Below are 230,686 nucleotides of genomic sequence, written 5' to 3' on the forward strand. Positions count from 1 at the left end.
TTGCACTTGGCTGGGGCGAGATACAGAAGCCCGCGCTGACCGGCTTTAATTTCCGTGGTGGCGTGGGCCTTACGCCGGAATATATCGCTATGTTGATTGGTCTTTCGTTCTACACGTCAGGTTTTATCGCAGAAATTGTACGCGGAAGTCTTGCTGCTTTGCCAAAGGGGCAAACAGAAGCGGCAAACTCGCTCGGCCTCAATCCATTGCTCACACTTTATCTGGTTCTTGCACCACAAGCGCTTCGGCTCATGCTGCCACCGCTGGCCAATCAGTATCTCAACGCAATCAAGAACACGACACTCGCCGTTCTCATTGGTTATCCTGATCTCGTTTCGGTGGGTAACACCGCGCTCAACCAGACAGGCCGGGCTATTGAAACCGTCTCTATCTATCTGCTGATCTATTTGTCGCTCAGCCTGATAACCTCTGCTGTTATCCGCTGGTTGGAGAAACGCGCGCAACTGGTGAAATCATGAGCGAACCTTCTGCAACACTTCAACGTCCGTCCGATGGCTTCGTATCGGGTTGGCTCCGACCTTATTTTCATCCGTGGCCGCACGCCCTGCTGACAGTCGTCATCACTGGCGGACTTCTCTACCTGTTCTGGCACTTCTATCAATGGGCTGTTGTGAATGCAGTATTTGGTCCGGCATCACCCGATGTTTGCAGGGCGGCGGCTGGAGCCTGTTGGGCGTTTCTCTATGAGCGCTATCACATTATCCTTTTCGGCAGCTACCCAATTGATCAGTACTGGCGTCCTACACTCGCTGTCGTGTTGGTGCTTTCCATCCTCATTATCAGTGGCTTTCGTCGTTTCTGGAAACCGGCACTCGCACTGGCTTGGGTAGCAGTCATGGTCATCAGCCTCATATTGATGAGGGGTGGCATTTTCGGTCTACCGGCAGTGTCAACAAGTCGGTGGGGTGGCCTGCCGCTTACTGTTGGCCTGTCTGCTTTTGGTATTGTGCTGGCACTTCCGCTATCCGTTCTGATTGTGCTTGGTCGCCAGTCGAAAGCCGCTATCGTCCGGCGTTTCTGTTCGCTCTATGTTGAGATCGTGCGCGGTCTGCCACTCATTGCTGTGCTTTTCATTGCTTCAACGATGCTGCCGTTTCTGCTGCCCGGTGGTAATATGGTCGACAATATCCTGCGTGCTCAGGTGGCTCTGATCCTGTTTCAGGCTGCATATCTTGCTGAAGCAATCCGTGGGGGCCTTGAAGCTGTGCCACGCGGTCAGTCAGAAGCAGGAAAGAGCCTCGGACTTTCCGGTGGTCTTATTTCACGTCTGATCGTGCTGCCGCAGGCATTTCGCATCGCTCTTCCAGCGATCATCAACACCTTTATCGAGTCCATCAAAGACACGACCCTGATAAGTATTATTGGCCTTATTGACGTGCTCGGTGGTGCACGTGGAGCAATTGCTGACGGTGCGTGGCTCGGCTTTTATCGTGAAGCATATCTTGTCGTTGGTGGTGCATTCTTCGTGTTTTGCTTCATTCTCTCCATTCATTCCCGGCGTCTTGAGCGCGAATTTGCTCTTGAGAGGCGCTAGAAATGGACATTAGGCAAAACGTGCAGGCAGACGGCGTTGCCATACAGACATATAGGACGCTCGTTCAGGATACGCTGAACGAACAGATCTACCAGCAGATCAAGGAAAAACTCATCATCGGGGAGTTTCGCCCCGGTGATAGACTTGTTCTTCGCAATCTTGCTGCGGCTCTCGGGACGAGCGTGGTTCCGGTCCGCGACGCTCTTCAAAAGCTTGAAAGCCTTGGCGCACTACGTCTTGAGCGCACGTTTATCGTGCCACGTCTGACCATACTTGAACTTACGGAGATCCGCGACATTCGAGTGGCATTGGAAGGGCTTTCGGCGGCGCGTGCTGCGCGAGCTTCAACGCCCGAAAGCCTTGCCGGTTTGCGTGTGCATTTTGAAGCCATGATTGCAGCGGCAGGCGCCAATGATACAAGTCTCTTCCTGCGTGCGAATGCCAGCTTCCATCTGCATATCGCAGATATGAGCAACTCTCCTATTCTGCGCGACATGATTGAACCGCTTTGGTTGAGAATGGGCCCTTCGGTACGCCTCGCAAAGGCCGAACCGGGCAAACTGATTGACGCAATTCCTGATCACAAAATAGCTTTTGACGCCATAGCGTCTCACAATGCTTCAGCCGCGCGAAACGCTGTCGTCTCTGATGTTGTCAACTGTTTCGGCATTCTGGCTGATTCATTTCAGGAAGCAGAGGAATGATGGCGCGAATTACGACGATTGATGCAGAGACCCTCACGAGAAAGCATTTTGGTATCGATGGTCAAGCCATAGAGCTTGGCGGTGAACGCACACAGAATTTCCGCATCCGTTTAGCCGATGGTGCAGCGTTCACGCTGAAGATTTCTGATCCGCAGGAAAGCATCGAGAGTGTGCTTTTGGAAAATGCAGTTCTTCTTCATATTGAAAAAACAGCACCTGAAATCTCAGCGCCCCGCGTCACATCCGCGATCAATGGTCAGCCTATTGTTCCCGTGGCGCTAAATGATAGCAGATATTTGCGGTTATTGACCTATCTTGAAGGAACACCACTTTCGTCTGTAGCTTTATCATCAAGAGCATTGCGTCAGACAATTGGACAGGCAGTAGCCAACCTTGATAATGCGCTGGCGAGCTTTGATCATAGCTATGCACACGAGCGCGATCTTATATGGGATGTGAAAAATATAAGCCGTCTGCGCGAACATTTGCTTCTGATAGAGGAAGATCGTCGTCCCCTTGCGCAAGCAATGCTGGATCGTTTTGAAACTCTTGCCAAGCCGCAAATAGCCTACTTGCCCACACAGGCTGTTCATAGTGACATGAACGGTCAAAATATCCTTATTAATGGCGAACAGTTGGCGGGCTTTCTGGATTTCGGCGACTTGGTTCACGCTCCTCGTCTTGTTGATCTTGCAGGAGCCGCACTGTTACAAATTCGCGGCGAAGAGGATGATTTTGAGAATGCCGCCGATATTGTCGGGGCCTACCATAATGCTTCGCCTTTGTCGGAGCTGGAATTCACGCTCTTGCCAGAGTTTATGATCGCACGTTGCGTCATTAACGTCATTGTTACAGAGTTTTTGGCCGATAGTGACCCAGTCAACCGGCCTTACATCATGAAAAACAATCCCGCCTCCTGGATGCGATTAAAGCGGTTGTCAGCATTATCGCAAAACCTATTCAGCTCCATTCACCAGAAATTAAGGCGCATGCCATGAGTGTACCTGTGATGATCAATGCGTTCGATGCGAAGAACGCCGGAAGCCTTGATGAGCGCACGAGAAACCTTGTTGAGCGCCGTCAGCGTGTTCTCGGTCAACCGTACCGCATGTTTTACGAAGAGCCAGTCCATTTTGAACGCGCGTCCGGTGTTCGGCTCTATGATGATGCGGGAAATGCCTATCTTGATGCCTATAACAATGTGCCTTGCGTGGGGCACTGTCATCCTCGTGTTGTATCAGCAATTGCTGAACAGGCTGCGCGCCTCAACGTACACACGCGTTATCTCGATGAAGGTATTATCAGTTATGCTGAGAAGCTGCTCAGCCACTTCCCGGCCCAAACCAACCGTTTGATGCTGACCTGCACAGGCAGCGAAGCTAATGATCTGGCCCTGCGTATTGCCCGTAACCATACGGGCGGTACAGGCTTTATTGTCACCGCTAATGCTTATCACGGTATCAGCCATGCGATAGCGGCCATGTCGCCTTCGCTTGGCCCAAATGTGCCACTGGCAATTGAGGTTCGCACGGTTGCTGCGCCTGATGCGCGTGTCGCCGGTTTTCCTGAGCAGGTGTGTGCTTCTTTTGAGAACGAAGTTCGAATTGCTATTGCCGATATGCAACGCCATGGCATTCGACCCGCTGGACTTCTCGTCGATACCATTTTTTCGAGCGATGGTGTTTTTGCAGAACCGACGGGTTTCCTTAAAGGTGCCGTCGATGCAATCCGTGAAGCGGGTGGCCTCTTCATTGCAGATGAAGTGCAGGCTGGTTTCGGTCGTCTGGGTTCGCATATGTGGGGCTTCCAGCGCCACGGCATCGTCCCTGATCTTGTCACTATGGGCAAGCCAATGGGCAACGGTTATCCTATTGCAGGCGTCGTCGCACGTGAGGCAGTTCTTGAACGCTTTGCTCGCGAAGCTCGTTATTTCAATACATTCGGCGGCAACCCAGTTGCCTGCGCCGCTGCCTCGGCAGTCCTTGACATACTGCGCGATGAAGACCTTCTGGCAAATGCCTCGAAAGTCGGCAAACATATGAAGGCCGGTTTCGAGGGCTTATCGAAGCGCCACGCGGCGATCGGTGATGTGCGTGGTGTGGGATTATTTCTGGGCGTTGATATTCTGGACGAGAATGGCGCGCCCTCACCAGGTGCTGCTGGTAATCTCGTCAATGAGCTGCGTCGGCGGCACGTGCTGATCAGTGCATCTGGACCGCTCGGTCATGTTTTGAAGATCAGACCACCGCTGCCCTTTTCGATCTCTGATGCAGATGAGCTTTTACAGATATGTGACGAAGTGTTGAGTAACTTCTGAGCTCAAATAGTCATGTGGTAAATATTGATCAACTGTGCAGCCTAATGGGCAAAGCCGCAATAATAAAAGGATGCTCGAATGATAGGCGAAAATGTCAAACGTTTCGACGATCTTCAAGAAGATAGTCCGCAAATGGCGATCTCGGAGACCGAAGTGGCTATCGAGATCAAGAATATGCACAAGTGGTATGGCGAATTCCACGTGCTGCGTGACATCAACCTGAAGGTCATGCGGGGCGAACGCATCGTTGTGGCCGGACCATCGGGTTCGGGAAAATCAACCATGATCCGTTGCGTCAACCGTCTGGAAGAGCACCAGAAAGGGCAGATCATTGTGGACGGCATCGAGCTTACCAATGATCTCAAAAAGATCGACGAAGTTCGCCGTGAAGTCGGCATGGTGTTTCAGCACTTCAACTTGTTCCCGCATCTGACCATTCTGGAAAACTGTACGCTGGCCCCGATCTGGGTGCGTAAAATGCCGAAGAAGCAGGCTGAAGAAGTGGCTATGCATTATCTGAAGCGCGTGAAAATTCCGGAACAGGCCAATAAATATCCGGGTCAGCTTTCAGGTGGTCAGCAGCAGCGTGTGGCGATTGCCCGTGCGCTCTGCATGAGCCCGAAGGTTATGCTGTTTGACGAGCCGACTTCGGCTCTTGATCCGGAAATGGTCAAGGAAGTGCTGGATACGATGGTGAGCCTTGCTGATGAAGGCATGACAATGATCTGCGTGACACACGAGATGGGCTTTGCCCGGCAGGTCGCAAACCGTGTGATCTTCATGGATCAGGGCCAGATCGTCGAAGAAAATGCGCCAGCCGAGTTCTTCGACAACCCCCAGCATGAACGCACGAAGCTTTTCCTCAGTCAGATTCTACATTAGGCGGCTAATAACACAATGCACTCCTGAAAAAGGGCGCTGTAATTTATACAGCGCCCATCTTTTTGTTGATTAGTTCAGGTTTTCAGAGCTGCGCCACTGGGCAGTATCGTCAAGTGTTCTGCGGAGACGTTTCACCGTCTCGTGCACCTGTTCTTCGTTGATGATGAGTGGTGGGCACAGTGCAACGACATCGCCGATAGCGCGAACAATGAGTCCATTCTCGTGTCCGGCAGCGAAAGCGCGGGCACCAATTTTGCCTGGCGTAGCAAAAGGATGGCGGCTTTCTTTATCCGCCACAAGCTCGATACCAGCGATAAGGCCAGCGCCTCGAATTTCTCCAACAAGCGGATGATCGGCAAGTTCTGCCAGTTTAGACTGTAAAATTGCACCCATACGGGCTGCATTTCCAATCAGATCACGTTCTTCAATGATCTTGAGATTTTCAACACCCACGGCTGTCGCCACCGGATGACCGGAGGCAGTGAAGCCATGGCCGAAAGTGCCGATCTTGGCCGTATTGTCAGCAATCGCATCATATACGGCCTCTGTAAATACAACTGCTGCAAGGGGCATATATGACGAGGTCAACTGCTTTGACACGACCATGATGTCTGGTGTGAAGCCATAATATTCACAGCCAAAGGTCGTGCCAAGACGACCAAAGCCACAAATTACTTCATCAGCAATCAGCAGAATATCATATTTGCGGCAAAGCGCTTCAATGCCTTTCCAATAACCTTCTGGTGGCGGCATCACGCCTCCCGCAGCCATCAATGGTTCACCGATGAAGCCCGCAATGGTTTCCGGACCTTCCTCAAGGATCACTGCTTCGGCTTCAGCAATCAGCCTTGCTGTGAACTCAGCTTCACTCTCGCCTGGCAAACCATAACGATAAAAATGCGGGCAAGTCAGATGCCTAACCGGAATGGCTGGGAGGTCGAAATCGCGATGATTGTTTGGCAGGCCCGTCAGACTGCCAGAGGCAATCGTGATGCCATGATAGCCACGCGTGCGGGCGAGAAATTTCTTTTTTAGTGGTCGGCCAAGCGCATTGTTCATGTACCAGACCATCTTGATCATGGTGTCGTTGGCTTCGGAACCAGAACTTGTAAAAAACACCCGTGTTAGCGAAGCAGGCGTCATCTCAACGATCTTCTCAGCAAGACGGATGGATGGCTCATGCGATTTGTGGCTGAATGTATGATAGTAAGGCAATTTAGCCATCTGCTCGGCGGCAACTTTGACGAGACGCGGTTCGTCAAAGCCAACCGCGACCGACCACAACCCGGCCAGTCCTTCAATATATTCTTTGCCAGCATCATCGTAAATGTAGATGCCTTTGCCACGATCAATGATCATCGGGCCTTGTAGCTCGTGCGCGCGTGCATCTGTGTAGGGATGCAAAGTCGTCGTGATATCCGCATGGGCGAGCGAGTTGGAAAGCCTATCATTCATTTGTATCTTCCTCCATTTGACGTTTGCGCAGTCGTCCGTCTGGGCACGAGAGATGCAAGAGACCGCATCATTAAGATCTGCTCCGACCATTCATCTGACATGATCTTTTCAAGGCAAACTTGGCGGCATCAGATTATGGCCACACTTCATATTTGTCTAGTGTTATAACAGTTTTATGGCAATGTTTTTAATGCTAAAGATTATGTTCGATGTTATGACGACGGCACATTAAGAGGAGACCTTATGCAAAACCGTGATACCGACCCAGCAGGAGCGAGCGCGCCTGAACTGTCACCAGTTTCCCGTGACATGCTTCATGAGCAGATTTATGAGATGCTTAAGCGTAATCTTATGATGGGGCGATTTACACCGGGTCAGAAGCTACCTCTCCGAGGTCTCGCTAAAAGCCTGGGAACCAGTTTGATGCCAGTACGCGATGCATTGCAGAGGTTGGAGAGTGTTGGCAGTGTGGTTTCAACAGCCAATAGAACGATGATGGTGCCGATATTCACCACTAAGGAACTGCATGATATTCGCGTGCTAAGAACTATTTTAGAGACTGCTGCGCTGGAACGCGCGATCGAAAACCGTACGCAAGAGCAGCTTGATAAGCTGAAAATCTACGTTGCAGATATTTGCCGCTCCGCTGAAATTAACGATCTGGACCTCTTTCTGGAAGCGAACTATCATTTCCATATGTTGATCGCAGAAATGAGCAACCTTGCCTTCATCAGCCAACTATTGGAACCACTTTGGATGCATATTGGTCCTTCCGTGCGGCAATCTGTTCCAAACGACACACTTTTTCGAAGCTCTGCTCAGCACCATCTCGACGTTTACGACGCAATCGTTGCGAAGGATATTAAAAAAGCAACAGTCGCCCTGCAGCTTGATATTTCGGAAGGATATACTTTCTAAATCAGCTTTACGGCAAATGAAGATCGATTTTTATGAAACCAAATACCGATTACAAAATCACGCGATCAATAAAACATTAGACTGCGCGTAATTAGATAACAATAGATTTACCTATCTCGGGGCCGCAAACAACAACCCATTAGAAGAATTACGCATAACATCCATTTGTATTCCATATATGTCCCGAAGGCGTTCAGGCTGCATAATATCGTTGCAGGTCGAGCGGGCGATTAATTTACCACTGTGCAGAGCTAGAACCTCGTCACAAAAGCGCGAAGCCATATTAACATCATGTAAAACAACGAACACGCTTAGGTTTTTTTCGTGCGATAGTTTTCGTACAAGCGATAAAACTTCAATTTGATGAGCAATGTCCAGCGCAGATGTTGGCTCATCCAACAACAAGCACTCTGCATCCTGCGCAACCAACATAGCAAGCCACACACGCTGCCGCTCTCCACCTGAAAGCGTATCAACCAAGCGGTCAGCAAACAGGCCTAATCCTGTCAGTTCAATGGCCTCATCGACTTTCTGCCGATCAATCGAGCCAAACCGCCCAAGAGCACCATGCCAAGGGTAGCGTCCCAATGCCACGAGTTCTTTGACAAGCATACCCGTAGCTGGCGCAGTCTGCTGAGGAAGATATGCAAGCTTACGCGCAAATTCTCGATCGCCCCATTTATCAAGCTTTTTACCCGCGAAGCTTATCGTTCCTGCCGATGCAACGTGTTGCCGAGCAAGAATTTTAAGCAGTGTTGACTTCCCTGAACCGTTGTGTCCGATAAGTGCAGTCATATTGCCTGCTTGTATCGATACGCTCAGCGGCTGCAAAAGTGTGCGTCCTTCAACCGAAAAAGTCACATTCTCAAGTTCAAACAATGCAGACATGCTAATCCTGTCCCGGTTGCAGCTCGCCCAGATGCCGTGGTTTAAATAAACTGGCCGTCAGCGCGATAATAGTTAAATTTACCATTGGCGATGAGTATACATCTACGGGTCAGGGGAGCTTCCCCTGGATAGTCCATCATTGCCATATTTTGAATCTGTGAAATCTCTATTCACCTTGAAACTTACAGAATTAAGTTCGCATCGGGCCAGCCATGCGTGAAAGAATGCCGTCTTTAAGCACCAGTTGATGAAACAGTGCGGCCAGTATGTGGGCGACAATCAACACGCACAGAACCCATGAAAGCAGGCTGTGCAGCGCATTTGCGGGTGCCATCATCCATTCCACTTTCTCGCCGGTTGCGGGTACAATATTAATGCCCCATTGCTCGCGTCCCTTACCGCTGCCATAGGCGCGAAACAGTGCCAGAGCCGGAATGGCGAACAGCAGCACATAGAAAGCATTATGTGCAATGCACGCCAGTTTGCCCATCAGTCCTGCTTGATGCGGCGGGCGCTGATTGCGATTGATGAATGCCCAGATGCCACGCACGACAACCAGTACAATCGTCAGAAACCCGACCGTTCCATGTGCTGGACCGAAAATTCTGATGGCATCAAGCACCGTTGAAGGGCCAACCATTTTCCACGAAAGGATCATAACAAACTGCCAGAGCAGAATATAGGCCATTGCCCAATGTAGAATTCGGCTCACAAGCCCGTATCGCTCCGGAGAATCCATCCAGAGCGACGTGTTCGTATTCATCAGATTATCCCTTTCGTCCAAAGAACGCACAAAGGACGCTCCGAATATTTAAATCTGTGCATCATGCTTCTCGAAAATCGTCATGATTTCCGGGCCGACGCGAGCGCCCAGGCAAGATAGGGCGCACCAACCAAAGCTGCGAAAAGGCCCAGCGGCAACTCATAAGGGAAGGTCGCATTGCGCGAACCAAGATCGGCAATCACCATCAAAAGCGCGCCTAGCACGGCTGATGCCACGACATGCGACTGAGCCTGATCAAAGCCCATTCGCCGCGTCATATGCGGTGCCATCAGCCCCACAAAGCTCAACGGGCCGACGAGAAGCGATGCGGCGGCACTGGCAATCGCGGCAAGCAGGATCGTCAATATTCGTGCAGACCGCACCGGCAAACCAAGTGAGACTGGAATCGTCTGCCCCAGCGGCAGGATGGTTAACCAGCGGGACGCGAGCAATGCCAGCCCAATCACTGTGAATGTCAGCACGACAAGGAAAAGCGAACTTTCCGGCGTTGCCGTTGCCGATGACCCGCTGAGCCAGGCAAGAATCTGCCACGATCGCTGATCGCCGATCGAGAGGAAGATACTCAATATGGCAGATGCGAGCGAACCGACCGAAATACCGGCCAGAAGCAAACGTGCAGATGACAGCCTTCTGCGGCTCGCAAAGCTCAACACAACCAGCATAGCAATCAGCGCACCAATGGACGCGCAAAGTAGCAATTGCGCATTATTGGGTGCGGCGAAAATTGTCAGTGCTAAAGCAAAGCCTATGCCTGCTCCGCCACTGACGCCGATTACTTCCGGGCTTGCCAGCGGGTTGCCGGTTAGTCGCTGGAGGACAGCGCCCGCCATTGCAAGCAGACTGCCTGCGGCAGCGGCTGCCAGAAGGCGCGGCCAGCGCAAAGGCAAGATATCGCGAAGATTTTCGCCTGTCAGAAGCAACCAGCCTTCCGGCGTGCGCGCAAGCGCAAGAGCGAAAAAAGCTGCGACCAGCAGAGCGATGAGCAGCAAGCAAAGTTTGGCATTGGAAGCACGTCTGAAAACCTGTGCAGGTGAGGATTGCTGCGATCCTGTCGAACGCACACGCGGAATGAGCCAGAGCAACAAAGGCCCACCGATCAGTGCAGTAACTGCGCCTGTCGGGAAAGTCTCACCCAGATTTGCGCCGAAAACTTGCACCGCCCCGTCGCAGATCCAGAGAAGAACGGCACCAGCAAAAGGTGACGCCAGCAGGATTAAACTCGGCTTTCTGACCCCGAAGCCACGGACGATTGCGGGGGCAGCCAGACCGACAAAACTGATAAGCCCGACACTGGCCGCAACGCCAGCACTCAGCACCACCGCAACAGCCACGACCGCCACACGCAGCCATGCCAGCGGAACACCCAGCGAGCGCGCACTGCTATCACCAAGGCTTGCAAGCGTCAGCGGACGGCTCAGCATGATTGCGGCAATGAGGCAGACAAGGAATTGCAAAGCAAGGGCGACCGTCGATGACCAGTCCTGCTGGCTCAGCGAACCGCCATTCCATGTCACGAGCGACATGAGATACTGGCCCTGCGATAGCGTCATCGCGGCGGAAATCGCACTGCACGTCACACCGATCAGAAGACCGGACACAACCATCGTCACTGGCTCAAGCCGACTACGCCAGCCGAGCAGAAACACGATTGCGGTCGCAACACCAGCGCCCGAAAGCGCCACCGCCCAGCGAAACTGGTCAAGCACTGTCGGGAAGAACAGCGTTGCCGTAACGATTGCCAGCTGCGCGCCCGATGATACGCCAAGCGTCGATGGATCGGCAATCGGGTTGTTGAGCAAACGCTGCAGCAAAGCACCCGCCAGCCCCAATGCTGCACCGGCAAAAATCGCAACGGAAGCACGCGGAAACAGCGCATAGGCCAGAATGACCTGCTCGGTACTCATGCTTTGCGGATTAAACGGCAGCGAAGGCCATTGTGCAAAAGGCAAAAATGCATTGGCGTTCCAGAGAAACAGTCCAAGAGCAATCATAACGCCTATTACAGCACTTGAAATCAGTCCGCCACGGGTCACAGAAATGCCTCGCCACTTGCCTGCAACGCCCGGCTCAAAAGCCGTGCAAATCGCAATCCGGCGGTCAGTCCGCCATAAGGATTGATGTTACCCACCATATAGACACGGCCGTCGCGGACAGGTTTGAGCGATTGCCAGATCACGCTGTTGCGCAGGCTGTTGCGCGATTCAACTGGAATATCCGAGATGATGATGATGCGCGCATCAGGATTTGCTGCCAGATTTTCCAACGGAACGGGAGCCGCAAATGTAAAGCGCGAGCGATCCGTCCAGGCGTTTGGCAGACCAAGCCGTTCCAGCACATCACCAAACATACTATCATTGCCGAAAGCGCGGAAATGGCGCGCATCGCCAATATTGATGAGATAGGTCGGGCGCGATGCAAAAGGCTTTAATGTCTCTTTGGTCTCGGCAATAAATTTCGCCTGAGCCTCAATAACACTTGATGCTTTGGCGCTGAGTTCAAGCTTGTCGCCCAGCGCCGTTACAGCTTGCAGCGACTTCTCATAAGGCCCCTCGCCGCGCACATAAAACGGCAATGACATGATCGGCGCTATCGATTTCATCGCCTCTTCATGCCGGGTATAAAAAGGGGAACTCAGGATCAGATCAGGCTTGAGCAGATAAAGCAGCTCGAAATTCGGCGAACCACGCAGACCGAGATCGACAACCGAAGCAGGCAATTGCGGCTCAACCGCATCTTCACGAAACCGGATCAGCTCTGTTGCCGCAATCGGCGTGACACCCAATGCCACCAGACATTCGAGCATGGCCCAATCGATTGCCGCAATACGCGGAAATGGATTGGCGCGCGCCACATTCGGCAAAGCCAAAGCCGCCAGAAGGCCAAGGGCTTTCCGGCGGCTGATTTGAGATGCAGAGACTATCGATCCGCGTTGCGGGCCTGTTACCATGTAAATGTCAGCTTGCTCATATAGGTTCTGCCATCACCATAGTTACATCCGAACGAACTGCAACTTGCGACATACTTCTTGTCCGCAATATTCTTAATATTGAGCGACGCTTTGATGTGATCCTTTTGATAGTGGATGACAGCGTCCGTAAGCGTGATTGCATCAAGATCAAAAGTGTTTGCGGTGTCGCCATAACGCTGGCCGACATAACGCACGCCGCCGCCAGCACCAAATCCTTCAAGTATGGAACCTTCCTGAAAGGTATAATTGAGCCAGAGACTTGCTGCGTGTTCCGGCACGTTGGCAGGACGATTACCGTTATCCTTAACGCCTGAAATTTCTGCATTCATGTAAGTATAGGCTGCGCGCAGATCGAGACCCTGTGCGAGACTTGTGACGCCTTCAAGCTCTAATCCCTTAACCCGAACTTCACCGATCTGTTCTGTTGTCGTGCCTCCCTCCGGCAAAGCAACAGAGTTCGGAACATTCTGCTGGCGCAGATCATAAACCGCTGCCGCAAAGTAACCATCCCAGCCATTTGGCTGATATTTTACGCCTGCTTCCCACTGCTTGCCGGTCGTTGGCTGCAATACACCTGCGGTTGCCGAAACTGCTACAGGTTCAAACGAAGTCGAATAGCTGACATAAGGCGCGATACCATTGTCAAATACATAACCAAGGCCCGCACGGCCTGTTAGTTTCTCATCATCCTGATCAAGCGGGCGAGGTATATTGGTATTGCGATTGGTTGAAGTGCCGCGGGTCGACGCCCAATCCTGACGCAGAGCAAAAGTCGCGCGCCAGTTTTCATAGGCCAGCTCGTCCTGCGCATAGATACCGACCTGCGTCATGCGGGAATCGACAAGCGTGTTAACGGTCGGTTTCGCAGTCAGGTACTTGATCGGCCCACCATAGACAGGGTTGTAGGCATCAAGTGTAGTCGCACTCCAGAACTGCGTTCCGGCACTGTTGTCGAAATAGCGATAGTCGACACCGACAAGAAACTTGTGCTCGACCGGACCTGTATCGAACTCGGCGACCAGATTATTATCAATATTGAACGTGTTCAGGCGTTCGTTCTGGACTGTGGCCGTGCGGTTGATCGTGCGGCCGTCCTTTGCGAGACCGGTCGATGCCATGCCAAGCGCCGTATAATCCCAGCGTTGATTAGTGTAACGCGCGTTCTGCCGGAAAGTCCATGTTTCGTTGATGCGATGTTCAAGCTCATAACCGAGATTGACGACATTGCGGCTTGAATCGTCATAGCTTGGATCGCCGACATAGAAGTCGCGTGGCAGGCTGTAATCGGTCGCGTTCAATGTGAGCTGTGCAGGCAAGCCCGAAGGTGAGCTTGGATTGTCGTGCTGGAAGCTGGTCAGAATGGTGAGCTTGGTATCTTCATCTGGTTTCCATGTGAAAGCGGGCGCGATGAAATAGCGATCATTATCGAGATAGTCCGTCTGCGTGCCAGCTTTGCGCACCATACCCGTCAGGCGATAGGCAAACTGATCACTTTCCGCGACAGGGCCGCCAAAATCGAAATAGGTTCCATAGGTATCATAGCTACCAGCCTGAACGCCAATCTCGCCGAATTTCTCAAACGTCGGTCGCTTGCTGATCATATTGATCAGGCCACCGGGATTGCCCTGACCGAACATCACTGAGGCAGGTCCGCGCACCACTTCGATACGCTCAAGCATATAAGGATCAACCGCAGAGGCACCAGCGGTTCGCATCAAGCGAAGGCCGTTGAGAAACTGGACCTGACGGCCATCAAAACCACGGATCAGCGGTGAATCAAAGCGCGGGTCAGAACCATAGGGTTCGGAAACCACGCCTGGCGTATAGCCAAGCGCCTGTCCAAGGCTCTGCGCTCCCTGCGCCGCCATTTCATTCGCTGTCACGACAGAGATTGACTGTGGAGTTTCAACGAGTGGCGTTCCAGTCTTGGTCGCGCTGATGCTGGTTTTAGCGACGTAGCCCTTAATCGGTGCTGTGGGATCTTCCGAACCGCCATTCACGACAATCGGTGCGAGCACAGTGGTGCTCGCTGCTTCCTGCGCATTGACTGCAACGATTGTGGCCAACGTCGCGCCGGAAAGAATAACAACCGATAATGTGCGGCGATTTCGGGCCAGGATTTTCACTTTGATCCCCTCAAGGTTTAAACTGGACCCCATTAATCATCTTTTCTTAATCTATCCAATAATTCAAGGGCGTATTTTTCATAAGTTTCCTTTATAATAATCAAAATCGCCATAGTCTTGGATTATCCAAAGAGCCAATTATGCCAGAACATCGCAGCAAACTTCTCTCATCCAAATCCTTTGAACTTCGCCATTTGCGTTATTTCTGTGCGCTTGTAGAGGAGAAAAACTTCGAACGGGCGGCTGCAAAACTTGGCATCGCCCAACCGGGCTTGAGCCAACAGATCATGGCGCTGGAAACAATTCTCGGTGCGCCACTTCTTGATCGCTCGCGCCGCGCTGTTCAGCTCACACAATCGGGCGAAGTGCTTTACCGTGAGGCTGTTAAAATCCTGATGCAGGTCGATGCGACCATGATTGCGGTTAACCGTGCCGGGCGTTGTGAAATTGGTCAGATCTCCATTGGCTATGTCGCGTCAGCCGCCTATTCAGGCATTGTTTTCGAGACCATTCGCAAATTTAAAGAGGAGTATCCTGACGTCTCCGTCAATCTGGTGGAGATGGAACTGCGGATGCAGTTAACACGCATTTCCGAAGGGCTTCTCGATATGGGCTTCGTGCGCTGGCCCGCGCCACTTCTGCCGGGCCTCACAAGCCTCGTGGTGAGAAAAGAGCCCCTTATTGCAGTTCTCAGCGAAACGCATCCGCTGGCGCATCAGGCTACTATTCAGCTTCAATCGCTCAAGGATGAAATCTTCATTACCCCGCGTCAGCCTGCCGATATTGGGTTTCATGGCACAACGATTGAAGCGTGCCACAGCGCTGGATTTGACCCCAACATTAGTGCACAAGCACTTGATTTTACCGAAATTGCCAGTCGCGTGTCGATAAGTATGGGCGTCGCTCTGGCCCCCAAATCCTTAAATGCAGTAGGTTTGCCCGGCATTCGATATATCGATGTAACAGGAGTTCCAACCACATCAGACGTGGCCCTCGCATTTCGCAAAAACGAGGCGTCTCAATCAGTTAAAAGATTTATAGCAATGTGTAGACAGATAGAATTATGAGCAGAAAGCAAATGGAACCATTATCTTGCTTCGTAGAATGCTATTTCTGACTGGCTTCATATCTCTCGTGCCCAAATCAAAAGCAGTAATGTCAATAGACTCTACACTTCATCGGTATGACAGCGCTCAAGAATCTTAAGTGCAGTGCGCATATGTGGCTTATCAATCATTTGGCCATCGATGCGAATAACGCCCGCGTCGGGATTTTCTTGAAACGCACTTACGACTTTATTTGCCCAAATCACTTCCTCAACTTTGGACGAAAAAGCATCATTCACAACAGCAATGTGATTTGGATGAATAATCGCCTTGCCGGCGAAACCATCGCGACGGGCTTGAACAGCTTCGGTCTCTATACGCTGGATATCTTCAATATCAGTACAGACTGCATCTATTGCATCGACCCCAGCCGCAGCAGCACCTGCCAGACATAGATTTCGAGCCATCAAAAATGGCGCCGAATAGCTTGTCCCACTTCGGTTTTCGATTGCCCCCAATGACGCCGCAAGGTCTTCTGCTCCCCACATCATCCCGCAAAGACGATCACTTGAACCCGTGAATGATGCCATCTGAAATAGCACCTGAGCGGTTTCCGTAACGATTGCAATTATTTTGGTTATTCCCAAACTCAGATTGTATGAGACTTCAAAAGCATCCAACCAATTCGATAGCAAGGTAACATCGCGCCCGCAGCCTGCCTTTGGTAATATGATACCGTCCGGTCGAAATGGCATAGCAGCAGCGAGATCATAAATACTCTGATTTGTATCGAGAGCGTTGATCCGTACAAAAAATTTCTGTTTGCCACGCGGGGCTTGCAACATAGTTGCGAGACTCAATCTGGCACTTTCCTTAGCAGTATGGGCAACAGAATCCTCAAGATCCAGAATAAGAGTATCGGCCGCACTATGTCGTGCTTTTTCAAATTTCCGCAAACTATCGGCTGGAACAAAAAGATAAGAACGCATCAGGCAACCTGTCGTCTTTGCATCATTGCCATACGTCGGCAGATCGCGACAATATCACCGTGTTGATTGACGCAAGTATGCTCGAACTCGACCAGTCCGGCATCCGCACGAGATTTACTTTCACGGAGAGAAACAATCTTTGTTCGACTGCGCAATGTATCCCCATGGAATACAGGCTTCGGAAATCGCACATCCGACATACCAAGATTACCTATGGTAGTACCCAATGTGGTATCTTGAACACTCATACCTACCATTATTGCCAATGTATAAAGACTATTGAACAGAGGCTTACCCCACTCTGTTTGCGCTGCGAAATGCGCATCAATATGTAATGGCTGGGGGTTTAAAGTCATCAGACTAAAACTGATATTGTCCGCTTCAGTGACGGTCCGGCTTAATTCATGCCTGAATTCTCGACCGATCACGAAGTCCTCATAATATAAACCCGCCATTCAGCGCTCCTCTCTCGGCAGCCTAATCTTTATTACATTCAGTTGGTTTGCAGTTCTGAGCCCGGTAGCGCTGCAAGCAACCGCCGTGTGTAATCATGTCGTGGTGATTGAAAGACCTGCTTCGCAGTTCCCGTTTCGACGACCTGCCCTTTGCTCATAACAGCAATGTAGTTGCAGATATTCGAAGCAACCCTCAGGTCGTGCGTTATGAAAAACATCGAAAAGCCCAACTCTCGCTGCAAAGACTGCAAGAGTTCCAGCACCTGCGCCTGAACCGTAACATCAAGTGCTGATACGGCTTCATCGGCCACAATAACGTCCGGCTCCAATGCAAGGGCGCGAGCAATGCAAATACGTTGTCGTTGGCCACCGGAAAACTCATGGGGAAAGCGTTCCATGGCTGAAGGCAACAATCCGACATGCTCTAAAAGATCGCGAGCACGATGAACTGCGTCACCCTTCGACTTACCGTGGCGAACAGGACCTTCGGTTAAGGACTGTCCGATCGTTCGGCGCGGATTAAGCGAGCTATAGGGATCTTGGAAGATCATCTGGATACGATGACGTACTCTTGTCAGGGTCGCCGTATCGATTGCCAGCATATCCCTCCCTTTGAAGAATATACTGCCACTATCGGGTTGTTCAAAACCCAGGACAGCTTTCGCAAAAGTGCTCTTCCCCGAGCCTGATTCACCAACGATGCCGAGTGTTTCCCCTCGAGAAACAGATAAACTTACACCATCCAGTGCAGTCACTTCCTGCTTTTTGCGAAGCCAGCCCTTTTGGCGATAAGTCAATCGCAAGTCACTAGCCTGTAGTACGACCGATGAGTTAGCATCACTAGGAGGCAAATACTGAAAACGAGGCACAGCGGCGATTAACTCACGCGTATAGGGATGTTGTGGATTGCCTATGATTTGATCCGGCAAACCACTTTCGACAGTTTTCCCCTGCTTCATAACTGTGACATGATCGGCGACATCTGCAACCACACCAAAATCATGAGTAATCATGAGAATTCCACTGTCATGCTTTTGCAGCAACTCGCGGAATAATAACAAAATCTGCGCCTGCGTTGTAACGTCAAGCGCTGTAGTGGGTTCATCCGCAATAATTAATGCAGGCTCCATAGCGAGCGCCATGGCGATGGTCACCCGCTGACGTTGCCCACCGGAAATCTGATGCGGATAGCGTTTATACATTTCTTCCGGATCAGGCAGATGGACGTCCGCCATTAGCTCTATCACTCTCTTGCGAATATCTACCGAACTCATGGAAGGTCGGTGAAGCTGCAAGACTTCGGCAATCTGATCTCCGAGGCGCATCACCGGGTTAAGTGCAGTCAACGGCTCCTGAAAAATCATAGCCATTCGATTGCCACGTAAGCTGTTCATTCGGCTGACACTCGCATTGGTGATGTCTTCACCATCAAGCCGCACGCTTCCTTGAACCACACGCAACGCATCAGGCAAAAGCCCCATAACGACAGACGCTGTAACCGATTTTCCCGATCCCGATTCCCCTACAACGCAAGTAATTTCCCTGCGCTTCACCGTTAAAGACACATTATCCACGGCATAGGCACGATCGAGTCCACCAGGAAGTGCAACGCTTAGGTTCTCAACCTCTAGTATGGCACTATTGCTACCCGCTTTGAGCGTCATGACTGAATCCTTGTCGTACGTGCCAATCTTGGGTCAAGGCGATCCCGCAGGCTGTCACCAAGTAAATTGACAGACATAACGGTGATAGCCAGCATGAGACCCGGAGCAATAATCGTCCACGGCGCGCGTAAAAAAACCGTTCGACCATCGGCAACAATATTACCCCATGTTGGTGTACCTTGCGGAAAACCAACGCCCAAAAACCCAAGTATAGCTTCGGACAAAATGGCAGACGCAAAGATATAGGTGGTCTGCACGATCAAGGGTGCTACACAACTTGGTAGTATATGGCGTATAAGAACGAGAGGTGTGCGTATCGACATACCAACAGCGGCCTTGACATACGGCTCCTCTCTGACGCTCAGTACGACGCTTCGCACCAAACGAACAACACGCGGAATTTCACTAAATGCTAGTGCGCCGACAATAGTTAGAAGACTTGGACCTAGCAATGATACAACAGCGACTGCAAACAGAATGTTCGGAATAGCCATTATTGCGTCCATCAAACGCATAATCAGTCCGTCGATCCGTCGGAAATATCCAGTAACAAGCCCAATAACGGTCCCTAGAAGACCACCAGAAAAAGCTGTCAGCAACCCCACCAATAATGATAGCTTTGCACCATAGAGAGACAATGCAAATACATCTCTCCCCATCGCATCTGTTCCAAACCACGCGATTTCTGAAGGTGGTTTCAATCGCATACGCGGACGCACCATTGTTAAATCCGCCGGGATGAACCAATGGGCTGCAAGAGAGGCTAAAATTATAATTGCAAGTATCAAGCAACAGGCTATCGGCAGCATATTATTAGCTACGAAATTACGCCATTGTAACTTGGGCGAATGTAAAGAGATCGTCTCAGAAGCCACTGACCTACCCTCAATACTGAATTCTTGGATCAACAACGATGTAAGCTATGTCAATTAGTAAATTTACTACAACATAGATCAATGCAAAGAAAAGCATGAGTCCCTGAACAACGGGATAGTCGCGTGCGAGTATTGCATCAATTGTAAGGCGTCCAATACCCGGAATATTGAAAACACTTTCCGTCACAACAACACCCGAAATTAACATGGCAATACCTAAGCCAATCACAGTGATGATCGGGATTGCAGCATTCGGCAGCGCATGCCGCCAAAGCATTCGAAATGCTGGATTGCCTTTTGCTTTTGCGGTGCGGACAAAGTCCTGATTGAGAACATCCAGCAGGCTTGATCGCGTAACGCGAGCAATAAGTGCTATAAAAACAAGAGCGAGCGTTAGCGAAGGCAGGATCAAGTGCCTTATAGCCCCACCTAAATCAACCAGGGGGCTAACATAGCCCTGCACGGGCAAAAGCCCGGATTTGACGGAAAAAAACAGCATTAAAAGATACGCAACAACGAATGCTGGTATTGAAAAGCCAAGCACAGAAAGAGTCATTACAGCGCGGTCCACCCATGTGTTATGCCGCCACGCAGCAAGTGCTCCCAACGGCACTGCAACAACTACAGTGAGAACGATGGCAGACAACGCCAGTATAAGAGTGGGTGCCAACCTATCTGCAATCAATGTTGTAACTGGCATACGAGACAGGATTGATTGCCCGAAATCACCTTGCAAAATGCCAGCAATCCACGTCAGAAACTGAATAGCTAAAGGTTGATCCAGCCCCATTTGCGAGCGCAAAGCTGCAACCGCTTCAGGTGTCGCCGTATCTCCGGCCATGATTGTGGCCGGATCACCAGGACTTAAACGAAGCAATAAGAAGACGATCAATGCTACGAACAACATAACTGGTATAGCAGAGACCGTACGAAGAATAAGTAGCCTTAGCATTAGCTTTTGCCCACTCCCCAGAGAATGGCGACAGGAGAGCTCACGTAATTTGCAAATTCAGGCCGGATTGCCGTGTACTGGTCATATGTTCCAAGCGGGATATAGAACACCTGCTCATAGGCGCGTTTCTGCATTTCAGCAGCAATCTCTTTTTGTTTTTCCGGATCGGATTCCTGCTGATAGCGCGTTTTAAGCGTTTCCGTCTCGGGATCCACGATAAACCCAGTGTAGCCATCCTTACCCCGGGCATCGAAATTCATATTGCCTAATGGAGATATCAGATCAATACCATCAAAGACGGCGTGAGCGAGGTTCCAACCGCCGTCACTGACAGGCCCTGAATTGGCACGCCGGGTTAGAAAAGCGCTCCATTCCATGGTTTGGATCTCACTTTGAATACCAATCGAGCTCAACAACTGTTGGGTCATCGGCGCAAGAGCTGAAAACGAGGCAAGATCGCCGGGTGTGATAATGACAACCTTCTCGCCGTTATAACTCGACTCCTCAACGAGCTTCTTCGCACGTTCGATGTCCGGTATACCACTATCAATGAACCCCGCATCGGTTTCCAGTGGGGTATTACACCCAAAAAGAGCTGGACATATTCTATAGGCGTCAGGGTCACCCACCACAACATCCAGATAGTCTTGCTGTGTTGCTACTGCTTGCACGGCCTGTCGTAATTTGATGTCATTAAAGGGAGGTTGCGCCCAATTAAAACGAATAGTTGAGATCGTTGGACTGCCCTTTGGCTGAAGCAAAATATCGCTTCCCGTAAAATTGATACGATGATCCGGATTAATGGATTCCATAATATCAAGTTCACCACTCTGAAGAGCACTCATTGCCGTGTCTGGGCTTGGAAACCAGATCGCTTCGATCCGGTCAACATTGGGCACCTTTCCACCTGCAAGACCATCAGCGGGTTCGGTACGCGGAACATATTTCTCGTTTTTAACATAAGTCCAGCCGACACCGGGACGAAACTCTTCCTGCACAAAACGAAATGGCCCAGAGCCCACTACTTCTTCCAGCACAGTCGTTGGGGGAAGATCAGCAATGCGCTTGGGCATAATGAAAAGAGGTATTGACGACGGGCGAGCAAAGGCTTCAAGCATGATACCAAATGGTTCTTTGAGAACTATGCGAAAGCTTTTATCGTCCGTCGCTGTGATCTCTTTTGTTGCCGCCTGCAAGCGGACACCAATTACATCTTTTTGCCACCAGCGTTTAATAGAAGCGATTACATCTGCTGATGTTACCTTCGCGCCATCATGAAACTCCAGTCCATCTCTCAATGTAAAGTCCCAAGTCAAACCGTCATCTGATATCGTCCAATGATCAACCATTTGGGGCTGAGGCGTATATTTGGAATCCATGCTGAACAGATTATCGTAGACTAGGAATGCATGGTTACGCGTGACATATGCGCTCGTAGTAACAGGATCAAGAACCCGCAGGGCCGCGTGTGGCGCAAAACGTAGGACACTCTGGGATGCTGCCAAAACCGGACGAGTGGCCGCGAATAGAATAGCGCCTCCAGCAAAAAAAAGTGCCTCACGACGATTCAATTTCATATCACCTTCTCCTCTGAAGATCGTTTTTTATTTTTATCTATCGTTTCTTTATCAGTAGACTTTGCCCCGCCGGGGATCGGGCCAGAAAGAGGTATTGGCTCTGGCGGGTCCACCACCTGCTGCCATTGGCACCCCATCAGCGCGCCAGCAAGACGCCCCAATCATGGTTCCATTGGATAGGAATTGGATTGCCCCCATTCCACCAGCGACGTGAGCGACCGGCAGGACGCGATGCCCTCTCGCAGATAATCCCTCGCGCACTTCATTCGAAAAGCCGTTTTCAACTTCGACTTCCTGACCCCATGTGAAAACACGGGGCGCTTCTACGGCCTCCTGCAACGACATGCCATGATCGATCAGATTTATGACAGCCTGCATTGCGGAAGCAGGAATACGATGAGCACCGGGCAAGCCCAACGCGAATTCAAGCTTTCCATCTTTTTTGCCGATTAAAGCTGTTATCCCGCTGGTAATGCGTTTACCCGGAGCAAGGGAAAGTGCTTTCCCCGGATGAGGGTCGAACAAATACATATAATTATTAGGAATAATCCCGGTGCCGGGGATGACCACGCGCGCACCAAACAGACTGTTAATGGTCTGTGTTGATGTTACTACATTTCCCTCTCCATCAGCAATTGTAACATGCGTTGTATTTGCTGACTCAATAGTGAGAATTTTCGCTTTTTGCGCACGCGCATGGTCTGGATCGAAGTCATCTGCCCGCTCCCGAGCATATTCCTTGGACGTCAGTCGTTCCAAAGGCACATCCACGAACGCTGGATCTGCGGTCACTGCTAGACGATCAGCTGCAGCAATCTTCATTGCCTCGATCAGTCGATGCAAGGTTTCAGACGTCCCAAATCCACCTTCGGAAACATCGTTAGATTCCAGAAGATTAAGAACCTGAACAGTCTGCACACCACCCGAACACGGCGGCGGCGGACCGAAAATATCAAAACCACGGTAAGTTCCATGAACAGCTTCACGACGAACGACCGCGTACTGTGCTATATCCCTCTCAGTGACCCAGGTTCCAGAGGCCGACAAAAATTGACGCATATGTTCGGCGAGTTCACCCTGAAACAATGCATCTGGCCCGTCGGTTGCGATGGCCCGAAGCGTACGTGCGTAATCCTTCTGAATGAGGCGTTCGCCTGCTTTCAGCGGGACACCATTAGGAAGGAAAATCGCAGCGATTGCGCTATCAAGTGCAAGATCTGGCGCAATTTCTTCTATGCAGGTTGCAAGATAAGGTGAGAGGATAAAGCCCTCTTCAGCGTAACGAATGGCTGGGCCTATAAGCTGTGTAAGTGGCAACCTACCGAAATTGGAAGCCATCTCACACCATGCCTTAAGGTTGCCAGGCACAGCAATTGCTTTCGGGCCAACGCGGTTCTGGCGACCTTTTGTCTCCATATAATCCGGCCAGCTGTCAGAGATGGGTACATAACTATCAGCTCGGGTTTGAGCCGGAGCAGTAGCGAGGCCGTCGAAAACATCTATCGCGCCATCCGCGTGATGAACCACAGCGGCCCCACCACCAAATATGCCAACCATCATTGGTTCAACCACGGTCAACGTAAATAGCGAGGATACAGTAGCATCAAAAGCGTTACCGCCCGCGGCGAGCATTTCCATTGCCGCAGCCGAGGCCAAAGGATGGTTGGTAACCGCCACCCCTATGGTACCGGAGACTGAACCCTTTTCACATTTAAAAATTGATCCCGCCCGCTTTGTCCAGTCTGCCAACGTAATGCCTTCCAACTTCGCGAAAATGAGCGATAACGCCTTGTGATAAGCCGATTTTCAACCAATTTCGCCGTGATCCCGTTTATGGTTGTGACGTAATCATAGCTTCGTCATAGCAGCATTAAATGCCAGCCGACCCTTCATCACAATACGTTGCCAGAGCGAATTTCATAACTAATACTTATCAGTTGAGAGGGTTAATCTCATCAATCATTCGCACGCGACTGAAAGTAGCGACGCGCAACGGAAACAAAAGTTCGCACGATTGGAGAATGATCGCTACGTCGGAATGCAACAGCAAGTTCGGCACGTGTGCCAACATCTTTTATTGGTCTATAAACAACAGACGGCAGCTGAACACACTGAATTGACTGCGGCACCACTGCAACACCAAGTCCCACCGAAACCATACTGGCAATAGTTGTGAAATCTCGCCCTTTGAGCCCAAACTCTGGCTCAAATCCAGCAGCCTGACAAGCCAAAGTTGTGTAGTAATTGAAGCTGACTTGTGATGGGTGGTCCGGAATAATGAACTTTTCGGTTTTCAGATCATTGAGAGCGACTTCAGTCCGCTCTGCAAGCAAATGATCGGCTGGCAAAGCAATCATTAAGTCTTCATGCAAGATAGGAATGGATGCAATACTTGTCGGCAAAGGAGCAGGCGGACGAATAAACCCCACATCCATGCGCCCGTCTCCGATCGCATCAACTTGACGCAACATCTCCAATTCAGAGATTTCCAGCTCGACAGAAGGATGTGTTTTGCGGAACTCTCCAATCACACGTGTTAGCATGCCAGTGTAGGCCGCCGAGCCAACATACCCAACAACTAGCCGTCCAACCTCACCGCGAGCAGCACGCTTTGCTGTCTGGGTCGCAACCTCAAACTGGGCAAGAATTTTTCTGGTATCATCAAAAAATAATTCACCCGCGAGCGTAAATCGTAATTTTCGGCGTGACCTGTCAAAAAGTCGAACTTCAAGCAGCTCCTCAAGAATCTTGATTTGCTGGCTTAATCCCGGCTGCGCGACGTTTAATCGATCGGCGGCACGAGCAAAGCTCATCTCTTCCGCAATAGCTAAGAAGTAGCGCAAATGCCGTAATTCTATATTACCTGCGCCTCTGCGTCGTACATTATCCACGTGCTGCTCGCTGTCATTATTACAAACAGTTTGCAGTTTAAGCGAGCGCTGGTTCATTGCAATACTACATCATAACTCAAGCAACGGTCATATGACCTGATACTCCGATTACACCGTCGGCTGAAAGGGCTTCAATTTCGGTATCAGAGTAGCCAATTTCACTTAAAACCGAATGTGTATGTTGGCCCAAAATGGGTGCCGGAGACGAATGTTGTGGTTGTGTGCGGCTCCAAGTCGAGGGCACACGCATTGTTTTAACCGCACCTTCCACTGGATGCTCCTGATGTTCGAAGAAGCCAATTGCTTTGAGATGCGGATCATCCATGATAGTCGAAAGAGAATGAAGCGGCGTGTTCGGAATATCCGCTGTATTCAACAATTCATGCCATTGGGCCGTTGAGCGCAGTGGAAAAATCCGACGCAACAAATGATTGATCTCGTCGACATGCTTCTGCCGACCAGAGAAGCTCTCAAAGCGTGGGTCGATAAAAGCTTCCTCGTTTTGCACCAAAACCTTGAACCGTTGCCAATGCTGATCAGTATATAGTACGACACCTATATACCCGTCGGAGGTTGGGAATGGCTTTCTGCTGCTCGATAGTAAGCGCTGATATCCACCTTGATCCAGAGGTGGATCAAAAGAAAGCCCGCCCATATGATCACCAAGCACAAAGCTCACCATAGTCTCGAACATTGGTACGTCTATGCGCTGACCTTCACCCGTTTGATCACGATGCCTCAAGCCTGCAAGAATGGCGGTCGCCGCATGAAGACCAACAATTCGGTCTGCTATGTTAATTGGAACATATGATGGCGCATCACCTGATGCCTGCGCCAACAGCATAGGTATGCCGCTGGCAGCCTGAATAAGATCATCATAGGCTGGTCGATCTGCATAGGGCCCGTCTTGGCCAAACCCAAAAGCACCGACGTAGAGCAATCCCGGATTCTGCGCGGCGATATCTTCGTAACCAAGGCCGAGCCGTTGCATAGCCTTTGGACGAATATTGTAGAACAGCACATCACATGTTTTGGCAATCTTTAGCAGCGTATCACGTCCAAGTTTTGTTTTTAGGTCAATGGCGACACTACGCTTGCCAATGTTAGAGTGCATAAATATGCCACCCATGCTGCCGCCACGGGAAGCACCGGCACTGCGCAAAATATCGCCACCAATAGGTTCAATTTTGACAACATCAGCTCCCATATCGCTAAGAATGGTAGTAGCATAAGGCCCCATTAACACAGACGTCATGTCAAGGATACGAATTCCATCAAGAGGACGCATCTGTTTATCTCCAATTACTGGCTTATTTGGGAGGTAAGCACCGGTGGATCATAAGCTTGAATTGGCGGCAGAACGCCATCAAACCGCTCCACCTCAACAACGGTCACTTGCCCACAGCACCCCTGGGCCAACTTTGATGTACCGACATCTCGTGTTACGAGATTAGGGTTTCCGTGCCTGCATTCCCACGTGGTGGCCAAAGGATCAATCGGATCAAACCATGCACCAGTTGATAGATTAACCACACCTGGCATGACACCATCTGCAACCACAACACCAGCCAGACATGCACCCCTTTCATTGAATATCCGAATAATGTCGCCATCACGAATGTTACGTGCTTTTGCATCACTCGGGTTCATTCGGGCGGGCTCCCGCCCCCGAATTTTGGACGACTGGCTATAAGCACCGAAATCGAGTTGACTATGCAGTCGAGTGGCCGGCTGATTAGCAATTAAAGTTAACGGATATCGCTGATCGGGCACTTCATCAGGAGAAAGCCAAACGGGGTGACCTGGACAATCATCATAGTTGAAACTAGCAATTTTCTCAGAATAGAGTTCAATTTTACCGCTCACAGTTGGCAATGGTTTTGTGACGGGATTGTTTCTAAAAGCTCTGAGAAGTCCTCCGTCATCCGGAGCAGAAGGCAGAGCGATTTCGCCGCGCTCCCAAAATGTAGCAAAGTCTGGGGCGTCATAACCATATTCTTCTAATGCTCGACGGGTGGGCTCATAAAGATATTCCATCCATTGCTTGGCATTTCGCCCTTCAGTAAATAGATCAGCGCTTCCCATGAGCTGAGAAAGAGCTGAAAAAATATCGTAATCATCCCGTGCATGACCCGCGGCAGGAGCAAGCTTGCGCATTGCAATCAAGCGGGGATCAGTTGCAGCTGCTGCAATATCTTCTCGCTCCAGCGTCATTGTTGCGGGCAAAACGATGTCTGCAGAGCGCGCCATTGGCGTCCAGGCATTTTCCTGTACGATAATGGTTTCGGGCACGGCGAAAGCATGCCTTAATCTATTGAGATCCTGATGATGGTGAAAAGGATTTCCACCTGCCCAGTATATAACGCGAATTTCCGGATAAGTCATTTCGCGGCCGTTATACTGATACTTACCTCCAGGGTTGAAAAGCATGTCACAGATACGTGCGACGGGGATAAAATTTTCCACACCGTTCTTGCCCTGTGAAAGAGTTGGAATGGGCACGGCGTTTACACGCCGGCCCGTATGCCCCATTGCACCCAGCGCATAGTTATATCCCCCACCAGGCAAGCCTATTTGTCCCGTCATGGCGGCAAGGGCCAGACCGGCCCAGACCGGCTGCTCTCCAAAACGCGCGCGCTGCAAAGCGTGAGCAACAGTCACTAATGACCGCTTTTGCGACATCTCTCTCGCTAACTCAGAAATAGTCTCTAACGCAACACCCGATATATTTGCAGCCCATTGCGCCGTCTTTGGTTGTTGGTCGTCGCAACCTTCGAGATATCTCGCAAAAACATCAAAACCATTGCAGTGACTTTGCAAAAAATCTTGATCATGCAATCCATTTACCAGCATAGTATGACAGAGGCCCAACATAACGGCGACATCTGTCCCGGGCTTTATTGGATGCCAAGTAGCCCCAGCTTCAGGTGGAAAATCATCCCGCAACGGGCTGAAAAGGTGGAAGCGGCATCCACGTGCTGCGGCCTTTTCCATGGATCCACGTTCTATATGTGTTGTGATACCACCACTTGCAATATTGGAGTTTTTAAGAGCCATCCCTCCGAAAGCGAGTACGATATCCGTATGCTCCTCTACTTGTTCCCACGTTACGTTTCGCCGCGATAATTCCTCAAACGGCCCCATAACATGCGGAAGAATAACGGATGATGCGCCCGCACTATAACTATTGACCGAACGTACATAGCCGCCAATAGCCACATTCAAAAAGCGGTGAACCTGGCTTTGGACATGGTGAAATCGACCTGCACTAGACCAACCATAGGAACCACCGAAAACTTTGTCCGCACCGTACTGATCACGAACGTCAGCGAGTGTTTGGGCAACAAGCGGAAGAACCTCATCCCAATCCATCTCAACAAATGTATCACTGAGATTTCGAATTCCCGAGCGCGCGCCGCTTTCCAACCAACTTTTTCTGACTGCTGGTTTAAGAACACGGGCTTTGTGCCGCAAAACATTCGTAAGATTTCCCAGAATCGGTGAAGGCTCTGGGTCAGCGGGATGAGGAAGAATATTGAGGTGCTTACCATCCCATTTTGCTGTGAATGAGCCCCAATGCGCCGAGTGCGTCTTATGATCGGACATGTAGCGGCTTCCTCATCATGCTGAAAACTTAATCTGGCGTACGTCGAAACACTGCTATTCTGGCGCCGACAAAGACAGCCTTCCAGTATGCATTGAGCATGAATTCGATAATCATCGCTTATTGGTCGCAAGCCTCAACTTGAAAGCTAAATCCTTCACCGCTTTGCTGGGAGCTTAAATCTCACCCTAATTACTCAATAAAGAACATACTGAAATAATTGTTTATCATCGTAGCAAACAACAAACTTTTATGTCTACTAAACTTCGCCTTCCTGACGCACTGTAATCGAATTTTCATCTGCCTGCTCAGCATCAATAGACCCTTGAATCAATTCTTCAGTGACGCGAAGTTCGGCACCAACCGGTGAGAATGGCGTGGCCGGAGCAAAGGGTGCAGCTGGTATAGATTCCGGACGAACACCTCGACGCCAAATGAAAAACAACGCCATTAAAGCATTGAGCACGCACATAGACCAGAAAAGGCCTGCCGCGCCAAATTCAGACATGACAGGAGAAATAATGAGTGGGCTAACCATAGACCCAAGTGAATTGATCAACAACAACCCTTGAATCATACGAACAAGCGAATCCGCAGAAGTACTATCAGCAGAAAAGCTGACCGCGACTGGATAGATGGCAAATATCCCACCTCCGAGAAGAAAGAACACATAAATTAATAAAGGTGACGACGACGGCATGGCAATAATAAGAGCGGAAAGGATAAAGCACGCTATGCTGAGCGTAATCAACACAATCCGGCGGTCTTGCCGATCAGACCAACGGCCCACCGGATACTGCAACAACATCGCACCAAGAATAACGCTGGCCATCATTTTTCCAACGTCACTAACATTGAGGCCAATGCGCTGCAGATAAAGTGGCAACAGTGAATAAACTGCAGCAATCGCAATACCGGAGCCAAAGCAACCGATCACGCCACTCGGCGTCATCCGCAAAAGCTGAATCGGCTTGATAGGTTCAGCACGATCTACAACTGGCGTAACTTTCGGAAGAACAACTATAGGAAGAACAGATAAGGACGCCAACATCCCTGCCACCATAAAAGGCGCAACATCTCCCATAGCATTAATGCTACCAAGAAATGCTTGTCCTATCATACCCGATCCGTACAATGCGATCATATAGAGTGCCAGAATGCGTCCGCGGATCTTTTCATCAGAGGCTAAAAGCAACCAACTCTCGATGACAAGAAAGACTCCAATCGCGGCCCAGCCATACAAGAAACGCAAAACAAACCAAAACCAAATATCAAAATACATGCCCTGCAACAAAACGCTGACAGCAATTAGCGAAGCAAAGCTGCTATAGGCACGGATGTGGCCAATGCGTACGATAAGGCGATCATGGAACAAAGCACCAATCGTAAGACCAATAAAATAAGCGGATGAAACAACGCCAATCATAATAGGAGAGGCACCGGCCGCATCCAGCCGCAAGGTCGTCAGTGACGAAATAAAGCCATTTCCAATACTGACAACAAATAAACCAAGTAATGGCGCCAACAACATGGCCAGCAATTGCGGAGACATTGCAACCTCAATAAAGCGAAAAACAAGCCCTTTGATTACAGAAACAATGCATTCTCTGGCTCTGTTACCCAAAACACTTGATTCTCGTGCCAGCTTATAAACCAGAAATTACGCCATGCAAGGCCGTGAGTTAAATATAAATACAAGCATGTTTACAATCTATGGGGCTTTAAATGTGCCCGATAGCAACCATCCCTAATGACCAGCATGAATTTGGCAAGGATGGCACTAATGTCTACGTTCAGTAAGCTTATTGCCTTGCCCGATCGTAATACCCAGCGCAAATAATAGCACAGTCAAGGGCACACTCGCGCAACGCCATCCAACTGCGTGATGCCGAGCGGCTTTTTCTTATAATGATGCGTTACGCATAGAGCACATCAAGCGTGCAGGTACCACTTAGTATCACCACTACTGGAATATTGATCTTATCTAACTACGAGAACCCCGGACGCCTAAGGCCGTCCGAGGCTTCTGTTCGCTGTTCTCAATCAGGTGCTACCACTTCACTTTGAAGCCGACATTGCCTTTGATTGCGTAGCTGTCACCAAAGTTGTTGAGGCTGGTGTTGACGAGGCCCTCGCCATAGATCGAATATTTATCGTCGTTCCAGTTGTACGAACCGCCAAGACCCAGTCCACCCCACACCCGATCATTGCGGCTCGTGAAGCTGCTTTCCGCAACATTCACACGCGTGCCCTGCAGAAACTCGTAATAGAGATTAGCAATCCCGTACACCCGTGTCCGATCCAGCATGCCATTGGCATTCTGCCATGAGTTCTCATGATCAACCGTCAGACCAAGACGACCCTGCAAGCTTTCTCCACGATCAAGGCTGACATCTGCATCAAATGCATCCGTGAATGCATCAAAATCAACATTGGAATACGTCAACTGTGCCTGTGGTGTCAGTGACCATGCTTCATTGATGGCAAAACGCTGCCCGCCTTCAAGTGATAAAGCATAGCCAAAGCCATGATTGTTATCGGTGAGGCCTGTATTGGCAGTCGTCGAATGAAGATCACTGCGATACCACGTCACCTGACCCTGACCATCAAGGTAAAAGCCATTCTCGCCATACCAGGTGAGCGTTCCGCCAAGACCATAGCCGTCTGTGCTGATATCACCATCGCCGTGGGCTGAATTGGTTTTCGTCTTGCCATGGGCATAATGCACCGTGAAGCCGCCAATCAGCTTGCCGTTTTCGGTCTCCGTCAGCATGCCATCAATACCAGCCTGCATTTTGAAGACATTCTGGTTGTAATTGGTATCAGATGTCGAAAAGCGCGGTTCCATATGGTTATGCGAACCTTCAATGCGGCCCCAGACGCCATTGCCATTGCCATTGATTGCAGCACCCGCTTCATCAGGGGCTGCATAAGGCGAGCCAACCGCATCAGCACCCTGTGCAACCACACGATTGCCATTGCCCGACCAGACACGGTTACCGGTACGCTGCTGCAAGGTTGCAACACCATTCAAGCCAAGCAGAGCCTGCGGATAGGCTTCATAAACCGGAACTCCAGCCTGATAGAGCGGTTCTTCAGATTCACCCGGGATGAACTGCGAACGGAGATACCAATCCCCATCGTCAGGATCAGATACAGATCCATGAACTAGCGCATATGCATATTCACCACCAACAACCACTTGTTGACCAGATGTCGTTTCGTAATCCCCGATCAGGCTGAAAATACCTTCCGATGCACCACTAACCTCGATGATCTTAATGCCCTCAACCGTAAGATCACCATCGCCATCAAGATTATTCACGATGACGCTGGTCAATCCCTTTGTGTCACCAACAACAATAAGTCTATCTGTGGCAGAGTTATCATCCTCCAATATTGCATTGAAATGGATATAACCGCCGTCGCCATTATAGTCGCTTTGTACAGTGAGTGTTTTGAAGCTAACGTCCGCGTTCGAAAATATTATATTGCCGTTGTTTTCCAAAGAATTGACAGCAGAACTACCTGTGACGAACCACCTACTTGTATCATCCAGCGAGAGTGAATTTAATATAAGCGTACCATTATCCCGCGCGGCGCCTGACCAAACAGAGTTTTGGGCGAGCGCAAAATTAGCGAAACCGCTGCCGATGTCGACATCACCCGATAACTCAGACGACGTAACATCAACCTCTGCAATCCCCATGGCATACTCACCATAAAGACCACTTGAAAAGAGTAATGCATTTGAACCTGACCCTGCAACAAGCTTTGAATCAGAGATAGTGACTATGGTTTTGGCACTACCTAAGATTCTGAGAACGGCGGCATCCTCAACGTTGATTTCGGTCCTCGTGAGATTCACCACATTATTGTCAGCTCGACCTGCACGGTTCTCATCTTGAAAGCCTATGCTGTCGCCAGTGGATTCATAATCACGCTCCACAGGTTCATCATCAACGACGGCCAATGGCTGGTTCAAAACATCAAGGCTATTACCGAGTGAGTTAAGTGTTATAATATCCGAAATATTATAACCCGCTGTATAGATGCCAGCCGCATTGGTGCCAGTTGTTTCAATCAGCGCGTCGGATATATTGATTTCAGTGCCCAACATAGCCGCTACGCCATGGCCACCAAGTCCAGTTGTCCTGATTGTGCTGTTTCCCGTCAGGTCGATACGACCTGTTGCCTGACTGTAAACACCAACACCGCTTTCACCAGACGTAGCGATAGAAACTCCAGCCGCTCGAATGTCGGAACTTGACGTCGCAACCAGACCATATGCTTGACGGCCACTTGTAGTAATTTTCGCCCCCTGAACGGCAACGTGTGAAGGTACAAAACTTGAAGAACCACCATTACTTGACCCTATGCCGTGTGACCCGGCACCGTAAGTCATAATACTTCCGCCTTCAATGAAAGACCGTGTATTAATGTTATCAATTCCGGTCGCATTATTACCATGTGTAATGATAGTAACATCTTTTACACGAAGGCGTTCAATATCTGAGTTCGTGTAATCCATGACAGCATTGATGCCAATGCTATTTGCCGTCCACGTTTCTATGTGCCCGTTGTTCAGTGTCAAAAAGTTTTTGTTCTCGGCATATACGCCGAAAAGATGAGTTTTGCTCGACGGTGCACTTACACCCTCATCCCAACCGGTTGAAATATTAAAACTCTCTGCAAAAGCAGTGGAGTCACTGACAACAACACCGCGTCCGCTGACAGTCTTAATTATGCTATCAGATAAATTCAGTGTCGCATTGAGGCTGCCGAAAGTGCCTCGCGAAATAACGCCGACAGAACTGGCACCAACTGTTCTAATAGTAAGATTGCGTAGAGAAATATTGCTATTATTCTGACCGTAAACTGCGGAACCGTCTTTATCTGTAGCTGCGACAAGAGCAGGGCGACCTTCTTGTCCTGTGATACTAACTGTTGCACCAACACCCGCCTGAACAGTGTACTTTCCACTCTCTAAATTCAGATCAGAAGAATCAATCGTAAGGGTAGAGCTTTTGATGTTTATTGCTGGATTACTATCCGATGAAATATTGATTATCTGCCCAGAAATTTCTTGTGACCCGCTATTCAATATAATTGGCTGGGTAATTTCTTGAGCGACAGCTCCTCCCGATCCAACAAAGATGATAAGAGAGGAAATCAGCAACGTTTTTTTGTGATTTCTCACAAGGTTGCATGCACCTTTTATATTAACGACCATCAAATGACCCCCACGTCAGACATATGATGATCAAGAAATACGTTTATTTGATATAATGCAAATAAAATATAACGTTAAAAAATATCAAATTACTAAATTCGTTGGCCACTTTACTGTATTCTTTATAAATAGACAATATTACAATACTACCATTAATTGCTTTAAAAACAGAGAAGATCACAATAACAGATATCTCTGTTAAACATCCTCCAGCTATGCATACATAGCTCATACAACATATCAATAATAGCTTTCAAACGGCGGCATAGTATTGAAAGCTATAACTGAATAACATATCCAATTGCAACCAAACAGCGAATTATCGCTGCGCAATATCAAGATTTGCTCAAGGCATACAGTTGAATTTGGTAAATTCTATCAGCTCGCTTTTATTTATGCTGAAACCTGAAGCCTTAATGGTCAGCGTTCCAATCATCGTGTCATTGCACAACATGATAGATGTTGGCTTCTTTCCAGGTAACGTCATATCGCAGATAGCGCCAAAGCTTTCATTCCGCTCCTGATTCCGTATGCCGACCATTAACTCGCACGTTAACTTGGCAGAGATACCCAAATAAGCGAGATCTTTCTCGAAACTACTGGCTTGCACGGAAATTTGTTGTGTATTGCTAATATCGCGCACTTGCAAAGGGTCAGCAGCCACTGGCGCCATTGAGAATGCAATGGCAGATACACAGATACTAACCGACCGTAAATACATAATATTACTCCTCACTATTATCTCGAATAATTAAGTGCCTTTTACTAAACATTCCGGTTTTTTTGTCAATTTTAAATAACTCATGTCGTTCAGCAAACGATCAAAGCAAGATTTATAATCGGGTAAGCGCCTATCGAACATAAACATTGGAAAAGCGGCCACTACAAAAGGTGCAGTGGCCGCCTTATCGACAATATTGGATCGCGTCACATAATGACTAATGCGTCCATGTGAAATTCAAGCAAGTTTATTTCGCTGCAAGTAGTTCCGCAACGTTCAGCAATATGAATTCGTTATTCGCAGCTTCGCCGATCTGACGCCCGCCCGAGAATGGCAGATTATTGTCATTAGCGATCAGGATATGTGTATCGTCGACGCGCATCACGTCTTCAATGGTGAAGAACGGGAAGGTAAACTTGCCCTTAAGGTCGCGTGCTGCTGCGGTCTTCAGGATTGCCTTGTTGTCAGGATCCTGAATGTCCATCAGATTGATATGACCGATGCGATGGATGTAGCCGTCGGCGTCGATTTTCGATGTATCGACGAGAACGATGTTCTTGACCTTGGCTGGCAGCGGGTAGCAGGCCGAAAGATCGTCGGTCTTGCATTCAAGGCTTGGATCGCCTTCGCCATTGTCACGCTCGATGACCAATGCACGGGTGTCGTCGATAAAGTTGAAATCGCCGATAGCGGCTGCGCCTTCAGCTAAACGGAAACGGTAGCTATTGCCGGTCCATTCGCCCTTGTCGGTGTCGAAAGTGATAACACGCAGGAAATCGCCTTCCGGCTTGCCTGCGTCGTCATAAAGCGGCTTTTCAAGCATGGCCCAGAGCTGGTTGGTTCTTGGCTGAAGCCCCATGCCTTCATAACCACCCGAACGCTGAACACGGAAATCCTTGCCAGCGACCGCAGGCACGACGACGCCCGGTGTATCCGGACCCATCAACTGCTTGCCGTCAAGCATGGTTGGATAGACAGCTTTCACGCGACCATCGAGACCAGCGCGAATAATGTATGGGCCGAACTCATCGCCAATCCAGATTTCGTCATTGAGATACTGAATGCTTTCCGGGTCAAAATCCGCACCCGTCAGGTAACGGCCATCAGTGCCTTCATAGGCGATGCGAAACGGCACTTTCTTGTCGGGATCACTCAGAAATACTGATTCCACGCGTTCAACTTTGCCGGTTTCAAAATCAGGCTTCATGCGGTGGAAGAACAGCAATGCATCCGGGCTATTGGCCTTGGTGCCAAAGCCGTTGTCAGTCAGTGTAAAAATGCTGCCATCGGCTGCGCGGTTCATCGCGAAACCTGACATGCCCTGTACTGGCTGGCCGATGAAGGGAAGCGAGATGCCGGTGGTGTGGCTGCCATAGGCCTTGCCGACATCGCCCATGACGCTCATCGGCTTGTCATTGCGTGTCTTGCCGGTGAATTTGCCGGAAACCCAGGCGTCGCGGGGTGCATCGGCAGGCGGTGTTATCAGCGTTAGAGCCGGCAGATAGGCGTGACCTGCCAGTTTAGCGGTGAATGTCTCTTCAGCTATGGCGGAAGACGTCATAGCAATCGTGGCAATGGAAGCGAGAAGATAACCAAGGCGCATAAGGGACCCCCTAAATTGCGAAAACAAACGCAATGGTCCTTAAAGGGGCCCTGTGACGGGTGATTATCATCACGATTAAGGTTTGATGACAGCTGCTATGGGAGTTTGATCAAGATGAACTGGGTAAACTGGTCGGTATTGAAATTATTGTCGGACGCGATCACCAGCGTTTTCGCACCATCGATTTCCGGACCCCATGTGATGGATTCGATATTGTCGATATCAAGGCCAAACGTACCTTCATCAAGACGCAGCAAGAGTTCTTTCTTCAAGGGTGTGGCTGCAATCCCCTCAAGCGATAATTTGCCGTTCACATCAGTCGCACCATCGAAGGATGCGCGATAAATGCTGATGCGGTTGCCGACACCATGAGCATAACTCCGCTCGACAGTCAGAAGGTTCGACCCATCCGTCATGAACTCGCTTAATCCATTGTCGTTCCAGAAAGGCGGCAGCGTTGCCTTCGCAAAAATGGCATCGGTTTCATAGACATGCTCGGCGGTCGCTTCGCCCGATGCGATATTGAAGGAAATGATGCGCGACTTGCTGCCTTTATCAATTGTGGCAATCTCACCATCCTGGGCCAGCGCATTTTCAGTGCCTGCAAGCAGCGTCTTGCCGTCAGCAGTGATGGCAAGGCTTTCAAAAGCTAGGTTATTTCGGGTGCCACGTGACTTGCTTTCATCTGGCAAATAGGCTTCCGGCAGTTTGAACTCACGAACAAAGCTTCCATCGAGCTTCATTTCACGAACAGAAGGCTTGCCTTTGCGGTCGCCTTCGCTGGACCAGTAAAGCGTCTGGCTTTCAGGGTTGAAGCGAATGCTTTCCGCATCGACATCCTTGATTGCAAAAGGCTTTCCCTCGGTATCAAGCAGGGTATTCGTTTCCAGAATATCCAGTCCGTGAATGCCGGATGCGTCGATATCAAGTTTAAGCTTGTAGAAACGGGCAGGTGCCTTCTCTGAACGGTCATCGGAAATCGCATAATAGACATTTTGGGCCGGATCATAATCAAGGCCGGAAATGCCGCCAAACTCAACGCCATTGAGTTTCAGGCCGGTAGGCAGAACAAGCTCGCCGACCAAAGCGGGCACTTTTTCTTGCGCAAAGACAGGCAAGGTTGTGCTGAGCAGAATTATGGTCAATGGAATGATCGAGAGCGTTTTGCTTATCATATGTCACCTGTCTGATTGATCCGCATAGGCTAACTCGGCTTTTTTACAGACACATGAAATAAGGGGAATATTTGCAAGATTCCGTAGCTGGCAAATCATCTTTCACCAAAAAATCTGCTGACTGTTATACCACTGTCATCTAGTTTTCTTATCAGCCTCCCCACACGCATTACACAGTGGGGATTTTCTGATATGCGCAAATTGCTTCTTGCTCTCACATCGGCAACCATGTTGACGACTGCGGCTGGTGCCGCAACCGTATATCCGATTGACCGGGCGACAATCCTTGTCAATTCGCCATTCGACTTTAAGGTCGAGTTCGATAAGGTCGTTAAGCCAGAGGACGTGAAAGTTACCGTCAACGGCCAGGACTATGAAGCTGTATTTGGCAGCAAGGCTGAATTTACCGCTGAAGAAAAAGGCGCTGAAGACAAGGTTCTGGGTTCGGCCCTCATCCTGCGCGACCTGAAAATCGGCAAGGCTGGCGATTATAAGGTTGAAGTTTCCGCTGGCAATGAAACAAAGTCCGTCAACTGGGATGTGTATTCGACCGGCAATGAAGCCAAAGCGAAAAACATCATCTTCCTGATTGCAGATGGTCTTTCGGTTGCTCACCGTACCGGCGCGCGCATCATGTCGAAGGGCATGAGCGAAGGTAAGGCCAATGGCCGCCTCAATATGGATGACGTTCCACCTGTTGCTTTCATTGGTACGTCTTCAACCCATTCGATTGCAACCGACAGCGCCAACACCATGTCAGCTTACATGACGGGCCATAAGTCACGCGTGAATGCACTTGGCGTTTATGCCGATCGTACACCTGACAGCCAGGACGACCCGAAGGTCGAAACCATTGCAGAAGCAATGCGTCGCGAAACCAAGAAGTCCATCGGCATTGTTTCGACCTCAGAACTTCAGGATGCGACACCGGCAGCGCTGGTCGCCCATACGCGCAAGCGTGCTGACAAGGCTGATATCGTCGGCATGATGTATAATGTTAAACCAGACGTCGTTCTTGGCGGTGGTTCAGCTTACTTCCTCGCTAAAGACGTACCGGGTTCGAAGCGCAAGGACGACAAGGATTATATCCAGTTGTTCAAGGATGCTGGTTACGCACTGGTCACAAGCAAGGATGAGCTGGCTGCATCAGGTGAATCCAATCAGGACAAGCTGCTCGGCCTCTTCCATACCGGTAATATGGATGTGACGCTTGATCGTGAATTTCTGAAAAAGGGCACGGTTGACAAGTTCCCGAACCAGCCGGGTCTGGTCGAAATGACTAAAACAGCTTTGGATAAGCTTTCGAAAAATCCGGAAGGCTTCTTCCTGATGGTTGAAGGCGCATCGGTTGACAAGATGAGCCATCCGCTTGATTGGGATCGCGCGCTGGTTGAAACCATCGAATTCGACAAGGCCGTTGGTGTTGCACGCGAATTTGCTGAGAAGAACCCGGACACATTGATCATCGTAACTGGCGATCATACCCATGGCGTTGCTATCATCGGTACGGTTGATGATGACAAGCCGGGCACTGAAATGCGCGAGAAGGTCGGCACCTACGACAATGCGGGCTTCCCGAACTACGTAGATAGCAATGGTGATGGCTATCCAGACCGCATCGACGTATCGCGTCGTTTGTTCCTCGCCGCCAATAACGGCCCTGATCATTACGAAACCTTCCGCCCGAAGATGGATGGTGCTTTCGTGCCTGCCGTTAAGAACGAGAAGGGTGAATACGTAGCCAACGAAGCATACAAGGACGTTCCCGGTGCCGTTTTCGTGCAGGGCAATATCCCTAAGGAAGACGATACCGGCGTGCATGCTGTCGATGACGTTGTTCTACAGGCAACAGGCCCGGGTTCTGAAGGTCTTCGCGGCTACATGGAACAGAGCGACGTTTACCGCGTACTGGCTGACACTTTCGCGCTCGGCAAAGCAAAGTCTGAGTAATCTTCGTTTGAATAAGGGCAGGCGGGCTTCCCGCTTGCCCATCTTGTCTTCAGGAGTACACGATGCGCACAGGATCGCATTTCAATCGCAGGCAACTCATGCTTGGTGCATTGGCAACTGCGCCTTTGATGTGCATTGCAAACAGAGCACAAGCCGCAGAGCAGCTTGGCTTTGATAATCTGTATAAAAGTTTTGGCGTTCTGGGTCTGGAGTTTTCCGATCAGGTCAAAAGTGCTTCGGGCAGGCAAGTGGCGATCAGCGGGTTCATGGCACCACCGCTCAAGGCTGAAGCCAATTTCTTCGTCCTGACCGAAATTCCCATGTCGATCTGTCCATTCTGCTCGTCGGATTCCGACTGGCCCGATAATATCATGGTTGTTTATCTGGCATCCAAACAGACATTTGTGCAGTTCAACGCGCCAATTCTGACGCGCGGCACGCTTGAATATGGTTCATGGACAGACCCTGAAACGGGCTTCGTCAGTCAGCTTCGTCTGCGTGATGCCTCTTTCAAAACGGTCTGATGATGATGCTTGCCAAGCCATCGGGCCTATCGCTCGATATTGCCAATCTGGAAGTACGTTTTCCGGGGTTGGCTCTCCCTGTGCTTTCCATTGAAAAGTTTGATCTGATTGCTGGTGACCATCTGGCAATTACCGGTGCCTCTGGCTCGGGGAAAAGCACGCTGGTCAACGCCATAACGGGTCTCGAACCTGTTAAAGCCGGCAAAGTCGTGTGGGGCGAAACGGAAATCAGCAGCCTGTCGTCTTTCAGGCGCGATGCGTTTCGTGCGCGCAACATCGGTCTGGTGATGCAGGATTTTCACCTATTTCCCGGCCTTTCCGCACTGGCCAATGTGCTATTACCGGTTAAGCTCAGTGGCAGGGTGAGTGCAGATCATCGCGCACGCGCTCTTCAATTGCTTCAGACAGTTGGAATAACCCGTCCCGATCAACATATCGAAACGCTGTCGCGTGGTGAGATGCAGCGCGTGGCTATCGCGCGTGCGCTTCTTTCTAAGCCCGGCGTGATTGTGGCCGATGAACCGACTGCGAGTCTTGATCAGAAAACCGGTGCCGATGTTGCCGAGCTTCTGGTGCGGCTTGCGACCGAAGAAAAGGCGACATTGGTGGTCGTCACGCATGATCCGCAGCTGATGCAATATTTGCAGCGCCGTATTCGCCTTGAAGGCGGAAAGATTGCAAGCGACAGCGCGGAGATGGAATTGTCATGATCGCATTCATTCTTGCCGATCTGCGCCGCTTCTGGAGTGGTGCCGTCGCCATCATCGTTCTGCTGGCTTTGTCGGTTGCATTAAGTTCGGTCGTAACCTTGCAGGAACGCGCTGTGCGGCTTGGCACGGCGCGGGCTTCTGACAAGTTTGACCTTGTGATCGGTGCTGCAGGAAGTGACACGCAGCTCACACTTTCGTCGGTCTTTTTGCAGCCGTCGCCTCTGCCGCTTATGTCGGGCGCAATGCTGGGCAAACTTGCTAATGATAAGCGCGTGGCCTTCGCAGCACCCATAGGCTTTGGTGACAGCGCGATGGGCTTTCCCATTGTCGGCACGACAACCGAGCTTATTTTCGCCCTGTCACCACAGCTCGCCGAAGGCACGATGTTCGCACGTCTGGGCCAGGCAATTATCGGTTCGGCAGTCGACCTACCTGTCGGGGCTAAAGTCAATCCAATGCATGGTACGGTTGAAACCGGCGGACATGCACATACCGAGGTTAGCTATCAGGTAGCTGGCAAAATGGCTCCGACCGGCACCGCATGGGATCGGTCCATTCTGGTTCCCATTCGCACTGTCTGGCAACTGCATGGCATAGAAGCTCATGAAGAGCACGAGCATGACGACCATGCTGAAAAGCCGGGTAACGGATTTGGTGTTCTGGTCAACGAAAAGCCGCATGACCATGATCACGAGATCGACGTCAATGCACCGCTTGATGAGGCTTTCGATGCCGATAGTCCCGGTGTTCCGGCTATTCTAGTCAAGCCAAAGACCATTGCGGATGCCTATCGGCTGCGCCAGGAATATCGTTCTGATCGCACATTAGCGATCTTCCCGGCAGAGGTTCTCACAAGGCTCTATTCCACATTGGGAGATGCCCGCAGCCTGCTGCTTGGTATCGCCATCGGTACGCAGGTGATTGTAGTTTTCGCCTTGTTGTTGGTTGCGGTCATGCATATAGGCGCGAGAAAACGTCAGATCGGTGCGCTGCGGGCGCTTGGTGCGCCGGTTCGCTCTATTATGGCGATTGTCTGGGGCGAGTTGTTTTTCCTGCTGCTGCTCGGAATTTTTCTTGGGCTGGCAATTGGCTATGCGGCAGCGCGGGCCATCACATCATGGCTCACCGCAACAACAGCAGTCAGGATGCCAGTGGAGTTTGCGATGAGCGATGTCTGGCTTGCTATTGGCTTTATCGCGGTTGCGGCGGTGGTTTCACTGGTTCCGGCGTTAATGACTCTGCGCATGAGTGCGGCAGAAGCCTTGAGATCTTAAAACGTTGATCGATCTGGAAATATAAGATGGCGTTTGGCCGGGCGGGCATATTTCGACTTGGTCGCAACCCGCTCGATATTAAAATAATAATTATAATTCACGCGATTATACAAATTTCAGTTTTTGGACCCACTAACAGTCATTAAAACCCTATTCCATATGTTTATTGTGACAAATTACCTTCATAAAAATTATAATTATAATTAGAAATTTCATATAATTTGATGGAGAATTATATGAATCTGAAGTCACTCACACTTACCACGATCCTTTCTCAGTTTGGCATTTGGGGGGCCTATGCCGCTGAAATTCAGCCGGGGCCTGACGCGGAGCCTGCCGAATATGTCAAGATTTGCGATGCTTATGGTGCCGGCTATTTCTATATTCCGAGGACCGAGACCTGCGTCCGTATCCATGGCTACATTCGTAATGCGACAACTGGTGGCGACAATGTTTACGCGACGCGCGCCAGCGCAGTTAAAGCCGACACATGGCGCAGTCAGACACGTTTCCAATTTCGCTTTACAACGGCAAGTCATACAGATCTCGGCGATCTGAAAACCCATACCGAGATCCGCTATCAGTGGTTCAATGCGAATGACACAACAACATTTCGCTTCGCGTATATTCAACTAGGTGGATTGCGAGTTGGTCTTGATGAATCTGCGTTCCTTACCTTCACAGGCTATCTTGGGAATGTCCTAAGTGACGATATCATTCTCGCTGGTGGATATCGAACCAATCTCATCAGTTATACCTTTGAGCCAAACAAGCAGTTCTCCGCAATTTTCTCGCTTGAACAGGGCGGAAACTCCGAAGCCAACACAGATGTTACCATTGATAACTACGTTCCGCACATTGTAGGCGGCGTAAAATGGAAAGGTGACTCGGGTAGTATTGCAGGCGTTGCAGCCTACGACTCCCGCAACGAAACCTGGGCTGGTAAAATTCGCGGCGATCTCAAAATTACAGATCAGTTCTCAATCTGGTTGCAGGGTGCCTACAAATCGAACCACGACCGTTATGCGATAGCCAATGGTGAAGCTTATAGAAAAATTGATGCCTTTTACGGAACATGGGGCGGAGATTGGGCTTTTTGGGGCGGTTTAGAATATAAGGCTTCAAGGAAGCAGACTTTGAACTTGCAGGTCTCATATGATGGAACTGACAATCTGGCCATTGTAGGAACAGTCCCATATCAATTGACACAGGGGCTGCGAGTAACTCCAGAAATCGCCTATGTTAAATGGAACGACTCCAATAGCAGCCTTGATGGTAAACACGCTCTACATGGCCGCGTTTCATTGCAGCGCACTTTCTGATTGTTTAAAGCAGCCCGAAATCAATTCGGGCTGCTTAATTATTGCGTCTATGTTGAAAGCTTATCCTGCAATCAACAAAGCAATAGCACCACTCAGCGGTGGTAATAGTAGGGAAGAAAAAGTGCGGATGCATAAAAAGCGAATACCCATAAGAGGTAGTTCATAAGAAATAATCCGATGCACCGCGAACACAGACCACCCCGTCAGAAATGCTACCATCTGCGCCTCACCTGCCCCTGTATTCCAGATCGTCAGCGCGATAGGAAAAGAGATCATCGGACCACCCGGCACAAAAGCACCCAAGACACTGGCAAATAGAATGCCGGTAAAGCCACTTTCGCGTCCTACGAAAGAGCCGATTAGATCAGCAGGCAAAAGACGACTGAGAAATGCAGCTATGATAAAGCCTGCCGGAACACTAACAGTTATTGACTTTGATTGATCTCTTATTTGCTGGAACAGAACACTGATACGGTCGGGATGTTTACACCATATAAAGGCGACCAGACCAACGGCTAAAGCGAGCATGAAAATTTCACTGTTATCCATGCAAGTCACCATTGCCCCTTCAAAATTCTGCTAGCCGCAAAGCGCGCAAGAAACCCCGCAAGCAATGGTAGTGGCAGACTGGCGACCAATCGCAGCATACCGAAGTCAAAGCCAAGCAGCGGAATTTCCCAGATCAGCAGACGACTCAGGCTGAGAGCAGCCCATGCTGTTAAGAACGCAATCAGCGCGCCAATATCAGCTCCTGCCTTGGCCAATGCCAATACCAGAGGGAAGGAAGCAAAAGGACCACCGGGCATAATTGCACCCAAAGCACTGGCAATGACTAAGCCTCTCGCCCTGGATTCAGAGCCAAGCCAGCCACGCACCTTATCACGCGGAACAAGAACACTGATTGCTGAAGCCACCACGATACCGCAAAAAAGTTGCAGAACCACGCCCCCAAGTTGGTTCCCAGCTTCGTGCACCCCATCAGCGACGGCTTGCTCACCACGTATGATGTAACAGGCGATAGCGGCAAGCACGGCGCCGATAACAAATATCGCTGCTTGTCGCCGCCAGTCTGGTTTGCGCGGCACTGTAACGCTGGCACCGTCCAGACTTTTCAAACCAATCGGCTTGTTCATAATTCTATATTCCGATCAGACAATATGTTTGCACATCCGGTTAAGCAAAAACCGACCCTGCGAAGGCACGGTCGGCAAAGTCTAGTGTCAGCTGTTAATGACGTCAGGCCAATTTCTCTGTGAGTCTTGAAGGGTCCGCAGACCAGGCGGAGAACGACCCCACAAACAACCGAGCATCAACGCCATTTTCTCGCAGGACCAATGTTTCAAGTGCAGCGGCCACGCCACCACCACAATAAACACCAACTGTATCACCGGGCCTTACCCCCTTCTCCTCAAGGAGAGTTGTGATTTCTGCGGCTGATAACAGCTTCCCGTCGAGAGCCAACAACGCCTTTGATGGCAGGCTAATAGCACCTGGAATATGCCCGTTCCTATCCGAACCATCGCCTGCATATGCAGATGCAGGGCGCGCATCCAGTACAGTTTCTTGACCTGAGATGAGCTCCGCGACTTCATCGGCAGTTGCAGTGGGCAAATGCCCTGTCGTGTTGATGATAAAATCACCACCACCGATCTTGGGTAGATCGGCATTCACATCGCCGCCAGCCTGTTGCCATGCGGTTAGGCCACCATCAAGAAAGCTTACGTTCGCAACACCTGCCCAGCGGAGTACAAACCATGCGCGCGCAGCTGCCGCTGGCGTATCATTGCTATAGACAATCACTTTACTATAGGAACTGATACCCCACCCTGTGATATCTGATTGAAGCTGCTCGACGCTGGGCAGTGGTCGCGCGCCGGCGATCCCGCCCCCCTTCCCCTGCAGCTGTGTTGGAAGGTCAACAAAATGAGCGCCCGCAATATGAGCCTCTTCATAGCCGCGCTTAAGATCAGCTTTTCCCGGTGCAAAACGAACATCGAGAAAAACAACAGCTTCGCCCTTTCTAACAAGAGCGATTGCTTCTTCTGCTGCGATAATCGATGAGGTCTTATTGTCTGTCATGTCCCGCCCTCAATTTTTATTCCGACCGTCAAGGCCCAGATGGCCAGTCAGCGTTGTTGTCTCGTATTCAGTTCGATAGATGCCGCGCCTCTGCAACTCTGGCACAACCAGATCAACAAACGCTGCCAGAGGCTGTGGCGAATAAGGTGGAAACACCTTAACGCCGTCAAATTCCCGATCTTCGAACCGCTCTTCAATCCAGTCCGCAACTTCGCGCGCACTACCCACGACGGGCGCCTGATTTCCGGGAAAATTGACGATGTAATGATAAAGATCGTTGAACGTTACAGCTTCAACGTCGCCAAAGCTTTCAAGCGCCATTTCGAGCGCCCAAAGCTTGTTGGCTGCCTGACCCGGCTGCCCGTTGAGCTGTACTGGCTGTGCTGCCGCTTCTTTTCGTAGCTTTTCTATATCGACAATGTTGAGCACTTTTTCATGCTTGTCTGCTGAAACGAGTTCTATCCCAAGAAACCCGGAAACGACTTTGGGAGCATATTCTTCCAGCGTAAAATTCTGCACCATGCGATAGGTGTCACGTGCAGATCGCGTTGTTTCATCAACGAAAAATGTGAAGCCCGGCAGAATGAACTGGTCATCTTCACTGCGCCCATATTTCGGCAAACGGCTCTTTATGTCTTTATAATAGGCCTTGTTCCAGTCGCGCCCACGATAGGGGCTGAAACGAATATCGGCATATTTCGCACCAAGCTCAAATGACTGCTCACTGGTGCCTGCATGAATGATCGGAATACGGCCCTGTATTGGAGGCGGAACATTCAGTGGCCCACGCACTGAGAAAAAATGGCCTGAGTGATCAATCCGGCGACCTTTTTTGGGATCAAGGAAAGCACCATTATCGCGATCATCAACAAGCCAGTCTTCATCCCAACTGGTTATGAGCTTATTGAAAACATCAAGAAACTCGTCGGCCTGCTGGTATTTTTCTTCCGCTTTTGGATGCGCTGCCCGGGAAAAATTTAACGCAGCATCGGTGCCAGCAGCACCTGTAACCACATTCAGTCCGGCACGCCCGCGACTTAAATGATCGAGCGAAACAATAGCTCGCGCTGTATTGTAAGGGTCAGAATAGGTAATATTGATAGTTACCACGATACCGATACGGCTGGTGATAGCGGCTGCATAACCACCAAGGGCATAACCCTCGATTTTGAACACTTCATTGCCATTAGAGCGCGCCGCATCCGGGTCGCTTTTTACAGCATTGCCAATGAAATAATAGTCAAACAATCCCCGTTCTGCGGTGCGTATTGTATCGGCCATGAAGTCGGGATCAACGGTGCCAGTGTTGCTTGCTTCAGGAAGACGCCATGCAGTCCTATGATGACCTGTAGGCCAGATAGAATAGCCGAGCCGCAACCGGCGTTTGCTTTGTGTCATAATATTCCTCTCAGACCAACAACGGCCTGCTCTTCCCACGAAGTCATGTGGAAAGAGACTTGTTATCATGCTTGATTATTGGGCTGATGGCAGCAGATAGTCGGCTATAGAAACATTCTCTAGCACTTGCTCAGGCGCGGCTTTCACACCCGATGCAATCCACTCTTGAGTTGCATTCACATCAACCGGGCCTTCAACGTAACGAGCTGTCGTCAGAAACGCCAGATTTTTGAGCTTTTCCGGGTCGCCATTCGCTACTTTTGCGAAATCAAGCTTGTCAAAACGTGCAGCAAGCTCAACGCGTTTATCGAGATCAAGTTTGTCATACCAGCTTGCAAATTCCCGATACGCATCACTAAACTTCTGTGCCGTATCTGCATTGCTGTCAGCCCATTCAGCGGAGGTCCACCACCCAGCCTGAACCGCATTAGGGTTCTGGTATTTCGCCGTGCTCGGATCACCAATAGTACGGAAATTATAGCCGTCACCAGTGCCATCATTGTTGTAAGCAACGATGAATCCAAGTGATTGAATGGCGTCCACAGCGCCATTCTGCAGTGCTTCGGGCAATGCAGAACTTTGCTTGATGATGGTAAAGTTCACATCTGCAGGCTGCACACCATTGCTTTCCAGATATTTGTTAGCGAACACCCGGAAGAAAGGCACCCCTCCAATACCAAGTTTGCGCGCTTTCAAGTCTTCCGGCGTCTTGATGTCACTGTCTTGTTTGACGAGATAATTGACTGCCTGGCTGGTGTGATTGGCGCCTGCGACTAGCTTGAGACCAAAGCCATTGTGAATGGCATTTACGCCAGCAAAAGTATCAGCATAAGCAATATCGGCGCTGCCACCTTTAACCGCCGCAATGGATTCAGTTCCGGTTGCAAGCTGTACCAGCTCCGTTCGGATGCCGTGGCGCGCGAAAAACCCCTCCTGTTCCGCAATTGCGATGTTGTAAGTACCGGGTGTCAACGCGACCCGTACCAAAGTTGGCTCTTGAGCAAATGCTGACGGAGATAAAGCCGTCGCGATTGCGAGTGACAAAAGCAGACGTCGGGATATTGCAACCATTTGAGATACTTTCACAAAACGATATCTGATTTTACCGGTCAAGCGGCTTGCGAGCTGCTTGCGGCGTCCAGTTTTTTAAATTCGGGCGCTATATCTGACCCCAGGATTTCAATCGCACGCAGCTGATCGGCATGCGGAACTGCCCGCCAGTCGAGCTGGAAAATATGGCGATCATGGCCAATACGGGCATGCTGGTGCTTCAGCTTGGCAAGAACATGCTTTGCATCGCCGACAATGATATTGGAGTTCAGGTCTTCAACTGCTTCTTCATACTGCTCGCGCGTTGGTACTGGTTTACCGCGATTGAGGCGCATATTGGCAACATAAGTCTGATAATGAATGAAAAAGCTGTCGATGGCTTTTTGATTGTCATCGCCAATATAGCCATGCGCGCTCAGTGCCACACGACTGCGATTGGCCGGATGTCCCAGTTCTGATGCAGCCTTTCGATAGAGGGTGACAAGCTCTGTAAGCCGCTCAAAATCGGGACCTCTAGAGCCCGTCTGCACTGAAAAGCCGAGCTTTGCGGCGCGCAGAAACGACTCTTCCGAAAGTCCAGTCGTCTGCCACAGATCAAGATGACCACTCAATGGGCGCGGCCAGACCAGCAAGTTATCCAATGCGGGACGGCTTACACCTTTGAAAGTGACATTCTCATGGGCGTCAATATTGGCGATGAGGTTGAGTTTTTCATCAAAATAAGCACTGCGATCCGCATAGTCGACGCCAAACAGATCGAACGATTCCAGAAATACACCGCCACCAAGACCGAGTTCTGCACGGCCATGCGATAAGAGGTCCAGCGTTGCAAATTGCTGGTAAAGGCGGACTGGATCATCCGTTGAAAGAACAATCGTTGCAGTACCAAGACGGATGGTTTTGGTACGCGCCGCAGCAGCCGCAAGTACCGTTGAACAAGCAGCGACCGAAAAATCCGGGCGATGGTGTTCGCCTACCCCAAAAAAATCGAGGCCAAGACGGTCTGCAAGCTCAATACGCTCAAGCAGATCTTTGAGATTATCATAAGCAGTCTGTCGTTCACCCGTGACCGGGTTGGGATAGGTATCGCCAAAGCTGAAAACGCCGATTTCTGGCATGGAATTCTCCTGAAGATTGATCAGTTCGGCGTATGCCCCGCTCTCGTGAAGCGCTTTTCGAGCACCAGAAAGAGCGAATTGATCAAATAGCCGACTGCTGCCACGAGAACGGTCGCGGCGAGAAGTTTTCGAATATTAAAGGATTGCTGGGCTTCGAGAATATAAAAGCCGATTCCGTCATTGCCTGCGACCATGCCAACAACCACAGACATCATCAAGGATGTGCCTAGCGCCTGCCGCATACCAACAAGAATGTAAGGAAGCGCTGCTGGCAGAGCGACCTCGATTTGGGTCTGTAGCCAGCTTAACTTGAACGTCTGCGCCGTTTCTCGCAGCGTTTTAGATAGGCTCTGCGCCCCTGCATAGGATGTCATCAGCAACGGAAAAATCGCTGAAAGCAGGAACACGAGAATTTTCATTGTGTCGCCGATGCCAAAAAACAGGATCAGGACTGGAATGATGGCAGTTGTCGGCTTGGCTCGGGCAATTTCCACCACAGGCTCAAGAAGCGCCCAGAAAAAGCGTACCCGACCCATCAGAAAGCCAAGTGCAATGCCAAAAGGTGCGGCAATCGCGAAGCCGATTACGAGAAGTCGCAGCGTATCCAGCAAAGCCCAGAGCAACGCACCGCCAGCAAGTTCTTGGCCAAGCGTCTGTCCAATTTGGATTGGTGAAGACACCGTTGGATTATACTGTATCCACGCTGATACCTGCCACAGAGCTAACAATACGCATAAGACCGTCCAACCAAGTGCTCGACTGGAAACGAAGCGCGAAAGAAAACTGTCTTTAGACACTCTCTCATCATTAACGATCACACCTGTCTCACTGATTAGTTCTGCCTCCGAACGAGGGGCTTGATAATGTTGAACCATAGAGATGATTTGCGCACTTGTGGCCTTGGTGCTCATGAAGCCTCTCCCAACAGGCGATAGAGAACCTCTCGGCGCAGCTTCAGGAAGCCAGCATCTTCGCGGCTCGCGACCTGGTCGCGCGGACGCGCAATCGGAACGGTAATATCCTGATCAATTCCTGCGCCATGCTCTTTCATGACTATGACACGGTCTGCGAGATACAGAGCCTCATCAATGTCGTGGGTCACAAAGACAATCGTTAGATTATGCTGCTTCCAGATACGCAGAAGTAGGTCCTGCATATTAGCTCTGCTCAACGCATCGATGGCACTGAATGGTTCATCAAGCAAAAGAATTTCCGGTCGCGATGCGATTGCACGCGCAATTGCAAGCCGCTGTTGCATGCCACCCGACAACTCGAATGGATAAAAGGACGATTTTCCAGCAAGACCAACCTCAGCTAAATGGCCTTCGATCAACTCCTGACGCTTTGAACCAGAAACCGAAGCCAAGTCTTTGCGATTGCTTGCATGTCTAAGGCCAAATCCGATATTTTGGCCAACACTTAACCATGGGAAAAGAGATTCGATATAGTTTTGAAAGACATAGCGCACGCCACGCTCTGCACCATCCGTTCCCTTAACAGACAGATTTCCCGCAGTCGGCTTTTCGAGACCCGCAATCAAACGCAGTAGAGTCGATTTTCCGCAACCGGAACGCCCGACAATTGCGACAAAAGACCCTGCTTCGATCTGTAGACCAACCGGAGCCAAAGCACGGACGTTTCCTCTACCTTTTGATGCAAAGGTCTTCGCCAAGCCTTTAATGTCAATCGCTATGATCTGTTTGGGACGTTTTTGAAATGCAAGTTCAACCATGGATATGGTCCACAGAACCAGTCTCAGAGTTGAACAGCAATTCGAACGTGCTGGCGAAGCCCACCGCCGTAACAATGTGCGGTCGGTAGCTCGCTAATTCATCTGGGGATCGGTCGCTTAAGACAGGCACTGCATTTCTCTATACTATGGCGGAGCCAAACTCCCGCTGCCAGCCACTTGGCAGCTATCCATATTTTTATGTAATTATAATTATAATTATAAAAGAAATTGTTTTATAAAAAATGCGCTAATTTTAGATTATCTGTCCGGTGACAAAGACACATCGCTTTTGACAGCATAGCAAAAATAACCCGGTCCCAATTTGGCCCGGGAAATCGACCTTTTAAATAGCATAGTAACGAGGTTACGTGGGCGCAAGTCCCGTTTCCATAGGCAAGGTCGTATCTAAAACCCACTCAGCCAAAGAACCATCATATTCGGCAGTGTTAGAATAATCCAGCACAGCCAGAGCAAGTGCACCGAGCGTTGATGCAACACCGCCACCGCAATAGGTTATCACCTGACGCCCATCCAGCGAAATAACTTCAGAAAAAAGCTGCCTGAGATTTTCAGTCGGCTGCAAGCCATTGGTTGCAGGATCAAGGAGCTTCTTGAATGGCAAATTCGAGCTGCCCGGAATATGGCCTAATCGTTCCCGAACGTTAATCCTTCCAGCAAAATCATCTTCGGGCAAGAAGCAAACGATATCCGCCTTAGAACTGGAATCCGTCGCTCGAACAACATCTTGCTTTGAAACAACAAAGTTTCCATCAGAAGACGCGCTATATTGAGCCAAGGGGTATGGGTAGGGGCGCCCTTCTTCTAGTTTACGACCTTCACGAAGGTATTTTTTCAAGCCACCATCCAAAACACTGACCTTTGAATGGCCGAAACTACGGAATAGCCACCATAAACGTGAGGCCCACTGGCCGACCAATCGATCATAGATAATTACGTGGCTGTCAGATGTTATTCCTAATCTTCCAGCAGCCGCATTGAAGTGCGTCTTGCTAGGCCGGGTGAACGGCAAGGCCGAACTCGGATCTGAAAACTCTGAAAACATATCTGCAAAGCGCGCTTTCGGAATGCGCCCTTCCCCTTCGAACGCATCCAAACCGCTGCGGAACTCAGGGCGTTCAGATGTCTCCGACAGTTCAAGGAATACACTCGATTCGAGAACAACCACCGAATTATCCTCTGCGTGCATTTCAAGCCAATCCGTAGAAACAAGTGGGCTGAATTGGGTCATAAAGAGTAGACACTTTCGGATTATAGGGGTGCGACGCGACGTGCAGCACTTTACCTGATTGGAATTTGATATTAATAATTCTAACTATATTTTCCTGTCGATCAAGGTAAGGAAATTGTCTCATGCTTAAACTGGCGCAATGTCATGCGCCAATAGACAGCTGCAGGTGAATTTTCTACCTTGAAAGTCGGATTTAGCTCTGAATTGCAAACATCAAGGAACGCAGGTTGTTCTCAGCCAAACGATATCCGGAAGATATTCGGACCAAAGCAATCGAAGCCGTTAATGAGCGTCGTCTTGTAAACCCGCGTGACCGCACAATCTATAGAGAAATTGCCGAACAGTTTAATATCGGCGAGCAATCTTTAAGGCTTTGGGTGAAGAAGCAGGATACCAATCCAGAAGACAGCGAAACGATTAATGAGCTTGATAGTGGTGCTGATGAATCCAAAGCTGACGATCACACACCAATGACGCAGGCCGAACTGGAAGTGGAACTGAGAAAACTGCGGTCAAATATCGAGAAATTGAAGGCTGAAAATCAGCTTCTAAAGAAAGCGTTCGTTGTATTTTCCGCTGATTGGTCAAAGTGATATATCCCTATTTAGATTTTACATCGCTCTGTTGAGAAACAAAAACAATTATACTCAACATACCAGGATACTTCATTAGTAGCCGTGCTCTATGTCGTAGTCCCGATTGATTGGCATAGGCCGTCGATATGAATAACGGCATTATATTTATTTTTATAATCAAATGGCACGATGTGCTGAGACCAAACCTCTTTCAACACCCCCAAGACATTGTTGGCAAGATCAAGAAACTCTTTTTCCCACCCAGCATCACTGCCGTTCCGCTTTTCGTGCAGCCTCGGCCAGACGCGGGACAAACTTCGGGAAACCATAGGGGATGGAGAGAACACTTAAAGCCGATGTGGACCAAACCGAGACAGGATCATCGAGCGCCACATAAGAGCCCCGCTTCACGGCGTTGAGTGCAGCGAACAAAGGTTGCGTTTCAGCAGCATCCCTTGCACCCTCCCCGTACCACATGATCAGAATATCAGCATCAATACTTCCGACGTTTTCAAGACTAACAGAAGTCGACGTCTCATCAGGGTCTGAAGTGGCGAGTGCCTCTACGCCTGAAGATATCTTCAGCCCCATTTTTGTCAGTGCCTGTACACGTGGATCAGAAGGCAGATAAACAATGATACCGGAACTGCCCGGCATATATGAGCCAAACGTAAACGTCTTACCCTGAAGTTCCGGATGATTTTTGCCAAACCTTTCCAGCAGAACGTCTGTTTCGGCGATTAAAGCTTGGGCTTCCTTAGGCTTCCCCAATGCCTCGCCAATGATTTCTGTTTGCTCCCGCCAATCTGCTTGCCACGGCCCAGAACGATAGACGACTGTTGGGGCAATTGTCGAAAGCCGTTTGTAAGCCACTGCGTCTATGCCAGAATATATACCCACAATAAGATCAGGCTTTAAGGCTGCTATCGCCTCATAGTTAAGATCGCCACTAAGCAAAAGAGGTCTTTCGCCAGTCAGCTTAGCTTCATCCCATGGAAACATTCCGCTGGGAAATGAACCATAGCGGGTCATTGCAATGGGAACCGTTCCCAGAGCGAGTACGACGTCTTCACCACTCCATCCGAGCGTTATGACACGTTTTGGCGATGGTGAAATATCGGAAGTTCCAAGCGCATGCGACACCCTCACAGTGGCCGTTGCATTTTCGCTATGCGCAAATTTAACAGGAGATACCAGCAATAGAGCGATGGAAATAAAACGGACAATCAGAGTGTAGCACTTCAGCATTATTGAGCCTTTAATCCAAAATAAGACGCTGCTGGGAGCGCTTTCGCGCTCCCAGCAAACTCTAGAATTTATAGGTTCCAGTTATGGTGAAGCTTCGCGGTGCTCCGATCAGATTGGCATTATCCGTATAGCCAACGCTTTTGTAATAATACTTATCAAACACATTATACACGTTAAGCCTGAAATCGCTATTTTCCGTCGGGCTGTAAGCAACCACCAAATCTAGAAGACCATAGGCATCCTGCTTTGCGTTCACATAGCCATTTACGTTACCTTCGATTGAACTTTGAAAGCGACCAGACGCCCCCACACGCCAACGGTTGAAATCTTCGGGGAGCGTGTAAACCGTTGAAAGCGTGAGCAGATGCTGCGGTTTGTCTCTCCCATATCGGTCACCCGCTTTACCACCCGTTGAATCTTCAAGATATTTTGCGTTGATGTAGGTGTAACCAGCAAAGATGCGCCAGTCCTCTGTGATCAGACCAGAAACTTCAGCCTCAAATCCGCGACTACGAACCTTCCCAGCCGCAGAGTAACACTCAATGCCTCCGTCACAGGGCGGCAGCTGATCCGGCAAGTTTTTCTGGTCGATCTGAAATGCAGCTAAGCTCGCATTAAGTCTACCACCAAGAAATTCACCTTTGATACCTGCCTCATAATTCGTGCCGGTCACGGGATTAAGCAACGAACCATTTGTTCCCGTATAATTCTGCGGTTTAAAGATAGAGGTTACGCTGCCATAGACCGTGAATATATCGTTCAGATCATAGGTTGCAGCAACATAAGGTGTGAACCTATGTTCAGCCTCAAACGCTGTGGATTCTGTATAAGTGCCGCTACGGAAAAAAGTATTCGTTTCGTACCAGCTCAGTCGCCCCCCAACAAACACGTTAAGAGGATCAGTCACATTAAATTTGGCTGTTCCATAAAGACCATAGTTAACTTCTTTAGACTGTCGCTCCCACATATAATTGAAATCGGGCATAGGAACGTCAACTGATTGCTGCCAATTGAACGGATCAAATTGATATGGAAACTCGGATGGCCAGCCACCAGGGCCATCATCGTTGATATTACGCCTGTAGTTACCACCCAACGACAGTTCATGAGTGCGGCCAAGCAAGTCAAATGAACCTTGAGCATTTACATCAAAAGCAGTCTGCTTGTGATGATAATCGTATTTGCCAATATTGTATTGCAATTCGTCACTGGCGGGATCTAGGCGATACAGTGAAGCGCCAAGCATATCCATCTTAGCGTCAAGATAGCTTCCTTTGAGTTTAATCACCCAATCATTGTCGAGCTCATGCTTAATTTCACCGAAGACATTGGTGTTCGCCTTGTTCCAGTAGGTCCATGATGGGCTTGAACGAACAGAGCGATCAAAGTCGTAAAAACTGCCATCAGGACGGGTTGGTAAGCCATTCCAATCCGCACCCGGGCTTTTCTCACGGTTATAATAACCGCCCAATGTCAGCATCGTATCTTCAGTCAGATCAGCTTCAAGGATCCCGTAGTATAGCTGACGCTGTCGTTCGTAATCCTGCGTGAATGTATCCGAATCCTGCAGCGATGTGACCATACGCCCGCGGAGTGTGCCTTCAGCATTTAAGGAACCACCGGCATCAAGCGTCCCCATGTAGTTATTCCAGCTACCCGCTGTTCCCGTCACGATGATCTGTCGCTCTGCTGTCGGGCGCTTCCGAACCAGATTAATAGATGCCGATGGGTTTCCCGCTCCCTCAAGCAGACCTGTGGCCCCTCGTACAACCTCAACCCGATCATACATTGCAAGTGTTGAAGAGCCGACAACGTCTGAATCCTGGCTAATGGTAAGGCCATCGACCATGATATTGTCGACCTGAAATCCGCGCGCAAAATAATTGCTTCGCTCGCCACCCGTTGCGCCAACGGTGATGCCTGTCGTATTCGCTAAGGCATCTTCAACCGTGACCATACCCGCGTCCCGTATCCGCGCATTTGTCACCACACTGACTGACTGCGGCGTTTCTCGAATTGAGAGGTTTAGCCCCGTCGCCGTCGACATTTCGCCCGTTGTGTAAGAGCCGGAGCCTTCCGTAACTGATCCCTGTCCGACGACTGTAATGGTGTTCAGAACAGTCGTACCATCAGGCGCACTAACTACGCCCGATGATGTAGACGCTGGGTCAACGATTGTAACTGTATTCGCATTTGTAAATCGCCAGTTTAAGCCAGTTCCGGCCAAAGCTGTAGCGATTGCCTGAGACGTGGACATTGATCCACGGACTGTTTTGGCAACCTTGGACGCTAAGGCTGTCTCATTGAAAACCACGGCTACCCCGGAAATACGGCCAATATCATTCAGTGTCTGGCGAACAGATTTCGACTGAATATTGAAGTCATGAACTTTTTCAGCAGCCGCCTGAGCATATGCGTTCGTGAGAAACACTGAAGCATCAGTTGCCACTGACAGAACTGTTGTCGCAAGCAGCAACGCAAATCTGCGTGTCCCGGCGCTGATATTCATGATTATGCCTTTCCCGTATCCATTCTGGTGCGGGCGCATTGATTTCGCGCCCCTCTCAATGGACTTAACGGTCGGGATGACAAGCCACCCTCATAAAAAGATGAATTATTTTATCCTATTTATGAAATCGATCATCATGGCCCAATGACGACAAGGCGTTCGCTCAATTTGCGCATGTTGAAACCGACTGAGGTTTGCAACGACGACAAAGCTGCATCCGTATCTTTGAGCGAAAAACTACCGCTGATGCGTCGCGCACCCAAGGCTGACCCCATGACGATTATACGGCCATGACGATAACGCTCAATCTTTTGCAATACATCCTTCAGTGTCGCATCGTTGAATACAAATCGTCCCTCATGCCAAGAAAGCGCATCAGCTATGTCAACATCATGCGGTGTGGATAGCCCTTTATCGCTATATCCGACAGCTTCACCGGGCTTAAGAACGACCTGATCCGACGAATTGATCACTTCTACGCGCAAGCTGCCATGTTCAAGTGTCACTTCGACACCAGCTTCATTGAGAGCGACGTCAAAGGCAGTGCCAAGAACGCGCGAGCGTCCATTTTCTGCCTCGACGATGAACGGCACACTGGAAGGTGTGACCTCAAAATAGGCCGTTCCGCGCAACAATTTCACCTGACGGGCGTGATCGTCAAGGCGAACGTCGATAGCAGTATCAGCATCAAGTAAGACCAACGAGCCGTCATCCAGCCGAACCTGGCGCGTTTCACCGCGTGCAGATACGTAATCTGCATTGAAGTCTTGCCAGAGATTGGGCTTTTCCAACCATATCCAGCCACTTCCAAGTGCAAACAGCAGGACTAGCATCCCTGCAACGCCTTTGTTGCCCGACTTTCTGCGTTTGCGTATATCTTTAATACGACTGAGAGGGCCGGCCAGCGACGATGCTTCTTCGCGGGCAATTTCCGCGCCGGGCGCAATACTGGATGACCAAAAAGCACTGATTGCGCGAAAAGCGGCTTCATTCTCTGGATTAAGCTTCTGCCACGCCAAGAAATTCTGTTTATCGGAACGCGACGGCTTACCATTCATACGCGTAAACCAAGCTATAGCCTCTTTTTCAGCTTGAGCTTGATCAGATATGTCAGCGTTATGCTCTTCCATGATCACCAAGTATCTCACGCGTATGAGGCAGCGCTCCGCATAGGGCCTCTCCGATATAACGATTATCCAGCACTCTACCCCTCAGCCTTTTATTCGGCAGCTTGTCGACAGGCAAGAATGGCCTTTGCCATATCTCGTTCTACCGTGCTGTACGAAATATTGAGCGCTTCAGCGATTTCGTCATAGGAACAGCCATGAATTCGATTGAGAAGGAATATATGTCTGACACGCTCGGGAAGTGAACGGATTGCCTTATCTATCTGGCGAACATCGTTGATCGCAATGACAATCTGCTCAGGCGTTGCGACAGGTGCAGCATATTGCTCTTCCGTCAACATTTCTGGCAGTTTTTTGTGTCGGTTTTCAACCCGTATCAAGTCGATTGCCGCATTGCGTACACACCGGCTAAGATATGCAGGCGTCAGAATGATATGCTCTCTGGTCTTACCCCAAAGACGAGCAAACACATCCTGAACAACATCGGATGCGTTCGGTGCGCCTATTTTTCGAATGACCATACGCTCAAGACGCTGACGCTCAGCCCTGTAAAGAGTATCTATCTCGTCAGACTTGGCGTCCATTAGAAGTTACAATCCGTAAACAAGCGACATTATCAATAAACCTTATCATTGCTCATATAAAACATGACCACAATAGGCAAGAATAGAAGCCAGTTTGGTTTTCTACAAATTGCGAGACGTATTCAAATTAGCGCCAATCTGTAAAATTTGCAGAAAAAGCCACTATTTGGCCACTTCACCAATTACCTCACCCAACTATCACATTCGCTCCCTTTTTAACGGGTGTTGCTAAAAAGCATCTACATTGTTCGAAACCGAGACAGCACGGTGGAAACACCACAAGCCACAGTTGAACGGAAAACAAAATGATATATTGAGCCAATCACTCAACTTTAGCCAGCAAGTCCCTTAGGCAAGCCAGCAAACGCGCAACGCTTATTTGGGGAATATCAAATGCTGCGGCCTTCAGTCTTCAAAATATCTGTCAATCGTAAATTGCTGGTAGCTCTTTCTGCCTCTGCCACTCTACTGGCTTATACCGATGCCCATGCTCAAATAGCACCTGAAACGCAAAAGCAGCAGCAGACCCAGAAAAAAGACGACGAAAGCCCAGAAACTATCCGGCTACAGACAATCACTCTCTCGGCAGAGCGTGCAGCCAAAAACCTGCTTGATGTACCAATGTCGATCAGCGTGATTGATCGCGACACGCTTGATCGACACCAAGTCCGCGATATTCAAGATCTGGTGCGTTATGAACCGGGTGTGAGCGTCGATCGTCAAACTTCGCTTACCAATCCTTTTGGTCAGCTTAATAGCTTCAACATTCGTGGCGTTGGCGGAAATCGGGTGCAAATTCTCGTTGATGGCGCACGCGTTCAGGAACGCATTACTGATGGCAGTCGCGATTTCGTAGACCCCTTCAACATGAAATCGGTTGAAATAACACGCGGCCCAAATTCAGTGCTCTGGGGTGCCGATGCCTTGGGTGGCGTTGTGTTCTTCAGAACGATGGATCCGGACGACTTGCTGGATGGCACCAAACCGTGGGCTGTCGAAACAAAGTTTAGTTATGACAGTTTTGACAAATCATTTCGCAAACAAATTACCGGTGCCGCAGAAGCAGGCGATTTCAAGGTTTTGGGTAGCTTCGGACACATCAATGCATCTGAACCAGATATGCGCAAGGCACGTGCTGATGGCGGCATATGGGGCTGCCCACGCGAGTCTATATGGCCATGCAACAAAGCATTCCCTATGGACACGGACTCTTATAACGGACTCATGAAGCTTCAGTGGAACCCATCGGCTGATCATGAATTCAAACTGACCGGGGAGTGGTTTGAACGCAACACGGATGTCGATCAGAAATATGATTCCGGCGCCGCCAATCCGGCCTATCTGAACATACCCAGCTTTTATTATGAAAATGAGAGTTGGGATCGATCTTTGAAAATGCAGCGGGCGCGCTTTGCGCTGGACCACCGCTGGACAGTCGGCGCTTCTTGGCTGGATGAAGTGAAGTGGAATATTTCCTATTCGCCGCAAAAGCGAGATACCACGAGCAACCAAATTCGTAACTACTCGCGTTATGCAACGCCGCGGCGTGAGGATCGCATTCAAATTCGCAATTACAGCGAAGACTTCTTGCAGGCCGATGTACAGTTGACATCGTCATTTGATATTGGCCAGACAAGCCATAAACTCATTTATGGTTTTGCAGGTGACATCACCAAGAGCAACTATGATGGCAAAAACATTACAACAAATCTGAATACCGGCATCACCACAGTTGCTTTGCGACAAGGGTTTAATTTCCCTAAGGTGGACACGGTTCGCGCAGATTTTTATGTACAAGATGAAATCAAGCTGCTGGACGATCGCTTGACCCTTACGCCGGGTTTGCGCCTTGCTACTTATTCCATCGATCCGACCAGCGATGACGATTACGTTCCGCTAGACGGCTTTGAGCCTGAGAAAATGGACAAGACCCGCCTGATCAAGCGCCTTGGCGGCATCTATAAACTGGACGACACTTATTCGCTTTTCGCTTCATACGGCGAAGGCTTCAAGATGCCAACTGCCCAGCAACTCTTTATTTCTTCATCGTCAATCGGTGCAACGGGCATGGTGGAAGTTATTCCAAATCCAAACCTCAAGCCTGAGTTTGTCCGCAGCTATGAAGCCGGTTTGCGTGGTGAGTATGATCGCGGATATTTCAGTGCCTCTGCATTCTATTCCGATTACAAGGACTTTATCCGCAGCTTACAGCGGGTTCCGGGTACAGCGGATAAATATACATCTGATAACGTTGAGAGCGTAAAGGTCTGGGGAATTGAGTTCGCTGGTGAGTATGAGGTCTATAATAACCTCTTTGCCAACGCTGCACTGTCTTACATGCGCGGCGACCAGCGTGTCGATGCAGGCTCGGAAAAGACCCCGTTTGATGGCGCTGTTCCACTAACGACAGTTCTGGGGCTACGATACATCATCCCGGATTGGAATCTTGAAACAGAATTTGTCGGCACTTTTGCATCTGGAGTGAAGCGCCGCGCGGATGAGAATGCTTTCAAGCCTTCAAACTACTCGGTATTTGATGCTTATGCCAAGTGGAAGCCGACCAAACATATCGACGTGAACTTCGGGGTCGAGAACATTTTCGACAAGCGCTATTTCCCGAATACACTCACCGGTTACGCCAATACTCCGGACTCTTCTTCGGTAGCGAACGTGAACCCACTGGAAATGCAGATCGCACCAGGCCGCTCCTTTAAAATCGGCGCAACAATGCGTTTCTAAACGTCTTCGATGATCAACATGCCGGAGGAGATTAAAAATCCCCTCCGGCTTTATCATGTCTGTGTGGGTTGTTAATGCTTACGGTACTTAAACAATTTTGGCAGTTACTCAAATATTGCAATTCGGGATCAGGCACCGTTCTGAATTTATCGCTGCTCGCTGTTATCTTCGCTCTACACCTTGTGGGCATCTACATGGGTCTGTGGCTTATCAGGTGGACAGCAGATTTTTATAATGCGCTGGAGCAGCGCAATATTTCGGTCACCATTAGCCAGATCGGCATTTTTGGTTTAATCGTGCTGATCAATACCTGTCTCACGCTCACAGGGCAGTATTTGCAAGGCGCCCTCAATATCCGCTGGCGCCAAAGACTCACCGAGACGGCCATAACCTTCTGGATGTCGAATAAGGCCTATTGGCATCTTTCCATAGGTCACAGCGACCCTGTGCCGGACAATCCTGATCAGCGTATTGCTGAAGACTGCGACCTCTTTGTCAAACACACATTAGAAGAGGGAATAGGGCTTATCACAAATATTATAGCTCTATTTTCCTACATTGTAGTGCTTTGGGGCCTCTCAACTTATGCGCTGAATTTTAGCCTCGCGGGAATAGAGTTTACGATACCGCGCTATATGCTGTGGGCTGCGTTTGTTTACGTGTTTATCTCTTCGTTCGTGACGCACCTGTTCGGACGGCGGCTGAAAGCCACATTTGTTGAGCAACAGAAGAAGGAAGCAGATTTCCGCTTTGCGATGGCGCATATTCGTCAGCATGCGGGTGATATTGCCATATTGAACGGCGAAAATCAGGAAAAAAGAATACTTTCAGACAAGTTTGCCAAAGTTCGTGAGAATTGGTTCCGACTGGTTTTTCGTCAGGTGCAACTCGGCATATTTACCTTTCCCTATCGTCACAGCATATTCAGAATTCCTACCTTTCTAGGGCTACCAGCATATTTTGCAGGTACTGTGACATTTGGCGGACTGATGCAACTCGGTCAGGCATTTACGCATGTGTCCACTAATCTCTCGTGGTTTATTTTCAACTACAAGACATTGGCGGAACTCGTATCGGCGGTTTCGCGCTTATCCGGATTTATAAATGCCACGCGGCGCATTCAGCCACCGACGCACACATCCATTTCTCAGCCGTCAGATGCACCGCTGCATTTGCGTGACATTGTATTGAATACGCCCGATGGACGAAACCTTATTGAGATTTCAAATCTCGAAATCAAGCTCGGTGAAACAGTTTGGCTGCGCGGTCGATCGGGCCTCGGCAAAACAACATTACTAAGACTTATCGCCGGTGCATGGAACTTTGCGAGCGGAACACTCCACCGACCAGATACCACCATGCTTGTGCTTTCACAAAAGCCATATATGCCGAATGTAAAGTTAAGCGAGGCGGTATCCTACCCGCTCGCAGCAGATCAATTTGATCATGACGAAATCCCGCGAGCACTGACAAATGTTGGACTGCCTGATATTTTGCGTCAACAGTTACGAGAAAAACAGGTTGCACTCGGAACTCTTTCCGGTGGAGAAATGCAACGATTTGCACTTGCCCGCGCGCTGCTCGTGAAGCCTGACTGGTTGTTTCTTGATGAAGCAACAAGTGCGCTGGATAAGGCGTCCGAAACAATGCTGCTTAATCTCTTGCGACGGGACCTGCCCGATACAACAATCGTCATTCTGACTCATCGTCAGCCAGGTAGCATTAAAATCGACCGTATAATCGATCTTGAAACGTCGGGCGTAGCTGACATACGCCCTAATAACACCATTCCACAAACTGCATGAGGAAACTATGAGCGACCAACCAATCCGAATAAAGCTTTTGGCTGATGCGGCAGACATTCTGAGTACACTACCCTTAATGGGCAAACTCATGATTAACTCCAAAAGCGGTGGTGCAACGCATGAACGTATCGGCGTGGTAGAGCACGTTGAGGTTCGGGAGGGTTGGATTCATTTTTCTGGTGCCGAACATCATTCGAGTATTGACCTCTCAGCAATCACTTCACTTATTGCGGACCGTAGTAGTGTGATGCAGGAAAAGGTTTATCCTCGTATTGATCTCATAGCATCAGACGAAACGATTATTGGCAGTGTGATTGGCTTCGACGGCGCTGCGCCATTTGACAAAGCTCTGGAGAGCTTCACTTTTACTGTGCTTGAACCAGCTAACAAAGATCGTGGCGCTGGTGAAGCGCTGGAGATTAGCGATGATGAGCCCGGTTTGAAGCCATTTGTAGCTGCGCAGCGCAATAAGGCCGAAGTACGGATATCGCTTGATCTTCCCGCTTTCAAACAAGAGTGGAGTGGCGAGATGCCGGACGTGCGCCCATCACGCGGCTTCATCAATGTCATGAAGCCAGATTTTCATCTGCATCTCAAAGCTGGTCATGTTGCATCATGGCGGGAGCTCGAGAACGCTGACGAGCATCAATTTTATGCGCTCAATGCAGCCGGCGAGGAAACAGGCCTGATCATTTCCGGAAAAAAGGAGGCGTTCCTATGAATTCAGCTCATGAAACGCTGCGAGCGGGACAATGGTTCGATCCAAATTCAGGCGAGATCAGAACGCATCAATCGCTTATGCAGGAGATGTCACAGAAGCGTGTTGTTCTATTGGGCGAACTGCATGACCGATATGATATTCACCGCTGGCAGGTAAATATTTCTGCTTCGCTCCTCGCTTACCGAGATAATCTTGCCATTGGCTTTGAAATGTTCCCAAGACGACTTCAGCCGGTTCTTGATGAATGGGTTGCTGGACAGTTGAATGCAGATCAATTTCTGGAGCGCGCTGAATGGGGCAAAGTATGGGGCTTTGCAGCAGACCTTTACTGGCCAATTTTTAACTTCTGTCGCGAATTCCATATCAAGATGCTGGCATTAAATTGTCGCCGTGACCTCGTAACACGTGTTGGAAAAGAGGGCTGGGAAGAGATTGCCGAAGAGGACCGCGACGGACTAACACCCGCACGCGCTGCAAGCCTGGCCCATCGGGAGCATCTTTTGCGCCTTACCAACGGCGGACCGCCAGCAATGCAGGGGAAGTCGGCCGATGCTCCCGAGTTTGATAGGTTTGTACGTGCCCAACAAACATGGGATCGTGCATTCGCCTGCAACATCGCGAACTATCTTGATGAAAAGCCCGATGCGCTTGTCCTAGGCATCATCGGTCGTGGTCATATGGAATACGGGTTTGGCACACCAGATCAACTGGATGACCTTGGCATTACTGATGTGGCGGTACTTTTGACTCAGGACTTAGGCAACACACCTGAAATACCACCCCGCTCCAATATTGCTAACGCCATCTTTGCATTAAACCCGTACTGATCGAGCGCGGAATGCGGCGGGCTAATCCGGTATATATGTCGCAAAACCTGAACTATCAGGCGACGCGTTAAAAGAAAGAACATACATGAAAGCCTGCCGCGTGATGAAATGCGGCAGTTCTTGGCTTTTAAGTACAAAAGCCCACTCGCAAAGATTGATGCAAGACGCCATATGCCGGAGGCTCTGGCTCGGGCTGGCAAACTGAGACAACCATATTCTGACCATTAGGATGGACAGGAACAACCGATTAGGTAGCGGCCTCATCACCATCATAGTGTGGAATTTGCCATCCCGTTTTCTATTAATCGTTCAATGAAGCGCCAAACCTGCCACTTGCAAAGATTACAATGAAAAGAATTGAGCCATCATTATAGATGGATTTTTGGAAAAAATACCCACCAAGCGCTCAAGCCGAGATATTCACCTATAAATACAAAATCAGAACCCAATTTTTGACCATCAAAAACTTGAAATAATTAATTTTAAATATATCGTAATATTAAGTTATGAAATGGAGGCAATCTTTGCGTATTACATATCATTAGCGAATTTGCATATGCTAAATAAAATTCATTATATATTTTATCATTAAAGTAAAAAATGAAGTAAATCATTTATCAGCACATTCGTCTGAATATAGTTGCATTAATTTTTCTAATTTACACGATATTCTAATCGGCATTCGCGGATTTATCGGAGATTTATAACTTGGGGGTCAGCAAATGAAACGCTATAATGAGAATAATTCGGATGAAGTTGGCGACAACAGTCCATCAAACGATAGGCATAATTGGCGGCAAATCATTAGCCCGCTATATGATGCCAATCGCGTAGGTGGTGGCATGGAAATTGATGGGCACGTCGAGACAAACTTCCTAGGAAGGTCTCTTATCGGTCGATCAAATTACCAACAACACACATGCTTGAGAACGAATAAATTAATAAATTTTGGCGGCATAAATCAAATACTTCTACAGATAATAACAAAAGGAGACTGTTCAGGGGATTGCAACGGAAATACGATAAATCTGAATAAAGGCGACATTATTATATTCGACTACAGTGCGCCATTTAATATTATGGTAAGCGATGGAAGTACGATATCTATAGCTTTTGACCGAGAATTAATATCACGAATAATTGACCCTAGAGCACTCAATGGCGCTGTCATAAAGGGCGAAACCTCACTTGGTATTCTATTAACGAGTACGGTAGTCTCTGCCTTAAAAATAACAGAAGAGAATGCATTCGACGACCCCCACGAATTCGAAGCCGACATACTTGAATATATAGCTAAACTTCTCAGTAGAAAATTTGACAACGTAGTCAATTTACATAACATCGAGAGACAGACAATCATTGATTTTATCGACAAGAATATTGCAAACCATAACTTAACACCAGATTTTCTTTATAATAATTTTAATATGTCACGCTCTCATATTTATAGAATATTTGAGAAAGATGGTGGAGTCGGCCAGGTTATCTGGGAGAGACGCCTAAAATTGGCTTGGAATGAGATGGCTAAATCAAATAGTGGACAGAAAATATCTCTTAAAAATATCGCTTGGCGATTTGGATGTAGCGACCCAGCTATTTTTAGTAAAAGATTTAGATCATTTTTTGATTTTTCTCCCAAAGACTTTAAAAAAAATAATTTTGATAACTCCCATGACTTTAATACTCTGTCGAAAATCAGAAAACACTTCTCAAGCTTGGAATCCGACTAATTTTAATGATTTCATGTTCCGGAAGCATGATCCACTGGGAACTCTGGACTATCGCTTCTATTTCGAACCAAAAGGCGAAAGACCCTATCAAATCCATATGGAGAATCAATAATCTCATCAAATATGACTACACAACTCTTGTTATAGCGGCAGCATTCAGACTATATCAGCGATCACTGAAATGTTTGGTTTCCAACCTAGGCGCCCATAATCGTGATCACGTTCAAATCATTCCTAATTACTTCTACTTTAGCCGCTTCTTTGGCCTTCCAAATAGCGCCAGCATTCGCAGCACCGACACAATATCCGCTCACCATTGAAAACTGTGGCGTGAAGATTACGATCCCGAAAGCTCCGGAGCGTGCCGTTGGCCTTGGACAGAACAGCGCGGAAATCATGCTGCTTCTGGGGCTTGAAGAGAAAATGGCTGGTACTGCATTCTGGCCGAGTAAGGTGCTCCCGCAACTTGAAACTGCGAATGCGAAAGTCAAACTTCTGACTGTCGAATTTCCGACGTTTGAATCTATTCTCGCTGAAAATCCTGATTTTGTTGCTGCCGCCTTGCCAAGCTTGATCGGGCCGAGCAGTAAAGTCGCTAAGCGTGAGGACTTCGATAAGGTTGGCGTTCCAACTTATCTTTCGCCGAGCACTTGCCTGAGTACTGAACAGGTTAAGGATGAATATGGCAGCCGCGACAAACTCTGGAATATGGATCTTCTCTACCAAGAGATTGATGAGCTTTCGCAGATTTTCGACGTGGCGGATCGCGGTCAGGCAGTGATAGCTGATTTCAAAGCACGCGAAGCAGCACTACGGGCAACTGTGCCAGCCGATGAAAAGAAGCTTTCTTATGTCTTCTGGTTCTCTAGCCAATCACCTTCTGCAGATGCGTATTTGGGCGGCGGCAATGGCGCGTCTACATTTATCGCAGATGTTCTTGGTGGTGAAAATGCAATTAAGGCAGAAGCAGAATGGCCAACCCTGGGTTGGGAAAGCATTATCGCAGCTAATCCAGACGTGATCGTGGTCGCCAATCTTGATCGTAATCGCTGGGAACTCGACAAGCCAGAAGCGAAAATTCAGTTTTTGAATACAGATCCAGCAGTTAGCCAAATGCCTGCAGTCAAGAACAAGGCAATTGTCGTGATGGACGGACAGGCAATGAACCCTACCATTCGTACAATTTATGGTGCCGAGCAAGTTGCGGCTCAATTGAAAGAACTTGGTATTCTCAAGTGATTATTGAAAGCCATTCTTTGAGGCAATGGGGTGCATATAGCACGGTAATTTTGCTCTCCATTGCAACGATTGGATTGGTCATCGGGATCAGTGTGGGTATTGGTGATTTACCAATACCCCTCTCGACAACCTTTGCAGCCATCACCAATCGCTTAGGATGGACACATATTGATCTTAACCGTATTCATGAGACGGTGATCTGGGATTACCGTCTCAGTCGCGCGCTTGTGGCAGCATTTTGTGGCGCGGGTCTCGCACTCTCGGGTGCAATCATGCAGTCGCTGCTACGAAACCCTCTGGCAGAACCCTACGTGTTAGGCATCTCAGCAGGTGCTTCGACAGGTGCAGTGGCTATCGTCATTCTCGGTATTGGTGCAGGCGCAGTCTCGCTGTCAGCAGGTGCGTTCGTTGGCGCGTTTGCAGCCTTTTTCTTTGTTGCACTTCTTTCAAATGGAACGCGTGCGGGTGCCGATCGCACGATCCTCGCGGGTGTAGCTGCTTCACAACTTTTCAATGCCACAACATCTTACATCGTCACGACATCGGGCAATGCACAGCAAGCGCGCGATGTAATGTTTTGGCTGCTTGGTAGTTTTGGCGGTGTGCGATGGCCAGAATTTATACTGGTCTCTGTTGTCATTGGCTTTGGCCTGATCGCATGCTTGTTTTATTCGCGTGTTCTTGATGCTTTTGCTTTTGGCGATGAAGCGGCATCTTCGTTGGGTGTTAATGTGGGCCGCACACGCCTTGTACTGTTTGCGCTGACCGCAATGATGACGGCTACAATCGTTAGCATGGTTGGGTCTATCGGTTTTGTCGGTCTGGTAGTGCCGCATGCAGCCCGGTTCATCGTTGGCCCATTACACATAAGGTTGTTACCAGCCTGCGCGGTAATTGGCGCTATTTTTATGGTTCTGGCTGACATAACCTCGCGTGCGCTTATTCCTCAGCAGACGCTGCCAATCGGGGTCGTAACCGCTCTTGTTGGCGTTCCGGTCTTTTCCATTATCCTCTATCGGTTTCAGCGTACATCATGACGATTAAGGTAGAAAATCTATGCTGGAAAATTGGTAAGAGAACCATTTTGGATGATGTGTCTTTTGAAGCCACGCCTGGAAAAATGCTCGGGCTTCTTGGACCAAACGGTTCTGGTAAGACATCGCTACTGAGGTTAGTTGCCGGATTGCGAAAGCCGGATTCCGGTCAGGTTCTTCTTGATGGCAAAAATCTTCGATCGATTGCCCGCCGAACAATCGCTCAACGTGTTGCATTCATTGAACAGCATGCAACGACCAACGCCAATCTTAAAGTCATTGATGTCATCAGGCTTGGTCGTTTTCCCCACAGATCAATGTTTTCAGGCTGGCGCACTGCTGATGAAGCAGCGGTGGAGGAGGCAATCGAGCGCACAGGTATGAGAGCCAAGCGTAATGAAAGCTGGCAAAGCCTTTCAGGTGGTGAAAAGCAACGCGCACATATTGCAAGAGCACTATGTCAGGCACCAAAGGAATTGATCCTTGATGAGCCAACCAACCATCTGGATATTCAGCATCAGATGAGCTTGCTAAGGCTGGTTTCTGGCCTGCCAATCACAAGCGTCATAGCACTGCATGATCTCAATCATGCAGCTATGTTCTGTGACGAGCTGATTGTTATGCAGGCCGGGAAGATAGTTGCATCAGGCAGCCCGCAAGAGGTTATAACGCAGGACATTCTTAAGAATGTTTTTTGCGTTGATGCTCGAGTAGAAATACAAGCCGATACCGGACGCCCGCATATTTATTACACGCGGTGAAGCGTAGGCTGCAGATGCGCGAGAAGCTACACTGGCAGAATGACCATGATGGCGACAAACACTAATTCGCTATGCCTGTCGCCTATTTGCTCAATCTGAGCAAACGCGGTCAACATGATAATATGAAATTACGGGCCAGCGCAGATCTCGGCCTGACTTGTGGCTTCCTGCCCGACCTCAAAGCTATAAGCGCGTAATCCATGTTCATCGAGCTTTATGACGCGATAGCAAGGCAACCCGCCCGTCCACCAAGGATTTGGGCTATCCAGCTCCGTTATGAATCGATGTGAACAAGCCTGTCCCGAACTATAAGCAATGCCGTGTGCAGTGGTCCCCGATAACGGAACATGAATATGACCAAAGATAATGTGGCGAATGCCCGCCTTATGAGCATGAAGGCGCTGCATAATTGCACCATCGTCATGCATCCCGATATTATCGAAATGAGCAATACCCGCATCGAACGGTGGATGATGAATGAACACGGTCGCAGGAAATTCGCCTGCGCCACTCAGAGCTGTATCAAGCCACGTGAGGCGATCTTCATCGTAAATACCGCCAATGATCCCAGCCTGATGACTGTCAAGGAACAGCAGTCGGCCAAAACGGGTGTCGATGTACGACTGAATATAGCCGTTCTCATCGCGGGGATGGTCCGGAAAAGCAGCTATGAATTCTGGTCGGCGGTCGTGGTTGCCGAGCATCATGCGAACTTGGAATGGAACGGGAGCCAGAATATCGCGTAGCAATTCATATGCTTCCGGATCGCCATAATTGCAAAGATCGCCAGTAATCGTCAGCAGATCAGCGTCGCTATGTTTTTCGATAATATCGGCTATTGCGACACGCAGCTGCGTTTCGGGATCCACGCCATTGACCACGATGCCTGACGGCATCAAATGCGTGTCGGTAAGTTGGATGATTTTCATAATGCATCTTTCAGCCAATCAAGAAGGCTGCGAATAACCAGAATAGCGATTTCGCAGCCTTTTCGATAAAGCGGAGGTCTTATTTCATTAGCGCGTTTGTCTGTTCAACGAGCTGCTTAAGGCCGTCTTCTGGTGACACTTCACCACGCATCACTGCGCCAATGACGTCGCGCTGGGTGCGCCAGATACGAACGGAATCGCCGCCCGGATAGCCAGCCCATGGCAACGAACGATCAGCCTGTAGCGAAGCAGTTTTAACATTTGGATGCTCGGCATAATATGGCGCAAGATAGTCTTCACCTGTTGCGAGCTTGTTGGTTGGCAGATAGCCGGTAATGCGCACAATCACATTCTGTGCTTCAGGACCTGTGATCCACTTGAGATATTTCCAAGCAGCATCCTGCTTTTCCTTATCTTGTGTCAGGATAACAGCCGAATTGCCGCCGGTTGGAACACCACCTTTTTCGGCATTATCGAGCGGAAACGTGGACGTTACAAGTTTGAAGCGATCGCCAACGAGGCCTTCGATAGTCTGAACATGCGCAGGCGTTGAGAAGATGAAGCCGGTAAGGCCTGCACCAAACTGCTGGCGTGACTGATCCCAATCAAGCAGGTTTTGGCCGCCTTCAGTGACGAATTGACGGGTGAGTTTCAGCGCATTCAGACCGATCTCATTATCGAAAGCGACCTTCTTGGTTTCTTCATCAACCAGTTTGCCGCCCTGCTGGAATACCAACGACTGCCAGAGCCAATCATCCGGCCAGCCATTGATGTCATAGCCCATGCCGGCGATCTTCGGGTCAAGCGCATGAATTTTATTTGCCAGTTCAATGAGACCTGCAAATGTCTTCGGCATGTTTTCAGGATCACCACCAGCCTTTGTCACGAGATCGGCATTGATATAAATGATCGGGGACGATGCATTGACAGGAAGGCCATACTGCTTGCCGTCAACCTGACCAAGAGCTGCCATTTTCGGGCTGTAATTCTTGTCAAGGAAAGCCTGACCACCTTCTGCTTCAATGAACGGCGCAAGATCGGTAATCTGGTTGCGCGGTGCAAGTGTATGTACCAGCTCACCCGTGAGGTTGTAGCCGGAGAAATACACATCCGGCAGATTGCCCGTTACAGCTGCGCGCAAGACCTGCTGCTGACCTTCATTGTAGCCAACAGCGGGCGCAAGAAAGTTAATCTTGATATCCGGATTGTTCTTCATAAATTCATCGGCCAGCGGCTGATGGAACTTCGTGAAGCCCGGCAGATTGTAAAGCACGTTGAGCGTTACATCGGCAGCAGCGGCTACATTCGGCGTAATGAGCGAAACGGCTGCGAGGCCCATAAACATGCCGTTTAAGACAGTGCGTCGGCTGATAGTCATCATAGTCTCCAGAGGATTGTTGGGAGGAGGATGGAGGAGAGAGGCCGACCGGGATTATTTCACCCCGGTCATGGTGATACCCGCGATGAAATGTTTGCGTGCAAGGAGGAAGCAAACAACCATTGGTGCGGTGATTATGGTGGCGCCCGCCATAAGCGCACCGTAGTTGGCGCCAGATTCAATATCGGCGAAGAACAGCATCCCAAGTGGAGGCGGTGCGAGATTTGTGTCGGAAACAACCACCATCGGCCAATAAAGATCGTTCCAGTGGGCAACCAATGAGAACACCGAAAAAGCCGCAAGCGATGGGAGCGATCCGCGAAGGACGATGCCCCAACAGATTTCCATTTCAGAAAAGCCGTCCATGCGAGCCGCTTCGATGATCTCATCGGGATAACTGCGGAATGACTGGTGAAACAGAAAGATCGCGAACACCGAGAGGAAGAAAGGCGCCATCATTGCAAAATAGGTGTTCAGCAATTGCGCCTTGGCGAGGCCAACAAAAAGCGGGAGCGCCAAAGCCTGAATAGGAACGCAAAGAGCAGCGATTACCAAAGCGAGCATGATCTTGCGACCGGGGAAACGCAGTTTTGCAAGCGCGTAGGCAGCGGGAACGGCAGTCAAGACCTGCACGAACAGAATGCCGAAACAGACAATCACGCCATTGAGCATAAAGCGCAGCATTGGCACTTGTCCGGCTGCCCGGGTGTAATTCTCAACCGCGTCGAATTTTTCCGGAATGGGCCAGAGGGACACGTTGAAAACTTCGGCTGGAGAGCGGATTGATGTCAGTACCATCCAGTAGAATGGCAGCAGCATCACACATGCACCGAGAGCCAGAACAAGATGCGGGATATATTTGCGAAGTGCGGCCATTAGTAGTGCACTTTCTTGTCGAGATGGAGCGTCTGGCCAATTGAAAGCACCAGAACAATCGCAAGGAAAATCAGAGTCAGGGCCGCGGCATAACCGGTGTTGGAATATTCAAAGCCTTCAAGATACAGATCGAAAAGCAATGTCTCCGAACCAAAACGGCCTTTGGTTAACACCGCGACCGTTTCAAAGACCTTGAACGCCGAAATAGATGTGGTTACCACCACGAACATGGTAGTTGGCCCAAGCATCGGCCATGTCACGGTGAAAAAGCGATCAATCGGGTTCTTCGCGCCATCAAGGCGAGCGGCTTCATGAAGATCTTTCGAGATCGCTGTTAGACCAGCGAGAAACAACACCATATTGAAACCCAGCACCTGCCAGATGCCAATCAGCGCCATGGTGGGGATCAACAGGGCAGGGTTGGATAGAAATGCAATCGGCTCAAAGCCAAACCACTTGATAACGGCATTGATTGGCCCGATGGATGGATGGAGTAAGAACTGCCAAACCGTTGCCATGGCGACCAGCGTTGCAGTCACAGGCAGAAAATAGGCGACTTCCCAAAAACCACGGCTGCGCTTACGGCTATAAACAAGCAACGCGACACCGAGTGCCAGAAACACGCCAAACGGAATAACGATGAGTGCATAGATCACCGTGTTACGCAGAGCTCGCATAAAAACGGGATCACTGAACGCGTTGATAAAGTTATCTACCCCGATAAAGCGGGTGGAGAGCGCCCCAAGTTGGTAGTCAGTTACCGAAAATCCGGCCAGAACGATCATCGGAATGATATAGGTTGCAAGTAGCAGAAGCACTGCCGGTGCTGCAAACATCAGACCACGTATGATAAGGCGTCTTGTAGCTTTCGACTGCCGTGGCCGTGATGCCACCACACTGTCGGTTGTAAAATCTGCAGCCGTCATGCCAGCACCCGCTCACGCGTGCGCTCAATACGCAGACCGTTTTCGCCGAACAAATGAATACGATCAGGTGCGAACCCGATATGCAACAAACCGTCCGCATCAGCACCGAGAGTGTCTCCAGCGCGCTGGCGTAAAGTCAGTTCAATATTGTTATCTTTCGCAAGACGACACGTAACAAAACGATCTGCACCATGCGTTTCACTCCGCACGACATGTGCCGCCATGCCATTTTTGGCAACATGTAAATCTTCCGCACGCAAACCCAGCATGGCTGGCCCTGCTTGACCTGATGCGACCGCAATGCCTAGCGCTTCGCCTATGAAAGTCACATTGCCTTGCGCGTCGATCTCCACAGGCAGCAGATTAATCGATGGCGAGCCGATAAAACGGGCGACGGTTAGTGTGGCCGGACGGCTATAAAGTTCATCCGGTGTACCAAGCTGCTCAATCCTGCCTTCCGACATCAATGCGATGCGGTCGGACATGGTCATCGCTTCAATTTGATCGTGAGTTACGTAAACAAAGGTGGCACCCAAGCGGCGATGCAGACGTGCAAGCTCTTCGCGCATATGGGCGCGGAGCTTTGCATCCAAATTGGAAAGCGGCTCATCCATCAAAAATGCTGCCGGCGAACGCACCAAAGCACGGGCGAGTGCTACACGCTGCCGCTGTCCGCCTGAAAGCTGCGCCGGTTTGCGGTCAAGCAGATGGCCAATCTGCAATGTATCAGCGGCCCGAACAACTTCGGCGTCAATTTCTGCAAGGGTCTTGACTGATGAAAATAAGCGGCCGAACAAAGGGAGGCGAGCCGAAAGGCTCAGCTTTCGCATTCTGAGCGGCGTTGCGATATTCTGGCGCACATTCATATGCGGATAAAGGGCATAGGACTGAAAGACCATTGCAAGATTGCGGTCGCTTGGGTCGATGTCGGTAACATCCTGATCGCCGATGGACACGGTGCCGTTATCGGAAGCTTCAAGACCAGCGATGATACGTAAAAGGGTCGACTTACCGCACCCGGACATACCGACGAGAGAAATGAACTCGCCCGGACGAATGGAAAGGTCGATGCCTTTGAGGACATCATTTCCGCCAAAGGATTTTCCGATGTTCGTGAGTTCAATTGATTGAGGCATTACTGCGCACTCCTTTACTGAGGCGCGGATGCCTATGCGTCCTCAACTTAACAGTCGGACGTCAGATTTACGAAAGTTCAGTGACAATCGGTTATGTTTGCATCGTGCTCTTTTCAAAAATTGTTCACATATTTTTGAATAAACAGCTTCTTATAGAACGATCGTCTGGTTTATATGGTTGATTGTATACCAATTGAGATACAATGCGTGAACCAAACACTGGCTATGCGCAGCCAATTGAAATGCCTATATCTTGGCCATCGAAACGACGAGCACATCGCCGCTTCACACAAACCAAGGAGATTGAAAATGAAAAAGTTTGTTCTTGTTACTGTTGCTGTTGTTCTGAGCGCTGGCGCTGCTTTCGCTGAAAACCCAAATGTTGGCACCCCTGCTGATCTCTATGCAAATGACCGTACACCAGTTGCTGCTCAGCAGATTGACCGCACTGCAACTGCTTCGATCGGCAAGGTTTCGGTCATGGATGGCTCCGCTCATCGCTTTGGTGACGCATCGCCTTCAAGCTTCCAGAACTAAGATCCGCCAACCCGGTTATATTCAAAAAGGCGAAGCCTCTCGGCTCCGCCTTTTGTCTTTTGTGCCATATAAGGATGTGCGTCTGTCTGCTGATAAACGCTTCTATAGCAAAGGCGGTATTGTCGGCTTGATTGCAACAGGCTCCATCAGCAGCATTTCACGTGTCTGAATTCCGGCACCAATGATCAGCTGCGTTTTGTTCATAAAGGCCGTCAGAATATTACTAATTCCGTTACAAAGACCGGCAGATGTATGCACATTAACGATTGCGGGCGGCTTGCGCATAGTCATCAACCGCACCAACCGCGGAAAATTCTGTCAATATTACGCGGCGCTAGCTATAATTTGAAAGCATAATTGATATTATAAAGTTTTTCCATTGGGCAATGGCAGCGCTGTTTAATGTAATCGACAGAATATCAGAGTAAACCACCTACGTACGACTAGATAAAAAGCCAACTACATAAAAATTTAGCAGTGATTTTCAAGGAGCGTCTTACAGACACCAAAAGTGCATCCCGAGAAAAGTAAGACAGCTTGCGGGCAACGACGTGCATTTACTAGACTTTTAATCCCGCCGCTGAATTCTAAAAATCAGCTACCTTGCCCCATACGCTTCGGTTCAACCGTTCAGGCTTATAGGGATTGGGGTCAACGATTGGAGAGCGAGCCAAAATGACATCAGCAATCATGTGCCCTGCCCCAGGCCCAATTCCAAAGCCGTGCCCGCTGAAACCTGCAGCCAAAATAAACCCCGGGACCGTTTCAATCTCTCCAATAGCCGGGACACCGTCCGGCGTACTATCAATGTAACCAGCCCAACTATGCGCAATTGGTACACTTGTTAGTTCGGGTAGCAGATCGCGCGCTCTTTGATACGTTAATCTGATTTGCCCGCTATCTGGTTTTGGATCAAGAATGCGATTTCTCTCCATAGGAGTGACTTGATCCAACGACCACTTGCTCAATGTTTCATGACCCGCACCCCAACCTTGAAGCCCACCTGGCGCCAGACTGCGCCAGCGACGCATAAACATTGGTACAAACTCACGGCAAAAGCGCAATTGCTGTGGCGTCGTATCGACGCGCGCGCGCCCGCTGATCGCAAGCGTATAACCACCATCCATACGGCGCGTTAGAGAGACTTGTGACGTATGCAGTGCATCCGGCAAACCAGCGGCACCGGGCGCGACGGACAATATAGACGCACGCACGGCCGCCTGAGGAAACCTGATACCCAATTGGTGACAGAAGGATGAAGCCCAGGCACCGCCCGCCATTACAACTGTTTTGGTACGAATAGTGCCTGCTTCAGTCACCACGCCACTAACCCGGCCACCACTTAACTCCAGCCCGCGGGCTGCACAGTTTTGATGAACGGTACCACCGGCGGCCATAATGCCGCGTGCAACTACAGGAACAGCCCGCGAAGGATCTGCAACACCATCGCTCGGCGAAAACACACCACCTTTCCACGCACGCCCCGTGGCTTTCCCCCGCTCAGTTGCTTCAGCTGCGCTCAACATGTTTGTTGTAACGCCAACAGATTGCGCAAAATCACGCCAACGTGCCCAGCCCGCGATTTCAGCTTCATCTTGCGAGAGATAAAGGAGACCGCACCGACGAAAGCCAGTATCCTCGCCTGTTTCTTCAGCGAGCTTATCCCAGAGTTCTGAACTTTTGGTCGCCATCGGGAGTTCTCGCGCATCGCGATTTTGTTGGCGACACCATCCCCAGTTTCGGCTCGACTGTTCCGCTGCAATCCGTCCCTTTTCTATCAGCGCAACCTTTACGCCGCTTCGGGCGAGGTAATAGGCTGTAAAAACACCGACAACTCCACCACCAATAACAACAACATCAGCCTCGGACGGCAAAATTGAATTTGTCTCTATGCGCATTAAGGGTGCGGACATGTGCAGAACTCCAGTCTTTGACATATCCTAATCCGAGACATGTCTGGTCGCGCATCGGAGTTTGCATTTACACAGAATTTCATATTGTTTGAAGCTGGCTCAACAGGTGATTATTGCGCCGTGGCATAAACAGCCACTTCTGCACTGGCAGACAAAAGCTCGTTTTCAAATTGAGTATTCAAGCGCAGCAATTTTCCACGCATGAGGTTTTATTCAGGTAAACCCATTGGATATGGCTCAATTGCATCAGCATGAACCCAACCCTGGGGACAGGACTTATAGCCCTGTTTTGCCACATAACGGCAATCCTTCATCATCGTTTGAAAAGGCTCCGCGGGCATCGTAGATGCCCGACAAGACGTGCCAGAACTATCACATTTTTCAGATGCCTGAGATGGAAGAGCCATGACAAAATATTCGGCATCGCTTGAACCTGACTTGGCCGTCGCTTTAATGCAAACTAATTGACCTTTAGCCAAAGCTTCCGCTGCACCGCTTTCCTTGTAACCTGTTGTCGCCACCCGCTTGCGCAGAACAACCGGCTTTTCAAATACCCCGCCATAATACGGAGCAATCTTACAATCGCTATGAATAGCGACATCATAGTAATCTCCAGTCGCCAAGTCTCCAGCTGTGCAATCAAACTTTCTCTCGGCAGAACAAGAAATACCTGCATCCTGCAAGAGTTGCGCAAGCTTTTCTCCCTCCAGATCGCCATCCTCTGTCGCAGCAAGAGCCGGAAACGCAGCTGCAAACGACATAGTTATAATGACTGAGAAAAGAACGTTCGTGCATTTTTTAAGTTTGATAAACGACATTAGCTTTTCCCAAAAAAATGAATTACCTGCGACAGTGCGTGGCAAATTGATAGTTTCCATGACGCAATTGTTCAATACCGATATGATATTCCGGCTTAAATTGATGGTTCAGACGACATCTGGCGCACGGAATGAAAATAGCTTGAAAGAATAGCTGCCAATATCCCAAGCAATGTCAGTTAAACAGGCAGGTGCGGCAGCGTTGCATCTGGAGCCACATTGCACCCGGCTCTTTAACTGCGCGTCAGCACATCATCAAGCAGATAACAGCCCTCACAACATGCTATATGAGCCTATGCAGGAAAAACCCAATCGATCTGCATTCCAATGAACGGACGGGTATATTCCGTCGGCGTGTAGTGCGGAATATCGTCGGTTCTTTACAGCCAAATTCAAACCATCGACGACTGTGTTATTTTATGACCGCATTCCATTCAAAAGTGCTGATAAAATGGAAAACCCGACGGCTTGCCTGCATAAACGTCAATGGATTTTAATATTTTTCAGAATTATTGTTGATCATACATTTTATTAGCAAATATGTTGTCGCTGAAACGAACGATTTTTTGTGGCGAAAATAAATGAACAATCGCCATCCCGCGAATGGTTTAGCTACTGTTAGGCCGACCTAAAATAGTAAGTAAGGATTGCATATGTCATTGTCAAAACTGCGTTATCTATTGGCTGGTGTTGTTGTCGCTGGTTATGTGTTGCCTGCCTCTTCACAGAACATCAAAAACACACACGAATTGAATTCGGCTGCCGGGCAGATAGCTACCGATGTTTTGACAAAACAGTCGCCTTACCAGCTTGAATTTGTTAATCTTCAAGCCTTTAGCGACGCGGGCATACCGCTCAACACACCCAATGGCGCACGCCGACTGGCATTTGGCTGGAACATCGACGGCATTCAGGCTTTTGGCGGCACGGACGACAAGAGTTGGGAAGAAAACTTTGGCGCTCCACGCGCTGAAATACGTTGGGTTGCCGGTAGCGGACCAGCGCCCGACACAAATACCCTTTGGGGATTAGTCGACAAAAATGCTCTTGAGAAGCTAACCGCCAACTTACCAACTCGCGGGTTTACGCCGGTGAGTGGGTCTTCAGCTCCAATCCTGGGCAATGGCGAAGCAGGAGCTTTTGATCCAACGCAAAACGATCCTAAAAATCCATGGCGCGGAACTATGGGAGCCGCACGTTTTGCACTTCCACTGGATACAGCCATTGCAAGCGCCCCTAAGCCAGAATTGCTCGCCGCCTTTGGCAAGGCAGATACCCTTAATCAATATGCGCCGATGAAAGCTGTAATTCAGGCGATTAACGAGCAAGAGGGCGTCCTCATGCAAGCAGCTTTGATTTCGCCAGTTTTCGGCATGCAAGCTTCCGATCTGCCTGCTAATTTTCTGTCCGGCAAGCCTGAAGAAATTCTCAATGCGTGGCAATCATCCGAAAAGCCAGAGACAGGTTCGCTACCAATTTATCAGGCTGGGGCAATCGTCGATCTGCAATCTGACACCAAACAGCCGAGTTTGGTCTTAGCTCTTGCATTTGCAGACTGTGAAACCGCAAAATCGGCTGTCGATGTTGTATCTGATCGTTGGAACAAATCAGAACTCGCACAGATTGCAACCGAGTTACAAGCCAGCACCGTAGAATCGGACAATGGACAATGTGTCAGCATTTTCCAGACAAACCCATCTGATCCTCAAGCGGTCGTTAATTCGGTTGCATCCGCGATCAATAACGCGGTTTTATCTCGATCGTTCAACCTGCTCACAATTGGAGCTGTTGCAAATTAAGTTAATTTTAGAGCGCATCCCGACAAACGTGAAACTGCCTGCGGGATGCGCTCATTAACAATAAAATCTACGGGATTGCTCTTGAGCCAAACAGTTTTTTGCCAAACCGCTTATTCTTGCACGCACATATCAAAAAAATAAATTCATGATTTATTTTATCAAGATATTTGATTGCGATAACTCTGAATGCTGTGATGCGTTCTTCATTCAACCTAAGTTGAACATGGTGCGGTATCTTGTCAGGTAGCCTTGATTGAGAGGCAAGAAAACCATAATAAACGGTCAGATTTACATTTCCGTTTGTAGGCTGCGTCTCCGTGCACTCTACAAGATGCACCATAGAATTGGGATTACGATGACCCTTTACCTGGATTACCTCGCTGAAATTAAAAGCAGAGAAACACAAGGGCTCGCTCCGAAGCCGATTGATGACGGCGCATTGACTGCGGAAATCACTGCTCTGATCGACGATAGCGCAAGCGAATATCGCGCAGATGCTCTGAATTTCTTCATCTACAATACACTGCCGGGCACAACGAGTGCGGCTGGCGTGAAAGCTGCGTATCTCAAGAAAGTCATTCTAGGCGAAGCTATCGTACCAGAAATAACCCCGGATTTTGCTCTCGAATTGCTTTCGCATATGAAGGGCGGACCATCGGTCGAAGTGCTACTTGATGTTGCGCTCGGTGATGACGCTTCGATTGCAGCGAAAGCTGGCGATGTCCTTAAGACTCAGGTTTTCCTTTACGACGCGGATATGTTCCGTCTGCGTGACGCCTACAAGGCAGGAAATCCAGTCGCGAAAGACGTTCTCGAGAGCTATGCCAAAGCAGAGTTCTTCACCAAGCTCCCTGATGTTGACGATGAAATCAAGGTTGTAACGTTCATCGCTGCAGAAGGCGATATTTCGACAGATCTTCTGTCGCCAGGCAATCAAGCGCATTCGCGCTCCGACCGTCAGCTGCATGGCCAGTGCATGATTACGCCAGAAGCACAGCAGGAAATCGTGGCGCTGCAAAAGCAGCATCCTGACAAACGCGTTATGATGATCGCCGAAAAGGGCACCATGGGCGTTGGCTCATCACGCATGTCGGGCGTGAACAACGTGGCATTGTGGACTGGAAAGCAGTCCAGCCCTTACGTGCCTTTTGTCAATTTTGCGCCGATTGTTGCAGGTACCAACGGCATCTCGCCAATTTTCGCGACGACCGTTGACGTGACCGGCGGCATCGGCATCAACCTGAAAAACTGGGTCAAAAAGACCGGTGAAGATGGCAAACCGATCCTCAACAATGACGGCAACCCTATTCTCGAACAGAAGTTCTCGGTTGAGACCGGCACTGTTCTAAAGATTGACGCCAAGAATAAAAAGCTGCGCGACGAAAGCGGCAATGAACTGGTTGATGTTGCGTCTTCCTTCACGCCACAAAAAATGGAATTCATGAAGGCTGGCAGCTCCTACGCTATCGTCTTCGGAAAGAAGCTCCAGACATTTGCAGCGCAGACACTGGGCATAGAGCCTACTCCAGTTTTCGCACCAAACAAAGAAATCGCGATTGAAGGTCAAGGCCTGACCGCTGTTGAAAAGATCTTCAATCGAAACGCCGTCGGCGTCACTCCGGGCAAAGTCTTGCATGCCGGTTCAGACGTGCGCGTGCAGGTCAATATCGTCGGCTCGCAGGATACGACTGGTCTGATGACCGCTCAGGAACTTGAGGCGATGGCAGCGACCGTCATTTCGCCTTTGGTGGATGGTGCTTATCAGTCTGGCTGCCATACGGCATCGGTTTGGGACAAGAAAGCTCAGGTAAACATCCCGAAGCTCATGTCCTTCATGAATAACTTTGGCGTCATCACCGCACGCGATCCAAAGGGCGCGTATCATTCGATGACCGACGTGATCCACAAGGTGTTGAACGACATCACCGTGGATGACTGGGATATCATCATCGGCGGCGACAGCCACACGCGCATGTCCAAGGGCGTGGCCTTTGGTGCGGACTCAGGCACCGTTGCACTGGCGCTTGCAACCGGCGAAGCCACTATGCCGATCCCGCAATCGGTTAAAGTGACTTTCAAGGGCACGATGCAGCCTTACATGGACTTCCGCGATGTCGTTCATGCGACACAGGCACAGATGCTTAAGCAGCATGGCGACAACGTCTTCCAGGGCCGTATCATCGAAGTTCACATCGGGACACTGTTGGCTGATCAGGCCTTCACCTTCACCGACTGGACTGCGGAAATGAAGGCGAAAGCATCGATTTGTATTTCGGAAGACGAAACGCTGATCGAGTCTCTCGAGATCGCCAAGTCGCGCATCCAGATCATGATCGACAAGGGCATGGACAATGCAGCACAGACCTTGCAAGGTCTTATCAACAAAGCCGACGCTCGTATTTTCGAAATTCGTTCCGGTGAAAAGCCTGCACTGAAGCCAGACGACAATGCGAAATATTTTGCTGAAGTCGTTGTTGATCTCGATGAAATCAACGAGCCAATGATTGCCGACCCTGACGTCAACAATGCCGACGTCTCGCGCCGCTATACCCACGACACGATCCGTCCAGTTTCCTACTATGGCGGCACCAAGAAAGTTGATCTTGGCTTTGTCGGTTCATGCATGGTGCACAAGGGCGATATTAAAATCGTCGCTCAGATGCTCAAGAACCTTGAAAAGGAACAGGGCAAGGTCGAATTCAAGGCGCCACTCGTTGTTGCTGCACCAACCTACAACATCATTGATGAGTTGAAGGCCGAGGGCGACTGGGAAATTCTCCAGAAGTATTCAGGTTTTGAATTTGATGATGCTCTGCCCAAGACGGCCAACCGCACCGAGTATGAGAATATTCTTTATCTGGAACGTCCGGGCTGCAATCTCTGCATGGGCAATCAGGAAAAGGCTGAAAAAGGCGATACGGTTCTTGCGACCTCAACCCGTCTTTTCCAGGGTCGTGTTGTTGAAGATACAGCAGAGAAAAAGGGCGAATCCTTGCTGGCATCTACGCCGCTGGTGGTTTTGTCCGCCATCCTTGGCCGTACACCAAGCATCGAAGAATATCGTTCGGCGGTTGAAGGTATCAATCTTACGAAGTTCGCTCCGCCAAAGACAACACCAATTGATTCATTATCAGTGCATTATTAATGAATCGGCAATGAACTCATCTGTCTAATATAAAATGATCGCGATCTAATATCTCTGCTCCGTATACGGTGCAGAGATATTTTTATTTTACTGATTTCTATACATCCTATATATTGGAAAAAGACATATATATCATTTACATACGAATTTACTCGCGCGAATCGCGGTCATCTGCTTTCTCCTGTAGTAATTATGCTTGCCTATGATTGCCGATGGTTCACGGATTAAAGGCTTTGCTCATATTGCTGCTCGGAATTTTACGCCAGAAAGTCAATTCTAAAGCTACTCACTTGCCAACCGAATTAAAGTTGATTAGTTGAATCATATTTATGGAAGAGCACAATCAAAATTCGGCTCTTGCTCAGATATGGTGGTGGTGTTGAGTTTCTGGCACTCGATGATATGGAATGCGGAAGGTATTCGCGTTGTTGCACCGGTGAAGTGGCGGGTCTTAGACGGACTCGTCAGTGTTTTCTGGGAAGCAGAAAGCCTTTCAGGAGCATCAGGCTATTTCCTGTCGCATGATCCACGCATCATGATTTTCTTCCAGGATGTCTCTTCAAAAATACAAATGTCCAGTGAAGATGGAGTAGGCGCTCTGCGCCATCGTCCCATGTCGCGCGCTATTTATATCCCGGCAGGCGTACCCCTCAGAACAAACACGGTATCATCGCATCGCTTCTCTCACCTGAACCTGCATTTTCATAAAGATCGTCTGTTAAAATATCTGCGCCCTTCCTTGGGGCCATCTATGGCAATGGCCGCTATTCAAAACCCAATCGAAATTCAAGACATCGGCACGTTGGAAGTTTTAGCAAAACTGATCGAGGATGAAGTTTCCAATCCATCACAACACGCATTATATATGGAGAACCTGATTGGTGCGATCCTTGCTCGTTTGCTTGTGCAGCCGGAGCAGGACATAAAACAGGATTATGGCCGCCTGACACAAGGCCAGATGAATAAGCTTAATGCGCGTTTAAACATATCCAGCGACGGTCGTTTAAGCGTTTCAGATATGGCAGCAACAGTTGGCTTATCGGAAAGCTGGTTTTCCAATGTTTTCAAGCAAACCACTGGTAAAACACCCCTGCAATGGCAGTTGGCAAAACGAATTGATCGTGCTTGTGATTTATTGAGTGCGAGCGATGCAACAGTTGCAGGTATTGCGGCCCAGCTCGGTTTTACCGATCAGGCTCATCTGACAAAGGCTTTTCGCCAGATTGTAGGTGAAACACCTGCTGCATGGCGTCGATTGCAGCAGGTGCGTTAATAATGTCAAGATCAATACCTGATCAATAAATCAAGCAACTACCAACTCCGACGCAAAGTTGCCGTTACTTCGCGACCAGGATTGTAGAAGTCCGCACCAAATCCACCATACGCAACGTATTTTTTATCGAAAAGATTGCTGACATTAACCTGAAGTGCGGTTTTATCGATAAACTCATATGTGTATGCGAGGTCAAGAACCACGTTATCGCCTGCTCCAAACGTGTTCGCACTGTCAAAATAGTAGGATCCGGTATAGCGCGCACCGAGACCGAAGGTCATATCACCGCGATTACCCCTGCCTTCCCACCGATACTGCCCCCACAGCGAAGCGGTATGTTCCGGAACAAGCGTCAGATGCTTGCCAGCTGTTCCGTTATTGGCATCCTCCAATATCTCATGGTTCATATAGGAATAAGCAGCCGTTACGCTAATATTATCGGTAATTTCGGCCTTGCCCTCCAGATCAAGCCCACGGACGCGTATCTTTCCGATTGCTGACTCTTCTCGCGTGATAGGATCTGTCTTTGTAATATTTGTTTTCTTCAGATCGTATATTGACGCACTGAAAAGCGCTGGAAAGCTATCCGGTCGATATTTCACGCCGATTTCATATTGCTCACCGCGCTCCGGCTCCGCATCGATGGATGCAGGTACGGCTGACTGGGCATAGCTTGTAAAGGCCATGAATTGATCAGTAAATTTATATGCCACACCAACGCGCGTGGTAAATTCACTTAGATTAGCGCTTAGCGACTTGTTGTTCAGCTTATCAAACTGGTCGATGTCCATCCAGTCATTGCGCAAGCCAAGCGTAACGATCAGCTTATTTGCAAATGTGACGTCCTGCTGGGCGTAAAGCGCTTTGGTTTCTTGATTATTGCGTCGATTACTGGTTGTGGGAAGGTTAAGCGGTGGCCCGGAATAAACCGGATTTTCCCAGTCAATGCCAACCCCATTTGCCCATTGGCCAAAACTGCTGCCGCGGTAATTATTATATTCAAATCCTACAAGACTGCGGCTTTCAATGTTGTCAAAGTTCGCTTCATATTGAAGATGGGTATCGACGATGAATTGCTTATTTGAACTGTCGCTCGTCATAAAGCCGCGTTCGGCGTAGGTCGAACCGTCGGTCGGCGTCTTTGAAATATAGGCGTATCCGTAGCTTTTGTCGCCTTTGCTATAGCGCGCATTGGCGTTGAACGTCAGACCATTGCCGAAATCGTGGTCAGCCAATACCGTCAGTGTGTCACGCTTTGTTTTGCCATAATTGAAGTCTGGCTCGCCAAAAAAACGCTTCCGACTAAAATCTATTCCAACAGGATAACCACCACTGTTAGGCGTATCCTTCAGATAAAGGTGATCATAAAGAACTGTTACGCTCGTCACATCAGTTGGACGCCATGTCAGACCTCCGAGAAAGAACTTCTCGTCGTCGCGTGAGTAATCATATTCACGCTCTGCCTTTTTGAGCTTGCCAGTAAGCCGATATGACAATGTGTCGTCTGCGGTAATATTGTCACCGAAATCAAAACCCGTTTCGACGTGATTGTATGATCCACCTGAAAGGTAGGCCTCGCCGAAACGCTCCGATTTCGGCTTTTTGCTTGTGAAATTTACTGAGCCACCAGGATCAGAAACACCAAACACACTGGAACTACCACCTTTGAGAACTTCAACGCGTTCAAATGCAAAAGGCTCTTCACGTATGCCTCCGAATGGCTTTCCAAGCGACAACCCATCGCGATACATATATGCATCGAAGCCACGAATTTTAAAATAATCGAAACGATCATCCGAGCCATAAAAAGTCGTCACAACACCAGCGGTATAGTTAAGAACCTGCTCAACATTGGTTGCGTTGCGCTCTTGAATTTCCTTAGCCGTGATTACGGAAACAGATGCGGGCGTATCCATCACATCAGTTGGGATTTTACCGCCGCTGGTGGTTTGAGTTGCGACAATTGAATTGCGATCGTCATCACCACGGGTCTTGCCGTCAACTGTAATTGTTTCCAGTACAAGCGGAGCCGATGGATTGCTTGATTGCTGGGCATAAGAGACATTTGGTATGAATACTGAGAGCGCAGAACAGCCAAGCAGAAAAACTAAACGCGTGCGCAAGGTGGGCTGACGGTCATTAACAATAGTCATGCTCATATTCATGATAAGGTTCCGCAATCTCTATATACAGTTACAAACGGAAGCATCCGTGGGTACAAAGCAATCGCGGGACGCTACAATCTGCATGCAGTGAACCTGCGATGAGCAACTTACCGTGATTGTTCACAAATGCCACTAACTTGAGATTGTTTATCCAGTATTGTAAAAATCATTTTTATTGTAAAAAGCCACGGTTAATTCATGGCAATTCCAACATGGATCAAGCACTCGCCCTTGACTGCCTCATTTTAACCTGAGACTGAGTGACCAGTTTTAATGTGTGCTCTGGCGGTCGTTTGTTCACCTTTTCAGTGTACCCCGCTCAATGGGAGAGTGTAACCATGCGCCATTTCATCCGCACATTTCTCATCATGATGGCTGTTATCCTGTTGCCAGAAACAGTCCGCGTCTCCCATGCAGAACAAGCATATCCGATTGTTATAAAACATGCTTTTGGAACAACAACGATCAATGAAAAACCAAAACGCATTGCAACGGTTGCATGGGCAAACCATGAAGTACCATTAGCACTTGGCGTTGTCCCTGTCGGAATGGCAGCGGCCAATTTTGGTGATGACGACGGCGACGGCATTCTGCCTTGGGTTTCACAACGTCTTAAGGAGCTCAATGCCGAAGCACCTGTTTTGTTTGATGAAGGTGACGGCATCGACTTTGAAGCCGTAGCAGCGACCAATCCTGATGTTATCTTGGCCTCATATTCAGGTCTTAGCCAGTCTGACTATGATACGTTGAGCCAGATTGCGCCTGTTGTTGCTTATCCTGAAGCCCCATGGTCAACCGATTGGCGTACCATGATCCGCCTTAACAGCCAGGGCATGGGAATGGCCGACGATGGCGACGCACTGATTAACAAAATCGATGCAGAGATTGCCGAAACCGTTCGCGCCCACCCTCACCTGAAAGACAAAACAGCCATGTTTGTCACGCATCTTGATGCCACAAACCTGAGCATGATCAATTTTTATACGACCAACGACACCCGCGTAAAATTCTTTCAGGATTTGGGCTTGGCTTCTCCTAAAAGTGTTGTGCAGGCATCCCAGCCCGGACAGTTTTCCGGCTCAATCAGTGCCGAACGCATCGATTTATTCGATGATGTTGATATCGTTGTCACTTACGGAGGTGAAGAACTTTCAAAGGCAATGCATGCCCATCCATTGCTATCAAAACTACCAGTTGTCACCAATGATGCTGTCGTGATGTTGGGACGCAATCCACTTGGAACGGCTGCAAACCCTACGCCTCTTTCGATCTCTTGGGTTCTCAAAGACTATGTTGCACTGCTTGCCGAAGCAGCGGACAAGAAAAAATGAAGCCGTTGAACATCACACGCGCAACAAAAGGGAGGCAAACAGGCAGGTCCAATACGATACGCCTCAGCTTTCTGTGCCTTGTGATGATCGCGTTGATTGTTCTTTGTTTCATGTCTGTGGCGCTTGGCACCAGAAGTGTAGAATGGGCAGATATTTGGGTTGCACTGAACGGATATAGTGACACAATCAGTCAGGCGGCAGTGACAACGCGTATCCCACGCACGCTTCTTGCCCTTCTGGCTGGTGCAGCTCTGGGACTAGCCGGCGCTGTCATGCAGGGAATAACCCGCAACCCACTTGCAGATCCCGGTATTTTAGGCGTCAATATCGGGGCATCACTGGCGATTGTGATCGCGATTGTCTGGTTCGGAATTGCAACACCAACCGCGTATATTTGGGTCGCCATATTAGGAGCGGGTGCCGCTTCGTTGTTTGTCTACACAATCGGATCGCTTGGGCGCGGCGGAGCAACACCTCTTAAACTGGCGCTTGCAGGAGCGGCAACATCAGTGGCATTTGCATCGCTGACAATTGCCATAGTCTTGCCGCGCGCTGATCTGGCAGGCGGCATTCGTTCGTGGCAGATAGGCGGTGTTGGTGGCGCCACAATGGATCGCATCACCTATGTATTGCCATTTCTGCTTGTCGGCTTTGCGATTAGCCTGCTTTCTGCACGCAAACTGAACTCTTTGGCACTCGGGGACGAGCTTGCCGCCGGTCTGGGAGAAAACGTTGTTGTTGCACGTGCCCTATCTGCGACAGGAGCAATCTTGTTATGCGGCGCGACAACTGCCATATGCGGCCCTATCGGATTTGTCGGGTTGATTGTGCCACATCTCTGCCGCTTACTTGTCGGTGTCGACCACAGGTGGCTGCTACCGCTTTCGGCTTTAACGGGTGCCTGTCTGCTGGTTGGTTCAGATATCGTCGGCCGCCTTATTGCGCGCCCTGCGGAAATCGATGTCGGCATTATCACGGCCTTTGTCGGCGCACCGTTTTTCATCTGGATTGTCAGACGCCAACGGGTGCGAGAGCTGTGACCGATATTTCTCCCATCTATGATCGTTTGCTCGCCACACGCAAGCATCAAACACGCAAGCGCAGATTGCTGATCTGTGTGCTTATGCTCGTTCTCGTCGCCTTCTTTGCCCTCACACTGATGCTGGGACAATCATACACGCCACCACAAGATGTCTTGCGCGTTTTGCTTGGTGAGAATGTAGCGGGTGCAAGTTTTACTGTCGGGCAATTACGTCTTCCCCGTGCGGTACTTTGCATTCTTGCAGGTTTAAGTTTCGGCCTTGGCGGCGTTGCATTCCAGACAATGCTTCGCAACCCGCTTGCCAGTCCCGACATTATCGGCATTAGCTCCGGTGCGAGTGCCGCCGCAGTTTTTGCCATTGTCGTTCTATCGATGAGCGGGCCTGCTGTTTCGATACTGGCAGTCACCAGCGGGCTTGGCGTCGCACTGCTTGTTTATGCGCTTGCTTATAAAAACGGTGTGGCAGGTACGCGCCTTATTCTGGTGGGAATTGGCATGTCCGCCATGCTGGAAAGCTTCATTGCTTATATTCTTTCAAGCGCTCCCGCATGGAACCTTCAGGAAGCTATGCGCTGGCTGACTGGGAGTGTGAATGGTGCACGGCTCGACCAGTTGCTGCCATTATTAATTGCACTGATTGTTTTTGGTGGCTTGTTACTAAGCCGCTCACGCGATCTCGAAACATTGCGCCTTGGTGATGATACCGCAGCAGCTTTGGGCACAAAGGTCGCGCAAACCCGTATTATTATTATTATTGCAGCAGTCGGCATAATCTCTTTTGCAACAGCCATTGCAGGCCCCATCTCTTTCGTGGCTTTCCTGTCAGGCCCCATTGCATCTCGCATTGTAAAAAACAACGGATCACTTCTCCTTCCTGCGGCTTTAATGGGGGCCATACTTGTACTGGTGGGCGATTATGTCGGGCAATTTATGTTACCAGGGCGCTATCCTGTCGGTGTCATCACTGGTGCACTTGGTGCACCCTACCTTATCTATCTCATTATACGGGTTAATCGCAGCGGAGGTTCGCTATGACAAACCACACACTGAAAGTCAGCCAGCTATCTTCGGGTTACGCAGACAAGGTGATCCTTGAAGGGCTGAATATGGATGTTGCGCCCGGCAAAATCACCGTCATTGTCGGTGCCAATGCATGTGGTAAATCAACATTACTGCGCAGCATGTCACGTTTGCTTAAACCAAGCCAAGGCCATGTTTTTCTGGATGGAAAGTCAATCCATAAAATCCCTTCACGTGCCCTTGCCCAGTCTCTTGGGTTGCTGCCGCAATCTCCCATAGCGCCGGACGGCATCACGGTTGCCGATTTGGTAAGCAGGGGACGCCACCCGTATCAGGGCATATTCTCGCGCTGGACAAAACAGGATGATGTAGCGGTTGCTGCCGCTCTTAGTGCCACCAAAACTGACGATCTGACAGATCGTGCGATTGATGAATTGTCCGGTGGTCAAAGACAACGCGTCTGGATTGCCATGGCGCTGGCACAAGAAACGGATATTTTGCTGCTTGATGAGCCAACGACCTTCCTTGATATCAGCCATCAGGTGGAAGTGCTTGATCTCCTGACCGATCTCAATCGGGAACGTGGCACAACAATCGTCATGGTGCTGCACGACATTAATCTGGCTGCGCGTTATGCTGACTTTCTGGTTGCTATGAAGTCCGGTCGTCTCTTTGTTTCAGGCAAACCGGAAGACGTTTTAAACGAAACGAATATGCGTGAAGTTTTCGACATCGCCAGCAGCGTTATAACCGATCCGACGACTGGTCGCCCCATGATGCTGCCGATAGGCCGTCACCATACAGTGTCCAAGCCGGATATATCTAACGCTGGCCCCATCAAATAACTATCGCTTTCACCTCAGAAAATCACGGAAACGGCGAAGCGCAAAGAAAAAGAGAACGCTGCCGATAACGATCATGGCCAGCAATTGCGGCCACACGACACTCAATCCTGCTCCCCGGAACAGCACCGATTGCGCGAGCATCACGAAATGCGTGTTCGGTGCTGCGAGCATAATATTCTGAATAATTTCCGGCATGCTTTCGCGTGGCGTTGTACCGCCTGAGAGAACCTGCAGCGGCAGCAGAACCAGCATCAGCAAAAGCCCGAACTGCGGCATGGAACCGGCAATCGTTGCAAGGAAAATACCAAGGCTTGTGGTTGCAAAGAGCTGCAAAGCAGCGCCCGCTAAAAACAGTGTCAGTGAACCGTTAATCGGCACTGCCAGAATGCCCTGCACAACCACGATCAGCGAGAAAGCAGTTGCCACCAGCACCACCATTCCCATCGACCAAACTTTCGACACCATGATCTCAAGTGGTGTGACGGGCATAACCAGCAGATGTTCTATCGTACCATGCTCACGCTCACGGATGAGAGCTGCACCTGTCAAAATGATAGAAAGCATCGTCACCGATGAGATGACATTTGTGATCGCACCAAACCAGCCTTTGTTTAAATCCTGATTGAACCGCGCGCGTAAGCCCAATCCGACGACCGATTCTGTTTCGCCGCGATAGCGATTAACAAACTCGTTGACTTCGCTCGAAACAATCGACTGCACATAACCGCCGCCCGTAAAGGCTTGGCTCATGCGGGTCGCATCGACATTCAACTGGATCGTTGGCGAACGTCCGGCAAGCAAATCGCGCTGGAAATTTGGCGGAATATTGAGCGCAAATGTATCGAGGCCCGAATCCATGCGCTTATCCATCTCATGAGATGAGATGAGCTTTGGCGGCACAAAATACGGCGGATAAAATGCTGTCGTGATGCGGCCAGAAACCGGCGATTGATCTTCATCGACAATAGCAATGGCCGCATTGTTGAGATTTTCCGGCATTGCCTTCGCAGCCGTGTAAATCGCAAGCGTGAAGGCATAGACGATCAGCAGCAGAAGCATCGGATCACGCGCTAACCCACGCAGTTCCTTCACACCAAGCTGGAATATGTTGGAAATCCGCATCTCAACCCGCCTGCTTCTTGAGAAGAACAATGCCGAGAATAGTCAGAACCGGAATGGCTATCAGCAGCGGTAGAAACGATCCTGCAAGATCGGAAAAATCGAGCGCCTTCGAGAAAGTCCCGCGCGAGATCGTTACGAAATAGGTCGTCGGATAAATCTTGCCGATAAACGCACCCGCCCCCTGCAAAGACGAGACCGGATCGATAATGCCGGAATATTGCACTGCGGGAATGAGTGTCAGCAATGCGGTGCCAAAGATCGCTGCAATCTGGCTGTTGATGAAAGTCGAAATCACCAAGCCCATACCGGTTGTGATGATCACATAGAGCAGCGCTGCCGTGGCATAAGTCAGGAAACTGCCCGTGAATGGCACACGGAAAATGAAAACTGCAAAGGCCGTTAGCATCAGGAAGTTGAGGAAGGCGAGCGCGATGTAAGGCAGCTGTTTACCCAGCAAAAACTCGAACTTAGTCACCGGCGTCACATAGAAATTAATGATCGAGCCAAGTTCTTTTTCGCGCACCACGCTCAGAACCGCCAGCATCGCCGGGATCATCAGCAAAAGTAGCGGAATGACTGCCGGCACCATCGCTACAAGGCTCTGGACGTCCGGATTATAGCGATAACGAATTTCGAGATTGAAATTCCCGACCGTGGCAGCGCTTCCGTAAAGCTCTCGCGCTTTTTGTGTCAGCCAATTGGCGTGCATGCCCTGCACATAGCCACGAACAGTTTCGGCACGTGTGGGCATTGAACCATCAATCCAGGCACCAATTTCAACAGGACGGCCACGCGCGACATTGCTGCCGAAGTTTGGCGGGATTTCAATCGCCAAACTAATTTCGCCCTCGCGCATACGTCGATCAAGATCGTTATAGTCGGCAATGGGCGCTTTTTGGGTGAAATAACGCGAACCAGCAAGTTGCTGCGTATAGTCCCGGCTGATCGTTGTGTCGTCGCGATCAATGACCGCAAATGTGAGATCTTCAACGTCCAGATTGATACCGTAACCAATCACGAACATCAGAATTACAGTGCCTAAAATGGCCAATGTTGCGCGGATCGGATCGCGCTTGAGTTCTAATGCTTCGCGGCGCGAGAAAGCCAGCACCCGCCGGGGATTTGGTAACCAACTGGAAGAAGGCTTTTTGCTCTTCGCAACCTTTTCAGGCTGAACCTCAACCACCTCCTGAACGTCTTTCTGAGGCTGAGTTTCGCCAATTGCTTCTTCGAGATATGCAATGAAAGCATCTTCAAGGGTTGCCGCATTGCGGCTTGCGGTAATGGCTTTGGGCGTGTCGCTGATCAGCACCTTCCCAGCATGCATCAAAGAAATACGGTCACACAGTTCCGCTTCATTCATGAAATGGGTTGAGACGAAAATCGTGACATTGTCATTGCGCGAAAGATCGGCCAAAATTTGCCAAAAGGCATCACGCGCCACCGGATCAACGCCCGAGGTTGGCTCATCAAGAATAAGAATATCCGGCGAATGGATCAGCGCTACTGCCAGCGACAAACGCTGACGAATGCCGAGCGGCATTGAGTCTGGCAAATCATCCATCACGCCAGCCAGATCAAACCTTTCGGCCAGTTCCTTGATTCTGCGTTTGGTGTCGTCTTCCGCCATGCCAAACAGTTTGGCGTGAAGCTCCAGATTTTGTTGAACGGTAAGCTCTGAATAGAGTGAGAATGCCTGCGACATGTAGCCAACATGACGGCGGATATCGATATCCTTTGTATCGACTTCGCGTCCAAACAGCCGAGCCGTGCCTTCACTTGCTGGCAATAAGCCGGTCAAGACCTTCATCGTCGTAGATTTGCCGCAGCCGTTAGAGCCAAGAAATCCGAAAATCTCGCCGCGTGGAATACGAAAACTTACATTGTCGACAGCGGTGAAATTGCCAAAGCGCACGGTGACATGCTCGGCTTCAATAGCGATGCCGGTATCTGCCTGCGTATCACGCGGTGGCATAACCACTTTGCGATGCCCTTTTGTGAGTTCTGCCGGCAGAAGCGCAATGAAGGCCGCATCAAGGTTGGGCGTCTTCGTCTTCTCAAGCAGCTCCTGCGGCGTACCCGTCGCCAAAATCTGGCCGTCATTCATCGCCACCAGCCAGTCGAAGCGCTCCGCTTCTTCCATATAGGCGGTGGCCACAATAACGCTCATGCCGGGGCGATCTTTACGGATATCGTCAATCAATTCCCAGAACTGACGACGGGATAGCGGATCGACGCCCGTTGTCGGCTCATCAAGGATCAGTAAATCGGGATCATGGATCAGCGAGCAACAAAGGCTGGTCTTTTGCTTCATGCCACCGGAAAGCTTGCCGGCAGGACGATCCGCAAAGGAAGACATGCCGGTTCGTGCCAGAAGGTCAGCGATACGGCGTTCCCGCTCCTGTTTGTCATGGCCAAATAGTCGTCCGAAAAATTCGATATTCTCGAAAACGGAGAGCGTCGGATACAAGTTCTTGCCCAAACCCTGAGGCATATAGGCAATGCGCGGAAAGGCAGACTGTCGATGGCGCTTATTGGCAATATCGCCGCCCAGAACGTCGATCTTACCTTTTTGCATGACGCGGGCACCCGCAATCAAAGACAGAAGGCTCGATTTACCAACGCCATCAGGGCCAATCAAGCCAACCATGCAACCGGCAGGAACATTGAGCGAAATATCGCGCAGCGCTTGGGTTGATCCATAAGACAGCTCCACGCTGTCCGCACGAACGACAAAGCTGCCGTCGCCCAGACCAGCTTTTATCGAAGCCTCACTCATTTTACGGTTTCCGCAAGGTTCTTCGGCCATTCAGCATTTGGATCTAGCTTCACATAAGCCATGCCCGGAAGACCCGTCTTGACCTGCTGAATATATTTCTGAAGCAAATCCTGCGGAATTTTTGCCTTCACACGGAACATGAGCTTCTGACGCTCTTCTTCCGTCTCAACCGATTTTGGCGTGAACTGCGCAACATCGGCCACGAAACTAATTTTGGCGGGGATCACATATTGCGGCGCTGCATCAAGCACGATACGAGCATCAGCACCAATCGCCACGCGTCCAGCCTGAGATGTTGGCAGGAAGAATGTCATATAGACATCGCTGACATCAACGAGATTAAGCACACGTCCACCAGCAGACAGCACTTCGCCGGGTTGCGCAACGCGGTATTGCACCCGGCCCGGCTTTGGCGAACGCAAGGTGGCATCGTTGATATCCGTATCGATTGTCGCAATCGCAGCCTTTGCAGCTTCCACTGATGCTTCGGCATCGACCACTTGCGCCTTCGCTGCACTGATCGCAGCCGCCGTGGCCGCCAATTGAGCTGTGGCGGCACCAACGGCTGCCTCAGCACCCTGCGCAGTTGCACGATCATCATCAAGAACCTGCTGAGAAACCGTGCGTGATTCAGAAAGTTGCTGCGAGCGAGCCAGACGGCGTTTTGCAGCATCGAGCTGTGCTTCGCGCTGCGCAACGGTTGCCTGTGCAGCTATTTGCTCGGCCTCGCGCTGAGCAACCAGACTTTTGGCTGTGTCTATGCTGATTTCAGCGCGGCGCAACTGCGCTTCCGCCTGTTTGCGCTGACTTTCAAGCTGAGCCGTATCCATCCGTGCCAGAACAGCATCTGCTTCAACAAACTGCCCTTCATCGGCAAGAATTTCGCGAATACGTCCGGGGCTTTTGGTTGAGACATCAATCTCGACAGCTTCGATGCGGCCATTACCACCTGCAATGCCTTCCGGCAATCCGGGGGCGCTGAGCGTTTTCCAAGCATAGTAGCCTCCGGCTGCCAAAGCCACGACTACACCCGTTACGATCCACTGCTTGCGATTAAAACCCATGCCGCCACAACCTCCGCATCAATCTCTTACCGAGTCGACAATCAATCTATGTCATCGTGAGAATATTAGTAATTCTACAGAAGCTGTATTTCAATTAAGATTGTATGCCTTGATCGAAATCAAATAATAGCAATCTGATCGGAGTTTAAAATCTAGATTTTTATTCAGTTGCGAGAACGTAAAATGATTTGAGATGCCTTTGATCAGCTTTCCAATATCCGCGTGTCGCAGCATTAGACACAATCTTGAAAATATAAAAATTGAATACGAACCAATTGATGCCGAAAACAATTCGGCATCAATAAATACGCAATCTATATTTTTATGAGTAAAACTCTGGCGCCTTTTTGAAACCTGCCCAAGCATCAGGATCATGACCAGTTACCACAATAGCACCAGTTTTCTCGGCAACTGTATGCATTTTTTGAACGGAGCGAACCGTATCAACAGTCGATGCCAAGAAGCCTGGAAGTGCTTTTTCTTCCCAATGATCAACCGTATATGCCGCATCAATTGTCAAAAGTAGGGGCTTACTATTTGGCAATCGAATGAGGAATGACTGATGTCCGGGTGCATGACCTGGAGTGAAAATAGTCGTTATTGTTCCATCACCGTAGATGTCATAAAAATCATCTTGTGTACCATTGAGGAACTGCCATTTAAGGCCCGGCTTATCAAAGTCTTTTCGGATGTACCCACCGCCTGCAAACCAGTCTGGCGTAAAGGCATATTCATATTCCGAACGCTGAACAATATGGGTCGCATTCGGGAAGCGGCCAATAGCACCTGTATGATCCAGATGAAGATGCGACTGCAATACATACTTTACATCGGCAGGATCGATACCCAGAGCCTTTACCTGATCAACACAGCCCTTATCTTTGTCTAAAACTGGCCAGTAAACGTCACAGATTCCACCCCAATAACCTCGTGGATCTGTCGCAACCTCAATGGCATTGCCACCATCAATAATAGTATGACCATCAGGGTGTGTGATCAAAAAGAATGGAACAGGAATTTCATAATCTGCACCATTCCCCTGGTTCATTTTGATATTATGTACTTTGCATTTCAAGGTGCCTGATTGGAGCATATAAAGCCGAATATCTGTCATGAATGTCCTCCTCATGATAACAATTTATATATTCTGGTGATCAAAATGCTTCGCGATAAAGCGCGAGTGCATCCTCTTCTTTAACTTCAATGGGATTGTTTACTAGCAGGCGACTTTGCTTCATCGCATCAGAAGCAAGCATCGCAAGGCTATTATCAGTAACCCCTACATCTCGGAGACGCCGTGGTGCACCACTTTCGTCCATAAGCCTTTGCATATGGGCCACAAATGCTTCCGATCGCGCATTCGTATCTCCTGCCCCACGAACGCCCATGACATCAGCAAGCTCTTCATAAAGAGGTGCCGCAGCAGTCGCATTAAATCGCAACACTGGCCCAAGCATGAGCGCATTCGAGAGACCATGCGGAATATGATAGTGCCCACCAAGAGGGTAAGCGAGAGCATGGACAGCGGCTACAGGCGAATTTGAGAAAGACTGCCCTGCCAGCGTTGCTCCCAATAACATTCCCTCTCTTGCACCCCTATCAGAGCCATCTTTACACGCCGTAATCAGATTAGCTCCGAGCAACCGCAGTGCTTCACGGGCAAGCGCATCAGATAATGGATTTTTCTTATGCTTGCTTGTGTAGGCTTCAATGGCATGTACCATCGCATCGATGCCAGTGGCAGCAGTATGCATCTGTGGCAGGCCGATAGTCAGCTCAGCATCCAGCAATACAAAATCCGCATAAAGCTGAGGTGAAACAACCCCCATCTTGGTAGTTTCACCAGTGGTTATGATTGAAATATTGGTGACTTCGGATCCTGTACCAGCCGTCGTCGGAATCAGCAGAAGCGGCACTCGCGCGTCTTGTACTTTTCCAATTCCATACATTTCAGAAAGAGGCTGATCAGATTTCACCAATACCGCGACGAGCTTAGCAATATCTAACGACGAGCCTCCACCAAGTCCTATCACAATATCAACTTGCGCTGTTCTTGCCTCATCAACACAATGATTAAGGACAGCCTCCGGCGGATCTGCAACGACCTTATCAAAAATCGTGATCTTGAAACCAACCTGGCGCAGATTTTCTGCAATAGGCCCAATAAGGCCGCTTTTGATTAGGCCTTCGTCGGTAACAAGCAACGCATTGCGCTGAGAAAAGCGTGCAGCAGCTATTTCACCCAAACGCTGCGCACCTCCCCATGCCATCTCAATTGATGGAACGGTCCGGAATTCAAACGGATTGATCGTCAAAGTTTCTCCTCCAAATAATTACGAGCGCTTTAAGAAAAACAGCAGTATGATCTAGTATGACACACAGTCCGTTCAATTAGTTGAACGCAATGCACTATATTGAACAATGAAACAGATTCCCGATTGCTGTCAAGCGGAATAGATTTGCTCACATCAAAATATCGCTTCAATCAGAATGGGATGATTCATCGGTTTGGGGTCCCAAAAGGGGAACCTCCGATAGACACAATGGTCAACAGTCAAACACTCGTCGCAAACGACCCGGGATTAGTTCCGCTCGCGCAAATAGAGGTAAAGCGGCAAAGCCAATGAGAGACCAACAAGGAAACTAGCTGGAAGAACGAGCCACCAGCGCCCAACTTGTTGTTTAGACGCATCGCGCCAAGACCAAATCAAGAATACAAAGATAGAAATAAAGACATCCACGGAGAAACCACCTGCTGCTCCGTTGATAAATAACGATCGCATAAATAAAGGAATATCAGGCCCATTCGTTAAGAAAAAAGACCCAAACATCAACCAAGGTAAAATCGTTCCCACCACAGCCATGACGAGATAGAAATTCTTAATTTTCATTTTTCCCTCAGCTCCGAAATTTCAGTATTCAATGCATTTTAAGTAGCCGATTATGGCGGCACTTATTATCTCTTTCGGATCGCAATTTGACTACCGTTAAACGTAAAGACGCGGAAAAACCCTCCGCAACATTTAATAACCCACCGAAACAAAAAACTTTAAATTGCGAAAGAGAATGAAATGTATTTTTAAAAATCTCATAACACAATTTAATTATTACGCACGGAACTGTTTCCCGTAAGATAGCACATCTGTAATAAGTGCCTCTATTGTATTTCGCAGGGTTAAATATATGCGTCTTCAGTCACCATGGTCACCCCGCCTATCAGAAAATGGTAACAGCCCTGCAAATCGCCTTGTAGAGGCCCTTTCAGAAGACATTCTATCAGGGAGACTACTCGGTGGCGACAGATTACCCGCACACCGCGATCTCGCTTGGAAGCTAAACCTCGGGGTTGGAACAGTCACAAAAGCCTATGCAATGCTGGAACGGCGCGGACTGGCAAAAAGCGTAAAAGGCAGCGGTACATTTGTTGCAGTATTTGAATCATGGAAGGGCCCAGCAATTGATTTCTCTGTAAACCGCTTGCCTGTTATGCTCAGTGATCGACTATTGGCTGGCACGCTGTCTACAATTTCCAGAAAAATAAATTCCGCGCATGTTAACCTCTACCCGCCACCTGCTGGCCACAATGAACATAGGCGTTTATTGGCACGTTGGCTTGAAACACTGGGCATCAAAGCGGAAGCAAAACGGATCATACTGGCCGGAAGCGGTCAACAGGCACTTTGGCTTGCTTTTGATATTCTGTGCGGTGGCAACGGACTGATTATCACAGAACGTCTTAGCTATTCGGGAGCTATCGCACTCGCGCGCTATCGCGGCCACCCTATGCGAAGCGTAAATATCGACGCAGAAGGTATGATGCCGGATGATCTTGATCGAGTTCTCGCTGAAGCAGAGAACAGTGGTCGTCGTCGGCTCGTTTATCTTACACCCATGCTGCACAACCCCACCACAATTTCTATGGGGGTTACCCGCAGAAAGCAAATCGTTGATATCTGCAAAAAGAGAAACGTTCCGATTGTTGAAGATGGTGTCTATACATTGGGCGCCAACCCGGACAATCCTCCGCTCGTCGCTCTGTCACCGGATCGCGTGTTTCATGTTACCAGTTTATCTAAGTCGATAAGTCCAGGGCTCCGCTTAGGCGTTTTGGTTTTACCATCAAGCTGGAAGGAACATGCGGAAGAAGCTTTACGAGCTCTGCCATTATCTTCTTCTCCAGTTGATTATGCCCTTCTCGAAGAGTGGTTCACCAGTGGTGTGATGGAAACAGTACGCGACACTTTGCGGGCCGAGGCTTTAAAAAGGGTCAAAATTGCCCGATCCTTTTTTGACGATAGAGTTATCATGACCAATGAAAACGCCTTTCATGCCTGGTTACCCATGTCCCATAAGGATGCAGAAGCATTCGAGACAGCTGCCACGGCACTCGGTGTTGTTGTTACCCAGCCAGACGCAATACGTGCTGATCGTAATGACGAGGAAACTGGGATCCGACTGTGTTTGGGCGGGCTCGGAATGGAAGACCTCACCGCAGGACTCACTTTGCTTTCACGGCTGAAAATTGGTGACAGTTCTTAGGCTGCATGTCTTTAATAGACTAGGCCCGATCACAGCGCTATCGATCAAACGGCGCGGCAAGGCTTTTATAGCCGGTTGCCGCGCCGATGTCCGATGATAGCTTTCACACCTGCCTTGGTGGCCATTCGTTGCAATCCTGACCTAACGCAAATGCGATCTGGTCAAAGCATATTGAAGGCCAACCAATGCCGTTTTAATAACCCTTATGCTAAAAACAATCAGAATTTAGCATTGAAAATGACTTCATCGAGACGGATATGCCAAACTACTAAGCAGCTTCTTTGGCCGACAATGTCTTCCACATAACACCGCCGAATACACCTCCAACAAGCGGAGCTACCCAGAACAGCCAAAGCTGATTAAGAGCAGCAACGGTTGCGAAGAGTGCAACGCCTGTTGAGCGCGCTGGATTGACAGATGTGTTAGCCACTGGTCCTGACATTAATATGATAGCCGTTAAACAAAGACCAATTGCAATAGGGGCGAAACCAGCAAGTGCCTCACTTGAGGTAACACTCAAAATCACAAAGATGAACCCTGCAGTCAAGACAGCTTCACTGATTAAAGCGGCAGCCATACTATAACCACCTGGCGATAAGTAACCGTAGCCATTACTGGCAAATCCACCTGCGACGAAGTCTGCTCTGCCTGATGCAATAAGATAAAGAACAAACGCAGCGACTATTGAGCCTGCTACCTGTGCTATCCAGTAACCTATTAGAATTTTAGGAGAGCACCGACCGGAAACAACAAAACCCAGTGTTACAGCGGGATTAAAATGTCCGCCAGAAACCCCACCAAGTGTATATGCCATTGACATTAAGGCTAAACCAAATGCCAGCGCAATGCCGATTATACCGATACCAAGTCCCGGGAACGCAGCGGAAATGACTGCAGCTCCACATCCAATAAATACTAACCAGAAAGTACCGATAAACTCGGCAGTTAATTTCTTAAACATTTTTTTCTCATAATAATAAAGTTGTAGTAATTGCACTGCCAACTATAATAGCAATGCAACTTTTTCTTCAGGGGTTAAGCCTGATATCCATGGGCGTTATGCAATGCCTTGCGAACACCGGCTTCATAGTCTGGATGAACCAGCTTGAAATGCGCCAACTGACGTTCAACGATAAAGCCAGGAACACCACCCATCGCTGCTGCAATGTTTGAGAACAGGCGCGCTTTCTGGCCGTCATCAAACAGATTGAACAAGGCACGCGGCTGCGAATAGTCGTCATTACCAATGCGATGATTGTAACGATCTGCATCACCGCCCAAACGCAGCGGCGGTTCTTTGGCAGAAGGCTGCTCAACCGGGCCGTTGAACGAATTTGGCTCGTAATAAGCATCCGGGTTGCCCGTTGCGATGCCGCCATAGGTGTTCATCTGACCATCACGGTGATAGTGATGCACAGGGCACTTTGGCTGATTGACCGGCAGGTTCTCATAATGTGTGCCAAGGCGATGACGGTGAGCGTCTGCATAGGAGAACAAGCGTCCCTGCAACATCTTGTCTGGCGAATAGCTGATACCCGGCACAATATTGGACGGTGAGAAAGCCGCATTTTCGATCTCAGTGAAATAGTTTTCCGCATTGCGGTTCAATTCCATCACGCCAATATCGATCGGCGGATAGTCCGCATGCGGCCAGACCTTGGTGAGATCAAACGGATTGTAGGGCGTCTTGTCCGCATCGAGTTCCGGCATGATCTGCACCTGAACTTTCCACTTTGGGAACTCACCCTTATCGATAGAGGTGAACAGGTCTTCCTGCGTGGATTCACGCGTACGACCAATCACACGTTCAGCCTCTTCATTGGTCCAATGCTTGTGGCCTTGCAGGGTCTTGAAGTGGAACTTCACCCAATAACGCTCGCCAGCATCATTCCAGAACGAATAGGTATGCGAACCATATCCATTGATGTGGCGAACATCTGTTGGAAGGCCGCGATCCGACATCAGGATCGTCACCTGATGCAAGCTTTCTGGCGAAAGCGACCAGAAATCCCACATGGCAGTTGCCGAACGCAGGTTTGTCTTAGGATGACGCTTCTGGGTATGGATGAAATCAGGGAACTTCACTGGATCACGCACAAAGAACACAGGCGTGTTGTTGCCAACAAGATCCCAGTTACCTTCTTCGGTGTAGAACTTCAGCGCAAAACCGCGAACATCGCGCTCGGCATCTGCGGCACCCTGCTCACCGGCAACGGTCGAAAAACGCGCCAGCATCGGTGTCTTTGCACCCGGCTGCAATGCTTTGGCTTTGGTATATTTCGAAATATCGCCAGTAATGGTGAGTGTGCCAAATGCACCCCAACCCTTGGCATGCACAACACGCTCAGGAATGCGTTCGCGGTTCTGATGCGTCAGCTTTTCGATCAGCTGGTAATCCTGCATTAAAACAGGACCGCGCTCACCAGCGGTAAGGGAATTCTGGTTATCCGGAATAGGCGCACCAGCGCTCGTAGTCATAATCGGACGGTCTGCCATGGGAAATATTATCCTATATATTAAATTAATTAAAATTAAATATTAGTATCAACTTACAAAATATTAGAATAATTATAATATGTTTGTTTTAAGGCGCCAACGTTTCTATACATTAAATTACTATTTTTTTAATTATTAATTTAAAAATAAAATATATTTAAATAACATTAAAACTCAGTTATACTTACAAAGATTAATTGTAGATATTTTATAAATGTATATTGGTTTATATTATCAATATTTATCAGCATTTTACATTGCACAACAGGCGCATTTTTCATGACTCACGCTTGAAAGACAAATTGTTTCACCGTCTTTGATCTTAATCAAACTCAGGCCGCACTGAATCGCATAATTCTTTTTTATGTTAAACAGGAGCTGAGTAATGATGAAGATTCCACCAGCTGTGGCTGCTCCTGCACGGCTTGTACCGCCTTTTCTCCTTACTCCGCTTATTTCGCGCGTGTTTCTACAAGTTATCCGCGCACATCCAGGCTTGTTCGAGCGCCTTGGCGACTATGTCGATAAACGATTTGGTTTCAGCCCATCCGATCTACCATTCATGTTTGTGGTCGAGCCTGCGCGGCCTACGATCACGGTTATGCGCAAAGATACGGCTGTCGAAACAGATGCGGCGATTGATGGTCCACTCGTCATGCTGCTGGCATTGCTTGAGGGAAAACTCGATGGCGATGCGCTATTTTTCTCGCGTGACATCACAGTGACTGGCGACATGGAAGCTATGCTTGCGCTGCGCAATGCGCTGGACGATTGCAATGTCGATCTTCCCGCCGATCTCGGTAAAGCTGCAGGCCCATTTGCGCCGCTTGTTCAGAATATTGCAGGCTACCTTCGCGATAAAGCATTGAATATCAAAAAGGCGGATCAGGGAGAACGCGCATGGAACTGATCTGCCCGGCAGGTACACCGGCCGCATTGCGAGAGGCCGTTCAGGCGGGAGCTGATGCTGTCTATTGCGGGTTTCGCGATGAAACCAATGCTCGCAATTTTCCGGGGCTTAACTTCAGCCGCGCAGAACTGAAAGATGCGATCAGTTTCGCGCATTCCCGTCGCACGCAGGTCTTTGTCGCTATAAATACCTTCATGCGCGCGGGCGACGAGCATATCTGGTATTCGGCTGTGGATGACGCAGCCAGCCTTGGTGCCGATGCTGTTATTTTGGCTGACTTCGGCCTGATGGCTTACACCGCAGAGAAGCATCCAGAGCAGCGGCTGCATGTTTCGGTTCAGGCTTCTGCATCCAATGCCGACGCTGTGCGTTTTCTGATTGATGCATTTAAAGCAAAACGCGTGGTTCTGCCACGTGTTCTGACCATCCCGGACATTGCAAAACTTGGCAAAAAAATTGCCTGTGAGATGGAAGTCTTCGTCTTCGGTGGTCTCTGCGTGATGGCAGAGGGGCGCTGCTCTCTGTCCTCATATGCAACCGGAAAATCACCCAATATGAATGGTGTCTGCTCCCCGGCAAGCCATGTTCGTTATCGCAATGATGGCTCCGAACTGGTATCGGAATTGGGTGATTATACCATCAACCGGTTTCCAGCAGGAGAAGCCGCGGGCTATCCGACACTTTGCAAAGGCCGTTTCAATATTGGCGATGAAGAAGGCTATGCCTTTGAAGACCCTGTTTCGCTCGATGTGATGAATCATATTGATGAGCTACGCGCTGCAGGGGTGTCGGCGCTGAAAATAGAAGGGCGTCAGCGCGGCAAAGCCTATGTTGCGGAAGTTGTTTCGACCTTGCGTCAAACACTTTCAGCGGGACCCGAACGACGCGCCGCCCTTTTGTCGCGATTGCGTACATTGAGTGAAGGTCAGCAGACCACCTCAGGCGCGTATGAAAAACGCTGGAGATAATCATGTCTGACAAACGCTCCACCCCCAGCCTCAGTCCCAATCTTAGCCTAGGACCTGTTCTATTTTTGTGGGACGGGCCCAAATGGCGGGATTTCTATTTTCGCATTGCAGATGAATCCCCGATTGAGCATGTGACGGTTGGCGAAATCGTCTGTTCCAAGCGTTTTCATTTCATTGATCCCTTCATGGAAGAAGTAATTGAGCGGCTGCAAAATGCGGGCAAAAGTGTAAGCCTTGGTTCGCTCGCACTGGTCATGTTGGAACGAGAAGCAAAGCATGTACGCCAGACGGCAGAGGACTCTCCTTTTCCGGTAGAGGCCAATGATCTCTCGGCATTAGGGCTACTGGCAGGCAAGCCGCATATCGTCGGCCCATTGGTGAATGTCTATAATGCTGCAACCGCGAAAGTACTTGCAGCGCGTGGTGCAACGTCTATTTGCCTTCCGCCCGAATTACCATTGAATTCAATTCGTGAAATTATCAAAGGTGCTCCGGAAATAGCCTTTGAGGTGTTCGCGTTTGGACGCATTCCGCTGGCAATCTCAGCACGCTGTGCTCACGCTCGCTCCAAAGGCCATATCAAAGATAACTGCCAGTTTGTCTGCGGCGAGGAACCTGACGGATTGCCTGTGAAAACCCTCGACAGCCAGCCGTTTCTGGCACTGAACGGTGTGCAGACATTGTCTCACACCTGCCAGTCACTGATTGAGGATATGCCGGAGCTGGTGCAAGCAGGCGTTCGGCGTTTTAGGCTATCGCCACAGGATTGCGACATGGTTGCTGTCGTGCGCATCCATGAAGATGTTTTACATGGACGCATTGATCCTGCGGAAGCGCGACACAGGTTGCAGCAGACTTATCCGGCTGCACCGCTCTCCAACGGTTTTTTGTATGGTGGCATCGGTGCTGCTTATGTCAGTCGTCAGAAGACTGCTTCAGTTATGCACGGCTAGTATTCAAAAGCCGGAAAGGCCATGCTTTCATACCAAAGCACGGCCTTTTATCACCTAAAAGTGTATTACGTTCGGAGCTTTAAACTTCGCCTTCCGCAAGCCGCCGGATACCCGACGTATCAATTACAGTCAGCTTCTGACGCCCGCCAGAGACAAAACCCTTCGTTTCCCATGCACTCAAAATCCGCGATACGGTATGCAATGTCGTGCCAGTCATTTCGGCAATATCCTGTCGCGTAATCGGGAAGTCGATACGAATACCGCCCTCTTCTTTCTTGCCAGCCTTCTGCGCCAGACGCAGTACAACGTGAGCGACTCGACGCTCAACTTCTTCCGTCGACATTTCGCGAATACGCGTATGCGCTTCTTCAAGGCGCTTGCCGATCGTCTGGATAGCATTCATTGCCAAGCCGGGATTTTGCTCAACAAAATAGTCCCACAATTCCGTGGGCCAGCCGAGTATAATACTTTCCGTCACTGCCACTGCTGTCCCGGGATAATCATTGCGCTGCAAAGCTTTGGCAAAACCAAAAAGATCTCCCGGATGCACCATCCGGACAATGATCTGCTGCCCGTCGGCAGTTACCTGATTGACCTTCAAGCGACCATGAAGCAGCAGATAAAATGTAGCTGCTTCATCGCCCTGCTCGAAAATAGATTCGCCCTGCGCAATACGTCGGGACGTTGCGTAAGAGACCAGCTTATCAAGCTCATTGTCCCCCATTTTGGCGAATAATGATAATTTCCTGACAAGACCGCGATCAATCGTGGCCATTCTAATACCCCTACTCTGAATCCCTATTCCTGCTTAGCATAATTAAGCAGGAATAGCATGTATTTAGGGGCATAATCTTGTGGTGCTTCATCAATTAACGTTACACCGAAAGGCCTTTAAACCGCTTGAGCACAGGGGCATACCAGCGCCCGTCGCGGACAAGGCGAAATCCAAGGTTATCGGGCGGCAAACCAACACTGCATCCCCCGGATTTTGGGTTACGGATAAATGAACTCATCGCTGCGCGATGCTTACCATTCACCACATAGACGCCGCAAACTACGTTTTCGCTTGCCACCTTGCCATAGGCATCGAGATTGACACGACGATGACAGGTCGTGGTCCACTCCCACACATTGCCGCCAATATCGGCAATGCCAAGTTCGTTTTCGCCAAAGCTGCCTACTGGCAGAACAGCCGGGTCACGATCCTGTTTGCGTGCGCTTTGTTTTTCATAATCGCGCAGCCAGCGCAGCGCTGGATTAACACTACCATCGTCATCACCGCCTAGCGCATCATCGGCAAAGCGCGAACCCGCGGCGAAAGCCCATTGCTCGTCGGTCGGCAAATGCCAGACTTCGCCTGTTTTGTCCGAAAACCATTGCGCATAAGCCTCTGCATCGTCATAGCTGATGCCAACAATCGGATGGGTCGATTGCGCAGCGTTTGCGGCTTTAGACTGGGTATCGGCTGCAACACATGCGCCATCGCTTACACAGTTTGCATAGTCCGCAACGGTAACCTGATATTTCATAATCTCGAACGACCGGCCAAGCCTGCGTGTCGTCAGCGGTGCATCGGTTGGATAATTATTCTTTTGAAAATCGCCGTCCGCACGATAGGTCATGTTTCGCTGCGTAACAGTAACGGTTTGTGGGCGACTGACCTCAAACGCCCCGTCTTTTACGCTGATCTGGCCCACGGCATCGACAACGAATAGTGCGCTAACAACAGCGAGAAGGACAGCCGGAACAGCAACGCCGAGATCGCGCAGCTTTTTCTTTGCACTCTGTTTCATGATGTTCACAAGATGAGTTAAAGGATCAGTCGTCCGGGAGACGAGCCTCCAGTGCTCTCATGTCCCCCGAACCGTTGGCTGTCATGTCGGACTTACATGCCCGATGGTGCCAGTATCGACGTCATCAGATCGTCGTTCCATTCGCCCGTTACCTTGAAGTGAGCAGCAGCGCCCAGTTCAAAAGCTTCGATCAGGTTATGGTTCACATAGGCATAGATGCCCGGTTGCTGGAAGGTGTAGAAGGCTGCTGCCGCTGCACCACCCGGAATAAACCATGTTTCCTGATCAACATCCGGCGGCGTATTGAACTTGCCGGTTGCCCAGACATAATCGCCATGTCCACCGATGAGATGCGGACGCGTATCGCGGTTAGCCTGCGAATGAACGATCAGTACCTTTTCGCCTACCTTGGCTGTCATGGCTTTGTCGCCGGTTAGCGCACCTACACCGCCATTAAAGACGACATGGGTTGGAATGAGTGTGCGCATGACTTTGACAACATCTTCATAAGAGTCGCCGGGAGCGTCATACTTCTTGTAATTACCCTCTTCGTCACGCGGTACATAGAAGTCCTGTTCGCCAACATAGTAGACTTTGTCATAGGTCAGCGCCTTGCCCTTGCCATCATGCAGGCCATCGCGCGGAAGCACCATGATTGCACCATTCATGCCCGATGTAACGTGCCATGGCACCATTCCGGGAGGTGCGCAGTGGTAAACAAACACACCAGGCTTTGTTGCCTTAAAGCGCAGGATGGTCTTTTCACCGGGATTGATTTCGGTCAGTCCACCGCCGCCCAATGCACCCGTTGCCGCATGGAAATCGATGTTGTGCATGAGTGTGTTGGTTTCAGGATTGATGAGCGTCAGTTCAACATAGTCGTCCTGATGCACAACCATCAGTGGTCCCGGCACAGTGCCATTGAAGGTCATCGCATGAACTTCTGTTCCAGCGTCATCGAGGATCATCTTCTTTTCCTCGATCACCATGGTGAACTCAACCACCTTCGGACCGCCGTTTGCAACCTGACTATGCGCATGCACGAAAGGAGGCTTAACCAGCTCAACCTTTTCGCGCGGCAGCGCTGCTATTTCCGCAGCACTTGCCTTTTTCAAGGTTCCTGCGGCCCAGGCTGAGCTTGTCGCCAAAACTGGTGCCAGTGCGCCTGCAAGGGCTGCTCCTGCCAAAATTGTGCGACGATTAATATTGATATGGTCACCCATCGATTCTCTCCTTCCGATAGGACCGAGCGTTCTTCCGCTCTGTCACTCTATGTATAGGAGGCATCCGATCCCTATTCATTGCTTACAATCAATTCTGAACGAATTTACTGATAATAATTATCATTAAAAATCAGATGCTTAAATTAATAGCTTCACACTTTAACTTCGTCATTTGCGCTGGAACAAGTAAGGCCACTCAAAACGAAATCTCTGCCTACTCTTAACGCTCATATGCGCCTATTAGTAGATTTTAGAACAGTTCTTTACTGGCCATTTCATACCGATCAAAACTAAAAAAGCGGCCTTCAATAAGACCGCTTACTCCATAAATTTTAGCTGCAACAAGTCTCAGAAATCGGGCACCGCAAAACGCGCACGCGCTTCAGGTATCGCCATATCCGGTGACCATGTAGGTTCATAGGTCAGTTCAACATCTGCATGAGAAACGCCCGCTACGTTCTCAACGCAAGCCTGCACAGCTTGCGTAAGAAATCCGGCTGCAGGACAACCGCGCGTGGTTGTGGTCATTTTGACCGAGACATCACCATTCGCATGCGCTGTGATCATATAGATCATACCAAGATCAACGAGATTAATGCCGAGTTCGGGATCCATGACAATGCGCAATGCATTGCGCACTTCATCTTCCAGCCGATCGAGTTGTTTGCTTTGCATCACTGATCCTCACGCTGTTCCGACGCGGATCATAATGCGATATGCCTCACCTGCGTCGTCAAAATTCCCCACCCACTGATGGCCGCGCTTTTCAAGCTCTGGAAACAGAAACAACGGCTCGCGATGCAAAAGTGCAAACAGCACTTCACCCGTATGCATATTCTCGACCTCTGCAAGAATGCTAACCATCGGCTGCGGCGGGTCCATATCGGAACAATCAAGATATTGCGACGGCTCCGGCCAGTCATCTGGCGAACCGGCATTATCCGAAATCTGCACAGCAGGCGCTTCATCCCCGATTGGCGCAAACAGGACCTGCCAATCGCCATCGCCAATTGCTTCCGCTTTGGCAGAGAACCCCTTGCGTTCCATGACTGTAAAGAGAGGTACCGGCTTAAATGGAGCAATTAAAATAAGGCTTTGTCCGGCAGCCAATCCTTCGACAGCGCCCATAATTGCCTGAAACGGCTCGACGCCTGCTTTCAGGAGCGGACGAACATCAAGCTCGTGTGGAATTAACTCGTAAACGGACAACGTCATTTGCTCCTCCCAGAAACTGGACTACCAGCGTAAATCAGATGTGGCACAGAGATAACATTTGGAAGTTTCATGGCTTCCGGCACATCCATCAGTCGCCGCGCGCGAATGAAATGAGATGACAAGGCGAAAATTGCAACAAGATTAAGTGCACATCCCACCCTGAATGTAAGTGTCTGCCCGACAATGAGCGCGATAATGGCAATGGCAACACCTGTATAATATACCCAGAACCAACGCTTTGCCCGGCTTTCAACCACAATATCCTGCACGCGCGGCGTCAAAACCTTGCCCATCACTGGGCCATAGCATTCAAGCCATGTCAGGAACGGGACGATCTTATAAAGCTGCGCCAGACTTAGGCCAGTCAGCCAGCCAAATGTAAAAAGATAGACCAGCGCTGCAACAACGCCATCCGTGGCGCCGACCCAAGGCAGAGCAATTGCGATGGGCATCGAAAGCAATATGGCAGCAAAGGCCGGAACGGATGCAGCGCTATTCAGCTCAATAGTTTTGCGTTTTCTCTGGCCATAAATCGAATGCACATCATGGACATAGAGGCCAATGCTGGTAACACCCAAAACCAGTACCGCCACGAGAGCAATATCAGTCCACTCATAACCCCAGTGTGTGAAGACTGTCACGAAAATCAGCAGCGCCAGCGCGGCAACACCTGCAGTCCAAACCAGATGCACCGTCTTTTTTGCAGGCTCCGGCGCAAGCATAAACATGGTCAGAAGGCGATAGCTGACGCCCATTGCAGTAAAGGTCATCCAGCCTCCAAGGCCCAAAATGACATGGGTTGAAAGCCCTGAAGAAGCGATCTCCATCAGGAAAACCTGTTCAAGCATGCCGGATAGCATCAGTGTAAAAAGGCTTCCCAGAACAACCACAACCAGCAGGCATACAAGGCCAACACCTACAAAACGTGCTGGTAAAGTCAGCGGTCGCGCACTCCAGATTGTCATAGCAAGCATCGCAATGATGATAGCAAAACCAATGATTAGAAACAGTGCGGAAACCGGCATCATCCAGAGCGGCAATTCGACAATGCCTGCAAGAGCCGCAAATCCGGCGATCAGACCGCAAAGGCCAGTGAGCAAAAACAGCAATGCCGGAAGCCCGGCATTGCTGAGCTGTAAAGGCTTTGCCACCAGCACAGGCACAAACTGCAACAGTGCTCCGCACATCAATAATGAAAGCCACCCAATAGCGATTATATGCACCACGATGAGTGTTTCTGGTGCCCGTAAATCATCAAACGGATAGCCGAAACCTCCCGCCATAAGTGCCATTCCTGCACTCAGGAAAAACAGTGAGGCGGCGACGTATGCGAGTGTCCATCGGGAAAGCGCGGCACCGAACATGGCAGGCCTTCAAAAAAGAGTTAGTGATTGCCACAAGTGCATTCGTGGCCATCGGCATGTGTATGATTGTTGGGGCGACCGATCTCTACACGCCACAACGGGCCGCTTTCCTTATATTCCCAAGAGAAAACACCCGGATTACGGCTATCAAGCTGATAATGCAGCGGAACCGGATCATGATCATTGACGATCTGCAAAGTTTCGCCCGGTTCCAGATCATCAATCATCGCGAAAATAGTCGCATGACGGGAGATAGGCGGAATGGTGCGTACATCGATAATATTGATCGTGGAAACAGGTTCGCTTGTCATCAGGTTCATCCATGGCCGTCGGATATCGAAAGATGATGATGACAGCCCCGCATCATCACAAGATCAATTCTAAACTGGATGATACGGGGGCGATTTGTTTCATCTCAAACAAGATAAAAAATATGACTATTGAAACTCTAACCCGCAAGCATACGGTAAATTGCAGGAAGAGCCGGGGGAAGCTTGGACAATTTTGCAATCAGAGAATAGCCGCCATGCCCAAAAAGTGCGGGCAGATAAGCATTGGCTTCGCGATCCACAGTCACGGCAAAGACATTAATGCCTTTGGTCCGCGCTTCGCTGACCGCCCGCCGTGTATCCTCCAAAGCAAAGCGACCCTCATAATGATCAACATCATTCGGCTTGCCATCGGTCAGCAGAAGCAGCAGCTTTTTGCGATTATGCTGTTCGCTGAGCTTGGCCGTTGCATGACGCATTGCAACACCCATACGCGTATAGAAGCCTGGTTTAAGCGCTGCAATCCGGTGTTCAACCGTCTTGCTGAATGGCTCATCGAAATCCTTCACGGTTTCAACACGCACCCATGCGCGACGGCGCGACGTAAATGTCAGGATCGAACAGCGGTCGCCACAAGCGGCAATGCCGTTGGCCAACACAAGCAGCGCTTCTTTCTCCACATCCAGCACCCGCCGATTATCCACCCATGCATCGGTTGATAGCGAAACATCGACAAGAATAGTCACCGCCAGATCGTTCGCCTGCGGGCGGCTCATCAGATGCACGCGCTCGCTGCCCTGCCCGCCTGCTGCAAAATCACAGCGCGAGCGGACAACCGCATCCAAATCAAGATCATTCCCGTCGAGCTGTGCCCGCATCATCTCACGACCGGGTCGCAAAATCTCAAACTGACGCCGCACCTTTCGCACGAGGCTTCGTGCCTCGTCGTCAAGTTCCACAGCTTCATCACGATCCTGCACGGGCGCTGCCAATACACTACAATGATCCTGAAGATAGCTCGCCTTGCGGTAATCCCACTCGGGATAAGTGAGTTTCGCGGTCAGCAAACTGTGATCCACGGCCTCTGGCGGCAAATCAAGATCAAACCGAAAGCGTGCTGCGGGCTTGCCCTTGCGTTCGCCCAATGTCAGATCGTCCAGCTCGTCCGCTGATTTTGCGCTCTGCTCGTCGCTGTCGTCCGAAGGACGATCAACGCTGACCATTTCGGCCATCGCCAGAATTTTCTCAAACCGATTAAGAATAAACGGGCTTCGATCCGTCTGACGATTATCCTGCTTTTCACGCTGCGCAATCTGCCGCCCTGTTTCAACGCCTTCTGCGTTGGAATTGCGCACCGGCTCGTCTGCATCTGAACGTGATGCGGTTTCGTCACGCCGTATAAGTCCCGGCCAGAGTGGCACCGGCAAAATCGGCAGATAGCCAGCTGGCGCGCGATGTGGAAAAATCGCTGCGAGAGTGCGATCAGGCAGGCCTGCGCCATCATTTAGCAATGACAGAATACGCTGTTCAACAAGCTGCTCAAGCTGGTTCAACGGTCGCTTTGGTCGTGCAGCAAGCACAGCATCGCAAAGCCGCGCATAACGCTCTTGCAATCCCGGAAACAACGTACAAGTTTTCAGCGTCGTATCTGCTGCTAAATCAAGCGATGCCAGATCACGGCGTAATGGATCATCCGGCATTGCGGTCAAATCCAGTGGCATGACGGCCATGTAACCGGCAAGCCAGACATAAAGATCGTAATTGAGCTTGCGGTCAGGAAACAGTGCTATTTCAGGCGGCAACATCAGCGTCGCTTCATCGCGCAGTGGATGATTGAGTTTTTCCTCGCCCAAAGCCATGCGCTGACGCAATCCAAGTCTGTGTCCAGAAGTTCGCGCCCGTGCGGGTGCGATCTGAACCGCGATATCGCCGCCAAAGCCGCGGAAACAAATCGCAAGTCTCTGGCGAATATCAGCAAGCTTTACTGCCTGATCAGCATATTGCGGCCACGACCCGGTTTTACCAATAAGGCGATGCCAGGCCCGGCCAACTGTTTCCTCAAGTTCCAGAAAATCCAGCATGTTATGACCGCCTATTTCAGCATTGCATCAGCAATTTCCAAAAGAGCCGCCTTCACATCCGGCTCATCGGTCAGTGGCTCAATCATGGCTGCACGCGCTGCCTCGCGTTGCGTCATGCCCGCATCAATGAGTGAAGCACAATAGACCAGCAGACGCGTTGATACGCCTTCTTCAAGATCATGTCCTTTCAGACCGCGCAAACGATGGGCAAGGGCAACCAGTGGGGCGACGGACTTCGCATCGAGACCACTTTCCTGGCTCACCACTGCGATTTCCTGCTCTTTTGGCAGGAAGTCGAATTCGATCGCCACAAAACGCTGTCGCGTGCTTGGCTTGAGTGATTTCAGCAAGTTCTGATAACCGGGATTATAGGAAACTACGAGCATGAAACGGTCCGGTGCTTCCAACAGTTCACCAGTGCGTTCGAGCGGCAGAACACGGCGGTCGTCGGTCAGCGGATGCAGAACCACGGCCACATCCTTACGCGCTTCGACAATCTCATCAAGATAGCAAATACCGCCTTCGCGTACCGCGCGCGTCAGCGGTCCATCGACCCAATGGGTGTCACCGCCTTTCAGCAGATAGCGACCAATAAGGTCCGCTGCCGCCAGATCATCATGGCAGGAAACTGTTGAAAGTGGCAGACCGAGCTTTGCCGCCATGTGGCTGACGAAGCGGGTTTTACCGCAACCTGTTGGGCCTTTTAAAAGCAGAGGCAGCTTACGCTTCCACGCCATTTCAAACAGAGTGCATTCATTGCCCGAAGGGCTATAAGCGGGAATGGAAGCGTCAACTGTTTCAACGCTTTTCAAAACGGAATTGATTGTGCTGGTCATAGCCGTCTTCCTTGTTGTGAAGTAAGGAAGCCCCGCCGGACGGCGGGGCTTTTAGCATTGATTATTCAGCGGGCTGTACGAAGCCAGTTGCACTTTCGCGACGTTCTTTGCCCGGAACCAATACGGCCCAGATGAACATGAAGACCGAGATCACCACGACCACGCCAGAGCCAAGACGCATCCAGTAGAAGATCGCGAGCTGATCCTGCACGACCATGTAGTTTTCCCCCAGGACGCGCTGCATGTGGGTCTGCACCACGCCTGCAAAGGTAAGCGCAAAGGTCATGACAGACATTGCCGTACACATGGCCCAGAAGCTCACCATAGAAAGCATCTGATTATAGGGTGCACGTCCGCGAATTTCCGGGATCGCGTAGGCCATAACCGCAAGGTTGAGCATGACATAGGCACCAAAGAAAGCGAGGTGGCCGTGTGCTGCGGTGAGCTGTGTGCCGTGGGTGTAATAGTTCACCGAGGACAGCGTGTGCATGAAGCCCCATACGCCTGCACCAAAGAACGCCATCACAGAACAACCGATCGACCAAAGAAGTGCGGCACGGTTTGGATGTTTGCGACCGGCCTTCCATGTCATCACGAAGGTGAAGATTACCATGGTGAAGAAGGGAGCGACTTCCAGCGTGGAGAACAAGGAGCCAATCCACTGCCAATAGCCTGGTGCGCCAATCCAGTAATAGTGGTGACCAGTACCGAGAATGCCTGAAAACAGGGCCAGACCAACGATGACATAGAGCCACTTTTCAACGACTTCGCGGTCAATCCCATTGAGCTTGATCATCAGGAAGGCGAGGATCGACGCCATGATCAGTTCCCACACGCCTTCAACCCACAGATGAATCACATACCACCAGTAAAGCTTGTCGATGGCGAGATTGACCGGATTATAGAAGGCGAAGAGGAAGAACAGCGATAGACCCCAAAGACCAAACAACAGGATATTGGTGACTGTTGTTTTGCGGCCTTTCAAAGCTGTCAGCGTGATGTTGAACATGAACATCAAACAGACGACAAGAATGCCGACTTTGATGATAAAAGGCTGCTCAAGAAACTCGCGGCCCTCATGAATTTTGAACAGATAGCCCACCACCGCAACACCGGCTGCCACAAAAAACATCCAGAACTGGATGACGGCAAGCTTGGTGCTGTAAAGCTCAGTTTCTGTTTCTTCCGGCAGAAGATAATAGGTCGAACCCATAAACCCCATCAACAGCCAGACAATCAACGCATTGGTATGGATCATGCGAACGATATTGAACGGCAGAAGCTCGGAGAGCGTGTTGGGGAGCACATAGATCAAACCAGCGACAACGCCGAACGCGACCTGCGCGACAAACAGGGCGAGTGCTCCGTAGAAATAGAGCATCGCAACCTTTTGGCTTTCATATTTCATATCATAAAACTCCGTTCATCCGCGCCTCAGCCTGCCTCATTTGGTGGCCAGTTCTGCGTCTTGATGCGGCTGGTCCATTCAAGGAAATCAGCCAGATCGTTGAGTTCCTGTTCATTGAGGTTGAACTGCGGCATCTGACGGCGTCCCTCAATGCCAGTTGGCTGCGCCTGCATCCACGCTTTCATAGTGTCTCGCGCGCCTTCAGGGTCATCTTCACCGCCGTAGCGCTTCCAAACATTACCGAGTTCTGGAGCAAAATAAGCGCCCTCGCCCAGCAGCGTGTGACAGTTGATACAGGAATTCTTTTCCCAGACGTGCTTGCCGCGAATGACACCTTCGGTCAGTGTCGATTCATCCGTAGATGTTGTTTTCATGTAGTAATGGCTGTGCGCCGTCAGTCCCACGAAGATCGCGAAAAAGAATATGGAACCGCCATAGAAGACGTTTCGGGCGCCGGTCTTGGTTAGGCGTTCTGCCATCCCCTTCGTCCTTTCATTGGCCAAAGGCTAAGCCCCGGCATTCAGAGCCGTTTCGCTCCGAATATTTGTTTTAACGCGCATCTTTTTCCGAAAACCGTTTCACACTTTTCGAGATGCGCTCTTATCCCCATCAATGGTTTGGCTGGTGAATCCCCTCCCCAGCATCACGGGACAGAACTGTTCTATCCGGAGGTGAAAACGCGTCTTTGCGATTTGGCAAAGACCACAACAGTTGCTTAAAGGAAGAACCGCACTGCGACAGAACGCACGAGTGCAAGCGTCAGTAGAATTGCAGGCCAAGCCAGCAAGGCAGGCTTCAAAGCACCTCCAGTGCCGCGCATTTCCATGAAATCAAGCACAACGAACCAACCCTTTGCGAAAGCAAGAATTAGCACCAAAATGATTGCCGTAAGCATGCCGCGACTAAAACTCGCAACCAGCGCACCACTCAGGGCAAGTGCCAGCAAAATGACAATCGTGCGGTTAAGCGGAGTGTGTTTCCGAGTCGTCACTTTGTTACCTCACGCAAGATAGAGAACTGGAAACATCACCAGCCAAACGAGATCAATCGCGTGCCAAAGTGTGGTGATCAGCAGAACATTCGATGGAGACGGGCGCCATGCGACCAATACGAGAATGACCGACCCGAACAGAACATGCATGAGGTGAAAGCCGGTCAGCAGAAAGTAGAGTTCAAAGAAAGAACCCGCGGCTTCATCGCCAGCAAACAGAATCTCGTGCGCATATTCGACGAGCTTCACAGCCACGAAAACCAGACCAAAACATGCCGCCCATAAAAGCGGGTGCCGAACCTTGCCAATGTCGCGACGCCTGCGAACGGCGATTGCTGCTTGCCAACCACTCATCAGCAAAACAACCGTATTGGTGGCCGCGAGTCCGGGACTGAGATGCGTGCGCAACTGCGCAACGCCTTCAATATTGATGACGGACATCACCATGAAAGCAATCAGTAAAATCGCAAACGTAACGAGTTCACTCCAGACAAGAATCCACAGGAGAAGATTCTCCTCCGGTGCATCATCTGAAATCGTTGCCGTTAAGGCCGTTTCTTCTGTTCCAAGCATGGCCATGCCTAGCGCGCAGCGCACGCACCTTCTTTGCGTTTTGGCAAAGAAAAATCAGGCCCGCAGATGCATGGTGCATTTTCAAAACAAAGGAATGTTTCAATGACAGAAGCGCAGTTCGGACTGTTGATAGCAACGCCCGTCATCATAGGTTTTTCGCTGGTGCTTTACCGAATGGGTGCTTTGCAGGGAGCAGGCACGCTCTCAGCCGTTGCGGCATCAATTGTCATCGCCGTCATTCTTTTTCTGGGTCAGTGAGGGTGAGGAAAGCATATCAACTCCGAGCATGGAGTTCCGACGCTACCTGCAAAGGCTTTTCCCCATTCTATACATTTGTAAATTTTCAAGTTTGGCCTTAAACAGCGAGAACAAAATTTGGAGCATGACTTGAAAATTATCGCGGTTGATTTTGAAACAGCAAATGAACAGCGAGGAAGTGCATGTTCCGTAGGGTTGGCATGGATTGAAGATGGCCGCGTCACTCGTGTGGTCGAGCGATTGATCCGTCCTAAAGAGATGCGCTTTTCTTCTTTTAATATAGCTATCCATGGCATTCGACCGGAACATGTCGCGGATGCGGCAGAATTTCCAGAAGTTATGGACGAGTTTGCCGATGATTTTCGCGGCGCAACAATGCTAGCGCATAACGCCTCTTTCGATTTCAGTGTCTGGCGAGCGTGTCTTGATCAACATCGGCAGAACTATCCCGAATTACAGTATCTTTGCTCAGTCAAGATGGCACAGAAGGTCTGGCCGGACCTGTCATCACATAAATTAAATGTGCTGGCCAGCTATCTGGGATTGAACTTCAAGCATCATAATGCTGCTGAAGATGCCGCCATATGCGCTGAGGCCGCAATTGCCATGGCTGAAACACTGCGTGTTGCAACTTTGCTGGATGTTCCTGCATACATCGGCATGAAACCCGGACGCTTATTCCCGGGTGGCTATGAAGCTTGTACCTGTCGAAAAAGGTAAATGGCGTTTAGCGAAACCGGAAATACCGGACTTATGCAGGATCCACCTCCAATAATTCAAACGCGCAATGCGCCAATTGTTCACATATACTTGAACAAATAGCTGCCTATAGAACAATCCTCTGGTTTCGAAGGTTCATTGTCTACCATTTAGAATACAATGCGTGAACCAAACGCTGGCTATGCGCAGCCGATTGAAAGGCCTATCTCTTAGTCATCGAAACGACGAACACATCGCCGCTTCACACAAACCAAGGAGATAGAAAATGAAAAAGTTTGTTCTTGCTACTGTTGCTGTTGTTCTGAGCGCTGGCGCTGCTTTCGCTGAAAACCCAAATGTTGGCACCCCTGCTGATCTCTATGCAAATGACCGCACTCCAGTTGCAGCCCAGCAGATCGATCGCACTGCAACCGCTTCGATCGGCAAAGTTTCGGTCATGGATGGTTCGGCTCATCGCTTTGGCGACGCATCGCCTTCGAGCTTCCAGAACTAAGCTTAAATTAATGAACAATCCCGCCTGACGGAATGATCTGAACGGCGACCCCAGTTATCTCCCCGGTGGATGGCATTGATGCCACTCCGGTGCCCCGGAAGCACTGATGCCATCCAAAGGGCGATTATAAAAAGGAATAGAAAAATGAAAAAGTTTGCTCTTGCTGCCGTAGCTGTTGCTCTTAGCGCCGGTGCTGCTTTCGCTGAAAACCCAAATGTTGGCACTCCTGCCGATCTTTATGCCAATGACCGTACACCAGTTGCTTCGCAGCAGGTTGATAACACGGCTACCGCTTCTATCGGCCAGAAGGTCTATCAGGATGGCTCGGCTCATCGCTTTGGCGACGCTTCGCCTTCAAGCTACCAGAACTAACATCGGCACCAGCCGGTAGAACTGCACAAAAAGGCGAAGCCAGTCAGGCTCCGCCTTTTGTTATTTTATATCATATAAAAACACCCAACCAGTTTGCTATCGAAGCTATCATAACAAATCAGGAAAAGCTGGAGGGCTTAATCTTTAATTGATACAGCCCGCGTTGACTAAGATTACGCTTGTCCAATCTATCGAACGCCCGAGTTCGGCAATATGTGTTCTCGATCATTATAACCCCAGACGCCTAATACCGTCCGGGGCTTCTGCTCGTTGCTCTCAATCAGACACTACCACTTCACTTTGAAGCCGACATTGCCTTTGATTGCATAGCTGTCGCCAAAGTTGTTGAGGCTGGTATTGACGAGGCCCTCGCCATAGATCGAATATTTATCGTCGTTCCAGTTGTAAGAACCACCAAGGCCCAGTCCACCCCACACCCGATCATTGCGGCTCGTGAAGCTGCTTTCCGCAACATTCACAAGCGTGCCTTTGAGAAACTCGTAATAGAGATTAGCAATTCCATACACCCGTGTCCGATCCAGCATGCCATTGGCATTCTGCCATGAATTCTCATGATCAACCGTCAGACCAAGACGACCCTGCAAGCTTTCTCCACGATCAAGGCTAACATCTGCATCAAATGCATCCGTGAATGCATCAAAATCAACATTGGAATATGTCAGCTGTGCCTGTGGTGTCAGTGACCATGCTTCGTTGATGGCAAAGCGCTGCCCGCCTTCAAGTGATAAAGCATAGCCAAAGCCATGATTGTTATCGGTGAGGCCTGTATTGGCAGTCGTCGAGTGAAGATCACTGCGATACCACGTCACCTGACCCTGACCATCAAGGTAAAAGCCATTCTCGCCATACCAGGTGAGCGTTCCGCCAAGACCATAACCGTCTGTGCTGATATCACCATCGCCGTGGGCTGAATTGGTTTTCGTCTTGCCATGGGCATAATGCACCGTGAAGCCGCCAATCAGCTTGCCGTTTTCGGTTTCCGTCAGCATGCCATCAATACCAGCCTGCATTTTGAAGACATTCTGGTTGTAATTGGTATCAGAGGTCGAAAAGCGCGGCTCCATATGGTTATGCGAACCTTCAATGCGACCCCAGACGCCATTGCCATTGATTGCAGCACCGGCTTCATCAGATACTGCATAAGGCGAGCCGATCGCATCAGCACCCTGCGCAACCACACGATTGCCATTGCCCGACCAGACACGGTTGCCGGTACGCTGCTGCAAGGTTGCAACACCATTCAAGCCAAGCAGAGCCTGCGGATAGGCTTCATAAACCGGAACTCCAGCCTGATAGAGCGGTTCTGGCTCAACAGGGTCCACGGGATCAGGATTGACTGGATCCACAGGATCAACCGGGTCTACAGGGTCGGTTGGTTGAAACTGCGAGCGTAAATACCAATTGCCATCCGTCGGATCTGATGAGACGCCCTGAAACAGCGAATAGGCATATTCACCGCCGACCACTACTTGTTGGCCTGATCTCGCTTTATAATTGCCAATCAGACTAAATTGTCCATCCGATGCGCCGCCCACCTCAATGATCTTGATACCGTTGACGGTCTTTTCGCCTGTGCCGCCAATATTCGTTACGATAACGTAGGAGCTGCCAGAAGTACTGCCATTGATGGTCAACATATCTGTTTTGGACGCATCGCCATCAAGTTGGCTATCGAGCCTTATTGTGCCATTACTTCCGATGTAATCGCCATCGATCGTAAAACGATCACCAAGAACCGTATTGGAAAGACTTAATACACCAGAATTTTGAAATGTCGCCAGATCTTCGAATAGAGCATTATTGGCTGAACCGTCATCATTTGATGCCAGCTGGATCAACCCATAATTAGTGAGCCGCGTCGTGCCACCCCCAAAATCACTGATTGCAACTGGAGCGACCGTATCTCTGATACCATCGCGATTGGAATCTGAAAAATGCCGTACGGTCCACTTTCCTGAAGATTGATTGACGACGGTATCTTCACCACTGCTCAGACGGATAATGCCCGTCAAATCGCCCGAATTAGATATATTAGTAACGGCGCCTTTAAACGATGATATTATCGTCGCCGGAATATCATTATCATAATCATAATAATCAAAACGATCTACATAACCATCCGCACTAATTGCTATATCAGATAGCGCTCCGACTGTAGCGCCGCTATCAATGACAATGGAGGACGCCCCACCTCCCACTGTACTGATTGCAGATCCAACGGCACCACCTTCAATGACACTTTGATCTCGCGCATGCATCTGGAATATATTCTGTGAGTCCGTGATGATATATCCACTACTGCTACCTACTAATTCAACTTCTGGGCCTCTACCCTCAATTCTAACTCCATCACCAACATAAGAGCGCACCAAACCTGACGTAGTGACATCGACTTCTAATCCATGCGTATAGATCGCAGATGAATTCTTGTTGCCACTTCGATTAAGCAACTCGCTGTCGGCAGATTGAACTAACTTTACGATACGGATAGGGCCGCCAGAAGACCCCCCATTAATGTATATACTCGCCTCATCTGTAGGACGAATACTGGTTTCATCTGGGTAAAAGCCTCCAGACGAGCCAGTATGAGGCGGCGATGGCTCATATCCATCCACACTAGCGCTGTCACCAGAAATAATATTGCCATTCGAGGTGAATCCAACTTCAGTTGTGCCGAAAGCACGAACCCCAATGCTTTTCGTCTCTACGGTGACGCCTTTTTGCAACTCAACAAATACCTTGTCAGTGCGGCTGGTGCCGGACCCAACATTAACATAGCCATAATCATTCGTAATAACTATACTATCATGAATAACGGCATTCAGTTTGTCACCACTATCCACGCAGCTTATAGCACCAGAATACTCAGAAACATAATAACATTCGTCTGCCATGGCAGAGGGAATAAATGAAACGGTGAGCGGCAATGCCGCAATAGCTTTTTTAAATTTTCTCGAAATGCGATCGACTTTATTTTTCATCTTAACCCCTCACCAAGACAAACTTATATCAAATATAGATAATATTATTAATAAGTCTATTATGATGTAAAGATAAATTAAATTAATCGAATTTTGCCTTTTTTGGACAGCCATTTAATTTTGTTGAAACTATATTATATCTGAGATGAATAGATCGTATGGCAATCCTAGATTGCATTAAGTGTTGCGTGAATGAGATTGGTATAAATATGATTCAGCTCTAAACGCCGGCATAAAAATCGCAAAGGCGAGGTAATTGGGATATTCTCTGCCTTAATATTTTTTTATTTCTATTAAAATGCAGCTTTCATCTTCATAAGTATTAGCATCTACCGTTACACGCAATAGTCGTAATTTGATGAACAGCTATATTCGTACCCTATTAGCACCTAACATTAAGCTCATTTGCCATCCACATGCACACGGAGATTGCTTCTGTATGCAAACCATCAAAATCGGCGAAACTTTCCACCGTTTATTCTACTTGCATTAGCGATCTATAAAGGCTTGCTGAAATAATCAATATTTGAAGGAACTCAAACTTCTGTCTATTTTCGAATGGAGCCGCCATGAACCCTCGCGTGTTAATTGTCACTACAGAAGCGCCAGACGTACTCTTTAGTGGCCTTGGGTTCTTTAACGAGATATTTTGGGCAGAGTTAAAAAAGCGCCAGTATCCATTTAAGGTGTTGTACTTAAACAATCAAAAAACACGTCCTTCAAAAATGGCCGACTATGAAATTATGCTCAAGCCGGAGCTACCATTTGATTCTTCAATGGAGGCATTGAGTCTCAATCTAGCTTGGAGCACATCAGAAAAGATAAAGCCTATACTGAGTGATTACAAACCAGACATAATATCCGTACACGAAAATTCAGCAGTTATGCCATTTTATTTTCATTTAGATCGGGTTCAGTTCACCTTGCATTCGAGCTATATTGGAATGCAACATTATCTTTCGAGGACACAGCGCGGCTTGCAACACTATTGGGAGCAGCGAATTGCAGTTCGTCAAAGTGGCTCGGTTCTCATGCACAGTGAATGGGCGCATCAATCAATATTGAACCACGTGTCTGCGGACATTGTTAAACCAAATATATTTCCAATTGGCGTTAACTTTTCTGACTACCCTCAGCAAAAGATGCGCCATCCTGAAAATAAAATAGTCGTAAGCTTCTTCGGTCGCTTTACAGATATTGTGAAAAATTTTCAGATTTTCCGTGAGGCAATTAACACGCTACCTGCCAAGCTCCGAGAAATTATCGAACCAAGAGTTTATGGGCCAGAAAATATTCCGCCTTATATGGAAAAAGAAGGGTTTAAGGGCCTTACTTACGTACAAGGCGATGCAAAGAGAAAAGCATTTTCAGAAACAGATATCGTGGTTTTCCCAAGCTCCCAAGAAAGCTATGGCATTGTCGGTTTAGAGGCGTTGCTATCAAACTGTGCACTCATAGCAACGCCCGGCCTTGGAATGGACAGCTATATACAGAAAGAATTTTCCTGCCAACCAAATGTGCATGAGATACAGAACAGAATTATTGAATATATCACTGATATCAAGCGCTTAAGAAATCTACAAAATGAGGGTTTCTTCAGGGAAACCGTTAATCAAGATCAATTCAAGATAGCAAGCATGGTAGACAGCTATATAGACGTATGGAAATCTCACAAAGAGAAATTGAATGGATAGGTCTTATTATTTTAGGGCCATATCGTTCAATGATAGGCACTGATAGATGCGCTGCTCCACAATACTATTATCGAGAACCATATAACAACCATGCAGAAAAATTGCATGATTGTTATATGTATGCCTATAGAACCCTTGGACTATTATCAATGCTACCAGCGGAAGCTTGAAGACACCATAACCTCTCTGCCATCTCCGTAAAGACACTTTGCAAATTCGCAAACTACATATTCTTTATTGAAGAGGTTGCTGGCGTTCAACGACAAGGTTATATTTTTACTCAACTCATAACGGACCATTGCATCGACAAGCGTATAACCCGGAATTGGTTTATCTATTCCCGACGCGCGAGTTGTCCCCGTGTATCGGACGCCACTTCCAACAGACAGGCCATCTATGCCCAACTGCACCATATCATAAGTCATCCAGATAGCAGCTTGATGATAGGGAGTATTTTCACTGCGCTGGCCAAGTTGCAAAAGTTCTTCGCTCTTGGTGATCCGGGCATCTGTGTAAGAATACGAGCTCACCATCGTCAGGTAATCAGTCAGCTCCGCTTTGGCCTCAAGCTCCAATCCTCGCGCACGCCTCTGACCGATCTGTGTGAGGTCTCCTGCAAGTGTACGGGTGACGATATTGTCCTGTTTGAGCTGATAGACGGCTCCACTAAACAGGATATTGGTGCCGGGTGGCTGATAACGAATACCGACTTCGATCTGTTCTCCAGTCGTAGGTGAGAAACTCATATCTTCGACATATTCAGTCACGGCGACCGGGAAGAAGGATTGCGCATAACTGACATAGGGAGCCAGTCCATTCTCAGCTTCGTAAACGACTCCAGCCCGCCACGTTGTCTTTTCAGACTTACGACTGATCGACTGGTTGTTAGCATGATAGCTGAAATTCTGATCAGCCCAGTCATGTCTTATGCCGAGCAATACGTTCCAGCGTTCATCAAACGTGATTTTATCCTGAAGATAGATACCGTGCTGTATCGTTTCCGTCTTACCGCCCCGATTACGCAATGGATCACGGTTGACTGTGAAGTTAGCACCGTAGACCGGATTGTTCAGATCGATTGACGGAGCAACTGCGCGAAAATTATCTGAATCATACGTTGTGTCATAAAAGTCATAACCGGCGAGCAATGAATGTGAGAGCGGGCCTGTATCCACATCGAATGCAACATTCATATCATGTGTAAGGCCCTTCGCACGATCATGACGGTCACTGTATTGGCGAGCCAGTATGCCTGTCTGTGCGACCTGATTAACCGCGGCGGCGCTCGTCTGAGCCATCATATAACGCCAGTCCAGATCGGATTCGTAGTAGCGCGACTTTGCTGAGAACTTAACATCATTGTCGAAGCGATGGGTAAACTCGTAACCCAATGCGCCCATGTCACTTTTCATCCGGTCATAGTCCGGCTCACCGATAAAGGTATCGCGACCGAGAATGAAGGGGCCATCACCAATACCTTCCACAATCTCATAAGGAAGTGCGGCGGGAAAACGCGTGCTGCTCTTCTGATAAAAACCGAGCACAGTTAGCGATGTGTCTTCATCCGGCTTCCACTCGACTGCTGGCGCGATATAGATACGGTCATCAGTGATATAATCAACGTCGGTGTCGCTATCGCGACCAAGAAACGTCAAACGATAAGACAATGTATCAGTTATGGCATCGCTGAAGTCTGCCGTCACCTGTTTACGATTATGAAGCCCGCCCTGTACGGAAACCTCACGCAAAGGCTCCGGAGTTGGACGTTTGCTTACGCCGTTTACAAAGCCGCCCGGCGAGAGCTGGCCATAAAGAACAGAAGCCGCACCGCGTACAACATCGACACGTTCGAGGCCAAACGGTTCCTGTGTACCATCATATGAATTATTTTGGAGCCTCATACCGTCGCGCAGCAAACCGCCGGTTCCTGGCTCAACATCGAACCCACGAATGCGAAATCTGTCAGAAACCCGCGAAAATGGACCCGGCTGCGCGGTAAAACTTGGTGTATAGGCCAGCACGTCAGCGAGGGTTTGTGCCTCGCGGTCTTTTATTTCGGTCGCTGAAACCACCGAAACAGACTGCGGCGTGAGCACAATAGGGGTATCCGTTTTGGTGCCACTGCTGCTAACTTTGGCTACATAGCCTTTAACGGGCTCGGTTGAGCGGTCATTGTCCTGAACGACAATCGTTTGCAGATTAATTCCAGCACCTGCGTCCTGTGCTGAAAGATTACTAACCGACAGCGCCATCATGGCACAGGCAAGCGGAATGCTATATGGCAATGACGAAACATAGGGCAGCCCGCCGATACTTGATTTCAGATAGTTTACCGGCATAGCCATTCCCCAACTTCAATGCATGATTACAGGAAAGCTGGAACAGCCATCGCATAACATGACAATTATGATCAACAAAGATAAGCCTTGGCTATCATGCGATTCACTTTGAATAAATCAAGAAAGTGTCACAACACACTTATTGCGGCGCGTTCGCAGCCCTACCGATGCTATGACGCGATTGGAAGAGCCCAGTGACTACCACTTCCGACAATGAGACAAGGAATTAATGGTCATGATAGAAATAAGAGGATTAAACGTCTATCGTGGCTCTCAGCACATTCTCCATGATATTGATTTGAATATTCTTCCCAGTCATTTCACGGCTCTGATCGGGCCAAACGGCTCTGGCAAATCAACCCTTCTGGGCAGCATGGCAACCACCGTTGCGATACAAAGCGGCCATATGAAACTTGGTTCAAAGCAGCTGTCGTCCTATTCTAGACGTGAGTTGGCGCAACAAATGGCCTTTCTACCGCAGCATGTGCATACGCCAGCGGGAATGAATGTTCGTGAATTGCTTGCGCAGGGACGTTTCCCCTGGAGAAGCTGGTTGGGTGGCTGGTCTAGACGAGATGAGGATGCTGTTACACGCGCTGTAGAATTATGCGGCATCGAACAACTTCTTGATCGTCCCTTGCAAAACCTCTCAGGAGGGCAGCTACAACGCGCGTGGATTGCAATGACACTGGTTCAGGACACACCGATTATACTGCTCGACGAACCAACGACCTTTCTGGATGTTGCAAACCAGTTAAGCCTTCTCGACCTGCTTTCGGTATTGCGCGATGCAGGGCGCACAGTGGTTGCAATATTGCACGACCTCAATCAGGCCGCGCGCTATGCGGATCAACTGGTTATGCTGAAAGATGGACGGGTCGTGGCGGAAGGAAACACACAGCAGGTCTTCACTGCGACTAATATAGATAGCGTCTTTTCGGTTCGTTCGAGAATGGTGGATGACCCTGAGACAGGCATTGCCATGTGCATTGCCTCATCATCTGCTTAATGGGTACATCCGTGTCGGCATATTGGCGTATTTTCCAGTTCTCCATTCTTTCTGTGCTGCTTATTGTGGCTGCTGTTCTGCATCTGAAACTTGGGGCGCGTCAGCTTGACTGGAGCACCGTTTGGCAAGCGCTTGTTGCCTATATTCCAGCCAATCCTTTACACAGCATCATAATCGAAATGCGGATGCCCAGATTGATGGGTGCTGTGATTGTGGGTGCAGCGCTTGGCCTTGCAGGTGCACTGATGCAGGCTGTAAGCGAAAATCCACTTGCAGATCCGGGGCTTATAGGCGTGAACAGCGGCGCAGCTTTCTTCGTGGTAATCGGATTGCTGGTGTTTCCGGGTAATACGCTTGCAATGATCCCACTCTTAGCCTTCGCGGGTGCTATTGTTGCAGCGGGTTGTGTGCTTCTTAACACTGGAGCGGATCCCAATCCAGTTCGCCTTGTTTTATCAGGTGTGATGGTTGCAGCCCTGTTCAGTGCTTTAACCTCAATGGTTTTGTTGCTGGATCAACAGGGACTTGAGAGCTTAAGGCGCTGGCTTGTCGGTTCACTGGCTTTCGATAGTTCGCAAGCGCGGTGGCAGACCTTTCCGTTCATCATGGTGGGGGTATGCATTGCAATCGCAAATATCCCTGCGCTCAATCTGCACCGCTTAGGCGCACAATCGGCAGCACTGATGGGATTGAATGTATTGCGAATGCGCCTTTCATCCCTTCTGGCGATCGTGCTTCTGGCCGGGTCCTCCGTCGCAATCGCAGGACCTATAGGATTTGTCGGCCTCGTTGCGCCGCATATCGGACGTATTATATTTGGCAACGATTATCGGTTCATCGTGCCAGCAAGCCCTCTGATTGGCGCATTGCTAATCGTCGTCAGTGACATTATATCCCGTACCGCTGTCAGTCCGTTGGAAATCAATACTGGTATTGTGACTGCCATGGTCGGCGGTCCCATTTTCATTGCTCTCGTATTGGGCAAAGTAAAATGATGAAAGCGCAAATAACCGCCACCAAGCAGACCCACAAGCGCTTCTCCCATGGCCGAATAATTCTACTGGGTATAATGGCCTTTCTTGCGGGAATAGCATTGCTGGCGATGACGCTTGGTAGCTATCCGGTTACACCTTCCGAAATTGCTCTGGCTATTATAGCACCTGATAGAGCTGATAATGCCATATGGAGTATTGTTGTCGACACGCGCCTACCGCGCATATTACTCGCGATCTTTTCAGGCATGGCTATGGCTCTTGCAGGTGTTGTACTACAAGTGCTCACACGCAATTCACTTGCTGCACCTGGGTTGGTGGGTGTCGAGGCTGGCGCGGGATTAACTGTGCTTGCTGCGCTCATTCTCTGGCCTACTGCACTTGCTGTGGAACTTTATCCACTTGCCGCTTTGGTTGGTGGACTGCTGGTAGCACTCTTCGTGATTGCACTATCATGGAACAAAGGGGTTTCACCCCTGCGCCTTCTTCTGGTTGGTGTTGGTGTCACAGCCATCCTCAGCGCAATTTCAGACTTGCTGATTACTTATGGCCGTATCGATCATGTGGAATCGGCTTTACTCTGGCTTGCCGGTAGTTTGCACAAGACGGGATGGGAGAATGTGCGCGGTCAGACTTTGTGGCTGCTGCTTGCTGGTATTCCAGTGATGCTGCTTTACCGTCAATTTGATTTGTTTCAACTTGGCAACGCCGTTGCGGGTACGCGTGGCCTGAATGTCATGCGTTTTCAGATCATATCACTTTTACTCAGTGTTACGCTCACCGCTTCAGCTGTCGCCAATGTGGGCACGATGAGCTTCATTGGTCTTTTAGCCCCTCATGCGGCAAGACTTCTTGTTGGAGAAAAACACCGACTGCTTTTGCCACTGGCCGCCTTAATGGGCGCTTGCATTGTTCTCATCAGCGATACGATAGGCCGTACAGTTTTTGCCCCACTCCAAATTCCTGCCGGGCTCGTGGTGGCCGTAATTGGTGCGCCCTATCTTCTTTATCTGCTGTCGCGCAAAGGAACCACCAGATGATCAAGATAGCGTCAGCTTTGTTTCTTCTTATATGTAGTTTCGGATTCGTCGGCTCTTCTCATGCAGAAGAAACACGAACCTTCTCCAACAGATTTGGGTCTGTGAAAGTACCAGTCACGCCCCGCTGCGTGGTGTCTTTGCACGATTTTAGTCTGACAACGCAGTTACTTGAATTAGGGGTCACGCCTTGCGGATCATCCGGCCGCAAGCGGTTGTTCACAGATACAATTTATAGAGGCGCATCGCAAAGATACGATACGTCGAAAATTCAATATGTCGGAACTCATCAGGCACCAGATACCGAAACAATAGCCGCATTAAAGCCTGACCTCATCGTGGGGCTATCCTATCATGCAGCACTGCGCGATAAGCTTTCAGCCATTGCACCGGTTGTGCTCCTACCGCTGCGCGAAGAAGGCATCCGTTCTTATGCAGAACAACTGGCTGATCTGGTAGGCAAGCGCCACCGCTATGATGAGCTCAATCATGAATATCAGGATGTCGTCAACGAATTCGGGAAACGCGTAAAGAACCCTGCTTCAATTACCGTGACGCCTATTGAAATTTACCGAGATGGTTTTCGGATCATAGGGCGGGGTGGCATGGAGCAGGTGATAGACGATTTTGGTCTTGGCCACGTTCCCGCTTATGAAAATAGCTCGAGCGATATACCCTATAGCTTGGAACGCCTTTCCGACTTTGATAGTGACATCATTATCGACACTTACGAAGAAATGCTGGATGAGGAAGCGGAAACGCGGGCCTTTCGCTCGACGGTCCAGTGGCGCAACCTGTTTGCTGTGCGCAATCGACAATTTTTGTACTTCAACCGCAGTCGCTATGGCGAAACGATGGAAGGTCTGATTGGCTCTGCAACTTTGCTTTTATCGCATATCGGCGAGCGGGAAATCCTTCGGCAGAAACCTTAATCAGCAGGTCTTCAGGTCAACGGCGTAATTGAAACTGCACTCCAGCGATCAACCTGTTCACTCGGGCAGTCAGTCTTCAGGGTGTCACAACGTGTATTGACGTCGAACGTATCTAACCTTAGCCGAATGAGCAGTCGTTGAGATGTGGTAGAGGCAATAACCTCAGCGTCTTCCCCGGCATTGCTGCCGGATTTATTTTCAAAAGTAATTTTTTCCCGTACTCCAGTGTCGCTCCAGAACGTCAGCGCTGCGTGTTCAGCCACCTGCTCAAGGGCATCAAGCTCTGGGTTTCCCCTGTAAGCCGGAAGGTATGGAATACCTTTGCCAAGACAAGACAGGAAATCCGGTACATCTTGTGGTTCGAGACGGCCATATCTGGCGCGATCCGGTAATACGAGAAGTGAAGCAGCAAAGCGGCAGCCCCCAAGATGCGTTGACTGCAGAACCCTGAAATTTGTTGGGTCAGCATAATCACGCAAAGCTTTCCATGTCGCAAAGCCGTAGCGAGCGCAGCAAGGGTCCTGTTTTCCATCTGTACAGCACAGGATTGTAATGCGCTCATCGGGCTCTCCGGCAAGTTTCCCTCCCGCTGCCAGCATAAGCAATTGTTCGGACAAAATTTCAGGCGTTGCCGAGCGCAGAATAAGATTATCACACGACAACGCAATTTCATCGCCCTCCACGAGGGCGACATGAATTCCAGCCTGATTAGCAACAATGATTGCCGCAGTGAGCTGGACAGACATACCGAAAGCGTTTGTTCTTGGCACACGCCAGTGACGACGCGGCCAATGCAACAGCACATAGCGTCTGGCGGCAACCCCAGCGCCTGGCATAGGCTCGCCACGCTCCAGGCAAACGTCACGACAAAATTTATGAGAGCTCATACTTGGTCAATTGTTTATAGCGATGCCGCATTAGCGAAGCTGATGTTAATGGAATGACTATCCAACACTATATGCTTCGATAATGACATAGAAAATATTAAACTCGGCATTCATTCTGCAAACTGCCAACAGCCCTTTGAAACTATCGCATTACACGTGCCAATCTGTTGAAGCGGTCTGCGTCTTCCACATGGATGCATAGCGACCTGAATTTGATAGTAGCTGCGCCTGCGTACCCTGTTCTTTCAAGTGTCCATCTTCAATGACAACAATTTTGTCGGCAGCGACAATTGTCGAGAGCCGATGCGCTATAACAATCACAGTGCGCTCGCGCACCAATGCATCAATTGCCAATTGAACTGCGACCTCGCTTTCTGTGTCCAACGCAGCTGTCGGCTCGTCGAGAATAACAATCGGTGCATTTTTCAGCATTGCTCTGGCGATGCTGATACGCTGGCGCTCCCCGCCTGACAGCCTTCCTCCTAAGGAGCCAACCTGTGTTTGATAGCCGTAAGGCAAGCGACTGACAAAATCATGACAATGGGCAGAGCGTGCCGCAGCCTCCACATCTTCATCGCTCGCATCCGGACGCGCCATACGAATATTGTTGAGGATCGTATCGTCAAACAAATATACGTCCTGAAAAACCACAGAGATCAATTGGTTGAGATGGTCCGGGTCGATGGATTTAACATCGACACCACCAATCTTTACCGAACCATGATCGGCATCGGCCTGCCGCATCATCAGCCGCGTTATCGTTGTCTTGCCTGAACCAGATGGACCAACCAGAGCCGTCAGACTTTTTTCGGCAAATTTAAGCGTGATATTTTCGAGCACTGAACTCCCGCCAACCGCGCCATAACCAAAAGATACATTATCAAACTCAATTGCATAGTTTTGCGGGAGCTGTGCAGGAGCTTGTTGCGGCAAGGGCTTGATATCAAGAAGCGCCTCGATTTTTCCCAATGCCGTTTCCATCAGGTCAATGATGAGTGCCATCAAAATGACTGTGCTCAGCGGCTCCGCAAACCGAACCACAATAATTGTTATGGCTGCGAGAAGCCCAACTTGTAGCAAATTATCTGCCACAAGCCACGCGCCTATGGCGACAACCAGAAGCAAACCAATCTCCATGGCTGTCGCAATCATCAGATTAGGCTTTGTGCCTTTGCGCTGCCCGTAAGCCTGTACGTTTTCCAGATGCTCAATGCTGGCATTGAGACGGAGCGCCCTGTCGCCAACTGCGCCTGCCGTGCGCAACACCTGTAGCCCCTGCGCATATTCAAGCATTTCAGCGCTTGCCTGTTCTGTGGCATCAGCCAGTGCCCGCATTCCGCGCCCGAATGCAGGCCGACGCCAGCGATAAAACGGAATGAGAACCGGAAAGATCACCAACAAAAGCAAACCCATGCGCCAATCGAAAAACAAAGTAGCAATAGCCACGACAAACGGCGTAATAACGGCGGTTGCAATTTGATTGCCAATCGTCAACACGTAAGTGAGATTTTCATCGACATTGCCCAGCAATGTCGCATTGACCTCGCCCGCTCGTTTATCCTGTAATGTCAGCAGCGGGATTTTGCGCAGTTGCAAACCAAGCTCTGAGCGCAATTCATGCGTATTACGCACCATTTCGCCGTTATAATCAAAGCTCTGCGCCATCCAGCGCACAATGGTGCTCGCAACCATCAATAAAGTCATCACAAGAAGCCATGGCACAATTCCCTGCCAAGTGGCATTGGTCGTCAGCGATAAAAATACCGGCATGATGCAGGCAAATGCCAGTCCCTGAAGTGCAGCGGCCAGACCTAGCCCGATTAAGCTTCGGCGTAATCCGTTTGCGCGGCTACGCGCAGTACGCATTAATTGTTGCCATGTCACACGGAGAGATGTGGTTCCGGTTTCGGTCGTCATCACATCGTTTCTCCTGTCAAACGCCAGTCTCGCGCGCGCTCATAATGGCTCCATAACCGCGCATAAACCCCGCTCTTAGCTACGAGTTCATCGTGCTTGCCGCACTCTTCCAGCCGCCCGCGATCAAAAACAAGGATCTGGTCGGCATGACGAATTGTCGAAAGCCGATGGGCAATCATCAACACGGTCTTACCCTTCATCAGATGAGCCAATGCTTTAACAATTGCGGCCTCGCTTTCTGCATCGGCAAAGGCTGTTGCTTCATCCAGAACCAGAATTGGCCTGTTTTGCAGGATTGCTCTCGCAATCGTAATTCTTTGCCGCTGGCCACCGGATAGGAAAATGCCGCGTTCGCCGCAAAGCGTCTGATAGCCAGCCGGAAACGACATAATAAATTCATGCGCCTGCGCAGCTTTAGCCGCCTCAATGACATCGTCCAAAGAGGCCTCTGGCATGCCAATGGTGATGTTTTCAGCAATCGTGCCTGAAAACAAAAAAGTATCCTGAAACACGAGCGCTACCTGCTGCATCAGGCTCTCGGTCGGAATGAGACGCAGATCGGCTCCGCCGATCAGAATTTGTCCCTCGCTCGTATCCCAAAAACGAGCAACCAAGCGGGCAACTGTTGTCTTGCCTGCACCGGACGGACCGACAAGGGCGGTTATCGTATCCGGTTTTGCTATAAATGAAATATCGTGAAGCACGTTCGGCTGGTCAGCCTTATAGCGGAACCCCACATTTTTGAATTCGATGCCGGAGTTCGATGGGAACTGTGCATGACTACTCTCAACTTCTTTCAAGAGAGGCGTATCAAGCACCTGCTGAATACGCTGCACACTCATTTGCGTGCGCGAAATCAGATGTTTCAAAGACATGAGAGGCAACAATGCCTCAGCCATTCCGGTGCAAATCAGGAGCACTGCAACAAGTGCCGCAAGGCTTAACCCATTATTCAAAAACAGCCACACACCAAACCAGAGCACAACGGTGACTGTCGGCATCGGGTTAAGGATTGCCATCGAGAAGCGTGCTGAAAAACCCGCTTTCTGATACCATTGCAAAACGATTTCCAGATAATTTTCGAGGGCTTTTTGATAGCGTCCAAATGTAGCCGTGCCACTGTCAAAGCTACGCACCACTGGCATAGCCTGAACATATTCAACGACTGAAATACTCACTTGCTCACGCGCCAGATTAAACCGGTGCATCATCTCGTGGCTATTGTTCATGGTTTTGGCAATCACGCCAAAACCAAAGACAAGAACAGCAATTGCAACCAGCCCAAGACGCCAATCAAGAATGAAAAGCACTACAAATGAAACAAGCGGCGAAACATAGGAGCGCGCATAAAGTGGCGTGCTGTCAGCCACAAAGGCATGCAGTGCCTTAACGTCGTCCATCATAATTTTGGCAAGCGCAGCCGGCCCGGTATCTTCGACATATCCGAGTGGCACTTTGGCAAGATGCGCTGCAAGTTTACGGCGCAGCAAAGTTTCAAGGCGAAAGGCCGCATAATGCGACTGATTGAAGGAAAATAGCTTGAACACATAAGAAAGCGCGACAGACAATGCCGCAATTCCCATCGCCACCCAAGGGAACTGATCAGACTGGCTAAACAATGATTGCAAAGCCCATGCGAGTGCAATCAGACCTAGAACCGTAAAAGCCGATGCAAAGGCAGACAACACCATCGCAAAGCGAATTTTTCCAACAACCGGATTCAATATCGACCACACGCTTGGCGGCTTCACTTCACCATTTATCTTGGACATCAAACTCGCTCTGTTTTTTGGGAAACATTTTGATCCGACTTCATCAGACCCGCGTAAAGGCCCCGAACGGCTGATTGATGCTGAAGCTCAGCGTTTACGCGCCAGCATGAGGAGGCCTGCTTTTGGTACTTGCAATATTTCGATTGGCTCGAGACCGGCGGCTAAAACCATATCGGAAAGCATCGTCTGGCTATAAAACTGCATGGATTGCGCCATCCGGCTGAAATATCCGCCGATATCGTCGCGCATTTCCGGCGGTGCTGTAACCAGTGCAAGAATGCCATCTGGTTTTAATACACGCGCCATTTCGCGTAATGCCGCTTCCGGATCAGGAAAGAAGAAAAACGCATTCAGGCAATAAATCTTGTCGGCGGTGGCTGTTAGCAGCGGCAGTTGCGACGCGTCCGCCTGAACAACATCAAGACGCCCGGCTCGAACCGCTGCACGATTTAATCTGGCTGTTGCATCCACCATAGCCTGACTATGATCAACCGCGACGGCCCGGCAACCACTCGTCAATGCCCTGCGCATGAAGACGCCGCCACCGCACCCAACTTCAACAATTGTATCATCGGCATCAGGTGCAGCTTTTGTCAGAACAAGATCAAAGCCCGGCTTATGGGCAAGCGGAAACCTGTAAAGCAGGCGTCCCAACAACCCGTGCGGTTTACGCGCAATGCGATCAACCAGTTTCTCAGCGAAATCACTCATCTTAAGCGCCTGTTGCATCTTCATTCAGTGGCATGAGAGCCGCAGGTGAAAGCCTGCTTCTCACCAACCGAGCAACAACCAGGATGAGCAACCCTCCGCAGGCAACCGCAAGAAACATCGTGCTGTAGCCAAGAAGTGATGCCAGCCAGACAACAATCCCTGCAAACAGCATTTCTCCTGTTACATTTACACTCTGCAACAATGTAACGTCTGTTCCCGCCTGTTTACCCGAACCGCCGAATGACATATTCAAAGTTGCAGCGCAAACTGCGATAATACCGCTGCCGATATTCAGCCAAAGCGTCGCGATGCCCACGGTCATCCAGTTAACTGGTAGTGATCCGAGCGCCAGAAGTCCCCATGTGCCAAGCCCAACCATCACCACAAAAACCCCGATGCTCAGCCCTGTCCAGATCCTGTATGCAGCAAGCCAGCTGCCTGCCGGGCTACCCAATACAATCAGTACCAAACCACCAAGTGTTGCCACCCAACCCGCTTCCTGATTGCTCCAGCCAAGGTCAACCAGAAACAGTTTCGTGATGCTCATCCCGCCCGCATGCGCACTGCCATAAAGAAATGCCAGCAGCAATAATGGCCAAATGCCTTGGCGGCGGAAGCAATCCGAGAGGCGTGCTTTGCCTTGCGTAGCGATGTGGCTTGCTTGCGGTTCTTCCTTCCACAGCAAAACCAATATGATCGTTGCAAGCGGAATGAGTGAAAGCAAAAGAAGCAGATATTGCTGGCCGAGTGTATCAATAAGAAGCAGTGCGCCACCGCCTCCAACCATGAATCCTGCCATCATACCGCCAATTTGTAGCGCATTGGCACGGCTTAAGGCGCCCGCACGCAGACGTTCAGCAGCCAGCCCATCAGTTGCGGTATCTTGTGTTGCGCTTGCAAGCATTCCGACACTCATGATTACGATCATCAGCACGGCGTTTGCGGATGTGGCAGGCACAAATGCCAGCAACACCATGGCAATCAGCAAAAGCGTCTGCATTGTCAGCAACCAGCTGCGCCGACGCCCGAGCTTGGCACTCCAGCAATTATCGACCATCGGTGCCCAGAATATCTTAAGTATCCATGGTAAGCCTGCCAGAGGCACAAATGCCAGCAATTCCAGAGGCACGCCGTTCTGACGCATAATGACCGGGAATGCTTCCATCGCCATGCCCATCGGAATGCCTTGCGAGAAATACAAGGCACCAATGAGGATCAGCAAAAAATGATCACTGCGTTGTTTCGCGACCGGATCAGCCTGTACCTTCATCGAGACGTCAGTCATAAAGCTTACCACTTCGCCGCAAGGGTCAGTCCATAAGAGCGTCCCTGTGCTGCAACGCCCATATCAGTGCCCGAATAGCTGAAATAGTTCTTCAGATAGGTCTCATCCGTGAGGTTTTTACCCCACAATGTTGCACTCCACCAATCTTTGGAAAGACCAATATGCGCATCAACGAGGTTCGTCGGCTTCTGACGGTAATTATTGGATGAAGTGAACGAATAAGAACTGCGATAGCTATAATCAATGCCAGCATTCATGTTCAAATTGTTCTGGAATTCATGGGTCCAACGCAGACCGGCATTAAAACTATGTTCAGGAGCAAAGGGCAGCGGATTACCTGAATAATTTTCGCCCATGACCTCATCAACAAAGTCATCATACTCTGCATCAGTATAACCATAACTACCCGACAAGGATAGCGCATGGGTAATCGCCCATGTACCTTCCAGCTCGAAGCCTTTGGAGGTCGCAGCCGCAGCGTTGCGATACACGCGTGTCACCGGCGTGGTGTAGATTACAGCCTGCTGGTCTTTCCAATCGATGTAGAAGGCGCTGGCAGCAAGAGTGACCTGCCCATCGAGAATTGTCGTCTTTGCGCCAATCTCATAGCTGGTCGTGGTCTCCGGATCATAGCTGTTGGCGGAGCCATTCGCTTCAATATAAGGGCTGATACCACCGGCCTTATAACCGCGGCTGATCTTGGCATACACAATGTTGCCTTCAGAGAAATGCCAAGTGGCACTGGCTTCCGGGGAGAAGTTTGTGAACGAAACATTGTCGTCAGCATAGCCAGGATAGCCGAACATGTAGGTGCCGCTTGGGGTGCTGATTTCCGAGCTGGTGCTCTTGCGATCATGTGTGATGCGTCCACCCACCGAGAGCTCAAGCTGAGGCATGACGTAGTACGACACTTCACCAAAGGCTGAGTACGTATCTGTCTTCTGTTCAAAGACGTCGCGGCTCAACAGATCGCGCGGCAAGGAAGCAAGATCGAAATATTGCGTGCCGTCGAACTTTTCATGCATGTAGAAGAGTCCGCCCGTCCAGCGCAGCGGCCCGTCATCATTGGAGGACAAACGGACCTCCTGACTGAACTGACGCTGTCTCTCGACCTGACCCTGAATAAGATATGGAGTGGTCGTAAAATCGCCGTCGAGGAACTGCGAAAAATCATGCCCGCGTACTGCGGAAATCGATGTCAGTTCATAATCACCTAAGTCGTGGTCAATGCGAGCCGATATACCGCCGGACTTTGTGCTCGTTTCAGGATCGAAATCATGCTCAACTTTACCGTCAAATGCGAGATCAACAGGCGCGTACCATAGACCACCATCACTTTTATCGCGTGAGAAATCAGCAACAACTTTTAATCGGGTACTCTCATTCAAACTCCCGGCGACGGTAAAACGACCGGTGAAGTAATTGAGATCGCCAACGTCCTCACCGTTATAAAGATTGGTGATGTAACCATCCCGGCCAGACCATGCCGCTGCGCCGCGAACAGCCAGACCTGTTCCCTCTATCGGAGTTTCAAAGGCAGCTTTTATCCGCTTTTCACTTTCACTGCCGTAGGTCACCGACATTTCTGCGCCGGGCTTATCACCGGGCAGGCGTGACAGCAGGTTAACAGCACCACCAATGGTGTTCTTTCCATAAAGGACGGATTGAGAGCCGCGAACAATTTCAACGCGCTCCAGATCATCAAGGAGAACCGGGAAACCAAGCGGGCGCGCGACAAAAACATCGTCGAGGAACAATCCAACGGCTGGCGAACGGTCCACGCCACCGGAAATTCCCAGCGAACCGACACCCCGAATTGAGAGCGGACCACCCTGACCATTATAATTCACGTTTGGCGCTCTGAATGCCGCATCTTCCAATGTAGTGACATCACCCGGAACCAGTTGATCTTGCTGGACAACCGAAACAGATACAGGCGCATCCTGTATTTTCTCTTCGCGGCGCCGTGCTGTTACCGTAATGGGATCAAGGACAATCGTATCTTCTTTGACCTGCTGCGCGGCATTTTCCTGCGCTGCTGCACCATCAACCAAAAGAGTAAATCCAAGCGTTGCCAGCAGGCAGTTGGAAAGCAGGAAATTTACGCGCTTCTTAATCATGAGTTTAGTCCCCAAGTTTTAGAAGCTCTGTTTGCGATAGCTGATCGTTGAGGACAAGACCTTGTAGTTTAGGGATCGCGTCAAAGTCTTTGGGGATCGCGCATCAATTGCTGAATTGGTTACGCAAAACCCTTGCGTCCCGTCACCTGCGTCGGCGAAATGCCAAACCGCTTGCGAAATTCCGTGGCAAAATGAGCAGGATGATAACCCATATTATGGGCAACGCGCGATATCGAAGTCTCGCCGGATTCCAACAGACTGCGTGCTTCTTCGAGACGCCGGGATTTCACAAACGAATAAACTGGTGTGCCAAACAGATCAACAAATCCGGCTCCAAGTTTGCGGGCATTTGTGCCCACCATTCTCGCTAATTCCGTAACTGTGGGCGGATTTGCCAGATCCGACATCAGGATAGAACGCGCGGCATGAAAACATTCTATATCCCGTGCAGTCCATCGTGCATGCTCACACCCGTCTGTAACGCTATCATTCGATACCAAATGCGATATGAATTCCAGCGCCTTGCCCGTCATATACAATTTGCGCGACGCACCGCGCAAAGGACAGCTCAACATTTGCCAGGAGATGCCGTTCAGCGCTGCTGTTCCGCACTCTTGCGTATTTTTAGCCGCGGAAACAATTGCAGAAACAGCTTCCGATCCAAGGCCACTTTCCGCCTGATCAGGGTCTATTTGAATGAAAACAGCGCTCAGTGTACCACTCACGAGAGAGCAATGGTTTGTCTCAACGAACTTATCACTGTTGAAAACAGCGGTTTGCCCCTTTTGCCAAACTCTGCGCCCTAACTGATCCTGTTCGACTTCAACATGACCCGCTGCAATCGCCCCCATCCAGATGCCCGGATCCATAACTGAGCGCCATGCTTGCCCACTCTTAACGGGCATGCTGTCGATAAGGATCTTCAATCCGGCTGCTTCGATTATTTCCACGATGGTGCCTCGAGTTTTTGCACCGACTAACACACATTACATGACTGCAAAAGTCAAGTTTATATCTCAGCAGACAAATTGACCGATCGCGCCAACAAAATTATTTCACTAACCGAGAACGAAATGCCTCAATACGTTGTCCTGCCACCACTGAGATCGAATGTAGCAGCAGTGGTGTATGAGTTTTCTTCCGACAACATCCACACAACCATGGACGCAACTTCGTTGAGTTCAACAAAGCGGTCCCGTGGAATACGCACCCGCATATAGTCTATGAATTCCGGCGTTAATCCGTCGAGTATTGGCGTCTTGGCAGTCGTCGGCGTGATGCAATTCACCGCAATGCCCGTTTTTGCCAGCTCTTTTCCAAGCGATTTTGTCAAGCCAATCACACCCGCTTTTGCGGCACTATAGGCTGCCAGATTGGGGTTTCCTTCTTTACCTGCAACCGACGCAATATTGACGATGCGCCCATAATTATTCTCTGTCATCAGAGGAACGACCGCACGGCAACAATTGAATGTGCCCGTCAGATTAACTGCAACCACTTTGTTCCACTCGTGCAAGTCATAATCGACCAGCGCCTTAACTGGCCCCGTAATACCGGCACTGTTGACCAGTCCATCAATGGTTGAAAAAGCATCACGAGTCTGAGCTGTCGCATGCGCAACGCTCTCTGCGTCTGCCACATCAACACCAAAGGCGATGCATTCAGGGGAAAGCTTGCGGGCAGCGTTTTCGGCCTCCCCCGCATTCAAATCCCAAATCGCGACAGCAGCCCCAGACTGCACCAGTCGATCCGCGATCGCATAGCCAATCCCTTGCGCGCCACCTGTTATGATGACGCGCTTCCCGTTCATATCAATCCGGTTCATTGCTATCCCCTAAACCTCAATCACCCATTCAGGCCGCAGCGGTGACTTGGTTTTGGACGCCCAATCCCTCAATCTCAACGCGCATCGTATCACCGGCCTTCAGGTAACGCGGAGGCTTCATGCCCATTCCAACGCCGGGAGGTGTTCCGGTCGTGATGACATCACCCGGCTCGAGCTTCATGAATTGGGAAATATAGGAAACAATGAAAGGCACCTTGAAAACCATGGTGCTGGTCGAGCCATTTTGAACACGCTCACCATTGACATCGAGCGTCATCGCGAGCGCATCAACATCAGCAATCTCGTCCGGCGTCACCAGCCACGGACCCAAGGGACCGAATGTCGGGCAACCCTTGCCCTTCATCCAGTTGCCGCCGCGCTTAAGCTGATATGATCGCTCCGAGACATCGTTGCAGACACAATAACCAGCAATGTAATCGACAGCTTCATCCTCGGTTACATAGGATGCGGCTTTGCCAATCACGATTGCAAGTTCAACTTCCCAATCTGTCTTCTGTGATCCACGCGGGATAAGCACAGTATCATTTGGGCCAACAATGCAGGATGGCGCCTTGTTAAACAAAACCGGCTCTTCCGGCACAGCCATTCCACTTTCCGCCGCGTGATCTGCGTAATTGAGACCAACAGCGATAAAATTGCCAACGCCAGTAACGCAAGAGCCCAGTCGCGTACCTTCTGGGACCAGAGGCAGGTTCTGGATGTTTACCCCCGCAAGCTTCGTTCCGATCGTCGGAAGCTCTTTGCCTGAAATATCGCTTAGAACAGACGAAAGATCGCGAATAGAGCCATTCTGATCAACAATGCCCGGCTTTTCAGAACCAGCTTCTCCAAACCTTACAAATTTCATTTCTCTCTCCCTTAGATCGAACGTGTCAAAAGATGTACTGGTCTGCTTGGCCACATCTCCCCAACAACCAAGCCGAATGCGATTTCAGTTGCTCGTCAGAGCAGCCCCCGCCCCGCCAGATTTCGCATCAAGTGTGATGCGCCAAAAACCCATGGCGCGCATTGCGTTGAGAGTTTTACCCTATTGCGCAAGGTGCCAAGTTTACTGTTGGAAATTGCTACAACATCCCCAACATGATGAGTGAACCCCTGCCCTTGCTCACCCCGATCTTCCGTTGGAGCAAACAGTGTGCCCATGAACAAAACCAAACCATCAGGATATTGATGATGCGCGCCGATAGTCTGTTCAACGAGATCAAGCGGGTCGCAGCTGATCTCTTTCATTGAGCTATGCCCACGAAGCATAAAGCCGTCATCGCCCTCAACGCTCAGCATCAATTCGGCCGAGCGAACATCATCAAGATCATAGGTCTCATCAAACAAACGCAGCAACGGGCCAACTGCACATGAGGCATTGTTGTCCTTCGCCTTACCCAATAAGAGTGCCGACCGACCTTCTATATCACGAAGGTTCACGTCATTTCCCAGTGTTGCTCCTACGATCCGCCCCTGACTATTGACCGCAAGCACGACTGCCGGTTCCGGGTTGTTCCACTTGGACGCTGGATGAAGACCTACATCAGCACAATGCCCAACGGAGGATAAAACCTGGGCTTTCGAGAACACCTCGGCATCTGGCCCGATACCGACTTCGAGATATTGCGACCAGACACCCTCATCAATAAGAGCTGCCTTGACCTCTTCTGCCGCCGCGGAACCTGCTTTAAGGTCACGCAAGCTTTCCCCAATAACAGCAGCGATACGGCCACGAATGCGCGAGGCTAATTCCGGATTGCCCGCGGCACGTTCCTCGATCACACGCTCCACCATGGAGCGAGCGAATGTAACCCCACACGCCTTAACAGCCTGAAGATCAATGGGCGCAAGCAGATGGACTCGTCCGTCAGACCCGCTATTCAGAAGGTTTGAAATATCGGCAATTGGCTCGCCCATGGATTGAGCGGCATAGGCTGCCGGATCTCCCATTTCCAAAAGATCACGCATTGTTGGTACAACAGTGCTCGTTATATCGAGCACCTGACCATTGCGTATCACTACAATCGATGGCCCCTGAACATCTTCACGCCACACACGCCCGACAAATGTTCCACTGTCTAAAAAGTCCTGAGCAGACATAGATTTCTTTCAGAGCTAAGTCAGTCTAAGAGATGGAAAGCGTGCAAAACGACTGCCTTTAACGCTTAACGCTGGACAAATTTTGCAAGTCGGGTGACACCATCCATCAGGCGCGCTTCATCAGAAACCGCATGGCACCAGCGCAACCATCCATTGCCTTCTGGCCCAAATGCAGACCCCGGTGCGAGACCGAGTCCGGCTTCCGAAACAAGTCGCTTCGCAATTTCAACAGAGTCAGATTGTCCTGCAATGCGGAAAAACACATACATGGCTCCGCCAGCTTCCGGGACATCAACGCCGGGGATATCCAGCAAACCGGACACAAGGAGATTACGTGTTCGCGCCAATCGAGAGCGAAGATTTGCAATCTCAGCTTCACCCTGCTCAAGTGCAACGGTGGCCGCACGCTGGATCGGCTCAAATACACACGAGAAATTATATTCGATCAACTTCGCCAGATCGTCAGCCATGGTGACCGGCGCTGTTATCCAGCCAGCGCGCCAACCAGTCATCGACCAGGCTTTGGAAAAACTATTCACCGAGATCAGCCGTTCATCAGCATTCATATGCCGCAGAAAACTTGGAGCGGAGCGAACAGCTGGATCGTAGATCAAACGCTCGTAAACCTCATCGGCGACGACCCAAATTCCGAGCCTTCTGCAATGCGCCGTGATTGCCTCGATTTGTTCGTCCGTAATCGTCCATCCCGTCGGATTGTTGGGCGAGTTCACGATCAGCATTTTTGTGTCTGGCGTAAGTGCATCCAACAGACGATCAAGATCAAGTGACCATTTTCCGCCATTGACAGTCAACGAAACGCGCTCAATATAAGCGCCCGCAATGCGTGGAATTTCCGTAATATTTGGCCAAAGCGGTGTAATGGCCACCACCCGATCACCCGGCGACAGCATCAATTGCGATACGACTCCGAGACCTGTAACGCCTGAGCCGACAACGCTGATGCGGTCGGTCTCAATTTCGCGCCCGTGCAGGTCAGTCATATATGCAGCAATAGCCTTGCGCAAATAAGGGCGACCGAGATTTTGAGCGTAAAAAGTCTCGCCTGCTGAAAGCGACTTCATTGCCGCATCTCGTATAAACCCCGCAGTCGGCTGGTCGGTCTCGCCAAACCAGAATGGAAGAACATCTTCCCGTCCCATGGCACTATTGGCCACTTCTCTGATTTGCGAACTGGAAAGCGAGCGAACTGCGTCACGCGCTTGCGTTGGGAACATTTGTTTTTGCAACATTAGTCGTCCTTTCTTGTATCAGGACAGAAAACACTCAGGCATGGACGATTGAGTTCAGGAAGAACCGGGCACGCTCGGTCTGCGGATTATCAAAGAAAGCATCGGGTGCGTTCTGTTCGATGATCTCGCCTTTCTCCATGAAGATGATGCGGTCTGATATACGGCGCGCAAATGACATCTCATGTGTCACAACCAGCATTGTCACGCCTGTGCGCGCAAGACTCTGGATCACATCAAGAACTTCTCCAACCATTTCGGGGTCGAGCGCCGATGTCGGTTCATCAAACAGCAACACTTCCGGTTCCATAGCCAATGCGCGTGCGATTGCGACGCGTTGCTGCTGCCCGCCAGAAAGCTGATCCGGATATTTGTTAACATGCTCGCTCAGGCCAACACGTTGCAGAAGCTGGTGCGCTTTTTCTTCAGCCTCAGCCCAACTGCGACCACGCACCCGCACAGGCGCAATAGCGACATTGCGCAAAGCCGTCATATGCGGAAACAGGTTGAACTGCTGAAAGACCATTCCAACTTCAGCGCGAACTTTCTCGAGTTCTTTGCCTTCACGAACTGGAACACCATCAACCACAATCGAGCCAGATGAAAACGTCTCAAGAAGATTGATGCACCGGATGAGTGTTGATTTACCCGAGCCGGATGAACCAATAATTCCAACAACCTCCCCGCGGCGTACCGAGAGGTTCACATTCTTCAATGCATGGAATTTTCCGTAGTATTTTTCCAAAGCCGAGATTTCGATCAGCGTCTCAGAACTCTGCTTGTTCGGATTTTCGTTACTCATAATGTTCTTCCTCCCACGCAACCGCTATCGGCGCTTTTTTTGCCGCTGCTCAAGCATACTGACAACGCGAACCATCGGGATCAGCATCAACAGATAGAGAATGGCAGCACCAACAAGCGGTGAGGGATTGGCATAGTAAGCCTGTGCCTGCGTTGCCTGCTTCAGCAGATCGGGCAGCGCAACAACAGATGCTAGTGCGGTGTCTTTTATCAAGCCAACAGCAACCCCGGTTGCCGGCGGAATGACGAGACGCATAGCCTGAGGTAAAATAATATCCACCATCAACCGTGGCCACGAGAACCCAAGAGCATGCGCCGCTTCAAACTGGCCACGAGGAACTGCTTCGATACCAGCGCGGAACGTTTCGGCCATATAAGCCGAGGCAACCAGCGAAATAGCTGTTGTCGCCGCCCAGAATGCAGACAACCGTAGCCCGACAAAAGGCAATGCGTAATAAACAAGGACGAGCAAGACCAACAACGGAATTGCACGAAAAACATCGATGTAAGCAATCGCAAAAATTCGAATGGGTTTCGGTGCATACATCCGGATCAGCACCAGAACGAGCCCCAGAATGACCGAGACAATCAAGCTGGTTACACCCAGCAGTGCCGTTAATCCGAAACCCTGCAACATCAGCGGGGCTGCGTTCTTGAGAACCTCAAAGTTCAGAAACGTTGAGTAAAAATCCATAGGCGAGACCAACTATCCCAATAGTGGAAGACGAGTTATCCGTCGGGCAAAATTGCCGGAGATTTCTCCGGCAATTTACTGATCAAAAGGCGATCACTTACCGGGGATTGAACGCACTTCAACGGTGCTCGAATCTTTGGCGGGTGCGGTGCCGAACCATTTTTCATGGATACGGGCGATTTCACCGTCTTCCTTGAGCTTACTGATCACAGCGTCGAGTTCTGGAAGCAGTGGGCTGTCTTTTGCCAACATAATCGCGAACTGTTCGTTCGTTGGGATCGTGTCGACAATCGCATATTGCGGCTTGTCTTTGATGTAATATGCATCGATTGGGCAATCATGGACAAAGGCGGCCACGCGTCCGGTCGCGATATCGAGCATAGGCTCGCTCACACCATCATAGCGATTGATTTCGGTAATGCCGTATTTGTCTTTGTTTTCCGTCGCCCACATCTCGCCGGTTGTTCCAGTGACAACCGCCAGCACCTTGCCATTCAAGTCTTTCAGGCTTTTTACATCGCCGTTTGAACTCGTTGTGAGGCAGGCGTCCGCATCGTAATGAGGCTGGGTAAAAGCAACAGACTCTAGACGTTTATCTGTAATCGTGACCGTACCAATCGCAATATCAGCGCGACCAGATTGTACCGTCGCGAAAATGCTGTTGAATGGCATCTGGGTGTAATTGATCTTCTTACCGGTGCGCTCACCAATGAGATTAACCAGATCAACCTCAAAACCAACAAGATTGCCAGAGCCATCTTCAAACTCAAATGGCACATTGGCCGTGACCGAAGCCACGTTCAGGTCGCTTGCATGTGCTGCACCCGCGAACATCGAAATGACACTGGCGAATAGAATTGCACGCTTCATCATGTTTGGAACCTCCCGTTTCCGACAACAGTCTTGAGTACTGCTGGCAAACGGGTACACTGACGAAATTCGCGCCGGTATCACCCCTAGGGGGGACAGAACATCGGCGGGCAGTGAGCATAATACAATGATGAAAATGCAGCACAGTGGCACGAACAAAACCCAAGATTCTGTAGTCGCTGAAATGATCTCCGCGATCGACAATCCAGAATATCCACGCATTGCAATGAGGGCACTCAACCGCTTGGTTCAGGCCGATGCATCAGCGATGTACGTCTATTCGGGTGATGCGTTAGTTTACATTCTCGACGACGACATCGGGCATCTCGTGGATAGCCGATTCCTCGATAGCTATCGCAAGACAACCTATCGTCTCAACCCGTTCTACCAGCACCATCGGATTGGTATTGAAAGCGGCGCATACACGATGGGGCAATTGGCACGCAGCCAATCTTTCAGAAAACCGCTCGCTGAATTCACCGGTATTGAGATCGATGACGCTGAGGAAATCGGCTATCGCACGCATGGGTTTCCCAAGCGCTGTTCAGAACTTGCGATTGCTGTAAAATTATCGCCGCTGCAAACAGTGCAGATCGCTCTATACCGCTCTGGTTATAATGCGTTTCAGACGCATGAACTCTCAACGCTTAAAGGGCTCAACCAGACATTCAGCGCACTTTACAGCCGGTTCTGGCAACACCATCAGTTGAGCCATGTCAGTGACGACAATTTATTGCAAAGTGCACTTCAGGGATTGTCTCACGGCGCGCTTTCAAACCGCGAACAGGAAGTGCTTCTACTTGATTTGAATGGAAGTGACGCGCGGCAAATTGCTGGTAAGCTCAACATCTCAGAAGAGACCGTAAAGACCCATCGAAAACGGGCTTTCATCAAATTGGGCTTGAACACCAAGTCGCAGTTGTTTCAAACAATCCTGCGCCGAATTATTCATAAAAAAGGCGTTGAATAGTCTTCAGTACATTTTAAGAAAGTTCGATCGAAAACGCCGTTTCATCTGCTCAAATACCTCCTACTCTTTTTTGAATGACTGACCGTTCAAAATGGCTATAAAAAATTATTAACATGATTTTTCGGCCCGGAAACATGAGTTCCAACAAACCTTAAGCGGAATATTATTCTAATATTGGATGAAAAATATTTTATTTATTGCTTGTTGAGCATTTCCTCCAATGAGATTAACAAGTCTTGAAAGTCATGTTCTCCTTTTAAGCGTCAAAGTGCAAAAATGCCCCACCAGAAAAGCCCGATCATTTCGCTGCAGCCTTCACGGCGGCAATTTCTTAGCATGTCAGCCGGAGCTGCCGTCGCCGCTGGTTTAGGGATGACAGCATCAGGATTGCTGCTGCCAACACAGGCACGCGCTCAGGATACGAAGCCACAAAAGGGCGGGCATCTGGTTATTGCCATGCACTCCGCTTCCAGCTCGGACCATCTGGATCCCGCATCCTACACGATGGCATATATGTACACCGTCGGCTTTCAGCTATTTAACACACTGCTGGAGCTCGGCCCTGATGGTAAGCTCACGAGCGCTCTGGTTGAAAGCTGGGAACCAGCCAATGCCGATGCAAGCAAATGGGTATTCCGCCTGCGCAAGGACGTGACCTTCCACAATGGTAAAGAGCTGACTGCGAAGGATGTAGTCTACTCACTCAATCATCATCGTGGTGATGATACCAAATCCGGCGGCAAAGGCGTGCTTCTCGCCGTCACGGATGTTGTGGCATCTGACACGCATGAGGTGACTGTTACGCTCAATGCGGGGAATGTCGATTTTCCGGCAGCTTTCGTCGATTATCATCTGGGCATCGGACCTGACGGCGAAGACTTCGACAAAGGTATTGGCACTGGCGCATTCATTCTTGAAGATTTCCAGCCCGGCGTGCGCGCATTAACCCGCCGCAATCCGAACTACTGGCATCCAGATCGCGCCAATGTGGATTCCGTTGAAACCATCGCTATGGATGATACTACTGCGCGCATGGCGGCATTGATGAGCGGTCAGGCGCATATCGTCAACGCCGTCGAGCCGCGTTTGGTCAGCCATCTGAGTGCGCGCCCTGACATCCAGATTCTGCGTACGCCAGAAAACTCAATGTATTGCTTCCCGATGCGCACAGATTCTGAATTGTTGAAAAACAACGATCTGCGTCTGGCGCTCAAATATGCAATCGACCGCGAAGAGTTACAGAAAAGTTTGCTGGTTGGTACCGGCGCTGTTGGCAACGATCACCCGATCCCGTCATGGAACCCACTTTATTCCAAGGATGTTCCACAGCGCGCCTACGATCCTGAAAAGGCCGTATTTCATCTGAAAAAGTCAGGCTTCTCCGGCTCAATTCCGCTCAGTGTTTCGGATAACGGTTTTACCGGATCGGCAGATGCAGCACAGCTTTATCAGGCATCGGCGGCAAAAGCAGGCATCACGATTGATGTTGAGCGCGTGCCATCCGATGGTTACTGGGATGAAGTCTGGCTGAAAAAGCCGTTCGTCGCGTCCAACTGGTCAGTTCGCCCAACTGCTGATGCGATGCTTTCGATGCTGCTCCAGACTGGCGCTCCATGGAATGAAACCGGCTGGAGCAATGAAACATTTGACAAGTTGCTTGCCACATCCCGCGTTGAGCTGGATGAAGCAAAGCGCAAGCAGATTTATCACGACATGCAAGTGCTGATCGTGGAAGATGGCGGAGAACTGATCCCGGTCTTTACCGATAATCTTGCTGCCGCCAGTGGCAAGGTAAAGGGTTATGTTTCCGTACCGGGTGGTGGCGATATGAGCGGTTATCGTCTGGCTGAAAAGGTCTGGCTTGAAGAATAGCAGAGACAATAACGGATAGTTAACTCTGATTACCATTGCATCCCCAAAGGCGGCCCCGCTTTTGGGGAATGCCTATCACAAGGGTCTTGGCATTGATGCGCCGAACGGGTAACACCGGCGGCACCTCCCCGTTTTGACCGCCTATGTCCGGACCGCCAATGACAGATGTGTCACCAGACCAATCCGCCAGCGATAGCAAGAAAGCCGCGACTTCCGACCGTACATATTCCGTCGGTTTTTTGCGCGGCAGCTCGCTTTCAGGACTGATCTTCAAGCGCTTGTTGCTTGGTGTCGTATTGCTGTGGGCTATTTCAGTTGTCATTTTTGCCGGAACACAAATTTTGCCCGGTGATGTAGCCACTGCAATGCTGGGGCAACAGGCAACGCCACAGGCCGTCGAAAACATCCGCAAAGAGCTAGGCTTAGAGCGATCGGCTGTGCAGCGTTATACGGAGTGGCTCGGCAATGCAGTTCAGGGTGATCTCGGGCGCAGCTATTCCAATCGGCAGGACATTGCAAAAAGCATAGCGCCGCGCCTGTCTAATACGCTCTATCTCGCGGCAATGGCCGCGCTGTTTGCAATACCGATTGCCCTGTTGCTGGGCATCATTTCCGTTCTTTATGCAGGAACTGCGATTGATCGTGGCATCGCGGTCGCAACGCTTGGCACAATATCGCTGCCAGAGTTTTTCGTGGCCTATATTCTGATCGCCTATTTTGCGATTTCGCTTGGTCTTTTGCCATCAAGCGCCATTGTGAATCCTTCCATGAGCGGCTGGCAGCGCCTGACAGCGATTGCCCTGCCCTGTATGACGCTGGTGATCGCTGTTACCGGACATATGGTGCGCATGACACGCGCATCACTTCTTGCGGTGATGTCATCGCCCTATATTGAGACTGCTCAGCTGAAAGGCCTGCCACGTTGGCGCATTCTGCTCAAACATGCACTACCCAATGCACTCTCACCCGTTATTAATGTCATAGCACTCAACCTCGCCTATCTGGTTGTGGGTGTGGTCGTTGTTGAAGTGATCTTCGTTTATCCGGGCATGGGTCAATATATGGTCGACCATGTCTCCAAACGCGATGTGCCGGTCGTGCAAGCTTGCGGGCTTATATTTGCAGCCGTTTACATTGGCCTTAACATCATTGCTGATGTGATCGTCATTCTGACCAATCCACGGCTAAGGCATTCGGGATGAAAAAGCGCAACAAAAGCTCGCAGCTCTTGGCAGTTATCGGCTTTGGCGGAATCGCCTTCTTTTTGTTCGTTGCAGTTTTTGCAGAATGGCTTGCGCCACACCCCATTTCGGAAGTCGTCGGCAGCGTGTGGCAAGGCCCCTCCCCCGAAGCGCTGCTTGGAACCGATAATATTGGCCGTGATCTCCTGTCACGCGTCATATGGGGCACGCGGTTAACGCTTTCGATTGCCGCAGCAGCCACAATTCTCGCATTTATGATCGGTGTGCCACTTGGTTTTCTTGCAGCCCTGACCCGTGGCTGGCCGGATCAGGTTCTGTCTCGTGGCAACGACCTGCTGATGGCCATACCAACGCTAATTTTTGCACTCGTCGTGCTCGCTGTTCTGCCAAAAAGTATTTTCATTCTCATTGCAGTTATCGCAGTTCTGGAGGCAACCCGCGTTTTCCGCGTCGGCCGCGCGATTGCCTCAGATATTGTGGTGCTGGATTATATCGAAATCGCACGGCTGCGTGGCGAGAGCAAAAGCTGGATTATCTTTCATGAAGTCCTGCCAAACGCTCTGTCCCCACTACTTGCAGAATTTGGGTTGCGTTTTGTGTTTTCCATCCTGTTCCTTTCGACCCTTTCTTTTCTGGGACTCGGTGTGCAGCCGCCGATTGCCGATTGGGGAAGTCTGGTTAAGGAAAACAAGGACGGGCTGATGTTCGGCGTGTTTGCTGCGCTTATTCCGGGTGGTGCTATTGCTTTGCTTGCGATCAGCGTGAACTTTGTCGTGGACTGGACTTTACAGCGCACGACCAGCCTCAAGCGAGGCACGCAAAACAATGGATAATCCCAACACACAACCATTGCTGAAAATCACTGGTCTTCAGATAAGCTCCGACGATTGTCTTGTCGTCGATGGCATTGATCTGACCTTGCAAAAAGGCCGCGTTCTTGGCCTGATCGGGGAATCCGGCGCCGGCAAATCTACTATAGGTCTTGCAGCCCTTGGTTTCGCACGCGGCGGGCTTGAGATCACCGGCGGGACAATCACGCTGGATGGGCAGGACGTACTTTCACTATCTCGCAAGAGCACGCAGAAACTGCGCGGCAGCAGGATCGCCTATGTTGCGCAATCGGCTGCGGCTGCGTTCAACCCGGCACACAAGCTGATTGATCAAGTGACAGAAGCCGCCATCTGGCATGGACTGATGAAACGCAGCGAAGCGAAAGCCCGAGCTGTTGAACTGTTCACGCTCCTCGGCCTGCCAGATCCGCACCGTTTTGGCGAGCGCTATCCGCATCAGGTCTCGGGCGGTCAGCTTCAGCGTGCCATGACCGCAATGGCGCTTTGTACCAGTCCCGATCTTGTGGTATTTGATGAGCCGACAACCGCGCTTGATGTGACAACCCAGATTGAGGTGCTGATCGCCATCAAGAAAGCAATAGCAACGACAGGAACAGCGGCGCTTTATATTTCGCACGATCTGGCAGTGGTGGCGCAGATTGCCGATGACATTATGGTCTTGCGCCACGGACAAATGGTGGAACAAGGGTCGGTGCGCGAAATTTTTGATGCACCGCGCGAAGACTATACGCGCCAGCTTGTGGCTGTTCGTCAAAAGGAAATCGAAGGCCGCGCAGAAAGCTCGGCTTCTCTGCTTTCTATCAAAAATATCTCGGCTGCTTATAACCCGGCGACACCTGTACTGACCGAAATTACCCTTGATCTCGCAAAAGGCCAGACACTGGCTATCGTGGGGGAATCTGGTTCCGGCAAATCAACGCTCGCCCGCGTTGTCAGCGGACTTCTTGAGCCCACTGCCGGGGAAATTCGCTTTGATGGCGCAGTGCTGCCAGCAAGCCTGGACAATCGCTCAAAAGAGACTTTGCGCAATATCCAGATGATTAGCCAGTTGCCCGATCTGGCGCTGAACCCACGTCGGACCATAGCGGACATCATCAGCAGGCCGTTGCAGTTCTATTTTGGAATGCCACGCGATGCACGGCGCAAATCTGTCGCTGAGTTAGTGGACCTCACAGAACTGCCAAAGAGCCTTCTCGAACGGTATCCGGCAGAACTCTCAGGCGGTCAGAAACAGCGCGTCTGCATCGCGCGTGCGCTTGCTGCGCGTCCCAAACTGCTTCTATGCGATGAACCAACATCGGCTCTCGATCCCTTAGTGGCTGAGGGAATTCTGGAACTCTTGCGTCGCGTGCAAAGCGAGACAGAAACCTCATATCTCTTCATCACACATGATCTCGCAATTGTTCGCGCCATAGCCGACAAAATCGCCGTCATGCACCGGGGATCAGTTGTGCGTTATGGCCTAAAGGCAGATGTACTCAACCCACCCTATGACGATTATACCGCAAAGCTTCTTGCATCGGTACCGCAAATGCAGCCAGGCTGGTTGGATGACATCATTGCGCAGCGCACAGACCCTACTACTGCAGATACAATAAGGACATAAAAGCATGAGCAGCAAAACAGTCATTCTCGATGGTGGCATGGGTCGGGAATTAGAACGTGTTGGCGCACCGTTCCGTCAGCCGGAATGGTCGGCTCTCGCGCTTATCGAAGCTCCGCACTTTGTCCGCGAAGTGCATGACGGTTATATCGCTGCCGGCGTTGATGTTATTACCACCAACAGCTATGCGGTTGTCCCCTTTCACATAGGCGAAGAACGCTTTGCTGCGGAAGGCCACAAACTCGCAGCTCTCTCTGGAACAATTGCACGCGAAGCAGCCGATGCGGCGACGCGTAAAGTCAAAGTAGCCGGATCATTGCCACCCGTTTTCGGATCCTACCAGCCTGAGCTTTTCAATCCAGCTCGTGCAGGTGAATTGCTTGATGTATTGGTGGATGGACTTGCACCTTCCGTCGATCTCTGGCTTGCTGAAACCCAGAGCAGCCTCATTGAGGTCAAAGCTGCATATGAAGCCATCCGTGCAACCGGAAAGCCGCTCTGGATTTCCTACACTCTGCGCGATGATGTTGCGCCGGAAGCCATGACGGAAGCACAGCTTCGTTCCGGTGAAACAGTGGCTGAGGGTGCCCGACTTGCGGCTGAGCTCGGAGCAGAAGCGCTGCTTTTCAACTGTGCAATGCCCGAAGTTATGGATGCAGCCATTCTTGCGGCAAAGCAGGTCTTTGATGAACTGGACAAGGATATTCCAATTGGCGTTTATGCCAATGCATTTCCATCACAACAGGGCGATGAAGAGGCAAACGCAACTGTTACCGAAGTTCGCGCTGATCTTAATCCCGATGCCTATGGTGCATGGGCACAGCGTTGGGTCAAAAACGGTGCTGGTATCATTGGTGGCTGCTGTGGCATCGGCACCAACCATATTCACGCATTATCAAACCAGTATCTTTGCGCATAACTAAAAGAGGCGGCTGAAAAGCCGCCCAATTTTTTCTAAGATAAAATACGCGCTGCTGCCAATGAGAGCGCTACAACGCCATTGGCAATGGAACGTTCATCCGGCTGATAATCGGAATTATGCAGCTTGTCTTCACGACCTTCCTGCGCAGCACCAATACCTAGCTGGAACGACGGCACTCGTTCACCAACCAGTGCAAAGTCTTCAGAACCCAAGCTTCCGCCGCGCTTGAAGAACACATCGCCATAATGCTCGCGGATAACCGCGCCCGTTGTTTCGATCAAATAGGAATCGGAGACCATTGATGGCACACCGCGCACATAATTGATTTCGCAACGCACGCGTAATGATGCTTCAAGCCCGCCACAAATGCGACGGACGGCAGCTTCAATAATGTCGCGCGCCTCGCGGTCCTGACAACGCACGGTCCCCATAATCGCAACGGAGTCCGGGATGATGTTATGCGTATGACCGCCATGTATAGAGCCAATAGTCAGAACAGCCGCCAGCATTGGATCAACCTCACGCGATACGATTGTTTGTAACTGCGTGATAAGCTGTGCTGTAGCGACGATCGGGTCCACGGCCTGATGCGGACGCGCGGCATGACCGGAAGCCGCATGAACAGTAATATCAAACTCGTCAGATGAACCGTTCGCAACACCTTCCACAAACGTAAATGTGCCTGTTGGTTCATCAGGATGGTTATGAAAGCCAAGCGCATAGTCAACGCCATCAAGAATGCCATCGGCAATCATGGCCCGCGCGCCGCTCTCCTGTGTTTCTTCTGCCGGCTGGAACATCAGCTTCACATTACCGCTCAGACGCGGAGCAATATCTTTCAAAACCTTGCCAATGCCGATCAGTGTCGCGGTATGCAGATCGTGACCACAGGCATGCATTTTACCCGGGTGAAGACTGGCAAACGGAAGTCCCGTTTGCTCTTCGATTGGCAGAGCATCCATATCGGCGCGGATGATCAAAGTCGGCCCCGGACGACCGCCCTTAATCAGACCGACAACACCGGTCCGCCCCACGCCTGTCTGATGCTCAATGCCTAAGCTTGCCAGTTCGCGCGCAACCACGCCGGCTGTTCGCTCCACATCAAAACCGGTTTCCGGATGAGCATGGATATCCCGGCGCACCTCAATCAGATGCGGTTCAATGTCGTTGGCGAGGCTCTGTACAAAAGATGAAAGATCGTTGAGCAGATTGGGATCGGATTGAGCGGTCATAGTTGTATCCAGTTAAATCAAGATGGATTTGCTTAAACACTCGAATGCTCACTGACCAGATTTATTATTTTATTTTGTTTGTTGCCCTTAACGATAGCGGCCTTTCCCTGCTTTTACCCTAGTGGGGAAAAGCTAATCTATCAACGCCTCTAAATTTAAGCGATGTTCTGCTGTAAAGGAATTTTACAGCAGAACGCGCTTACTTACCACTTCACTTTGAAGCCAACATTGCCTTTGATTGCATAGCTGTCGCCAAAGTTGTTGAGGCTGGTATTGACGAGGCCCTCGCCATAGATCGAATATTTATCGTCGTTCCAGTTGTACGAACCGCCAAGACCCAGTCCACCCCATATCCGATCATTGCGGCTCGTGAAGCTGCTTTCCGCAACATTCACACGCGTGCCTTTGAGAAACTCGTAATAGAGATTAGCAATCCCATACACCCGTGTCCGATCCAGCATGCCATTGGCATTCTGCCATGAGTTCTCATGATCAACCGTCAGACCAAGACGACCCTGCAAGCTTTCTCCACGATCAAGGCTGACATCTGCATCAAATGCATCCGTGAATGCATCAAAATCAACATTGGAATACGTCAACTGTGCCTGTGGTGTCAGTGACCATGCTTCATTGATGGCAAAACGCTGCCCGCCTTCAAGTGATAAAGCATAGCCAAAGCCATGATTGTTATCGGTGAGGCCTGTATTGGCAGTCGTCGAATGAAGATCACTGCGATACCACGTCACCTGACCCTGACCATCAAGGTAAAAGCCATTCTCGCCATACCAGGTGAGCGTTCCGCCAAGACCATAGCCGTCTGTGCTGATATCACCATCGCCGTGGGCTGAATTGGTTTTCGTCTTGCCATGGGCATAATGCACCGTGAAGCCGCCAATCAGCTTGCCGTTTTCGGTTTCCGTCAGCATGCCATCAATACCAGCCTGCATTTTGAAGACATTCTGGTTGTAATTGGTATCAGAGGTCGAAAAGCGCGGCTCCATATGGTTATGCGAACCTTCAATGCGACCCCAGACGCCATTGCCATTGATTGCAGCACCGGCTTCATCAGATACTGCATAAGGCGAGCCAACCGCATCAGCACCCTGCGCAACCACACGATTGCCATTGCCCGACCAGACACGGTTGCCGGTACGCTGCTGCAAGGTTGCAACACCATTCAAGCCAAGCAGAGCCTGCGGATAGGCTTCATAAACCGGAACACCAGCCTGATAGAGCGGTTCTGGCTCAACGGGATCCACAGGATCAGGATTGACTGGATCCACAGGATCAACCGGGTCTACAGGGTCCACAGGGTCCACAGGGTCCACAGGGTCTACAGGGTCGGTTGGTTGAAACTGCGAGCGTAAATACCAGTTGCCATCCGTCGGGTCTGATGAGACGCCCTGGAACAGCGAATAGGCATATTCACCGCCGACCACCACTTGTTGGCCTGATCTGGTTTTATAATCACCAATCAGACTAAATTGCCCATCCGCTGCGCCGCCCACCTCAATGATCTTGATACCGTTGACGGTTTGCGCGCCTGTGCCGCCAGCATTGATCACCCGAAGACTGCTTTCGCCGGTAGAGTCACCCTCTATAACAAGCTTGTCTGTTTCAGAGTTATCATCTCCAAGCTTAGTATTAAGCACAAGCAAGGTACCATCAGATGTGAAATCATTGTTAATCGTGAGCGTTTTGAAACCACCACTCTGCGGAGCCAGGAAAGCGACCACACCAGAACTATCAAGGTTGTTGAGCGCCGATGAACCTGTCAACTGCCACGCGCTGGTCTCATCGATCAATAACCGGTCGAGTACAACGCCCGTTTCACTCACACGAGAAGCACTTGTTAGCAGAGTGCCTTTAAGCAGGTTAAAGTCCACCTTACCGCTGGCAACAACAATGTCACCCTCCAGTGCTGATCCAACAGCATTTACACTCACTCTTCCGACTTCCATCGGAACCACATCGCTACCGCCTGTATAGTTATAAACCTCGCTAGAAAATAAAACATGGCTATCGCCGGATCCAGTAACGCGCGTATTCTCAAAATTAAACGTATTTTCGAAACCACCACTAACCAACACTGCGGCACCGTTCGAAGAGGTGATTTTTGAGTTTTTAACATCAATTGTGTTGGTATGTTTCGGCAAGCTGGTCATGTCATCAGGGGTATTATAACCGACTGTATATATGCCTGCAGCATCATTGCCTGAAGTTGTTATCGTCGTATCAGACATAGTCACTGCGGAACCAAACGTCAGGGCCACACCATGAGCATTTTCGCCCTTAGTTGTGATGGACGTACCTTCTGACATAACAATTCGACCCGTCTGGTGACTACGTGCGCCAATTGCACCTTCGCCAAGCGTGTTGATAATCAGTCCCCTGCCATCAATCGTGGAGCCTGTTGTTGCCAAAAGACCGTAGGCATTGATTCCTTCTGTCGTGATCTTTGTCGTATTAACAGTCACAAATGAGCCAGGCCAAGTTGCGCTGCCGCCATTACTAGCCGCGACGCCATAACCATAATCACCATAAGTATAGATATTACTGCGGCTTATAGCTGAGCGGACGTGGATGTTTTCAACGCCACTCGCGCGATCACCATGCGTGATAATATCGACATTATCTACCTGTATTTTAACTGTTCGAATATCGCTAATGTCGGCCACAGCGTTAATACCGTGACCATAGCCGCTCTGGGTTTCAATACGACCATTGCTCAGAAAAACATTACTTTTAGCGTTGGCATCAACGCCGTAATTATACGCAATAATTTCAAAGTTATTGGCTGTAAGTGATCCACTCATCACTCTGATGCCATGGCCAGAATGAACAACAATTTTTGTATCCTCGATCAACGCCGTAGCGCGCGTTGATGAGGCCTTTCCCTGAGCCGATATCCCCATTGTGTCAGCCTCAATGCTGCTTCCTTTGAGCAACAAGTGGGATTCACCAATCGTTAATATTCCATAACCCGATTTACCAATGCTTTTTATCTCGATATTTTGCAAATCAAGCGTCGCGCCGTCACCAGATAAATACGCCCCGCGCGCGCCTTCTCCTGCCGCCTCAATGATTGATTTTTTCCCATCAACACCGACAATTGTAACAATACTCGGAGAATATACATTCGACGAATCAATATGCAAAGCGTCTGCGGCACGCCCTTCACTGCGTATATCAACCTCCGAACCTGTGACTGTCAGGTTTCCGTTTGATATCCAAACCGCATAAGCACCCTGATCCGGACGGTCAACAGTTGTGTGCGCTATAAATTCAGAATCGACAACGACGCGCTCTTCGCCACTTAAAATACGTATCTGATCAGCCACACCCAACGAAGTAGTAGCAATAAGCGCAAATACAGAAACACCGATTAAAAATACTGACTTATGCCAGTTTAAACGTCTTTGAATTATAATCTTACTTGAATACGACATAAACCGCCCTCTTGACCGGAAAACCGCTATGTCAAAACGAAACGCCACGTATAAATATCCCACACTCATTATATACGGGTAGGAATTAATGACGTATGTCTCGTTAAGATTAGGTGACTGGGCGGCTACCTGCTTTATCTAACAGAAGGAACCTATGAAAATATTCATAAAAAGCATTGTATAAAAGTTCAATAAATTTTAGAAAAATACAATATATCGTGGACGCATTTATAAAATACGATTACTTTTCTCAATAACCTAATTCTTCGAATAAAAGATCTATCCAGATAATATCTTATGCTGCCGCCCGGCGAAATGCAGCAGGCGTCATACCAACATAACGTTTGAAAAGATTGGCAAAGTGAGCCTGATCGGCAAAACCGCAAACAAAGCCAATATCCATAAGTGGTAGCGATGAAGATGCAAGCAACTGCTTCGCTTTACTAACCCTCAAGCGAATAATATGTTGGTGTGGCGTCATATCCATTGTGCTCTTGAACCGCTGATAAAATGTCGTACGGCCCATAGCGCATAACGACGCGAGTTCGTCGATTTGGATATCTCGTCCCAGATGCTCAATCGCATAGTCATCAATTCTCAACAGGTGCTTGTCTGTAAGCTCACTGCGCAGTGCTTCTGATTTAACCGCAAATTTTGACAATATATCCGCGCATAAATCGCGTGACATAGAGTCAATCTCAAGCCGTGATAGATTGGGAGACACTGTCAAAAGTTGCTTTATCGAGCGGACAAACCAACTGATACTCGCACTTTTTCTTCCGAAGACATCAGAGAATGAAAGACCGTTTACATCCAAATCAAAGAGTTCATTTGCAACTTCGTGCAGCAACTCAGGTCTAAGAAAAATATGTACGGCTTCAGTTTCGTTGCCAATAATACAATCTACGGACATCTGAGGGTCGGCTATACATATAGAAAATGCAGGAACTATTGCACGTTCTCTCCGTCCTGAAATTATACGAAATACTTCAGTATCCCGTAATGCCATAGTCAACCAAAAAAATGGGATAGGTCGATGGTGGGTCGAGTGCGGCTCTTCAATTGTATGTGCAGCAAAAATATTAGACCAGCTATGCCGCTGACTACTCCGAACCGTTTTTATTTCTTTCGAAACAAATAACGAGGTCTCTTGACCAAGAAGAGCTTTTTTTGTGATTTGCGTTGGGCTTTCCCGTAAAATAATAGCCCCTCCCCCCTTTTGAGCACAATCGGATATTCTCGGAATTTTTCAAAAAAACAAGCCAAAAAAATTGAAAATGTTATATATACTATGTTTTATTCAAGTTATTCGTATATTCTCTTATTAAGCGCCAATATAACGGATTTTGAGACAGTGATAATGCCTTATTTCATGCCATCAAACTGAAGAAACCATAATCAAACAGCTGCGCTGGCCAGCAACAGACCGGAGGATTTTCCGACTTGGTTGGGTCATTGTCAGCCTAAAAACGGCGTTAGAATATGGCAGGGTTGATGGGGGCAAACTTGGTAACTCTAAAATATAATAATTGTAACGAAACTATACGATAAACATATGCAGAATGATTGCAGCTCGCGCCGAAAAAGATAATAATCTCAATTCAGAATACTGCATAAATGGTTGGACTATGAAGCTCGACAAAATTGACATCAGAATTTTATCCGAAATGCAAAAGAACGGGCGGATAACCAATGTCGAGCTTGCCGAACTCGTGAACCTATCACCGAGCCCATGTCTGATGCGGGTGAAAAAACTTCAATCTGAAGGTTTCATCACCGGATATTCGGCGCAAATCAATGTTTCAAAACTTGGTCAGACACTAACAGTCTTCACCGAAATTACGCTCAAAAACCATCGGCAGATTGATTTTGCGCGTTTTTTGGCGACTGTGGAGAAAATCGATTCCGTGATTGAATGTCACTTGGTCTCGGGCGGCTATGACTATTTGATGAAGTTTGTAACCGCCGGAATTGCAGAGTATCAAACGATTATGGAACGTCTGATCGATATGGATGTTGGCATCGATAAATATTTCAGCTTTGTTGTACTGAAATCGCCTATTGTAAAAGCGCACCTCCCACTCGACGTCATGTTCCATGAATAGAGCGACCAGCTTAGCTTCGGGTGAACTCGCGGACCAGTTCAGGATCTTGCTGCAAACCATCGAGCCAGCCGGTATCGAGTTTCGGCACAGAAGAGAACAAAAGCCGCGAGTATGGATGACTGGCAGTACTGCCCATCATATCCGGACTGAGTTGCTCGACCTTCTTGCCAGCATACATAACTACGACTTCATCACAGATCGCACGAACCGTGGAAAGATCGTGGCTGATAAATAGATATGATAGCGACAACTCACGTTGCAGTTCTTTAAGCAAATCGATGATGGCTGCAGCGACGACAGTATCGAGCGCCGATGTGATTTCATCGCAGATAATCATCTTAGGGTCGGCGGCCAAAGCCCGCGCTAGATTGATGCGTTGTTTCTGCCCCCCCGAAAGCTCACCCGGTCTGCGATAGCGCATATTGCGTGGTATCCGCACCATATCGAGCAGTTGGTCTACCCTCGCTTCACGGCTTTTTCTGTCCATTCCATGATAAAATGTAAGCGGGCGCGCCAGAATTTCGGCAATCGATTTGGTCGGGTTGAGGGCCGTATCGGCGAACTGGAACACAATCTGCAATTCACGCAATTGATCGCGGCTGCGGTGACGCAGATCGCTCGGCATTTCCTTGCCTTCGAACAATATCTTACCGCGAGCGGCCGGCAGAATACCCGCGATAACCCGTGCAAGCGTGGACTTACCGCAGCCAGATTCACCAATGATACCGAGGTTCTGTCCGCGTGAGAGTTCAAGGCTGACTGTATCGACGGCGATCATCGCCGGTTCACCGGATTTACCGACCATGCCATAACCGGCCAGCACCTTATCAACCACCAGCAGCGGGGTCGGCTTCTCGGTCATCGCAGTTTCGGGTCGTGCATGAAGCACAGGTTCAAAGGCCGCCAGAAGTTCTTTGGTATAAGGATGTTGCGAGTTGTGCAATATCTCTTGCGTAGAGCCGACTTCCTGAATTTCACCGCCCTTAAGCACGACAATTCGATCCGCGATCTGCGCAACGACAGCCAGATCATGCGAGACGTAAACGCCTGCGATATGCTTCTTTTTCATCACGGATTTGAAAGCACGAAGCACTTCAATCTGCGTCGTTACATCAAGCGCGGTTGTCGGCTCATCGAAGATGACAAGCTTTGGGTCACCAATAAGAGCCATCGCCGCTGAAAGACGCTGCAACTGCCCGCCAGAAACCTGATGCGGGTAGCGATCACCGATTGTCTCAGGATTAGGCAGAGCCAGTGCCTTGAACAGCTCAATCGCTTTCTTGCGCGCTTCCTCCTTAGACATCAGCTTGTGGATTTTGGTCACCTCAATGACCTGATCCATAATGCGATGCGCAGGATTAAAGGATGCCGCCGCACTTTGCGGCACATAAGACACTTCCGTGCCACGTTTTTTTGAACGTTTACGCTCCGATAGCGTGACAATATCCTGACCACCCACAGCAATGCTACCATCCACAATACGGCAGCCCGGGCGGGTATAGCCCATCAATGTCAATGCAATCGTTGTCTTGCCAGAACCACTTTCGCCAATCAGCGCTACAATTTCGCCTTCTGCTATTTGAAAACTGACATCACGGATGATCTCGACATTACGACCAGAGTCGGTCTTGGCATCCACCCGAAGATTTTTGATCTCAACAAGATTGCTCATTCATTCGCTCCTGTCGCGGATCTTCTGCGGTAGATTATCGATCAGCAGGTTGACGCTGATGGTGAGGCTCGCAATGGCAATCGATGGGAATACAACCGCAGGCGCTGCAAAAGACAGACCGCCAATGTTTTCTTTAACCAGAGCGCCCCAGTCGGCAAATGGTGGCTGAACGCCCAAACCAAGAAACGACATGCTCGACAACAGCAGCACGATAAATACAAAACGCAGACCAAAATCGGCCAACACAGGTCCGATAATGCCGGGCAGAATTTCCGAGCGAATAAGATAGCCAATCTTCTCCCCGCGTGCGCGGGCAACCGTCACATAATCCATCGTATTAATGTTGATCGCTAACGAGCGCGCAAAGCGATAGCTGCCGGGCGTGTAAATAATAGCCATGGTGATGATCAAGATAGGGATAGACGAACCAACGCCTGCAACGATAACCAATGCGAGAATTTTGCTTGGGATGGATGTTAACGCATCAAGAAACCGGCTGAGTGCTGAGTCAAACCAACCGCCAATGACAGCTGCTGTCATGCCGAGGGTCACGCCAAATAAGCAGGCCAAAAACACGGCGGCAAGCGAAATACCAACGGTGAAACGTGCGCCGTAAATAATGCGCGATAGCATGTCGCGGCCGAGATAATCTGTACCCAGCGGGAACTGCGCACTCATTGGGCCAAAGAAGTCGAAATCGACAATCTCGCCAATTGGATGAGGCGCGATCCACGGTGCAAAGATTGCAACAACGGCCCAGCCAAAGATAATCAGAAAGGAAACAGCGCCAACCAGATTAACCCGATAGCCGAAACGCGGGGACTTTGCCTTTCGCTGATTTGAAACGGAAGCAGTCATGATTATCGCAGCCTCGGGTTGGAAACGATAGCAATCAAATCGGCTATCGTGATGAGCAGGAGATAGCCAAAGCAGAAGATCATCGCGCATGTCTGGATCAGAGGCAGATCGCGCGTTGCAACTGCATCAAGCATGAGCTTGGCTATGCCGGGATAATTGAAGATGGTTTCGACAATGATGACGCCACCCAGCAGATAAGACAGCGACAAAGCAACTGCGTTCACGATTGGGCCGAGCGCATTGGGGAGCGCATGGACGACAACCATTCGGCTGCGTGAAGCACCTTTGAGCAATGCCATTTCAACATAAGGCGTGTTGAGCGTCTCAAGCACCGCCGCGCGCGTCATACGGATCATCTGCGCTGAAATCACAAAGCTCAGCGTGATGACCGGCATCGCAAAAACCTTGAGAAGCCCCCAGAACGATGTCACCTCATTGGCCATCGACAGTGCTGGCAACCAGCCAAGATAGACCGCGAATACGATTACCGCGATAGTCGCAACCATGAATTCTGGCACGGAAATAACCGAAATCGTGATGATTGAAACAACGCGATCATAAATCGTGCCGCGCATAATTGCGGCAGTAATGCCGAGAAACAACGCAATCGGCACAGAAATTGCAGCCGTTACACCAGCAAGCTTCAACGAATTGACGAGGCGGTTGCCGATCAAATCGGAAATCGGGACATTGTTGACGTAGGAAACGCCAAGATCACCGCGAAGCAGGTTTCCAAGCCAATATAGAAAGCGCAGGAAAGCGGGCTGATCTAGGTTCATCGCATGACGAAGACCCGCAACGGCCTCCGGTGTTGCCGCCTGCCCCAGAAGAATTTCAGCCACATCACCAGGAAGCATCGCTGTCGCAAAGAAAATCGTAAACGCAACTATCAGAAGCGTAACAACAGCAACGACAAGGCGTTTGGCAATGAGATTCAGCAGAGGCGACTTCATGGTCATGCGCAGCCCAATAGTTGGGGGAAACGATCAGTTCGGGCAAAAGCGATGTTTTGCCCGAACCCGAAAAGCAAGGTTACCTGACGAAAGGTCAGGCTTCCAGCCATGCATGTTCGGCAAATGTGTAGCCCATCATGCCACCAAGTGGGTTTGGCTCAAGGCCATTCAACTTCGGCGAAATCGCATCAACATTGGACATGAACACCGGAATGACCGTTCCAGCTTCATTGGAAACCATGGCCTGCATATCGCCATAGATTGCCTTACGCTTCGCTTCATCTAGCGATCCACGGGCCTCAAGCAACATGGAGTCAAACTTCTCCGACTTGTACTGGCTTTCGTTCCAAGGCGCATCGGTCTTATAGAGTAGCGAGAACAGAATATCGGGTGTCGGACGGGCATTAATGTTGCCGTAATGGACCGGATCTTTCAGCCAATGGTTTGACCAGTAGCCATCTGACGGCACACGATCAATGGTGATCTTCTGACCGATTGTCGAAGCTGCCTGCTGGAGAACCATTGCATAATCAAGCGATGACGATGCGGCTTCCGCAGCTGTAATGCGGATCTCCTGATTAAGCATGCCGGCTTTTTCAAGCAGCGACTTTGCGCGTTCCGGATCAAACTCGCGCTGCTTAAGCTCTGCATTGTGATATTTGCTGGTTGCTGGAACCGGATGATCATTCGCAATTTCAGCAAGGCCACGCAGGACCGATTTCTGAATAACTTCGCGATTGGTCAGATATTTCAGCGCTTCAGCCACGCCCGCCTTATCGCCCGGGGTCAAATCAAGACGAACGTTAAGATTGGTATAGGTGCCGAGCTTCGAGATGAAGAGCTTTGCAGCTGGGTTATTTTCAAGCACGCGCAGCGAACGCGGATTGAGGTTCGCACCAAGATGAATATCGCCGGAAAGCACAGCATTCATACGCGCGCTTTCATCGGAAATTGCAAAGAACTCAAACGAGTCGAGATGTGGGCCGTTGTTCTTCCAATAGTTCTCGTTACGCGCCGCCATTGAGCGCACGCCCGGCTGGAATTCCTTACAAACAAATGGACCTGTTCCATTGCCCTTGGAGAAGTCAGTCGTACCGTCTGCGACGATCATGAAATGGTGCAGCGCCAGAATTGTTGGCAAATCGGCATTCGCATCTTGAAGCGTGATCTCAACGGTTGTGTCATCAACCTTCTTCACACCTGTAATCTGCTTAGCAATCGCATTGACCTTAGAGCCAACGGCTGGGTCGAGGTGGCGATTAATCGAGAAAACGACGTCATCGGCAGTCAGTGACTTGCCATCATGGAACGTGACACCCTTGCGCAGCTTAACTGTCCAGACCTTCGCATCCGAACTATCAACGCTTTCGGCCAGTTCCATCTCAGTTTCACCCTGACCATTCAGGAATGTCAGCCGGTTATAGAACGCGCAGCAGCGAACATAATCTGTCGCATTGGAAGCCTTGGCAGGATCAAGCGTATCGGCAGTGGAAGCGCTGAAGCCAGCAGCCTTGATGAAGCCGCCTTTAACCGGGGTCGCAGCATATGCAGAGGTTGCACGACCAAGGATTGTCGACCCCGCCGCAACTGCTACACCACCCATAAGCATCATCTGCAACAATTCACGCCGGGTTGCCCCGCGACGAATTGCATTTTCAATCATCCGGTCGTCGGAAGAAGTCCAGTTGGTTATCTTCTCGCTCATGGCAGTTCCCCTTGTTAAAGTTGCATCTGGTGCGCCGGTTTATAGTCACCGGTTTCACCTTGGGTTCATTGCGGTTTCAGAAATACGGTCGTTAACATCACCTCGTTGCAATGTGAGTTCGAGAGGCTTTTGGGATCGAATTGACCCGGCATTTAGCGGGTATAATCCGATGGCTTTGCCTTTTATCCTCACCTTTGGCAGCTCTGACAGTGTGTTACAGAGATGCGCGTAAATTGCGCTGAATTGGTGAAGAGCAGCAGCATAATATTGCGAATCTCATAAACTTACGAAATTCTTGCTCGCAACTAAGCTGCTGCTCGTCAAACTCATCCCTTCATTGCTGCGCGCACGTCTTCATCAGCAAGTGTCTGATCAAGCGTTATGCGCGTGCGTTCGATGATTGCGTCGATATCTTCATCAGTGCAGCAAAGCGGCGGCGCATATCCAAGGACACCATTTGCGAAAGCACGGATGACGAGGCCATTGTCCCATGCCCGATCAAAAATACGGCGTGCCGGATCAGCAGCAGCAGGAAGTGGCGTCTTTTTTTCCTTATCCGTAACAAGCTCGATTGCTGCCAGCATGCCGCGACCGCGAACATCGCCAACCAGCGGATGATCTGCCAAAGCATGCAAGCCAGCCATCAGGCGCTGACCAGCCTTCCGGCCATTCTCGAGCAACCCACCCTCATAAAGCCGCAGACATTCTAGGCCGACTGCGGCACTAACCGGGTGTGCTGAATAGGTATAACCATGGCCGACTGCCGATTTGCCAGCACCATCAGCAATGGTGTTGTAGACATGTTCTGACATGAACACGGCACCCATCGGCACATAGCCCGATGTCAGACCTTTCGCGGTCGTAATGAAATCCGGCACCACATCATCTTCCGAACAAGCGAAAAGCGGACCAGTACGGCCAAAGCCAGTGATCACTTCATCGGCGATGAACAGAACATCATACTCCTTGCAAAGCGCATGCATTGCCTTGAGCCAACCCGTCGGCGGAACAAGTACACCACCCGAACCCTGAATAGGCTCAACATAAAATGCTGCGACGCGCTCTGCGCCAAGCCCTTCGATCTTTGCGCGAAGTGCTGCAACTGACGCGTCGATGATTGCCTGCGGATCAGTGCCAACCGGATTGCGATAAGCGTAATGCGATGGAATTTTATGCTGCCAGTCATATGGCACACCAAAGCCCGCATGAAATGCCGGAAGTGCAGTCAGACCGGAACCAGCCGTCGAGGAGCCATGATAGCCATACTCGACCGAAATGAACTGGTCTTTCTGCGGCGTGCCCTTGGCATGGTAATAATAGCGAATGAAGCGGATTGTGCTATCAATCGCGTCAGAACCGCCAAGCGTGAAATAAACGTGATTGAGATCACCCGGCGCACGATCTGCCAATTCAGCAGCCAGACGAATGGCAGGCTCTGAACCAAGACCGAAATAGCCAGTTGCGTAGGGAAGCTCTTGCAGCTGCTTTGTTGCGGCTTCAACAATGCTATCCTGACCATAGCCAACATTCACGCACCAAAGACCGGCAAAGCCATCAAGCAGCTTATGGCCCGATGCATCGGTTACAGTAGCACCCTTGCCTGACTTAAGCACACGGACGCCAGCGGCTTCGTGACTGCGGAATGATGAGACCGGATGCACCAGATGGGCGCGATCAAGTTCGATCAGTGAATTGCTCAGCATAATATTCTCCAAATCAACCTAGTGCCTGATTTACAAGCGCATATGTGCGGTATTCAGTACCGCTTTGTTCTTCGACTAGCCCAACGGCGCGGCGCATCGGTATTCCGCCGCCAACATGAACCAGCCCGCGTTCAGTCAGCCAATTGGCGAGATCTGTCGCTATGTTCGTATCCACGCGGACGAATTCTCCCGTATGTTTTGAGAGTAGAAAATCGATCAGCGCACGCGCATCGTCGCCGTTCTTCGCAACGACCGGGCCGATAACAAGCCCACGACCAAAGGCGCGAATTCCAGCGAATGCCTCAACTTCATCGTCATTGCGAATGACAGCGAACTGCGCGCTTTCATTCAACAATTGCATGATGTTCGAGCGATTATGGCCCGTTGCGGCAATATCCATCTCGACCAGACGCGAAAAGTCACCGCTGTCCGCCCAGGAAATATTGGCCGGTGCATCGACGTTCGCAGCCAAGCCCTGATGCTGAATGATTTCGCCATTGGCCACGAAGCCAAGCTTTTCATAAAGCGGCAAACCATCCTGCGTTGCGACCAGCAAACAAGTGCGCCCGCTTGCAGCATCAAGTGCCGCCTGCATCAGCTTGCGACCAAGCCCGCGTCCACGCATCGCTTCATCGACAATAACCATATTGACGGTTGCAACATCATCGCCCAACGGCGTCGACATTGCGGTACCAACGACGGTTCCATCTTCAATTGCAACAACACCATTGCTGAGTGCGAGCACAAAGGCCCAATCTTCGCGACGATGTGGCCAGCATGCCTGTTGAGACAAAGCAACTGCACCATCAAGATGATCCTGCGTCATTGTTTCAAGAGTGATTGGCGATGCGGTCATGACTGTTTCCGAGCATGGTTCTTCGTAGACTCAGATTAGAATGAGCCTTGCAGCAGTTCATCCCGACCAGCATCCATATACCGATGGTTTTCACTGTCCTTTCATATCGCCGCCGCATCTTATGCCGCGTGATATGTCGAACCAGCGCACAAACCTATAGTCAGTCCCTGCTCGAAGAGCGCAACGACGAAACTCTCTGCCAAAGCTCTACTGAGATACGAAACAATCTGCTTCGCACGGATAGGAATGCAGTGATTAGTCTATTCGCGCCTCATTATGATGTATGACAACGGCACAGCAGTGCCTGCACGCCTTGGAAGGATCAAATCATGGCCCAGTTCAGACCAAAATACATCACCTTCGATTGCTACGGCACACTGACCAATTTTCAGATGGCGGAAGCCGCACGCGATCTTTACGGCGAACAGCTCAATGAAGATCAGATGCAGCAATTCATCAAGAATTTTGCTGCTTATCGCATTGATGAAATCCTCGGCGACTGGAAGCCATATAATGAAGTCGTTCACAATGCGATTGAACGCACCTGCAAAAAGAACAATGTAACCTTCAAAGCAGAAGATGCACGCACCGTCTATGAACGCGTTCCAACCTGGGGGCCGCATGCAGATGTGCCAGCCGGTCTTTCCAAGGTTGCAAAGGAAATCCCGCTCGTCATTCTTTCAAATGCCATGAACGAGCAGATCCACCACAATGTCGAAAAGCTCGGCGCGCCATTTCATGCCGTTTATACAGCGCAGCAGGCACAGGCTTATAAGCCACGCTTTAAGGCGTTTGAATATATGCTCGACCAGCTCAACGCCAATCCGGAAGACATTCTGCATGTCTCTTCGTCGTTCCGCTATGACCTGATGTCAGCCCATGATCTTGGTATCAAGAACAAGGTCTGGGTCAATCGCGGTCACGAGCCAGCAAATCCTTATTACGGCTATACGGAAATAAAGGATATTTCCGGTCTGGCCGGTGTCGTTGGACTGTAAATAAGGCTTAGCAAGATGCAATTTAAACCCTACTGGCACGACACCACACCGCCTTTTACTGCCGGCGAAAAGAACCCGCCGGAAGGGCATTATGATGTTGCCATTATTGGCGGTGGTTTCACCGGCCTTTCGGCTGCATTGCATCTTGCCAAAGCTGGCAGCCGCGTCGCGGTCTTTGAAACGGGGCTGGTCGGCTCCGGTGCTTCAGGACGTAATGGCGGCCATCTTAACAATGGTCTCGCGCACAGCTTTATTGCTGCAAAACAACACCTTGGCGCAGAGCGCGCCAAGGCTCTCTACAAAGCCTTTGATGATTCCGTCGATACAATCGAACGCATTGTTGCCGAAGAAAATATCGATTGCTCTTTCCGCCGCGCTGGTAAACTGAAACTCGCTTCAAAGCCCGCCCATTTTGATGGTCTTGCGCGCAATTTTGAAGCCATTCATGCGGAAGTCGATCCTGATACCGCCTTATTGCGTCGTGATCAGCTTTCAGGTGAAGTCGGCTCCAATGATTTTCATGGCGCCATGCTTTCCAAAAAAAGCGCCATGATGCATATGGGGCGCTATGTGACCGGCTTGGCTGCGGCAGCAGCGCGCCATGGTGCGATCATTTATGAAAATACAACCGTTCAGGAGCGCAAAAAGCTCGGCAACCAGCACCAGATCGTTACATCGCGCGGCACAGTGACTGCTGACACTATAATTTTAGCAACCGGCGCCTACACAACCGACAGCTTTTCCTATTTCCGCAAGCGTATCATTCCGGTCGGCAGTTTCATCATCGCAACCCAACCGCTGACTGAAAGCGAAATCGCCACCATCATGCCCGGCAATCGCACCTACGTTACGTCGATGAATATCGGCAATTATTTCCGACTTGCACCGGATAATCGCATGATTTTCGGCGGTCGCGCTCGCTTTTCCACGACATCAGACCAGCGTTCCGATAGCAAAAGCGGCGCAATTTTACGCGAGAGCCTCATCAAGATTTTCCCGCATCTTGCCAATGTCAAAATCGATTATTGCTGGGGTGGTCTCGTCGATATGACTCAGGACCGCTATCCGCGCGCAGGCTTTGCCGATGGTGTCTGGTATGCGATGGGCTATTCCGGTCATGGCGCACAAATGTCAACGCAGATGGGTATCTATCTGGCAGACGCAATCCTCGGACGCGGCGACAACAATCCAATTTCAGGCCTCGAATGGCCTACTATTCCCGGCTACTCCGGAAAGCCATGGTTTTTGCCGATGGTCGGCCTCTATTACAAGATGCTCGACAAGTTTCAGTGAAGTCAAAAAAGGGCGGTTTAACCGCCCTTTTTCATTCTCATAATCCACCGACATGCAGCGTTTTGATTTCCAGATATTCATCAATACCGAGCTTTGAACCTTCACGGCCAAGCCCGGACTGTTTGACGCCGCCAAAAGGTGCAACTTCCGTCGAAATCGCACCCGTGTTCAAGCCGACCATGCCAAACTCCAGTGCTTCCGCGACCCGCCATGAACGTTTTAGGTTCTCGGTAAAGAAATAAGCTGCCAGACCAAATGGTGTTCCATTGGCAATTTCAATCGCTTCCTCTTCCGTTTCAAAGCGGAAAAGTGGCGCGACAGGACCGAAGGTTTCTTCGGAAGCCAGCAGCATATCGGTTGTGGCATCACCCAGCACAATCGGACGTGCATATTGACGACCTTCCGGCATGCTTTCGCTTTGTGCCAGAAGTTTTGCACCACGGCCCAGAGCGTCACTCACATGGCGTTCAATCTTTTCAATCGCCGCATGATTGATCATCGGACCAATCGCAACGCCCTCTTCCGTGCCAACGCCGACCTTCATTTTTGCAACACGAGCCGAAAGCTTAGCTGCGAAAGCATCGTAAATTCCGGACTGCACCAAAATGCGATTTGAACAAACACAGGTCTGGCCACCATTGCGGAATTTAGAGGCAATAGCACCTTCCACAGCCTGATCGAGATCAGCATCGTCAAACACGATAAACGGCGCATTGCCGCCAAGCTCCAAGCTCAAACGCTTGATACTGTCAGCAGCGCCCTTCATCAAAAGTGAGCCAACGCGCGTTGAACCCGTAAACGAAATTTTGCGCACGGTTTCATTGGCCATCAACTCATTGCCAATTTCCGTTGGCATGCCGGTAACGATATTGATGACACCAGCGGGTATCCCAGCCCTTTCAGCCAACACACCAAGTGCGAGCGCCGAAAATGGCGTGAACTCTGAAGGTTTGATGACAACTGTACAGCCAGCCGCCAATGCAGGTGCAACCTTGCGGGTAATCATCGCATTCGGGAAATTCCACGGCGTGATAATCGCGCAAACACCGACTGCTTCTTTGAGCACCAGAATACGGCGGTCTGCCGTTGGCGACGGAATGCTGCCGCCATCAATACGACGCGCTTCTTCTGCAAACCATTTGACGAACGACGCACCGTATCGGATTTCACCCAATGCTTCATTGAGTGGTTTTCCCTGCTCCTGTGTCAGCAGAAGAGCAAGATCCTGCTCATGCTCAATCATCAGCGCAAACCAGCGCTCAAGCAACGCAGCGCGCTCGGCATGGGTTTTCTTTTTCCAAGGCTTGAAAGCTTCCGCTGCAGCATCAATTGCTGCTCGCGTTTCCTTGCCACTCATATCCGGGATTGTGCCTAAAGTGCTGAGGCTTGCAGGATTGGTAACATCGACCGTGGCGCCAGACTCAGCATCCTGCCAGACCCCGCCAATGAGGCCCTGTTGGCGGAAAAGCGCCTGATCTTTTAACGTATGCATGACGACCTCTTATGCCAAAGCTGAAAGCACGGCCTGCGTAATCGCATCCGTCTTATCTTTACCCGCAACGGTTCCGATACCCTGAGCCGTCGCTGTTTCGATTGCTGCCATCACATCTTTTGCAGCCTGATGCTCGCCAAGATGATCGAGCATCATCGCACCAGACCAGATAGCCGCAATTGGGTTGGCAATGCCGAGATGCGCGATGTCAGGTGCAGAGCCATGAACTGGCTCAAACATGGAAGGCGCTGTGCGATCGGGATTGATGTTGGCAGACGCCGCATAGCCAAGGCCGCCCTGAATGGCCGCACCCAGATCAGTCAGAATATCGCCAAAGAGGTTTGAAGCCACGATCACGTCTAGGCTTTCCGGTGCCATAACCATACGCGCTGCCATAGTATCGATATGGTAATGTGAGACCTCAACATCGGGATATTCTTTGGCAACATCCTTTGTCACTTCGTCCCAGAAAACCATCGAATATTTCTGCGCATTGGATTTCGTCACCGAAGCCAGCTTCTTGCGGCGAGCGCGTGCCTGCTCAAAGCCAAAACGGATGATGCGTTCGACGCCGGTGCGGGTGAAGATCGCAGTTTCGACTGCAACTTCATCTTTCGTACCTGAATGGACGCGTCCACCAGCGCCCGAATATTCGCCCTCGGTGTTCTCGCGAATGCAAAGAATATCAAAGCCTTCAGAGCGGAGCGGGCCAGTTACACCCGGCAACAGGCGATGCGGGCGGATATTCGCGTATTGCACAAAAGCTTTGCGGATCGGCAGCAACAAGCCGTGCAGCGATACAGAATCCGGTACTTCCGCAGGCCAGCCAACGGCACCAAGATAAATCGCATCGAACTTACGCAGCTTCTCGATACCATCTGCTGGCATCATCGCGCCGGTCTCATGGTAATATTCACAAGACCATGGAAAGCTGGTCCCTTCCAACGCAAATCCATTACACTTTGCAGCAGCTTGCAAAACCTGCCACGTCGCATCGGTTACGCTTTTACCGATACCGTCGCCCGGAATGAGTGCAATCGAATAAGTTGTCATTGTTTGTTCCCCTAAGAGCGCATCCCGAAAAGTGTGAAGCGGTTTTCGGGATGCGCGTTGAAAAATCTAGATATCTATCAAAACGCTTTTAGTTTTGCGGTTCGCAAGATAGGCATCGCGCCCGAGGTCTTTGCCAATGCCAGAGCTTTTATAGCCACCAGTCGGTAAGATATGATCCCGTGAACGGCCATAACGGTTGACCCAAATGGTGCCTGCCTGCAAAGCCTTGGTGACACGCAACGCACGAGACAAATCTCGGGTGAAAAGGCCTGCCGCCAGCCCATAGGTCGGATGATCGGCAAGTGCTAATGCCTCGTCTTCATCTTTGAATGTCTGAAGTGTCAGCACAGGACCAAAGATTTCTTCGGTCACAGCGGGGGAGTTTTCATCAACACCGCGAAGCAAAGTTGGCTCATAAAAATAGCCTTCACGATCCATTCGCTTGCCGCCCACAACACTTTGTGCGCCAAGGCTGACGGCCTTCTGCACAATCTCATCAATGCGGCAAATCTGGCGTTCGGAGATGATTGGAGAATATTGGGTATTCTCGTCCCATGTCACACCCGGCTTGATATTCGCCATATGGCGCGCAATCGCTTCGCTCAAAGCATCGGCGATTTCTTCCGCAACAATCAGGCGCGAACCCGCGACACAGGCCTGCCCGGCATTGCTGAGAATTCCACGCGTGATAGCAGATGCCGCCAATTCGAGATCCGCATCGGCAAACACCACCTGCGGACTTTTACCCCCAAGCTCAAGGGTCATAGGCTTGATGCCGGTGCGCGCAATATTTTCCATGATTGCGGCACCAGCAGCTGTCGATCCGGTAAAGCTGACCTTAGAAATATCGGGATGGCCGGTAATGGCATTGCCGGTGGTTGGACCGTCACCCAGAACGATGTTGATGAGGCCTGCGGGAATGCCAGCTTGCACGGCGAGTTCAGCGATATAAAGCGTGGTAAAAGGCGTGATTTCGGATGGCTTGAGAACAACTGCATTGCCTGCAGCAAGCGCCGGTCCAAGCTTCCAGCCAGCCATAGAGATCGGAAAATTCCACGGCGTAATTGCGCCAATCACACCGTAAGGCTCGCTCAGCGTCATGCCAAACGTACTGGTGCTGGTTGGCACAACTTCGCTGCCTTCCTTGTCGGCAAATTCTGCAAAGAAGCGGATTTGCTCAACAGTGACAGCTATATCGCCTTCGATGAGATGAGCAATCGGACGTGTCGATGAAACGGCTTCCATGCGCGCCAGCGTCAGCGCTTCCTGTTCGATCAGGTCGGCCCAGCGGTGCATTGCATTGAGCCGTTCGCGCGGACGGCTGTCAGCCCAGCCGCTCGATTTCAGTGTCGCCTTGGCATTTTTTACGGCACGATCAACCAAAGCTTCATCCGCAATCGGACAATCGCCATAGGCTTTACCGTCCGATGGCCGATGCATTTCCATTGCGCCCGCAGCATCGACACGCTGCCCACCAATATAATGATAAAAGGGGAGTTTAAGCGTTTCAGGATCAAAGCTTAATGTCATGGCGCACCTCGAACTTTCTATGACGAAAGATTAGAGCCACACGCGCCGCATTTTTGATTGAGAATAACCCGCCTGACGGTTTTGAATCGCGTCAGACGGGTTTAAAGCGGCGGATTATTCTGGATACGAAATGCTTATTCGTAAACGCAAAGATAAATCTTACGTACGGTTTCAATCGTGCGCCATACGCCGACGAAGCCCGGCTTCATAACAAAGCTGTCGCCTGCACGATACGTCTTGGTTTCGCCGTCCTTCTCTTCGATTTCGACGAGGCCAGACAGGATGTGGCAAAACTCTAATGTTGTGCCCTTGATAGAATGGGTTTCGCCCGGAGTTGCTTCCCAAACGCCTGTCAGAACCTTGTCGTTCTTCGACGCATCCTGCGCCCACGTTTTAAACGATGGCGTGCCAGAGATTAGGCGATCTTCAGTCGGCAGCGCTTCTTTCGGCGCGAAATCTGGATTTGGATCGATAGTTATCAAAAGTGACATGGTAGTTCCCTTCATTTAATAGCCAAGTTTGCGATCGATCAGGCCGATCAGTTCTTCTCCTGCCAAATGGCGTTGAATATTTTCAATGACGGATTGCGCAGCCGTATGTGGTTGCGTGACCGATGCAATATGCGGTGTGATCAACACTTTCGGATGCGACCAAAGCGGATGCCCGGATGGCAACGGCTCCGGGTCGGTAACATCAAGCATAGCCGCCGCAAGATGACCGCTATCAAGCGCATCAATCAGTGCATTTTGATCAAGCTGTGGCCCGCGCCCCGTATGCAACAAGCGTGCGCCCTTTGGCAGCAAGGCAAACAGGTCGGCATTCAGAATGCCGCGTGTTTCATCGGTCAACGGCAGCAAGCAAATCAGAATATCTGTTTGGCGCAGGAAGCTCGCAAACTGGTCTTCGCCGTAAAAACACGTAACGCCTTCAATGTCTTTCTGGCTGCGGCTCCAACCGGAAAGCGGAAACTGAAATGGCTTGAGGCGTTCGATTGCGGCTTGCGCCAGCATACCCAGCCCTAAGAAACCAATTCGTCGTTCTGATGCCTGCGGCGTAGAAATGGCTCGCCATGTTTCTGCCTGTTGTTGTTGGCGATAGACAATTGCTTCACGATGCAATGTCAGCACGCCAAGCGCCACATATTCCTGCATCATGCGAATGATGCCGTCTTCAACCATGCGCACAAGCTTCACATGCTCAGGCACACTGCCGGGCTTGAACTGATCAACACCCGCACCAATCGAAAATAGAATTTCCAGATTGCGATAACGCGCAATATCGTCTGGTGCGACCCAGCTAATCAGATAGCGAATTTTATCGGGATCAATCTCATCGCCAGCCTGAAAAAACTCGATATCAGGAAGGGCTTTCGAGAATGCTTCACGGAAAACGGCACCACGCACTGCATCAGAATTGAAAAGAAACGCCATAATTGCTTCCGATTAAGAGGTAAGATGCACGGCGAGATTTTCGATCATCTTCTGGCACGCATGCAGCTCGTTTATTTCGATATATTCGTTAGGGCGATGGGCGCGGCTGATATCGCCGGGACCGCAGATGATTGCATCAATGCCTGCTTGCTGGAACAATCCCGCTTCCGTGCCGTAGCTCACCGCAGCAAGTGTATCCTGCCCCGTCAGCTCGACCATCAACTGAGAAAGTGCGCTATCATCTGGCAAAGAAAGTGCAGGATAAGCGCTTAATTCATGCCAAAGCACTTCATAGCCGCGATCCCGCAGAGCGAACAATTCTGCTTTCACTGGCTCCAGCAATTCGGTTGGCGATATACCGGAAATGGCACGCACCTCAACATCGGCAGTGCAACGAGCAGGAATGATATTGACCGCCTGTCCACCAGAGATGACGCCAAACTGCAACGATGAATATGGCGGCTCAAAATTGGTATCGAACGGCCCGGCTTCCAGCGTTTGACCGTATGCGGTTGCTTTTGCAATCACGCCAGCCATGGCGTGAACGGCATTCAACCCAAGATCGGGACGCGATGAATGGCCCGAACGCCCAATGACTTCCAGCCGAGCAGCAGCTTTGCCTTTGTGCGCGCGCACGGCCTGCATCCGGCTTGGCTCACCGATAATAGCGCCCAGCGGTTTGGCACAAAGATCAGGAAGCGCTGCAAGCAAATGCGGCACACCACGACAGCCCGCTTCTTCGTCATAAGAAAATGCCAGATGGACAGGTTGTTTGAGCGAACGAGAGGCCAGCATCGGCAGAGCAGCAAGCGCACAAGCCAAAAAGCCCTTCATGTCCGTCGTGCCGCGCCCATAAAGTCTATTGCCGTCTTTATGCAGCTTGAACGGATCAGTCGTCCATTCAGACTCTCCAGCGGGAACCACATCCGTATGGCCAGACAGAATATAGCCCGGCACATCACGGGGGCCGATAGTGATAAAAAGATTTGCCCTGTCACCTTCAGGTCCGGGCAAAACCGATACGTCAGCACCCGCAGACTTTGCGTAAGAACTGATCCAGCCAACAATCGCATCATTGGGAGTACCAACAACCGATGGAAAGCCGATCAAAGCTGCAAGGATTTCTTCGACGTTCATAATACCACATTCAAAGTCAGAGCTTCGGATTTCTATCAGAATATGGTGTTAGGGCAGTGTTCCGTGCCGAATATGCTGCTGCTTCAAACAATGATTGCGAATAGCGGCGATCAAGCAGTTAATTATGCGGAGGTATTTATGAAATGATGCGGCAAAATACGCCTGCCCAAAGCATTGCATTGCGTGGCAGGATCAAAAACACTGTGTCTTGAGGGCTGAATGTCCACAAGTCGGGCTTGGGCAGCGGGTAGGGATCGGAATGGCTGATATGCAAAAGTCAGTACGGCTGAAATCTTTTGAATTGATCGCACATGACATAGCAGATGTGGACAAGAGCCTGCTTCATGGTCTTTCGATGGGTGTTCGTTGGCCGCATCGCCCCAATGACTGGGACCTCATGTTGAAAACCGGACAAGGGCTGGTCGCTATTGACGGAATCGGCCGGGTATTTGGTAGCGCTATGTGGTTTCCTTACGGCGACGATTTCGCAACCATTGGCATGGTCATCACCTCCCCCCGCACACAAGCACAAGGCAATGGTCGCTGGCTGATGGAACAGGTGATGGAGCGATGCAAAGGTCGCAGCCTCAGCCTCAATGCGACGCAAGCAGCATATAAACTTTACCTGACGCTTGGCTTTACCGATGAGGCAACAGTCTATCAACATCAGGGAGAAGTCGGGCTTGAACTTCCCGCCATACCATCGCCAAATGGAGAACTTGTAGCCCTTTCAGCAGAGGAACTCGAAAAAATCTCCGAGCTCGACTGCAAAGCCTTCGGCACAAACCGCATGCATTTGCTTCAACTCATCTCCGACACGGCTGAAATCTGTGGGTTGGAGAGAAACGGGCAGATGGTCGGTTATTCCTTCTGCCGCGAATTTGGCCGCGGGAAAGTTATTGGCCCTATCGTCGCAAGCAACGACGAAGACGCCATTCAATTGACGGCAATTCACCTGAAAAATCTCAAAGGCAAGTTTGCTCGTGTCGATACGCGTGAGAAAACTGGGGCATTTGCGGACTACTTAGAGCTATGCCGTCTCGGTGTGTACAGCACGGTAACAACCATGTCGAAGGGCAAACTGTTTTTGAACAGACAGGCGAACAAGCCATGGGTTTATGGGCTGTCAGCACATGGCTGGGGCTAAAATAACTCTAAGAAGCCGACCGCACTGACTTCAACTCGCTCTCAATATCCAATGAGTGCCATCACCTCCGTTGCAGCATTAACGGCGCGAATGCTAAACAACACCTAATGGCGAACAGCCAAGCCGGTTAATCGTGGTATGACCCAAGGTAAACTCGGATATACTCTTTGTCTGTCGCGCTGTCGATGCTGACACCCCGAACCGTACAACCGTATTGCGTGCCGACAATCCTCCGCTTGCAGCCTTCAAAACGCGCCGTCGAAACAAGGCTTTCGGCGTCAAATTATGTTGTCATAATCACGACCGAATTTCCTGGTCCGTAAACGGATTGTTTTAGGGGTATTGATGTTCTCTCTTTAGGCCAGCATGTCGCCAACTATGCGAATGCTTAACGGAAAGTGGGAATACGACCACTCTGCTTCCTTGATAATCTCAGACGGACAACGATGGCCGTGATAAAGCGGCTAAATGGAAGCATACTTTTTATAATTGCTGCTTTACGTACCTCAAATCGGCGGGTAATGTCTTGCATGAAACTTTGGGAGGAGTTTACGTGCTTTTGAATATTTACGCTGATATTCATGTATCAGAATTTCGTTGTGTAATATCTTACGACAACGTTGTCTTTGGCGTTTGCGCATGACTGCATCGCCAAAAGAAACGCGTATTCCGCTTCTTCAAGCTATTTCGCTGTCAAAGTCTTTCGGTCCCGTTCAGGTGCTCAAAGGCATCAATCTCAGCATCTATGGCGGCGAAGTTCATGCGATTATCGGTGAGAATGGTGCCGGCAAATCGACATTGATGAAACTGCTTGCCGGCAATGAACGCCCGACAAGCGGAGAAATTCACATTGATGGCAAGCCAATCGCGTTCTCAGGGCCGGTTGAGGCTGAAGCACAGGGCATTGTGCTTGTACATCAGGAAATTTTGCTGGCACCCGATCTGACGGTCGCGCAGAACATTTATCTTGGTCGCGAGCTTTCAAATGGGCTCGTGGTCGATGATAAGTCGATGCGCGAAGGTGCGCGTAAGGCAGTTCGCGATCTTGGCGCCGACATCAATCCTGACGCGATTGTAGGCAGCCTTTCAATAGCGCAGCGCCAGCTTGTACAGATTGCACGCGTTCTGTTGGTGCCGCACCGCGTTGTCATTTTCGACGAACCCACAGCGTCGCTCACGCCGGTTGAAACCGAAGCGCTGTTGAAAGTGATCTGTGATATTCGCGCCAAGGGCGTGGCGGTTCTCTATATCTCGCATCGTCTGCCGGAAGTGAAAGAGATTTCGGATCGCATCACGGTTTTGCGTGATGGAACGCTTGTTGCAGCACATATGACTTCTGAGCTTCAGCCCAATGATATGGCCCGGTTGATGGTAGGACGCGATGTGGCCAAGCTTTATCCGGATCGTGCATCTGAACGGTCGGATGCGATGGTGCTTGAAGTGCAAGACTTTACAGTGCCCGGCTATGTTAAAACAGCGAGCTTTGCATTGCGCCGAGGCGAAATCCTTGGTTTTGCTGGCCTGGTGGGGGCTGGGCGTACAGAGCTTATGGAGGGCGTTGTTGGCCTTCGTCCCGGTAAGGGACAGGTTCGCCATAATGGCAAGCCCGTCAATTTCCATAATGCGCATGAAAGCTTGTCTGCCGGGATCGCTTATCTCAGTGAGGATCGCAAAGGCAAAGGTCTGTTGCTTGGTAAAGACCTTGGCATCAATCTGACCCTTGCATCAATCAGCAAATTTGTTCGCGGCTTGCAGATTGACCGAAGTAAAGAGCGCGTTGCGCTCGATGATGCGATCAAGGAATTTGATATTCGCACCGGCCGCAAAGATATTCTTGCAGGGCAACTCTCAGGTGGCAATCAGCAAAAGCTGCTGCTGGCAAAAATGATGCTGCTGAACCCGTCTATCGTCATCATAGACGAGCCGACACGCGGCATCGATGTGGGTACGAAAGAACAGATTTATCAGTTTATCGCCAATCTTGCCGATGAAGGAAAATCAATCATCGTTGTGTCGTCAGAGATGCCAGAACTTATCGGGATATGCGACCGCATCGTTGTCATGCGGGAAGGCCGTATTGCGGGTGAGGTGACAGCTGATCGCATGACGGAGCACGACATTGTTGTTCTTGCAACGGGCGTCAGCACAGAAGCGGCATAATTATAAATAGGGGTGTCAATGACTGACGTAGTGAATGACAAGAGCAAAGCGCCGAAGACGTCTAAAGACTGGGATTTGAGGGCGATTGCCCCTTTTATTGCGCTGCTTTTGCTGCTTGTTCTTGGAACAATTGCCAATCCGAATTTCATCAGTATCGATAATCTGCTCAATGTCGCAACACGCAGTGCGTTTATTGCGATTATCGCGCTAGGCGCGACCTATGTGATCTCGTCTGGTGGGCTTGATCTGTCCGTTGGTGCGATGGCTGCTTTTGTCGGCAGCATCATGATTATGTTTATGAACAGCGGTGTCATTGCCGATCCGGTAATGATGCTGATTGCGGCGGTGTTGCTTGCCGTTGTCGTGGGTGCGCTTTGCGGCTTGACCAACGGGTTGATCACGACCATGGGCGGGATAGAGCCCTTCATTGCGACACTCGGAACGATGGGGATTTATCGTGGTCTGACCACATGGCTATCGCAGGGCGGTGCAATTACCCTACGCAACCCTGAAATTCAGGCGCTTTATCGTCCTGTCTATTTTGGCGACGTGTTTGGTGTGCCGATTCCAGTAATTGCGATTTTGGTCACGGCAGCGATTGCGGCTTTCGTGCTCTATCGAACACGTTATGGACGCCATGTGATTGCGGTTGGCTCCAGCGAAGACGTCGCGCGTTATTCGGGCATCTCGGTCAAGCGCGTTCGCACGATTGCCTATGTCGTGCAGGGGCTTTGCGTGGCTGTTGCAGTTCTGCTTTATGTGCCGCGGCTTGGCTCGACTTCGGCAACAACCGGCATGTTGTGGGAGTTGCAGGCAATTACAGCGGTTGTGGTTGGCGGCACGGCGTTGCGCGGTGGCGTGGGGCGTGTCTGGGGTACGATCTGCGGCGCGTTCATTCTCGAAATCGTCGGCAACATCATGCTGCTTTCCAACTTCATCAGCGAATATCTGATCGGCGCTATCCAGGGTGCCATTATTATCATTGCCATGCTGGTACAGCGCTCGCTCTCACGAAGATAATGAGGGCTGACTAACGGCTTGGAATAGCAGGTTTGACGGGATTGATGGGGCGGTCCGGTCACACAGGAATAAAGCCCCCGAACACTTGGGAGGAAATAATGCGAGGAAAACTTTTAGGCGTTGCTTTTGCTGCTCTAGCAGCTGGGGCGTTAGCCTTCACTGGTGTTGCAAGCGCACAGGACAAAAAGGTGACGATCGGTGTATCGATCCCTGCTGCTGATCACGGCTGGACAGCGGGTGTTGTCTATCATGCAGAACGCGTTGCCAAGCTATTGATGCAGGAGCATCCGGGCCTCAACGTTATCGTTAAGACGTCCCCAGATGCGGCCAGCCAGGCCAATGCATTGCAGGATCTCGCTGTGCAAGGTCTCGATGGTCTGGTGGTTCTGCCGACCGATCCTGATCCGCTTGTAAATGCAATCAAGGAAATCAAGGACAAGGGCACATTTGTTGCGCTTGTTGATCGCGCGCCGAGCAACAACGATAATTCTATCCGCGATCTTTATATTGCGGGTAACAATCCGGCTCTCGGTCAGGTCGCTGGTGAGTATATTGCCAAGACCACGCCAGATGCGCAGGTCGTTGTCATTCGCGGCATGCCAATTCCAATTGATCAGCAGCGTCAGGACGGTTTTGACAAGGGCATTGCAGGCTCCAACGTTAAGGTTCTTGATCGTCAGTATGGCAACTGGAACCGCGATGATGCCTTCCGCGTGATGCAGGACTTCCTGACCAAGTATCCAAAGATTGATGTTGTCTGGTGTCAGGATGACGACATGGCTGTTGGTGTGCTCGAAGCCATCAAGCAGGCAAATCGTGAAGACATTCAGTATGTTATCGGCGGTGCTGGTTCAAAAGACATGATCAAGAAGGTCATGGATGGCGACAAGCTAATGCCGGTCGATGTGCTTTATCCACCAGCAATGGTTTCAACTGCGATGGAACTGGCTGCTGGTCATTTCTATGATCAGGTACCAGTCAGCGGCGAGTATATTCTCGATGCAACGCTGATCACCAAGGACAATGCCGAGCAGTTCTACTTCCCGGATTCTCCTTTCTAATATTGAAGTACGCGCCCGCTTTGCCGGGCGCGTATTTGCATTATGGCCATAAAATTTGCGTTATCTTTGGAGGATTTTTGATGAAGACGATCAAAGGGCCTGGGATTTTTCTCGGGCAGTTTGCGGGCGATGCAGCGCCATTTAATAGTTGGGACAGCATTACCAAATGGGCGGCTGAAAAAGGCTATGCCGGTGTGCAGGTGCCGACATGGGCAGGCCAATTGATCGATCTCAAAAAGGCTTCTGAATCCAAAGACTATTGCGATGAGTTTGCCGGTGTTGCGCGTGAGAACGGCGTTGAAGTCACCGAACTTTCGACGCATTTGCAGGGACAGCTTGTTGCAGTTCACCCGGCTTATGATGAGGCTTTTGATGGTTTTGCTGTGCCGGAAGTGCGCGGCAATCCGAAAGCGCGGCAGGCATGGGCTGTTGAGCAGGTGAAGATGGCGATCCGCGCTTCGCGTAATCTTGGCATCGGCGCACATGCTACCTTCTCAGGTGCTTTGGCTTGGCCGTTTGTCTATCCGTGGCCACAGCGTCCGGCTGGTCTGGTTGAGACGGCTTTTGATGAACTGGCGCGTCGCTGGCTGCCGATCCTTGATCATGCGGATGAGCATGGTGTTGATATTTGCTATGAAATCCATCCCGGCGAAGACCTGCATGATGGTGTGACGTTTGAGATGTTCCTTGAGCGTGTGAAGAACCATTCGCGCGCGAACATGCTTTATGATCCATCGCATTATGTGCTGCAATGTCTGGATTACCTCGACAATATCGATATTTACAAAGACCGGATCAGGATGTTCCACGTCAAGGATGCCGAGTTTAATCCGACCGGACGTCAGGGCGTTTATGGTGGCTATCAGGGCTGGGTCAATCGCGCCGGTCGCTTCCGCTCGCTCGGCGATGGTCAGGTCGATTTTGGTGCTGTATTCTCGAAAATGGCAGCGAATGACTTTGACGGCTGGGCGGTTGTCGAGTGGGAATGCGCACTCAAGCATCCTGAAGATGGTGCGCGTGAAGGTGCTGAGTTTGTCAAACACCACATTATTCGTGTGACGGAAAAGGCATTCGATGACTTTGCCGCAGGCGGGACCGACGATGCCGCCAATCGCCGTATGCTGGGATTGTAAAGCGTATCCCGAAAAGTGCGTAGCGGTTTTCGGCCAAGATACGCGAAAAAATATTAAGTAAGAGCGCCGATCTGATGAAGTCAGATCGAGTGCGCTCGGAGGAATAGCTATGACCATTGAAGCAAAGACCAAGGAAACAGCCAATCCGCGCATCCGGCTTGGCATGGTTGGTGGCGGTGCGGGTGCTTTTATTGGCGGTGTGCATCGCATGGCGTCGCGTCTTGATAACCGCTTTGAGCTTGTTGCGGGCGCTCTCTCGTCCTCAGCCGAAAAGGCGCAGGCATCAGGCCGTGAACTAGGACTTGCGGAAGATCGCATCTATTCAAGCTATAAGGACATGGCGATCCGCGAGGCCCGCCTTAAGAATGGCATTGAAGCCGTGGCAATCGTCACGCCAAATCATGTGCATTATGATGCTGCGAAAGAGTTTTTGCGCCGTGGCATTCATGTGATCTGCGATAAGCCGCTGACCTCGACTTTGGCTGATGCAAAGAAGCTTAAGAAAGTCGCTGATGAGAGTGGCGCATTGTTTGTGCTAACCCACAATTACACCGGCTATCCCATGGTGCGGCAGGCGCGCGAAATGATCGCCAATGGCGAGCTTGGTGATCTGCGTGTGGTGCAGGTGGAATATGCGCAAGACTGGCTGACCGAAGCGGTTGAAGAAACCGGAGCTAAAGGTGCAGTCTGGCGTACAGATCCGGCACAGTCTGGGCTTGGTGGGGCAACGGGTGATATTGGCACGCATGCCTTCAACCTTGCATCCTTTGTGACTGGTTTGACGCTTGAAAGCTTAGCAGCCGATCTCGACAGCTTTGTTCCGGGGCGTCGTCTTGATGACAATGCGCATGTCATGCTGCGATTTGCGGGTGGCGCCAAGGGTATGCTTTGGTGCAGTCAGGTTGCGCCGGGTAATGAAAACACCCTCCGCTTGCGGGTCTATGGCACAAAAGGCGGCATTGAATGGGCGCAGGAAGATCCTAACCGTCTGTGGTTTACACCATTTGGTGAGCCAAAGCGCCTGATCACGCGTGGCGGTGCAGGTGCTGGAGAGGCTGCGACGCGTGTAACCCGTATTCCGGGTGGTCATCCTGAAGGCTATCTTGAAGCTTTTGCAACGATCTATACAGAAGCTGCAAATGCAATTCAGGCGCGACGTGACAATGCGAAGGTTGATAGTGCGGTTATCTATCCAACCGTTGATGACGGGGTAAGAGGTGTATCGTTCATCGATGCCTGTGTTCGATCATCCAATAAAAATGGCGGATGGGTTCATATGGCATGATTTGTTGCAATCTGCTGATAGCTCACTGCATCGAGAAATGGCTGCAATAAATACGGAAATGCTCCCGGATTTGATCCGGGAGCATTGTTTGTTTGGTTTATGCGTTGTTCCTCACCAGTTCACTTTGAAGCCGATGTTGCCTTTGATTGCATAGCTGTCAGAGAAATGGTTGAGCGATGTGTTGATTGAGCCTTCGCCATACAGAGCATATTTGTTGTTTGCCCATGCATAGGTGCCACCTGCACCGATACCACCCCATGTGTCATCACTGTTGGTTGCCATATGGGTTCCTGCGTAATTCATACGGGCGTCACCCATGAGTTCCTGATAGAGATTGGCAATGCCATAGAGTGAGGTATTGACCATCAAGCCGTCCTTGCCTTTCCAGCTATTGGCATAGTTGGCAGCAAGGCCGATACGGGCATTCAGACTGTCACCGTTTCGATTGGAGATACGCGCACCATAGGTATCGGTAAATGTATCGAAATCAACGGATGACCATGTAAGCTGTGCTTGCGGTGTCAACGACCAATACGGGTCGAGATCAAAGCGCTGCCCTGCTTCAAGGCTGAGTGCATAGCCAAAGCCTTTGTTGCCATTGGCAAGCGTTGGGTTGGTTGCATCGACACCAAGGTCACTGTCATACCAGTTGGCTTGTGCCTGTGTGTCGAGATAGAAGCCGGAGGTGCCATACCAGGTGGCGTTCGCACCAAGCCCCCAACCCTGTGTGGTAATGCTGCCCGATCCATCGCCAGTGCGGTTATCGATATTCGAGCGTGCATTGCCATATTGCCCGGTGATGCCAGCAAGCAGTTTGCCGTTCTCATTCTCATAAAACTGACCATCGACACCGGCTTGCATGATGAAGGTATTGATGTCCTGATGCAGATCTCCCGCTGTAGACGCGTTTTCCAGACGATTATGCGCGCCTTCGATGCGACCCCAGATGGCCTTGCTGTCGCTTTCACCCGAGCTTTCATCTGAACTGGCCTGATCAGCACCACCCAGATAACGCTGACCCACGCGCTGTTGCAATGTTGGCAGAGCATTCAGAGCCTGCAGTGTTGACGTATAGGACTCATAGACAGGCGCTGCCGGACTGAAACGCCCCGGAGTAGGATCTGGAGGTGTCGGGCAGGTATTTGTCTTCTGACAATCCGGATTAACCGGGGGAACCGGATCGGTATTGCCTTTCTTGCTGACCAGATACCAATTGCCGTCATTGGGCGTATTTGTTCCGCCATGTTGTAAAGTATAGGCATAGGCAGAATCTGTCATGATGGCTTGCTGGCCATCCTTCGTGACGTAATCACCCTGAAGTGCAAAAATACCGTCTGAATTGCCGCCAACCGTAATGATCTCAATGCCATTATTCGTTGGCGCACCAAAACCATTGCGATTGGTAATATCGACTTTGGAAGTGCCGGATGTGTTACCACTGACATTCATACGATCTGTGAGCGAATTGTCATCACCAAACACCGCCTCCATATGCAGCGTGCCACCATTGCCGATGTAATTGCCTGAGACATTGAGAACAGTGCCGCCGCCTGTGCTACCGAAGAAGACATTTCCGGCATTGGTCAGGCCTGCTATAGAAGTGGAGAAGCCACCCAGTTTAAGGGAAGCATCGCTGGCCACATTATATGTGGAAGCAGCAGAGAGGCCACCAGCTGCGCCCTGAATGAGAGAACCTTCATTAACAGCTGTCAGGCCCGAATAATTGTTGGCACCATAAAGAACCAGATCTCCATCGTTATTCTTGGTGATCCCACCTGTGCCAGAGATTACTCCTGAGAAGTCACCATGCAGGTTCTGATCAAGCGTTAGCGTTCCAGAGCCAAGATTGATTGCCCCATCACCCGATTTCGTACCTAAAAGGCTGCCAACGCTTTCATTGAAGTTGGCAAGGTCAAGCGCCGCACCGCCATTGACCATGATATTGCCGGAACCAAACGCGTGCTCGGCAATACCAGCCTTCACTGTCCCTCCCTTGACCGTCAGCCCACCGCTAAACGTATTATTGCCGGAGAATGTTGTTGTGCCTGCGCCTTCTTTTGTAACTGCGCCAATACCGCTCACCTTATTTGCAAGCGTAAAATCATTATCCTTGTTGATTAGCAGACGGCCATGGTCAAACTGGGTGCTTGTAAGGGCAATCTCGCCACTATTGGCGATGCTGCCATTTCCGCTCAATTCCAACGTGCCCGCTGTCACAGTGGTTGTGCCGGTATAGGTGTTCGCACCCGTCAGATTGAGCGTGCCATAATCCGTTTTTGTGAAGCCATTCTGGCCATAAAGCACAGAGGCAATGGTTGCGATATCGCTGGCGCTATTGATCGTACCGTCACCAACATTGATCTGGTTGTCTTGCCCTCCAAGAGTGATCTGGCCTCCTTCAATGGTATAACCATTAACGAAGAACTGCATGCCACTCACGGATACGGCACCGCCGCTATCATCCACGATAACCGTACCCGCCGTGCCTGTGAAAATTGCAAACTGGCCGGTTGCCCATTTGCCGTTTAATTGCCCGTCTTTATCCGTCCAGTTGTCGTTGGTTGTATTCCAGGTGCCATTCCCACCATCAATGTGATTATTATCGTGCTTGGTAAGATCATCGCCATCCCAGAAGTTCAGCGTAACGCCAGCGGTATTGACCAAATTGATCTGATGATCGACGGATGTCTGAAGCGATACTTGCGAAGCGTCACCACCCTGCACAGTGCCAATAGCCAGTCCATTGTTGGTCAATGTCCCGGTATAGTCGAAAATACGATAGAGGCCGGGGCCGAAGCCACCTGCATCGGGTCATCCGCGCCTTCTTCAAAATGCAATTGGAAGCAGTCTTCTACCGCAAACCAGATTATGATAGGTTGTGATAATGCGCGATTGCCCAGTAAGATGGCACTGCTGCCAAATCTGCCCTGCGTACCTTCACTTACGCTACAAGCACCAATTCAGTGCTTATGTAAGCATCTATAAAGAAATAGATTATTCTTTTTCTGAAACTTAAATGCCGGATTTGTTTATCTACTCAGACTCTTTCAAAAAGTCTTCAAGCGATCCATCATCGCTGACCGCGAGCTCATCTCGGTCATGGGTATCTTGTTTCAATCATAATGCGATTTAGTTAAAATTGTCTAGCTACAACATGAACTCAAGCAAGAGTTTCGTTGTCGAGATAAGTAGCAACAGACAGCAATTCGCGTTTGCCAATTGCTCCGCATGCACATCAGCTTCGATATCTCCGCCCCCTTCCCCCGTTTCTACATCTGCGTAGCACAAGAAACCAACGGAGCACTTCGCCGTTAGGGCTTACAATATGAGCTTAAGCACGCTTGCCCAACTGCAATTATCCGAACCTAACGAAAAACAACGACCGCAACGGTTTGCGAAGCCCAATTCTAGATTCTACCTGATTTTAATCAAAGCTGGGCAAAAGGTGATTCCTCCACAAAAGAGCAGATGCGATGCCCTTGAGGTTCCATCACATCGACCGCAATAAAGGAAAAGCTGATCTAGCGATTCCATTAGACTGCGGTCTATTTTCTATAAATCGCTTTAATTTCAGCACCATAGATTGAACTCGATTCGTTAGGAACTCAATTGCCGCCAGATGAAAGAAGCCCGGTAACTCTTTGTTAATAGAGACCTCTTGCGGCAAAATAAGAATCGGACATAATGACGGTATTTAGGCGGTATTAGTTCCAGTGCCGTCACTAGGGATCCTAAGGCAATGAATATCGCAAATTCAACAGCAACTTTGTCGTTTGACGACATGATATTGATGCAAGGGCGAGAAATATCGCGCAAGCTCAATCAGCTGCGCCATGAGAACTTCCCACCGGATGCCCGTAAATCCTTACGGCAGTTTTCGATGGCTGAAGCTGCGTATTTCCTTGGTGTATCCCCCAGCAATTTGAAGAAACTTCATCTTGAAGGCAAGGGCGTTGAGCCAACCATTCTTTCCGGTGGCCGCCGCGCTTATTCTATTGAACAGGTTCAGGAACTTCGCCAGTGGCTTGATCGTAATGGCCGCGCCGAGGTTAAACGCTATGTGCCGCATCGCCGTGGCGATGAAAAGCTTCAGGTCATCGGCGTTGTGAACTTTAAGGGCGGATCGGGTAAGACAACAACTGCTGCGCACCTTGCGCAGCATCTCGCTCTAACGGGCCATCGCGTTCTGGCAATCGACCTCGATCCGCAGGCCTCCATGTCGGCACTGCATGGCATTCAGCCGGAGCTTGATGAATTTCCATCGCTTTACGAAGCCATTCGTTATGACGACCAGCGCAAGCCTATCCGCGACGTTATCCGCAAGACTAACTTTCCGGGCCTCGACATTATTCCTGCCATGCTTGAGCTACAGGAATATGAGTATGACACGCCACTTGCCATGCAGAATGGTGGCGAGGGCAAAACCTTCTTCAGTCGTATAGCTATGGCGTTGAACGAGGTCGAGCAGGATTACGATATCGTTGTCATCGATTGCCCGCCACAGCTTGGCTATCTGACGCTGACGGCTCTTTCAGCTGCAACATCCGTGCTGATAACCGTTCATCCGCAGATGCTTGATCTAATGTCTATGTCACAGTTTTTGCTAATGCTCGGCGACATTCTCAAGACCGTTCGTCAGGCGGGTGGGGCAGTGCATCTCGACTGGTTCCGCTATCTCATCACCCGTTATGAGCCAACCGATGTGCCACAGGCACAGATGGTCGGCTTCATGCAGAGCATGCTGGCATCCCATATGCTCAAGCATCAGATGCTGAAATCGACAGCTATCTCGGATGCTGGTCTTACCAAGCAGACGCTATATGAAGTTGAACGTTCATCCATGAACCGCGGGACTTACGATCGTGCGATGGAATCAATGGAACTGGTCAATTCAGAAATCCGCGGCCTCATTCATGAGGCTTGGGGTCGCTAAACTAAACTCTATTAGACTGCGGTCTAATTTCGAAATTATGGAATAAAATCAGTCTTATGCCTGGTTTGAGGATAAGAAAATGGCACGAAAGAACATTTTTGAGAGCGTTATGAGACCGGAAGCAGCGGAAGAACAGTCCGCAGCTCCGGTTGAAAGCGTTACACGTCGTTTCGGTGCCGCAAAATCTCTGTCTGCATCCATTGATGAACTCGCAAAGCAAGCGTCACAGAAACTAGATGGTGAGGCCATCGTTGAGCTTGACCCTACTGTTCTCGATGTTTCCTTTATCGCTGATCGTTTGCCAGAAGCGGATGATCAGGAATATGCCGAGCTACTCGACGCTATTCGCGAGCGCGGGCAGGACAGTCCTATTTTGGTGCGACCACATCCGCAGACCAGCGGGCGCTATATGATCGTGTTCGGTCATCGCCGTGCAAGTGTTGCCCGCGAACTCGGCATCAAGGTTAAGGCTGTTATCAAGCCACTGGAGGATCTTGAGCATATCCTCAGTCAAGGCCAGGAAAACTCTGCACGCGCCAATCTGAGCTTTATTGAACGTGTTCTGTTTGCAGCACGACTTGAAGATATGAACTTTAACCGCGAAGCCATTCAGGCGGCTCTTTCGGTCGATTATCAGACGCTGTCTAAGATGCTGACAATCCCACGCGCAATTCCGGAAGATATGCTTGTCGCAATTGGTCCAGCAAAGGGCATTGGACGTGATCGCTGGCTTGAACTGCGTAAGCTTATTGAAATGCCGGGGAAAGCCGATGCTGCACGTGAACTGATTGCGACTGATGCTTTTAGTAAGACGCAATCTGCAACACGCTTTGAACAGCTCTATGGCTATCTAAAAGGCGCTGGTCAGAAGAAGTCAGTAACGAAAGCTGCCGCAAGAGTAGGGACGTCGTGGACGCCAGAAGACAAAAGCGTCAATGTCACGATCAAAAAGACAGGCAAAACGGCAACGATGGCACTCGGTGCTGCAGATGGACAGCGTTTTGCCGAATGGATTTCTCGCAATCTCGATACGCTCTATGCGTCATTTAGAGATGATGAGACTTAAGTCAGTAAGCGTAATCTGAGTTGCCGGGATGCATAAAATGCATCTTGGTCAGTTTGAAATTGAAGCTTGAAGCGCCCTGTTTGTTCAGGTGCGGTGTCAGCTTTTAAAAATTACGTCGAGAGCAGGTGACGGTCACTTGCACGAACAATAGAAAAAGGGAAATCGAAGCAAAAGAAAAAGGCCCCCAAACGTCGCCGCGTGGAAGCCCTTCTCATTGGTTTAGCAGCTAGAGAATCGCAAATCTACGAATCACTGTCAAGTGTATTTAGCGTCATTTTGGCGGTTGGACCTCTTTTGCCTTGTGGAAGGTGAAAGAAAATGGAGTCTCAAATCGGTTTGACGCCCTTCGGTCGTCAACGGATGACTCATGCCTTGCTGACAGTTCAGCAAAAAGCACGGGAAATTCCGAAAGGGCTGGCTGTCGACAAGTGGCAGCTTCATCGCTGGCTTTGTGAGGGCAAAAGCGTTTTCGATCTCAGTGATCGTACGCTTGCTGTGTTGTCGGCATTGCTGTCATTTCATCCAGAAAACATACTGAGCGAAAGCAATGGTCTTGTTGTATTTCCATCCAACAAGCAGCTCTCGCTGCGTGCCCATGGCATGGCTGACGCAACACTGCGCAGACATCTGGCTGCGCTGGTCGATACTGGTTTCATTGCACGACAAGACAGCCCGAACGGCAAACGATATGCGCGTCGTACTAAATCTGGCGATGTAAAAATCGCTTTCGGTTTCTCACTTGCGCCGCTTCTTGCTCGCAAAAATGAGATTGAAGCAGCAGCAGAGCAGGTGAAGGCTGATAAAACATTGTTACGCGAAGTGCGGGAACAGCTCACTCTGTTACGTCGCGATATTTCAAAGACAATTGAATACGCGCTCGACCAGCATCTTGAAGGAGCATGGGCTGAAATCAGTACAGTTTTCAGAACTGTCGTCGACACTATTCCGCGCCGTGCTAATGCAGAAGAATTGAATGTTCTAATTCAAAAACTGGAACAGATTAATGCATCAATCAATAATACGTTGAAAAATAACGAAAAAGCCAAAGAATTGAGCGGCAGTGAATCTCAAAATGAGCGGCACTATTATGAATCAAAACCAGATTCCTATATTGATAGTAACGTCGCAGAACTTGAAACAGCTACACGCCCATCACTCAACACATCGCTGCCAAAGCACTTGCCTGAAAACACTGTCTCTCTTGATTTGGTCCTCAGAGCCTGTCCGGAGATTACATCCTACGCATCTTATCCAATCCTACACTGGCAACATCTGATCGACACGACAAAGAAGGTATGCACCTTTATCGGCATCGACAGCAGACTTCATCAGTTCGCTCTGAAGATCCTAGGTCAGGAGAATACAGCTATCGTGATTGCATATCTCTTGCAGCGCTATGAGCATATTAAGTCCGTAAGCGGCTATATGCGTATTCTGGTTGAAAAGGCTGCTGAGGATGGTTTCTCAGTCAAGGCACTCATGAACAGCGCTCTTCATGGCAAACGCAGGCAATCCTATGGGCCCCTACAATGATGGTCTCAGTATGGGATTTGCTTGAAAGGAAAGACCATAAAAATAGACGCCAGAATTTTCATCTGGCGCCCTTATATAATCTGAATAACGATGGTCTTACGACTGAGTGTCGATGACCGCCTTATCGTCATTCTTGGTTTTAACAAGTGAGACAACAATGCCTGCACCAAGGATTGCGAATGTAATACCGAGCGACCATGCCGGTGGGAACTTCTCCCAACCCATCAGGTCGGCAATGAACATCTTGGAGCCGATGAAGATCAGCAGAATGGACAATGCGTATTTGAGATAGGCAAAACGATGAAGGATCGCTGACAAGGCAAAGAACAAGGCTCTGAGACCAAGGATCGCAAAGATATTTGACGTATAAACGATGAAGGGATCCGTCGTGATTGTGAAGACAGCAGGCACCGAGTCTACCGCAAAGATAAGATCAGCAAATTCAATCATTACCAGTGCCAGGAAAAGCGGTGTCGCAAAACGAACCATCTTGCCTGTTTTGCCATCTTTGATGCGGACAAAGAACGAGTTACCATGCAGCTCATCCGTGACGCGCATATGCTTACGGGCAAAGCGCAACAATGGATTGCGGCTCAGATCAGGCTCTTCGTCATCCTTGGAGAACAGCATCTTGATACCCGTTACGATCAGGAAGACCGCAAAGATATAAAGCACCCAGTGGTAATTCGCGACAATAGTGGCACCAAGGCCAATCATAATACCGCGCAGGATAATGACGCCGAGGATACCCCAGAACAGCACGCGGTGCTGATACTTTCTCGGAATTGCAAAGAAACTGAAGATGAGCGCAATGACGAAGATATTATCAAGTGCCAGCGTCTTCTCAACAACGAAGGCTGTCAGATACTGAGCCGTTGCCTCACTGGTCATCTGCCACCAGACGAAACCCGAGAAAGCCAGTCCCAGCGTTATATAAAACGCTGACATTTTGAGACTTTCACCAATTTCAATCTCGTGGTCTTCTTTGTTGAAGACACCAAGATCCAGCACAAGAAGTGCCAGAACAATGCCGATAAACACCAGCCACATCCAGACCGGTGTTCCCATAAAGAGTGTAGTGAAAATTTCCATTTCCGACCTCTGTTTCATCTGACAAGGTCGGCGGGGATTTGTCCGGGCTGACCTCGAGCTTACTCGAAGTGGTCCGACATCACGGCTTCTAAGAAGCCGCCAGAGGGGCCCGGTCCACAGTGGTTAATTAGTAAGTGAAAATGACGTTTCAAGTTGGTCATGCGATTTTTTAGAAAAGAACCGTGTTAAAGGCGAAATCCCGGCACATTCTTAATTTTATAATGCGCCGGGCCGTTTAATCAGAAGCTCAAATCATCAAACGCCCGGATAATCGCATCTTTTGGGCTTTTGCTTGCAATGAGGCTCGCCAGAAGAATGCGCGCCTGACCGGGACGCAAAGTCTGCGAATGAACAGCACCCGCTGACACCAGATCATGTCCGCCACCGCCGCCACCATAGCCCGGCACCAGAACACCGGTTGGAACACGGCTTGAAACCACCACCGGGATATTCTGCTCGGTGCATTCCTTCACAGCTGCAACGATCGTTGCGTTCGCATTGCCAGAGCCCAAAGCGGCCAGCACAATGCCTTGGCTTTTAGCCTGAATGCTCGCCCGAAGATGCAGGTCGTCGCAACCGGGATGAATGGCAACAATATCGACCCGTGTTGTGCTGACAGATGCGGGCAGGCGGATAGCATCCGGTCTTTCCAGATCGCGCACTTCCCGAAATGCATCGGCGTGGTCACTGCTGAACTTGAATGCGCCCCATGCAGGCACGATCCTGCCGCCAAAGGAGATCAATACGCCTCTTTTGGCATTGGCCGGGTCTGTTGCGAGATTGATTGCAGTCGTCAGATTGTGTGGACCATCCGCATCGGGATGATCGGCAGTGAACTGCGCGCCGGTGAAAATCACCGGCTTGGAAAGATGGCGTTGCAAATGAACAAGCAGTGCCGTTTCTTCCATAGCATCCGTGCCATGCAGCACAACAACACCTTGAATTTCAGGATCGGCAATCTGGGTTGCAACCGCATCGGAGATTGTCTGCATATCGATCAGTGTCAGGCTGGATGAATCCTTGGCCATCAGATCAATGGGACGCAGCTGCGCGCCCACTTGCCCAAGCGTTGCAAGCAGATCGTCGCCATTGAGCGTCGGCGTGCTTGCGCCATCTTCCCCACGCTTGCTTGCAATAGTTCCACCGGTGGCGATGACCGCCACCAATGGTTTGAATTGCGAATTATTCACTCTGCCCCTCAATCAGTTATTTTTTGCGTCTCAGCTGCGCGTTCTGCCGCCAGACGATAGATTCGGTCACGCAAACTATACCAGCCAATAATAAGCGCGGGCACAATGATAATAAGCGAACCTATGGTGTAAGAGCCAACAGGATAGTCTGCTGCCATCAGAACCAGAACGCCGAATAGGAAAAACAGCGTCAGAATGCCGGTGTAAGGTGCGCCAAACATACGAAAATCCGGGCGTGCAATCTCGCCTTTGCGCGACAAATGCCAAAGTTTGAGCTGGCAAAGAATGATAACGCCCCATGCCGTAATGATACCGAGCGAAGCGAGGTTCAACGCGATTTCAAAGGCAGCGGCTGGCACATAGGCATTGAGGACAACGCCGAACGCAGTCACGACCGCTGTGACAGCAATGCCGCCATAAGGCACACCGCTCTTGTTCATCTTGGCAAGCGCTGCCGGTGCCGAACCCGAAACTGCCATCGAATGCAGAATGCGTCCGGTCGAGTAAAGGCCCGCATTCAACGATGACAGAACCGCTGTCAGCACGACGAGATTCATGATGACGTCCGCACCCTGAACGCCAATCTTGCTGAAGAATGTTACGAACGGGCTTTCGCCACCCGAATAAAGCGTATGCGGCAGCAGCAAGGTGAGCAGTAGAACCGACCCGACATAGAAGACCAACAGGCGGAAGACGACTGTTTTAATCGCACCTGGCATGATCTTGCGCGGGTCCTCTGTTTCGCCAGCGGTGGTGCCGATCAGCTCGATTGAGGCATAGGCAAAGACGACGCCTTGTATGATCACAAGGGCGGGTAGAATACCGTTCGGAAAGAAGCCGCCGCTTTCACGAATGAGGTGGAACCCTGGCTGATGGCCATCAATCGGCGTGCCGGACACTACGAAATAAATGCCCACAACCAGAAAGATTACCAGCGATAGCACTTTGACAAGACTGAACCAGAATTCCAGTTCGCCGAAAACCTTAACCGAGAGCAGGTTCATCGACAGCACGAGAATGAGTGCGGTCATCGCAAACATCCACTGGTCGATACCTTCGAGCCAAGGCACGTAATGCTTGAAGAAATTCATGTAGAGTGCGACGGCTGTCACGTCTGCAATCGATGTCATGGCCCAGTTGAGCCAGTACATCCAGCCCGCGGCAAAGGCCATTTTCTCGCCGTAGAATTCACGGGCATAGGAGACAAATGAGCCGGAGCTCGGGCGATGCATGATCAGCTCGCCAAGCGCGCGTAGCACCAGAAATGCGAAAAAGCCACAGACAGCATAAACGAACACAAGGGATGGACCAGCCTGGGCCAGACGTCCGCCGGCACCGAGAAACAGACCCGTACCGATTGCTCCCCCGATGGCAATCATCTGAATCTGACGCGGCTTCAGCGCCTTGTGATAGCCGCGATCCTCTTCTGTGAAGAGTTCACGTTCGGCTGGTGTGACCTTGAAATTTTCCGTTGTCATCGCTCCTCCCTGAGAGCTCAGTTTTGAACAAGTTCTATAGCTTTTGCAGTGATCGCAATGAGTAACGGTAATGTTGAAACAGTCAGATACATGGAGCGCGCACGCGGCGCGGCAATGCATCTTTTGTTTTAATTGAAAGCATTGTTGAGAAAAGAAACCTCAGCACCATTATGGGCAGATTTCTTGTCACGCTTCAATTCGTTCCCATTGCATTTTCTGTAAAGCTGCATGACAGATTTAATGAAAGTCTTAACGCATATCAGAAAACGCGAGTCAAGTTCACAAGTGAGTTGACGATTGTCGCAGGGAGGAGTAACCGATTTCAATCTGTCATGCTGTCAGACAGATTTATCGTTTCGAGTTCAGGAGGACAAAGTGGTCGGAACGCGCATTGAACATGATCTGCTTGGTGCAAAGGAGGTGCCCGCAGATGCTTACTGGGGCGTCCATACGGCGCGAGCAGTGGATAATTTCCAGATCACCGGCGTCACCATTGGACGCTATCCCTATCTCGTGCGCGGCCTGACTTTCGTCAAAGAAGCCGCAGCACTGGCCAATCATGAGCTCGGCCTGTTGAGCGGCCAGCATCTGGATGCAATTGTAAGCGCCTGCCGCGAAATCCGCGATGGTGCGCTGCATGATCAGTTCGTGGTCGATGTCATTCAGGGCGGTGCGGGCACTTCCACCAACATGAATGCAAACGAGGTTATCGCCAATCGTGCGCTGGAATTGCTTGGGCATGAAAAGGGCGATTACGCGCATCTGCATCCCAACGACCATGTCAATCTCAGCCAGTCGACCAATGATGCCTATCCGACCGCAATTAATGTCGGTCTGATTGAAGCCATTGATGAGCTGGCTGATTGCATGGAACTTCTTCAGGCATCGTTTGAGCGTAAAGCGCGCGAATTCGACAAGATGCTGAAGGTTGGGCGCACACAGCTTCAGGATGCTGTGCCGATGACACTTGGTCAGGAGTTCCGCACCTTTGCAGTGATGCTTGGAGAAGATCGCCTGCGGCTGCTTGAATCGGCAAAGCTTCTGCACGAAATCAATTTAGGCGCCACGGCAATCGGCACCGGGCTTAATGCACCAAAAGGCTATGCGGCGCTAGCCTGTGAGCATCTTTCGCGACTGACAGGTCGCCCGCTGGTCACCGCCAGCGATCTGATTGAAGCAACGCAGGATCCGGGCGCTTTTGTGCATCTTTCAGGTGTTTTGAAGCGCGTTGCGGTCAAGCTTTCCAAGACCTGCAACGATCTGCGGCTTTTGTCGTCCGGTCCGCGTGCCGGTATCGGCGAAATCAACCTGCCAGCCGTTCAGGCAGGCTCCAGCATCATGCCGGGCAAGATCAATCCGGTGATCCCGGAAGTAGTCAATCAGGTGGCTTTTGCGGTCATCGGCAGCGACATCACGATCACCATGGCAGCCGAAGGCGGTCAGTTGCAGTTGAATGCGTTTGAGCCAATTATTGTGCGCTCACTCTCGGAAAGTATCAGCCATCTGGGTGCTGCCTGCCGCATTCTTGCAGAACGCTGTGTGGATGGTATAACCGCCAATCCGGAAATCATGGCGCGGCGTGTGGAGGAATCCATCGGTCTTGCAACAGCGCTTAATCCGCTGATCGGCTATTATGCGGCGACCAAAGTTGCACAGGAAGCGCTTGCCACTGGTCAGACGGTGCCGGAGGTCGTGCTTGCGCAGGGCCATATGACAGTGGAACAATTGCAGCAGGCGCTGAAGCCTGAGCACCTTGCCAATCTGGCGATTGAAGCCTGAGAATGAAGCGCATCGGACATTTAGTCTGATGCGCTTTTTTCTTTCGCCATAATGGTTGTGACAGCCAGCTTCACCTGACCGAGATGGCTCTGCATGGCCAGACGCGCCTGTTCTTCGGAGCCACTCTTTATCGCCTCGGCAATCTGGCGATGCTCGATGTTGGAAGCCTCGCGGCGGCCGGCCATCAGATTGACAAGTTCCGACTGGCGCGAAAGGGCCACGCGGGCATCAGCCACAATTTTCGCAAACATTGCATTGCCGGAAGCAGCCGCAATCATGCTGTGAAATTCGGTGTCGAGCAGCACCCATTTATGCGGATCGGTCTGCTTTTCCATGCGATCGCAAAGATCAATGAGCTTTGCCATCTGATCATCCGTGTGGCGGATTGCGGCCCATCCGGCTGCTGGCACTTCGATGAAGGGGCGGGCCTCGATCAGATCGCGCGCCGAATAGCCGCCATAGCTCAGTTCCGGGCCGGGCGATGCTTTAAGAACATAGGTACCGCTTCCGGTGCGTGTATGAGTGAGGCCAAGCGTTTGCAGCGAGCGCAGAGCCTCGCGGACGATCGGGCGGCTTACACTGTATTTTTCAGCGAGTTGGGCTTCTGATGGCAAGCGCGTTCCTATGGTCAGTCGTCCATTAGCAATGGCCGAACGAATATCCTCGAAAACGATTTCCGTAGCACTTTTCCGGCTTACCGGACTGGAATCTGCCAGCCATTCAGTGACCACCTAAAACTCTCCCGCTTTTTAGCAACCTGTCTTACAGCTAGGCAATTTATGACAGCAGAGCAACAGTTGTTTGGGCAACTTCGTATTTAGTAGCAACTAAAAGAGGCTTGTTTCACGAGCTTGGTTCTGTATCAAAGGTACTCTAAGTGCTCAGATACGAATCCAGCTATCCGTTTGCGGATAAATTGGTAATGTCTGATTTACGAGCGTGCGGGTGGACGACGACCGCGCGGGATGAGGGACAACTACAGAAGAGTAACATTCATGTCTGTTCGGTTTAATCGGCTTTTACTAGCCTTTACGACTGCGTTCTGCTTTGCGACATCGTTAGGCGCTCATGCCGCAGAAACCCGGAAAATCGAGACCACGCAGGACGCTGATTATTTCGGCTTTGATCTGCGGACCGAAAAGAACGTCTCGCTCGCTCAATGTAAAAGCACCTGTCTTGGCGATAATGCCTGTCTGGCCTTTACCTATAATCCGAAGGTCAAGTGGTGCTTCCTGAAATCCGATTTCAATACGTTGAATGAATCTGTCGGCTCCATTGCTGGCAAGGTTGTGACAGAGGAAGCTGCCGCTGTTGCTGAAGCCGCAGCGGTCGCCGTTGAAGATATTGGCGCTGCACCTGCCATCTCGTTCTTCGCCGCTAATCTGGTTGACGAAGCCCGTCGCCTCAAGCGCGAAATGGCGGGATTGGAAAGCTCCGAAAGCCTGCGCACTTTGCGCAACGAAGCGGGGTCTGCTGGCCTGAATGGTGATCCACGCACCGCAATGGAAAAGTTCCGTTTGGCTGCCAGCATGTCGCCGGATGAAAGCCAGCTCTGGGCTGGATATGCGCTGTCAGCGCTTTTGACTGAACCGTCCAACGGACAGGAACGTTCCAAGTTCCAGCGCGATGCGACGTCGGCTTCATGGTTTGCCTATCAGACCTCGCGCACGAAAGATGACCGCGCACAGGCGCTTGCCGTCATGGCGCAGGCACTCGAAAAGCGCGATGCATCGCGCCCGGCCTTGCAAGCCTATGAAGCAAGCCTTGATCTCGTCAATTCCGCATCGGTTCGTGCCGTTTATGAAGATCTGAAAGCCCGCAAAGGCTTCCGCATCATCAATAATACGGTCGATAATGATAATGCCGCGCCGCGCATCTGCGCGCAATTCTCGGAAGAGCTGGTGAAAAGCGGTGTCGATTATTCGAGCTTCGTTACACTCGATAATGGCGCGCCAAAAGCCGTTGACGCCAAGGACCGCCAGATTTGCGTCGAGGGTTTGGAACATGGCCGCAATTATAATGTGACGTTCCGTCAGGGTCTGCCATCGGCTGTTGGTGAAGTGCTGCCAGCACCGGTCACATTGTCGATTTATGTGCAGGATCGTGCACCATCGGTGCGCTTTACCGGCGACAGTTTTGTGCTGCCTGCGAAAGCCCGTCGCGGCATTCCGTTGGTCAGCGTCAATTTGAATGCAGCCAAGGTCAAGCTTTATCGCGTTGGCGACCGTTCGCTGGCACAGCTTCTCTCCGGCTATCAGTTCCTACGCCAGTTGGACAGCTATGACATCAGCACGGTTTCCGAACAGATGGGTGCGCCTGTCTGGCAAGGCGAAATCGATATTGCAGGCAATGAGCTGAACAAGGAAGCAACGACCAGTTTCCCGGTTGATGAAGCACTGCCGGAACGCAAGCCCGGCGTCTACGTGCTGACTGCTGAGCCGCTGGTTCAGAAGTCCGATGATGAATATGGCACTAAGGCAACGCAGTGGTTTGTCGTTTCCGACATCGGCCTTTCGACTTATACCGGACAGGACGGCATCAATGTGTTTGCCCGCTCGCTGGAAAGCGCAGAGCCGCTTAAAGGCGTGAAGCTGACGCTGCTTGCACGCAACAATGAAGTGCTGGGCGAAGCGACCACCGACAGCGATGGCCGGGCGACGTTTACGCCGGGACTGACACGCGGCACAGACGGTATGGTGCCAGCGGTGCTGATGGCAAGTAGCGATGATGAGGATTTCACATTCCTCGATATGGCTCGCGCCGGTTTCGATCTTTCCGATCGTGGTGTGACGGGCCGTGCCGTGCCGAAAGCGCTTGATCTTTATGCATGGACAGAGCGCGGTATCTACCGCGCGGGCGAAGTTGTGCATGTAGGCGCGCTTGCACGTGACGATACCGCAACGGCAATTGACGATCTGCCGCTCACCTTCATCTTCTCGCGTCCTGATGGCGTGGAAGATCGCCGTCTCGTTTCCGATAGCAAATTGGCCGGTGGTCATGCCATCGACCTGACCTTGCCGTCGAACGCCATGCGTGGCACATGGTCGGTGTCGATCTATACCGATCCCAAGCAGCCAGCGATTGCCACGCAGATGTTCCTGGTTGAAGATTTTGTGCCGGACCGGATCGAGTTCGATCTGACGTCTGACAAGCCGGAAATCGCTGTGGGCGAAACCGCAAATATCACCGTGGACGGTCGTTTCCTCTATGGTGCGCCTGCCGCCGGTCTTGCGCTTGAAGGCGAAGTCACGCTTTCGACCAAGCGTCAGTGGGACCGCTTCAAGGGCTATTACTTTGGCCTCGCCGATGAAGAACAGGGCGAAGCCACACGCCTGCCGCTCGATGGCCTGTCAAAAGTCGATGACAACGGCAAGGCGACTTTCCCGGTTACAATCGATGAAATGCCGTCAACAACGCGTCTCGTAAACGCAGCCGTGACCGTTCGTATGCGCGAAACCGGCGGTCGCGCGGTTGAGCGCAAGATCGATGTTGCCATTCAGCCGGAAACCGATCTCATCGGCATTCGCCCGGATTTTGCTGGCGATGAAGTTCCGCAGGGCGGAACTGCAAAGTTCAGCATGATCGCCTCTGACAGCAAGGGTGATCGCAAGGCGCTTGATGGCGCACAATGGTCGCTGGTCAAGATCGAGCGTAATTATCAGTGGTATCGCAGTGGCAACAGCTGGAACTATGAGCCGGTCACTTTCACCAAGGCGATTGCCAACGGCAAGATTGACCTTACAACCGATAGCGAGGCTGAAATCAGTCTGCCGGTCGATTGGGGTCGCTACCGTCTGGAAATCGAAACAGCTGATGCTTCGGGTCCGGTCACAAGCTATGAATTTGATGCGGGCTGGTTTGTCAGCTCAACCTCGACCGAAACACCGGACGGGCTCGAAATCGCGCTCGACAAGGAACATTATGCGGCGGGTGACACGGCAGAACTGAAAATCTCCCCGCGTTTTGCAGGTGAGGTGCTCATCACCATTGGTGCGGAAAAGCTGCTTAAGACAATCACCGCAAGCGTGCCGGAGGGTGGCACGACCATCGATATTCCGGTGGGTGAGGATTGGGGTGCGGGTGCCTATGTAACAGTAACGCTGTTCCGTCCGGGTGAGGCTATTGAAAGCCGTATGCCTGCGCGTGCGATTGGCCTTAAATGGCTGAAGGTCGATCCTGCCGACAAGCAGCTTGCAGTCAAGCTGACCCCGCCTGAAAAGATCACACCGCGTTCCACACTTTCCATCCCGGTTTCGGTTGAAAATGCGGGTGGCGAGCAGGCCTATGTCATGGTGGCAGCGGTCGATGTCGGCATTCTCAATCTGACACGCTATCAGCCGCCGAACCCTGAAAACTGGTTCTTCGGCCAGCGTCAGCTGGGCCTTGAAATGCGCGATATGTATGGTCGCCTGATCGATGGTTCGCTCGGCGTCACCGGCAAGCTGCGCACAGGTGGCGATGGTGGCAATATGGCAGCGGAAGGCAGCCCGCCCACCGAAAAACTGGTTGCGCTGTTCTCCGGTCCGGTTGAACTCGACAGTGACGGCAAGGCAACAATTACTTTCGACATACCGCAGTTCAACGGCACCGCGCGCGTCATGGCGGTAGCATGGACCAAGAAGGCAGTCGGCCATGCGGTTGCGGATGTTATCATCCGCGATCCTGTGGTCATCACCGCTGGTCTGCCACGCTTCATGGCCCCTGGCGATCAGGCCAATATCCGCTTCGATATTGCCAATACGGATGCACCGGACGGCGATTATCGTGTGAGCCTTGAGACCACTGATAATCTCGGTGTTGAGGTTGGCTCCTATCCTGAAAGCATCGCGCTTAAAGGTGGCAAACGGCAGTCGATTACCGTTCCACTCAATGCTGTGGCCACGGGTGCGGGTGGTGTGACGATCCGGCTTTCCAACGATGCAGGCCTCAATGTTGAGCAGGCTTTGGCATTGCCGGTGCGTCCGGTCGATCTGCCGGTCACAAGCCGCCATGTCGTCAATCTCACGGCCAATGGCGGAAGTGTGAGAGTCGATGGTGGCCTTCTGTCTGAAAGCCTGCTTGATGGTGCTTTTGTCAGCGTTGGTGTGACGCGAAGTGCCGCATTTGATGTGCCAGCATTGTTGATGGCGCTCGACCGCTATCCTTATGGCTGCACAGAGCAGACCACCAGCCGCGCACTGCCGCTGCTTTATTTGAGCGAAATGGCTGCAGGTACGGAAGCGGCAGCGGGTCTGGAAAGTCAGGAAGAACTTAAAAAGCGCGTACAGGATTCCATCTTCCGCGTGCTCAACAACCAGTCTTCAAGCGGTTCGTTTGGCCTCTGGTCGCCGGGATCGGGTGATCTCTGGATGGACGCCTATGTGACCGACTTTCTGACGCGTGCCCGCGAAAAGGGCTATGACGTGCCGCAGCAGGCGATGCTGTCCGCACTTTCTAATCTGCAAAATGCGCTCGGCTATACCACCGACGTCAAGGAACGCGGCAACGACATTGCCTATGCGCTTTATGTTCTGGCACGCAACAAGAAGGCTTCAGTTGGCGATCTGCGTTACTTTGCCGATACCCAGCTTGAAAACTTTGCAAGCCCGATGGCCGTTGCCCAGCTTGGTGCAGCATTAGCGCTTTATGGTGACCAGCCGCGTTCGGAACGCGTGTTCAATGCGTCGCTCCAGCTCGCAACCAGCCAGTCCAGCTATGACTATAATCGCTCCGATTATGGTTCGCCGCTGCGTGATGGCGCGGCAATGCTGGCTCTTGCGTCGGAAACCAAGCCTGCGCCGAAAGTGCTGCCATCGCTGATTACGCTGGTCGAGTTCCAGCGCGAAAAGGCACGTTATCTCAGCACGCAGGATCAGGCATGGATGCTGCTTGCAGCACGCGGGCTTCAGGATGACAATGGCGCAATCAGCCTCGACATCAATGGCACAGCGCATCAGGGCGCGTTCTCCGAGCGTCTCAATGGTGCAGCCCTTGAAACGCAGCAGCTGGTCGTCACCAACAAGGGGCAAGGTTCGGTTGATGCGGTCGTCACGGCTGTTGCAGCACCTGCTCAGTCGCTGCCTGCGGGTGGAGAAGGTTTCAACATCGAGCGCACTTATTATACGCTTGATGGGGGAGCTGCCAATGTCACCGGGGTCAATCAGAATGAGCGCTATGTTGTTGTTCTGAAAATCGACGATCTGCAGGAATGGCAGTCGCGTCTGCTTGTGACCGATCTGCTGCCAGCTGGTTTCGAGATCGACAATCCGGGCCTTGTTTCCAGTGCCGATCTTGGCAATTTCCCATGGCTTGAAAGCACACAGGCAGCGCATCTCGAATTCCGCAATGATCGTTTTGTGGCCGCTTTCGACCGCTCTGCAGGCGAGAAGAAGCCGATTACGCTCGCTTATGTGGTGCGTGCGGTGACGCCCGGTCTTTACACCCATCCGGCAGCAACGGTTGAGGATATGTATCGTCCGCAATTTGCAGCGCGCACGGCGACAAGCATGATGGAGGTGGCGGCACCGTAAGCCATGATCCCGAAAAGTGGGAACCGGTTTTCGGACAAGTTCATGGCTAAACAAATGAAAAGGCGTTGGAAAATAGCAATTGGCGGTGCCGCGTTTCTCGGCATTGCCGCAATCGGAACCGTGGTCGGGCTTGACTGGCTCGACCGCGCTTTTCCTCCGCCTTTGCCGGAACGGCTGACCATTTCCACCGAAGTTATGGATCGCGACGGCGCTTTGCTGCGTGCCTATGCAACGCCGGACGGCTACTGGCGCTTGAATACGCGGATTGAGGATGTCGATCCGAAATTCGTGAAAATGCTGATCGCCTATGAGGACAAGCGTTTTTACGATCATGGCGGCATTGATTTCACAGCGCTTCTTCGGGCCGCGTATCAGCTTGCAGGGAGCGGCCGTATTGTTTCCGGCGGTTCCACACTTTCCATGCAACTTGCACGCCTTATCGAGCCGCGCGAAAGTCGCAGTTTCGGCTCCAAGTTCCGACAGCTGGCGCGAGCGATCCAGATCGAACGGCGGTTGAGCAAGTCTGAAATTCTCGAACGCTATCTAACGCTTGCGCCCTATGGCGGCAATCTGGAAGGTGTGCGGTCGGCATCACTTGCCTATTTCGGCAAGGAGCCGCTGCGCCTCACCACGTCGGAAGCAGCACTTCTCGTGGCCCTGCCGCAATTGCCGGAGCGCCGACGACCGGATCGTGAGATGAAGAATGCTGTTGCCGCGCGGGATCGCGTTCTAAAACGCATGGTTTCGTCTGATGTTTTCACGAGCGAAGAAGCCGAGCGTGCATCGCGTGAGCGCATATCCGCGACGCGTCATCCCTTGCCTTCATTGGCCGCTCACTTTGCCGATCTCGCTTTGAAACAGGCACCGACCGAGGCCCGGCATCAGCTGACGCTTAAAAAGTCGGTGCAGGCTGGGCTTGAAGTTGTGGCACGCAAAGCTGCTGCGAAGCTTGGGCCAAAAGTATCGGTCGCCATGGTGCTGGCCGACAGTCGCAATGGCAATATTCTGGGTGAGGTTGGCTCCGCTGATTACTTCGATGGCAAGCGGCAGGGCTGGATCGATATGACCCGCGCCGTGCGCTCGCCCGGTTCAACGTTAAAACCTTTCATCTATGGGCTGGCCTTCGAGCAGGGACTGATTGCGCAGGAAACCATCATCGAGGACCGCCCGCAGGATTTTGCGGGCTATCGTCCGCGCAATTTCGATATGAGCTATCAGGGCGATGTCAGCATCCGTCAGGCGCTGCAAATGTCGCTGAATGTGCCGACCATCAGCTTGCTTGATGCAATTGGTCCTGCACGGCTCACCACGCGTATTCGACAGGCGGCGGTTAATCTGCAATTGCCGAAAGGTGAAGCGCCGGGACTGGCTATCGGCCTTGGTGGCGCGGGCATCAGCCTGCGCGATCTGGTGCAGCTTTATACTGGCCTTGCCAATGGCGGGCGAGGGGCAGCGCTTCGTGACGGCACCGAAGGTTCAGAACCTGTTCAACCATCGGCTCCTATTCTGAGCGAGCAGGCATCGTGGCAGATTGGCGATATTCTGGCTGGTGTCGTGCCGCCGCAGGGTGCTAAACGCCTCGGCCTCGCTTACAAGACCGGCACGTCCTATGGCTATCGTGATGCTTGGTCGGTCGGTTATGACGGGCGTTATGTGCTGGGTGTCTGGGTCGGGCGTGCCGATGGCGGCTCGGTGCCGGGCCTTGCTGGTTATGTTTCGGCAGCGCCCATCCTGTTTGAAGCCTTTGTGCGTTCGGGCATCGCGTCCGTGCCTCTGCCGCGTGCGCCTGTTGGCGCATTTCGCACAGCACGCGCCGATCTTCCTGTAACGCAGATACGCTTTTCATCGAGCAGCGATCCTCTGCCGGTTCTCAAAGCCACGATTGAGCCTGCACCACGTATTGTCTTTCCACCGGATGGCGCGCATGTCGAACTGAAAGCCCTGACCGATAATGCCTCGCCGCTGGTTCTGAAATTACAGGGCGGACGCGCACCGTTTCGCTGGCTTGCCAACGGCAAACCCATTGCCGAACCCAACCGCCGCCGCACAGCCACATGGCTACCGGATGGCACCGGCTATTCCACACTGACCGTTGTTGATGCAGGCGGACGCGCTGCCAGCGTGAAGGTTTTCATCGAGTGAAGGGATTTCCTAGTATGGCGAAGCCAAAATTGGCATCATTTTGAAGCATTCCTTGGAGCGAATTTCGGGTTCGCAGCCACACTAGGAGATTGTAATGCGGTTTGGTTCATATCTTACAGCTTTTGCCCTTACTTTACCGGTATTTACGTCCTTTGATATGGCACAGTCTGCAAGTGCTCAGGCAGTGGTTCCCGAAGAGGCAACAACCTGTGCATTCAGCGCATGGACGAGCAATAAAAAGCCTTTCATAGCAGTGCGCGGGGAGCCGTCCGATGCAGCGGAAATCGTCGGTCAGATACCGACAGTTTCAGATACTGCGGAGCCACAATATGCCTACAGCATTTATTTTGATGTGAAGGAGACCCGAGACGGCTGGCTTAAAATCGCCAATGCGAGCGATGCATATAATGAAGAAAGCGACGATTATGTTCCGCGCAAGATTTATAAGGGCGAGGGCTGGATCAGGTCAGACGAAGCTACAATCGGCATTCAGTCGGCAAGAGGATTTTTGAAGCCTGAAACTGAGAGCGAGCGTCTGCTTGATATCGGCAGCGACTGGCTGACGGAAATGGGCCAGATCAACAATATCCTCGCCTGCCATGAGGATTGGCTCTTGCTGGATTATACATTGTTGCGCAAACGTTTGCCCAGTGAGCAGCTTGTCGAGCTTTCAAGCGGTGAGCAATCGACTGGCCGAGCCTGGTTCAGAGGACTTTGCTCCAATGCTGAAACGACCTGTGATATGAAATCGGTCGATCAGTGACAATCAAAGCGGGACTCTAAGGCCGATCAAAGCCTCATCTCCATATGCGGCTTATTTAAATGCTAACCCTGTTCAGAAATTACCGCGGATCTGCTGGAGACTCGCTCCAGCAGATCCGCAGCTGTTTAAAATTTGCGGCTGAAAGAAACTTTCAGATTGCGTCCCGGCATAGCTGAAATGCCGTCGCTCAGATAAGGCTCGTAGTTTTTGTCGAAGACGTTTTCCAGAGCCAGCCGTAGTTCAGAATCCTTCATAACACCCTGTGTCGGCGTCCAGTTGAAAAACAGATCATGTACCGAATAGCCCGGAGCCTTGGGGCGATTATAACTCAGATCATCTTTGACATGAGAGGTTCTGTCCTGCTTGTCGACAAAGGTTCCTGTCCAGCCGAAATTGATATCCTGATCAGGCAGCTTATAGCCGAGTGTCGTGATCAGCGTCGTTGGCATGATATCGTTGATATAACTGTCTGGACCTTTGACGTTGTTGAGCGTGCCTTCGCGCCTTCCAATCATGTAGGTGAGGCTGGTATCGGCAAACATGAAGTTATTTTCATAATGTGCTTCAAGTTCGATACCGCGTGTATAGTAGGATGGCATGTTCCAGTAAAATGCTGCTTCACCTTCCTTCAAGTTCGCATTGTTTTTACTACCCACGCGCCGTCCAACCGGGTTGGAAATATGGTTGTTGAAGAACGACCCGCGCACCATCAGCATATCGCCGTCGGTAAACAAGCTATTGATCGCCGTATCTGCACCAATATTGATCGTGTTGTTGCGCTCAACGTTCAGATCCCGACTTGTGCCGGATGTCTTGGTCTGAATGCTCTGCGTTGAATAGATTTCATCAATGTTGGGCGCGCGCATCGCATAGGCCCAGTCTGCAAACAGACGCGTTGCAGGCGTGATCTGGTATGATGCGCTGACCGCCGGCGTGAAGCCATGATGTGAGGTGGCTGAATAATCGTGACCGGCGGCAGGATTATTATAACGAGGCGCAGCATTCGGAACGCCTTCCGAGCGCACATAGTCGTAACGAAGACCGGGCGTGATCGTCAGCTTGTCGGTAATTGCCATTTTATCGCGCACAAAGAACGATGTAACATCCTGTTTGCCAGCAGGCATGATCCATGGTGCATAATAACCGTAATTATACTGCGGATCTTTTGCATTGGCCTTATCGAACATCGTCACATCACGAACGTGATGGTTATACTGCACACCATAGTTCAGGCTGTGATCGATTCCACCCAATTCAAAATTTGAGGTGTTTTCAGCCTCGATATGAAAGTCCGAATATTTGGCATCGTTTTCTGTGCCGCCGAGTGATGCAGTGCCATTGACGCCGGGAAAGCGCTCTGCATGCATGTCGGTCGATGAATAGCTTGCCATAATGCGCGTATTCACCAGATCGCTGTCACCGTCATAGGTATGTTCCACAACGGAGGTGAAATCTTTGAGTTCGCGCCAAGCAAGGAGCCTTTGGATCGCTGCCTTATATGCTGGTGTACCAGGCACCAAAGCATTGCTGCTTGGCTCAAACTGTCCACGAATGGCTGCAAGTGGGCCCCAGTTGGCGCTTTCTCCATAAAGAACAGACGCTTTTACCGCATGGCCACCATATTCGCCGCTGAGCTTGCCGGAAAAGGATGTCAGTTCGGAGCTGGAATAGTTGTAAACATCACCACCGCCGACGCGCATATTGTCGCCCTTGCGCCATGTCAGGCTCGCAAGACCATCAAGATTTATGCCAGTTCCAAGATTGGAGCGGCCATATATGGCGCCCGTTTCAAGAAACTGTTTGTTTGCAGTCTGATAGCCGGTTTTGGCCCAAGCGCCCCAGTTTTCGCCATCACGCAACATATCGGCCGCGTCTTTGCTCTCAAGCTTGATCGTGCCGCCGAAACCACCATTGCCGTAGCGCACGGTGGTCGCGCCCTTTTCGATTTCGATGCGCTTGAGAAGTTCAGGTTCAACGAAGATCGTACCCTGATCGTATTTCTCAAAGTTCTTTGGAGCGCCATCGAGCAAGATACGAACGTCAGTCTGGCGTGAAAAGCCGCGGATGGCAATTGATTGACCTTCTGTGCGTACGCCGCCCAGCATCGAAACACCGGGTGTCCTCTTCACAAGTTCTGGAATAGTTGACGCCTGTGCCTGCTCAAGCTGTTCGGTTGTGATCTGCGACACGCGCGGGTCAAGCTCGGAAAAATTTACGCCAGTGATGCGGGCGATGTTGATTGTATCAAGCTGAAGGCTGCCATCGGTGACAGGGGCAATCGCATTATTTGCAGCGGTTTCGCGCTCCAGTCGAACAGTTTTGCTGCCAGTGAAACGGTATTGGATGTCGGTATTGCGCAGCAAGGTGGAAAGCGCTTCCACTGGCGTCATCGTTCCACGAACGCCTGATGTATTCAGGCCGCTGGTAACGGAAGCATCAAATGCGATTTGCAAGCCTGTCTGAACAGCAAGGCGATTGAGGCCGGTTGCAAGTGTACCTGCTGGAACGTTGACTGCAACAGCCTGCGTTGTTGCTTGCGCCATGGCGGGCGCGCTCAGAAGTGGTGTCAGAACTGTGCTGCTTAGAAGAACCGAGGCAAAAACGGTGCGTGCGCAGGTCGCAAGAATGCACGAGGCGGAGCTTTTCATTTCGTATCCAGTCTCAACGTTCAAGGCGTTGAACATTTGATGTTGAAGCAGTTACGCTCGCCGCGCAAACTGCCTTTCATGGAGTGGACGAATGAAATTGGCTGGCTGGGACATTCTTTTTAAAATTAATTGTGCAACACTGTTAGCAAGGAACCAACCCGCACCGCTTTGAGATCAAATGCATTGATGAAATCATCAAGTGCGGTTGATGGCGCTGACAGATCGAAAGTGCCGGTTACGCGGCGTTCTGCCAGATCATTGCTCGCAATCATCACGCGACCGGGAAGATGACGCGCAATATCCTCGATCACATGACCAAGCGGCTGATCTTCGAAGATAAGTCGTCCTGTGCGCCAAGATGCGGCCAGTTCCGGGTCTACTTTTGTAATTTTTCCGATGCCACTGTCACTGTCGTAAAAAACACGATGACCTTGCTCAAGGCGAAGGCTTTGATCAGCACTGAACATCGCTTTATCGGCGCTGGTCTGCACTTCAACAGCATGCTCGGTGACAACAACATCGGCGCCCTGACCTTGCAACTTAACATCAAACTGTGTGCCGAGCGCTGTCACTTCGCCATTTGCGGCGATAACGGTGAACGGACGCTGCTTGTCAGGTGCAACGGTGAAATAGGCTTCGCCCCGCAGGAGATAAACGCGTCTGCTTTCCTCTGTAATGTCAAAAGAGATCGCTGATCTTGAATTGAGCTGGACGGTAGAGCCGTCAGAGAGTTTGACGAATGGCATTTCGCGGCTTGCGGACATAACATCCGCGCGCAGACGCATCGGTCCATCGAAAGCGATGAATCCGCCTGCAATACCCACAAATATGACCATTGAAGTGACCGCTGCTGCAACAGGGAAACGTGGTCTTCTGGCCGCTGTTTTTGCAAAATCGGTATCCTGAAGCAGCAAGAAACGTGAGTCACTGAAAACACGCGAAGCTTTTGTAAATGCTATTTCATGACGGCTATCTTGCGCGCGCCATGCGGCGCACGCTTCAATCAATACCAAATCTTTGGGCGATGACTGTAACTGCATAAGCCAATCGACAGCCTGTTCACGGATAAGCCGTTCAGACTTTTCCGTTTTGGTTTTTGATGCACGCATTATGCCTGATCCAGTTCGTCGAGTCTGTAAAGGCAATGAATGAGTGCCTTGCGAAGATGCCGGTCTACCATGTTGCGCGTAATTCCAAAACGCTGAGCAATTTCGTCGGGCGACAGGTTGCCAATGCGGTGCGCAATAAAAATTCGGCGCTGACGATAGGGTAGTTCCATGATTGCATTTCGCAGGCAGTTGAGACGCTGCGGCATGTCAAGAGCGGTATCAGGATCGGTTTCAGCGCCGATGATGTTGGCGGCTTCTTCCTGAGTGCCCGAAAAGATTTTAGCTTCAAATTGTTCGCGTCGAAACCGATCAAATCCCAAGTTGATCGCTGCTCGCTTCAGAAAGGCACGGAGTGAAGATTTGCCTTCTAAATTGGTCTTCCGGTCTTTCAGCCTTACGTAGAGATCATGAACAATTTCATTGGCATTTGATGACGCGTGACCGCGTCGACGAACCGTGCGGCACAGTTCATCGTAATATTCGGTAATGGCCAAGTCGACGTCGACAATCTCACGCAATTGGAGAGCTGATGGCAGGTTGGATTTATCAGAGTGGTTCAAGGTGGGCACCGGTTGTGTGTGGCGGCACCATAGTGATGTGGGAAGCGAAACGCAATAATATATGAGCGATGCACTCATCTTAAGGCACTGCTGTTGCAGTTGGCCTACAGTCAGGGAACGACTGCGTTCGCAGCATGTCGGTCTGCGTGCGTGCAATCGACTCACATATTTTTACTCTTGTAATTTCAAATATACATATGTATTGATAGCGAGAGTTCGCTATCGGGTCGAAGGCAGAGGAGCCTTCCCGGGTGATCTTTTAATAGTCAGACGGGAGGAAGTTTCGTCTGATTTCCAAGGGAGGAATCTATGAAGAAGCTTGCTTTGCTGGCGGCTGTTGCTGCCTTTTCAGTACCTGTTTCGGTCATGGCGCAGGATGCGCCGGGAACTGTCAAAAAAGACAGCTATCGCTTTGTCATCGTGCCAAAGGTCGTGCATCCTTGGTTTGATAAGGTGAATGATGGCGCGCAGCAGGCTGCGGCTGCCCTTAAGGCGCAGACTGGCGCCAATGTTGAAATCGTCTACTCCGCACCACAGAGCGCAGACGTTGTTCAGCAGAACCAGATCATCGACAGTGCGCTTGCAACCCGTCCGGATGGCCTTGCACTTGATCTGCTCGATCCATCGGGCAACCGCGCATCGCTTGAAGAAGCACAGAACCAGAAAGTTCCGCTGGTCCTGTTCGACTCCGTGCCGCCTGAAGGCATGAGCATCACCCATATCGGTTCGGATTTCTGTGAGCAGGCCAAGATTGCTGCCCGTCGTCTGGTCGAAGTGCTCGGTGGTGAAGGCGAAGTCGCGATCATGATGGGCGTGCCAACCGCACCAAACCATTCAATCCGCGCGGATTGCCATCGCGAAGTGTTCAAAGAACATCCGGGCATCAAGGTCGTTGCTGAAGGCATCGACAATGATAGCATCGAAATCGCGCAGCAGCAGGCAGCTGCCATTATGCAGGCCAACCCAAACCTTAAGGGCTGGGTTGCTTCGGATGCGGCTGGCCCGATCGGTATCGGTCAGGCGATCGTTGAAGCTGGCAAGCAGGGCAAGGTTACGCTGGTCGGTCTCGACAATCTGCCAGAAATGCTCGACATGATCCGCAATGGTGTTGCTGACAGCTCGTCCGCATCGCAACCTGAACTTCAGGGTTACTGGTCGGTCATGACACTTTGGGCACAGGCAACTGGCGCTCCGGTTCCGGGCTATATCGACACCGGCAATGCATTCCTGACCAAGGAAAATGTAGGCAATTAATCCGTTCTGGACTTGTTGCAGGAGCACGGGTTCTCCCGTGCTCCATTCTTTCCTGTCCTATCGACTTTGACCGGCAGTTTGCCGGAAACGCAGCGATAGTTTTCCAAGGTGTCCATCATGGCTTATCTTGAAACAAGCGGATTAGGCCGGGATTTTCCGGGCGTAACCGCGCTGGATGGTGTTGACCTGAAAATTGAGCTGGGTCGCACACATATTCTTGCTGGCGAAAACGGTGCCGGCAAATCTACACTCGTTAAAATTCTGACCGGAACCGACAGCGCTTCGCGCGGTCAGGTGCTGATTGATGGCCGCGATCCGGTTACTGACGCAGCACTTTATAAAAACGTCGCCTATGTTCCGCAGGAACTTACACTTTTCCCGCAGATGAGCGTTGCTGAAAATCTGTTCATGCCGTTCAACAGAACCGGCCATGGCGGCTTTACCGTCAACCGCAAGGCGTTGCTGAAAGAAGCGAAATCCTATCTCGACCGCTTCGGAATCGAAGCGCAGGCAGATGATTTGGTTGACAATATCTCCGTGTCCGATCAACAGCTTTTGCAGATTGCACGCGCCTGCACAAATGAGCAGATGAAGGTGCTGATCCTTGATGAGCCGACATCCTCGCTGACGCGGGTTGAGGTCGAACGTGTTTTCAAGGTTATCCGCAGCTTGCTTGATCGCGACCATGCGATTGTTTTCATCAGCCACAAAATGGAAGAAGTCTTTCAGATTGGCGATGATTATACGGTTCTGCGCAATGGAACGAAGATCGAAAGCGGTCACATCAAGGACGTAACGGAAGCGGATCTGATCCGCGCCATGTCTGGCCGTGACCTCTCCTTTGATGAGCATTTCCGCCCGTCAAAGCCTACCACTGAAACCATCATGGAAGTGCGTGGACTGTCCGGCTCTCGCTTTGAAGACATCAGTTTTGATCTGCGTAAGGGAGAGATTCTTGGCTTTGCCGGACTGGTGGGCGCTGGGCGCTCCGAAGTGATGCAGACGATCTTTGGCTTTCTGAAAGCCAAAGCAGGCGAGGTGAAGGTCGAGGGCGAAAGCTGGGCACTGAATGACACGTCGCGTTCGGTTGCCAATGGAATGCTTTACCTCTCGGAAGAACGCAAACATCACGGCATTCTGCCTCTTCTGTCGCTACGCGAAAATATCGGTATTTCGGTTTTGTCATTGACCAGCGGAAAGCTGGGCATCTCGGATAGTCGCGAACGCAATATCGTGCAGAAGATCATCGATGATTACGGTATCCGCACGTCGGGCATGGGTAAGCGCATTTCGCAGCTTTCTGGTGGCAACCAGCAGAAGGCGATTATCGGTCGCGCAATGGCTACTCGTCCGCGCGTACTCATCTTCGATGAGCCGACCAAGGGCATCGATATCCGCACTAAATCCGAAATTTATCGCATCATGAAAAATCTTGCCGAAGAAGGCGTGGGTGTCATCCTCGTTTCTTCCGAACTCAACGAACTGCAGAAATGCGCAAGCCGTATCATCACCATGCATAACGGCCATATCACCGGTGAGTTTTCCACCACCGATACCAACAATGAAACACTCGTGGGCGCGATCTTTGGAACAGAGGTAAAAGCCGATGCAAACTAATCCCCTTTCCAATCTCATCCGCACGCCGCTGGCCGGTGTTTTTGTGGCTCTGCTGGTAATCTTCGCCCTTTCAGCGATCATGTCGCCCTACTTCCTGACGACTTACAATCTGTCGGTTGTGGCGCGCGGTTTGGCCTTTGTCGGCCTCATTACCATTGCACAGTCGATGCTGATGGTGCTGGGCGAGCTTGATCTGTCGCTCGGTGTTATTGGCGGATTGAGCGGCGTCGTCTCCGGCATATTGATGATGCGGATGGGCTTCGAGCCTTATTCCGCCATGCTGCTGGCTATCCTGCTTGGACTTTGCCTCGGCCTGTTCAACGGGTTCCTCGTCACCTTCCTGCGGTTGCATTCGCTGGTGCTAACCATCGGTACGGCAGGCATCTTTGGTGGAGCCAATCTGGTGCTGACGCGGGGTGTTGCTATCACCGGTATCCCGCGCGAAATTCACTTCCTTGGTCGTGGCGACTTTTTTGGAATTCCTGTGCCGTTCCTGATCATGTTTGTGGTGCTGTTGATCGCTACTTTCGTGATGCTGAAAACCCCGTTCGGACGTTACATGTATGCCATTGGTAACAACCGCGACGGTGCACGTATGCTGGGCATTCGCGTGGATCGCGTGCGTCTGATGGTGTTTGGCTTTGCCGGTGCCATTGCAGGGCTTGCTGGCGTTCTGATGGTTGCGCGTCTTGGCACTGCTCAGCCGTCGATTGGTGATAGCTGGGTTCTGGCTCCAATCGCTGCTTCGGTTATTGGTGGTGTTGCTACAACTGGCGGCATCGGCAGCCCGATTGGTGCGATCTTCGGTGCGGGTATTATCGCTATTATTGAAAACATTATCGTTCTGTTCGGTGTCTCTCCTTATTGGCAGGGCATTGTTTCGGGTGCAATCGTCGTGCTGGCCATCTCATTCGATGCTATATCGCGTCGTTATCTGCGCCGGGATGCGCACTGATCAGGCAATAAGTTTAAGAAAGCCAAAACTATGAGTGAACAAGTCAAAACGAAGAAGCTGATCAACGCGCCTGAAAATATCATCGCAGAAATGATCGAAGGCATGGTTGGCGCGCATCCTGATATCTTGCGCGTCGAAGGCGAGACAGGTCGTGCGGTTGTTGCGGTCGATGGGCCGCGTGAAGGCAAAGTCGGTATTGTTGTGGGCGGTGGCTCAGGCCACGAGCCAGCTTTTGCGGGTTATGTCGGTCGCGGTCTTGCGGATGCAGCCGCTGTTGGCAACGTGTTTGCTTCTCCATCGCCTGCACATATTGCGGAAGCCGCACGCGCTGCCGATGGCGGTGCTGGCGTGCTGATGCTTTACGGCAATTACACAGGCGACGTTCTCAACTTCACTATGGCTGCTGAAGAACTCGCACAAGACGGCATGGATGTGCGTCATGTCGCAGTAGCGGATGACGTAGCTTCTGCGCCACTTGATCGCAAGTCGGAGCGTCGCGGAATTGCCGGTGATTTCTTCGTATTCAAAGTTGCGGGTGCTGCCGCTGATCTGGGTGAATCCCTGCCGCGTGTGGAAGCGCTTGCACAGGCTGCGAATGAGGCGACCCGCTCGATGGGCGTGGCGCTTAGCCCTTGCTCGCTGCCACAAACCGGCAAGCCAAACTTCTCCATCGGCGACGACGAGATGGAAATCGGCATGGGTTTGCATGGCGAGCCGGGCATCCGCCGCCAGAAGCTTGCACCTGCCGATGAAGTGACTGACGAGCTGGTAGCAGCCGTTTTAAAAGAACTTGAACTCAAAGCTGGTGATCGCGTTGCTGTTCTGGTCAACGGCCTTGGCGCAACCACGCATATCGAGCTTTACCTGATCTTCCGCCGCGTGAAGCAGATTCTTGATGGTCGAGAAATTCAGATCCATGCCTCATGGGTCGGTGAGTATGCGACATCGCTCGAAATGGCTGGCGCTTCGGTAACGCTGATGAAGCTTGATGCCACTTTGCAGACACTGCTTGATCATCCATGCCACACGCCAGCTCTGACTGTCGGTGCTGTACAGGCAAGCGACCGTGAACCAGCTTCACACCGCAAGGCAGCACGCACTGTTGAACATAAAGAAGCAACATCAGACGCGCCCCGCTTGCTCATCACCGATGGCGATGTGACACCTGCACTGTTCAAGGCAATGATGATGAATGTCGGCAATCAGATCATTGCCGAGAAGAACTGGCTTTCGGAACTTGATGGCGTGATTGGCGATGGCGATCATGGTATCACCATGGAGATCGGCTGGAAGGCTGTTCAGCATGCGCTCGAAGACGAACAGGACGATGAAACCATTGAAGCCATCTGCAAGCGCATGGCGAAAGCGTTTCTCGACGCGGTGGGCGCTTCGTCCGGCCCGCTTTATGCGACAGCATTCTTGCGTGCAGGCACTGCCGTCAGCAACCGTTTGAACCTTGATGGAACCGGTATTGCTGAATGGCTTGCAGCGGCATCGCAAGGCATCCAGGACCGGGGCCGCGCGGCACCGGGCGACAAGACGATGATCGATGCCTGGGTTCCGGCGGTTGAGGCTGCAACAGCGGCGGCACAGGCTGGAAAATCCACGCTCGACGTGCTGATTGCGGCGCGCGATGGCGCGGAAGCGGGCATGAAAGCGACGGCTGCAATGGAATCGCGTCGCGGACGTTCAGCCAAGCTTGGCGAGCGATCCATTGGCCATATCGATCCCGGTGCAGCGTCTACATTTGTAACGTTGCGTGCCATGGCCGAAGCGCTGCAGAACCGCGCCTGACAAAAAATCGTTTAACTGTGTGATACAGTGGCAAACTGTGTTTTTTGGAACCTTTTGGCTTGCAATTCAGGTTCCTCCATAAAAACAACACGATAGAGTGTCGGCTGTGTTCTCCTTGAACGCAGCCGTTTTTTTCGTCAACGCTTTGCCCAATTCTTCCTGTGTGTAAGGCATGAAAATTCCAGATTCGCTGCTTGCCAGCAGGTCGGTTTTTCATGTGTCTAGGTGTCTCTAATAAAGCGTGTTGGAGTTGATTCGCCGTTCAGATTATGTACGGTTCGAATGAGGCCCTCTTTATTTTATTGCAGGGATTTTAGGCATGACTCTCAACTTGATCCATCTTCCAAATTTCAGGAAGACGTTTTTCGGAACGGCATATCAGACTGATATCCTTGCCAGAATGGTGCGCATTCGTGATGAGATCGGTTGTCGGCATATCATGCATGCCTACCGCAATCGGTTAAGCAACAGCTCCCGGAACTTTTCGTCTGATCTAACCGTAGTGACCTCCGCGCCCACCAGTTGGATGGTGAAATATGCGGCTACAAATTATTTTTCCGTCGATCCTTTATTTCAGGAAGATGCGCCTTTTTTCCGCAGTGACGTCCATGGGCTTGTGCATGATCTCAAACGCGATGCTGATAAAAGTAAGCATATAGCGGATATGTTTCGCGATGCGGAGAAGCAGGGCTTAGGCAATGTCCATGTAGCTGTTTCTGCCCGTACACCTAAAGGGATTGCTGGCTGTTCTCAATTCAGCTTCCAATTGGATACGCTTATTGATCGTCAAGAATTTATAGCAAATTTGCGGCCACTGCTGATCAGCGCTGCCGGTCATCTTCATCACACGCTTTGCGATGGGCGAGAGATGAGTGCTGCCGTTGCTCTTTTGACCCAGCGTGAGTTGGATTGTTTGCGCTGGGCTGCAAATGGCAAAACAGACGGCGAAATCGCAGAAATTTTGAACATCGCGCGCTGGACGGTTGTGACCTATCTTCAGAACGCAAAAATCAAGCTCAATTGTTCAAACAGAACATCGGCAGTTGCAACGGCGTTGTCGCTCGGCATTATCGATATGCCTGAAGTCCAGCATCTTTTCTGATATGCCTACGCTTATTATCGGCCATCGCTAGGCAATTTTGCGCAAGGAAAGCTTTGCATCATCGATTGCGTCAGCCAGTCGGGCTGTGTTGTGCGTCGGGTTCTCATCCGGGTTGTCAAAGACGATATGGTTGAGTTCTACGCTTGCGGTCTTACCGGAAAGAGTGAGGCGGAAATAAGCATAGACACCCTTGTTGCGGAATTCCATGTCCAGAGTAACGGATGGGTTGCTGAACCAGTCGCAAACAAAGTCGCAGCCATGACCAAGGGTGAGCGTGCCGGGATAAAAGTAAAGTTCTGTCGCGGAATTGACGATGTCGGCAATATTGGCAAGCAATTCGCATCTGATGAATGCAATATAATCTGCTGGATCAACAAGACGAAGATCTGCAACAACGTCACGGATATTGCGTGCTATTATCGCTTCACGTTCATTTGAAAACTGCATGCTTTTCATCGTGTTATCACCAGTATTGAAGAATTGAGATATACTATATTAGTGAATAATGATTTCATTGAAAAATTGTTCAATTTATTGTTCGTCGAGTATTTATAACACGAATAAGTTCAGCGACGGCCTTATAAAATTCTGGTGCAATCATTTGATCAACATTGACTTGTTTGTAAAGAGCACGCGCCAGCGGAACGTCTTCAAATACAGGGATAGAATTTGCCGTTGCAATTTCTCTAATCTTCAATGCAATCAGGTCCTGACCTTTGGCAACGACAATAGGGGCAGCGTCTTCATTGGGCTTATAGCGCAAGGCAACGGAGAAATGCGTTGGGTTGGCGACGATCAGCGTTGCTGTTGGTACAGCGCTTATCATGCGGCGGCGGGCGCGATCACGAGCGAGCGAGCGTAGCCGGCCCTTTACCAGTGGATCGCCTTCGGATTGTTTGAGTTCGTCTTTTACCTCTTGTTTGGTCATGCGCAGTTCTTGTTTCCAATGAATGCGCGACCATGCAAGGTCGAATGCGGCAATCGCTGCAATTGCTAAGAGATTTGCCACCAGCAACCGAACGAGGTTTTCGCGTAAAAACTCTGGCAGGCCGCGAGGGTCGGTCGCGATGGCTTGTGTGAAGAGATCGTTGCCCTTGAAGAAGACGAAGAAGACTATTACGCTTGCTGCGGTGAATTTTGCCAGAGACTTTAGAAACTCGACCTGACCTGATCGTCCGAAAATCCGCTGCCAACCTTTGATAAGCGATATGCGTGAGGCCTGCGGGCGAATACGCTCACCCACCATGCTCGGAGCATTCTGAAAAGCGGAAGCGGCTATCCCGGCAAGCGGAATGATAATAAAGACTGGCACCAATGCCAGACCAATAGCCAGTGCCGCGAGCGTGAAAAGCTGGCTGGCATCTTCTGCACTGTTGAGTAGCCAATCCTGCGGACGATCAATGAGTTCACGCAAAAATGCAGTGAGCTTTGCCGTCGCGGGAGCGGCTATGAAGACGGCAATGACAAGAAATGAGGCAAAACCGGCAAAAGCGGGGATTTCCCGCGAAAACGGCATGTTGCCTTTTTCAATGGCATCCCGAATTTTCTTCTCGGTTGCTTCCTCGGTTTTGCTCTCTTTGTCGGTATCATCAGACATGGGCTAAGTGGGCCTTATTCGTCTGATTCAAGCGTAATAATGCCGCGTTCCGACAAATCGATTGCGATACGAGCAATCGCGCGACGCGCATCGGTTATATTTTGGCTCGTTATATTGCCTTGTTCTGTGGTGAGCTCGCTTTCGACCATACGGCGACCACGTGCGGACAATGACGAGAGGATCGTTTCCTGCAGTGACGCATCTGCGCCGCGTAGCGCTGTCGCGATCTGCTCCGTCTGGACTTCATCAAACAGCAGAAGCCGGGCACGTTGCGAAAGGCGTTCAATATTTTCAAAGCTGAAAAGCTTGGCTTGAATGCGCGCTACATCGTCATGGCTGAGGTCTTTAAGGCTTGCCATGAGCTCTTCCATCTCCTGACGGTCGAGCTGATTGAATATATTGGCGATCTGTCCGTGATGCGCTTTAACCGGTCCAGTATCGCTGCGACCTAGAAGATCGCGTCGCAAAACATCTTCCAGAAGCTCGGAAGCGGCAGGCGCAACATTGCCAATGTGAAGCGAACGCTGCACGACCGCGCCACGCAATTGTGGCGGCAGGCCCACGAAGATGCGCGCAGCCATGTCGGATGGAAGTTTGGAAACGATATAGGCGATGATCTGCGGATGCTGGTCCGCAAGATAATCCTGTAAGTTCTCAACGGACAGACGTGTGATCTGAACCCAAACGGATTCCTGCACGAGCTGCGGCTGAACACGCTCTTCAAACACGGCGTCCGCTTCTTCCTGCGGCAACGCTTCGCGCAGCAACCCTTCAAAGCGTTGTGCCGCCTCAGATACCGGTGCGCCTTCCGCAAATGAATCTTCAAACTGCTTGACCAGCAGTTCAAAGTCTACCGGAGCAATTGGATCAAGTGTCCGTGCGTGCCCCGCAAGCTTGCGCAGATCATCAGAATTAAAATGCTTGAGCAGTTTTGAGGCCGACGGGCGTCCGATGGCGACAAGAATTGCAGCCGCCTTTTGCGGGCCTGAAAGTGTATCGATCAGTCCGCTTGCGCTATCGTCGGAAGACTTTTGCTGTTCATTGTCGGCCATGATGAATCCGTTACTTGCCGATAATTTCGGTGAGGCTGACGCCAAAACGTGAAGAATCGTCTTCAAGAACGATCACTTCGCCGCGCGCAATGACACGTCCGTTGACGACGATGTCGACTGGATCACCGATCTGCTTATCAAGGGTGATAACAGCACCGCGTCCAAGTTTCATAAGGTTGGCGACTGGCATGGTTGTGCCCCCCAGAACCACCTGAACATCGACGGGAATACCCATGATGAGTTCGAGATTGGGCTTGGAACCACCCGCCTTGGCAGCGCGGGGCTTGTCTTCGCGCAGCTCTTCAATTGCTTCGTCAAGTTCGTGCTGCATCTTCTGTTCCTTGCTGCCGCTATTCATGCTTTTGCTCGTCACGCTTGACCTGCGATTTCAATGGTTGCCTTCTTCACTGCGCGGCGCACAAAAACTGGCAGAGCTTTCTTTTCAATCGGTGCCTGCATAGTGGTGTGTTCAGGCGTCGCATTTTCTTTGCGAATAGATAGCTCTGAAACATTGCGCGCATGTCGAATATCGCGGGTCAGCGCCTTGCGCAGGCGGTTCAGCTCTTCAATAGCCTCATCCATCTCACGGCGCACACGTGCGGTTTCGCCAAGGCGTGCCTCAAGACGTGCTGTTTCGTCAGTCAGATCTGTTCGCTGGCTGCGCAATGATTTTGCGACCCGCTCAAGCCCGTTGGATGCGGCGGCAACGCGCAGCGTCAACAGTTTGCCGAGCTTAATGGTTTCGTTTGCTTTGCGTCCAACCACAATCAGCGCACCAAGTGAAGCGAGGGCCATGAGTGTTGAAAGAATGTTAGCCAGCAACAAGCTCATCGATAAAATCCTCTTCCTGATCGACAGGATCGCCAATCTTGACTGTAAAATGAATGCCGGACTTGCCGAGTGAGCATTTGAAAAGTTGCTGGGTGCCCGCACGCAGGCGCACTTGTTCCATCGCGTCGGCTGGCAATTTGAGCACCTGACCGACTTCAAGCCGGGAAAGTGCATCAAGGGTCAGGCTGCCTTGCTGAATGAAGGCCTCCAGATCAATGCGAGCACGGCTGACTTCCTGTCGCATCCTCTTTGCCCATGCCGGGTCGGCTTGATTGACCGGGCGGCGCAGAAACGCTGTAACAGCATCCTGCATCGGCTTATGGCTGCTGCGTGGCAGCAAAAGATGTATAAAGCCAGTCTTGCCTGCCGCAGCCACTTCTATCTGGCAATTGAAAAGGCGGGACTGATCCAGATCATCACGGTTGAAATCCGCGGTATCAAGACATTCCCCAGCTGTGAAAACTGAATTGCCATTGCCCGTGAAAACCTGATCGAGAGCCTTAGCGAAGTAAGATGCAATAACACCCGAAACCTTGCGCTCCATCATACCGAAGGGACGTTCAAGGTCAGTGCTTCCCAGATTGCCCTGTGCACCAAACATGGCCTCAATAACCGCAAAGACCAGTGTCGAATCCGCTGTTACAAAGAGCGAGCAACCCCAATTATCGGCTTTCAAAGGCGCGATGATCGCTGCCTGCTCAAGGATCTGGCTTAGTCTGTCATTGTCGGTTATGTCGACAGAACCTGCATCGGAGGAAAATGCGGCAGCCGAGCCTTCTGCAAGGTGAGAGCAAAAATGCAGGGATGCATCTTTAAAAACATGCGCGAGTGACTTTAAATCGTCGCCGGAAAGTCCTGCTGCTCGGAGCAGGTTGTCAGCAAGGACATCACTCTTGCGGCTTTGGCTGAAGCCCGTCATGTCACGCCGCCTGCTGGAGCGGTGTGCTCGACATTGTTTCTTGTTCAACTACATCAATGCTTGGACGCTCATAGGCCGAAATTGTCTTGCGACCATATTCCAGAGCAATTTGTGGCAGCGAACCGTTCATGTAGGCCAGAAGGGTTTGCTTCACGACAACATAGAGCCGATTGTTCTTCTCGCGCGTCATTTTGATTTTCGTAGCAATCGGCGTGACGACGCCATAAGAAAAGAAGATACCGGCAAATGTACCAACAAGTGCGGCACCAATCAGACCGCCAAGCACTTCTGGCGACTGGTTGAGCGCGCCCATGGCCTTGATAACACCCAGAACAGCGGCAACAATACCAAGAGCTGGCAGCGCTTCGGAAATGCTGACCATTGCCTGATAGGGCTTGAGGCGGTCGCGGGAGATTGTGTGAATTTCTTCGTCCATAAGAGCTTCGATTTCATGCGGACGAACATTTCCGACGATGATCAGACGGCAATAGTCGCAGATGAAATGCATCAGATCTTCATTTTTCATGATGCTGGGGTAAGCCTGAAAAATGGGAGATTCTTTTGGGTTGTCGATATGAACCTCAACTTCATTGCGCGATTTAGCGCGCAGTTCGCGCATCAGGCTATAGAGCACACCAAGAACGTCGAGATAATCGCGTTGTTTTGGGACTTTATTGGTAAATGCTTCCATACAGGCACGGCCTGTGTCCTTTACCAGCGATAAAGGATTGGCGACGAAGAACGTGCCAAGAGCAGCACCCAGAATGATGACGAATTCCCACGGCTGGATAAGCACACTGACGTGACCGCCCATAGCGATAAAGCCGCCCAGCATACAACCGAGTGTGATGGCAAGGCCGATGAGAATACCCAAAGCTTAAAACCCCAAAATAAAATTTCTTTAAATGCACTCTATGGTCGTCGCCTTGCGCGAAGCTTGCCATCAGGCACGGTGTGAAATCAGCTTCGGACAAGCTTGAGCTTTCATAAAGAGCCAAACACCAGCAGGGGGTCTTTGCCAATGGTCGATACGATGACAAGTTATCGTCTGATAGCGTCTGACATGACGCGGTCATTGCAGCGCGTATCGAAAGAACCTGTGGTTGAGCGCGAAACCGCCTACTACAAAGAGAACATTGGCAATGTGAAATCGATTGATGATTTCATGTCGGATACACGATTGTTCAATTATGCGATGAAGGCTTACGGCCTTGAAGATATGGCTTATGCTAAGGCCTTCGTTCGCAAAATCCTGACCGAAGGTGTTGTCAGTGATGATGCCATGGCCAACAAGCTAACCGATAAGCGCTACAAGGAATTTGCGACTACCTTTGATTTTGCCGCTAAGGGCGACAAGGCGACTGAAGCTACTGCCGCACAGCAGGGCGTCATTGATAAATATATGCGCCAGACGCTTGAGAGCGACGCTGGTAGCCAGAACGAAGGCGTGCGTTTGGCGTTGTATTTTGAGCGCAAAGCATCGACCCTGACCAATGCCTATGAAATCCTTGGCGATAAAGCATTGTTGTCGATGGTGCAGGCAACTTTTGGCTGGCCTGCTTCTATGTCTAATGCGGATATCGATAAACAGGCAAAGATGATCGAAGAGCGGATCGATTTCGATAAGATGTCTGATCCCGATTATGTGTCAAAGTTCATTTCCCGTTTCACGGCTATGTATGAAATGAACAACCCGACCAGCAGTTCGCCCGCATCGATCGCTTCGCTGCTATTGGGGGGAACATCATCGGTTGGCATTTCGATGGATATTTTAAGCACCTTGCAAAATTTTAGGCCGGGCGGACGCTGACCGATGCAGAATAACTCGATCTATGTTGGCTTGTCTTCGCTGGTTACGCTTGAGCGGCGCATGGATGCTATCGCGCATAATGTCGCCAACGTCTCTACTGTTGGCTTTCGCGGCGAGGGCACCAAGTTTGAATCGATCGTTTCAGGCAAGACCAATGATGCGGTGAGTTTTGCAAGTGCGGGTAAAAGCTATATTCGCACCGAAGCCGGTCCAATGATTAAGACCGATAACCCACTTGATGTTGCCGTAAAAGGCGACGTCTGGATGGCGCTTTCTACCCCGCAAGGCCAGGTCTACACGCGCGACGGTCGCATGAAAATGATGGCGACGGGCGAACTCGTTTCAGTGATGGGTAACGCTGTTCTCGATGTGGGCGGCGCGCCCATTATGCTCGACGCGAATGCCGGTGCTCCAAAGATTTCAAGCGATGGCGCTATCTATCAGAATGGCGCGCAAATCGGCCAGATTGGTCTCTATTCTATTCCTAAAGATGCTGAACTGAAATATGCGGGCAATTCCGGCGTCGTTTCAGATAAGCCAGCTGTTCCGGTTGTTGATAGTAACAGTGTGGGACTGGTGCAGGGTATGATCGAAGGCTCCAATGTCGATGCCATGTCCGAAATGACTCGATTAATCAGTGTCAGCCGTGCTTTTGAGCAGGTCAATAATCTGTTGAGCCAGCAAGAACGCACCGTCGCTGAAGCGATTAAAACACTGGGCTCCAAAAACGGATGATAGCTGATCTGCCGCTCACACGTCTTGCTGCTTTAGTTCGCCAGCAGGCATTTGCACCGAGACCACTTACCGGTCTTGGTGGTACGGTGAGCGATGTGTCGCGTTCTGCGATTGCGGTTCGTGGACTCTCACGAAAAGCGCACCTTGGTGATGTGGTTGCCATTCGTGCAGATAGCGGTCAAAGCCGCGCAGAAATCATTCGCGTGGCGGATCGTCAAGTGCTGGTAAAGCCCTTCGATGATCGGATCATACCTGCTTTGGGAGCAGCTGTTTTCGAGGAAGGGCCGCTGCGTATTTGTCCTTCGCCAGAATGGCGGGGGCGGGTGATCAACGCCCTTGGCGAAGCGGTTGATGGAAAAGGGGCTATGCAGCCCGGTGCTCACGCGATGGCTTGCGAAAATCTGGCACCGGCAGCCTTGCGCCGTTCGCGTGTGGATCGTGGTCTTCGGACCGGCGTCAATGTCATTGATATTTTCACACCGCTTTGTTTTGGCCAGCGTATTGGCATTTTTGCGGGTTCAGGTGTGGGTAAATCCACGCTGCTCGCTATGATGACGCGTGCTGCGGATTTTGACACGGTAGTACTGGCACTAACCGGTGAGCGCGGTCGCGAAGTGCGCGAGATGCTCGAAGAAACAATGGCCGGGCATCTCGATAAGACTGTAACGGTTGTTGCAACGGGCGATGAAAGCCCAATGATGCGTCGACTTGCACCCAATACCGCAACGGCAATTGCCGAATATTTTCGTGACCTTGGTCAGAATGTGCTGTTGATTGTCGATTCCGTCACACGCTTTGCGCATGCAGCGCGTGAGGTGGCAATTGCGGCTGAAGAGCCGCCCGTTTCGCGTGGTTATCCGCCAAGCGTATTTAGTCAGTTGCCACGCCTGCTCGAGCGCGCTGGTCCCGGCGTGAGCGATGCGGGTGGGAGCATAACCGGCATTTATTCGGTGCTGGTGGATGGCGATGATCATAATGATCCGGTGTCCGATACCATTCGCGGCACGCTCGATGGCCATATCGTGCTTGACCGGGCTATTGCAGCGCAGGGTCGCTTTCCAGCGGTCGATATTCCTGCGTCGGTGTCGCGCCTTGCAAAGCACAACTGGTCTGCCGACCAGCGCAAGCTTGCAGGTCAATTGCGGGCGATGGTAGCGCGGTTTGAGGAAACCCGCGATCTTCGCGCGATTGGCGCTTATCAAAAAGGCAATGACGGCCTGCTTGATCAGGCTGTTGATCTGGTGCCGAGAGTTTACGAAGCGCTGCAACAATCGCCAGAAACAAACGTATCCGATGATCCATATTTAGACCTTGCCGCTGCTTTGCGCGGCGAGAAGCAGGCATAAGGCGCTATGAAGGGCTTTAACAAAAATAAAGAGGATCAGGTTCTGGCCAAGCTTGCCGCTGAGGTGGAAGCTGCGACCTTGCAAAATACTGAGAAGAAGCCGCAAAGTCAGGTGGACCACTATCTGAAAGTCAGTGCAATCGCCCTTGCGGTGGTCTGTGCCATGCTTCCGGTGGTTACTTATTTGCAGCGTGTCGATCTTAGTCTTTCAAAGAAGAATGATACCAAGATTACCGATCCTCTCAACAGAACGGATCAAAAGACGGTTCGTCATTTTCCCTCATTTCGCCCAAATGAAGAAGCGGCGTCAAATGAGGGCATCGACACGATGAAAACCGGTTCGATTATGTCGAATGGTAAGGGATTGCCGGGCGCTACTGATGGGCAGGGCGGTGAGGGAAGCAGTGAGGGCAAGCCATTGCCAAAGCCAGTTTTCGCGTTACGCGAAGTTGTTGGCAGTATGGCAATGATCGAGGACATATCAGGCTATTGGTTTGTGGAAAAAGGCTCACTTTTACCCGATGGGAGCCGTCTTGTTTCGATCCGGCGCGGCCAGAGCGGCGGCAATTGGCAGCTCACGACGTCTACAGGCGGCGTGATTGATATGCGTCGATAGAGGATATCTTTTTAAAGTTTACTCAGCGCAAGCTTGACGCAAGTTCCGACCTTTAAGTTAATCGAAGGTAAATGCGGGACACTCGCGGGAAATATCATGAGCTCAATCCATCTGCTAGATTTGGCGGCAAGGCAGGCACAATGGTTGTCAGTAAGACAGGCAACGGTTGCTGGAAATGTTGCTAACGCCAATACTCCGGATTTTCGAGCGCGCGATGTCCAGCCTTTCGCGGATGTGCTGAGCAAAACCCAGCTCACTATGGCTGCAACCAATGCACAGCATTTGGAAGTCGAAGCCAACGGCATCGCTGGCGCGCGTTTGCGTCCTGAAAGCATCACTGAGCAGACCCATTCCGGCAACACCGTTGATGTTGAGCAGGAAATGATGAAGGCCGGTGAAATCTCGCGGGATTATTCGCTCAACACAAGCATCGTCAAAGCGTTTCATCGCATGATGCTGTCGGTTGCAAAGGGATAATCCATGTCATCTGACGCTTTGCAAAATACGTTAAAGATTGCCGCCTCCGGTCTGTCGGCACAGTCGACCCGACTGCGCATTGTTTCCGAAAATATTGCGAATGCACAATCAACGGCAAAGACCGCCGATGCTGACCCATACCGCCGTAAAACAGTTTCGTTTCGCACGGAGCTGGAACAGACGACGGGTGCGGCGCAGGTTCGCGTAACCGAAATCGGTCACGATATTTCGCCCTTTGTTGAGCAATATGATCCAAGCCATCCGGCGGCGGATGCACGTGGCTATGTCCAATACCCTAACGTCAATATGGTCGTCGAAATGGCGGATATGCGTGAAGCAAACCGTTCATATGAAGCCAATCTACAAGTCGTCAAGCAGGCGCGTGAATTGATCTCAATGACCATCGATCTGATGAGGAACACATAATGTACGACTCAATCATGAGCATTTCGGCACGCAATGCTCTGTCGCGCCTCACTGAAACGGTTGCGCAGAATAATGTCGGTTCCACGCAGGCTCCGCAAGCTGTCCCAACCGCGCCGGGTGCATCTTTTGGTGATGTGCTTTCGCAGATGACGGACTCAGTCGGTCAGAAATTACAGGCAGCAGAAGCAACCTCGATTCAGGGCATCAAAGGTGATGCACCTGTGAGCGACGTTGTAAACTCGGTTATGGAAGCGGAGCGCTCGCTGCAAACAGCAATCGCGATCCGCGACAAGATCGTACAGGCCTATCTCGAAATCAACCGCATGCCAATTTGATCAGAGCCTGATCAGATCAGCATAACGGAGTTAAGGACGCGCTATGAAAGCCCTGACGATTGCAGCAACAGGCATGAATGCCCAGCAGCTTAATCTGGAAGTGATTGCCAATAATATTGCCAATATCAACACGACTGGTTTTAAGCGTGCGCGCGCCGAATTTTCTGATCTGCTTTATCAGGCTGAGCGCTCTGCCGGTGTTCCCAGTCAGGCCAATCAGGCGGTTGTGCCAGAAGGCGCGCTGGTTGGTCTTGGCGTTCAGACGGCTGCGGTGCGAAATGTGCATATGCAGGGCAGCTTCAACCAGACAGGCAATCCACTTGATCTGGCGCTGACGGGTAAAGGCTGGTTTCAGATCCAAAGCCCGACCGGCGAAACGCTTTATACGCGCGCGGGTGCATTCAATACAAATGCTGATGGCCAGATGGTCACGATGGACGGCAATCTCGTTCAGCCTGATATTACCATTCCGGCCAATACGATTGAAGTCGTGGTCAATGATTCCGGCGAGATTTTTGCCAAGGTTCAGGGAAATGCTGGCATTGAAATCGGACCGGCAATTGGTCGTTTAGCACTGGCTAACTTCACCAATGAAGCAGGACTTGAGCCACTTGGCGGCAATCTCTATCGTGAGACCGAAGCATCGGGCGGACCGATTGCGGGCAGCCCCGGCGACCCGGGCTTTGGCACCGTCAAACAAGGTTATCTGGAAGCATCTAACGTCGATCCGGTGAAGGAAATCACCGATCTGATTTCGGCTCAGCGCGCCTATGAAATGAACTCAAAAGTCATTCAGGCTGCGGACGAAATGGCTGCAACTGTGTCCAAGAATATGCGCTGATGGTGAGTGGGATGATGATGCGCGTGAAGCAAGCTATTCGAAACACAAGCGCGGCAATCCTCGCCGCTTTTGTGATATTGAGCGCTCCGGTTGCCAACGCTGCCGAACGCATGGCTTTCTTCGTGCCGTCAACAACCGTCTATCCCGGTCAGGTTGTAAGCGATGTTTCGCTTGTGGAGAAGAAATTCTACATCAGTCCGCCTGCCGCCAGACAATATGTGCTCTCGCCTGAGCAAGTCACTGGCAAGGTTGCTCGCAGAACCCTGATTTCCGGCAAGCCTATTTTGATTGCGGCTCTGTCAGAGCCGTCGCTGGTTACGCGCGGCGTACCAGCCTTGATGGTTTTCACATCCGGCCCGCTGACCATTACAGCAACCGGCACGCCGCTCGAATCGGGTGCTGTTGGCGACTTCATTAAAATTCGCAATGCCGATAGCGGCCTGATTGTATCGGGAACCGTGCTTGCAGATGGTCGGATTCAAGTGGGGATGCAGTGAGAAAATACGTCACCACACTGATTGCCTGCCTCACACTCTTGGTTCAGCCAATGAGTGTATTTGCCGATGAAGCCTCTAAAAATGCGCGTGAATTTGGCTCTGCGGTTGACGCGGATGCGGATTGGCTTGGCTCGGGTGGCGATCCATCGAAGATGGCCTATGCCGATCTTGGCCGAGGCAGTGCGGTTGCACGCCTGAAAGATATCGCCACTATTCAAGGCGTTCGTGAAAACCAGCTCGTAGGCTATGGTCTGGTTATTGGCCTGAATGGCACGGGCGACAGCCTGCGCAACTCGCCTTTCACTGAGCAGTCGATGCGCGCCATGCTCGAAAATCTTGGCATCAACGCACCACGCAACTCCACACGCGCCAAGAACACGGCTGCGGTGATTGTGACCGCCAATCTGCCGCCGTTCTCCGGTGCCGGATCACGCATTGATGTGACAGTATCTTCGCTCGGTGATGCGACCTCGCTTCAGGGCGGTACGCTGGTGATGACGCCGTTGCAGGGTGCTGACAATCAGGTCTATGCGGTCGCTCAGGGCAGTATGATTGTCTCCGGCTTTTCTGCGGAAGGTCAGGCAGCAAGCGTTGTTCAGGGTGTGCCGACATCGGGTCGTATTCCGAATGGTGCGCTGGTTGAACGCGAGGTCGCAGGCAATTTCGGCAAGGATGCCGAAATGATTGTTGAACTGCGCGATGCGGACTTTACGACCGCGGTGCGCACGGCTGACACGATCAATATTTTTGCAAAGCGTCGTTATGGACGCGGCGTAGCCCTTGCGCGCGATTCCAAAACCATCCGCATTACACGCCCGAAGAATGTGCCGCCTGCTCGGTTTCTTGCTGAACTCGAAGGTCTGCCGATTGTAACCGATGAAGTTGCGCGCGTTGTGGTCGATGAGCGCACAGGTACCGTGGTTATCGGTGACAAAGTGCGTATCTCCAAAGTCGCTATCAGCCATGGCAGTCTGACCGTTCGTGTGACGGAAACACCGATGGTGGTACAGCCTGATCCGTTCAGCTATGGCGAAACAGAAGTCGAGCCAAACACAGAAATCGCCGTCAATCAGGCCGATGCTAAGATTGGTATCCTGACGGGAGCCAATCTCGAAAATCTCGTGAAGGGTCTCAACCAGATGGGTGTGAAGCCAAACGGCATCATAGCAATCCTTCAGGCGATTAAGACGTCGGGTGCACTTCATGCCGAATTGGTGGTGCAATGATGGTGGAAAAAAATCTGACCCGCTATGGTTTTGCGATCACGCTGCTTTTTGGCTCAGCTTTTGCAGCATTTGCACAGCAACCTCTGCCACCGCAGCCTGTTGAGCAGCAGGCTCCGATCACCCAGCAACTTGCATCTGCGCCTGTCGGGAATCTTGATGAGATTCGCAAGTTTTGCGGAAATCTCGATAATCAGGCTTCAGATGCACGCTATGCGCTTCAAGCTAAGCAACTTGCAGAACTGAAGGCAGACGTTGAAAAGCGGATGCTTGCGCTGGAAG

191 protein-coding genes (2 of these 191 cut by a window edge) are annotated in these 230,686 nt (G+C 50.6%); 81 read left to right on the forward strand and 110 right to left on the reverse strand.

The annotated features are described in order from the left end of the window. The 6 genes from ACOZHT_RS09130 to ACOZHT_RS09155 all read left to right on the forward strand — a co-directional run. Positions 1 to 479 carry the 3' portion of an ABC transporter permease subunit gene (locus ACOZHT_RS09130; RefSeq protein ID WP_339510217.1) on the forward strand. It extends 646 nt beyond the left edge of the window, so only the last 479 of its 1,125 coding nucleotides appear in the window; its start codon lies off the left edge, out of view; the stop codon is at positions 477 to 479. After that, on the forward strand, positions 476 to 1,555 hold the full coding sequence (locus ACOZHT_RS09135; RefSeq protein WP_339510219.1) for an amino acid ABC transporter permease: 1,080 nt from the start codon (positions 476 to 478) through the stop codon (positions 1,553 to 1,555). Before ACOZHT_RS09130 ends, ACOZHT_RS09135 begins: the two co-directional genes overlap by 4 nt. 2 nt (positions 1,556 to 1,557) lie before the next feature. Continuing rightward, positions 1,558 to 2,259: a GntR family transcriptional regulator gene (locus tag ACOZHT_RS09140; protein WP_339510221.1), complete on the forward strand. Its 702-nt coding sequence runs from the start codon at positions 1,558 to 1,560 to the stop codon at positions 2,257 to 2,259. After that, positions 2,256 to 3,257: a phosphotransferase gene (locus tag ACOZHT_RS09145; RefSeq protein WP_421565628.1), complete on the forward strand. Its 1,002-nt coding sequence runs from the start codon at positions 2,256 to 2,258 to the stop codon at positions 3,255 to 3,257. The genes ACOZHT_RS09140 and ACOZHT_RS09145 overlap by 4 nt, the downstream gene beginning before the upstream one ends. Beyond that, positions 3,254 to 4,576, forward strand: coding sequence for an aspartate aminotransferase family protein (locus ACOZHT_RS09150; RefSeq protein ID WP_339510225.1), 1,323 nt, complete (start codon positions 3,254 to 3,256; stop codon positions 4,574 to 4,576). Before ACOZHT_RS09145 ends, ACOZHT_RS09150 begins: the two co-directional genes overlap by 4 nt. Before the next feature lie 132 nt (positions 4,577 to 4,708). Beyond that, entirely contained in the window at positions 4,709 to 5,458 is a 750-nt protein-coding gene (locus ACOZHT_RS09155; protein WP_421565693.1) for an amino acid ABC transporter ATP-binding protein, read from the forward strand. 69 nt (positions 5,459 to 5,527) lie between these two features. Here the strand turns inward: ACOZHT_RS09155 and ACOZHT_RS09160 are convergent, their stop codons facing one another. Beyond that, the gene (locus ACOZHT_RS09160) at positions 5,528 to 6,913 is read right to left on the reverse strand and encodes an aspartate aminotransferase family protein (protein ID WP_339510229.1); all 1,386 of its coding nucleotides are present in this window, start codon (positions 6,911 to 6,913) and stop codon (positions 5,528 to 5,530) included. A gap of 243 nt (positions 6,914 to 7,156) precedes the next feature. On the opposite strand from ACOZHT_RS09160, the gene ACOZHT_RS09165 reads away from it, so the two are divergent. Next, complete coding sequence (locus tag ACOZHT_RS09165; protein ID WP_339510231.1) at positions 7,157 to 7,831, forward strand: GntR family transcriptional regulator; 675 nt, start codon at positions 7,157 to 7,159, stop codon at positions 7,829 to 7,831. 111 nt (positions 7,832 to 7,942) lie between these two features. On the opposite strand, the gene ACOZHT_RS09170 is transcribed toward ACOZHT_RS09165, so the two are convergent. From ACOZHT_RS09170 to ACOZHT_RS09190, 5 genes are all read right to left on the reverse strand, one after another. Next, entirely contained in the window at positions 7,943 to 8,719 is a 777-nt protein-coding gene (locus tag ACOZHT_RS09170; RefSeq protein ID WP_339510233.1) for an ATP-binding cassette domain-containing protein, read from the reverse strand. Positions 8,720 to 8,909: 190 nt separating this feature from the next. Continuing rightward, positions 8,910 to 9,482 (reverse strand): cytochrome b, encoded by a 573-nt coding sequence (locus tag ACOZHT_RS09175; RefSeq protein WP_339510235.1) that lies wholly within the window; start codon positions 9,480 to 9,482, stop codon positions 8,910 to 8,912. An 80-nt stretch (positions 9,483 to 9,562) separates the two neighbouring features. Continuing rightward, complete coding sequence (fhuB, locus tag ACOZHT_RS09180; protein WP_339510336.1) at positions 9,563 to 11,494, reverse strand: Fe(3+)-hydroxamate ABC transporter permease FhuB; 1,932 nt, start codon at positions 11,492 to 11,494, stop codon at positions 9,563 to 9,565. Between the two features lie 38 nt (positions 11,495 to 11,532). Continuing rightward, the gene (locus ACOZHT_RS09185; protein ID WP_313829126.1) at positions 11,533 to 12,450 is read right to left on the reverse strand and encodes an iron-siderophore ABC transporter substrate-binding protein; all 918 of its coding nucleotides are present in this window, start codon (positions 12,448 to 12,450) and stop codon (positions 11,533 to 11,535) included. Next, positions 12,444 to 14,630 (reverse strand): TonB-dependent siderophore receptor, encoded by a 2,187-nt coding sequence (locus tag ACOZHT_RS09190; RefSeq protein WP_421565629.1) that lies wholly within the window; start codon positions 14,628 to 14,630, stop codon positions 12,444 to 12,446. Before ACOZHT_RS09190 ends, ACOZHT_RS09185 begins: the two co-directional genes overlap by 7 nt. 107 nt (positions 14,631 to 14,737) lie before the next feature. Here ACOZHT_RS09190 and ACOZHT_RS09195 point away from each other — a divergent pair, with 107 nt between their 5' ends. Next, positions 14,738 to 15,664, forward strand: a complete 927-nt coding sequence (locus ACOZHT_RS09195; RefSeq protein WP_421565630.1) for a LysR family transcriptional regulator — start codon at positions 14,738 to 14,740, stop codon at positions 15,662 to 15,664. Positions 15,665 to 15,765: 101 nt separating this feature from the next. Here ACOZHT_RS09195 and ACOZHT_RS09200 read toward each other — a convergent pair whose 3' ends face one another. From ACOZHT_RS09200 to ACOZHT_RS09270, 15 genes are all read right to left on the reverse strand, one after another. Continuing rightward, entirely contained in the window at positions 15,766 to 16,632 is an 867-nt protein-coding gene (locus ACOZHT_RS09200; protein WP_421565631.1) for an HpcH/HpaI aldolase/citrate lyase family protein, read from the reverse strand. Beyond that, a complete protein-coding gene (locus ACOZHT_RS09205; RefSeq protein WP_339510247.1) occupies positions 16,632 to 17,087 on the reverse strand; it encodes a MaoC family dehydratase in 456 nt (151 codons plus the stop codon). The genes ACOZHT_RS09200 and ACOZHT_RS09205 overlap by 1 nt, the downstream gene beginning before the upstream one ends. Before the next feature lie 38 nt (positions 17,088 to 17,125). Then, positions 17,126 to 18,751, reverse strand: coding sequence for an ABC transporter ATP-binding protein (locus tag ACOZHT_RS09210; RefSeq protein WP_339510248.1), 1,626 nt, complete (start codon positions 18,749 to 18,751; stop codon positions 17,126 to 17,128). Beyond that, positions 18,748 to 19,626, reverse strand: coding sequence for an ABC transporter permease (locus tag ACOZHT_RS09215; RefSeq protein WP_421565632.1), 879 nt, complete (start codon positions 19,624 to 19,626; stop codon positions 18,748 to 18,750). Before ACOZHT_RS09215 ends, ACOZHT_RS09210 begins: the two co-directional genes overlap by 4 nt. Positions 19,627 to 19,636: 10 nt before the next feature. Then, positions 19,637 to 20,578, reverse strand: a complete 942-nt coding sequence (locus ACOZHT_RS09220) for an ABC transporter permease (protein ID WP_339510252.1) — start codon at positions 20,576 to 20,578, stop codon at positions 19,637 to 19,639. Beyond that, the gene (locus tag ACOZHT_RS09225) at positions 20,578 to 22,155 is read right to left on the reverse strand and encodes an ABC transporter substrate-binding protein (protein ID WP_339510254.1); all 1,578 of its coding nucleotides are present in this window, start codon (positions 22,153 to 22,155) and stop codon (positions 20,578 to 20,580) included. Before ACOZHT_RS09225 ends, ACOZHT_RS09220 begins: the two co-directional genes overlap by 1 nt. 51 nt (positions 22,156 to 22,206) lie before the next feature. Next, complete coding sequence (ggt, locus tag ACOZHT_RS09230; protein ID WP_339510256.1) at positions 22,207 to 23,904, reverse strand: gamma-glutamyltransferase; 1,698 nt, start codon at positions 23,902 to 23,904, stop codon at positions 22,207 to 22,209. 206 nt (positions 23,905 to 24,110) lie between these two features. Continuing rightward, complete coding sequence (locus ACOZHT_RS09235) at positions 24,111 to 25,103, reverse strand: LysR family transcriptional regulator (RefSeq protein ID WP_339510258.1); 993 nt, start codon at positions 25,101 to 25,103, stop codon at positions 24,111 to 24,113. 19 nt (positions 25,104 to 25,122) lie between these two features. Continuing rightward, the gene (locus ACOZHT_RS09240; RefSeq protein WP_339510260.1) at positions 25,123 to 26,334 is read right to left on the reverse strand and encodes a CoA transferase; all 1,212 of its coding nucleotides are present in this window, start codon (positions 26,332 to 26,334) and stop codon (positions 25,123 to 25,125) included. A gap of 14 nt (positions 26,335 to 26,348) precedes the next feature. Beyond that, positions 26,349 to 28,652, reverse strand: a complete 2,304-nt coding sequence (locus tag ACOZHT_RS09245) for a molybdopterin-dependent oxidoreductase (protein ID WP_339510262.1) — start codon at positions 28,650 to 28,652, stop codon at positions 26,349 to 26,351. A 257-nt stretch (positions 28,653 to 28,909) separates the two neighbouring features. Continuing rightward, positions 28,910 to 30,274, reverse strand: a complete 1,365-nt coding sequence (locus tag ACOZHT_RS09250) for an MFS transporter (RefSeq protein WP_421565633.1) — start codon at positions 30,272 to 30,274, stop codon at positions 28,910 to 28,912. A 426-nt stretch (positions 30,275 to 30,700) separates the two neighbouring features. Further along, positions 30,701 to 33,055 (reverse strand): autotransporter outer membrane beta-barrel domain-containing protein, encoded by a 2,355-nt coding sequence (locus ACOZHT_RS09255; RefSeq protein ID WP_421565634.1) that lies wholly within the window; start codon positions 33,053 to 33,055, stop codon positions 30,701 to 30,703. Positions 33,056 to 34,229: 1,174 nt separating this feature from the next. Further along, positions 34,230 to 34,604, reverse strand: a complete 375-nt coding sequence (locus tag ACOZHT_RS09260; protein WP_421565635.1) for a hypothetical protein — start codon at positions 34,602 to 34,604, stop codon at positions 34,230 to 34,232. Between the two features lie 247 nt (positions 34,605 to 34,851). Continuing rightward, positions 34,852 to 36,207, reverse strand: coding sequence for an esterase-like activity of phytase family protein (locus ACOZHT_RS09265; protein ID WP_339510270.1), 1,356 nt, complete (start codon positions 36,205 to 36,207; stop codon positions 34,852 to 34,854). A 95-nt stretch (positions 36,208 to 36,302) separates the two neighbouring features. After that, positions 36,303 to 37,382 carry an esterase-like activity of phytase family protein gene (locus tag ACOZHT_RS09270; RefSeq protein ID WP_339510272.1) on the reverse strand — a complete coding sequence of 360 codons (1,080 nt, stop codon included), beginning with the start codon at positions 37,380 to 37,382 and terminating at the stop codon, positions 36,303 to 36,305. A gap of 192 nt (positions 37,383 to 37,574) precedes the next feature. On the opposite strand from ACOZHT_RS09270, the gene ACOZHT_RS09275 reads away from it, so the two are divergent. From ACOZHT_RS09275 to ACOZHT_RS09295, 5 genes are all read left to right on the forward strand, one after another. Beyond that, positions 37,575 to 39,332: an alkaline phosphatase gene (locus ACOZHT_RS09275; protein WP_339510274.1), complete on the forward strand. Its 1,758-nt coding sequence runs from the start codon at positions 37,575 to 37,577 to the stop codon at positions 39,330 to 39,332. A gap of 62 nt (positions 39,333 to 39,394) precedes the next feature. After that, positions 39,395 to 39,856: a hypothetical protein gene (locus ACOZHT_RS09280; protein ID WP_339510276.1), complete on the forward strand. Its 462-nt coding sequence runs from the start codon at positions 39,395 to 39,397 to the stop codon at positions 39,854 to 39,856. Beyond that, a complete protein-coding gene (locus ACOZHT_RS09285; RefSeq protein ID WP_339510277.1) occupies positions 39,856 to 40,566 on the forward strand; it encodes an ABC transporter ATP-binding protein in 711 nt (236 codons plus the stop codon). The genes ACOZHT_RS09280 and ACOZHT_RS09285 overlap by 1 nt, the downstream gene beginning before the upstream one ends. Continuing rightward, a complete protein-coding gene (locus tag ACOZHT_RS09290) occupies positions 40,563 to 41,840 on the forward strand; it encodes an ABC transporter permease (RefSeq protein ID WP_339510279.1) in 1,278 nt (425 codons plus the stop codon). The genes ACOZHT_RS09285 and ACOZHT_RS09290 overlap by 4 nt, the downstream gene beginning before the upstream one ends. Positions 41,841 to 42,076: 236 nt before the next feature. Continuing rightward, the gene (locus ACOZHT_RS09295) at positions 42,077 to 43,162 is read left to right on the forward strand and encodes a porin (RefSeq protein ID WP_421565636.1); all 1,086 of its coding nucleotides are present in this window, start codon (positions 42,077 to 42,079) and stop codon (positions 43,160 to 43,162) included. A 60-nt stretch (positions 43,163 to 43,222) separates the two neighbouring features. Here ACOZHT_RS09295 and ACOZHT_RS09300 read toward each other — a convergent pair whose 3' ends face one another. From ACOZHT_RS09300 to ACOZHT_RS09340, 9 genes are all read right to left on the reverse strand, one after another. Next, positions 43,223 to 43,711, reverse strand: coding sequence for a hypothetical protein (locus ACOZHT_RS09300; RefSeq protein ID WP_421565637.1), 489 nt, complete (start codon positions 43,709 to 43,711; stop codon positions 43,223 to 43,225). 5 nt (positions 43,712 to 43,716) lie between these two features. Next, on the reverse strand, positions 43,717 to 44,295 hold the full coding sequence (locus tag ACOZHT_RS09305) for a permease (protein WP_339510285.1): 579 nt from the start codon (positions 44,293 to 44,295) through the stop codon (positions 43,717 to 43,719). Between the two features lie 103 nt (positions 44,296 to 44,398). Beyond that, positions 44,399 to 45,241, reverse strand: a complete 843-nt coding sequence (locus ACOZHT_RS09310; protein ID WP_339510287.1) for a sulfurtransferase — start codon at positions 45,239 to 45,241, stop codon at positions 44,399 to 44,401. A gap of 9 nt (positions 45,242 to 45,250) precedes the next feature. After that, positions 45,251 to 46,639: an NtaA/DmoA family FMN-dependent monooxygenase gene (locus tag ACOZHT_RS09315; RefSeq protein ID WP_339510289.1), complete on the reverse strand. Its 1,389-nt coding sequence runs from the start codon at positions 46,637 to 46,639 to the stop codon at positions 45,251 to 45,253. A 75-nt stretch (positions 46,640 to 46,714) separates the two neighbouring features. Further along, positions 46,715 to 47,710, reverse strand: a complete 996-nt coding sequence (locus tag ACOZHT_RS09320) for an ABC transporter substrate-binding protein (protein ID WP_339510291.1) — start codon at positions 47,708 to 47,710, stop codon at positions 46,715 to 46,717. A 38-nt stretch (positions 47,711 to 47,748) separates the two neighbouring features. Then, entirely contained in the window at positions 47,749 to 48,807 is a 1,059-nt protein-coding gene (locus ACOZHT_RS09325; protein ID WP_339510293.1) for an LLM class flavin-dependent oxidoreductase, read from the reverse strand. Between the two features lie 20 nt (positions 48,808 to 48,827). After that, positions 48,828 to 49,718: an ABC transporter permease gene (locus ACOZHT_RS09330; protein WP_421565638.1), complete on the reverse strand. Its 891-nt coding sequence runs from the start codon at positions 49,716 to 49,718 to the stop codon at positions 48,828 to 48,830. Continuing rightward, the gene (locus ACOZHT_RS09335) at positions 49,715 to 50,539 is read right to left on the reverse strand and encodes an ABC transporter ATP-binding protein (protein ID WP_339510297.1); all 825 of its coding nucleotides are present in this window, start codon (positions 50,537 to 50,539) and stop codon (positions 49,715 to 49,717) included. The genes ACOZHT_RS09330 and ACOZHT_RS09335 overlap by 4 nt, the downstream gene beginning before the upstream one ends. A gap of 364 nt (positions 50,540 to 50,903) precedes the next feature. After that, positions 50,904 to 51,788, reverse strand: a complete 885-nt coding sequence (locus ACOZHT_RS09340; protein WP_339510299.1) for a sulfurtransferase — start codon at positions 51,786 to 51,788, stop codon at positions 50,904 to 50,906. A gap of 227 nt (positions 51,789 to 52,015) precedes the next feature. On the opposite strand from ACOZHT_RS09340, the gene ACOZHT_RS09345 reads away from it, so the two are divergent. After that, positions 52,016 to 52,381, forward strand: coding sequence for a hypothetical protein (locus ACOZHT_RS09345; protein ID WP_339510301.1), 366 nt, complete (start codon positions 52,016 to 52,018; stop codon positions 52,379 to 52,381). A gap of 249 nt (positions 52,382 to 52,630) precedes the next feature. Here ACOZHT_RS09345 and ACOZHT_RS09350 read toward each other — a convergent pair whose 3' ends face one another. From ACOZHT_RS09350 to ACOZHT_RS09365, 4 genes are all read right to left on the reverse strand, one after another. Then, positions 52,631 to 53,611, reverse strand: coding sequence for an iron-siderophore ABC transporter substrate-binding protein (locus ACOZHT_RS09350; protein WP_339510303.1), 981 nt, complete (start codon positions 53,609 to 53,611; stop codon positions 52,631 to 52,633). Between the two features lie 61 nt (positions 53,612 to 53,672). Next, positions 53,673 to 56,120: a TonB-dependent siderophore receptor gene (locus ACOZHT_RS09355; RefSeq protein WP_339512336.1), complete on the reverse strand. Its 2,448-nt coding sequence runs from the start codon at positions 56,118 to 56,120 to the stop codon at positions 53,673 to 53,675. Between the two features lie 134 nt (positions 56,121 to 56,254). After that, complete coding sequence (locus tag ACOZHT_RS09360; RefSeq protein ID WP_421565639.1) at positions 56,255 to 57,250, reverse strand: FecR family protein; 996 nt, start codon at positions 57,248 to 57,250, stop codon at positions 56,255 to 56,257. Positions 57,251 to 57,339: 89 nt separating this feature from the next. Then, the gene (locus ACOZHT_RS09365; protein WP_339512332.1) at positions 57,340 to 57,831 is read right to left on the reverse strand and encodes an RNA polymerase sigma factor; all 492 of its coding nucleotides are present in this window, start codon (positions 57,829 to 57,831) and stop codon (positions 57,340 to 57,342) included. Between the two features lie 393 nt (positions 57,832 to 58,224). Between ACOZHT_RS09365 and ACOZHT_RS09370 the strand changes: the two genes are divergently transcribed. The 8 genes from ACOZHT_RS09370 (at position 58,225) to ACOZHT_RS09405 (ending at position 68,687) form a co-directional block, all read left to right on the forward strand. After that, on the forward strand, positions 58,225 to 60,570 hold the full coding sequence (locus ACOZHT_RS09370) for a TonB-dependent hemoglobin/transferrin/lactoferrin family receptor (RefSeq protein ID WP_421565640.1): 2,346 nt from the start codon (positions 58,225 to 58,227) through the stop codon (positions 60,568 to 60,570). Positions 60,571 to 60,644: 74 nt separating this feature from the next. Then, positions 60,645 to 62,375 (forward strand): ABC transporter ATP-binding protein/permease, encoded by a 1,731-nt coding sequence (locus tag ACOZHT_RS09375; RefSeq protein WP_339512328.1) that lies wholly within the window; start codon positions 60,645 to 60,647, stop codon positions 62,373 to 62,375. Between the two features lie 7 nt (positions 62,376 to 62,382). Continuing rightward, positions 62,383 to 63,096 (forward strand): hypothetical protein, encoded by a 714-nt coding sequence (locus tag ACOZHT_RS09380; protein WP_339512326.1) that lies wholly within the window; start codon positions 62,383 to 62,385, stop codon positions 63,094 to 63,096. Further along, positions 63,093 to 63,923, forward strand: coding sequence for a ChaN family lipoprotein (locus ACOZHT_RS09385; RefSeq protein ID WP_339512324.1), 831 nt, complete (start codon positions 63,093 to 63,095; stop codon positions 63,921 to 63,923). Before ACOZHT_RS09380 ends, ACOZHT_RS09385 begins: the two co-directional genes overlap by 4 nt. Before the next feature lie 722 nt (positions 63,924 to 64,645). Next, positions 64,646 to 65,653, forward strand: a complete 1,008-nt coding sequence (locus ACOZHT_RS09390) for a helix-turn-helix domain-containing protein (RefSeq protein WP_421565641.1) — start codon at positions 64,646 to 64,648, stop codon at positions 65,651 to 65,653. A 237-nt stretch (positions 65,654 to 65,890) separates the two neighbouring features. Next, positions 65,891 to 66,892, forward strand: a complete 1,002-nt coding sequence (locus tag ACOZHT_RS09395; protein ID WP_421565694.1) for an ABC transporter substrate-binding protein — start codon at positions 65,891 to 65,893, stop codon at positions 66,890 to 66,892. 17 nt (positions 66,893 to 66,909) lie between these two features. Next, positions 66,910 to 67,929 carry a FecCD family ABC transporter permease gene (locus ACOZHT_RS09400; RefSeq protein ID WP_421565695.1) on the forward strand — a complete coding sequence of 340 codons (1,020 nt, stop codon included), beginning with the start codon at positions 66,910 to 66,912 and terminating at the stop codon, positions 67,927 to 67,929. Beyond that, complete coding sequence (locus ACOZHT_RS09405; RefSeq protein WP_339512320.1) at positions 67,926 to 68,687, forward strand: ABC transporter ATP-binding protein; 762 nt, start codon at positions 67,926 to 67,928, stop codon at positions 68,685 to 68,687. The genes ACOZHT_RS09400 and ACOZHT_RS09405 overlap by 4 nt, the downstream gene beginning before the upstream one ends. Before the next feature lie 128 nt (positions 68,688 to 68,815). Here ACOZHT_RS09405 and ACOZHT_RS09410 read toward each other — a convergent pair whose 3' ends face one another. The 5 genes from ACOZHT_RS09410 to ACOZHT_RS09430 form a co-directional block, all read right to left on the reverse strand. Beyond that, entirely contained in the window at positions 68,816 to 69,616 is an 801-nt protein-coding gene (locus tag ACOZHT_RS09410) for a phosphodiesterase (protein WP_339512318.1), read from the reverse strand. 79 nt (positions 69,617 to 69,695) lie between these two features. Next, positions 69,696 to 70,994, reverse strand: a complete 1,299-nt coding sequence (locus ACOZHT_RS09415) for an ABC transporter substrate-binding protein (protein ID WP_421565642.1) — start codon at positions 70,992 to 70,994, stop codon at positions 69,696 to 69,698. Positions 70,995 to 71,048: 54 nt separating this feature from the next. Beyond that, positions 71,049 to 71,870 carry a carbohydrate ABC transporter permease gene (locus ACOZHT_RS09420; protein WP_339512314.1) on the reverse strand — a complete coding sequence of 274 codons (822 nt, stop codon included), beginning with the start codon at positions 71,868 to 71,870 and terminating at the stop codon, positions 71,049 to 71,051. Beyond that, entirely contained in the window at positions 71,870 to 72,796 is a 927-nt protein-coding gene (locus tag ACOZHT_RS09425) for a sugar ABC transporter permease (RefSeq protein WP_339512312.1), read from the reverse strand. Before ACOZHT_RS09425 ends, ACOZHT_RS09420 begins: the two co-directional genes overlap by 1 nt. Further along, positions 72,793 to 73,932: an ABC transporter ATP-binding protein gene (locus tag ACOZHT_RS09430; RefSeq protein ID WP_339512310.1), complete on the reverse strand. Its 1,140-nt coding sequence runs from the start codon at positions 73,930 to 73,932 to the stop codon at positions 72,793 to 72,795. Before ACOZHT_RS09430 ends, ACOZHT_RS09425 begins: the two co-directional genes overlap by 4 nt. 309 nt (positions 73,933 to 74,241) lie before the next feature. Between ACOZHT_RS09430 and ACOZHT_RS09435 the strand changes: the two genes are divergently transcribed. Next, positions 74,242 to 74,469: a hypothetical protein gene (locus ACOZHT_RS09435; protein ID WP_339512308.1), complete on the forward strand. Its 228-nt coding sequence runs from the start codon at positions 74,242 to 74,244 to the stop codon at positions 74,467 to 74,469. A gap of 102 nt (positions 74,470 to 74,571) precedes the next feature. Here the strand turns inward: ACOZHT_RS09435 and ACOZHT_RS09440 are convergent, their stop codons facing one another. The 3 genes from ACOZHT_RS09440 to ACOZHT_RS09450 form a co-directional block, all read right to left on the reverse strand. Then, positions 74,572 to 74,760, reverse strand: a complete 189-nt coding sequence (locus ACOZHT_RS09440; RefSeq protein ID WP_339512307.1) for a hypothetical protein — start codon at positions 74,758 to 74,760, stop codon at positions 74,572 to 74,574. 296 nt (positions 74,761 to 75,056) lie between these two features. After that, entirely contained in the window at positions 75,057 to 76,382 is a 1,326-nt protein-coding gene (locus ACOZHT_RS09445; protein ID WP_421565643.1) for an NAD(P)/FAD-dependent oxidoreductase, read from the reverse strand. Between the two features lie 209 nt (positions 76,383 to 76,591). Continuing rightward, a complete protein-coding gene (locus tag ACOZHT_RS09450; protein ID WP_421565644.1) occupies positions 76,592 to 77,260 on the reverse strand; it encodes a hypothetical protein in 669 nt (222 codons plus the stop codon). A gap of 593 nt (positions 77,261 to 77,853) precedes the next feature. Here ACOZHT_RS09450 and ACOZHT_RS09455 point away from each other — a divergent pair. The 3 genes from ACOZHT_RS09455 to ACOZHT_RS09465 all read left to right on the forward strand — a co-directional run bounded on the left by ACOZHT_RS09455 (position 77,854) and on the right by ACOZHT_RS09465 (position 83,417). Then, positions 77,854 to 78,999, forward strand: a complete 1,146-nt coding sequence (locus tag ACOZHT_RS09455) for a hypothetical protein (protein WP_421565645.1) — start codon at positions 77,854 to 77,856, stop codon at positions 78,997 to 78,999. Between the two features lie 355 nt (positions 79,000 to 79,354). Beyond that, on the forward strand, positions 79,355 to 82,144 hold the full coding sequence (locus ACOZHT_RS09460; protein ID WP_339512299.1) for a bifunctional aconitate hydratase 2/2-methylisocitrate dehydratase: 2,790 nt from the start codon (positions 79,355 to 79,357) through the stop codon (positions 82,142 to 82,144). Positions 82,145 to 82,523: 379 nt separating this feature from the next. Continuing rightward, positions 82,524 to 83,417, forward strand: coding sequence for an AraC family transcriptional regulator (locus ACOZHT_RS09465; protein ID WP_339512353.1), 894 nt, complete (start codon positions 82,524 to 82,526; stop codon positions 83,415 to 83,417). Positions 83,418 to 83,455: 38 nt separating this feature from the next. On the opposite strand, the gene ACOZHT_RS09470 is transcribed toward ACOZHT_RS09465, so the two are convergent. Continuing rightward, positions 83,456 to 85,570: a TonB-dependent siderophore receptor gene (locus tag ACOZHT_RS09470; protein WP_421565646.1), complete on the reverse strand. Its 2,115-nt coding sequence runs from the start codon at positions 85,568 to 85,570 to the stop codon at positions 83,456 to 83,458. Positions 85,571 to 85,950: 380 nt separating this feature from the next. Between ACOZHT_RS09470 and ACOZHT_RS09475 the strand changes: the two genes are divergently transcribed. From ACOZHT_RS09475 to ACOZHT_RS09490, 4 genes are read left to right on the forward strand one after another with little or no spacing between them, the layout of a single operon-like run. Beyond that, positions 85,951 to 86,913 (forward strand): iron-siderophore ABC transporter substrate-binding protein, encoded by a 963-nt coding sequence (locus ACOZHT_RS09475; protein WP_339512351.1) that lies wholly within the window; start codon positions 85,951 to 85,953, stop codon positions 86,911 to 86,913. Continuing rightward, entirely contained in the window at positions 86,910 to 87,953 is a 1,044-nt protein-coding gene (locus tag ACOZHT_RS09480) for an iron ABC transporter permease (protein ID WP_339512295.1), read from the forward strand. The genes ACOZHT_RS09475 and ACOZHT_RS09480 overlap by 4 nt, the downstream gene beginning before the upstream one ends. Before the next feature lie 5 nt (positions 87,954 to 87,958). Further along, positions 87,959 to 88,990 (forward strand): FecCD family ABC transporter permease, encoded by a 1,032-nt coding sequence (locus tag ACOZHT_RS09485; protein ID WP_421565696.1) that lies wholly within the window; start codon positions 87,959 to 87,961, stop codon positions 88,988 to 88,990. Next, positions 88,987 to 89,820 (forward strand): ABC transporter ATP-binding protein, encoded by an 834-nt coding sequence (locus ACOZHT_RS09490; protein WP_339512291.1) that lies wholly within the window; start codon positions 88,987 to 88,989, stop codon positions 89,818 to 89,820. The genes ACOZHT_RS09485 and ACOZHT_RS09490 overlap by 4 nt, the downstream gene beginning before the upstream one ends. Before the next feature lie 9 nt (positions 89,821 to 89,829). Here the strand turns inward: ACOZHT_RS09490 and ACOZHT_RS09495 are convergent, their stop codons facing one another. The 6 genes from ACOZHT_RS09495 to ACOZHT_RS09520 all read right to left on the reverse strand — a co-directional run bounded on the left by ACOZHT_RS09495 (position 89,830) and on the right by ACOZHT_RS09520 (position 97,676). Further along, positions 89,830 to 90,942 carry an ABC transporter permease gene (locus ACOZHT_RS09495; RefSeq protein ID WP_339512289.1) on the reverse strand — a complete coding sequence of 371 codons (1,113 nt, stop codon included), beginning with the start codon at positions 90,940 to 90,942 and terminating at the stop codon, positions 89,830 to 89,832. A gap of 1 nt (position 90,943) precedes the next feature. Further along, a complete protein-coding gene (gene rbbA / locus ACOZHT_RS09500; protein ID WP_421565647.1) occupies positions 90,944 to 93,751 on the reverse strand; it encodes a ribosome-associated ATPase/putative transporter RbbA in 2,808 nt (935 codons plus the stop codon). After that, complete coding sequence (locus ACOZHT_RS09505; protein WP_339512286.1) at positions 93,718 to 94,785, reverse strand: HlyD family secretion protein; 1,068 nt, start codon at positions 94,783 to 94,785, stop codon at positions 93,718 to 93,720. The genes rbbA and ACOZHT_RS09505 overlap by 34 nt, the downstream gene beginning before the upstream one ends. Positions 94,786 to 95,107: 322 nt before the next feature. Continuing rightward, positions 95,108 to 95,899, reverse strand: a complete 792-nt coding sequence (gene attM, locus ACOZHT_RS09510) for an AttM family quorum-quenching N-acyl homoserine lactonase (protein ID WP_339512284.1) — start codon at positions 95,897 to 95,899, stop codon at positions 95,108 to 95,110. A 40-nt stretch (positions 95,900 to 95,939) separates the two neighbouring features. Beyond that, positions 95,940 to 97,100 (reverse strand): iron-containing alcohol dehydrogenase, encoded by a 1,161-nt coding sequence (locus ACOZHT_RS09515; protein ID WP_339512282.1) that lies wholly within the window; start codon positions 97,098 to 97,100, stop codon positions 95,940 to 95,942. A gap of 267 nt (positions 97,101 to 97,367) precedes the next feature. Next, positions 97,368 to 97,676, reverse strand: a complete 309-nt coding sequence (locus tag ACOZHT_RS09520; protein WP_339512280.1) for a DUF2834 domain-containing protein — start codon at positions 97,674 to 97,676, stop codon at positions 97,368 to 97,370. A gap of 292 nt (positions 97,677 to 97,968) precedes the next feature. Between ACOZHT_RS09520 and ACOZHT_RS09525 the strand changes: the two genes are divergently transcribed. Then, positions 97,969 to 99,324 carry a PLP-dependent aminotransferase family protein gene (locus ACOZHT_RS09525; protein WP_339512278.1) on the forward strand — a complete coding sequence of 452 codons (1,356 nt, stop codon included), beginning with the start codon at positions 97,969 to 97,971 and terminating at the stop codon, positions 99,322 to 99,324. A 268-nt stretch (positions 99,325 to 99,592) separates the two neighbouring features. Here ACOZHT_RS09525 and aqpZ read toward each other — a convergent pair whose 3' ends face one another. Next, complete coding sequence (gene aqpZ / locus ACOZHT_RS09530; protein ID WP_421565648.1) at positions 99,593 to 100,285, reverse strand: aquaporin Z; 693 nt, start codon at positions 100,283 to 100,285, stop codon at positions 99,593 to 99,595. A gap of 74 nt (positions 100,286 to 100,359) precedes the next feature. Next, a complete protein-coding gene (gene katA / locus ACOZHT_RS09535) occupies positions 100,360 to 101,820 on the reverse strand; it encodes a catalase KatA (RefSeq protein ID WP_421565649.1) in 1,461 nt (486 codons plus the stop codon). Between the two features lie 385 nt (positions 101,821 to 102,205). On the opposite strand from katA, the gene ubiT reads away from it, so the two are divergent. The 3 genes from ubiT to ubiV are packed head-to-tail and all read left to right on the forward strand — an operon-like array spanning position 102,206 to position 104,651. Next, complete coding sequence (gene ubiT, locus ACOZHT_RS09540; RefSeq protein ID WP_339515268.1) at positions 102,206 to 102,730, forward strand: ubiquinone anaerobic biosynthesis accessory factor UbiT; 525 nt, start codon at positions 102,206 to 102,208, stop codon at positions 102,728 to 102,730. Then, positions 102,721 to 103,698: a ubiquinone anaerobic biosynthesis protein UbiU gene (gene ubiU / locus ACOZHT_RS09545; protein WP_339515266.1), complete on the forward strand. Its 978-nt coding sequence runs from the start codon at positions 102,721 to 102,723 to the stop codon at positions 103,696 to 103,698. The genes ubiT and ubiU overlap by 10 nt, the downstream gene beginning before the upstream one ends. Before the next feature lie 2 nt (positions 103,699 to 103,700). Beyond that, a complete protein-coding gene (gene ubiV / locus ACOZHT_RS09550; protein ID WP_339515264.1) occupies positions 103,701 to 104,651 on the forward strand; it encodes a ubiquinone anaerobic biosynthesis protein UbiV in 951 nt (316 codons plus the stop codon). A gap of 79 nt (positions 104,652 to 104,730) precedes the next feature. Here the strand turns inward: ubiV and ACOZHT_RS09555 are convergent, their stop codons facing one another. From ACOZHT_RS09555 to ACOZHT_RS09615, 13 genes are all read right to left on the reverse strand, one after another. Further along, entirely contained in the window at positions 104,731 to 105,426 is a 696-nt protein-coding gene (locus tag ACOZHT_RS09555) for a Crp/Fnr family transcriptional regulator (RefSeq protein ID WP_339515262.1), read from the reverse strand. Positions 105,427 to 105,526: 100 nt separating this feature from the next. After that, complete coding sequence (locus ACOZHT_RS09560; protein ID WP_339515274.1) at positions 105,527 to 106,447, reverse strand: formylglycine-generating enzyme family protein; 921 nt, start codon at positions 106,445 to 106,447, stop codon at positions 105,527 to 105,529. An 89-nt stretch (positions 106,448 to 106,536) separates the two neighbouring features. Further along, entirely contained in the window at positions 106,537 to 107,667 is a 1,131-nt protein-coding gene (gene nirK, locus ACOZHT_RS09565) for a copper-containing nitrite reductase (protein ID WP_339515260.1), read from the reverse strand. A gap of 348 nt (positions 107,668 to 108,015) precedes the next feature. After that, positions 108,016 to 108,342 (reverse strand): metal-sulfur cluster assembly factor, encoded by a 327-nt coding sequence (locus ACOZHT_RS09570; RefSeq protein WP_339515258.1) that lies wholly within the window; start codon positions 108,340 to 108,342, stop codon positions 108,016 to 108,018. A 9-nt stretch (positions 108,343 to 108,351) separates the two neighbouring features. Then, on the reverse strand, positions 108,352 to 108,876 hold the full coding sequence (locus ACOZHT_RS09575) for a DUF2249 domain-containing protein (RefSeq protein WP_421565697.1): 525 nt from the start codon (positions 108,874 to 108,876) through the stop codon (positions 108,352 to 108,354). A 2-nt stretch (positions 108,877 to 108,878) separates the two neighbouring features. Next, complete coding sequence (locus ACOZHT_RS09580) at positions 108,879 to 110,246, reverse strand: hypothetical protein (protein ID WP_339515256.1); 1,368 nt, start codon at positions 110,244 to 110,246, stop codon at positions 108,879 to 108,881. Positions 110,247 to 110,266: 20 nt separating this feature from the next. Beyond that, positions 110,267 to 110,557, reverse strand: a complete 291-nt coding sequence (locus ACOZHT_RS09585; protein WP_339515254.1) for a DUF2249 domain-containing protein — start codon at positions 110,555 to 110,557, stop codon at positions 110,267 to 110,269. Between the two features lie 137 nt (positions 110,558 to 110,694). After that, a complete protein-coding gene (locus ACOZHT_RS09590) occupies positions 110,695 to 112,596 on the reverse strand; it encodes a nitric oxide reductase activation protein NorD (protein WP_339515252.1) in 1,902 nt (633 codons plus the stop codon). Between the two features lie 11 nt (positions 112,597 to 112,607). Continuing rightward, entirely contained in the window at positions 112,608 to 113,420 is an 813-nt protein-coding gene (locus ACOZHT_RS09595) for a CbbQ/NirQ/NorQ/GpvN family protein (RefSeq protein ID WP_421565698.1), read from the reverse strand. Between the two features lie 73 nt (positions 113,421 to 113,493). Next, positions 113,494 to 114,840 (reverse strand): cbb3-type cytochrome c oxidase subunit I, encoded by a 1,347-nt coding sequence (locus tag ACOZHT_RS09600; protein ID WP_339515250.1) that lies wholly within the window; start codon positions 114,838 to 114,840, stop codon positions 113,494 to 113,496. A gap of 26 nt (positions 114,841 to 114,866) precedes the next feature. Beyond that, positions 114,867 to 115,319 carry a cytochrome c gene (locus ACOZHT_RS09605; RefSeq protein ID WP_339515248.1) on the reverse strand — a complete coding sequence of 151 codons (453 nt, stop codon included), beginning with the start codon at positions 115,317 to 115,319 and terminating at the stop codon, positions 114,867 to 114,869. Positions 115,320 to 115,555: 236 nt separating this feature from the next. After that, a complete protein-coding gene (locus ACOZHT_RS09610; RefSeq protein ID WP_339515246.1) occupies positions 115,556 to 115,831 on the reverse strand; it encodes a cytochrome C oxidase subunit IV family protein in 276 nt (91 codons plus the stop codon). Between the two features lie 9 nt (positions 115,832 to 115,840). Then, complete coding sequence (locus ACOZHT_RS09615; RefSeq protein ID WP_339515244.1) at positions 115,841 to 116,404, reverse strand: cytochrome c oxidase subunit 3; 564 nt, start codon at positions 116,402 to 116,404, stop codon at positions 115,841 to 115,843. A gap of 102 nt (positions 116,405 to 116,506) precedes the next feature. On the opposite strand from ACOZHT_RS09615, the gene ACOZHT_RS09620 reads away from it, so the two are divergent. The 4 genes from ACOZHT_RS09620 (at position 116,507) to ACOZHT_RS09635 (ending at position 118,247) form a co-directional block, all read left to right on the forward strand. Next, positions 116,507 to 116,662 (forward strand): hypothetical protein, encoded by a 156-nt coding sequence (locus tag ACOZHT_RS09620; RefSeq protein WP_250040501.1) that lies wholly within the window; start codon positions 116,507 to 116,509, stop codon positions 116,660 to 116,662. A 129-nt stretch (positions 116,663 to 116,791) separates the two neighbouring features. Further along, on the forward strand, positions 116,792 to 117,382 hold the full coding sequence (locus ACOZHT_RS09625; protein WP_339515241.1) for a 3'-5' exonuclease: 591 nt from the start codon (positions 116,792 to 116,794) through the stop codon (positions 117,380 to 117,382). A 265-nt stretch (positions 117,383 to 117,647) separates the two neighbouring features. Further along, entirely contained in the window at positions 117,648 to 117,875 is a 228-nt protein-coding gene (locus tag ACOZHT_RS09630; RefSeq protein WP_421565650.1) for a hypothetical protein, read from the forward strand. Positions 117,876 to 118,019: 144 nt separating this feature from the next. Further along, a complete protein-coding gene (locus ACOZHT_RS09635) occupies positions 118,020 to 118,247 on the forward strand; it encodes a hypothetical protein (RefSeq protein WP_421565651.1) in 228 nt (75 codons plus the stop codon). 287 nt (positions 118,248 to 118,534) lie between these two features. Here the strand turns inward: ACOZHT_RS09635 and ACOZHT_RS09640 are convergent, their stop codons facing one another. Further along, positions 118,535 to 121,249 (reverse strand): autotransporter outer membrane beta-barrel domain-containing protein, encoded by a 2,715-nt coding sequence (locus ACOZHT_RS09640; RefSeq protein WP_421565652.1) that lies wholly within the window; start codon positions 121,247 to 121,249, stop codon positions 118,535 to 118,537. Between the two features lie 569 nt (positions 121,250 to 121,818). Here ACOZHT_RS09640 and ACOZHT_RS09645 point away from each other — a divergent pair. Further along, the gene (locus tag ACOZHT_RS09645; RefSeq protein ID WP_421565653.1) at positions 121,819 to 122,943 is read left to right on the forward strand and encodes a glycosyltransferase family 4 protein; all 1,125 of its coding nucleotides are present in this window, start codon (positions 121,819 to 121,821) and stop codon (positions 122,941 to 122,943) included. Between the two features lie 152 nt (positions 122,944 to 123,095). Here ACOZHT_RS09645 and ACOZHT_RS09650 read toward each other — a convergent pair whose 3' ends face one another. Further along, positions 123,096 to 125,288, reverse strand: a complete 2,193-nt coding sequence (locus ACOZHT_RS09650) for a TonB-dependent siderophore receptor (RefSeq protein ID WP_339514846.1) — start codon at positions 125,286 to 125,288, stop codon at positions 123,096 to 123,098. Positions 125,289 to 125,517: 229 nt separating this feature from the next. On the opposite strand from ACOZHT_RS09650, the gene ACOZHT_RS09655 reads away from it, so the two are divergent. From ACOZHT_RS09655 to ACOZHT_RS09670, 4 genes are all read left to right on the forward strand, one after another. After that, complete coding sequence (locus ACOZHT_RS09655) at positions 125,518 to 126,291, forward strand: ABC transporter ATP-binding protein (protein WP_339514844.1); 774 nt, start codon at positions 125,518 to 125,520, stop codon at positions 126,289 to 126,291. A gap of 11 nt (positions 126,292 to 126,302) precedes the next feature. Beyond that, entirely contained in the window at positions 126,303 to 127,286 is a 984-nt protein-coding gene (locus ACOZHT_RS09660; protein ID WP_339514842.1) for an iron ABC transporter permease, read from the forward strand. Continuing rightward, complete coding sequence (locus tag ACOZHT_RS09665; RefSeq protein WP_421565654.1) at positions 127,283 to 128,323, forward strand: FecCD family ABC transporter permease; 1,041 nt, start codon at positions 127,283 to 127,285, stop codon at positions 128,321 to 128,323. Before ACOZHT_RS09660 ends, ACOZHT_RS09665 begins: the two co-directional genes overlap by 4 nt. 101 nt (positions 128,324 to 128,424) lie before the next feature. After that, positions 128,425 to 129,252, forward strand: a complete 828-nt coding sequence (locus ACOZHT_RS09670; RefSeq protein ID WP_339514838.1) for an ABC transporter substrate-binding protein — start codon at positions 128,425 to 128,427, stop codon at positions 129,250 to 129,252. Positions 129,253 to 129,263: 11 nt separating this feature from the next. On the opposite strand, the gene ACOZHT_RS09675 is transcribed toward ACOZHT_RS09670, so the two are convergent. The 14 genes from ACOZHT_RS09675 to ACOZHT_RS09740 form a co-directional block, all read right to left on the reverse strand. After that, on the reverse strand, positions 129,264 to 130,088 hold the full coding sequence (locus ACOZHT_RS09675) for a sucrase ferredoxin (RefSeq protein WP_339514836.1): 825 nt from the start codon (positions 130,086 to 130,088) through the stop codon (positions 129,264 to 129,266). 201 nt (positions 130,089 to 130,289) lie between these two features. Next, entirely contained in the window at positions 130,290 to 132,056 is a 1,767-nt protein-coding gene (locus tag ACOZHT_RS09680; protein WP_339514834.1) for an ABC transporter ATP-binding protein, read from the reverse strand. Continuing rightward, positions 132,056 to 133,828, reverse strand: coding sequence for an ABC transporter ATP-binding protein (locus tag ACOZHT_RS09685; RefSeq protein ID WP_339514832.1), 1,773 nt, complete (start codon positions 133,826 to 133,828; stop codon positions 132,056 to 132,058). Before ACOZHT_RS09685 ends, ACOZHT_RS09680 begins: the two co-directional genes overlap by 1 nt. Before the next feature lie 87 nt (positions 133,829 to 133,915). Next, entirely contained in the window at positions 133,916 to 134,539 is a 624-nt protein-coding gene (locus tag ACOZHT_RS09690; RefSeq protein ID WP_339514830.1) for a class I SAM-dependent methyltransferase, read from the reverse strand. 1 nt (position 134,540) lies between these two features. Further along, positions 134,541 to 135,824, reverse strand: a complete 1,284-nt coding sequence (locus ACOZHT_RS09695) for an MFS transporter (protein ID WP_421565655.1) — start codon at positions 135,822 to 135,824, stop codon at positions 134,541 to 134,543. 5 nt (positions 135,825 to 135,829) lie between these two features. Continuing rightward, on the reverse strand, positions 135,830 to 137,944 hold the full coding sequence (locus ACOZHT_RS09700) for a TonB-dependent receptor (protein WP_339514826.1): 2,115 nt from the start codon (positions 137,942 to 137,944) through the stop codon (positions 135,830 to 135,832). Between the two features lie 119 nt (positions 137,945 to 138,063). Then, positions 138,064 to 138,894, reverse strand: a complete 831-nt coding sequence (locus ACOZHT_RS09705) for a helix-turn-helix transcriptional regulator (protein ID WP_421565656.1) — start codon at positions 138,892 to 138,894, stop codon at positions 138,064 to 138,066. 128 nt (positions 138,895 to 139,022) lie between these two features. Next, positions 139,023 to 139,769, reverse strand: coding sequence for an SDR family NAD(P)-dependent oxidoreductase (locus tag ACOZHT_RS09710; protein WP_421565657.1), 747 nt, complete (start codon positions 139,767 to 139,769; stop codon positions 139,023 to 139,025). Between the two features lie 28 nt (positions 139,770 to 139,797). Continuing rightward, the gene (locus ACOZHT_RS09715; RefSeq protein WP_339514820.1) at positions 139,798 to 140,637 is read right to left on the reverse strand and encodes a fumarylacetoacetate hydrolase family protein; all 840 of its coding nucleotides are present in this window, start codon (positions 140,635 to 140,637) and stop codon (positions 139,798 to 139,800) included. Positions 140,638 to 140,732: 95 nt separating this feature from the next. Next, positions 140,733 to 141,872 carry a fumarylacetoacetate hydrolase family protein gene (locus tag ACOZHT_RS09720; RefSeq protein WP_421565658.1) on the reverse strand — a complete coding sequence of 380 codons (1,140 nt, stop codon included), beginning with the start codon at positions 141,870 to 141,872 and terminating at the stop codon, positions 140,733 to 140,735. A 65-nt stretch (positions 141,873 to 141,937) separates the two neighbouring features. Next, positions 141,938 to 143,122 (reverse strand): pyridoxal phosphate-dependent aminotransferase, encoded by a 1,185-nt coding sequence (locus tag ACOZHT_RS09725; RefSeq protein WP_339514816.1) that lies wholly within the window; start codon positions 143,120 to 143,122, stop codon positions 141,938 to 141,940. 34 nt (positions 143,123 to 143,156) lie between these two features. Then, entirely contained in the window at positions 143,157 to 143,921 is a 765-nt protein-coding gene (locus tag ACOZHT_RS09730) for an amino acid ABC transporter ATP-binding protein (protein ID WP_339514814.1), read from the reverse strand. Positions 143,922 to 143,945: 24 nt separating this feature from the next. Next, on the reverse strand, positions 143,946 to 144,614 hold the full coding sequence (locus ACOZHT_RS09735; protein ID WP_339514813.1) for an amino acid ABC transporter permease: 669 nt from the start codon (positions 144,612 to 144,614) through the stop codon (positions 143,946 to 143,948). Positions 144,615 to 144,707: 93 nt separating this feature from the next. Then, positions 144,708 to 145,487: an ABC transporter substrate-binding protein gene (locus tag ACOZHT_RS09740; protein ID WP_339514812.1), complete on the reverse strand. Its 780-nt coding sequence runs from the start codon at positions 145,485 to 145,487 to the stop codon at positions 144,708 to 144,710. Between the two features lie 124 nt (positions 145,488 to 145,611). Between ACOZHT_RS09740 and ACOZHT_RS09745 the strand changes: the two genes are divergently transcribed. The 6 genes from ACOZHT_RS09745 to ACOZHT_RS09770 all read left to right on the forward strand — a co-directional run bounded on the left by ACOZHT_RS09745 (position 145,612) and on the right by ACOZHT_RS09770 (position 152,901). Then, entirely contained in the window at positions 145,612 to 146,454 is an 843-nt protein-coding gene (locus tag ACOZHT_RS09745; protein WP_339514810.1) for a helix-turn-helix transcriptional regulator, read from the forward strand. Between the two features lie 276 nt (positions 146,455 to 146,730). Beyond that, complete coding sequence (locus ACOZHT_RS09750) at positions 146,731 to 148,326, forward strand: ABC transporter substrate-binding protein (RefSeq protein WP_339514808.1); 1,596 nt, start codon at positions 146,731 to 146,733, stop codon at positions 148,324 to 148,326. A 158-nt stretch (positions 148,327 to 148,484) separates the two neighbouring features. Then, positions 148,485 to 149,528, forward strand: coding sequence for an ABC transporter permease (locus tag ACOZHT_RS09755; protein ID WP_339514807.1), 1,044 nt, complete (start codon positions 148,485 to 148,487; stop codon positions 149,526 to 149,528). Continuing rightward, positions 149,525 to 150,361: an ABC transporter permease gene (locus ACOZHT_RS09760; RefSeq protein ID WP_339514805.1), complete on the forward strand. Its 837-nt coding sequence runs from the start codon at positions 149,525 to 149,527 to the stop codon at positions 150,359 to 150,361. The genes ACOZHT_RS09755 and ACOZHT_RS09760 overlap by 4 nt, the downstream gene beginning before the upstream one ends. Continuing rightward, positions 150,354 to 151,985: an ABC transporter ATP-binding protein gene (locus ACOZHT_RS09765; protein ID WP_339514803.1), complete on the forward strand. Its 1,632-nt coding sequence runs from the start codon at positions 150,354 to 150,356 to the stop codon at positions 151,983 to 151,985. Before ACOZHT_RS09760 ends, ACOZHT_RS09765 begins: the two co-directional genes overlap by 8 nt. Positions 151,986 to 151,989: 4 nt before the next feature. Beyond that, positions 151,990 to 152,901: a homocysteine S-methyltransferase family protein gene (locus tag ACOZHT_RS09770; protein ID WP_339514801.1), complete on the forward strand. Its 912-nt coding sequence runs from the start codon at positions 151,990 to 151,992 to the stop codon at positions 152,899 to 152,901. Between the two features lie 35 nt (positions 152,902 to 152,936). Here the strand turns inward: ACOZHT_RS09770 and ACOZHT_RS09775 are convergent, their stop codons facing one another. The 3 genes from ACOZHT_RS09775 to ACOZHT_RS09785 all read right to left on the reverse strand — a co-directional run bounded on the left by ACOZHT_RS09775 (position 152,937) and on the right by ACOZHT_RS09785 (position 158,498). Further along, positions 152,937 to 154,136: a M20 family metallopeptidase gene (locus ACOZHT_RS09775; protein ID WP_339514799.1), complete on the reverse strand. Its 1,200-nt coding sequence runs from the start codon at positions 154,134 to 154,136 to the stop codon at positions 152,937 to 152,939. Positions 154,137 to 154,339: 203 nt separating this feature from the next. After that, positions 154,340 to 157,585: an autotransporter outer membrane beta-barrel domain-containing protein gene (locus tag ACOZHT_RS09780; RefSeq protein ID WP_421565659.1), complete on the reverse strand. Its 3,246-nt coding sequence runs from the start codon at positions 157,583 to 157,585 to the stop codon at positions 154,340 to 154,342. Positions 157,586 to 157,880: 295 nt separating this feature from the next. Next, positions 157,881 to 158,498, reverse strand: coding sequence for an AraC family transcriptional regulator (locus ACOZHT_RS09785; RefSeq protein WP_339514795.1), 618 nt, complete (start codon positions 158,496 to 158,498; stop codon positions 157,881 to 157,883). A gap of 715 nt (positions 158,499 to 159,213) precedes the next feature. Here ACOZHT_RS09785 and ACOZHT_RS09790 point away from each other — a divergent pair. Further along, complete coding sequence (locus tag ACOZHT_RS09790) at positions 159,214 to 159,690, forward strand: Lrp/AsnC family transcriptional regulator (protein WP_339514793.1); 477 nt, start codon at positions 159,214 to 159,216, stop codon at positions 159,688 to 159,690. Between the two features lie 10 nt (positions 159,691 to 159,700). Here ACOZHT_RS09790 and ACOZHT_RS09795 read toward each other — a convergent pair whose 3' ends face one another. The 6 genes from ACOZHT_RS09795 to ACOZHT_RS09820 all read right to left on the reverse strand — a co-directional run bounded on the left by ACOZHT_RS09795 (position 159,701) and on the right by ACOZHT_RS09820 (position 167,437). Further along, positions 159,701 to 161,362: an ABC transporter ATP-binding protein gene (locus ACOZHT_RS09795; RefSeq protein ID WP_339514791.1), complete on the reverse strand. Its 1,662-nt coding sequence runs from the start codon at positions 161,360 to 161,362 to the stop codon at positions 159,701 to 159,703. Further along, positions 161,363 to 162,226, reverse strand: coding sequence for an ABC transporter permease (locus ACOZHT_RS09800; protein ID WP_421565699.1), 864 nt, complete (start codon positions 162,224 to 162,226; stop codon positions 161,363 to 161,365). Further along, entirely contained in the window at positions 162,223 to 163,173 is a 951-nt protein-coding gene (locus ACOZHT_RS09805) for an ABC transporter permease (protein ID WP_339514855.1), read from the reverse strand. The genes ACOZHT_RS09800 and ACOZHT_RS09805 overlap by 4 nt, the downstream gene beginning before the upstream one ends. Positions 163,174 to 163,267: 94 nt before the next feature. Beyond that, complete coding sequence (locus ACOZHT_RS09810) at positions 163,268 to 164,878, reverse strand: ABC transporter substrate-binding protein (protein ID WP_339514787.1); 1,611 nt, start codon at positions 164,876 to 164,878, stop codon at positions 163,268 to 163,270. Between the two features lie 326 nt (positions 164,879 to 165,204). Beyond that, positions 165,205 to 166,581 carry an aspartate aminotransferase family protein gene (locus ACOZHT_RS09815; protein WP_339514785.1) on the reverse strand — a complete coding sequence of 459 codons (1,377 nt, stop codon included), beginning with the start codon at positions 166,579 to 166,581 and terminating at the stop codon, positions 165,205 to 165,207. Positions 166,582 to 166,594: 13 nt separating this feature from the next. Then, positions 166,595 to 167,437, reverse strand: a complete 843-nt coding sequence (locus tag ACOZHT_RS09820; protein ID WP_339514783.1) for a GNAT family N-acetyltransferase — start codon at positions 167,435 to 167,437, stop codon at positions 166,595 to 166,597. A 329-nt stretch (positions 167,438 to 167,766) separates the two neighbouring features. Between ACOZHT_RS09820 and ACOZHT_RS09825 the strand changes: the two genes are divergently transcribed. Both ACOZHT_RS09825 and ACOZHT_RS09830 read left to right on the forward strand, forming a co-directional pair. Beyond that, positions 167,767 to 168,435: a haloacid dehalogenase type II gene (locus ACOZHT_RS09825; RefSeq protein ID WP_339514781.1), complete on the forward strand. Its 669-nt coding sequence runs from the start codon at positions 167,767 to 167,769 to the stop codon at positions 168,433 to 168,435. A gap of 15 nt (positions 168,436 to 168,450) precedes the next feature. Next, on the forward strand, positions 168,451 to 169,728 hold the full coding sequence (locus ACOZHT_RS09830; protein ID WP_339514779.1) for an FAD-binding oxidoreductase: 1,278 nt from the start codon (positions 168,451 to 168,453) through the stop codon (positions 169,726 to 169,728). 37 nt (positions 169,729 to 169,765) lie between these two features. Here the strand turns inward: ACOZHT_RS09830 and ACOZHT_RS09835 are convergent, their stop codons facing one another. The 6 genes from ACOZHT_RS09835 to argE all read right to left on the reverse strand — a co-directional run bounded on the left by ACOZHT_RS09835 (position 169,766) and on the right by argE (position 176,370). Further along, positions 169,766 to 171,220, reverse strand: coding sequence for an NAD-dependent succinate-semialdehyde dehydrogenase (locus ACOZHT_RS09835; protein WP_339514777.1), 1,455 nt, complete (start codon positions 171,218 to 171,220; stop codon positions 169,766 to 169,768). Positions 171,221 to 171,229: 9 nt separating this feature from the next. Beyond that, on the reverse strand, positions 171,230 to 172,273 hold the full coding sequence (locus ACOZHT_RS09840) for a tartrate dehydrogenase (RefSeq protein WP_339514775.1): 1,044 nt from the start codon (positions 172,271 to 172,273) through the stop codon (positions 171,230 to 171,232). Between the two features lie 66 nt (positions 172,274 to 172,339). Continuing rightward, the gene (locus ACOZHT_RS09845) at positions 172,340 to 173,803 is read right to left on the reverse strand and encodes an aldehyde dehydrogenase family protein (RefSeq protein ID WP_339514773.1); all 1,464 of its coding nucleotides are present in this window, start codon (positions 173,801 to 173,803) and stop codon (positions 172,340 to 172,342) included. A 134-nt stretch (positions 173,804 to 173,937) separates the two neighbouring features. Beyond that, positions 173,938 to 174,294, reverse strand: coding sequence for a cupin domain-containing protein (locus ACOZHT_RS09850; protein ID WP_310013756.1), 357 nt, complete (start codon positions 174,292 to 174,294; stop codon positions 173,938 to 173,940). A 15-nt stretch (positions 174,295 to 174,309) separates the two neighbouring features. Further along, positions 174,310 to 175,233, reverse strand: a complete 924-nt coding sequence (locus ACOZHT_RS09855; protein WP_339514769.1) for a glyoxylate/hydroxypyruvate reductase A — start codon at positions 175,231 to 175,233, stop codon at positions 174,310 to 174,312. Positions 175,234 to 175,245: 12 nt separating this feature from the next. Continuing rightward, positions 175,246 to 176,370, reverse strand: coding sequence for an acetylornithine deacetylase (argE, locus tag ACOZHT_RS09860; protein ID WP_339514767.1), 1,125 nt, complete (start codon positions 176,368 to 176,370; stop codon positions 175,246 to 175,248). A 268-nt stretch (positions 176,371 to 176,638) separates the two neighbouring features. Here argE and ACOZHT_RS09865 point away from each other — a divergent pair, with 268 nt between their 5' ends. The 6 genes from ACOZHT_RS09865 (at position 176,639) to ACOZHT_RS09890 (ending at position 184,176) form a co-directional block, all read left to right on the forward strand. Beyond that, on the forward strand, positions 176,639 to 177,517 hold the full coding sequence (locus tag ACOZHT_RS09865; protein ID WP_339514853.1) for a GNAT family N-acetyltransferase: 879 nt from the start codon (positions 176,639 to 176,641) through the stop codon (positions 177,515 to 177,517). A 639-nt stretch (positions 177,518 to 178,156) separates the two neighbouring features. Then, complete coding sequence (locus ACOZHT_RS09870) at positions 178,157 to 179,677, forward strand: sugar ABC transporter ATP-binding protein (protein WP_339514765.1); 1,521 nt, start codon at positions 178,157 to 178,159, stop codon at positions 179,675 to 179,677. 18 nt (positions 179,678 to 179,695) lie between these two features. Continuing rightward, entirely contained in the window at positions 179,696 to 180,697 is a 1,002-nt protein-coding gene (locus ACOZHT_RS09875; protein WP_339514763.1) for an ABC transporter permease, read from the forward strand. Between the two features lie 98 nt (positions 180,698 to 180,795). Continuing rightward, positions 180,796 to 181,758, forward strand: a complete 963-nt coding sequence (locus ACOZHT_RS09880) for a substrate-binding domain-containing protein (RefSeq protein WP_339514761.1) — start codon at positions 180,796 to 180,798, stop codon at positions 181,756 to 181,758. Between the two features lie 80 nt (positions 181,759 to 181,838). Next, positions 181,839 to 182,891, forward strand: a complete 1,053-nt coding sequence (locus tag ACOZHT_RS09885) for a sugar phosphate isomerase/epimerase (protein ID WP_339514759.1) — start codon at positions 181,839 to 181,841, stop codon at positions 182,889 to 182,891. 109 nt (positions 182,892 to 183,000) lie between these two features. Next, positions 183,001 to 184,176 (forward strand): Gfo/Idh/MocA family oxidoreductase, encoded by a 1,176-nt coding sequence (locus tag ACOZHT_RS09890; RefSeq protein ID WP_339514757.1) that lies wholly within the window; start codon positions 183,001 to 183,003, stop codon positions 184,174 to 184,176. 111 nt (positions 184,177 to 184,287) lie between these two features. Here ACOZHT_RS09890 and ACOZHT_RS09895 read toward each other — a convergent pair whose 3' ends face one another. After that, positions 184,288 to 186,930: an autotransporter outer membrane beta-barrel domain-containing protein gene (locus tag ACOZHT_RS09895; protein WP_421565660.1), complete on the reverse strand. Its 2,643-nt coding sequence runs from the start codon at positions 186,928 to 186,930 to the stop codon at positions 184,288 to 184,290. Between the two features lie 985 nt (positions 186,931 to 187,915). On the opposite strand from ACOZHT_RS09895, the gene repA reads away from it, so the two are divergent. The 3 genes from repA to repC all read left to right on the forward strand — a co-directional run bounded on the left by repA (position 187,916) and on the right by repC (position 191,708). After that, positions 187,916 to 189,109 (forward strand): plasmid partitioning protein RepA, encoded by a 1,194-nt coding sequence (gene repA / locus ACOZHT_RS09900; protein ID WP_339513061.1) that lies wholly within the window; start codon positions 187,916 to 187,918, stop codon positions 189,107 to 189,109. 79 nt (positions 189,110 to 189,188) lie between these two features. Then, a complete protein-coding gene (gene repB, locus ACOZHT_RS09905) occupies positions 189,189 to 190,175 on the forward strand; it encodes a plasmid partitioning protein RepB (RefSeq protein WP_339513059.1) in 987 nt (328 codons plus the stop codon). Positions 190,176 to 190,493: 318 nt separating this feature from the next. Next, entirely contained in the window at positions 190,494 to 191,708 is a 1,215-nt protein-coding gene (gene repC / locus ACOZHT_RS09910) for a plasmid replication protein RepC (RefSeq protein ID WP_339513057.1), read from the forward strand. Positions 191,709 to 191,804: 96 nt separating this feature from the next. On the opposite strand, the gene ACOZHT_RS09915 is transcribed toward repC, so the two are convergent. The 3 genes from ACOZHT_RS09915 to ACOZHT_RS09925 form a co-directional block, all read right to left on the reverse strand. Continuing rightward, entirely contained in the window at positions 191,805 to 192,800 is a 996-nt protein-coding gene (locus ACOZHT_RS09915) for a TerC family protein (protein ID WP_339513055.1), read from the reverse strand. Between the two features lie 239 nt (positions 192,801 to 193,039). Then, positions 193,040 to 193,990 (reverse strand): asparaginase, encoded by a 951-nt coding sequence (locus ACOZHT_RS09920; RefSeq protein ID WP_339513053.1) that lies wholly within the window; start codon positions 193,988 to 193,990, stop codon positions 193,040 to 193,042. Between the two features lie 8 nt (positions 193,991 to 193,998). Beyond that, positions 193,999 to 195,468, reverse strand: a complete 1,470-nt coding sequence (locus tag ACOZHT_RS09925; protein WP_339513051.1) for an amino acid permease — start codon at positions 195,466 to 195,468, stop codon at positions 193,999 to 194,001. A gap of 375 nt (positions 195,469 to 195,843) precedes the next feature. On the opposite strand from ACOZHT_RS09925, the gene ACOZHT_RS09930 reads away from it, so the two are divergent. Beyond that, positions 195,844 to 197,247 carry an aspartate ammonia-lyase gene (locus ACOZHT_RS09930; RefSeq protein WP_339513049.1) on the forward strand — a complete coding sequence of 468 codons (1,404 nt, stop codon included), beginning with the start codon at positions 195,844 to 195,846 and terminating at the stop codon, positions 197,245 to 197,247. 20 nt (positions 197,248 to 197,267) lie between these two features. On the opposite strand, the gene ACOZHT_RS09935 is transcribed toward ACOZHT_RS09930, so the two are convergent. Then, positions 197,268 to 197,978 (reverse strand): FadR/GntR family transcriptional regulator, encoded by a 711-nt coding sequence (locus ACOZHT_RS09935; RefSeq protein ID WP_421565661.1) that lies wholly within the window; start codon positions 197,976 to 197,978, stop codon positions 197,268 to 197,270. Positions 197,979 to 198,242: 264 nt separating this feature from the next. Between ACOZHT_RS09935 and ACOZHT_RS09940 the strand changes: the two genes are divergently transcribed. From ACOZHT_RS09940 to ACOZHT_RS09950, 3 genes are all read left to right on the forward strand, one after another. After that, positions 198,243 to 203,756 carry an alpha-2-macroglobulin family protein gene (locus ACOZHT_RS09940; RefSeq protein WP_339513046.1) on the forward strand — a complete coding sequence of 1,838 codons (5,514 nt, stop codon included), beginning with the start codon at positions 198,243 to 198,245 and terminating at the stop codon, positions 203,754 to 203,756. A gap of 42 nt (positions 203,757 to 203,798) precedes the next feature. Continuing rightward, on the forward strand, positions 203,799 to 205,898 hold the full coding sequence (pbpC, locus tag ACOZHT_RS09945) for a penicillin-binding protein 1C (RefSeq protein ID WP_421565662.1): 2,100 nt from the start codon (positions 203,799 to 203,801) through the stop codon (positions 205,896 to 205,898). Positions 205,899 to 205,992: 94 nt separating this feature from the next. After that, complete coding sequence (locus ACOZHT_RS09950; protein ID WP_339513042.1) at positions 205,993 to 206,661, forward strand: hypothetical protein; 669 nt, start codon at positions 205,993 to 205,995, stop codon at positions 206,659 to 206,661. Positions 206,662 to 206,786: 125 nt separating this feature from the next. Here the strand turns inward: ACOZHT_RS09950 and ACOZHT_RS09955 are convergent, their stop codons facing one another. The 3 genes from ACOZHT_RS09955 to ACOZHT_RS09965 all read right to left on the reverse strand — a co-directional run bounded on the left by ACOZHT_RS09955 (position 206,787) and on the right by ACOZHT_RS09965 (position 210,987). Beyond that, entirely contained in the window at positions 206,787 to 209,309 is a 2,523-nt protein-coding gene (locus ACOZHT_RS09955) for a TonB-dependent receptor (RefSeq protein WP_339513040.1), read from the reverse strand. 125 nt (positions 209,310 to 209,434) lie between these two features. Next, a complete protein-coding gene (locus ACOZHT_RS09960) occupies positions 209,435 to 210,418 on the reverse strand; it encodes a FecR family protein (protein WP_339513038.1) in 984 nt (327 codons plus the stop codon). Next, on the reverse strand, positions 210,418 to 210,987 hold the full coding sequence (locus tag ACOZHT_RS09965; protein ID WP_421565700.1) for an RNA polymerase sigma factor: 570 nt from the start codon (positions 210,985 to 210,987) through the stop codon (positions 210,418 to 210,420). The genes ACOZHT_RS09960 and ACOZHT_RS09965 overlap by 1 nt, the downstream gene beginning before the upstream one ends. A 300-nt stretch (positions 210,988 to 211,287) precedes the next feature. On the opposite strand from ACOZHT_RS09965, the gene ACOZHT_RS09970 reads away from it, so the two are divergent. The 5 genes from ACOZHT_RS09970 (at position 211,288) to ACOZHT_RS09990 (ending at position 217,700) form a co-directional block, all read left to right on the forward strand. Continuing rightward, positions 211,288 to 212,232 carry a substrate-binding domain-containing protein gene (locus ACOZHT_RS09970; protein WP_339513034.1) on the forward strand — a complete coding sequence of 315 codons (945 nt, stop codon included), beginning with the start codon at positions 211,288 to 211,290 and terminating at the stop codon, positions 212,230 to 212,232. 117 nt (positions 212,233 to 212,349) lie between these two features. Further along, entirely contained in the window at positions 212,350 to 213,849 is a 1,500-nt protein-coding gene (locus tag ACOZHT_RS09975; protein ID WP_421565663.1) for a sugar ABC transporter ATP-binding protein, read from the forward strand. Beyond that, on the forward strand, positions 213,839 to 214,804 hold the full coding sequence (locus tag ACOZHT_RS09980) for an ABC transporter permease (protein ID WP_339513030.1): 966 nt from the start codon (positions 213,839 to 213,841) through the stop codon (positions 214,802 to 214,804). Before ACOZHT_RS09975 ends, ACOZHT_RS09980 begins: the two co-directional genes overlap by 11 nt. A 30-nt stretch (positions 214,805 to 214,834) precedes the next feature. Then, a complete protein-coding gene (dhaL, locus tag ACOZHT_RS09985; RefSeq protein ID WP_339513029.1) occupies positions 214,835 to 216,598 on the forward strand; it encodes a dihydroxyacetone kinase subunit DhaL in 1,764 nt (587 codons plus the stop codon). Positions 216,599 to 216,917: 319 nt separating this feature from the next. Then, a complete protein-coding gene (locus tag ACOZHT_RS09990) occupies positions 216,918 to 217,700 on the forward strand; it encodes a helix-turn-helix transcriptional regulator (protein WP_421565664.1) in 783 nt (260 codons plus the stop codon). A gap of 27 nt (positions 217,701 to 217,727) precedes the next feature. Here the strand turns inward: ACOZHT_RS09990 and ACOZHT_RS09995 are convergent, their stop codons facing one another. The 7 genes from ACOZHT_RS09995 to motA form a co-directional block, all read right to left on the reverse strand. Further along, positions 217,728 to 218,156 carry a hypothetical protein gene (locus tag ACOZHT_RS09995; RefSeq protein WP_339513027.1) on the reverse strand — a complete coding sequence of 143 codons (429 nt, stop codon included), beginning with the start codon at positions 218,154 to 218,156 and terminating at the stop codon, positions 217,728 to 217,730. A 70-nt stretch (positions 218,157 to 218,226) separates the two neighbouring features. Further along, positions 218,227 to 219,297: a flagellar biosynthesis protein FlhB gene (gene flhB, locus ACOZHT_RS10000; RefSeq protein ID WP_339513025.1), complete on the reverse strand. Its 1,071-nt coding sequence runs from the start codon at positions 219,295 to 219,297 to the stop codon at positions 218,227 to 218,229. A 14-nt stretch (positions 219,298 to 219,311) separates the two neighbouring features. Continuing rightward, entirely contained in the window at positions 219,312 to 220,349 is a 1,038-nt protein-coding gene (locus ACOZHT_RS10005) for a flagellar motor switch protein FliG (protein WP_339513023.1), read from the reverse strand. A 10-nt stretch (positions 220,350 to 220,359) separates the two neighbouring features. Next, entirely contained in the window at positions 220,360 to 220,707 is a 348-nt protein-coding gene (fliN, locus tag ACOZHT_RS10010; RefSeq protein ID WP_339513021.1) for a flagellar motor switch protein FliN, read from the reverse strand. An 11-nt stretch (positions 220,708 to 220,718) separates the two neighbouring features. Further along, on the reverse strand, positions 220,719 to 221,180 hold the full coding sequence (locus tag ACOZHT_RS10015) for a BAB2_0123 family type IV secretion system effector (RefSeq protein ID WP_339513019.1): 462 nt from the start codon (positions 221,178 to 221,180) through the stop codon (positions 220,719 to 220,721). Next, the gene (locus ACOZHT_RS10020) at positions 221,161 to 222,099 is read right to left on the reverse strand and encodes a FliM/FliN family flagellar motor switch protein (RefSeq protein ID WP_339513017.1); all 939 of its coding nucleotides are present in this window, start codon (positions 222,097 to 222,099) and stop codon (positions 221,161 to 221,163) included. Before ACOZHT_RS10020 ends, ACOZHT_RS10015 begins: the two co-directional genes overlap by 20 nt. A gap of 1 nt (position 222,100) precedes the next feature. Continuing rightward, on the reverse strand, positions 222,101 to 222,973 hold the full coding sequence (gene motA, locus ACOZHT_RS10025) for a flagellar motor stator protein MotA (protein WP_339513016.1): 873 nt from the start codon (positions 222,971 to 222,973) through the stop codon (positions 222,101 to 222,103). Between the two features lie 147 nt (positions 222,974 to 223,120). Between motA and ACOZHT_RS10030 the strand changes: the two genes are divergently transcribed. The 11 genes from ACOZHT_RS10030 to ACOZHT_RS10080 all read left to right on the forward strand — a co-directional run. After that, positions 223,121 to 223,909, forward strand: a complete 789-nt coding sequence (locus ACOZHT_RS10030) for a DUF1217 domain-containing protein (RefSeq protein WP_339513015.1) — start codon at positions 223,121 to 223,123, stop codon at positions 223,907 to 223,909. A gap of 3 nt (positions 223,910 to 223,912) precedes the next feature. Beyond that, a complete protein-coding gene (flgF, locus tag ACOZHT_RS10035) occupies positions 223,913 to 224,644 on the forward strand; it encodes a flagellar basal-body rod protein FlgF (protein ID WP_421565665.1) in 732 nt (243 codons plus the stop codon). Continuing rightward, positions 224,641 to 225,990 (forward strand): flagellar protein export ATPase FliI, encoded by a 1,350-nt coding sequence (gene fliI, locus ACOZHT_RS10040; RefSeq protein WP_339513011.1) that lies wholly within the window; start codon positions 224,641 to 224,643, stop codon positions 225,988 to 225,990. Before flgF ends, fliI begins: the two co-directional genes overlap by 4 nt. A gap of 6 nt (positions 225,991 to 225,996) precedes the next feature. Continuing rightward, positions 225,997 to 226,605: a hypothetical protein gene (locus tag ACOZHT_RS10045; protein WP_339513009.1), complete on the forward strand. Its 609-nt coding sequence runs from the start codon at positions 225,997 to 225,999 to the stop codon at positions 226,603 to 226,605. Between the two features lie 96 nt (positions 226,606 to 226,701). Further along, positions 226,702 to 227,082 (forward strand): flagellar basal body rod protein FlgB, encoded by a 381-nt coding sequence (gene flgB, locus ACOZHT_RS10050; RefSeq protein ID WP_339513007.1) that lies wholly within the window; start codon positions 226,702 to 226,704, stop codon positions 227,080 to 227,082. A 3-nt stretch (positions 227,083 to 227,085) separates the two neighbouring features. Further along, positions 227,086 to 227,508 (forward strand): flagellar basal body rod protein FlgC, encoded by a 423-nt coding sequence (gene flgC / locus ACOZHT_RS10055; RefSeq protein ID WP_310013654.1) that lies wholly within the window; start codon positions 227,086 to 227,088, stop codon positions 227,506 to 227,508. Then, positions 227,508 to 227,843 carry a flagellar hook-basal body complex protein FliE gene (locus ACOZHT_RS10060; RefSeq protein WP_339513004.1) on the forward strand — a complete coding sequence of 112 codons (336 nt, stop codon included), beginning with the start codon at positions 227,508 to 227,510 and terminating at the stop codon, positions 227,841 to 227,843. Before flgC ends, ACOZHT_RS10060 begins: the two co-directional genes overlap by 1 nt. A gap of 43 nt (positions 227,844 to 227,886) precedes the next feature. Then, on the forward strand, positions 227,887 to 228,684 hold the full coding sequence (gene flgG / locus ACOZHT_RS10065; protein WP_339513003.1) for a flagellar basal-body rod protein FlgG: 798 nt from the start codon (positions 227,887 to 227,889) through the stop codon (positions 228,682 to 228,684). Between the two features lie 14 nt (positions 228,685 to 228,698). Then, the gene (gene flgA / locus ACOZHT_RS10070) at positions 228,699 to 229,181 is read left to right on the forward strand and encodes a flagellar basal body P-ring formation chaperone FlgA (protein ID WP_421565701.1); all 483 of its coding nucleotides are present in this window, start codon (positions 228,699 to 228,701) and stop codon (positions 229,179 to 229,181) included. Positions 229,182 to 229,231: 50 nt separating this feature from the next. Continuing rightward, a complete protein-coding gene (locus tag ACOZHT_RS10075; protein WP_339513088.1) occupies positions 229,232 to 230,407 on the forward strand; it encodes a flagellar basal body P-ring protein FlgI in 1,176 nt (391 codons plus the stop codon). Further along, on the forward strand, positions 230,404 to 230,686 hold the 5' end (the start) of the coding sequence (locus ACOZHT_RS10080) for a MotE family protein (protein ID WP_339513001.1). It continues 320 nt past the right edge of the window; 283 of the gene's 603 nt are visible here — the first part of the coding sequence; its start codon is at positions 230,404 to 230,406; its stop codon lies off the right edge, out of view. The genes ACOZHT_RS10075 and ACOZHT_RS10080 overlap by 4 nt, the downstream gene beginning before the upstream one ends.

Source organism: Ochrobactrum sp. EDr1-4 (genome assembly GCF_049199085.1).
Classification (GTDB): Bacteria; Pseudomonadota; Alphaproteobacteria; order Rhizobiales; family Rhizobiaceae; genus Brucella.

What these genes read in the sequence shown, in the direction of transcription:
- ACOZHT_RS09470 (WP_421565646.1), bottom strand. Translation starts at nt 85,570, where the DNA reads ATGACTATTGTTAATGACCGTCAGCCCACCTTGCGCACGCGTTTAGTT.
- ACOZHT_RS09970 (WP_339513034.1), top strand. Translation starts at nt 211,288, where the DNA reads ATGAAGAAGCTTGCTTTGCTGGCGGCTGTTGCTGCCTTTTCAGTACCT.
- ACOZHT_RS09375 (WP_339512328.1), top strand. Translation starts at nt 60,645, where the DNA reads ATGCTTACGGTACTTAAACAATTTTGGCAGTTACTCAAATATTGCAAT.
- ACOZHT_RS09260 (WP_421565635.1), bottom strand. Translation starts at nt 34,604, where the DNA reads ATGTATTTACGGTCGGTTAGTATCTGTGTATCTGCCATTGCATTCTCA.
- ACOZHT_RS09655 (WP_339514844.1), top strand. Translation starts at nt 125,518, where the DNA reads ATGATAGAAATAAGAGGATTAAACGTCTATCGTGGCTCTCAGCACATT.
- repB (WP_339513059.1), top strand. Translation starts at nt 189,189, where the DNA reads ATGGCACGAAAGAACATTTTTGAGAGCGTTATGAGACCGGAAGCAGCG.
- ACOZHT_RS09290 (WP_339510279.1), top strand. Translation starts at nt 40,563, where the DNA reads ATGATCGCATTCATTCTTGCCGATCTGCGCCGCTTCTGGAGTGGTGCC.
- ACOZHT_RS09490 (WP_339512291.1), top strand. Translation starts at nt 88,987, where the DNA reads ATGACAAACCACACACTGAAAGTCAGCCAGCTATCTTCGGGTTACGCA.
- ACOZHT_RS09815 (WP_339514785.1), bottom strand. Translation starts at nt 166,581, where the DNA reads ATGCTGAGCAATTCACTGATCGAACTTGATCGCGCCCATCTGGTGCAT.
- ACOZHT_RS10005 (WP_339513023.1), bottom strand. Translation starts at nt 220,349, where the DNA reads ATGGCCGACAATGAACAGCAAAAGTCTTCCGACGATAGCGCAAGCGGA.
- ACOZHT_RS09280 (WP_339510276.1), top strand. Translation starts at nt 39,395, where the DNA reads ATGCGCACAGGATCGCATTTCAATCGCAGGCAACTCATGCTTGGTGCA.
- ACOZHT_RS09425 (WP_339512312.1), bottom strand. Translation starts at nt 72,796, where the DNA reads ATGACGGCTGCAGATTTTACAACCGACAGTGTGGTGGCATCACGGCCA.
- ACOZHT_RS09960 (WP_339513038.1), bottom strand. Translation starts at nt 210,418, where the DNA reads ATGCGTGCATCAAAAACCAAAACGGAAAAGTCTGAACGGCTTATCCGT.
- ACOZHT_RS09255 (WP_421565634.1), bottom strand. Translation starts at nt 33,055, where the DNA reads ATGACTTACGGTGCCGGGTCACACGGCATAGGGTCAAGTAATGGTGGT.
- ACOZHT_RS09585 (WP_339515254.1), bottom strand. Translation starts at nt 110,557, where the DNA reads ATGACAAGCGAACCTGTTTCCACGATCAATATTATCGATGTACGCACC.
- repA (WP_339513061.1), top strand. Translation starts at nt 187,916, where the DNA reads ATGAATATCGCAAATTCAACAGCAACTTTGTCGTTTGACGACATGATA.
- ACOZHT_RS09645 (WP_421565653.1), top strand. Translation starts at nt 121,819, where the DNA reads ATGAACCCTCGCGTGTTAATTGTCACTACAGAAGCGCCAGACGTACTC.
- flgB (WP_339513007.1), top strand. Translation starts at nt 226,702, where the DNA reads ATGAGCTCAATCCATCTGCTAGATTTGGCGGCAAGGCAGGCACAATGG.
- argE (WP_339514767.1), bottom strand. Translation starts at nt 176,370, where the DNA reads ATGAACGTCGAAGAAATCCTTGCAGCTTTGATCGGCTTTCCATCGGTT.
- ACOZHT_RS09835 (WP_339514777.1), bottom strand. Translation starts at nt 171,220, where the DNA reads ATGCATACGTTAAAAGATCAGGCGCTTTTCCGCCAACAGGGCCTCATT.
- ACOZHT_RS09430 (WP_339512310.1), bottom strand. Translation starts at nt 73,932, where the DNA reads ATGCCTCAATCAATTGAACTCACGAACATCGGAAAATCCTTTGGCGGA.
- flgF (WP_421565665.1), top strand. Translation starts at nt 223,913, where the DNA reads ATGCAGAATAACTCGATCTATGTTGGCTTGTCTTCGCTGGTTACGCTT.
- ACOZHT_RS09440 (WP_339512307.1), bottom strand. Translation starts at nt 74,760, where the DNA reads ATGACTATGCGCAAGCCGCCCGCAATCGTTAATGTGCATACATCTGCC.
- ACOZHT_RS09190 (WP_421565629.1), bottom strand. Translation starts at nt 14,630, where the DNA reads ATGGGGTCCAGTTTAAACCTTGAGGGGATCAAAGTGAAAATCCTGGCC.
- ACOZHT_RS09300 (WP_421565637.1), bottom strand. Translation starts at nt 43,711, where the DNA reads ATGGATAACAGTGAAATTTTCATGCTCGCTTTAGCCGTTGGTCTGGTC.
- ACOZHT_RS09700 (WP_339514826.1), bottom strand. Translation starts at nt 137,944, where the DNA reads ATGATTAAGAAGCGCGTAAATTTCCTGCTTTCCAACTGCCTGCTGGCA.
- ACOZHT_RS09915 (WP_339513055.1), bottom strand. Translation starts at nt 192,800, where the DNA reads ATGGAAATTTTCACTACACTCTTTATGGGAACACCGGTCTGGATGTGG.
- ACOZHT_RS09405 (WP_339512320.1), top strand. Translation starts at nt 67,926, where the DNA reads ATGACGATTAAGGTAGAAAATCTATGCTGGAAAATTGGTAAGAGAACC.
- ACOZHT_RS09805 (WP_339514855.1), bottom strand. Translation starts at nt 163,173, where the DNA reads ATGAAGTCGCCTCTGCTGAATCTCATTGCCAAACGCCTTGTCGTTGCT.
- ACOZHT_RS09525 (WP_339512278.1), top strand. Translation starts at nt 97,969, where the DNA reads ATGCGTCTTCAGTCACCATGGTCACCCCGCCTATCAGAAAATGGTAAC.
- ACOZHT_RS09135 (WP_339510219.1), top strand. Translation starts at nt 476, where the DNA reads ATGAGCGAACCTTCTGCAACACTTCAACGTCCGTCCGATGGCTTCGTA.
- ACOZHT_RS09680 (WP_339514834.1), bottom strand. Translation starts at nt 132,056, where the DNA reads ATGACGACCGAAACCGGAACCACATCTCTCCGTGTGACATGGCAACAA.
- pbpC (WP_421565662.1), top strand. Translation starts at nt 203,799, where the DNA reads ATGGCTAAACAAATGAAAAGGCGTTGGAAAATAGCAATTGGCGGTGCC.
- ACOZHT_RS09315 (WP_339510289.1), bottom strand. Translation starts at nt 46,639, where the DNA reads ATGACACAAAGCAAACGCCGGTTGCGGCTCGGCTATTCTATCTGGCCT.
- ACOZHT_RS09620 (WP_250040501.1), top strand. Translation starts at nt 116,507, where the DNA reads ATGACAGAAGCGCAGTTCGGACTGTTGATAGCAACGCCCGTCATCATA.
- ACOZHT_RS09480 (WP_339512295.1), top strand. Translation starts at nt 86,910, where the DNA reads ATGAAGCCGTTGAACATCACACGCGCAACAAAAGGGAGGCAAACAGGC.
- ACOZHT_RS09790 (WP_339514793.1), top strand. Translation starts at nt 159,214, where the DNA reads ATGAAGCTCGACAAAATTGACATCAGAATTTTATCCGAAATGCAAAAG.
- ACOZHT_RS09840 (WP_339514775.1), bottom strand. Translation starts at nt 172,273, where the DNA reads ATGACAACTTATTCGATTGCACTCATTCCGGGCGACGGTATCGGTAAA.
- ACOZHT_RS09420 (WP_339512314.1), bottom strand. Translation starts at nt 71,870, where the DNA reads ATGGCCGCACTTCGCAAATATATCCCGCATCTTGTTCTGGCTCTCGGT.
- ACOZHT_RS09825 (WP_339514781.1), top strand. Translation starts at nt 167,767, where the DNA reads ATGGCCCAGTTCAGACCAAAATACATCACCTTCGATTGCTACGGCACA.
- flhB (WP_339513025.1), bottom strand. Translation starts at nt 219,297, where the DNA reads ATGTCTGATGATACCGACAAAGAGAGCAAAACCGAGGAAGCAACCGAG.
- ACOZHT_RS09590 (WP_339515252.1), bottom strand. Translation starts at nt 112,596, where the DNA reads ATGCTGGATTTTCTGGAACTTGAGGAAACAGTTGGCCGGGCCTGGCAT.
- ACOZHT_RS09740 (WP_339514812.1), bottom strand. Translation starts at nt 145,487, where the DNA reads ATGATGAAGCGTGCAATTCTATTCGCCAGTGTCATTTCGATGTTCGCG.
- ACOZHT_RS09635 (WP_421565651.1), top strand. Translation starts at nt 118,020, where the DNA reads ATGAAAAAGTTTGCTCTTGCTGCCGTAGCTGTTGCTCTTAGCGCCGGT.
- ACOZHT_RS09435 (WP_339512308.1), top strand. Translation starts at nt 74,242, where the DNA reads ATGAAAAAGTTTGTTCTTGTTACTGTTGCTGTTGTTCTGAGCGCTGGC.
- ACOZHT_RS09880 (WP_339514761.1), top strand. Translation starts at nt 180,796, where the DNA reads ATGCGAGGAAAACTTTTAGGCGTTGCTTTTGCTGCTCTAGCAGCTGGG.
- ACOZHT_RS09690 (WP_339514830.1), bottom strand. Translation starts at nt 134,539, where the DNA reads ATGAGTGATTTCGCTGAGAAACTGGTTGATCGCATTGCGCGTAAACCG.
- ACOZHT_RS09885 (WP_339514759.1), top strand. Translation starts at nt 181,839, where the DNA reads ATGAAGACGATCAAAGGGCCTGGGATTTTTCTCGGGCAGTTTGCGGGC.
- ACOZHT_RS09640 (WP_421565652.1), bottom strand. Translation starts at nt 121,249, where the DNA reads ATGAAAAATAAAGTCGATCGCATTTCGAGAAAATTTAAAAAAGCTATT.
- ACOZHT_RS09270 (WP_339510272.1), bottom strand. Translation starts at nt 37,382, where the DNA reads ATGATAAGCAAAACGCTCTCGATCATTCCATTGACCATAATTCTGCTC.
- aqpZ (WP_421565648.1), bottom strand. Translation starts at nt 100,285, where the DNA reads ATGTTTAAGAAATTAACTGCCGAGTTTATCGGTACTTTCTGGTTAGTA.
- ACOZHT_RS09205 (WP_339510247.1), bottom strand. Translation starts at nt 17,087, where the DNA reads ATGGCGGGTTTATATTATGAGGACTTCGTGATCGGTCGAGAATTCAGG.
- ACOZHT_RS09600 (WP_339515250.1), bottom strand. Translation starts at nt 114,840, where the DNA reads ATGAAATATGAAAGCCAAAAGGTTGCGATGCTCTATTTCTACGGAGCA.
- ACOZHT_RS09320 (WP_339510291.1), bottom strand. Translation starts at nt 47,710, where the DNA reads ATGGTTGCAATATCCCGACGTCTGCTTTTGTCACTCGCAATCGCGACG.
- ACOZHT_RS09715 (WP_339514820.1), bottom strand. Translation starts at nt 140,637, where the DNA reads ATGAAATTTGTAAGGTTTGGAGAAGCTGGTTCTGAAAAGCCGGGCATT.
- ACOZHT_RS09245 (WP_339510262.1), bottom strand. Translation starts at nt 28,652, where the DNA reads ATGTCCGATCATAAGACGCACTCGGCGCATTGGGGCTCATTCACAGCA.
- ACOZHT_RS09605 (WP_339515248.1), bottom strand. Translation starts at nt 115,319, where the DNA reads ATGGCAGAACGCCTAACCAAGACCGGCGCCCGAAACGTCTTCTATGGC.
- ACOZHT_RS09870 (WP_339514765.1), top strand. Translation starts at nt 178,157, where the DNA reads ATGACTGCATCGCCAAAAGAAACGCGTATTCCGCTTCTTCAAGCTATT.
- ACOZHT_RS09975 (WP_421565663.1), top strand. Translation starts at nt 212,350, where the DNA reads ATGGCTTATCTTGAAACAAGCGGATTAGGCCGGGATTTTCCGGGCGTA.
- ACOZHT_RS09275 (WP_339510274.1), top strand. Translation starts at nt 37,575, where the DNA reads ATGCGCAAATTGCTTCTTGCTCTCACATCGGCAACCATGTTGACGACT.
- ACOZHT_RS10075 (WP_339513088.1), top strand. Translation starts at nt 229,232, where the DNA reads ATGAGTGTATTTGCCGATGAAGCCTCTAAAAATGCGCGTGAATTTGGC.
- ACOZHT_RS09200 (WP_421565631.1), bottom strand. Translation starts at nt 16,632, where the DNA reads ATGCGTTCTTATCTTTTTGTTCCAGCCGATAGTTTGCGGAAATTTGAA.
- fliI (WP_339513011.1), top strand. Translation starts at nt 224,641, where the DNA reads ATGATAGCTGATCTGCCGCTCACACGTCTTGCTGCTTTAGTTCGCCAG.
- attM (WP_339512284.1), bottom strand. Translation starts at nt 95,899, where the DNA reads ATGACAGATATTCGGCTTTATATGCTCCAATCAGGCACCTTGAAATGC.
- ACOZHT_RS09475 (WP_339512351.1), top strand. Translation starts at nt 85,951, where the DNA reads ATGATGGCTGTTATCCTGTTGCCAGAAACAGTCCGCGTCTCCCATGCA.
- ACOZHT_RS09810 (WP_339514787.1), bottom strand. Translation starts at nt 164,878, where the DNA reads ATGAGCGAGAAGATAACCAACTGGACTTCTTCCGACGACCGGATGATT.
- ACOZHT_RS09955 (WP_339513040.1), bottom strand. Translation starts at nt 209,309, where the DNA reads ATGAAAAGCTCCGCCTCGTGCATTCTTGCGACCTGCGCACGCACCGTT.
- ACOZHT_RS09755 (WP_339514807.1), top strand. Translation starts at nt 148,485, where the DNA reads ATGACAGATGTGTCACCAGACCAATCCGCCAGCGATAGCAAGAAAGCC.
- ACOZHT_RS09580 (WP_339515256.1), bottom strand. Translation starts at nt 110,246, where the DNA reads ATGTTCGGTGCCGCGCTTTCCCGATGGACACTCGCATACGTCGCCGCC.
- ACOZHT_RS09410 (WP_339512318.1), bottom strand. Translation starts at nt 69,616, where the DNA reads ATGAAAATCATCCAACTTACCGACACGCATTTGATGCCGTCAGGCATC.
- fliN (WP_339513021.1), bottom strand. Translation starts at nt 220,707, where the DNA reads ATGAATAGCGGCAGCAAGGAACAGAAGATGCAGCACGAACTTGACGAA.
- katA (WP_421565649.1), bottom strand. Translation starts at nt 101,820, where the DNA reads ATGGCAGACCGTCCGATTATGACTACGAGCGCTGGTGCGCCTATTCCG.
- ACOZHT_RS09460 (WP_339512299.1), top strand. Translation starts at nt 79,355, where the DNA reads ATGACCCTTTACCTGGATTACCTCGCTGAAATTAAAAGCAGAGAAACA.
- ACOZHT_RS09850 (WP_310013756.1), bottom strand. Translation starts at nt 174,294, where the DNA reads ATGTCACTTTTGATAACTATCGATCCAAATCCAGATTTCGCGCCGAAA.
- fhuB (WP_339510336.1), bottom strand. Translation starts at nt 11,494, where the DNA reads ATGATTGCTCTTGGACTGTTTCTCTGGAACGCCAATGCATTTTTGCCT.
- ACOZHT_RS09305 (WP_339510285.1), bottom strand. Translation starts at nt 44,295, where the DNA reads ATGAACAAGCCGATTGGTTTGAAAAGTCTGGACGGTGCCAGCGTTACA.
- ACOZHT_RS09175 (WP_339510235.1), bottom strand. Translation starts at nt 9,482, where the DNA reads ATGAATACGAACACGTCGCTCTGGATGGATTCTCCGGAGCGATACGGG.
- ACOZHT_RS09555 (WP_339515262.1), bottom strand. Translation starts at nt 105,426, where the DNA reads ATGGCCACGATTGATCGCGGTCTTGTCAGGAAATTATCATTATTCGCC.
- ACOZHT_RS09675 (WP_339514836.1), bottom strand. Translation starts at nt 130,088, where the DNA reads ATGCCAGGCGCTGGGGTTGCCGCCAGACGCTATGTGCTGTTGCATTGG.
- ACOZHT_RS09785 (WP_339514795.1), bottom strand. Translation starts at nt 158,498, where the DNA reads ATGTCCGTAGATTGTATTATTGGCAACGAAACTGAAGCCGTACATATT.
- ACOZHT_RS09990 (WP_421565664.1), top strand. Translation starts at nt 216,918, where the DNA reads ATGACTCTCAACTTGATCCATCTTCCAAATTTCAGGAAGACGTTTTTC.
- ACOZHT_RS09725 (WP_339514816.1), bottom strand. Translation starts at nt 143,122, where the DNA reads ATGTTGCAAAAACAAATGTTCCCAACGCAAGCGCGTGACGCAGTTCGC.
- ACOZHT_RS09380 (WP_339512326.1), top strand. Translation starts at nt 62,383, where the DNA reads ATGAGCGACCAACCAATCCGAATAAAGCTTTTGGCTGATGCGGCAGAC.
- ACOZHT_RS09210 (WP_339510248.1), bottom strand. Translation starts at nt 18,751, where the DNA reads ATGACGCTCAAAGCGGGTAGCAATAGTGCCATACTAGAGGTTGAGAAC.
- ACOZHT_RS09265 (WP_339510270.1), bottom strand. Translation starts at nt 36,207, where the DNA reads ATGCGCCTTGGTTATCTTCTCGCTTCCATTGCCACGATTGCTATGACG.
- ubiV (WP_339515264.1), top strand. Translation starts at nt 103,701, where the DNA reads ATGTCTGACAAACGCTCCACCCCCAGCCTCAGTCCCAATCTTAGCCTA.
- ACOZHT_RS09630 (WP_421565650.1), top strand. Translation starts at nt 117,648, where the DNA reads ATGAAAAAGTTTGTTCTTGCTACTGTTGCTGTTGTTCTGAGCGCTGGC.
- flgA (WP_421565701.1), top strand. Translation starts at nt 228,699, where the DNA reads ATGATGCGCGTGAAGCAAGCTATTCGAAACACAAGCGCGGCAATCCTC.
- ACOZHT_RS09415 (WP_421565642.1), bottom strand. Translation starts at nt 70,994, where the DNA reads ATGACTATCAGCCGACGCACTGTCTTAAACGGCATGTTTATGGGCCTC.
- ACOZHT_RS09330 (WP_421565638.1), bottom strand. Translation starts at nt 49,718, where the DNA reads ATGAGCACCAAGGCCACAAGTGCGCAAATCATCTCTATGGTTCAACAT.
- ubiT (WP_339515268.1), top strand. Translation starts at nt 102,206, where the DNA reads ATGATGAAGATTCCACCAGCTGTGGCTGCTCCTGCACGGCTTGTACCG.
- flgG (WP_339513003.1), top strand. Translation starts at nt 227,887, where the DNA reads ATGAAAGCCCTGACGATTGCAGCAACAGGCATGAATGCCCAGCAGCTT.
- ACOZHT_RS09760 (WP_339514805.1), top strand. Translation starts at nt 149,525, where the DNA reads ATGAAAAAGCGCAACAAAAGCTCGCAGCTCTTGGCAGTTATCGGCTTT.
- ACOZHT_RS09855 (WP_339514769.1), bottom strand. Translation starts at nt 175,233, where the DNA reads ATGGCGTTTCTTTTCAATTCTGATGCAGTGCGTGGTGCCGTTTTCCGT.
- ACOZHT_RS09360 (WP_421565639.1), bottom strand. Translation starts at nt 57,250, where the DNA reads ATGGAAGAGCATAACGCTGACATATCTGATCAAGCTCAAGCTGAAAAA.
- repC (WP_339513057.1), top strand. Translation starts at nt 190,494, where the DNA reads ATGGAGTCTCAAATCGGTTTGACGCCCTTCGGTCGTCAACGGATGACT.
- ACOZHT_RS09710 (WP_421565657.1), bottom strand. Translation starts at nt 139,769, where the DNA reads ATGAACCGGATTGATATGAACGGGAAGCGCGTCATCATAACAGGTGGC.
- ACOZHT_RS09340 (WP_339510299.1), bottom strand. Translation starts at nt 51,788, where the DNA reads ATGACCCAATTCAGCCCACTTGTTTCTACGGATTGGCTTGAAATGCAC.
- ACOZHT_RS09950 (WP_339513042.1), top strand. Translation starts at nt 205,993, where the DNA reads ATGCGGTTTGGTTCATATCTTACAGCTTTTGCCCTTACTTTACCGGTA.
- ACOZHT_RS09390 (WP_421565641.1), top strand. Translation starts at nt 64,646, where the DNA reads ATGAAACGCTATAATGAGAATAATTCGGATGAAGTTGGCGACAACAGT.
- ACOZHT_RS09925 (WP_339513051.1), bottom strand. Translation starts at nt 195,468, where the DNA reads ATGACAACGGAAAATTTCAAGGTCACACCAGCCGAACGTGAACTCTTC.
- ACOZHT_RS09865 (WP_339514853.1), top strand. Translation starts at nt 176,639, where the DNA reads ATGCAAAAGTCAGTACGGCTGAAATCTTTTGAATTGATCGCACATGAC.
- ACOZHT_RS10045 (WP_339513009.1), top strand. Translation starts at nt 225,997, where the DNA reads ATGAAGGGCTTTAACAAAAATAAAGAGGATCAGGTTCTGGCCAAGCTT.
- ACOZHT_RS09455 (WP_421565645.1), top strand. Translation starts at nt 77,854, where the DNA reads ATGTCATTGTCAAAACTGCGTTATCTATTGGCTGGTGTTGTTGTCGCT.
- ACOZHT_RS09450 (WP_421565644.1), bottom strand. Translation starts at nt 77,260, where the DNA reads ATGGAAACTATCAATTTGCCACGCACTGTCGCAGGTAATTCATTTTTT.
- dhaL (WP_339513029.1), top strand. Translation starts at nt 214,835, where the DNA reads ATGAGTGAACAAGTCAAAACGAAGAAGCTGATCAACGCGCCTGAAAAT.
- ACOZHT_RS09995 (WP_339513027.1), bottom strand. Translation starts at nt 218,156, where the DNA reads ATGAAAAGCATGCAGTTTTCAAATGAACGTGAAGCGATAATAGCACGC.
- ACOZHT_RS09520 (WP_339512280.1), bottom strand. Translation starts at nt 97,676, where the DNA reads ATGAAAATTAAGAATTTCTATCTCGTCATGGCTGTGGTGGGAACGATT.
- ACOZHT_RS09890 (WP_339514757.1), top strand. Translation starts at nt 183,001, where the DNA reads ATGACCATTGAAGCAAAGACCAAGGAAACAGCCAATCCGCGCATCCGG.
- ACOZHT_RS10015 (WP_339513019.1), bottom strand. Translation starts at nt 221,180, where the DNA reads ATGAGCTTGTTGCTGGCTAACATTCTTTCAACACTCATGGCCCTCGCT.
- ACOZHT_RS09780 (WP_421565659.1), bottom strand. Translation starts at nt 157,585, where the DNA reads ATGTCGTATTCAAGTAAGATTATAATTCAAAGACGTTTAAACTGGCAT.
- ACOZHT_RS09735 (WP_339514813.1), bottom strand. Translation starts at nt 144,614, where the DNA reads ATGGATTTTTACTCAACGTTTCTGAACTTTGAGGTTCTCAAGAACGCA.
- ACOZHT_RS09445 (WP_421565643.1), bottom strand. Translation starts at nt 76,382, where the DNA reads ATGTCCGCACCCTTAATGCGCATAGAGACAAATTCAATTTTGCCGTCC.
- ACOZHT_RS09325 (WP_339510293.1), bottom strand. Translation starts at nt 48,807, where the DNA reads ATGCCAGAAATCGGCGTTTTCAGCTTTGGCGATACCTATCCCAACCCG.
- ACOZHT_RS09185 (WP_313829126.1), bottom strand. Translation starts at nt 12,450, where the DNA reads ATGGTAACAGGCCCGCAACGCGGATCGATAGTCTCTGCATCTCAAATC.
- ACOZHT_RS09355 (WP_339512336.1), bottom strand. Translation starts at nt 56,120, where the DNA reads ATGAATATCAGCGCCGGGACACGCAGATTTGCGTTGCTGCTTGCGACA.
- ACOZHT_RS09730 (WP_339514814.1), bottom strand. Translation starts at nt 143,921, where the DNA reads ATGAGTAACGAAAATCCGAACAAGCAGAGTTCTGAGACGCTGATCGAA.
- ACOZHT_RS09365 (WP_339512332.1), bottom strand. Translation starts at nt 57,831, where the DNA reads ATGGACGCCAAGTCTGACGAGATAGATACTCTTTACAGGGCTGAGCGT.
- ACOZHT_RS09350 (WP_339510303.1), bottom strand. Translation starts at nt 53,611, where the DNA reads ATGCTGAAGTGCTACACTCTGATTGTCCGTTTTATTTCCATCGCTCTA.
- ACOZHT_RS09295 (WP_421565636.1), top strand. Translation starts at nt 42,077, where the DNA reads ATGAATCTGAAGTCACTCACACTTACCACGATCCTTTCTCAGTTTGGC.
- ACOZHT_RS09220 (WP_339510252.1), bottom strand. Translation starts at nt 20,578, where the DNA reads ATGCTAAGGCTACTTATTCTTCGTACGGTCTCTGCTATACCAGTTATG.
- ACOZHT_RS09145 (WP_421565628.1), top strand. Translation starts at nt 2,256, where the DNA reads ATGATGGCGCGAATTACGACGATTGATGCAGAGACCCTCACGAGAAAG.
- ACOZHT_RS09845 (WP_339514773.1), bottom strand. Translation starts at nt 173,803, where the DNA reads ATGACATTAAGCTTTGATCCTGAAACGCTTAAACTCCCCTTTTATCAT.
- ACOZHT_RS09795 (WP_339514791.1), bottom strand. Translation starts at nt 161,362, where the DNA reads ATGAGCAATCTTGTTGAGATCAAAAATCTTCGGGTGGATGCCAAGACC.
- ACOZHT_RS09310 (WP_339510287.1), bottom strand. Translation starts at nt 45,241, where the DNA reads ATGACAGACAATAAGACCTCATCGATTATCGCAGCAGAAGAAGCAATC.
- ACOZHT_RS09155 (WP_421565693.1), top strand. Translation starts at nt 4,709, where the DNA reads ATGGCGATCTCGGAGACCGAAGTGGCTATCGAGATCAAGAATATGCAC.
- ACOZHT_RS09385 (WP_339512324.1), top strand. Translation starts at nt 63,093, where the DNA reads ATGAATTCAGCTCATGAAACGCTGCGAGCGGGACAATGGTTCGATCCA.
- nirK (WP_339515260.1), bottom strand. Translation starts at nt 107,667, where the DNA reads ATGGGTGACCATATCAATATTAATCGTCGCACAATTTTGGCAGGAGCA.
- ubiU (WP_339515266.1), top strand. Translation starts at nt 102,721, where the DNA reads ATGGAACTGATCTGCCCGGCAGGTACACCGGCCGCATTGCGAGAGGCC.
- ACOZHT_RS09765 (WP_339514803.1), top strand. Translation starts at nt 150,354, where the DNA reads ATGGATAATCCCAACACACAACCATTGCTGAAAATCACTGGTCTTCAG.
- ACOZHT_RS09940 (WP_339513046.1), top strand. Translation starts at nt 198,243, where the DNA reads ATGTCTGTTCGGTTTAATCGGCTTTTACTAGCCTTTACGACTGCGTTC.
- ACOZHT_RS10060 (WP_339513004.1), top strand. Translation starts at nt 227,508, where the DNA reads ATGTACGACTCAATCATGAGCATTTCGGCACGCAATGCTCTGTCGCGC.
- ACOZHT_RS09980 (WP_339513030.1), top strand. Translation starts at nt 213,839, where the DNA reads ATGCAAACTAATCCCCTTTCCAATCTCATCCGCACGCCGCTGGCCGGT.
- ACOZHT_RS09775 (WP_339514799.1), bottom strand. Translation starts at nt 154,136, where the DNA reads ATGACCGCTCAATCCGATCCCAATCTGCTCAACGATCTTTCATCTTTT.
- ACOZHT_RS09650 (WP_339514846.1), bottom strand. Translation starts at nt 125,288, where the DNA reads ATGGCTATGCCGGTAAACTATCTGAAATCAAGTATCGGCGGGCTGCCC.
- ACOZHT_RS09150 (WP_339510225.1), top strand. Translation starts at nt 3,254, where the DNA reads ATGAGTGTACCTGTGATGATCAATGCGTTCGATGCGAAGAACGCCGGA.
- ACOZHT_RS09335 (WP_339510297.1), bottom strand. Translation starts at nt 50,539, where the DNA reads ATGGTTGAACTTGCATTTCAAAAACGTCCCAAACAGATCATAGCGATT.
- ACOZHT_RS09570 (WP_339515258.1), bottom strand. Translation starts at nt 108,342, where the DNA reads ATGCAAAGCAAACAACTCGATCGGCTGGAAGATGAAGTGCGCAATGCA.
- ACOZHT_RS09685 (WP_339514832.1), bottom strand. Translation starts at nt 133,828, where the DNA reads ATGTCCAAGATAAATGGTGAAGTGAAGCCGCCAAGCGTGTGGTCGATA.
- ACOZHT_RS09285 (WP_339510277.1), top strand. Translation starts at nt 39,856, where the DNA reads ATGATGATGCTTGCCAAGCCATCGGGCCTATCGCTCGATATTGCCAAT.
- ACOZHT_RS09720 (WP_421565658.1), bottom strand. Translation starts at nt 141,872, where the DNA reads ATGTCTGCTCAGGACTTTTTAGACAGTGGAACATTTGTCGGGCGTGTG.
- ACOZHT_RS09505 (WP_339512286.1), bottom strand. Translation starts at nt 94,785, where the DNA reads ATGGGTTTTAATCGCAAGCAGTGGATCGTAACGGGTGTAGTCGTGGCT.
- ACOZHT_RS09495 (WP_339512289.1), bottom strand. Translation starts at nt 90,942, where the DNA reads ATGCGGATTTCCAACATATTCCAGCTTGGTGTGAAGGAACTGCGTGGG.
- ACOZHT_RS09225 (WP_339510254.1), bottom strand. Translation starts at nt 22,155, where the DNA reads ATGAAATTGAATCGTCGTGAGGCACTTTTTTTTGCTGGAGGCGCTATT.
- ACOZHT_RS09195 (WP_421565630.1), top strand. Translation starts at nt 14,738, where the DNA reads ATGCCAGAACATCGCAGCAAACTTCTCTCATCCAAATCCTTTGAACTT.
- ACOZHT_RS10030 (WP_339513015.1), top strand. Translation starts at nt 223,121, where the DNA reads ATGGTCGATACGATGACAAGTTATCGTCTGATAGCGTCTGACATGACG.
- ACOZHT_RS09235 (WP_339510258.1), bottom strand. Translation starts at nt 25,103, where the DNA reads ATGAACCAGCGCTCGCTTAAACTGCAAACTGTTTGTAATAATGACAGC.
- ACOZHT_RS09165 (WP_339510231.1), top strand. Translation starts at nt 7,157, where the DNA reads ATGCAAAACCGTGATACCGACCCAGCAGGAGCGAGCGCGCCTGAACTG.
- ACOZHT_RS09745 (WP_339514810.1), top strand. Translation starts at nt 145,612, where the DNA reads ATGATGAAAATGCAGCACAGTGGCACGAACAAAACCCAAGATTCTGTA.
- ACOZHT_RS09370 (WP_421565640.1), top strand. Translation starts at nt 58,225, where the DNA reads ATGCTGCGGCCTTCAGTCTTCAAAATATCTGTCAATCGTAAATTGCTG.
- ACOZHT_RS09160 (WP_339510229.1), bottom strand. Translation starts at nt 6,913, where the DNA reads ATGAATGATAGGCTTTCCAACTCGCTCGCCCATGCGGATATCACGACG.
- rbbA (WP_421565647.1), bottom strand. Translation starts at nt 93,751, where the DNA reads ATGGCCGAAGAACCTTGCGGAAACCGTAAAATGAGTGAGGCTTCGATA.
- ACOZHT_RS09665 (WP_421565654.1), top strand. Translation starts at nt 127,283, where the DNA reads ATGATGAAAGCGCAAATAACCGCCACCAAGCAGACCCACAAGCGCTTC.
- ACOZHT_RS09615 (WP_339515244.1), bottom strand. Translation starts at nt 116,404, where the DNA reads ATGCTTGGAACAGAAGAAACGGCCTTAACGGCAACGATTTCAGATGAT.
- ACOZHT_RS09875 (WP_339514763.1), top strand. Translation starts at nt 179,696, where the DNA reads ATGACTGACGTAGTGAATGACAAGAGCAAAGCGCCGAAGACGTCTAAA.
- ACOZHT_RS09140 (WP_339510221.1), top strand. Translation starts at nt 1,558, where the DNA reads ATGGACATTAGGCAAAACGTGCAGGCAGACGGCGTTGCCATACAGACA.
- ACOZHT_RS09830 (WP_339514779.1), top strand. Translation starts at nt 168,451, where the DNA reads ATGCAATTTAAACCCTACTGGCACGACACCACACCGCCTTTTACTGCC.
- ACOZHT_RS09695 (WP_421565655.1), bottom strand. Translation starts at nt 135,824, where the DNA reads ATGACTGACGTCTCGATGAAGGTACAGGCTGATCCGGTCGCGAAACAA.
- ACOZHT_RS09770 (WP_339514801.1), top strand. Translation starts at nt 151,990, where the DNA reads ATGAGCAGCAAAACAGTCATTCTCGATGGTGGCATGGGTCGGGAATTA.
- ACOZHT_RS09820 (WP_339514783.1), bottom strand. Translation starts at nt 167,437, where the DNA reads ATGACCGCATCGCCAATCACTCTTGAAACAATGACGCAGGATCATCTT.
- ACOZHT_RS09170 (WP_339510233.1), bottom strand. Translation starts at nt 8,719, where the DNA reads ATGTCTGCATTGTTTGAACTTGAGAATGTGACTTTTTCGGTTGAAGGA.
- ACOZHT_RS09240 (WP_339510260.1), bottom strand. Translation starts at nt 26,334, where the DNA reads ATGCGTCCTCTTGATGGAATTCGTATCCTTGACATGACGTCTGTGTTA.
- ACOZHT_RS09750 (WP_339514808.1), top strand. Translation starts at nt 146,731, where the DNA reads ATGCCCCACCAGAAAAGCCCGATCATTTCGCTGCAGCCTTCACGGCGG.
- flgC (WP_310013654.1), top strand. Translation starts at nt 227,086, where the DNA reads ATGTCATCTGACGCTTTGCAAAATACGTTAAAGATTGCCGCCTCCGGT.
- ACOZHT_RS10020 (WP_339513017.1), bottom strand. Translation starts at nt 222,099, where the DNA reads ATGACGGGCTTCAGCCAAAGCCGCAAGAGTGATGTCCTTGCTGACAAC.